The sequence below is a fragment of the Metabacillus hrfriensis genome, from assembly GCF_030127205.1.
In the GTDB taxonomy this organism is placed as follows: domain Bacteria; phylum Bacillota; class Bacilli; order Bacillales; family Bacillaceae; genus Bacillus_P; species Bacillus_P dongyingensis.
On the sequence record NZ_CP126116.1, the window covers coordinates 3,843,654 to 4,074,339 of the forward strand.

Here is a 230,686-nt window from a genome sequence, read left to right on the forward strand (position 1 = left end):
TTGCAGTCTGTCGCTTTCCTTTAAAATGATAGACAGAAAATACTCCAGTGTCTGCTTGTCCTCAAGTGCACCATCAAGCAAGGTCTCCGTAAAGCCTTTTATGGATGTGATTGGCGTTTTCAGCTCGTGAGATACATTTGCAACGAAGTCTTTTCGCATTTGCTCAAGCTTTTTAAGTTCCGTAATATCATGAAAAACCAGAACGATGCCTTTCCATTCATCGTTTGTGCCAATAATCGGAGCACCATAGACTTCAAAATGCCTGCGCTCTATTTTCAGCGGAAGATGCAGCTGTTTTCTCGCCTTAATTTCAGTCATAAAGATGTGCTCGACCAAATCCACAATTTCTTTATGCTGGAATGCTTCATAGTACAGCTTATATAAAAAGTCGGTAGATTCAATATTAAATAATTCTTTGTATGCACGATTGACAAGATTGATATACCCTCTTCCATCAATCAAAATCAATCCGCTGCCCATATTTTCTATTAAAGTCTGCAGACGATCCTGCTGCATTTCCTGGGCACGGTTCATATCCTGAAGATTTCTTGCCAGTATATTTATTGATTGACTCAGCATGCCTGTTTCATCCATATGGTCTTCATACGTTCTCGCTTTATAGTTGCCTTTTGCAAGCTCCATGGCCACATTTGTTGCAGATTCAATTGGTCGCGTATAGCGCGACGTAATTCTTACCGCAAGCAGAAGAATAACGAGAAGAGCCAAACCAAGGCTTGCAATGAGAAGAATCCAGATCTGCTGATTGATTTTCTTTAAAGAGTTTTCTGTAGAACTCAGGACAATGTATCCTTGCTTCACATCCTTTTCAATGTAAGGCAAACCGTAAAAATAAAGATTGTCTTCTTCAATATTGAGTTTGAATCCTTTTTTGGAATTGCGGTGTTTCAGCAGAATTTCTTTCGCAATGGCATCATGGTCTTGCTGAAAAGGTCCTGCATCCTTTAAAACGTTTCCGTTTCGATCATAGATTGTAATATGGGAATTGATTGTATCACTGTAATTTTGAAGAAACGAATCGAAATCAGGAGACGCAAATCCTTTTTCCTGAATAAAAAGCTCAGTTATTTTTGCCTCTTCTTTTATCCGCTCCTGAAAAGAATTCATATAATAACTGCCGAATATTTGACCAAGAAGCAGCCCGAGGCCAATTAAAACAGCAATAATCAGTGTGATAATAGCAAATATCAGGCGTGAGCGAAACCTATTCATCCATTCTAGGCTCCTCGAGCTTGTATCCCAGTCCCCTTATCGTTTTTATGTAAAGCGGTTTTTTTGTGTTTCGTTCAATTTTTTCACGCAAGTGGCTGATATGAACATCAACGATTCGGGTATCTCCGGCGAAATCATAGTTCCATACTGCGCTCAACAGCTGGTCCCTTGTAAGCACACGTCCCTTATGTCTGGCTAAATAAACAAGAAGTTCGAATTCTTTGGGAGTCAGCTCAAGACGTTCATCTCCGTAATATGCCTCATAATGTTCCGGGAGAATCTTCAGATCTCCAATCATCATTCTATCAGAAGTATCGAGCTCTTTGATTTCTGTATCTGCTGAAGTCTGAGTTCTTCTTAAGATAGCCTTTACCCTCGCAACTACTTCTCTTGGACTGAAAGGCTTTGTCATATAATCATCTGCGCCCAGTTCTAAACCCAAAACTTTATCAAATTCATCATCCTTAGCCGTTAGCATAAGAATAGGCACCATGATTTTCTTTTGTCTAAGCTGTTTGCATACCTCTATGCCGTCCATTTTGGGAAGCATGAGATCCAGCACCATTAAATCAGGCGATTCATTTAAACCCTTTTCAAGACCTTCTTCTCCATCGATTGCTGTAATGACTTCAAAACCCGCTTGAATAAGATTGTATTGAAGCAAGGTTAATATTGATTGTTCATCATCTACGACCAGAATTTTCTTACTCATATAAGCCTCCACCAAATAGTTTTACCCCAAACAATCCAAATTGCTTTATCTCTTTTTATATCTCCATTATAGAGGATAGATGCAATTGAACAAACGTTTTCTTTCAGATCGTGCAAATCCTGCTTAAAATAGGCAGGTTCCTATTCATTAGAATGACCAATAAAAAGCAGACAAATTCCTATTGGATTCATAATGGAGAAGTAGAAAAGTACATGTATCCGGGATATTTATTAAAATAAAATACCAGCATCCGCTTTAGGACGCTGGTATTTTAGGATTAAAAGTTTTCAAGAGCATGTCCGTCCATTGAAGAAAGCTGAACTGGCGGTACGACAGTGATCGTTCCTTCGATAACAGTCACTTCTTTTTCATTTAGCGCTTCTACACGCAAGGTAATTTGATTCTCTGTTTTATTTACATCTGTGACTTCAAAGAAAAACTGAATCATGCTGTAATGATAGACTGGCAGGGGAAAAGAGAGGTTCTGCTGCAGAATATGGCTTCCTGGTCCCGGCAAATATTTCGAAACAGCAGAAGTAATAATTCCTGTCAGCATGATACTTGGTACAATCGGTTTTTCATAAGGTGTTAAAGAGGCATAGTCATGCTGAATGTACAGCGGGTTCGCGTCATTCGTCAGTCCAAGATACAGGAGCAGATCTTTATCTTCAATCTTTTCAGTAAGCGTTAATTTTTCGCCTGTTTTAATCTCTTCGATTTGTCTCCCAAGTTTTCTTTTTTTGCCAAGCAGCATTTTCGGGTCACCTCCAAAATTGAAAACGTTTACAATTCATTTAGTAAAGAAGTTGGGGATTTCACCCCAACTTCAGTTTTTTACGAAAGAACTTTCATTACGCTTTTTACAGACTCTGCAGACTTTGTTAAAGCTTCTTTTTCGTCAATTGTTAATTCAAGTTCAATAATTTGCTCAAGCCCGTTACCGCCAAGGATAGTTGGCACGCCAAGGTAAATTCCTTTATAGCCATACTCGCCTTCTAAGTAGACAATCGCAGGGATTACGCGGCGCTGATCTTTAAGGATCGCTTCTGACATTTCGACTAATGAAGCTGCTGGAGCGTAATACGCGCTGCCATTGCCTAATAAGTTAACAATTTCTCCGCCGCCTTTGCGTGTTCTCTCAACGATTGCTTCTAAACGGTCTTTCGGGATCAGTGTTTCTAGCGGAATTCCGCCTGCATATGAGTAGCGTACTAGCGGAACCATATCGTCTCCGTGTCCGCCTAGTACAAAACCTGTTACATCCTTAACAGAAAGATTCAGCTCTTGAGCAACGAATGTACGGAAGCGCGCTGTATCAAGTACTCCTGATTGTCCGATAACACGGCTTTTCGGGAATCCTGATTCTTTATACACAGTGTATGTCATTGCATCAACAGGATTAGTTAATACGATAATAATTGTATTTGGAGAGTATTTTACAATTTCTTTTGTAACACTCTTCATAATTTTTTGGTTTGTTTGAACTAGATCATCTCGGCTCATTCCAGGTTTGCGGGCGATGCCTGCTGTAATGATGACAATATCAGAATCAGCTGTATCGGCATAATCGCTTGTTCCAATAATATTTGCATCAAATCCTTGAACAGGGCTTGCTTCAAGCATATCTAAAGCTTTTCCTTTAGTAGGATTCTCAAGCTGCGGAATATCTACTAATACAACATCTGAAAGTTCTTTTTGAGCTAATAGAAATGCCGTAGTCGCACCAGTGAAGCCGGCGCCTATGACTGATACCTTTTTACGTTTCATTCCCATTTAAAACATCTCCTTTACATGGTAAGGCTATTTTTCTTATAAGAAAAATAGCCTTACCTTGTTTACTTACATTTTGCTGATTAAAGCATCAGCGAATTCAGAGCATTTTACTTCTTTAGCGCCGTCCATTAAACGGGCAAAGTCATACGTTACTACTTTATCTGAGATTGATTTTTCCATTGCGTCCACAACTAATTTAGCTGCTTCATTCCAGCCTAAGTGCTCAAGCATTAACACACCAGACAGAATAACAGATGATGGATTTACTTTATCAAGTCCCGCATATTTAGGAGCTGTGCCATGAGTAGCCTCGAAGATAGCATGTCCAGTTTCATAGTTGATATTTGCTCCAGGAGCAATACCGATTCCGCCAACTTGAGCAGCAAGGGCATCAGAAATGTAATCTCCGTTTAAGTTCATTGTTGCAACTACGTCAAATTCACGCGGACGAGTTAAGATCTGCTGAAGGAAGATATCTGCAATCGAATCTTTTACAATGATTTTGCCTGCAGCTTCTGCATCCTGCTGTGCTTTGTTTGCAGCATCCTTGCCGTCTTTTTCTACAATGCGGTCGTATTCAGCCCAAGTAAATACTTGATCTCCGAATTCTTTTTCAGCCAGTTCATAGCCCCAGTTCTTGAAAGCACCTTCAGTATATTTCATGATGTTTCCTTTATGAACGAGTGTAACTGATTTGCGGCCTTCTTTAATTGCATAATTGATTGCTGCACGCACGAGTCGCTGAGTTCCCTCTTCAGAAACAGGTTTAATACCGATGCCTGAAGTTTCAGGGAAACGGATTTTATTAACGCCTAATTCATTTTTAAGGAAAGAAATCAATTTTTCTACTTCTTCTGATCCTTTAGCATACTCAATACCTGCATAGATATCTTCCGTATTTTCACGGAAAATCACCATGTCTGTATCTTCAGGACGCTTAATTGGAGAAGGAACTCCATTAAAATAGCGTACAGGACGAAGACAAGTAAACAAGTCAAGCTCTTGACGAAGAGCAACATTCAATGAACGGATTCCTCCGCCTACTGGAGTAGTTAAAGGTCCTTTAATAGCAATGAAATATTCGCGGATTACTTCGAGTGTTTCTTCAGGGAGCCATTCTCCAGTTTTGTTAAATGCTTTTTCTCCAGCTAAAACTTCTTTCCACTCAATTTTCTTTTCACTATTATATGCTTTATCAACTGCTGCCTCTAAAACGCGTGAAGCAGCCGCCCAGATATCAGGACCAATTCCGTCCCCTTCGATAAATGGAATGATAGGATTGTTAGGTACGTTTAATACTCCATCTGCAACTGTAATTTTTTGTCCTTGTGTCAAAATAATGACCTCCTGTTATGTAATATAAAAATGGAATCGCCTGGTTAACTCCGGCAGGCAGATAAGGATCCGGCAGAAAAGGCGCTTTTTACCTTTGCTGGCGGAGCCGTTCTGGCCGAGGAGTCAGGCGATGGGCTCTACTTGAAAAGCTAAAACTGCGGGCTTCTGATTCTTCAATAAGAGGCCGTTTCAGTTTTACCGAAAAGGGCCTCTTGTGTGATTAAGGGAGATCAGCCCCGCTTGTCCATTGGCACATATTTCTGCATATTCGGCCCTGTGTAATCTGCACGCGGGCGGATCAGACGGTTGTTCTCATATTGCTCGAGAATATGAGCGAGCCATCCTGATACACGGCTAACAGCAAAGATAGGCGTGAATAAATCATGATCAATGCCTAAGCTGTGGTACATGGATGCAGAATAGAAATCTACGTTTGGCGGAATGGATTTTTCACTTGTTACAACTTCTTCAATTTTAGTAGAAATTTCAAACCATTTCGGCTCACCTGTAAGATTTGTCAATTTTTCAGACATTTCCTTCAGATGTTTCGCTCTAGGATCTCCCTGGCGGTACACACGGTGTCCAAAGCCCATAATTTTTTCTTTTCGGGAGAACTTTTCATGCAAGTATGACTCCACGTTATTAATGTCGCCGATTTCTTTGAGCATTTTCATTACCGCTTCATTTGCTCCGCCATGCAAAGGTCCCTTAAGAGCACCGATTGCTGCAGTTACGCCGGAATAAACATCTGATAATGTAGCTACACATACGCGTGCTGTAAATGTAGATGCATTCAGCTCATGATCGGCATGAAGGACTAATGCTTTATTAAAAGCTTCCACTGCAACACCGCTCGGCTCTTCCCCAGTTAAAGTATACAGGAAATTCACTGCTAAACTAACATCTGATTTTGGTTTAATAGGCTCAAGTCCTTTGCGGATGCGGGCAAATGCTGAAACAATTGTCGGCAGCTTTGCCTGAAGACGGATCGCTTTGCGGTAGTTAGCTTCCGGATCCATTACATCTGCTTCACTGTCAAATAATCCAAGAAGAGAAACAGCTGTACGGAGAGCTGCCATCGGATGCACAGATTTTAGATCGTATGATTTAAAGTGATCGATAACCTCCTGCGGTATTTCTGCATTTTCAGCAAGCTCTTTTTTAATTTCTGCAAGCTGATCTTTCGTCGGAAGCTTTCTATGCCACAATAAATAAACAACCTCTTCGAAACTAGCATTCTCTGCTAAATCATCGATGTTATACCCCGCATATGTAAGAGTATCATCAATAATTGAACTTACAGATGAAGTAGTAGCAACTACTCCTTCTAGACCCCGTGTTGTTGTCATGTAAATCTCTCCTTTGCAAAAATATCCCCATTGATCCGCTCTTCTCGTCAACAATAAAAGATAGCATTCGACAAACTGGTCTTTTTCTTTTTATTTGCCCAATCTTTCAATCGTTTAAACGACCGAGCGCTTGCTCAATACACTAGCATTTTTTAAAAAGAAAATGCTTACATTAGCAGCTAATATAATAGCCACATCGAATGTTATCTTCAATTGTGACTTTAATTAATAAGAAGGCGGAATTAAACTGCCTATACCCATTATAAACAATTATCTGATTTTTGTGAACGAAAAGAATTTCCAGAACCAAAAAATTTGTCAGAAAAATGATATTAAAGAAGAATAATGAGTTTTTAGGGCGCCTTCTCACTTATTGTATCAGAATTTATTATATTAACCAAAAAATTTAACTGTTTGCATCACTAAATAGGCAATACCCGCACCAATCAGCGGGCCGACTGCAACTCCACCAAATAAAGACACCGCTAAAATAGTTCCAAAGACAAGAGCTGTTGTTATATGAGGATCTTCTGAAAGAAGCGTCAAGCCATTTTTGGCAATAAGGGCAACAGCAATCCCGGCTCCTAAAGCAATCCATGCGTAGGATGATCGCATTGCCTCTGTCAGCTGCTTAAATCCAATATCACCGGTCGCAATCGGCACCAAAACGGCAATCGTAATAACAGTTACGCCCCAATTGATTCCTTTTGCCTGGATATGCGGGAACAATTTAGTATCAAGCCCAGTCAGTTTGATTACAAGTAAAAAGCCGACTGCAAACATTAATGACTGATTTTTGGCAAGAAATCCAACTATCAATAATATGATTAAAAATAGGACAGGTTGATTCATTCTCTTACACCCTTTCAAACATGTATCTACTTAGAAAAGCGGAACCGCCTGGTTAGCTAAGGCAGACAGATAAGGATCCGACAGAAAAGGCGCTTTTTGCCTTTGCTGGCGGAGCCGTTCTGGCCGAGGAGTTAGGCGGTGGAGCTGGACACGAGTATGGAAATTAATATCCTTTCTTATCCTATAAAAATTCTGAATGAAAAACAGGAGGGAAACATTTGAATGCATATTTAATACAAGTTGCTGCCAGAGCACTTGCTGTTGTATGTATCATTGCAGCTGCTCTCGCCTCTGTCTATTATGTCTCGGCTCTTACTTACCCGTTTATTATAGGTCTCATTCTTGCGATTCTTATTAATCCAATGGTCAATGTGCTTGAAACAAAAATGGTCCGAAGTGCTGCGGTTTTTATTTCAATCGCATTCCTGTTTGTCATTTTTGCAGGAATCATTACATTGCTTATCGCAGAACTCGTAACGGGAACAACCTACCTGGCGTCGTCCGTTCCTGAGCATTTCAAAACTCTGGTTGTTTATATTGAGACATTCATTGGGGATCGTGTGCTTCCCATCTATGAAGATATTGCTGCATTATTTAACACGCTTGATTCAAGTCAGCAGGCTACGATACTTGCCAACATTCAAAATGCAGGTGAACAAATCGGATCGAATGCAGCCGACTTTTTAAAAGGGCTGCTTGAGAATATTCCTCTGTTGATCAGTTGGCTGCCGAACGCCGCAACAGTAACGATTTTCTCCTTGCTGGCTGCTTTTTTTATCAGCAAAGACTGGTACAAATTTCAAAAACTGCTGCGAAAGTATCTTCCTCTTAAAGCAAGAAAAAGCGGGAGAACGGTGGTTGATGATCTAAAAAAAGCTTTGCTTGGCTTTATTAAAGCGCAGCTGATTTTAATCAGCATCACAACGATTATTGTATTAATAGGGTTACTCTTTCTGAGGGTGGATTATGCAATAACGATTGCTTTGCTAATTGGAACAGTAGATTTGCTTCCCTATCTGGGAACAGGCTTGGTTTTTGTTCCATGGATTGTTTATTCGGCATTCAGCGGCGATCTGCCATTTGCAATTGGTTTAGGTGTCTTATATCTGATTATCTTGATTCAGCGTCAAATGATGGAGCCCAAGATTTTATCCTCAACGATTGGGCTTGATCCTCTGGCTACTCTGATTTCATTATTTGTTGGATTCAAACTGATTGGATTTCTCGGTTTAATTGCGGGTCCTGTGGCTTTAGTCATTTTCAATGCCCTTCATAATGCAAGAGTATTTGAAGATATTTGGACATTTATCACTGCCAGGAAATCATGATAGGAAGCTAAAAAAACCGCTGATGCAATATGCTCAGAGCGGCTCTATCGTATGATCGTAAATCGATTTTGGTCAATCAGCCTGCTGATCCATTTCTGGAGAAGCGGCTTTACGAATTTCCTTGTTGCCGGTATTAATAAAACAAACCCAGTTAAATCTGTTAGGAAACCGGGTGATAATAGAAGCAGCCCCCCGACAAGCACACAAAGACCATCTATTATGGCATCACCAGGTATATTCCCAAAGCTTATTTCCCGCTGAACTTTTCGGATTGCTTCCATTCCCTGCTTCTTTGCAAGCCATGCTCCAGCTATTCCAGTAGCAATAATCATAAGGATAGTTGGAATGATTCCGATCGTTTTACCTGAGAAAAGCAGGATGCCGATTTCACATGCTGGGATGATAATTAAAAACGGCAGCAAATATCTCATCTAAATGCACCTCATTTTGTCATATATAAAGAGTATATGGAATGCATGCAAAAAAGAGAAGGAAAAGCCCTTCTCTTTTTTACTGTATTTTCTTAAAGAACACTTGCATGTCCTTCATAAATGGCACCGCGTGATCCATCAACTGTAATTTCCTGTCCATCTTTCAGGATAGAAGTTGCATCTTCTACTCCTACGATAACCGGAATTCCAAGGCTCAGGCCAACTACAGCAGCATGACTTGTTAATCCGCCTTCTTCTGTAATTAATGCTGAAGCTTTCTCTAGTGCACCCATCATATCGCGATCTGTACTTTGAGAAACTAAAATAGCACCCTGAATCATTTTTGATTCAGCATCAGAAGCAGAGCTTGCTACGACAACTTTGCCAAACGCTGTTTTGCGGCCGATTCCCTGCCCTTTAGCTATCACATCGCCAACAACATGAACTTTCATTAAATTCGTTGTGCCAGTTTCGCCGATAGGAATGCCTGCAGTGATGACTACTAAATCACCATGTTTAACAATTCCGGACTGTAATGACTCTTCTACTGCCTGGTCAAGCATTTCATCTGTTGATGCTGCTTTCTCACCATTGCGCGGGTAGACTCCCCAAACAAGAGCAAGCTTGCGGGATACTGACTCACATGAAGTAACGGCAACGATCGGAGCTTTAGGACGGTATTTAGAAATCATTCGGGCAGTATGACCGCTCTCAGTTGTTGCGACAATAGCAGCAGCCTGCAAATTAAGGCCTGTATGCGCAACCGATTGTCCAATTGCATCCGTAATTGTCATATCAGCCTGTTCACTTCGTTTTGCAAGAATTTGCTTATAATCAAGCGCCTGTTCTGCACGTGACGCAATGTTATTCATCGTTTGAACAGCTTCAACCGGATAAGATCCTGCAGCCGTTTCACCTGATAGCATGATCGCATCTGTACCGTCAAAAATAGCATTTGCAACGTCACTTGCTTCTGCCCGTGTCGGACGAGGGTTGCGCTGCATGCTGTCTAGCATTTGCGTAGCTGTAATGACCGGTTTGCCTAAAGCATTGCACTTTTTAATTAGTTCTTTTTGAACCAATGGCACTTCTTCAGCAGGAATTTCAACACCCAAGTCACCGCGTGCAACCATTAAACCATCTGAAACCTCAAGAATCTCGTCGATGTTGTCGACACCTTCCTGATTTTCAATTTTAGGAATGATTTGAATATGGCCGGCACCGTGCTTTTCAAGCAATTCACGAATTTCAAGAACATCTGCTGCACGACGTACGAATGACGCAGCGATGAAGTCTACTCCCTGCTCAATTCCAAAAACAATATCATTTGCATCTTTTTCTGTGATTCCTGGAAGCTTAACGCTCACGCCAGGTACATTCACACCTTTTTTATTTTTTAATGTCCCTGTGTTTAAAACCTTTGTTCTGATTTCTTTCGCTTCTTTATTCATTTCAAGAACTTCAAGTCCGATCAGTCCATCATCAAGCAAAATGATTGAGCCTGCATGTACATCATCAATTAGTCCTTCGTATGAGATAGAGAACTTATCAGCAGTTCCAAGCACCTCAGTCATTGAAACGATCACTTCTGAACCTGCAACAAGCTCGATTGCTCCTTCCTGCATGGAGTGTGTGCGGATTTCAGGTCCTTTAGTATCCAATAGGATTGCGATATCCTTATTAAGCTTTCCTGAAGCCTCGCGGATGTTTTTGATTCGTGCTCCGTGCTCTTCGAAATCTCCGTGTGAGAAGTTCAAGCGTGAAACGTTCATTCCGGCTTCCATTAATTGCGTAAGCTTTTCAACACTTTCACTTGCAGGGCCGATCGTACAGACTATTTTCGTTTTTCTCATTCGATATATTCCTCCTGTTAATAGGTATGAAAACGATACCAAACAGATATCATTTAGATTGATAATTCTTTTGAAAGCTGGTACATGTTCTTATCAACTGTATGCGGAGTATCCAAAATTTCAAGGATATCATTGTTTGTCAGTTTATTGCTTTGAATGCCAACTGCACGTCCGCCTATTCCTTCAAGCAATAGTTCTACAGCATAAGCGCCAAGACGGCTTGCAAGCACACGGTCAAACGCAGTCGGTGATCCCCCGCGCTGTATATGCCCTAAAACAGATACGCGTGTTTCAAGTTTTGTAGCCTCTTCAATTTTTCTTCCAAAGTCCACTCCGCTTCCAACGCCTTCAGCCACGATGATAATACTGTGTTTTTTGCCCCGGTCTGTTCCATGCTTTAAACGTGCAAGGATATCTTCCATGTCATAGTCAACTTCCGGAATCAGAATGGTTTCTGCTCCGCCTGCAAGACCCGACCATAACGCAAGATCTCCAGCATGTCTTCCCATGACTTCAATCACGTATGTACGTTCATGTGATGTTGCAGTATCACGAATTTTATCTATAGCATCAATTACTGTATTAAGTGCAGTATCAAATCCAATGGTAAAATCAGTGCCTGGAATGTCATTATCAATGGTTCCCGGAACGCCTACACATGGAAAACCATGTTCAGTCAGCTTTTTGGCTCCCATATAAGAACCGTCTCCGCCGATGACAACTAAGCCTTCTATTCCATGTTTCTTTAATTGCTCGATTCCTTTTAATTGTCCCTCAACTGTTCTAAATTCAGGACAGCGTGCAGTATAGAGCTTTGTACCCCCGCGGTGGATAATATCTCCTACAGATCCAAGCTCAAGCTTTTCGATATGTCCAGCAATTAATCCAGAATAACCGTGATAAATTCCGTACACTTCTACATCATGGTAGATCGCTTTACGTACAACAGCGCGCACGGCCGCGTTCATACCAGGCGAATCTCCTCCACTAGTTAATACGCCGATTTTTTTCATTTTTCTCACCCCAAAGTAGTATGTGATATTAAAATAACATGAAGAAATGGGCAACACAATAGACAAGAAACGACAAATGTCGAATTTTCACGTTACATTTAAACCTTTCTCATTATACAATAAAACCTCTTGTTTTGAGGGGTTTTCAGCGAATCTTTAAAAATTAAATAAAGTAAACGCTTCCTTTTTGATTTGTCGAAAAATCTCAATAGTTCAAGGGTCTGCGATTACCATCATTTACTAGTCATATTCCCTTAAAAAAAGAAACGTGCTGCCTTCCTGGTTCGAAGGCTACACGTTAATCTATTTTACCCCAAGTATTTCTCCTGCAAACGAAACTTGACCGATTCTTTTAAACTTTTCATAGCGATGCTGAATTAATTGAGGTCCATCCAGCTTTAACAGCTCTTTAAGGGAAGCATGAAGGACTTTATCCATATTTTTTGCCTGTTCAGATACATCCTTGTGTGCGCCGCCTTTGACTTCATTGATAATTTGATCGATGACGCCAAGCTTCTTCAGATCAGGTGCTGTGATTTTCATTGTTTCCGCGGCTTTTTTTGCAAGCCCTGCATCCTTCCATAAAAGAGCAGCTGCTCCTTCTGGCGATATAACAGAGTAAGTGGAGTTCTCAAGCATATGAATATGATTTCCAACTCCCAGCGCCAGCGCTCCGCCGCTGCCGCCTTCCCCAATTACAATACAGATAACCGGAACTGATAATCCAGCCATTTCAAATAAGTTTTTGGCGATGGCTTCGCTTTGGCCCCGTTCTTCTGCTGCCTTGCCGGGATAAGCCCCTTTTGTATCAATAAAGCAGATAATCGGACGGTTGAATTTTTCAGCCTGATGCATTAACCGCAATGCTTTGCGGTAGCCTTCCGGATGAGGCATTCCGAAGTTCCGGCGTATATTCTCTTTCGTATCTTTGCCGCGCTGATGTCCTATTACCGTTACAGGAAGCCCGTCGTATTTTGCGATGCCCCCTACAATAGCTTCATCGTCGCCGTAATAGCGGTCACCATGGATCTCAAAGAAATTCGTAAAAAGTTTTTCAATATAATCCAAAGTTGTCGGGCGGTTAGGATGTCTTGCAATTTGCACTCGATCCCAAGGCTGCAAATTTGTATAAATATCTTTTTCAAGCTTTTCCAGACGGCCTTCAAGCTTCACAATCTCAGCTGAAAGGTCTACATCGGTATTTTTTGTAAATTCTTTTAGCTCTGAAATTTTTCCCCTTAACTCTGTTACAGGTTTTTCAAACTCCAGTTCTCCTACCATGAAGATCCACCGCCTGACGTATGAAGTTCGAGGATGTTTGAAAGAGTTTCTTTCATATCCAATCGATTAATAACGGCATCAAGCTGGCCGTGTTTCAATAGAAATTCTGCCGTCTGAAAATCTTCAGGCAGGTCCTCTCTGATTGTCTGTTCAATAATTCTTCTTCCTGCAAACCCAATCAATGCACGGGGTTCTGCAAAATTGTAATCGCCAAGAGATGCAAAGCTTGCTGAAACTCCGCCTGTCGTCGGATGTGTCATAACAGAGATGATCAAACCTCCGTTATTGCTGAACATTTTTAGTGCAGAGCTCGTCTTTGCCATTTGCATTAAACTGAGAACACCTTCCTGCATTCTTGCACCGCCCGAAGCTGTAAAGATAATAAATGGCAGCTCCCGGTCATTTGCACGCTCTATCGCTCTAGTAATCTTTTCGCCGACAACCGATCCCATGCTGCCCATCCTGAAGCTTGCATCCATGATGGCAACGACTGTGTTATTGCCGTTTATCGTGCCTTCTCCGGTCACAACCGCTTCATTTAAATTTGTTTTTTTGCGGTCTTTTTCTACTTTTTCCATATAACCTGGAAAATCCAGCGGATTTTCTGAAACCATTTCTTTATCGAACTCTGAAAATGAATGTTCATCAAATAAGCTTTTAATTCTTTCTCTGGCATTCATGGTGTGATGATGGCCGCAATTCATGCACACTCTCAAGTTTTTATTCAATTCTTTAGAGTACATAATCTTTTTACAGCTAGGACACTTTGTCATTATTCCTTCTGGAACATCATGCTTTGCCTGCTCAGAAGGAATGGATGCATATTTCTTCTTTTTCGAAAACAAATCCTTTAACAAAACGTTGCCTCCTTTTCTATGAAAATAATTCGGTGCCTTTAGAAATGATCTCTTTTAGCCATATCTATCTACTTTAACGAACCATCTTCAATTTTTTTGTAAAAAGGTGTCATGTCCTATTCGACATTTTCTTTAACCTATCGGAATTCATTAATTCCAGCATCTATCTGCCTAACTTTTCGGTCAGAGCTTTTTCTGCCTGTCGGAGCTGACCAGGGCGCTTGAGTTTTTCTTGCTTGTTAGAGTGTAAAAAGATTCAAAAACCATCTTTTCATCTTTTGAAGCAAGTCCGTCAATTATTTTTTCATAAAAAATGGCGCTGACTGAATGCTGATCCGTCTGTATTACTTTTAAATACTCATTCAGTACAGTCCATATCCTGAGTAAAAGATAGTTGTCCGACAGCTGCATGAACTTAGCCATAATTTCCATATGTCCCAGGTTCTGCTTCTGAATAGCGATGGCGAGATTCTTTAACTCTTCATCATTATTATCTTTCTCAAGCAATAGCTTTAATGCATTTGATTCCAAAAGAACGTTCATTTCGATTAAATCGGCGATAGCATTCTTATCCTGTAAAATAAACGTTCCGAGAATTTCAACAAGAGCATTTTCGCGGAAATCCTTAATATACGTTCCATCACCGCGTCTTGTTTCAATCATTCCAAGCAGCTCGAGCGCCCGAAGTGCTTCTCTGACTGATGATCTTCCTGCATTTAAACGTTCTGCGAGCTCTCGTTCAGATGGTATTTTATCTCCTGCTGAAAGACCGTCTTCGTGGATAAAGGACCTGATTTGACGAAGTATCTCAATATACACTTTCGACTTCGGTTCAGTCACTGTACACCACTCACTTTGTGTCGATGATCGCTAACTGTTTAGTCTTCTCAGCTATTTCGTTTGGGTCAGCCTTTAATCTTGCCACACCAGTTTCCATCGCTGCTTTGGCTACTGCTGCAGCTACAGCAGGAGCAACACGTGCATCGAATGGAGCCGGAATGACATAATCAGCGGACAATTCTTCTGCACTTATTAATGAGGCAATCGCTTCTACAGCGGCAATTTTCATTTGTTCGTTAATATGTGTAGCACGAACATCAAGTGCACCTCGGAAAATTCCCGGGAACGCAAGAACATTGTTGACTTGGTTTGGGAAATCTGAACGGCCTGTGCCAATAACCATCGCTCCTGCTTCTTTTGCATCACTTGGCATGATTTCTGGCACTGGATTCGCCATCGCGAAAATAATTGGATCCTTTTTCATGGCAGCAATCATTTCTTTTGTTAACGCACCCTCAACTGAAACGCCAATAAATACGTCCGCATCTTTAATGACATCTGCCAATGAGCCTTCAGCACGGTCACGGTTCGTAAATTTTGCTACTTCCGCCTTCACATTATTCATGCCAAATGAACGTCCTTCAAAGATCGCACCTTTTGAATCGCACATAATGATATCGCGCACGCCATAGCGGTATAGAAGCTTGATAATTGCTATCCCTGCTGCACCTGCTCCATTTGCAACCACTTTAATGTTAGACATTTGTTTTCCTGTAAGCTTAAGTGCATTCACAAGTCCTGCAACAGTTACAATAGCAGTTCCGTGCTGATCATCATGAAAAACAGGAATGTTTGTTTCTTTCTTCAATCTCTCTTCAATAACGAAACAATTCGGTGCTGCAATATCTTCAAGATTGATGCCTCCGAATGTAGGCTCAAGCAATTTGACCGTTTCTACAATTTTATCCACATCTGTCGTATTCAAACAAATCGGAAATGCATCAACTCCCGCAAAGCTTTTGAATAGGACCGCTTTGCCTTCCATTACCGGGAGTGCTGCCTCTGGCCCGATATTTCCAAGGCCAAGCACGGCAGTGCCATCTGATACTACTGCTACCATGTTGCCTTTCATTGTATAATCGTACACTTTATTTTTGTCGTCATAAATTTCCTTACAAGGTTCAGCGACCCCTGGAGAATAAGCTAAGCTTAAGTCTTTAGCATTTCTGACTGGTACTTTTGATTTTGATTCTAGCTTTCCTTTATGAATTAGATGCATATGTAATGCTTCTTCTCGCAATGACATCTTCTCACTCCTTAGGGTCATATTGGAGGTGGTCTGACCACTCCAGCCAATAATAAATCATAACATATTTTTAGTTATTGTAAAGTCTTGTATTTTATAACTTACCGTTTAAATGTGCCGGATTTATTCTTTCACTGCAACATTCTGATTGCCCAAAAGGTCTTTCAGCTCAGATAAACATCGGTCATTCCCATCCACAAAGTAGTCTCTTGGCAGCTGGACGGTTCTTTTGTCCTTCTCATAATAGAGAAAAACAGGTGTGCTGCCGCGATGACGTTTGAGAGTATCTTGTACAGTCTGCAGTTTCCCTTCAGCCAGATGAGTCTCTTCAATTTTAAGGAATAGTGTTTTCGTTCTTTTCTCGAGATCCTGGGTAGTCTCTGCTTCCGATATAATCAGCTGCATCCGATCGTTGCGATTCTCAATCTTCCCGCTGAGTACAGCGACTTTTCCTTGAGAAAAGATTTCACCTGCTTTAGTATAAACAGACGGAAAAGCCACCGCTTCAAGTTCCCCGCTCTCATCACTTAATGCAAGAAACGCCATAACCTCACCTTTTTTTGTCCGGATTGTGCGTATTGCTGTAATAAATACCCCAATCTTCACCTTTTGATGAAGTAATTGCCGGGCATCACTGATTTTTACAATCCCATACCTATTAAATAAAAATGAGTGCGCTGATGCAGGATGACTTGAAAAGTAAAATCCCAGTGCTTCCTTTTCGAATTTAAGCATTTCTTCAATTTTGAACGGTTCAACTTCTATATATTTCGGCTTTATACTAAATTCTTCCTCTTCTAAAAATAAATCATATTGATTTTCATCATCTGAAGAAAAAAGGGCTGCATGCTCGATAGCTAAATCAAGACTCGCAAGGAGCGTAGATCTTTCCACTTCAAACTCATCCATTGCACCTGAAAAGATAAGAGATTCCATCACTTTTCGGTTGACGATTTTCGTTGATACCCTCACACAAAAATCAAATAGATCGGCAAATTCCCTTTTCTTTCTTGCCTGATATATTTCTTTAACAGCATTTGTTCCAACATTTTTAATTGCATTCAGACTAAACCGGATGCTGCCCTTTTCTACAATAAAAGGATATTCGCTCCTGTTAATAGATGGCGGCAAGACAGCAACACCTCGCTGCTTGGCCTCTCTAATATATTGAGCCACTTTTTCATCATTGCCGATCACACTTGTTAAAAGCGCCGCCATAAAATAAACAGGGTAATGGGCCTTTAAATAAGCAAGCTGAAACGAAATCATGCTGTAGGCAACAGCATGGCTCCTGTTAAATCCGTAGTTGGCAAATTTAACAATTAAATCATAAATACTGTTTGCAGAAACTTCATCATAGCCGTTATTAATGCAGCCTGATACAAAATGTTCTCTTTCCTGATCAAGCATCTCTTTAATTTTTTTTCCTACTGCTCTTCTCAATAAATCAGCTTCACCCAAAGAAAACCCAGCCATTTTCGAAGCTATTTCCATGATTTGCTCCTGATACACGATTACCCCATTGGTTGTCTTTAAGATAGGCTCTAGAGCAGGGTGCGGGTATTCGATCTTTTCTCTCTGATGCTTCCGATTTATAAATAGAGGGATATTTTCCATTGGCCCCGGGCGAAAAAGGGCATTTACGGCCACTATATCTTCAAGATCAGTTGGTTTCAGCCGTCTAAGAACGCTCCGCATTCCATCAGACTCCAGCTGAAAGACCCCAGTTGTATCTCCTTGCCCGAGAAGTTCAAATGTTTCTTCATCCTTATATGAAATTTGGGAGAAATCGATTTTCTTTTTCTCATTCCGTTCAATAAGACCTGTTATTTTTTCGATTAGGGTCAAGTTTCTCAATCCAAGAAAATCCATTTTCAGCAAACCGAGGTCTTCAAGGTAATCCATCGAAAACTGAGTTAAATAAATGCCGTTGTGCCCATCCTGAATGGGAATGATGTCCGTTAACGGCTCGCTGCTGAGCACTACACCGGCAGCATGTGTGGATGTATGGCGCGGAAGCCCTTCTATCTTCATGGCCGTTTCATAAATTTTCTTATAAAGATCCGATTCCGAAAGAAGGCTTTGCAGATCTTTGGACTCTGAATAAGCCTGCTTTAAAGTTGTACCTGGTTTAGAAGGAATGAGTTTGGCCAATACATCTGATTCTTTTGCTGATGCTCCCATGACTCTCCCGACATCCCGAAGCGAAGCTTTAGCTGCAAGCGTACCGAATGTCACAATTTGAGCAACATGCATGGACCCGTATTTTTCTGCAACATAGGCAATCATTTCATCCCGTTTTGTATCAGGAAAATCAATGTCTATATCGGGCATGTTGATTCGTTCCGGATTTAAAAACCGTTCAAATAAAAGATGGTGTTCTATCGGATCTACATCTGTAATCTTTAATACGTATGCTACAAGGGATCCTGCAGCAGACCCCCTCCCAGGTCCCGTCAAAATGTGATGATCGTGGGCATACTTCATAAAGTCCCAAACGATTAAGAAATAATCACTGAACTTCATTTGTTTAATAACATCCAGTTCATACTCGAGCCTTTTAAAATATGTATCTTTGGGTTCAGAAAAACGGTGTTTCAATCCTTGCAGGCAGATTCTCTCCAAATATTCATCAGGCGATTGGCCGCCTGGTGCAGGGTATTTCGGAAGCTGTGTTTTTCCAAGCTCAAGAGATACATTACATTCTTTTGCAATCTTCAGCGTATTCTCCAAGGCTTCGGGACAATCCTGAAAAAGTTCAGCCATTTCAGACGGTGATTTAAAATAATACTGATTCGAAGGCAATGCATAATCGCTGTCATCTTCCATTTTTGAGCCATTTTTAATAGACAGCAAACAATTATGTGCAAAGGCATCCTCTTTTTCTATATAATGAACATCATTTGCTGCTACAAGCGGAAGGCCTGTCTGAATGCTTATTTGGAGCAGTTCTTCAGCCATTTTAAGTTCATTATGAAGGAAATGCTTTTGAGCAGATAAATAAAAGTCTCCTTCATTAAAAAGGCTTCTGTATATCTTTAAAATCTTGACTGCTTCTTCACTGTTTCCCTCTTGTATATACTTTTCAGCAAGCCCAGTTCTTCCAGGGGTAAACGCAATTAAACCGCCGCTGTAGGATTTCAGCCATCTGCTCTTAATTCCTTCAGGCGATTTTGTTTGCAGAACACTGCTTATTTTCAATAGATTCCGGTAGCCGTCGTTATTTTTAGCAAGCAATACCAGGGGATACCCTGTAGTTTCACCGGTCTCCTCTAAAATGACTGAAGCTGTCAGTCCGATAATTGGCTTTATGCCGTGTTTTTTGCATTGTTTATAAAAAGCAATCGCTCCATACATCGTGTGAAAATCTGTAATAGCGAGAGCCTTTAATTGAAATGATTCAGCTTTTTCAATTAACTTGTTAATTCTTGCTGAACTGTTCAGCAGACTGTAGGCACTTTGAACTTGAAGGTGAACAAATGGCAATCTATGTTCCCATCCTTTCTGACAGCTATAAATTGTATAAAATTTTGTTCATCTATGTCTAGCTCCACCGCCTGACTACTTGGCCAGAACGGCTCCGCTTTTCTAACAATCCCATAGTAATATTATATTCCTGTTTGAAAAGTGACACAAATTGAAGCTTTCTCATCACATACTTCCCACTGTTTGTCCATATACATTAGTAAGGGGATGATGAAAAATGGAGGTTAAAGAAGCTTTTATACCAGCCTTTATTAATAGTTATTTTATAGCGCTCGGAGTAATCTTAGGCGGTTCAATCATCGGCGGCGTAGGAGCATACTTAGCCGGAGAGCCTCCTCTGTCAACGATTTACAGCCTTGCAAACAGATTGAAAATTTGGGCGCTTGTCGCTGCAATCGGCGGTACGTTTGATACGTTTTACAGCTTTGAAAGAGGATTTTTCGAAGGTGAAACACGGGATGTCATCAAGCAGATTCTGCTTATTATATCAGCAATGGGCGGGGCACAGACTGGCTGGCTTCTTATTTCATGGCTGACACAGGAGCAGCCTCAATGAGAATACCGCCTTTATACAAAAGACCTTCCTGGCAGCGACTTTTCGCAGGAATGGTTCTCGGCGCCGTCGTCAGCTGGTGTATCTTTCTCTTTATTTACGGGGAATGGCAGGAAGAGCTTATTACCAAGATTGAAGATCAGGCATATTCAATTGAGGAATTAAAAAAAACAAATATAAGCTATAAAGAAGAAATTGAGACTCTTAATAAAATAAATCAGGAAAAACTGAGGGTCCAAAACATCCATGTGACACTGATCAATGGGGAAAGGTATCAATTCACGTCACTTATGACCTATATGATCCAAGATCATGTAAAAGAGGATATTTCTGACGTCATTGCAAAGGATTTGGAAAGTGTTTATAAAAGCCGGAAGCTGATGAAAAAAGCCATTGAAAATAAGGTATATAAAATTGATGACAAGCAGTATAAGGTAGAAATTGAGGAAATGTTCATATACACCACTCTTTTCATTGAGCTTAAAGTAGCATTCGCAAAGTAGAAACCGGGACTTAACGAACCGAACAAATGGCTCAAGTATAAACATATCTAAATAAATTGAATTATTTTTTGAAATTTCAATTAATTAAATCGCACTCCCTCGCGTCTTTGGGGTAAAATGGTAATAGCATCAGACCCGGTCACCCACTATAAAGAAGGAGGGAATGTGATGTATGTATTAAATCACAAAAAGATGGCCCGCGAAAAAGCAGAACGGCTGAAAGAAGGTTTCTCCGCTTATGCAGAGTCTGCGGAGCTCGCTTCATTAATTAAAAAAGAACTGCTTTCACAAGGACTGACCTTCCATGAAGATTCTACAGAATTTGGATATTGGTTTATTCCTGTTAAATAAAGCGATTAACCCTGACACACCTTTTCGAGATCTGCTAGAACCTGCTTTGCTTCTTCCCAATTATAAATCGATGCCCCGGAAGCAAGCGGGTGACCTCCGCCGCGGTATTTCTTTGCCAATTCATTGATAATCGGTCCTTTAGATCTTAAGCGCACTCTAATTTGATCGGATTCCTCTACAAAGAAGACCCATGCCCGAAGACCTTCAATATTGCCAAGCATACCAACCAATTGTGAAGCCTCAGAAGCACTTACTTCAAATTTATCGAGAATTTCTTTTGTCAGGATCATCGAGGCAGCACCGGAAGATGACAGTTTGAAATTTTGCAGAACGTATCCGCTCAGCTTTGCAGCATTCACCTTTGTCTTATATAACTCATCATAAATTTCAGTGAAAGCAAAGTTGTACTCGACTAGCTCACTTGCGTATTTCAGCGTTTTTTTCGTTGTGCTCGGAAAAAGAAAACGGCCTGTATCTCCCACTATGCCTGCATAAATCAGCTGAGCTGCTTTATCAGGCAAAATAAGTCCATCTTCTTTCCCTGAAAGATAAAATTCATAAATCATTTCACTGACAGAACTTGCATTTGTATCAACCCATAATAGATCTCCATACGGATCTTCATTAGGATGATGATCAATCTTAATTAATTTCGCGCCTGTATGGTAGCGCTGATCACAAATACGCTCCTGATTGGCTGTATCACAGACAATCACTAAAGCGCCCTCAAAATCCTGGTCTGTTACGGTGTCCATTTTGTACAAAAATTCAAGAGTCGGCTCCCCAAGTCCCGCAAGTAATACTTTCTTATCAGGAAATGATGCTTTAATGATTTCAGCTAATCCGCACTGTGATCCGTATGCATCCGGATCAGGCCGCACATGCCTGTGAATAATGATCGTTTGATTTTCTTTTATGGCTGACAGTATTTCACTTTTCATATGTAATCTCCTTTGCGTACCTGCTTATAGACTAATTAAATCATAAAAACCACCGTGCAGAAAAGCGAATCTTCTCTTTGGTTATGGCAATTCACTGCAAGAATGATTAAAATAGAGGATGTAAGTTTAATATGGAGGTTTTACTTAATGCCTGTATTCGTAATTCTGATCATCTTTGCATTTTCCTTTTATCTCTTCTATAAAGTGAAATTCTACAGAACAAAAAAACCTATGGAGAAGCAGTGGCTCTCTGCAAAATCAAGCATTGCACTTGGAATTTTCGTCTTTTTCTTTGGACTCAATCAATTATTTCTTTTTCATTCAACTGTATCATTAGTCGTTGGAATCATTTTTATGATCGTCGGACTCGCCAGCAGCTGGGCAGGATATAAAGCTTATAAACATTATTTGCCTTTTGCCGTAAAGGAATCCAAACAAGGCTGATTAAAAAAGCGGAAGCGCCTTGGTCAGTGCAGGCATGGCAGAGCCTGCACTGACCGGGGAGTTAGGCGCTGCCGCCTGCCATCAAAATGCAGAATGTTATACTTTCTTATTACTTAAAAAAGAAAAAGGACGGCTCTCCGTCCTTTTTTAGATACCAGCATTAACTTCTCTCAATAAGCTGAACCATCATCATCGCTTTTCCGACAACAACGCCATTGCTGAACACTTCAACATCTATTTTTCCAAACTTGCGTCCGACTTCAAGTATTTTCGGGTGAACCTCAAGCATACTATCCATCTGAACAGGCTTCATAAAATAAATGGTTATATTCTCAACAACAATTTCGCCTTTTTTTTGTGTACGCAAATAGCGGTTGGTTGCTTCTGTGACGACTGTTGTAAATACTCCATAAGAAATCGTGCCAAGATGATTGGTCATTTGGGGACTGACCTGGAAGCGATAAACATTTGCCTTTTTTGCATCCTCGGCAATCACCACAAATTGGTTTGTCACAATATCATCCAGTTTTTCGCCGATTTGAGGTTGTCTTTGAATCATCTGCAGCGCCTGGAGCACATCCTGACGGCTGATCATTCCTTCAAGACGATTGTTATGATCGACAACAGGCAATACTTCGATGCCTTCCCAGACCATCATTTGAGCTGCAGATGCCACGGATGTTTTTCCAATAACGGTAATCGGGTTTTTCGTCATCACTTTTTCTACAATGACATGGCGTTCATACCCCATTACATCTTTAGATGTAACCATTCCCTGTACTTTTAAATTATGATCGATAACAGGAAAACGGCCGTGCCCTGTTTTATAATTATTCTGGTACCATTCTTCAATTGGATCGGTTGTTTTCAGGCATACGGTCTTGTCCAGTGATGTTAAGATGTCTTCTACAAGAACAATTTCTTTTTTAATAAGCTGATCGTAAATGGCCCTGTTGATCATGGTTGCAACAGTAAAGGTGTCATAGCTCGTTGAAATAATCGGAAGCTCTGCCTCATCGGCAATTTTTTTGACATGCTCGTCCGTGTCAAAGCCGCCTGTTATCAGCACGGCAGCACCCGCTTCAATTGCAAGCTGATGGGCATTCGTGCGGTTCCCTACAATCAGCAGGTTGCCGGCGCCTGTATAACGCATCATTGCTTCTAGTTTCATTGCGCCGATGACAAACTTATTCAGCGTTTTATGAAGTCCCGCACGGCCTCCCAGTACTTGTCCATCAACGATATTTACAACCTCAGCATAAGTGAGTTTTTCGATGTTTTCTTTTTTCTTTTTTTCAATCCGTATTGTTCCCACCCGCTCTATCGTGCTGACATACCCTTTGTTTTCTGCTTCTTTTATCGCACGATAAGCTGTACCCTCGCTCACGCTCATATCTTTTGCAATCTGACGGACCGAGATTTTTTCTCCGATTGGGAGGGAATCAATATGCTGCAGTATTTGTTCATGCTTCGTTGCCAAGCTTCTTCACCCTTTTTCATCAGCCATTCTAATCTTCCAACTTCATTATAAGGGTGTGAAGGCTTTATATCAACGAGCGGCTGCACGCTGCTTTGTTTTTTTCTGGTATTTACTTACAGCTGAATGTTTTGTTAAACGTTTTTTAGGAGTATAAATCAGTCCCGTCATATTGCCTCCTATCACAAATAAAGCAAACATCAGCCAAACGAGAGAAAACAAGCTTTCAAGTGAACTGCTGCTTGAAAAATCCAGATGGGGCAAAGCAAAATAGACAACAGCCCCCGCAAGTAAGATATAAAGAATACGCATCATTGACCAACTCCTTTTTACAGCTTGTTTCATTTTATGCGCCGGTCCTCTCATTCATGCGAAAACACCCGGGTTTTAAGAGGAGAAAAATAGACATAGAAAAAAGCGGAGGAATAACCCCCGCCTGCATTTTTATAGTTTAATAGATTCTCCTGCTTCCATGACTTTTCCGGTTTTGCCTGTGAGCCTGCTGACAAAATCTTTTGGATCCTGTTCAATGACAGGAAACGTATTATAATGCATGGGAACTACTGTCTTTGCTTTAATCCACTTCGCTGCAATCGCCGCATCCTCAGGACCCATTGTAAAATTATCCCCGATCGGCAAAAAGGCAAGATCTATATCTTCAAATTCGCCAAGTAGTTTCATATCTGAATAGAGACCTGTATCCCCTGCATGATAAACCGTTTTCCCGTCTTTTTTAAAGAGAATGCCAGCCGGCATGCCTGTATAAATGATTTTTTGATCCTCTTCCTCATAGCTTGAACCATGAAATGCCTGTGTTAATTTAACCGTTCCAAAATCAAATTTGTGCGATCCGCCAATGTGCATAGGATGAACATTTAATCCTTTCCATCCTAAATATGTAGCAAGTTCAAAAGGAGCAACAACCAGGGCATTGTTTTGTTTCGCAAGCTGAATGGTATCACCGACGTGGTCGTTATGACCATGTGTCAGTAAAATAACATCAACTTTCAAATCTTCAACCTTCAAGTCTGTCTGGCCATTTCCATTTATAAATGGATCAATGACAATCGTATGTTTATCCGTTTGAATTTTTACAACTGAATGTCCATGGTATGAAACTTTCATTTTCTCACTCCCAATCCTTTGATAATTTTATCGTACTAGAAATGACCAATGATGTCACATTATAACTTCCCATAAAAATTGGAAAAGCGAACATCATCTTTTTATTATTAACTTGGAAAATCAGGTTCTTTTATTTTTCTATATATATCCAACTTAATATTTCTCTAAAATAACGTTTTGCCCATTTGTAGATTTTCAATTTTTTCGGGTAAAATGTGGTCAATAATGTGGTCAAAAAGATTGTTTTTAGATGCTGACCCCAACTTCTTTTAATAATAGCAATGGCATAATCTGAATATGAAAACCGACAAGCATTTTGTTTAGTGGCACTTTCATATTTAAATAGCTTTCTAAGAAGCTATCCAGGTAACTGAATTAAAATTCCTTGTTGACCCTTATCCTTACCTATATGTATATCTATTTTCTTTATATTTAAAGTTGAATTTAGTTCATCTACATATTTAAGATTCATAATGTAACTAAATTATTTAGTTAGAGCATTGCTTACTGAAAAACTTTACTTTTTTTATGTTTATGTATTTTTTTCCTTAAAGCATTGACTGCTAATAAGAGTAAAGGAAGAACAAGTCCGTATGTTGAGGCATATAGTGGCCATATTTCTTTATCAAATTTGGCTCCGTGGATCACATTGGGATGTACAATTAAGGTAAGTGAAACCACGATCATCCCTAAAGGTATCGTAAGTGGGCGATAATTGTCTAATTTCAACGTTTGTGCAAGACCGATAACGGACGCGTAAAAATAAAGAGTCATTTTAAAATAAATCGTGATAAACCACATGCAGGCCATTATGGCTTCTATCCGTTGCAAAAAATTCCCTACGCTTATCTTCTTAGCCAAAGCATAACTCGGATACATCTGCCTCGCTGAGTTATCCGCGCCCAAAACTAAAATAGCTAAAATAATAATGATGCTTAAACAGAATCCCCCGATTAGTATTCCGATATAAAAAGTTTTTTCAGCTGCTTTTGGTCGATTCACTGAAACAGGAAAAATCATTAATAAGACAATTAAAGATAAAGAAAAAAAACTTGTAAAAAGATAAACAGCACGGATCATCGGTTTTATTCCTGTTTCCAATACGGGTTGTATGTTTTCAAAATTCACTTGTCCAGGAGTTATTAAGACTGTAACTACTAGAATTAAGAATAAAAAAACAAAGAAAGGAAATAAAATTTCTGCAGAACGAGCCAACGTTTCAAGACCAAGACGAACTCCCATAATTAAAATGCATGAGAAAATACATGGATAGCTTCGATTGGCGTATCCGGCATGACCTGTGTAGTCATGAAAGTTCCCACATAAAGCAATAGTTCTGTTGTGGACAGAAGTGAAAAGAAAACAAAAGTAAGAGAAACGGCCTTACCTATCCAACTGCCAAGAAGTACTTCATTCATTTCGATTATTGTCATCGTAGGGAACATCCTGCCTACGGCATTGTATAAAACCACCAGTAATAAACCTACGCCTGTACCGACTAAAGCTGCGATCCAAGCATCCTGTTTTACTTCTTGAGCAAGACTTCCAGGAACCAATAAGATGGTGGTGCCTATAGAATATAAAATAACAAATATTGCAAATTGTCTTGCATTAATTTTAAGATTATTTACCATAGTCTAACTTCCCATCAATGTTTATAACCCCTATTGTTGACCTTGTTTTGTCAGAATAAACTCTTGGTTTTAGGAGTCGTTGTTATATCAACGTTTTCTATAGGGAAAGACGCCCTCCCTTTGCTGGTTTGATACTTTTGTTCCTGCCACTTATAAGAAAATGCTTGTGAAGGCATCTCTCAATTCTAGGAAAATACCACGGGAGAAATATATTGAGCTTATGGCCTCCCCTGAAACGTTAGTTGAAATTTTAAACAATGGAGCAGAGAAAGCAAGGTCAATTAGTGCTTCATTCTTAAAAGAAATTAAACGTAAAATTAGGTTTTATGCATAGGCATTTTGCAAAATAACGAGAGTAATATAGCACTGGTTTCAAAAGCATTAAATAGTATTATTATCTTTCAAAATCGGGGGCGATTGCTTAACAAAGTGTCGCCTCTAATTCTTGAAGTAAAGAGCAGTTTAATTGAAGAGTGGTTTCAATTGTTCTGACCAGCAATCGGGCCATTTAATGGGAATATGAGGAAAGGTCTCATCTCAATAATAATAGACAATTGGATTCGCATACTGATAGAATAATCAGAAATATATTAGAGGTGGAATGGAATTGAGAAAAAGATTAGGATGCTTACACGCACATTATTCGAATATAGAATATATAGAAAATGCACTTTCCCTATTTAACATTGAATTAATACACTTTGTTGACCCAGCATTAATGTATCGAGTTACATCAGATGAAAATTTCCAAGAATCAGATGCTCAAATTAAAGTTAAAGAGCAAATAGAGTGGATTGCCCAATGTAATGTTGATGCTATCCTTATTACTTGCACAAACTATATTGCAATTTTACAAGAAGACCAACTCTCAATATCAGTGCCAATTATTAAAATTGATGAACCTTTCTTTGATTTCATCTGCAATTTACAGCAACCTCAGACAATTCTTTTTACAAATCCTGCAACTGTTGAAGGTACAGTGGAACGACTTAACCATTATGCTAATAACCATCAAAAATCTTTAGATATAGAGGTTATTGTTATAAATAATACTTTTGAATTGATCATGCAAGGACAAAAAGAAGAATACAATCAAGAAATTTCCAAGTTCTTAAACCACATCATTAAAGATGAAAAGAAAGTTATCTCCGTTGCTCAATTATCTATGGTTGATGCATCTCGGCAAGTTGAGTATAAAACATCTAAGACTATTATTAACCCATTGAATACATTAGTATCTTCCATTGTTAATCAATTAGAATTAGAGAAGAAAAATTAATGATAAACTGACGTGGCCTTCTTCAGCGAAAGGGCGTTTTCTACAGCAAGAACTGTGCTCTTTCTTTATGTTAGGTCCATATTCTTGAAAAATTAGAATGTGAATTGAAGCTCTAAGTTATTTAATTAACGGTGGCAGGTTAGTTAAACAAAAAGACGAAGACGAACACAAGTATATTATTGGATAAGTAAATACCACTAAAAAGGCTCAGGTAAAATTATCTGAGCTTTTTTTCAAGGCTAACGGAAAATCCGGTTTTTGAATAAGTGAAGAAATAGGAAAATAAGGTAATATCCAAGAGACCTGAAAATTCTTTTTCTCCAAGTGGTGTCGTCTTTCCGCAAATCCTTTTACATTTATAGAAATTTTATCTAAATTATGATAAAGTTTCCTTTCGTTGATTATCAATTTAATTTCACCGGGATGGAGAAAAGAGAGGTGTTCATTTTTTAAACGATATAATTAAGATCAAAATATCCATGTTATACATAATCATGGCTAAGTCTTTAAAACAAAAGGAGTATTTATAGTGAAGAAACTGACCGTATTTTTCGAAATTATCTTCGTATTAAGTTTTGTTGGTTTAACGCTCAGGTTTTTTGGAGTTGAAAAGGCAGAAGATTGGGGCATCATCTTTTACATAACAGGGGGATCTAGCTTCTTAATCAGTTACTTGCTTCGACAGTCAACAAACAAAAAAGATACCATAAGTAGTGATTAAAAGAGACGTGTAGTGCCTGCTCCAAATTACATTCTTACTTCATAAAAAGGCGTACTTCATTAGGAGATGCGCTTTTTGGTTTGAATTGATTTCCATGAAGGATCCAGGAGTTGGCGGTATCCCAATTCATAAAGGACCAGGTACAGGTGGCGGAGCAATCTATAAAGACCCGGGAACAGGAAGTTAAATAAAAAAAGCCCCTCTCAATTAAGAGAAGGGCTTTTCCTGTATATATCAGATTTTCTGCCGATGAATATAAAGATAACAGAAGCTCAAAGGACTGATTACTATGATTGCTGGTACGAAACTTCGGCAGCTTAGAGAAGAACGCAGTATCCCCCTAGGGCTATTAGCCAAATATCTAAATATTTCAGTCAGAATACTTATTTCCATTGAGAGAAATAAAAAAAATTTAACTGCTGATCAAATTGCGAAAGTCTGCGAACTGTTTGAAATTAATAAAAGTGACTTGCTGTAGTAAAAAGTTAGTGAAGCCCTCTCAGATGAGAAGGGCTTTTTATTGGAAAAAGAAATTTACAATATTAATTCCATTATTTCGCAGAGAACCAGAGGACAAATTATCACTAGCAGTAGTACGCATTAGTTCAATAACGCTGTCTATTGTTAGAAAAGATACGTCATCCACGACTACATCAGCTGAACCAGCCAGGGGTAGCTTGTTAATTAAAACTAGAGCTTGTGTAGTTCCAAGTGGGATTGGGGAAGTTGTTTGATTTAATTCTAACCATGTTTTCATGGCAACGTTGGGTAATTGATTAGCTGGAATATTAATAATTAAGCCATATCCTAAAAACACAAAAGATGCATTATAGTAAGCTACCGATAATGATAGCGGCGGGCTTGGATTGGTTCCTACTTTTGCTAATGAAACCAGAAATTCAAATCTCTCGGGAGGATTTACTTCAACAAAATGAATGAGATAGCTATTTACACTTCCACCAGATAGCCGTGCTGTAAAAGAACCACTATGGCAGAATTCACTCGTAATAGTTGCATTTGTATAAATCCAAGGTGAGAATGTACTTATTTCAAATCCGCCATTTGATATTTTATTTTCAATTGTCACTAGGTTATCTCCAATCTTGTTTAATAAGCTTCATAACTTTTAAAGCTTATAATATCTTATGTACTTGCTATATTTTGAGTACTGGTGCACTTTCATCAACTAGAAGCACACATATACTCTTTTAAAGCAGTTAACTCAGATTACTGACCAAGACAAAAAAGCCCTCTCAATTAAGAGAAGGACTTTTTAGGCTACAGCGAATATTTGTGACAGTCACATATAGCTGCCGATTTTTCATCTGCAGCTTAATAAATGAGATATCTGGTGGTATACCCCATTTGTGAGAGGAAAATAAACAGCTATTAGTAGCTATTAAAGAATGAAGCGCCTACAATAATCAATAAAATAAACAACACAACGATTAACGCAAAATTGTTGTCTCTTCTGCCATAATCACTCATTTAAGATTCCTCCCCTCAATATAAGCTACTAATACTTTATGTGGAAAAGTTGCGTTTGTTTGGACAAATGCTGAATTTCGAGAAAATGTATCATCTTCCATTTAAACTCCGAGTATAATTTCAAAATCATTAACAAAGATTGGTTTTGTAAAACATAAAATGCCCTCCTCAACAAAGAGAAGGGTTTTTTATGTAGTCTAATCTTATAAATCATTGTATGTTAGTTCACTTTTCATTTATAACATTGTAAACAATTGGAATTCATTCTTATTCCAACACCTACATACTTTAGAAGGCGTATGTAGTTTGCCACTTCTGACATACGTCTCCAAATGTTAGAGATTGACCGTAAAAAGTCAGTCTCCTTTTTTCTGCTTCAATTTATTTCTTTATCACTTCATAATGCCAGTCACGTTTATTTAACCAAGATTCGTATTCTGCTTTCATTGATGGACTAAGTTCACCGGATAGATAGCATTCTAGGATTGCCTGGAGCTTCAAATTGTAATTGTCCCCACCATTTCTTAGCAATGAAGTATTCAGCAATTATTTTTACAGAATCAGCAGTTATTTCACCAGTATGAATTTGTACGACCCTTGTTTCTGGTTTTGCAACAGGATTAGAACCTGGTTTTTGAACCTAAATATTAGATTGGATAATTCTAATATCGCAATCCCATTCATTTCATCTGCTGTAATTTGATTCTGTGAATTTGCTATTTCTTCTTTGACAAAAACCAAGACAGGCTAATTTAGAAAATAGGTGAATAATCTACGTTTTTCCTTTAAGTTAAATAATTGATGAAAGTTCACTAGCACTTATATATAGCTAGTTCATAAGCTAACATATGCTTCTAAGAAGATTGTCTGTGAAGCAAAAAAATATGATTGGAGGTAATATATTGTCAATTGAAAACAGAATAATAAACGGTGGATTTGAGACAAGCTCATTTCCTCCATGGTCTGCATTCAATGCTACTATATCGACTCAATTTTCTCATAGTGGATTTTATTCAGCACGTTTATTAGGTGGAAGTGTAAATTCCTATATCTTTCAATACGTAGAAGCAAATCCTGCCGAAAGATTTGAATTTCTAGTTTCATTAGCAAAAGCAGGAACCCTCTCAGGTCCTCCCATAACATTATCAGTAGCTTACTATAATGCATCTTTTTCGTTTTTAGGATACGGCTTAATTACAAATATCCCTTCTAGCCGCTTACCTAACGTTGAGGATGAAACTTGGTTAGAAGTATATGAAACAACATCCCCAGCTCCACTTGGAACGACACAAGCTTTAGTTTTAATTAACAAATTGCCACAAGCTGGATCTGCTGATGTAATAGTAGATGATGTAGCTCTTCTAACAATAGAAAGTGTTACTGGACCGACAGGGGCTACTGGGGCTACCGGGGCTACTGGAGCAACCGGGGCTACTGGCGCTACTGGAGCAACCGGGACTACCGGGGCTACTGGAGCAACCGGGGCTACTGGCGCTTCTGGCGCTACCGGGGCTACTGGCGCTACTGGCGCTACTGGCGCTACTGGCGCTACTGGCGCTACTGGCGCTACTGGCGCTACTGGCGCTACTGGCGCTACTGGCGCTACTGGGGCTACTGGCGCTACTGGACCAGGAACACCGCCAGGATTTATACAGGTATTTAAAATCGGTGCACCTCTAACAGTACCATCAGGAGCACCTGTAACTTTCGATAGCGTTAACCCTACAATCACAGGAGCAAATTTCACCTTTGGTGGTACTTTTGTTACTATCAACACACCTGGCCGATATCGTATAGACTACGAAGTGACGCTATCTTTGAGCCAAAACGGTGCATATGCAATTTTCCGCAGTGATACGGGTCAAGCACTTGCTTCAAACTACGGAACAACTAGTGCTGCTGGTCAGAGTAATCAAGTTATTGGCTTTACTATTATTAATGTCACTTCACCTATTAATGTTTCATTAGTAAATATTGGAGGAAGTCTCGATTCCTTGATCAATACTATTGATTCTCGTCCAGTATTAGCTGCCTCTCTACTAATTCAAAGAATTGGTTAATAAATCTCTATGATATTTCTGTTAAGGTATTTCCTAATAAGTTGATTTTTTACACCTTCTTGCATGAATCATTACTAAGTAGCAATCCATGCAAGGAGGCTTTTCTACATAAGATAGCAAATTGAACATAAGGTCCCCGTTAGTTCTAGCGAACATTTATAAGAAAAACTTATCTAACCGAGGGAGTTCATAAGAAAATGACCACTTAAACTTTAACAGATCCATTTATAAAGAAATTATAGTACAAAAATGCCCTTTCATGAAACTGATTTATGACTACCGGAAACATTTATTCCCATGTTACAAAATCAATGGGAGCCAAATCAATAAATAAAATTCCCGGAGTATATGGCCGACTGAAACACATTTTAGCAAGGAATGTGGTCAGTCACCCTTTTTATACTCCGAGAACTAAGCAATTACCTAATAAGGAAAGTAGCATAAAACCCTAAGTGTTTTTCAAGCTAGCTTTAACTTCTTCAAAACCTGATTTCCCAAGTAAAGCAAACATCTTGTTAATGTTTTCTTTCTGCATTATTCGCCCAGCAGTGCTTTTGCATCTGAATAGGCTAATCCATGAGATTCCGCAACAGCTTCATAAGTTACAAACCCATTTAATGTATTGAGGCCTTTTAAAAGCGATTCATTCTCCAAGCAAGCTTTTTTATACCCTTTATTCGCAATTTGCACGGCATAAGGAACAGTTACATTTGTAAGGGCAATCGTTGATGTTCTCGGTACCGCTCCAGGCATATTGGCCACAGCATAGTGAAGGACGCCATGCTTTACATACGTAGGATTGTCATGAGTTGTAATTCTGTCTGTAGTAGCAAAAATACCGCCCTGATCGATGGCAATATCAACAATGACTGAACCTGCCGTCATACTTTGGACCATTTCTTCGGATACAAGCTTTGGCGCTCTTGCCCCCGGAATCAGCACCGCTCCAATGACAAGATCTGATTGGCTCACAGCATAACTAATGTTAAAGGGATTTGACATAAGCGTGGTGATTTCTTTTCCAAAAATATCATCCAGCTGGCGCAGACGATCCGGATTCACATCGAGCATGGTAACATCGGCTCCAAGTCCGACGGCAATTTTGGCAGCGTTCGTTCCGGCTACACCGCCTCCAATAATGGCCACTTTCCCGCGCTTCACTCCTGGAACTCCTGACAATAAAATACCCATTCCGCCTTTTGGCTTTTCTAAAAATTGGGCTCCAATTTGCGAGGCCATTCTTCCTGCCACTTCACTCATCGGTGTTAATAGAGGCAGTGATCGGTTTGGAAGCTGAACGGTTTCATATGCTATTCCAACTACCTTCCGGTCAATCAGTGCACGTGTAAGATCTGATTCAGCAGCAAGATGCAGATAGGTGAATAAAATTAAGCCCTCACGAAAATGCTGGTATTCAGAGGGAAGGGGCTCCTTCACCTTCATAACCATGTCCATCGCCCATGCTTCTTCTGGTGAAGCTACAATTCTTGCACCTGCTTCAATATACTGATGATCAGGAAAACCAGATCCTTCCCCTGCGTTTTGCTCAATATAAACCTCATGACCCGCCTGAATAAGGGGGATGACGCCAGCAGGGGTCATTGCCACACGGTTCTCATTATTTTTAATTTCTTTAGGTATGCCGATTTTCATCGTTTTTCCTCCTGTATCATTTCCAATTCATTCCGGTACTGTTTTAGTATTTCCTTAATTTATCATATGGAAACTTATATAAATTGGAAATGTATTCTAGGAAATGTGTGTTTTTCTTAAATAGATTTCTCAATCTTTTAAAAAAAGCCCAGCTAAATAGAGGTAATCATTATGGTCTTCGGTTCAATACATTTACAGCTCCGGTAGCCTCAATGACGGCTCCTGTAATCATATCTGAATTTTCACTGCATAAAAACGCAATCAGTCTTCCAATATCTTCTCCCGTTCCGGATCTGCCAATCGGCGTCTCCGGATCTCGTATCTCTCTTGCCTGAGAAATAGTCGCTTCTTTCATCTCTCCTGTGATATTTCCAGGACAGATCATATTTGCTGTAATGCCGTATTCTGCTTCTTCAATGGCAATGGTTTTTGTTAGAGAAGCAAGCCCGGTTTTTGCTGCGCTGAAGGCTGAACGATGGAGCCAGCCGGATGATGAATCAGCTCCTTGAAATCCGTAGGTGATAATGCGCCCGTATTGCTGTTTTCGCATAATGGGAATCACTTTTTTCAGTAGATGAAAGACAGCAGTCAAATTGCCGTCTATCATTTCATGCCATTCCTCATCCAGATAATCAGCCAGTTTTTTTCTTTCAAATATGTAAGGGCCGGCATTATTTATTAAACAGTCGATGCGGCCAAACTTTTTGAATGCCTCATCAACTAAATAAAGCAGGTCTTCCTTTTTTGTTACGTCCCCTTTAATAAAGAGCATGCGGTCTTCAAGATGTGCATATTGTTTCTTTAGCTGCGCAGCGGCAGATTCATCACTGCGGTAATTAATTGTGACTGAGTAGCCTTTATTCAGGAACAGCTCCGTCACTTTTCTTCCTAAACCTTTTGAACCAGCTGTTATGATGGCATGTCTCAACGTTAAAATCCTCCTCGGTGCACCGGGATATATTAAACTTTTTATCTTTTTCATTGTAGTGAAATGAAAAGGATCTTACAATAACGAAAAGCGGAACCGCCCGTTTAGCTCCGACAGACAGATAAGAATTCGCCCGAAAAGTCCGGGTTTGACTTTTTGGGGGAATTTGTTCTGGCCGAGGAGCTGGGCGGTGGAGCTGGACATTACGAAAAGCGGAACTGCCCGTTTAGCTCCGACAGACAGATAAGAATTCACCCGAAAAGTCCGGGTTTGACTTTTTGGGGGAATTTGTTCTGGCCGAGGAGCTGGACATAACGAAAAGCGGAACCGCCCGTTTATCGTCTTCTGGCTCAGTTCACGGAATTCCTGCACAATATGCGATAAGATCTTTTATGGAATAAAAGGAGCGCGCTTTTTCTCTTCACCGGTGTGAATCATTACATCACTGTATTGTTCTGCCTTCAAACAATAGGAGGTACCATGATGATTGCTGCTTTCAGGCTGAACCTGATTCGCTCCCTTGCTATGCTGCTCGGTACAGGCATGGCGGCAATTGCCGCTGCAGGCTTCGATGCTGTAAAGAAAATCACAAGATCTTTTCTGCCTTTTTTGCTTGCTGGATAAGGATTTATTCTCTACTTGTATTTTACTACAAGGTCTGCAGCGCCTTCAGCATTTGATATGCCCGCAGAAACAAATTCTGCATTTTTGACAATGGCTCTTTATGCAAGCCTTGTTTTTGATCAGTATATTTAAGGTATCAGTGCTTCAGCTGATATGGGGAGATACGTAAAATCTCCTAAGCATGGCTTTTTTCGGCTTATACACCGGCAATTTTTTGGGAATTTTCCTGTCAGCATGCTTTGGTGCTTATAGTGCCCTTTATTATAACCAGCTGAATCCATTCATATCAGCAAGCTCTTTAACCGATCCCATCCCAATCGTGATGGTTATTTTACGTTGTTCACTTATATCCATGTTTTCCATTAATTTGAACAATGCTAATACAGGCGCCTTCAGCCTGCTGAATATATTCCCATCACTTGGAAGGCTGAAAAGTGCAGCTTTGTTCGGGATTGGTGCCGTATGCTTGAGCACATTACCTGCATTTGTCACTAAAGCTTCTTATTTCATTTCTTTGATGGGATCCATGATTATTCCATTATCTGCTGTTATCGTCGCAGAATTAGTTAAAAATTATTTAAAAACAGCACAGGTTTCCTCTTGCATGTTCTACTGGATCCTAATACAAACAAAAAAAGTCATCATGATTGATGACTTTTTCTTGTTTTTATACAGTTTCACTATTCTGTTTCTTCTTCTCTTGGCTGAAGATTTTCCTGAAGGAAATTTTGCTCGTATTGCTGCTCAACTACCCCGCTTGAATAAGCGTCTGTAATCAGCTGTGATGTTTCATTTTCACCTTCATAATCAAAATAGGCAGATTGATTTTTCGGATCTTTTTCTTTTCCCATCGATATCAGCTCCTCGTATTCAGATAGTGTGTCTATACTATCGTTTGTGAAAATGGACCTGTTTACGATGGTAAAAACTTCAAATTTCACAGTAATGCATTTTCAGCTTTAGCTATCGCTTCATTAACCTTTGAAAAACCGGTACCGCCATCACTGATTCTTTTTGCAACAGCAGTATATGGATCGATTGTTTCAAATATATCTGAAGAAAATAAAGAAGATGCATCCTGATATTCTTGTAGTGAAAGATCTTTCAAATAAATGCCTTTTTCAATGCAAGTATAAACAAGTTTCCCAACTACTTCGTGTGCTTCTCTGAAAGGCATGCCTTTTTTCGCAAGATAATCAGCAAGCTCCGTCGCATTTGAAAAGTCTTCTGTTGTAGCTTTCTTCATTTTCTCTTTTTTCACTTTCAGCGTTCCGATCATGCCAATAAATATTTGCAGACTTCCTTCTACTGTGCGGACTGTATCAAACATTCCCTCTTTATCCTCCTGCATATCCTTGTTATATGCGAGCGGCAATCCTTTTAAGGTCGTCAGCAAAGCAAACAAATGGCCATAAACCCGTCCCGTTTTACCGCGGATTAATTCAGCCATATCCGGGTTTTTCTTCTGCGGCATCATTGAGCTTCCCGTTGCGTAAGTATCATCAAGCTCTACAAACTGAAATTCCTGGCTGCACCATAAAATCAGTTCTTCGCATAAGCGAGATAAGTGCATCATCATCAGGGAACTGTTGCTTAGAAATTCAATGATAAAATCGCGGTCGCTTACTCCGTCAAGGCTGTTTTCATAAATCCCTTCGAACTCAAGCAGTTCAGCAGTTAAGTAACGATCAATCGGAAACGTTGTCCCTGCAAGCGCCCCGCAGCCGAGAGGCGAAATATTTATTCGCTTTAAGGATTCATCAAAGCGCTGTTTATCCCGCTCAAGCATCCAGAAATAGGCTAAGAGGTGATGAGCAAACGAGATCGGCTGTGCACGCTGAAGATGAGTATATCCCGGTAAAATCGTTTCTACATTTTCTTTTGCCTTTTCTAAAAGCGTTTGTTGAAATTCATTAATCAGCTGAGTAATTTCCTTTACATGATTTTTCAAATAAAGGTGCATGTCGGTAGCAACTTGATCGTTTCGGCTTCTGCCGGTATGCAGTTTCCCTCCGACAGGGCCGATTTCATCAATGAGCAGCTTTTCAATATTTAAATGTATGTCTTCATAATCAACAGAAAACTGGAGTTCTCCGTTTTCTGCCTTTTCTTTTAAGAGTAGAAGTCCTGTCTTTATTTGCTCTGCTTCAGCAGGTTCGATGATCCCGCATTGTCCGAGCATATGAACGTGCGCAAGACTTCCCTGAAGATCTTCTAGAACGAGTTCTTTATCGAATGAAATGGAAGCTCCAAATTCATCCACCCATTTTTCAGGTGTTTTTTGAAAGCGGCCACCCCACAGTTTTTTCATACGTTCACCTTCTTTTTTCCCTGTACCATGCTGCTGACTTTGGTAGGAAGTCCATAAAGAGAGATGAAACCGACTGCTGCCTGATGGTCAAACGAATCATCAGTTGTATATGTTGCAAGCTTTTCATCATAAAGAGAGTATGCAGATTTTCTTCCTTCAACAATGGCATGACCTTTAAAGAGTTTTACCCGAACCGTTCCTGTTACATATGTTTGTGTCTCTTTCAGGAAACCAAGCAGGGCATCCTTGAGGGGCGAAAACCATAAACCGTTATAAATGAGCTCTGTAAGCTTCATTTCAATAACAGGTTTAAAGTGTGCCACTTCTTTTACAAGAGTCAGATCTTCTAATTCTTTATGAGCTTTAAGCAGTGTAATTGCAGCCGGACATTCATATACTTCACGCGATTTAATCCCAACAAGGCGGTTTTCTACATGATCAATTCTTCCGACTCCATGCTTTCCTGCAAGTGCATTTAAATGAAGAATTAACTCTGACAGTGGATAAGACGCACCATTTAATGAAACCGGCACACCCTGTTCAAATTCGATTTCCACCATGTCAGGTGTATCAGGTGTATTCTCAATCGAATTTGTCAGGTCATATGCTTCTTCGGGAGGAGCTGCCCATGGATCTTCAAGAACTCCGCACTCATTGCTTCTGCCCCATAAGTTCTGATCAATTGAAAACGGACTTCCTAGATTAATTGGAATCGGAATATTATTTTCCTGTGCATATTGAATTTCTTCCTCACGCGACCAGCTCCACTCGCGGACTGGAGCAAGCACTTCAAGGTCAGGGTTCAAAGCTTTAATAGATACTTCAAACCGAACCTGATCATTGCCTTTGCCTGTACAGCCGTGCGCAACTGCGATGGCATTCTCCTGCTCAGCAACCTCTACAAGCTTTTTAGCTATCAACGGACGTGACAGGGCAGATATAAGCGGGTATTTGCCTTCATATAAAGCATGTGATTGAAGAGCAACCAATGCAAATTCATCAGCAAATTCTGTTTTAGCATCAATTACGTATGATTTAGAAGCTCCGACCTGCAGAGCTTTGCTTTGAATAAATGCAAGGTCTTTTCCTTCACCGACATCCAAACAGCATGCAATCACTTCATACCCTTGATCCTGAAGCCACTTGATTGCTACTGATGTATCTAAACCGCCTGAATAAGCCAATACTACTTTTTTATTTATATTCAACTTAATTTCCCCTCTCGGATGTATAAATATTAATTTTGATTTATATATATTCATTTGATAAATACTACTTTAACAAGTTATTCATAGTTTTTCAATAGGTTTCTCAAAACTTTTTATGAAATAATCGTGAATTTTATGCACGTGTCATGTAGAATAAAGGAAAGCTTACGCACGGGGGAATGACAATGAAACATTTTCGTTTTAGCGAGCGGCTTGGAATCTATTATCCAAACCTCGAAATGGAGTGGGAAAAGATTCACCCCCTTGAACAGGAAGCAATCCTGATGCAATGGGAAAAAATACGGGGAAGCATACCGGACCAAATCGCAAAAATAGAAGAACAGATTAACGCGAAACAGGATGAATTGAACAATGAAGAGGATTTTTCAAAATCCTGCAGGCTTAACGCCGAAATATCCGAGCACGCATCTATTATCAATGATTTATGGCTGTGGTTCAGACTTCATCAGCATGTATCAGAACGTGTGCATTATTAAAGTATAGAAATAAGATAATATGCATAAAAAAACATCACCTGAGACGGTGATGTTTTTTTATGATTATTTCAGATCTTTATTAACTTCTCTTACAACATGTCCCAATTCCGGTATGATCAGCTTTTCCATTGCCAGTTTAACAGCACCCGCAGAACCTGGCATAGAGAAGATAACTGTATCATCTGAAACGCCGCTTATAGCTCTGCTCAGGATGGCTGATGATCCAATGTCCTCCTGGTAGCTCAGCATTCTGAACAGCTCTCCAAAGCCTGGAATCTCTTTTTCAAGCAAGCTCTGAACTGCTTCAATTGTTACGTCTCTTTTTGCAATTCCAGTGCCTCCATTTAGGAGGATCACGTCAACCTCACTCGATTTGCACCCGCTGTTAACAGCGCTTTTAATTAACGTTTCTTCATCAGGAATGATTTCATATTGAACAACCTCATGACCTGCTTTTTTAATAAGTGCCGAGATTAGCTGACCGCTTTTATCCGTATTTGCCGTTCTAGTATCGCTGACCGTTATAATTTTGCAATATACCTTTGAAGGTGCCTGCAATTTATGTTCAATTGAACTCATAATCGGCCTCCTTTTTTTCAAGCAGCAGCCTGTAGCGGTAATATTGATGGGCAAAATCTGTAATTTGCCTTGTCAGCTGGTAATTGATTCCAGCCCCAATAGCCATACCTATCAATGGAATACCGCCAATCATCTTTTTTCGCAGCATGGATATAGCTGATACTTTTAAAAGCTGTTTAAGTAAATGATCAATGCTCGCCTGATTGGCAAGCTTGTCTTCTCCCTCATAAAAAAACGGATTTTCCTCTTTGTTATTCAGGTCATCTGTCAGATCAACCCATTGCTTATAGCGCAGATGCTTGGGAAGAAGTGCAGCATGATAAACTTTTAAAGATGTCATCATTTCAAAAGGAGAATTCACTTCATAGCCGTAGCTTAGAGCTGTCATTTGTACTGCACGCAGGTTTAACAGCATTTGAGCTGGAAGATCAATTCCCATTAATAGGAATCCCCCTGTCCCTGCTAAACCGCCTTGAACGAATGAATATAGACGATGCTTGGACAATTGTAAATCTGATATGTAATGCAGCTGATCTACACTGAGTTTTTTTAAATCATAAATGTGATGAATGTCTTCATCAAATGTTTTTGCTGTCATGAGCAGCTGCTGTCTTGCATCATGCTGCACATGTGAGTTTTGAATGAAAGAATGCAAATGAAAGAGGATATCGTCAAGCTTATCGAAGAATTTCCGTTTGATCGGCTCTGGAATGCCGTTAAGCTTTCGGTTTAGCCACTTGTCATACGTGCGGCCAAAATCTGAGCGAAGATCCTCCCTCAAGCGCTGTTCCCACACTTGTATTTCTGCAAGCAACTGACTTTCCCGATTTGATAGCGTCATTTTCCTTCCTCCCGTTTCCAGACATCTCCATTATTTATTTAATTATATCATATTGGATCATTTAGTTTCATTGATGATCACATGCTGCTTTTCAGCTCGAATCAATTTAATAAAAGACCTGCGGCAACATATAATATGGCTGCAGCTGCACAGCCGACTGCGGTAAAAGTCAATTTATAGCGGGCATACTCTACAACAGGCATCTCGAGGATTGATGCTGTAGTAATGGTAGTATCTCCGAGCGGTGAGGTCATGGCGCCAAATGCCCCGCTTGCAAATACCGCGCCCACTGTAAGCGGTATGGAAGCACCTGAAGCGACCGCAAGTGTCATCCCAAGCGGCATAAATAATCCCCACGTCCCCCATGAAGATCCGATAAAATAACCGACAGCAGAGCCAAGCAAAAAGATAATGGCCGGCACTAAGGAAGCAGGCAGAACGTTCCCAAGCGTCAAACTGATGAAATCAGAAAAGCCAATATCCTCGGCTGAAAGGGAAAGGGCCCATACTAAAATAAGAAGGATAATTGCTTGCATCATCTGATTGCCGCCGTCATAAAAATGATAGAGTGTTTCTTTCAGCGGGACTCGGCGTATGCTGTAAAACAAAAAGGTAATCACCAATGTCAAGAAGACAGCAAGCAGCATAACGAAGGTTGCATCCGCTTTTGCAAAAGATTGAAAAACTGTATTTCCGCCCTTTTCAGTGCCATCCTGCCAAAGCAGAAACATTGATAGTCCAAGAAGAAAAAATAAAGGGACTATTAAATGCCAGGGTTGAGCTTTTACTTCTTCCAGCTCTTGCTTAAGCCCTATTCCATGATAGGGGTGCTCTTCTGCCGCTGCCTTTTGTTTTTTTGCCCTGCTCTGTTTTTTAGATTTTCTGAACGTGCTGATCAGTCCAAGAAAAAGCATGACAATTGCAAAGAAATTAAAAGGTATGCTTGAGAGGTAAATTTGATAGGGATAGAGGTCCAGGTGATTTCTTTCAATTCCGCTCTCTACCAATGAAAGCATAAAACCAGTAAATGCAGTGCCTGCGGGCAATAAAACAATTGTAGAAGCAGTTGAAACATCCATTGTAAAACCAACTTTTTGTTTTGACAGTTCGGTTTTTTCCATAAGTGACTTAATGACTGGCCCGATCATCATAATCCGAAACATCGGCATCATGAAGGTAAAGGGCAAAGACAGCCAAATAATGCTTAACAGCCCCCGTTCTGACTTTACTTTCTTTCCGACCCACTCTGAGAACCCTTTAATTCCTCCGGAAATTTTCATCATTCCGACTAACCCGCCAAATAAATACAAAAAAACAATAATTTTCATATTTGTATCATCCGCCAGCGTTTCGAGAACATAATTCAGTACTTGCTGCAGACCTCCTAAAAGTTCTGCCTTTACAATAAAAGAACCTGCAAGCAGACCAAGTACGAGTCCGGGCAAAATTTCTTTCAGCCATATAGATAGTGCAATAACAATTAAAAACGGAACAAGTGAGAGCCAGGCGTATTCCAAACAGATTGCTCCTTCCTTTCATGCATTTTTTTATTAGTGTGCCAAAAACATGGCATTTCCACTAATGCATTTAGTTTGCATATAAGGAAGAATTCAAAAAAGACAGCCATCAATGATGACTGCCTTTCTATCATTCCATTTTATTTAGCAATGCGTTCAACATCACGCGCAATCATAACTTCCTCATTTGTTGGAATAATGATGACTTTTACTGGTGAATGAGGATAGCTTACGAACGCCTCTTCGCCGCGAACCTGATTAAGTGCAGGATCCCAGTATACACCCATGAATTCTAATCCGCGAAGTACACGTTCGCGAATATCGATGCTGTTTTCCCCGATTCCAGCAGTGAAGATGATAGCATCTACACCTGACATGCGCGCTGCATAGGAACCGATATATTTGTGGATTCTGCTTGCAAATACTTCTAATGAAGTTCTTGCACGATCATTTCCCCCTTCTGCAGCTTTTGTAATGTCGCGCAGGTCGGATGATAATCCTGAAATTCCAAGCAGACCGCTTTTTTTGTTTAAAATGTCCAATACTTCAATAGCAGAATGACCTGTTTTCTCCATAATGAATGGAATTAAAGCAGGATCGATATTCCCTGAACGAGTTCCCATCGCTACACCAGCAAGCGGGGTAAAGCCCATTGATGTATCAATGGATTTTCCGCCTTCAATCGCAGCAATACTTGCACCGTTCCCTAAATGACAGGAAATAAGACGAAGCTGTTCAATCGGACGGCCTAATAATTCAGCTGCTCTTTCTGAAACGTACTTATGAGATGTTCCGTGGAAACCGTATTTACGAATGCCGAATTTCTCATAATACTCGTATGGAAGGCTGTATAAGAAAGATTGTTCCGGCATTGTCTGATGAAAAGCTGTATCAAAAACAGCTACAGCAGGCACGTTTGGAAGAACCTCTTTAAATGCTTTGATACCGACAACGTTAGCCGGATTATGAAGAGGAGCAAGTTCTGATAGCTCTTCAATTTCTTTCAATGTTTCAGGAGTAATAAGTACGGAATCATCGAATTTTTCTCCGCCGTGAACAACACGGTGGCCAATTCCTTCAATTTCATCCAACGAACCGATTATTCCAAGCTCTGTTAATTTAGAAAGCAGGATTTTAACAGCAACAGCATGATCTGGAATATCTGTTGTCTCTGTTATTTTTTCCCCGTTTACTGAAATCGTAAATACGGCTTGATCTAAACCGATTCGTTCTACAAGACCAGCCGTTAAAACGTCCTCAGCCGGCATTTCGAATAATTGGAACTTCAAAGAAGAGCTCCCTGCATTAATTGCAATTACTTTTGCCATTATGTTTACCGCTCCTTTTTATATAAAGCACTTTGCATATTTAATAAGAAATTGTTCTCTTCCTTATTCTTTACAAATGAACCAGAATATTATCTGACTTTCTCATTTAAACATTGCATGTCAGACATTTCAAGTACATTTCCAGCTTGCAATCGTTTGCAGGATATATTCATTTTATTCAGATATTTCAAAGGAAAATGAACCTTTCAGGTCATTTAAAATTAATACAAAGGCAGAGTTTTAAAATGTGTCCAATCATTCTTTTTTTACATCTGAGACAAGTGCTCATCTAAGCAAAAAAACGGGGAGACATCTGCTGTCTTCCCGTTTTTTTCCAAGCTGATTGAAGCAGTAAATTTAATTTTTCATCCTAAACTCACTTTTTATTTTCTGCAAACCAGCTGTCCAGCTGTTTCATAATGGACTGCATGCCTGCTTTATCTGAAAACTTCGGAAGTTCGGCAAGCATTGCGTGTTTAGGAGCAGTGACGCCTTCTCCCTTTTTCTGAAGGATAAAAATGCTTTTAGCATGCTGTTTATCTTTGAACAAAGACTCTGGCAACTGAAGAAGGCCTTGTACTATGACATGCTCTTTTAAGTATTCCTTTAGCTTTGGTGCTTCTTTTGATTCAAATAAATGATTTGGCACGATAAAGAAAAGATATCCTCCTGCTTTTGTGTACTTAATGCTTTGCTCAATAAAGAGATGGTGGGAATAAGAGTGGCCGCTGTCAGCCTTGAGTTCAAATTTATCTGCACCAACATCATTCGGATAATAGCCGATCGGCAAATCACAAATGACATAATCAACAGGATCAACATAGAGTGGTTCCAGAGAATCCTGATTGTAAAACTGAACGGAGTGCTCTCCAAGATTTGCATTTAAAAAAGCAAGCTTTATAAGAAGGTCATCTACTTCTACGCCAAAATTTTCTGTTTGCTCTTGTTTCAAGTGATTTAGAACAGTTGTTAATAAATTCCCAGTCCCCACAGCTGGATCGAGGAGGGAGATTTCCTTTTGATCTGAAGCAAATTTATTAACTAGATATCCGGTGAACAAGCCAACCGTATCAGGAGTCATTTGGTGATTGGCATGAGCGCCTTCTTTCAGCCCTTTTAAGATAACGAGCTGGAACGCTTTGCGGATTTCTTCTTTTTCATATGAACGGATATTTAATTGCTCATATTTCTTTGCAAGGTTCTTTTTGGCGATTTCGCTCATTTCCTCCTGAAGTACTTCATTTTGAAATAAATTCTCTCCAGTTTCGGCAACTGCCTCTATATATGTACAATTTAATTCTTTTGAAATTAATTCAGCTGATTCATTCATCAAACTAAACAGCTTCTCTACTTTCGAAACGGCTTGCATGGTCGTTTCCTCCTTCAATGTTCGTATCCCCCATTCTACTGATCGGTATTATATATTTCAAGCAGCAAACACCATGTCCTGCTTTTTTTGCAAACAAAAAGAACCTCAGTGCCCCGGGGCCATGAGGTTCTTTTTGGCAATTATCAGTTTGCAGCTTTAGCAGCCTCAATTGCAGCATCGTAATCAGGATGATCTGTTGCTTCACTTACGTATTCAACGTATGTCACTTTATCATTGCTGTCAACTACAAATACAGCACGTGCCAGCAGTCTTAATTCCTGGATATGTACACCGTATGCTTCGCCAAAAGACAGATCGCGGTGATCAGAAACCGTTTGGACATTTTCAATGCCATTAGCTGCACACCAGCGCTTTTGAGCAAAAGGAAGATCTACACTGACAGTTAATACTTTTAAATTATCCAATTTAGCTGCTTCTTCATTAAAACGGCGTGTTTGTGCATCACATACACCCGTATCAATAGAAGGTACAACAGATAGAATTCGGACTTGACCTTTAGAATCAGATAATGAAACTTCAGACATATCATTTGCAAGCACAGTGAAATTTGGAGCCGTGTCCCCAACCTTTACCTCATTGCCAATAAGCGTTACCGGATTTTGTTTAAATGTAATAGATGCCATAAAAAAACTCCTCCCCATTAAGTATGTACAGTGTTAATATAGCTTGAATAAAGCGCGTTTGCAATGTTTACGCCTGTCTATTTACAAAATATTTAAATTATTATACGGGAAATAAACCTTTAATCATCAAACATATGACGCGGATTTCATTAAAAAGTGCCAGTCAATTAAATGACAGGCACCTGTTATTAAATATTAAAATCTTCTTTTTGCTGCTGCTGAGCACTTGATTGATTTTGATCACTGCGATTTTTTTTGAAAATCCCCTGAATTTTCTCTACCGCCTGAGGAGCAGTATCCAGAATTTTTTCGTATAAATGCGTGCTTTCATCTAAATGCAGCATCTTTACGCCATTTGTGCCAACAATTAAAAATGCAATCGGAGTAATGGAAACACCGCCGCCGCTGCCTCCGCCAAAAGGTAATTTATGACCGCCTGCTGACCCGCCTGTTCCTGTTCCAGAATGATTTTTTTCCTCGCTGCCTGAGGCGTTAAATTCACTTCCGCCAGCAGCAAAACCAAAGCCAACCTTTGAAACGGTTAAAATGACGCTGCCATCAGGTGTTTCTACAGGATCACCAATGATAGTGTTTACATCAATCATTTGTTTCAGGTTTTCCATAGCTGTTTTCATAAGTCCTTGAATCGGATGATCACTCATGATAAGTAGCCTCCTCTAAGCTGGTTTATTTTTCTTTTCTTTAGAAAGAAAAGAAAGTTGCTGATTAATAAAGGTTGGACGTCCGCCTCTCCAATATTTGAGCAAGCGTAATCCCGCTACCATAGCATGCCCGGTTCGAAAGTGAAGCATACATGAAAGGATTGTTTTTGAACTCTTTTGATAAAAATTTGGCTCAATTGATATAATTGGCTGGCTTTTCAGTTTCATATATCCACTGATAACCGCTACCGCTGCTCCTTTTATTGTCCAGCCCGGGCCAATAAGCATACCTGTAGTCGCAGCATCTCCGGTCCCTAACTGAGAGCGCCATTCAAATTTAACAATTTTCACATGCTGTAAAAATTTTCGGATAATAACATGTAAATGAACAATATGCTCAGTCAGTTCTTTAACATCTTTTATACTCGTCAAAAAATCATCAGGAGAGATTTTTTCATCTTTTTCTTTCGGCTTGCCCGCCTTACCCATTTTTTTCTCTTCCTTTAAAATGAGATTTGGTCCATTGGGGTCTACTTTTATTAGAGGGATTTTAATAGTATATTTCAGCAGCCCGAATAAAGCTTTCAGCTTGACCTTTATTTCATCATCGTCACCTACATGTTTTAAATCGAAAATAACCGTTATTTTCATAGTAAGGAAAAGAAAGAACAAAAAAAGTGCACATGCAATAATCCAGATCCATAACACCTTCATTCACAACCTTTCAATCTTTCATTATCACCCTCCTAAAAAAAAATAAACCTGCAGCCGTTAATCGGCAGCAGGTTCATGTTTTTTCATATATTCCGTTATAACAGCTGTATCTGCAAAGAGATCATGTACTCCCTGCTTTTTAGGCGTAAAGGCAGTGACAGCATATCCGATCCATGTGAATTTCGAAATGAAACGTCCGATCAGCTCTCTGAAAAATATGGTACTCCACGACAGCTTTTCTTGCTTAAGAGATATAACCTTAAGCCCAAAAACCATTTTCCCCAATGTCTGCCCCAAATACTTTGTCATCAAGACAAAGTACAAGTAGAAAGAGACAGCCGTACAAATTTGGATGGGGGAGAAAATGAAATTGTCTGATGTGGGCACCTCAAGCCAAGTAAACAACGGATGAAAGACGATGCGATTTACGCTTCCAATGACAATTAAATCAATTAAATATGCCCAAAACCGGAGCCAAAAGCCTGCGTAATGAATATTCATTACTGGATGGCTTTCTTCTATTCTCTGAAGAGGCTGCTCATGGTTATGTCCTTCTTCATACGTAGCATCCATTTGCAAATCCTCCTCTTATTCTGAATAAAGGTACATCATCCGCGGTGAATTAGATTGTGAGAAAAAGCGGTATAATCCCATCAGCTCAAATTCCTCGCTGAACACTTTATTGGCGCCAAGCGCAAGCAATGAATCGAGGCCTGCACTAGTTTCATATTCAATAACGTGAGCACCCTCTAACTTGAGATCTTTTTTCATACCTTTAAGTGCATCATCGGAAAAACCCAGTTCATCAATTAAGTTTAATTCCTTAGCCTGACGTCCATCATAAATTCGGCCATCAGCAAGTTTGCGCACTTCCCCGTCAGACAAGCCGCGCCCGTCGGCGATCACATCAACAAAGCCCCGATATGCATTATCAACCATCGCCTGCAGAATTTCTCTGTCTTCAGGCGTCATTTCACGTGCAGGAGACATAATGTCTTTAAACTCTCCGCTTTTCACCGTTTCAAATTTTACGCCGTACTTCTCTGCCAGACCGCTGTAGTTAATGCCCTGCATAATAACTCCTAATGAGCCCGTCAATGTATCAGGCGCCGCATAGATTTTATCAGCTGGAGCTGAGATATAATATCCTCCAGAAGCAGCAGTGGTACCCATAGAAACATAGATACTTTTCTTATGTTTTTCTTTTGCCTCGATTAAATGCTTATGTATTTCTGCACTTTCAACGACTCCTCCACCCGGAGAATTCACTTTCAGCATAATGCCGCGAACACTTTTATCTTTCGCAGCAGCATCAATCATATCTAAAAATTGCTGATGCTGATAACCTGCAGTTTCAAAAAATGAAGTGACATTTTCGCCTGTATCCTGAATCACTCCGTTCACTTCAAGGACAACAATTTTTTTAGATTCATTTCCAGGTTCCAAAACCGTTTCTGTAAACTCTTCATTTGCAGTTAGGGCATTTGTAAAAGCATTGCTGTTTGCCAAAGCCATATTGGTTAAGCTGACTACTATTGAAATACCAAACAGGACAGCAGCAATGACAAGGGCCCCCCATCGTTTTCCATTCATGATGATTCCTCCCTGATTTTCGCAAGACATAACTGTTTTCGCATTTTATTGTTGTTTTTTTCACATAAAATTTTGTTCCCTTTTGCGGACTTATCTTAAGCTCTTGAAAACAACCTTTTTTTACGAAAAGCGATCATAAAAAAACGTGCAATTCTTTCAATATTTATGTTAAAAATGGTAAACTAAACACCATAAAGTATTGTAACACCATTTGCTAAGATTGTGTAACTTTTCCAACATTAAGGAGGACTAACATGACAGATAATCGCCGCAACGTTTATTTTTATTACAAAAAAGAGGACGAACTAGTACAAAAAGTGAAAGGGCTTACCTCTCTTGCTGAAGAACAGGGATTTAACGTTGTACCTGATTCAAAGCAGGCAAATATTATCGTAAGCATAGGCGGTGACGGCACGTTCCTTCAGGCTGTAAGAAAAACGAATTTCAGAGATGACTGTCTGTATGTAGGTATTTCTGTTAAAGGAACGGTAAGCCTATACTGTGACTTTAAAGTTGAAGAAACAGATAAAATCATTGAAGCAATGAAAGAAGCGCAAATCGAAGTAAGACGCTATCCGATTCTCGATGTTACAATTGACGGCCACACGACCTTTCAGTGTCTGAATGAATGCTCCATCCGCTCTGGCATTATCAAAACATTTGTCATAGATGTTTTCATTGACGACCTTCATTTTGAAACATTCAGAGGAGACGGCATGATTATTTCCACGCCTACAGGTAGCACCGCCTACAATAAATCTGTACAGGGTGCTGTAGTCGATCCGCTCCTTCCATGTCTTCAAGTAAGTGAGCTTGCGTCACTTAATAACAATAAATATCGAACACTCGGATCTCCATTCATCTTAAGCGCAGACAGAAAATTGACTCTGAAAATTGTCCAGGATGGTAATGACCATCCCGTAATCGGCATGGATAATGACGCACTAAGCATCCGCCACGTCGAAAAAATTGATCTGTCACTAAGTCACTCCATTATTAAAACGGTAAAACTAAAAGATAATTCATTCTGGGAAAAAGTGAAGCGGACGTTTTTATAATTAGAAAAACGGAACCGACTGTTTAGCTCAGGCATGGAAGCTAAGGAATCCCCGAAAAAGTCCGGGTTTTACTTTTTCGGGGAATCTGCTTATTTAGCGGAAATCCCAGTTTTATTAACGGTAATTTGATTTAATTTAGCCGATTTATTGAATTTATTAGCCGACGTTTTTTTATCTATTCGCCTTTATTATTCAGGATCTTGCTAAATCCTAATTTCCCAGCAGAAATGGCCTTTATTTAGCCAAGGTTCAGCTTTCTTTTGATTCGAAAATTGGCCGAACTGAGTATCACTGAAAGCTGTTCCAGCAGTCAAGAATAGAGAAAGACATGCAGCTTAATTTGCATGTCTTTCTCTATTATATACAATGGTATTGTCTACAACCGTCATAACCACTTCTGTTTCGAGCAGTGCGTCCTCTTTAAAAATATCCCGGTTCAGCACAGTGAAGTCAGCTGAATATCCCTTTGCAATACACCCGCGGTCATTTTCGTGATGGATGGCATAAGCACTGCCTTTTGTGTAAAGCTCTACTGCTTCATACACAGAAAGCTTCTCTTCAGGCATATATACTTGATGATCGTAAATACTCTCTCTCTTAACTGCTGAATAAATTCCGAGAAGAGGATCAATGGGCTCAATAGGGGCATCTGAACCTCCTGCACATTTTAATCCTTCTGATATCATCGTTTTCCAAGCGTAGCAATCCTTCATTCTATCCTCACCAATTCTGTCAATCACCCATGGAAAATCACTTGAGACGAACCTGGGCTGAATATCCAAAATGATCGGCAGTTTTTTAGCTCTTTCAATTAAGTCTCTTCTTAAGATTTGGGCATGTATGAGCCGGTCATGCTGATTCTTTTTCACAGGAGGATATGCTTCAATGGCATCAAGAGCCTTTTCGAAAGCTAAATCGCCAATTGTATGAATAGCTGCTTCCATTTCGTAGGATCTTGCTGTTTGAATCAGGCGTTTCAGGTTTTCATCAGAGTGAATGCTTACTCCGTTTGTATCAGGATCATCCTCGTAAGGACTGCTTAATAGAGCTGTTCTGCCTCCAAGCGCACCGTCTGCAAAGAGCTTCATTGCCCCAAATTCAATAAATGGCCCTAGATTTCTTTCCTTTTGCATAAATTCATCTGCCACTAAATGATGGACAAGCAAATGAGCTCTGAATTTCTTTTTTTCATGATTCATGACTTCATCATAAGCATGCAAAGTATTTTCAAGACTGCCATAATAGGCCAAATCTTCAGTATGTCCGCCTACAAGACCTTTTTTGTGGCAATCCTCTATCGATTTCATCAATGCTTCTTTTAAGTATGCAACAGACACTTGAGGCTGCGCCTGAAAAACAAGTTCCTGTGCCTGATCAAGCAAGTAGCCTGTAGGATTTCCGTCAGGATCCTTTACGATAACTCCGCCTTCAGGGTCCGGGGTTGCAGGTGTTATTCCGGCAAGTTCCATTGCTTTGGTATTAACGATGACTGCATGATGGCAAATTCGTTTAAGCATCAAAGGGTGAGTGCAAGTTACTTCATCAAGCTCTCTGCGATGAATAATTTTTTTATCTTCAAACTGATTTTCATTCCACCCTTCACCAACAATCCACGTTCCCGGCTCAAGTCCTTCTGCCTTCTCGCGAAGACTCTGAATGACCTGATCAGATGAAGTCATGCCAGTAAAATCCAAACGGATCAGTTTTTCACCATGACCCATTAAATGCATATGGCTGTCTGTAAATCCTGGAATCATGATGCTGCCTTTAAGATTTATTTCATCCGTGCACGGGTAATCAGCCCGGATCTTTTCCTCATCCCCGGCAGCAACTACAAGGCCATTTTCAACATAGACCGCTTCAACCGTATCGTTTTCTTCTATTAAAGTATAAATTGTTCCGCCAAACCAAAGCGTGCCCACGGTGACATTCCTCCAGCTTTCTTTTTCAATATATGTTATCACTCGGCACATGGAAAAACCAGACAGAGTCATCCATCTGGTTTATTTACCTATTATGCTTCTGCAAGCTCTTTCTGCCTTAATTCAATTCTTCTGATTTTGCCGGAGGTCGTTTTAGGCAATTCAGATACAAATTCAATTTTACGCGGGTATTTATAAGGGGCTGTCAGCTCTTTTACATGATCCTGTAATACAGGTATCAGTTCCGGCGAGCTCTCATCCACATCATCCTGCAGGACAACATACGCTTTTACGATGCTCCCGCGAAGCTCATCCGGACTTGCGACAACAGCGCACTCTTTTACAAAAGGATGCTTGACGAGTGCGTCTTCAACCTCAAACGGTCCAATTGTATATCCTGAACTGATGATGATATCATCCCGTCTTCCCTCAAACCAGAAATAGCCGTCTTCATCTGTTCTTGCTCTATCCCCGGTAATATAATAGCTGCCTCTAAATTGCATAGCCGTTCGCTCGGCGTCTTTATAATACTCTTTAAATAAAGCTGGTGTATCAACATGGACCGCAATATCACCTACATCTCCAACTTTGCAGATGTTTCCTTCATCATCAATGATTTCGACCTTATTTCCAGGAGTAGGCTTGCCCATTGAGCCTGGCTTTACTTCCATGCCCTTCATCACACCTACAAGCAGGGTATTTTCCGTCTGTCCGTATCCATCACGCACTTCGATGTTAAAGTAATTTCTAAATGTATCAATAACTTCCCTGTTTAAAGGCTCACCAGCTGAAACAGCACTGTGCAGAGAAGGAAGAGAGTAGTCTTTTAAATTGTCTACCTTAGCCATCAGACGATATTCAGTCGGTGTGCAGCATAATACGTTAACTTTATAATCCTGCAGCAGCTGAAGATATTTCTTAGGTTCAAACCGCCCATTATAGACAAGTCCTGTTGCACCTGATCCAAGCACCGATAAGAAAGGACTCCAGATCCATTTTTGCCAGCCCGGTCCTGCCGTTGCCCATACCACATCATTTTCTTCAATGCTCAGCCAATTCGCAGCTGCTGTTTTTAAATGAGCAAAAGCCCAGCCGTGTGTATGTACGACCCCTTTGGGATTGCCCGTGGTGCCTGACGTGTAGGATAAAAAGGCATGACTGTCCCTTTTGGTCTCCGCAAGCTTTAGCTCCCCTGATTCCTTAGCTGCTTCATCTTCAAGAGAGTACCAGCCTTCAGCTTTTCCTCCAATTGAAAATTTATGAAGGGAATCAAATTCATTTATTCCTTTGCATTCCTCTGTGAAATCCGTATAAGAGATGATGGCTTTCACATCTCCGTGGGTCACACGATATTGAAGATCTTTTGTGCGCAGCATTTCCGAGCTTGGGATGACAACAAAGCCAGCCTTTAATGCTCCTAAGTATGCTGCATATGCTTCAGGAAAACGGGGAATGATGACAAGAATTTTGTCTCCCTGTATTAGACCTTTATTTAATAAAGCGCTTCCAATTCTATTTGCTTTATCAAGAAGCTGTCCGTATGTAAGCTCTTCTTTATCGCCTTTTTCATTCTCCCACTTCAATGCGATCCGGTCTGCATCTTTTGCATGCTTTTCTACTTCTTCTACTAGGTTATAGTTTTCTGGCGCAATTAGCTCATCTCTCAACATTTTGACCCCTCCCTTGTTATCTCACAGTAAATTATACATAATTTTTTAACATTTTTGAATATTATTGCAACATATCTTATATTTTATTGAAATCCTAGTTTAAACAGCTCCATTAAAAAAACGCGGAAACATCATCCGCGCTTTCTAGCTTTAGCTTTGCTCATTCGATTCAACTGCGTTTTTAGGTTCATTTCTTCTTTTCCGGCCTTGCTTTTTAGACTTCTGAAGCTTTTGGTCCTGCTCCTGTCCGCCTTCAAATTCGGTATTTGGACGATTATTCTTTGTCATGATAAAAAACCTCCTCTATTTAAAATGCTCCGCAAGCATAAAAAAGCGAATAGAAAAGAGTGGGGTATGATCCCCACCCTTCGTAGCCATATCTATTTAGTTCAATTATTTTGAAAAACCACTCATGTTTTGTTGAGCGAAAGATACTAAACGTTTAGTGATCTCTCCACCTACAGAACCGTTAGCACGAGAAGTTGTTTCAGCTCCTAAGTTCACTCCGAACTCAGTTGCGATTTCGTATTTCATTTGGTCGATCGCTTGTTGTGCACCTGGTACTACTAATTGGTTTGAGCTATTGTTGTTTGCCATGTGTTTTCACCTCCTTGTGAGTATAGATTGTGTAAAAACACATGGCTTCATTCAAACTAATTTTGGTAATTGTTCACAATTTTTCTGGTCTAAAATAACTTATTAAATTCTTTATCTTCAGCAGACGAAATGACGATTACATCCGTATCTTCAACAGCTTTATCAATCAGCGATTCAAAATCCAGAAAACTTTCGAACCTTTGTGCTTTTTCAAGTTTTGGTTTTGTCGTTGGCGACGCTGGTGTAAAGATAGTACAGCAGTCTTCGTAAGGCAAAATGGAGGTATCATGTGTTCCAATTTGCTTGGCTATAGTTATAATATCCGTTTTATCATAAGTAATCAGCGGACGGATAATCGGCGTGCTCGTCACCTCATTTATAGCAAACATGCTTTCTAACGTTTGGCTTGCAACTTGTCCAAGGCTTTCTCCGGTGATTATAGCTAACCCGCCCTGTTTTTCGCGGATTCTGTCAGCTATTTTAAGCATCATCCGCCGTGTAGATGTCATGTTATAGCTTTCAGGCACTTGCTTTTGAATCGTTTCCTGTATTTCTGTAAACGGCACAATATAAAGCTTGATTTTCCCGCTAAAAGAAGTAAGCTTTCTTGCCAGGTCAATCACCTTTTGCTTGGCACGTTCACTCGTGTATGGAGGACTGAAGAAGTGAACCGCTTCAACATCAATACCGCGTTTCATTGCAAAGAAACCTGCAACTGGACTGTCAATCCCTCCTGAGAGCATTAATACCGCTTTTCCGCTTGCCCCTGCAGGAAGACCGCCCGCTCCCTGATAATCTTTACAAGTCAAATAGGCAGCTTCCTCACGGACTTCAACTCTTAAATCGATATCAGGCTCATGCACATCCACTGTTAAGCCTTCAAAATTTTGCAGAATGTGGCTGCCGATTGCGTGATTAATTTCATTTGTAAGCAGCGGAAATGATTTATCCGCTCTTTTTGCAGATATTTTAAAGGTATCTCCAGGTTTATATTGCTCAGACATCAGCTCAAGTGCTCCATTTTTAATTGCCTCAAGCTCATTCTTTGCTTTTAAAGCTAAACTAAAAGAATGTATGCCGAAAACATTTTTCAGTTTTTCAAGAATCGGTTCGTGATTTTCACCGTGAAGCCTGATATACATACGGTCCCTGTTGCTGCTGTAGCCTAAGGCAGGGAACTCATGCAGCACCAGTTTTATATTTTCTTTTAATTGATCGACAAACCGTTTTCGGTTTTTTCCTTTTGTAGAAATTTCTCCATATCGAATTAAAATATGATCATAATTCATCTTACTACCTCGTTAATTTCGTTAATTTTTCAAGAGATTTCTTAAGTGCAGCCATAAATTCTTCCAGCTCTTCATTTGTATTTTCATAAGAAAGACTGATTCGGATCGAACTTGATGCGACAGCTTCTCCTTTTCCCATAGCGAGCAGTACTGTACTGCTTTTTTTCCTTTTTGACGAACATGCAGAAGTTGTCGAGACAAAGATTCCAGATTGTTCAAGCATATGTAAAAGCACTTCTGCCTGAATACCCGGTGCGGAAAAATTAATAATATGGGGTGCAGACTTATAAGCAGATGTGTTTACGACAATACCTTCTATTTTATTTAACTTTCGGATCAGATTCGATTTCATCTTTTGCAAATTATCTATACAAGCTTCATATTTATCCATGGACATTCTTAATGCTTTTGCCATTGATACCGCAAGAGCGATGCTCTCCGTGCCTGAACGGGCCTGCTTCTCCTGGGCCCCTCCCGACAAAAGAGGCTCGAATTTCATTCCTTTTCGGGCATACAAAACTCCGCAGCCATTAAGTGCATGGAATTTGTGGCCCGATATCGTACATAAATCAATCCCTTTAAGTAAGAGAGGAACTTTAGCCGCGCCCTGTACATGATCAACGTGAAAATAAATGTCCGGAAAATCAAGCAGCAGCATGCTGATTTCTTCTATTGGCTGAATCGATCCTGTTTCATTATTTACATGCATGATTGATACTAAAATAGTTTCTTTTCTTATGTTTTTCTTAATATCTTCAACGGCGACTATTCCTTCTTCATTTACAGGCAGATACGTTACGTCAAAGTCAAACAGCTTTTGCAGCTGTCTGCAGCTTTCAATGACAGAAGGATGTTCAATTTGTGTAGTGATAATATGGTTCCCTTTCTTTTTTAAAGAAAGAGCCATGCCTTTTATGGCTAAATTATTTCCTTCAGTGCCCCCGGATGTGAAAATAATTTCTTGTTCATCTGCTCCTAATAGGCCAGCCATTTGTTTTCTTGCCTGTGCCAATAGATTTTCTGCTTCTGCACCGAGACCGTGCAGCGAGGAAGGATTCGCAAAATAACGGGTTGCAACATGTGCAAAAGCATGCAATACTTCATCATATGGTTTTGTGGTTGCACTATTATCAAGATAAATCAAACTATTCAATCCTCCAATACATTAAAAAACAAGGAGTTCTGAGACTATATATTTAAATAAAAGAGTAATGGTGTACGAAACAAACAATCATAATAACATAAAACCAGAAAATAAGAAAGAAATGTTTGACTATTTGACATATTAAATTTTTTGAATATAATAAAAATTGATTATATCTTATTTTTCGACAAATTTTTTAGATAATGTGTTAGGATGAAAACGGATACATTCCCTAACACTCAGTCTTCAGGAGGATTTTTCATGTCAAAATCATTGCCACCAAAAGAAACTTTAACTATAGGACTTATGCTCTTTGCCCTATTTTTCGGAGCAGGTAATTTAATCTTTCCACCCGGTTTGGGCCAGCAGGCTGGTGTAAACATGTGGGAAGCGATCATCGGTTTTCTGATTACCGGTGTTGGACTCCCGCTTCTTGGGGTTGTCGCGATTAGCGTATCAGGCAGTGATGTTCAATCTCTGGCAGGCAGGGTTCATCCCGTTTTTGGTTTAGTATTTACGTTTGTTTTATATCTAGCCATTGGTCCTGTCTTTGCCATTCCAAGAACGGGAACGGTCACATATGAAGTAGGTATATTACCTTTCTTGCCCGCTGCAGCTGCAGACAGCAGTTTGCCTTTGATGATATTCACTATTATCTTTTTTGGAATTACGCTTTGGCTGTCGCTCAATCCAGCGAAGATTGTAGATACAGTCGGGAAACTGTTAACCCCAATCTTACTGATTGTACTTGCACTAATCTCAGTTAAGATGCTCATAACACCTATGGGAGAAATGCAGGCTCCTAAAGGAGAGTATGCAGATGGTGCCTTTTTCAAGGGATTTTTAGAAGGATATTTGACAATGGATACTCTTGCAGCATTAGTTTTCAGTATTGTTGTCATAAATGCTGTTAAAGAACGAGGGATAACAGACCGTGCGGCCATTGCAAAAATTTGTATCAGATGCGGATTAATTGCAGCTGCGGGTCTTGCTGCTGTTTATATTTCCCTCGCGTATTTGGGGGCTACGAGCGTGAGCCAAATTGGTTATTTTGATAACGGCGGTGCTGTTTTGTCTGAATCAGTCAATATCCTATTTGGTTCACTGGGAAATGTGATCTTAAGCACCGCTATTACATTCGCTTGTCTGACAACAAGTATTGGCTTGGTTTCAGCGTGCGGCAAGTACTTTTCAATGGTCTTTCCAAGTGTTTCATATAAACTGATCATTACAGTTATTTGTTTATTCAGTACAATTGTTGCAAACGCGGGATTAACGAAGCTGATTGCTTTTTCTGTTCCAATTTTGATTGCTTTATATCCGCTTGCAATTGTTCTGATCATTCTTTCTTTTCTTCATAGTTATTTTAAAGGAGCACCTGAAGTTTACATCGGCAGTTTAATGCTGACAACAGTCATAAGCATTGCTGATGGATTAAAAGCTGGAGGTCTGCTCCCAGGCGCAATTGACGAGTGGCTGGTATCCACTATTCCGTTATTCGACTACGGCATTGGATTTTTAGTCCCTGCTATCATTGGCGGAGTAATTGGGCTAATCATATCCTCCACCCGGACTAATCAGAAAAGCGGTGCAGCCTTTGCAAGCTCGCGAAGAAAATAGAAATGGATAAAAAAACTCCCGTACCAATTGGTACGGGAGTTTTTTTATGAGGATGGTTTTGTGTCTTCATCAAGAATGATCTGAAGCTTTGAAAGTGAACCTGGCTCAACTTGTTCGAGAGCTGCGGCTGCTTTTTCAAGCGACTTGCTGTATTCATATTTCCGGAAATGAAGTTCGGCCTCTTTTAATTGATCAGCAACTGTTCCATTTCTTCTTCTGTATTTATTGCCATATTGAATGACTTTTTCAGCTAAATATACTTGTTCAATCATTTCCTCAGCCTGTTTGGAGAAAGTATCAATGTTCTTTGCAGCCTCATCAAGCATTGAATTAACCACAATCATATCCAATGGAATCTCTTCAAGCTTGCGTGAAACATGAGAAATCGATTGCTTTGCTTCCTGAAGCAGCTGCGCAAGACTCTCAGGCAGTCCAGGCACATTGCTTTTCTGGATTTTTCTGCTGGAGTCGTGAAGCTGCTTTCTTGCATCAGCCAATGCTTGTCTTGCTTCGCGTTCTTCCTTGCGGAGGGCCTGAAGCAGATTACTGAAATCCTGATGCTCAGTTTTGACAGAAGCAATATGCTTCTCAAGTTCTTCTAGCTCTTCTTTTAAAATAGAATGGGCAAGCGGTTCTGTCTGCAGGTTATTTTGAATATGCGAGAACTGCTTATAGAGAGAATTAATCTGTTTTTCCAGTTTTCTCTGTTTATCCAAATCAGCTTCAGAAATCTGATAGCTCTGTCTAACAAGTTCTGCTTCTTCCTGCGTTTCTGTACGCTTAGTGAGAAGCTCTGAAATCTGCTGATCAATCTTGCTTGTTGCCGCTTGCACATAATGATGGGCAAGAACTTCTTTTTCCAGCAGATCATAGAATGTGTCAATTGCTTCCTGAATTTCTTCTAAGCTTTCTTTTACTTCAGCTGTATTAGTTTCAGCTAGGAGCTCCATATGCTCTTCAAGCTGCTTCGTCATTTTGAGAAGCTCTGTTTCAAACTGAATATGCTTTAAATGGAAGCCATTATCCAGCATTTCCTGATAGCCCTCAGCAAGCTCTGCAAGCTGATTCGGAATAACGGTGTGACACTCTGCCAAAAGTTTTGGTATGTCATCAATCTTAGAGAGCAGGATCAGAATCTCTTCTTTCTGAACGAGCAGAATCTCTCTTGCAGCCAAATAGTTGCCTGCCTCAGTTTCTGCTTCAAATTGTTTTAAAGATTCAACAATCTCACCAAGCATTTCATCAAGCTTTGCATGAGCTTTGCCAAACGTATGGCTGTGTGCAAGAAGCTTCTTTTTTGCTTTTTTCACATTTGCCCTTACGTCCTCTATCTCTGTGCTGTTCTTTTCTTCGCTTGTAATCAGCTCATTGATCTCAGATATGATGATTTCAATTGATTCATCAACAAGCTTCAGTGTTTTTTCGATGTGTTCCAAAACCTTTTTGGATTTAGTAAAACGGTATTTATCCGCATAGTCCTCTGCATCAAACAGAAGCTCCTCCACTTCAGGAAGCTGGGCAGTAATAATCTCATCCCATTCCTTCCTCCACCGTTCAAATAATTCTTCTGCTTGTCCTGTCATTTTCAATTCTTTGACTTTTGAAAGTTCATCTACAATCGACCGGTTCATAATCTCAATCTTCAAGGCTTCTAAACGATCTACTTCTTTGTATATGTTTCTTCTGATAACGTAGCCGACACTAAATAAAACCAGCAAAATGACAATAAGTCCAATAACGACTTCCATAATGAGCCCCCTCGTTGTGTTCCAGCAAATCGTCATAACAAGGTATAATATTTTTATATGAATGTAAGTAACGATTGTCGAATTCTTATGTAAAGTGTATTTATTTGTGAATGATGTTATTTCATTGTATTTATGATACCATGTAAACGACAATTTTTGACCGATAATTTAAATTTTTTTACATAATTTATCGCCATATTTCGCGGCTTTCGAGAGGTGTGACTAAGCATGATAAAAAAAGACGGACATGTCCATACGCCATTTTGCCCACATGGTACAGCAGACAGTTTTGAAATGTATATCGAAAAAGCTCTTAATATTGGATTGGAAGAAATAACATTTACTGAGCATGCTCCCCTGCCTGATGGTTTTTCCGACCCCGTTCCGGATTCAGACAGTGCAATGAGCAGGAGACTTTTAAATGACTATTTCTCACAACTGTTAACAGTAAAAGAAAAATACTCAAAAGATATTAAGGTTAACATTGGATTTGAAATTGATTATATTGAGGGATTTGAACAAGAGACACAGGCATTTCTGGATGAATACAGCAAGTATGTTGATGATGCTGTGCTTTCGGTTCACTTTTTAAAAATAGGAGACCATTATTATTGCGTGGATTTTCATGAGAGTGCGTTTCCTCAGATGATTGAAGCTGCAGGAAGCTTGAAATCACTTCATAAAAAATATTATGAAACCCTGCTTGCCGCAGTAAAATCGAAGCTTGGTCCACATAAACCGAAAAGGCTTGGGCATCTCACTCTCATCAATAAATTTCAAAAGCGGTTTCCTTCAGATTTTGATTTAAAGAACATGCAATATGATTTGCTGCTTGCTATTAAAGAACAGAACATGGAGCTTGATTTTAATGTAGCAGGATTAAGGAAAGATTTATGCGGTGCCATTTATCTTGATCAGTGGATGATTAACGAGGCAAAAAAACAAAACATCCCTCTCATATACGGGTCTGACGCCCATAGTGCAAAGGATGTTGGTGCACACTATTCCCTTTTTAAGGAGGCTCTTTTCTAAGATTCCTATGCAGAATGATTGGGGAGCCTGTATTTTTTAAACAATAGCTTCTTTCTGTGCAGGTTCGCACAGCAAATGATCGATCCATATTTCAATTTCGTGGAAGTATTGTTTTACGAAATAGGTTTCATGTGTTTGTATATAAAGCACTTCAGTCATATATTGAGTCTGAAGGTAGGGCATGTTCAGCAGGCTCTTTAGCTGCACTAAAATGTGCACCATTGGCGCTTTGCGGAAATAGCCGGTTTTAATGCCTTCTTCAAGAATGGCTTTTAAAAAATACTTTTCCTTCGTCAGATACGTGGTCATGACTTCTCTTATTAAAGTTGAGTCCAGGGTAACTTCTCTAAGCACAAACCTCGCAAGTTGACGATTATAATGCTGGTAGTTTAAAATGTCCTGAATTAAGAGAAGAAGACAATTTTTCGGTGTTTCATGGCTCAGTCGAATATAGCCTTCTTCAATGACAGAAAGGTATCCTTCATAATACTTGGAGACGAGGTACTCCAAGAGGCCGCCCTTTCCATTAAAATAGTAGGAGATGTGAGCAACATTAACATTTGCTTTTTTGGCGATTTCCCTGACAGAAGTCCCATTAAAGCCCTGTGTGTTGAATAATGCAATAGCTGCTTCAATGATCTTTTCTTTCGTTTGATTGGGGACGGTCGGCTGCATTGGCATAAATCTCACCCCTTTCATCATTACTATGTTATTTCAAGGAAACAGGAGGTTTATCCTCTAATGTTTTCTCGACAAAGTTTGTCCGGCTCTTTATAAATTGCTGAAAAATACACAAAGGTGGGGAAGAACCATGTTTCATGTCGAAAAGTACGGCGGCAAACAAGAAGAAAATTATCAGCTGCTTATTAAACAGCTGAAGGCTCTTTTAGAAGGAGAAAGCGATCAAATCGCCAATTTATCAAACGCTTCTGCATTATTGAATCAATTTTTGCACGAAGTGAACTGGGTCGGATTCTATTTATATAAAGACAGCGAGCTTGTATTAGGGCCATTCCAGGGTCTTCCTGCATGTGTCAGAATCCCTATGGGCAGAGGAGTTTGCGGAACAGCCGCAGCAAATCAAAAAACTGAGCGCATCGCAGACGTTCACTCTTTCCCGGGCCATATTGCATGTGATGCAGCATCACAGTCTGAAATCGTTATACCAATTGTAAAAGATGGGCAGCTGTTCGGTGTGCTTGATATCGACAGCCCTGTAAAAAACCGTTTCAGTGAACTGGATCAAGAATATTTAGAGAAATTTACAGCGGCACTGACTGATATTTTATAAGAATCACAAAACCGGAACCTTCAGGGTTCCGGTTTTTTATTTTCTCTCTAGTGCCTGTTCTAGATCTTCCCAAATGTCCTCGATGTTTTCAAGACCTACCGACAGCCGGACTAGATTATCTTCAATCCCCATTTGTTTTCTTTCATACTCTGGTATCACCGAATGTGTCATAGTTGCCGGGTGCTGAATCAAGGACTCTGCATCCCCAAGGCTAACGGCAATCTTTATCAGCTCCAGCGAGTTGATGAAAGCTTGAGTTCCTGCTTTATCATGGTTTTTAAGTGTAAAGGTAATGAGTCCGCCGCCTTTTTTCATTTGTTTCTCAGCAAGAGCAACCTGCTTCGGATCTCCCAAAAATGGATAGGCAACATGTTCAACTGATGGATGAGCAAGGAGCCTTTCTGCAATTTTTCCCGCATTTTCACAGTGGCGATCCATTCGGACAGGCAGTGTCTTCAAACCTCTAAGCAAAAGCCAGGCATCAAATGGAGACATAATGGCGCCGATATCTTTTCTTTCTGTCATTGCAAGCTGGTGAATGTATTCTTTCTTTCCTGCAGCAAAACCTCCGATTACATCACCATGGCCGCTAATATATTTTGTTGCACTGTGCAGCACAATGTCGCAGCCGTGCAAAAGAGGCTGCTGAAGATATGGTGAACAAAACGTATTATCAACTATTACTTTTAATTCGTGTGACTTTGCAGCAGCGGTAACTGTTTCCAGATCAATCAGCTGCATAGTAGGATTAATTGGCGTTTCAATATAAATGCATGAAGTCTCCGGTTTAATCGCAGCTTCTATTTCTTCTATACTGGTCAATTCTGAAAATGAATGCGTGACCCCGAATTTTTCTTCAAGCATTTTCAGCAATCCAAATGTGCATCCATAGATTCCTTTAGAGCAAAGAATATGGGAACCTGTTTTGACCATAGACATGAGAACAGCTGAAACAGCTCCCATACCGGATCCAAAAGCAAGTGCTGCTTCAGCCTCTTCAAGTGCTGCTATTTTCTGTTCGGCTAATTGTACGGTCGGATTTCCTAATCGAGAATAAATATGACCTTCTTCTTCTCCTGCGAAACGCTTTTCTCCAGTTTCAGCACGGTCAAATACGAATGTCGCTGTTTGATAAAGCGGAGGCGTTAAACTGTTATATGGGTCATTCATTTGTTTTTGTCCTTGAATAACCTTTGTTTCAAAGCTGAGTTCCTTCTTCAGTGTCCTCTCCCCCTTCTCTTCCTACATTCAATATCATATGATAGTTCAATTAATTTTGAAAGCGCTTTCTTAACAAAAGAAAAAAAGATGGCATCCTAAATGACATCTTTCTTATTCAACCTCTATATCCTCTTGAAAAATGACACAGTTTTTGCCGCTTTCCTTCGCATTGTATAAACCTTTGTCTGCACGCATGATGATTCTTTTCAGGGTATCATGACGGCCTTCCCTCCAATGTGCGACTCCGCATGAAACAGTAACTGTCGGAACTGTTTCTTTCCGCACTGAAGCTGCAAGGCTGTTCGCAAAAGTGATTCCTGCTGCAAGATCCCCCTGCGGCAAATAGACTGCAAGTTCTTCACCGCCCCATCTTGCACCAATATCGTATTCACCGATGCTGTTCTTCATAATCTTTGCGACTTGAATGAGAACTTCATCTCCAACTTGATGTCCATAAGTATCATTAATTTGCTTAAAATTATCTATATCCATTAAGATAAACGTTCCCTGCCGGTCTTTTTCCAGGGAACTCTGCACTGACTCGTCCAAAAAGTTGCGGGAGTGTAACTTTGTTAAATGATCAGTTTTAACAAGCTGCTCAAGTTCCTCCCGAAGCATGGAATTCATCAGGGCCAGCGTAGAATGATGAATAAGCGATTGCAGCAGCTTAAACATCTCAAATGTAAAGAAATAAGAGTCAGAATGAAGAACAATGGCAAATCCTTTCAGCTGTTCGCTTTGAATCATCGGGATGGCAATGAGCGAGGAAAATTCTGAGCTTTCATTTACCCTTACTTCTCCCATAAACATACCTTCTAATTGCTGGCTAACTTTGCTATGAACTAAGTTAATATAAGGTTCTGATTCCCTTTTGTGAAAAAAAGGCGTACTGCCCGGCAAAATGCGCGGCTGTCTTTCCTCATTCATATAATAAAAGCCAACCTCTTCAGCAGAAAATGAACGCATAATCCGTTCTGACATGAAAGTCATCGTTTCAATTAACCGCAAGTTTTTATTCAGACGCTGAGAGGTTTCATTTATAAGCTGCAGGTCAGAAACAAGCTTTTTTGATTGTTCATAAAGCTTTGCGTTTTCAAGTGCATTGCCGGCAGCCTTTGCGAGAGATGTAATAATAAGCATGACATCACTGTTCAAATCAGATTGATTTTGCTGTGTGACTTCTAAAACTCCATATACCCCCTGATTTCCTTTAAGCGGAGCATAAACTACAAGCTGATTTGAATGTTTGGAAAGCTCCCACTGTACATCCCCTGTCAAATAAGCCTCCATTGCTTTTTCATTTCCGTAATTCCCCTCATAATCCAAGCTTTTAATCAACAAATTTTGTATATTTTCATTATCCTGTGATAGGAACAAATAAAAAAGATGAGCAGGAAACATCGTTTGAAGAGAAAAGATTAATTGATTCAAAACTTCGTCCTTGCTCATAGTGGAATGAAGTTTTTCTGTAAGCTGATACAGTGATTTATGTTTTGCGTCGCTCTCCTTTTTATTAAACAGTCTGATAAAATAGGAAAGGAACTGATCACATTCACTTTGAAGTTTCTCGTAGAACTCCTTACTGAATGCATTCTTTTCTTCTTTTATTACGATAAGAAATTCTCCTGGAATTAATAGTTCAACCTCATGATCATGCATTTCCACTCGATTTTGCTGTTTAACAATTCGATTGAATTGATAAAAGCCGGCAGTTGCAGCCAGCAGAACAAACTTATGATTCTCATATTTAAAAAGCGCAGCATCCTTTGAATTCATTGCATTCTGCAGGGTGCTGACAAAATATTCTTCATGTGTTTTGCTGTTTTGCAGGCTTTCGCTGCTGATATAATCAAAGAAAAGACTCTTAATAGACATTAACGTATACTCAGTTAGGTGTGTCACAAAAATCCCCCGTATTGTTGAATCCTGCACTATTTATTTCAGTATAGCATAGAATATTTTCCAATTTATCTATTTAATGTTTTTTTCAAAAGATTCATCCCTGCACCTTTTTCAAATGTTTCCTTGACTTTATATTATTAAAATCATATAATGTTCGTTGTGTAAAATAAATATTCGCAGCCTATTGATACCACTGCTGTGATTTCATTTTGTTCCTCCATTGTGAGGTGTATCGTGTAACTCTCTGCTGCTGGAGCGAGGATATATGAAAACAAAATGTGCATGTCAGTTTAGGGTCAGTCTGTTTTTATTTTATGCCAAATAAAAACATGTAAGGAGGAGACATATATGTCTCGTTATACAGGTCCAAGTTGGAAACTTTCCCGTCGTTTGGGAATTTCATTAAGCGGAACAGGTAAAGAATTAGAAAAGCGTCCATTCGCGCCAGGTCAGCACGGCCCGACTCAACGCAAAAAATTATCTGAGTACGGCTTACAATTACAGGAAAAACAAAAGCTTCGCCACATGTTCGGTGTGAACGAGCGTCAATTCCGCAACACATTTGACAAAGCTGCTAAAATGACTGGTAAACACGGTGAAAACTTCATGATTCTTCTTGAATCTCGTTTAGACAACGTTGTATATCGTCTTGGTTTAGCTCGCACTCGCCGTCAGGCGCGTCAAATCGTTAACCATGGTCACATCATGGTTGATGGAAGCCGTGTAGACATTCCATCATTCCAAGTGAAACCAGGTCAAACAATCACTTTACGTGAAAAATCACGTAACCTTGACATCGTTAAAGAATCAATCGAAGTAAGTAACTTCGTTCCTGAATTCTTAACTTTCGATGCTGACAAATTAGAAGGTACTTTCACTCGCTTACCTGAGCGTTCTGAATTGCCGGCTGAAATTAACGAAGCTCTTATCGTTGAGTTCTACTCACGTTAAGTAAAGCGGATCGTAAACAGCATTTATCAAAACCCTAGAAACGTTAATATAACGTACTTTCTAGGGTTTTTTGTGTTTTTATTTGTCTATTAGGAATGAAAAAAGGACCTTCGATTAGAAGAACCCTTTTGCTTATTCAGCTAAAAATTTTTATTTCCCTGATGAACCCATTTATGAAATGGCTATATTTGTTATGTGGTTGTAACTTTAGCATAAACGATAAAGAATAGGGTTAATTCTCCTATTATTACAATATACGGAACTGTCAGGAACAAATTAATCGTAAAAAAGACTGCTAAAATCCCTAAAAACAATCCTAAATGATAAATTTTTAAACGGTGCTGTTCAAACCTGTATTGATGAAAAACAATTGTAGTTGCAATGAAATAGAGCAATACAGAACCGAATACAAAATATAAGATAAATGTATATTGGACCTCATGTAAAAACATCAGTTTGATAGATGCTGCAATCATGCTCAAAGACATTAGAATAAATAAATGTCCGTAAACAATTGTTTGTCCTGCTCTCTGAATAGATTTGTTCACCTTTTTTTCTACATTTTCAAAATACTGCCACCACATTGAAATAATAAGGCAGAATGTCATAATTGAAAATAAGATTGAATCCCATTCCCCTTTTTGAGGTTGTACTACAGCAAGGATGCTGATGACAGATTCTCCAAACAGGATTAATGTCAATAAAGCAAACCGTTCTAACAAATGAGCGGTATTAGGCGGTACTTTTACCAAATACTTATGTCCTATAATAGGTAAAATCATATCAACAATAATTCCTGCATATAACACTGCGTATCGAACCCAAGAATCAAAAAAGATAGAGAGAAATGAGATAAAAACCCCAATTCCAAAACGTATTCCTAAAAAACGTGCTACCTTTTTTCTATCCCCTTTTTCAAAGTTCTGAACAACAAGATATTGGATTGATGTCAATGCTCTCAGTCCAATATAACCAATCAGAAAAGAGAAATAATATTGATCAAAATCTACCGATAAGCTTGATATCATAATAAGTACAAAAAACATTTGAAAAATCATAAAGATACGCTGATGTAAAAAATCCTGTCCAAACCGATTAATAAACATAGTTTGACCAGTCCAGGCCCACCATATTGGAATAAATATTAATGCAAACTTAAATAAATACTCTGGATGAATAAATCCCTTTTCAACATGAAGTAAGACATGAGTAGCTGTAGCAACCGCTGCCACAAATAGCAAGTCATAAAAAAGCTCTAACCACGTAACTTTCTTTTCTTCCATCCACATTACTCCTTCCTATATTTAACAAGTTTATAGTAAGATAAAAGATGATTACATACAAGGAGGAAATTACATGACTAAAACCATTGGCCTTATTTGCGGCAGTTTAAGAAAAAATTCTTTTAATCGAATTATTGCTCAATCATTGACAGACATGTATGATTCCGTTCAATTTCGCTGGATAGAGATCAAAGATCTTCCTTTATTTAATGAGGATTTAGAAGTCGGCGGTGATCCAGAACCAGTAACCTCATTTAAGTCGGCTATTCAAGAAGTCGACGGTATTATAATCGTAAGTCCAGAATACAATTCAGGAATTTCGGGCGCGCTAAAAAATGCATTGGACTGGGCATCAAGACCTCCGAAGTCCTCTGTTCTGAGTAAAAAACCAGTTGGCTTAATCGGAGCAACTCCTGGGGGATTAGGCACTGCTTTTTCTCAGATGCAAACTAGACAAATATTAGAAGCCATGCAAGTTCATATTCTTCCATTTCAAAAAGTATTAATTTCGCAAGTACACGAAAAGGTTGACTCTGAGCAGAAAGTGCTTACTGACGAAAAAACTAAACGTTATCTTCAGCGTTATTTACAACAATTTATTTATTGGATCGATCACACTCCTATTCTTGATTAAGGAGTTTAAGGTGAATCTTCCGATTTATAAACTTTCTTCGATTTCATTTATTAAAAGAGGTCTATTAAATGTCTGATCTTTATTCCCGTCTTTCCAAAGATGATGCTGCAGTTCTTAGATCTCCATTATTAATAGAGACTTAGATAGAAAGGTATGAATAATAATACCGCCTGAAATAATTCAGGCGGCTTTTTTGTTTGTGTAATATTTTTATGAAATTTCAAAAAATGTAAAAATGTGTCTTTTATTCAGTTAATGATCCTATTCAATTCTTTTATTTCTGAATAAGATATTTGCAGAAAGGAGGATTGATTACAATTAATAATGATACTAACAAGTTTGTTGATGCTTTATTTGATAAATACAAGTCTTTTGTAAAATTCGATACTATTCAAAATGCTGATAAAGATCATTTAATTAGTAGAGTTAATCAATTTAGTAAACAGGTAATTAATACAGAGAACGTAGCAGCTATATACACAACTGCTCAAAAAAAATATCTAGATTCTAATGATTTTAATCCAATCACTTTCCAAATTCAAAATCAAATTGCTCTTAATGCAGCAATGGAGGAAACAATAAAATCACTTGCTTTATTATCATTTACAGATCCAATACAAACCGAAAACTTCTTAATTGATATCAAAGAAATTAAATATCAAAACGAAACAGCAAAAAGTAACAGGCTGAAATTTAATTATATTAGAAGTCAAAATAATTTTAACGATTTGGATAATCAGACAAAAATTCTGTATGAAATATTGATTACATTTATTAATAGACTTAATAACTAATTTTGAATTTAATAGTTAAAATGCACTGTCAATAACAAAAAATATGCGTACTATATAAAAGCTTTACTTATATTACTATTGGTAAAGCTATTAAAAGTTGAAAGGAGGTTCCAAATGTCAATTGAAAATAGAATTATAAACGATAGTTTTGAAACAGGTTCATTCCCGCCCTGGGTTGCTATAAACGCAACTATATCCTCTCAAATTTCTCATAGCGGTTTCTTTTCTGCACGCTTTGTTGGCGGAAATACAAACTCCTTTATTTTCCAATTTACAGAAGTGAATCCAACAGAAACATTTCTATTTAAAATTTCACTAGCAAAAGTAGGAGCTCTTCCAAGTCCGCCAATTTCTATAACTGTTGCTTATTATGATGATGCTTTTTCATTATTAGGATTTGGGTTAATTACAAATATCCCAGCAAATAGATTACCGGATGTTAATCAATTTAATTGGATTGAGCTGTATGATAATACTTCTCCAGTACCTTTAGGAGCAACTCAGGCTTTAATCCTTATTAATAAACTTCCTCAAGCAGGAACTGCAGAAATAGTAGTAGATGATGTATCATTATTCCTAATAGACGGAGGGGCTGCAGGCCCAACTGGACCGACTGGTGCTACTGGCGCGACGGGTGCTACGGGCGCAACGGGTGCTACTGGCGCAACGGGTGCTACTGGTGCTACGGGCGCAACAGGTGCTACGGGTGCTACTGGCGCAACGGGTGCTACTGGCGCGACGGGTGCTACGGGCGCAACGGGTGCTACTGGTGCTACGGGCGCAACGGGTGCTACGGGCGCAACGGGTGCTACGGGCGCAACGGGTGCTACGGGCGCGACGGGTGCTACTGGTGCTACTGGTGCTACTGGTGCTACTGGCGCAACGGGTGCTACTGGTGCTACTGGCGCAACAGGTGCTACTGGTGCTACTGGCGTAACGGGTGCTACTGGTGCTACTGGCGCAACGGGTGCTACTGGTGCTACTGGCGCAACGGGTGCTACTGGTGCTACTGGCGCGACGGGTGCTACTGGCGCAACAGGTGCTACTGGTGCTACTGGCGCGACGGGTGCTACTGGCGCAACAGGTGCTACTGGTGCTACTGGCGCGACGGGTGCTACTGGCGCAACAGGTGCTACTGGTGCTACTGGCGCAACGGGTGCTACTGGCGCAACGGGTGCTACTGGCGTAACGGGTGCTACTGGCGCGACGGGTGCTACTGGTGCTACTGGTGCTACTGGCGCAACGGGTGCTACTGGCGCAACGGGTGCTACTGGCGCAACGGGTGCTACTGGCGCAACGGGTGCTACTGGCGTAACGGGTGCTACTGGCGCGACGGGTGCTACGGGTGCTACTGGTGCTACTGGCGCAACGGGTGCTACTGGTGCTACTGGTGCTACTGGCGCAACGGGTGCTACTGGCGCAACAGGTGCTACTGGCGCAACGGGTGCTACTGGCGCTACGGGTGCTACTGGCGCTACGGGTGCGACTGGCGCAACAGGTGCTACTGGCGCAACAGGTGCTACTGGCGCTACGGGTGCTACGGGTGCGACTGGCGCTACTGGTGCTACTGGCGCAACAGGTGCTACTGGCGCAACGGGTGCTACTGGTGCTACTGGCGCTACTGGTGCTACTGGCGCAACAGGTGCTACTGGCGCTACTGGACCGACTGGACCGACTGGACTTTAACGCTTAATTCACAACCATTTAGAGATGATTTCGGGTTAATCCCGAGTCATCTTTTTACATAATTAATAGCTTGTATGTTTTCATTCGTTAATACATTTAAACCTTCCTTTTATCTTCTGCTCTCCAATGTATTGGAACGGCAAGGTTTTCCTGCTGCTTGTGATCTGCTCATGGTAATTATAAAATCCCTGGAAACGTTGATAAAACGATTTCCAGGGATAAAACAACTGCAAATTCTATTCTTAAACCTAAAACTGTTTTCTAGGCAAATTTCGCTTTCCTCTTTGGCATAGCAGCTGATAAAATATTTCCTGTTTTTAAGAGCCTAATTTGTTGCTTTCTGAAACAGTAAACCTTCATATAATTTTCATTTACTTCATTAACAATGATAGTTCTTTGCGTAATTAATCCTTTTTCAGAAAGGTAGATAATTTCAATCGGCATCTGCTGATTTTTTGATTTCTCCAATAAGACCTTCATAATATCAGCTCCTTTATTCTCCTTTCATCATATGCGAACAAATGTTCCGTTACAACAGTTATAACAAATTTATTTTCGTGTAATTTTTGGAAAAGGTAAGATATTATATATTTCAGCATTTTTCCTGCTGTCCTGGTAAATTTTTCTCCAAAACGGTTTGTTACACTCCGTAAACTGTCTTCCGGCACTAATTCCTCAATTTTCAACCAAGTCTCAAGTTTTCTAGTGATTCGCGTGATTCACTGGAATTTTTTATAGAGAAGTCATAAACCGTTTTCTTTGCCTAAAAATAGCCCATTCTTTGAATCCTATTTCTTTTAGCTTATTCTGCACCTCTTCAAATTCATCTCCGACACGAGCAGGGGTGTGGGCATCTGAACCGAATGTGACCTTCACTCCATGATAAAGTGCTCTTTCCAGTATTTCGTCAGAAGGATACCATCCTCCGCAAAATTTATTTTTGCCGGATGTATTGATTTCGATCGCTACATCACACTCTGAAATGATGGATAACGTCCGGTCCACCGCCTCAGTTTGAATCGCTGAAAATTCGGGATAATAACCTTTCATGGCGTCTATGTGTCCGAGAATTTGGAACACGCCACTGTGGGCAGATTTCTGAATCAAGGTGTAATAGTTGTCCTTCGTCTTCTGTTTCTCCTTTTCAGTGAGCCCTTCCCAGCGATCTTTTTTAAAAATATTCAGCCCTTCAACATGATGCACCGATCCAATCACATAATCGAATGGATACTTTGCGTAATACTGCTTGTACATATGGATATGCTCCGGAAAAAAATCAGACTCTACACCAAGAAGAACTTCTATTTTGCCTTCATACTCTTTTTTCAGGCTCAGCACTTCCTTCACGTATTCCGGAAAATGACTTTTTGCCATCGCAATATTCGGGAACAAATGATCTTCTTCGCTGTATAAATATGGAGAATGGTCCGAAATCCCAATGATATCCAGCTGCTTTTCCAATGCCGCTTCCACGTAATCGCGAATGGAGCGCTCTGCATGTCCGCATCTTTCATGATGAGTATGGTAATCAAATTTCATTTTCTGCACCTCGCTTTTCTTCTATTAGTAGTGTATCAATTTTCCATCATGCTAAAAAGACACCTTTTTGTGAGGTGTCTTATCGATTAATCGAAGAATAAACGATGTTGGCGATTTTCTTAGACAGCGGTCCTGTGCTCGCGTAGCTTCCGCTCGGGAGCTGTCCATTGTTTTGTTTGTTGGTGAGCAGGATGATCTGCAGGTCGTATTCCGGATCTATGATCACTTGAGTTCCTGTAAATCCTGTATGACCAAAGGCTTTTTCTGAATACTGGTCACCCATGTACCAGTTTTTCGCTTTCTCAAATCCATACCCTTGACCGAACGCTTGGTCAGAAGTAAAGGTGTTGACCGTTTCCTGATTGTAAATTTCCACTTTGCCATAGGAACCGCCATTCAGCATGACCTGTCCTAATACGGCTAAATCCTTAGCCGTTGAAAACAAACCGGCATGACCAGCAACTCCGCCGTTTCCGTAAAAGCTGTTGCCATCATTCACTTCTCCAACGAGTGTATAGTTCCTCCAATAAGGAAACATGTCTGGATCTTCCTCTACATCGTATCCAAAGTCAGGATCATCAATCATTTTATACTCATACGGATTGCCCCATGAAGTAGCGGCGATTTTCTTCTTCTGCTTCGGATCTGGCGTGAACATCGTATTCTTCATTTTGAGAGGCTTGTAGATTTCGTTTTCCAAGTATCGATCAAGGGGCTGGTTAGTGATTTTTTCAATCACAAATCCAAGTGTCATAAAACTGAAATCACTGTATTTCCGCTGCGTGCCTGTTTCGTATTCAAGCGGCAGCTTATTAATATAATTCAGTACTTCTTTTGAATTGCGGGCGTAAAGATAGGTAGGATACCAAGGGGTTAATCCCGACGTATGCGTTAATAAATCTGCTATGGTCACATGCTCTTTTCCATTCTGGCCAAATTCAGGAATGTATTTAGCTGCAGGATCGGATAGGGATAATTTATTCTCATACTCGAGCTTCATAATCCCCTGTGTTGTGCCCATCACTTTTGTAACAGAGGCTAAATCAAAAATATAATCCTTTTTCATTTTTCTAGGATGATCGAGAAGATTCCCCATATCGTATTTTTGAGCATCACCGTATGCTTGTTCCTTGAGTATTTTTCCGTTTCTTGCAATTAGCACGACAGCTCCCGGTGTAATTCCATCTTCTATTGCACGGTAAACAGCACCATCGATTTCTGATAGAATCTTTGGATCCATACCTTCTGTTTTAGAATTCCCATAGCTCAGTTTGCCAGGCTTTTCTTTGGCTGATACGCCGGCTGAAACTGGAGCTATAAATAGGAAGATGATTATCAGATATACACCTATCTTTTTCATTCTTTGCCCTCCTTTTTACTTCGCATTCAAGATTTCTCTCAAAAAACTTCTTCCATATTCAGGAGCGGGGAGATTGGCATATTCGGCCATGGTTGCCGCAATATCTGCCATCGTTTCCCGTTCTCCGATTGACACTGGCTTGACTTTGTTTCCAATCACAAGAATTGGTGTTTGCTCTCTTGTATGGTTGGAGTGGCCGATTGTCGGATCGTTTCCGTGATCCGCTGTGACGATCAGCAAATCATCATCTTCGAGTTTTTCCCGGAATTCTGCAAGAAAGGAATCGGATTGCTCAAGCACCGAGCGATACCACTCGCAATCCTGTTTGTGTCCCGCTAGATCGGTTTCCTGGACATTTATAAGAAAAATCGCATCCTTTTCTGCTTTCCGGTAGTGGTGCTCAAAAGACGAAAGCACTTTGACGGTTTCAACAGCGGGGTCACTGAATCCCTTTGCCTGAACGACATCGGCGGTTTTCCCAATCCGGTAGACTGGCAGACCCTCCCTCTCTGCCAGATGGGCAAACTGTCTGCTGTAATCCACTCCAAATCCAAGATGCAGCACATGGTAGCCTTCGCCGTATACATGGGCATTCGGACTGTCGACCCCCCACTGACCGTTCGGCTTATTCATTACGGCTGATAATATTTTTACAATAGTCGTTTTTTCATTTCCGAATACGATAACCCTGCTCGTGTCCACGCAGTTTCTTACAATTCTTGCAATCTCACATGCTTCTTCAAATGCAATTTGATTTAAATCGCATATTAAATTAATAATGTTTCCTGGTGAGGACTCCAGATTGTCGCCAATTACAATACAGCCATTCACCAGTAAAAGCGGAGCTTCCGGAACCGGATACTCTGCATGGCAGCCGTTTTTAATGAGCTTCGACTTGATGCGACTGCTGACTTCTTTCATCAGCCGTTTATTAGGAACCCCAGGTTTGCTGCCCATCAGCTCCTGGTGCCCCATAAACGTATCCGCTCCATCATGTGCAAGGTTGCTTTTTCCATACGCAGCCGCTGGTAATCCGGTTCCATCAGCCAGCTGATTTAAACCGGAGTTATATAGAAAAGGAATGTTCAGTCCAGATGCTTCCTTCAAGTGCTGATATGTGTTCGCATTCATGTCCTCAGGTTTGGCAATTGCACAGTCCTGCATCGCTCCTATGCCGAAACCGTCCAGAATAAATAACGATACCTTTCCCATTTTCCTACACCCCTCTCCTCTGAAAATGAACCACCTCAGGAGTTTTTGAATCTGCATTTTTAAGAAAAGCCACGTGGGATCTCGTAACAAAAATCTGCGTTCGGAAAGCGTAAAGAACCGTATCACCAACATTCATCCTTGGATCCCGCTTCAAGCTTCCGTAGTAATCGATGTTTTCTGAAGAAGCCTGATGAACCTCTGTTTCCTGATCCAAGCGATCTCCAAAGAGTGCCTTTTTCATATTGGAGCGGGCATAAAACCCGCCTGCAATGGTGTATGCCTGATCTTCATCCATATGAGAAATTTCCGATAAATAAGCCATGCACGGTTTCTCTGTCAGATTTTCAGAATACGCATGCAAAGGAGTCGTTCCCGTCAAGGCGTGCCCCGGCTCACCGTGCGTAATCCCATATTCGCGGATAAGGGGAATCGTATGGCAGCTAGTGGAACTCGGCGCATTAAGATGAATTACTTCTATTCCCTGGTTAGCAAGAATGTCTCTGGATTTGAGCAGGGTTTGCAAATTACTGGTGAATTCAAAATCGGTTTTGGCCTCGTTCAGCTGCAAGACCGGAAAACACGTTGCTCCAATGACGTTTATTCCCGGCATCAGCTGCAGCTCACGTATACTCGACTCTAAGTTGTTAATTAAAAATCCGCCGTATTGACCCGGGTAAATGAAATCTTGCTTGCTGATCACCCTTAATATTACGTTCTGTTTCAGTCCCAGTCTGACGGCTGCATCTGACAGCTGTCTTGCTCTTTCTAGAGAGAAAAGCGTGACCACTTCAGGCCGGAGCTGTTTTAAGACCGTTTCCCATTGATTTTTTCCAGGCTGTACAAGATGACCAAGGTTCCCTATTTTGCAGCCTGCCTTTGAAAGATTGAATGCTTCATCAATATCAACTGCGACCGCTTTCTCGATGCCGTTTCGCTGGATGGTCTTCCCGACAAAACCGCTTCGTCCTATTTGTTTTGTCATATAAAACAGCTTAACGCTGTTTGCCTCGGCTGATTTTGCAAGAGCTCGTACATTTGCCTCGAATGAGTCCAAGTCGATGACGTACGTATTCGGAGGGATAGAACCGCTTTGATGCAAGGCAGCCGCTGCCTTAATTAATGCAGGGTTTCGTTTCTGTATCATGTCTAAGAACAAGGCTGTCTCATCCCCTAACGATCTCATTAACTGAAAGCTCAAGTATCCGTAAAATGGTTTCCGCGGATGCTTTCATTGGATTGATTCTCAAACCGTATTCTCTTAAATGAGGCTGGCTTTCTAAAAAGCTCCCGGATACACGATAAATCATTGGCAGGATATCGTACTTTGATTCTGCTCCGACTGGATAGGTTGCCGCTCCGAATGAAGAGGCTTTTTCAATCACTTTTGGTGCGATCGGTGCTGAGAGTTCAACAATCACATTCTTTGATTGAGAGTTTGTGATATACGCTTCTTTAACAAATGAAAAACCGCCGTGATTAAGGATTTCGCATAGCTGCTCCACCTGTTCATTCTGAATCGCCAGCATAACTGGAGCCACTGTCATGGCCCGCAGCAATTCATGTGCTTCGTGCCCTTGAACCTGACCGCCTCCGGAATAATTGGTTTGATGTATTTTTTCAATGATTTCACCTGAACCGAGGATAAGGCCGATGCCTTCAGGTCCAAGTACTTTAAATCCGGAAAAAGTAGAAAGGTGCGCTCCATACTCAACGCCAATGCCCTTCATTTTCATTGCACAGTAGTTATCATCAACCAAAATGGTGACATCCGGCCTTGACTTTTTAACAAGAGCGATTATTTCTTCTAAATCATAAGTATCAGTCGGCTGCTGTCTTGCATGCTGAATGTAAAATACCTTTATATGCAGCTTTGTTTCTAATGCATTTTTCACATTGTCCATGTGATTGAAATTTACAGCCTCTTGCTTGAGTCCCATCATCCGAAACGTTTCTTTTGTGGTCATGTACATTGGTGCTTTATGGACAAAAATAGAATCTCCCGGCTCCGCTATCATACTGAGTGCTATCCTGATCGCACCGGAGCCGCTTCCTCTCACAAGGGCGCAGTCCTCGGAATCAAACACGTTAGATAACACCTTCTCGGCGGCTGCTGTTGTTTTCGGGCGGTGGTACTCCGGGTGAAGACCCACATCCCCTGTTTCAAAAAAGGCATTGTTTCGAAACACCTTCGTCATTTCATCAATCAGTTTGAATTGAAGTTCTTTTGCCTCTTCCATCGTCCGATTGATAAGTACGGAATTTGCATATTTCAACGCCACTTTCCATCATCCTTCCTAACCGATGCTGAATGCCTTTTGAGGATTGGCTACAAGCAGTTTATTTATAATAGAGCCGCTGACTCCATGGCTTTTCAGTGCCGGTATAAACGACCTGAGAACAATATCATATCCCTGCCCTCCGAATGACTTCAGATGGGATTTCCTTGTCAGGTCACTAGAGAGCAAGAGCTGATCTTCAAAGCCTTTTTCAATAAATGTCAGCAAAGACCTGATCCGGTCTTCATCCGCACGGTAATTTTCTTTGCCGATCGTATCCATCGCAGCAAATGCTCCGCTGTTCAATACTTCCAGCACAATTTCATCATTCGTATTCAGATCCTGATGGCCGATAATCACCTTTTCAAGAAACAGACCTTCTTTTTGAAAAAAATTGATCTGCTCTAGAGCACAAGTGCCGAGCGTTGTATGGGTGGAGAGCGGAAGCTTCGTGGTTTTGGCCGCTTCGATGGCTCCATGGAATAGCTCGGTTTCGATCGGTTTAAATTCATTCAGACTGCTTCCGATCTCACCGATTACCCCCGGTTTAATTCCTGTCTCCCCTATTCCATCTTTGATTTCCGTGATCATCCACTCTGCAAATTGATCCCGATTCCATTTCTTTTTGTCATCCGGAATGAATGGATCCTTATAGCAGCCCGTACTCGCGATAATCTGCAGACCGGTTTTCCGGCTAATTTCCGCAAGCTGCTCTGCGTCTCTTCCCATCCCCTCATTTGTGACTTCTACAATTGCTTTACCTCCAAGAGCCGCAAAGCTCTCTAAGTCTTCCGTGACGAGTTCAATATCCTGCAAGCAAGTATCTTCGTTCTTTTTCACTCTGCTTAAGTCCACATATAGATGTTCATGACAGGCACACACACCTAACTCCTGCGGCTCCAGTTTACCCAGAACGGTTTGAATATACATTAAAAGCCTCCTTATCCTGCTGGCGGTACATAGAGCCCAAGAAGTACCAGGATGTTTCCGATAATTCCTACTGCAATTGCTCCAACAGGCCCAACTGCCATACGGACGATTGGACGTCCGGCTGCTTCATTCAGTAAATAGATCCCGGCAATAGCGAAGAAGCCCAGACCTGGAACAATGGCGTTCGCAGCATTTGCGCCTCCAATAAGAAGCGCTACTTCCAATACACGCGTCATCGCTGTCCTGATGTTTTCACCAGATGCCCGAATACCGGGATAACGGTCGAGGACTTTTGCTAATTGAGTCAAAATCATCACTTCCACTAAGATGATTACGGCTCCTAAAATAGCCGCGATGAATGGATTTGGGGAGAAAATTCCAGCCCCGAAAACGAAAGTAAACCCTACTGGACCATATACACCTGTAGCAATCGCTGTACTTGCGATCAGTGGAACGAATCCGATTGCTTTTGCAAGAGAGGCAATACCGCCTTCGGCAATCTTCCCTTCCGATAGCAGGTTAAGAGAGATCGGGTCGCCTGCAATTAAAAGCTGACTCGTTGCTGCAGCTACAAGTCCGCCGCTTATCATAAGTACCCATACATATTTTTTAATCTTCGAGACGCGCTCTGTGAACAATGCCGCTAAAGCGGACAGGTTCTTCTCATCAGACTTTTCCCGTACAGCAAATGCAATTAAGAAAATCATTCCAATAATAAGAGCAATCCCTTCCGGACTTAAAACAACCTGCGTCCCATTGATGCTGATCAGCTTATCCGTGTTTGCAAAAACGATGAGCTGTCTTGCAATAGCCGCCACAATAAACGTCAAAATCCCTTTTTTAATTCCAAATTGAAGAGCAACAGCAATGGCCGGGAACACCATGAAGGAAACGACAACCGGTTCGCCGATTTTATTAAATCCTTCAGCAAAATTCAGCGGCAGCATCGCAAATGCATCAACGACAACTTGCAGACCATAGTAAATGCCAGCGCCATATAAAGCTCCTGCTGCCCCTGCGAGCACGGAATTAATTTTTCCTCTGTTGAATGCAAGACCAATGATATCTGTTCCAAGCAAAATACTATGAATAAGAATAATGCTTCCCGCAATTGAAATCGGAATCCCAAATCCGATGACAAGACCGAAACTCATGGCAAAGGCGGTTACACCAAGCTCTTTTCGGCTCATCCGCCCTTCAAGATTTTCCGGAACAATCGGTCTGAGCCCATCGTTAAAGACCGCAATCCCCAAATTTGCCATGACGGCTGCAAGCGCCCCAATACAAGCCATTAAAATTACTTCTACCATCTTTCATCCCCCATCCCCATATCAATCTATTTGTTTTTTAATAAAGCCTCCATCAAATACTCAATAGCTTTCTCCTTGTGATCCCCCGTAAATCCAAAAGCTGTTGCCCCCTGGTCGACTGCAGACTGCACGTTTTCTTTTATCGGAGTCTTGCCGGGCATAGAGATGGTTGCGCACTTTGGTTTTCCAAGCAGCGCTATTGCCATAGCTAAAGCTCCCCCTCCGCCGGTATGGCAGGCGCCGACGTAATAATCCGCTCCCCCTGATTTCAGCAGCATCGCTGCTTCTAAATCAGCTTTCACGGTCACTTCTACCTGCTCTCCTCCGTATTTCTTAACTAAACTCTCAATCTCTTTTTTCTCCACCTGACCGCCTACTACAATTTTCATTTTTTATTCCTCCCTTTATGCTGTTAATGCTGCTACAAAGTGCATATATAGAAATTCTTTTTCTTCTCTGGGTATGGTGATGCGGCATTCAATTTCAATCCATTTAACCCGTCTTTGCGCTTCTTCAAGATTTGGAGAATTATATATTTCCTTCATAATCGATGGCGGAGGAGCATTCAGCGGTTCGTTTCTCTCCATCCTTGTCACTGCCATGGCCAAATGAGTAATTAACATTTGATAGTTAGCCGCTTCCGTTTGAGACACATATGCATCAATCGTTTTATGGCAGATGATTTGAGCATTTTCTGTAATGGCATCCGTTGATTTAAGTATTTCGAGTCTTTCAAACAGTTCTTTCATGAGTGCGCCCTCCCAATGTACAATAAATTGTATTTTGAATATAAAAAGGGATTCTTAGTATTTCGGAATGTAATCCCCTTTTTCCACCAGTGTTTGTATTCTTTTAATCTCATGTAAATCCAAATGCTGCAGAATATACTCCGCCTTTTTGTTTTCTTTTCTAATGACGCAGACAGCTTCACCTATATTCAACTCTTCTTTTTTTGCTATTTCAGAGGAAAGCGGTATCGTATTGTATAACCCGCTGTCAATTTCATCAATGTTCCAAATGGTCGCATCAATCGTTTTCGCTCTTAAATGCTGCAGCAGATGCATGTAATTGAGCTCAACAAACTCTACCTTTTTTTCATTTGTTTCCGCTTTAACAAGAATCTTTTGATCGGTTGAATTATGGTCAATTCCTACCTTCATGCCATTTTTGATTTCAAGATTTCCTTTTTCTGAAAAGAAGACCGCATGCTTTGAAACATACGTATGGCTCCCGAAAGCAAGAGCAATAGAAAGATCCGGGTCCTGTTTCAATGCTTCTGCAGCTGAGAATTTGGAAACAAGGGCAAAGTCGTATCTCCCTTTGCTCACTTCATCAATTCTCAGTTTAGCCCCTCTCATAAAAGCAATGCTTAAATTCAATTGGTTTTCCTCAAATTGAGACGTAAGGCCGGATGCCAGCCCTTCATATTTTTTGGAATACGGCAAAGGCATCACTCCGGTCATTCTTTCAGCACCGCAATACTTGAACAAAGAGGGAATATTTTTCTTCCTTAAAAAGGTGCCCATATGTCCTTTAGGTTCAAGACTAATGCTTCCGGTTTGCTCTAAATATTTCAGAGCTGTCTGTACTGTTCCCCTGCCAACATTAAATCTTTCTGAAAAATCTCCTACTTTTGGTATCCGCTCATTTAGTTCAATAAATAATAGATCCTCTGCGATCTTCTGCAAAATTAACCCCTTTTTAGAAAGGAGCGACTCAAAAATCTCCATAGCACCACTCTTGTACAATTATTTGTATATTCATTCATTGATGCAAATTTACCATATATTTAAGCTGTTTACAAGATTGATTTTTCTGAATAATTTGTTAAAATGATTACCTGCTCCTTTCTATCTTTTTTTACCGAAGATTAAACATAAGGTGTAATGTGTATCGTATAAATCAAGTTAATCTATAAAAAATCCTTAATAATAAAAAAACAGCACACCAATTAGACTGCTAATTGATGTGCTATTTCTTAGGTTTATAGAAGTGTGGTATGCACCTTTCAAGCTAGCCCGTTCCAGCAAGTGAGGCTTTTCATCAGTTCTTGTATTGAATTAACGTGTACTTCTTCTTCCCTCTGCGGATAACAGTGAATTTGCCGTCAATGCGGTCGTCTTCTCCAAGGACTTTGTCTGTCTCCTGAATTCGCTCGCCATTGATGTATACTGCTCCATTTGAAACATCTTCTCTTGCCTGGCGTTTTGAAGGAGAAATTTTTGCATTGACAAGCAGGTCGATTAAGCCGATTTCTGCTTCTTCTGATGTAAATGCCGGTACATCTTTAAAGCCCTGCTCAATTTCATCTCCAGTAAGCTCTTTAATGTTTCCGCTGAAAAAAGCCTGAGAGATTTTGATTGCTTGCTCCAAAGATTCTTCTCCGTGTACGAGCTTTGTCATATTCTCGGCAAGCGCTTTTTGTGCAGCGCGTTTTTCTGGTGCATTTGTCAGTTCCTCTTCAAGCTCCGCAATCTCTTCATGAGAAAGGAAGGTAAAGAACTTGATGTATTTAATGACATCGCGGTCATCTGTATTGATCCAGAACTGGTAGAACTCATAAGGAGTCGTTTTTTCTTTATCGAGCCAGATAGCTCCGCCTTCTGTTTTGCCGAATTTTGTTCCATCTGATTTTGTAACCAATGGAACTGTTAATCCGAATGCTTTGGAATTTTCCTCGGATTTGCGGATCAATTCAAGGCCTGCTGTAATGTTGCCCCACTGATCGCTTCCTCCAATTTGAAGCTTGCAGCCTTGGGATCTGTATAAATTTAAAAAGTCATATGACTGCAGAATCATGTAGCTGAACTCTGTGTAGGAAATTCCTGATTCAATTCTTGAAGACACCGTATCCTTTGCAAGCATGTAATTAATACCGAAATTTTTTCCTACATCCCTAAGGAATGTGATCAAATCCATAGATCCAATCCAGTCAAAGTTGTTGGCAAGAGTAGCAGGATTTTCACTTGAGGGATCAAAATCAAGGAAACGGGAAAGCTGACCTTTAATTTTGTTTGACCACTCCTGAACAATATCGGAAGTATTAAGCGTTCTTTCCGCTTTCTTTCCGCTTGGGTCGCCAATTAAGCCAGTTGCTCCGCCGACTAAGGCAATTGGGCGGTGTCCTGCCTGCTGAAAGCGGCGAAGAGTTAAAATCGGAAGTAAATGCCCGATGTGCAGGCTGTCTGCCGTCGGATCGAAACCAGAATATAATTTTACTGATTCCTCTTCTAATAACTTTCTCAGACCTTCTTCGTCTGTCATTTGATTGATTAACCCTCTGAACTGCAAATCATTCAATAATTCACTCATTCTGATTAGCTCCTTTTTTTCATAAAATACAAAAAACACCCCTTCAAAAATGAAGGGGCGTGATTACGCGGTACCACCCTACTTAGGAAAAAGATAAACTGATTCCTATCTCGGCATATATAACGGCATTCTAACCGTCTTTCGCTATTGGGCATTAGCTGCCTTTCACAAAAGAAGCTCCTGGAGGTAATTCATGATTCATCTGTGTGCTGATTTTCATCGACCATCAGCTTTCTAAAACAGGGAGATGTTCACTACTAATTCCATTCAAAGCATTTTCAATTCTAATAAATCTTTTTTACCATATAGAATGTCTCTTGTCAAACGGTTCAACAGCATCTGACAAGATCATACAAAAGTACTGTTTTTATATGATATAATTGAGTGGGTGGATTGTATAGGGGGATGATACATTTATGGATAAATTTAAATCTTGGTACAGCAAATTTATGCCGTACAAACATAGAACAGTAAAAGGGTTTAATATTACATACGGGGTCGTCTGGAACCTAATGCTGATCTTTTTTGTCATCGGTTTAATTGCCGCATCGTTTGGCGGCGGACTCGGCGCAGGGTACTTTGCGTCATTGGTTAAGGATGAACCTCTCCGCACTTATAGTTCCATGAAAAAAGATATTTATAATTACGAAGAAACCTCGCAGATTTATTTTTCTGATTCGGTGTATTTAGGAAAGCTCCGTGCAGATATTGAAAGACAGGAAGTAAAGATTGATGATATTTCAAAGCATGTAAAGAATGCCGTAATTGCTACAGAGGATGAATTTTTTTATGAGCATGACGGGGTCGTCCCTAAAGCGATTATGCGCGCTCTTTTTCAGGAAGTGACAAATTCCTCTAATCGCTCTGGGGGGAGTACACTTACACAGCAGCTGATCAAAAATCAAATTCTCACAGACGAAGTTTCTTTTGACCGCAAAGCAAAAGAAATTCTGCTTGCTCTCCGACTTGAGCGCTTCTTTGAAAAAGAGGAAATCTTGGAGGCTTATTTGAATGTTGCTGATTTGGGCAGAAATGCTTCAGGCCGAAATATTGCGGGAGTTCAGGCCGCTGCACAAGGTATTTTCGGTGTGGATGCGAAGAATTTAACTCTTCCTCAATCTGCTTTTATTGCAGGTCTGCCACAGAGCCCATTCGGCTATACCCCTTTTACAAACAGGGGAGAAATAAAGGAAAATCTAGATGCAGGAACGTCCAGGATGAAAACTGTTCTTAAACGCATGTATGCAAAAGGCTTCATCTCGCAAAAAGAATACGAAGAAGCAGCCACATTTGATTTAAGGAAAAGTCTCGCCAAGGCCAAGCCTTCCTCTTTTGAACAATATCCATGGCTCACCTACGAAATTGAAGAACGCGCCACTGATATTATCTTAACGCAGCTGGCTGAAAAAGACGGCCACAAATTGGACGAACTGAAAAAAAATAAAGAATTGTATGCAGAATACAAAGCCCTTGCTGACCGGAACTTACGTCAAAATGGCTATAAAATTCATACAACCATTCAAAAAGATATTTATGACAAAATGAAAACCATTGCTGAATCGTATGAATACTACGGCAGCGATAAGACGGAAGTGAAGGTAGACAAAGATACCGGGAAGAAAATACAGGTTCAGGAGCCCGTTGAGGTTGGAGCTGTTTTAATTGAGAATAAGACAGGGAAAATCATCAGCTTCGTCGGGGGAAGAAATCATAAAAGAGAACAAGTTAATCATGCAACAGATACTCCCCGATCAAACGGATCGACGATGAAGCCGCTGCTTGCTTATGCTCCTGCAATGGAAACCGGTGCCATTCAGCCAGGTTCAGTACTTGCAGATGTACCGCTGCAAATCGGCGAATGGAACCCTAAAAATTTCGATGGCCGCTTCCACGGATTTACAAGTGCCCGATATGCACTTGAAAAGTCTTATAATATACCTGCCATTAAGTCTTACTTAAAAGTGATAGATCAAAATCCTCTTAATTATTTAAAGAAAATGGGAGTCACAACTATCTCTGAAAATGATGGGGGTCCAGCTACTTCAATTGGCGGACTTACTAATGGCATAACCGTCGAAGAAAACGTAAATGCATTTGCAACATTTGCAAATGAAGGAAAGTTTATCGATGCTTATCTCATTGAAAAAATTGAAACAAAATCAGGCGAAGTCATTTATCAGCACAAATCAAAAGCCGTTGATGTTTTTACACCTCAGACTTCCTACTTAACAATCGATATGATGCGCGATGTTATTAAACAAGGAACAGGTACAGCCGCTAAGAACTATCTGTCATTCAGTGCAGACTGGGCAGGAAAAACAGGAACAAGTCAAGAGTATAAGGATATATGGTTTGTCGGAACGAATCCAAATGTCTCGTTTGGAACGTGGATGGGATACGACACCCCTAAATCTGTTGAAAAAGATTATAAAGGCATGTCCTACAGCCGCAGAAACATTCTTTTATGGTCGAAGCTGATGAATGCAGCCCATGAAGTTAATCCGGGTCTCATTGCACCGAAAGAAACGTTTAAAATGCCCGGCGGAATTGTTCAGAAATCATATTGCGCACTGTCCGGGGATCTGCCTTCTGCCATGTGCCAGCAGGCAGGACTTGTTGCAACAGATCTCTTTAATGCGAAGTTTGTTCCGACAAAAACAGATGACAGCTTAACATCAGGAAAGTATGTTTATGTAAAAGACAGGGCGTACCAGGTGCCCCCTTCTGCTCCTTCTGAATTTGTTCAGCAAGGTGTGATGTTAAAAAAAGAAATTCTGCAAAAGCATAATTTAAGCAGCTTCAGCGATTTAAAAGAACTGCTGCCAAACAAAACAAACTGGGGCAATATCGTTGTAACGGATGGAAATCAGATCCGAGACAACGGATCAGCTCCATCGCAGGTATCCGGAGTAAGAATCAGCGGCGGGCAACTGAGCTGGAACATGAGCGGTGATTCAGATGTAATAGGATACCGCGTTTATGCTGCCGGTAACTTTTCAAAGAATTTCAGAAAAGTAGCAAGCATCCCAGCTTCGAAAAGCCTGTCAGCATCTATTGGCGGTTCACCTGCTGCCTACTATATAGCAGCAGTTGACGTAGCAGGCAAAGAATCACCAGCATCTGCAACTGTAACAAGCGGATCCTATCAAGCTCAGAAGCCGGCAACAAAGCCTGCTGATACTCAGCCAAAAGATCCGAAACCAGCTGATCCAAAACCCGTGGACCCAAAGCCTAAAGACCCGAAACCAGCTGATCCAAAACCGGATCCAAAGCCTCCGGAAAAACCTGCAGATAACGGAGAGCAGACTCCTCCGGCAGAAAAACCGAACGGCTGACCTTGTTCGCAGATTTCTTGCTGGACGTTTCTTCAGCTGTACTGCGCAGAAACATATTAAAATACAAAAGTCATATGTTTAAAAATAGAATCAAAAAAAAGCTTGCAGATTCTGCAAGCTTTTTTAATAGATTCTATTAATCTTCCATTGTCGATAAATCGCCAGTCGGCAAGTCGAGCTCCCACGCTTTTAAGACGCGGCGCATAATTTTTCCGCTTCGAGTTTTTGGCAGTTTATCGCGGAATTCAATTTCACGCGGAGCCGCATGAGCAGCAAGTCCCTTTTTAACAAAATTGCGAATTTCCTCTTTTAGTTCATCTGTTGCTTCGTACCCATCCCGAAGCGCAACAAATGCTTTAATAATTTCCCCGCGGACTGGATCCGGTTTGCCGATTACACCAGCTTCGGCAATGGCAGGATGTTCAACAAGCTTGCTTTCGACCTCAAACGGGCCGACGCGCTCGCCTGATGTCATGATTACATCATCAATTCTTCCCTGGAACCAGAAGTAGCCGTCTTCATCCTTGTACGCTGAGTCACCCGAAACATACCAGTCCCCAGGCATAAAATAAGACTCGTACTTCTCTTTGTTGTTCCAGATTGAATGCATCATGGAAGGCCAGCCTTTTTTTATGGCCAGATTCCCCATGCGGTATGGCGGAACTTCATTGCCCTGGTCATCAACAATCGCAGCCTGTACGCCTGGAATTGGTTTTCCCATAGATCCCGGCTTGATTTCCATAGATGGATAGTTGCAGATTACCTGTGCACCCGTTTCTGTCATCCACCATGTATCATGAATACGATTGTGAAAGACTTTCATGCCCCATCTGACAACTTCAGGGTTTAATGGTTCACCAACGCTCAAGATGTGTCTCAATGAACTAAGGTCAAACTGTTTCACCAGCTCATCCCCGGCACCCATAAGCATGCGGAATGCCGTTGGTGCACTGTACCATACTGTTACTCCGTAATTCTGGATCGTTTCATACCATTCTTCAGGCTTAAATCTGCCCCCTATGATGACGTTTGATGCTCCGTGCAGCCAAGGCCCAAAGATGCCGTAAACGGTCCCTGTGACCCATCCTGGATCAGCTGTACACCAATAAACATCATCCTCTTTTAAATCAAGAACCCAGCTGCCTGTCTGATATTGCTGAATTATAGCCTGATGAACATGCAGAACACCTTTCGGCTTGCCTGTGGAACCGGATGTATAATGCAGCAGCAGGCCATCTGTTTTTTCTACCCATTCTATTTCAAGCTTATTGCTTGCTGTCTTCATTCTTGTTAAGAAATCTATGTATGGACCATCTTCATGAACATTGTCCCCAACCAGCACAACATGCTTTAGAGCAGGCAGATCATTAAATGGAACTCTTTCAAGAAGCTCTGGAGTTGTGACAATGACTTTCGCCTCGCTGTCCTTCAGGCGGTCGCTCACTGCCCCCTCCATAAACGCCTCAAATAAAGGACCGACAATGGCACCCAGCTTAATTGCTCCAAGCACTGTAAAATACAATTCCGGAGTTCTTGGCATAAAGACGAAAACACGGTCGCCTTTTTCTACGTCTGCACATTGACGAAGAATGTTTCCTGCTTTATTTGAGTGATCTTTCATCTCTTTAAACGTATACTTTTCTTCTCTTTCAGGGTCACGGTAATATAAGGCTACCTTGTTTTTCCGGAATGATTCCGCATGTTTGTCAATTGCTTCATATGCAGCATTAATTCTTCCTGTTTCAGACCACGATAAATGCTTTTCTGCATCTGCCCAATCAAAATTTTCGTAGGCTTTAGCATAGTCTTCTAGATTGTGGTTCCCCTTTGCTGCTGGCAGCGCTTCCAACTTCATCCTTAACTCCCCCTTATTCAGTATATACATTCTCTATTATAGAACAGATTCTATCTTTTCTCAATTTTTAAAAAGTTCACAGTTTTTTAATGTAACCGCTTCATTTATTGTATTTTCTAGTATAATAGATTTATGTCCAGCATCAATAGAAGGCGGTGAATGAATGGAACATCCTAAAACCTATAACGCAAAAGAGATTAAAACTCCTTATGGACCGCTTATTATAGAAGGTCCAATAAAAGCCGAGAAACTGGCAGGTCTTGAATTTCATCATGACCTGGTAGCTTTCAGACAGCCTGAGCAGCAGCACAAAGCTTTAATTGAGATAGCTGCTCTGCCAGAAGGAAGAATTATTATAGCCAGAAATCGCCATACCATAGTCGGGTATGTTACATATTTATATCCAGATCCACTGGAAAGATGGTCAGAAGGCAAGATGAAAAACCTGATTGAACTTGGCGCAATCGAGGTGATTCCTGAATACCGGGGCTATTCTGTCGGAAAAAATCTCCTGAGGGTTTCCATGATGGATGATGCAATGGAAGATTATATTACCATTACGACAGAGTATTATTGGCACTGGGATTTAAAAGGTACAGGACTTAATGTGTGGGAATACCGAAAAGTGATGGAGAAAATGATGAATGCCGGCGGCTTGGAGTGGTACGCAACAGATGAGCCCGAAATCAGCTCCCACCCAGCAAATTGCCTGATGGCTAAAATCGGAAAAAGAGTGGATCAGGATTCAATTCAGCAGTTCGATCAGCTCAGATTTAAAAACCGCTTTATGTACTGATCTTCTTTCGTTCACGCTTTAAAACAAAGGGGTTATAAGTATGATAGTTGAACAAATTATGAAGAAAGATATTGTGACACTCACACCTGATGCAACAATTGCAGAAGCCATTAAAAAAATGGCTGAATACCGGATTCGCCATATCCCGATTGTAGCTGAAAATGACCTCCTGGCCGGGATTGTCTCCGACCGGGACATTAAAGATGCAAGTCCTTCCATCTTTCATCTGAGTGAAAATAAAGAAGCCTTGAATAAACCTTTAAAATCAATCATGAAAACAGATGCCATTACAGGCCATCCCCTAGATTTTGTCGAGGAGATTTCATCTATTTTTTATGAGCACAAAATTGGATGCCTGCCTATTATTAAGCATGGCAAATTAGTAGGGATTGTAACGGAAACGGATTTGCTGCATACATTTGTTCAGCTGACAGGTGCCAATCAGCCCGGCTCCCAAATCGAGGTAAAGGTTCCAAACGTGGCGGGCATGCTTTCTGAGGTGTCTGATGTTTTCAGAAAAAGCAAAGTGAACATTGCCAGTGTTCTTGTTTATCCTGACAAAGACGAACGGTTCAAAGTTCTTGTATTCAGAGTGCAGACCATGAATCCCATGGCATTGATTGAGGAGCTTGATAAAGAAGGATATACCGTATTATGGCCTAACATCCCGGGGATTTCATCATGAAAGAAAATATTTTCATCTATTCTCCTCTTTTTCAGCAATATAAATTCAGCCAGGATCACCCTTTCAATCAGCTGCGGGTGGAATTAACATATGACCTTCTGAAAAAGATGAACGCATTGTCAGATGATGAGCTTGCAGCTCCAAGAATAGCGACGGATGAAGAACTTACTCTTGTTCACGATCAAAAGTACATCGATGCTGTAAAAAAAGCAGGTTCGGGAGAATTAGATCCAAACGAAGCGCTTAATTACGGAATCGGGACTGAGGATACACCTATCTTCAAGAACATGCACGAAGCAAGCGCACTGCTCGTTGGAGGTACTTTGACCGCAGTTGAACACGTAATGGAAGGCAAAGCTAAACGGGCTCTGAACCTCGGAGGCGGCCTTCATCACGGCTTCCGCGGAAAAGCTTCAGGCTTCTGCATTTACAATGACAGTTCCGTGGCAATCAAATATATACAGGAAAAATACCACGCAAAAGTTTTATACATTGATACAGATGCTCATCATGGCGATGGGGTGCAATGGACGTTTTATGATGATCCAAGTGTCTGCACATTATCCATTCATGAAACGGGCCGCTATTTATTTCCTGGGACAGGCAATGTTACCGAACGGGGTGCAGGACAGGGCTATGGCTACTCTTTTAACATTCCGCTTGATGCATTTACAGAAGATGAATCATGGATCGATGCCTACAGACAATCTATAAGAGAAATTGCCGCTTTCTTCAAGCCTGATGTCATTCTTACACAGAATGGAGCAGATGCGCATTTCTACGATCCTTTAACCCATTTTGCAACAACAACTGCCATTTTCAAGGAAATACCAAAAATAGCTCAGGAAATTGCGGATCAATACTGCGGCGGGAAATGGATTGCGGTTGGAGGCGGAGGCTATGATATCTGGAGAGTCGTACCCCGGGCTTGGGCCATGATCTGGCTGCAGATGAAACAGCTGACTGTAAACGGCCCTCTCCCTGAGGAATGGATCAAACGCTGGCAGCCAGAAGCACCCGTAACCCTTCCCTCTATATGGGAAGACGGCAAGGATCAATATAAAGCCATTCCAAGAAAACTTGAAATAGAAGAAAAAAACGCACAAACTGTGGAGAAAGCTCTCTTTCCACTACGGCAAAATCATGGAAAAGACAGAAAGACACTTTCATGAACAAAGGCTCAATATATTTATTTAACCATTCACTGCCTATTAATTTTTCTCATTTCCTAAAACGAAGCTGAAAGCATGGAACAAGCAGATCCATGCTTTTGCTTTTTGGCAAGGCTAACATCTAATTTCATCCTTTTTTATTCTTAAAGAAAACAAAAGAGCATCAGCTATAACAGCCGATACTCTTCTATTTTAAGCTCTGGTTGATTGTCTGATTTCAATTCGATGCGGAAGCTCAACAATATGATTTTCAACTTCTTCTTTGTTCATCAGTTTAGTCAGAAGGCGCATCGCTACAGCACCGATATCATATGTCGGCTGAACAACTGTTGTTAATTGAGGTCGAACCATAGTTGCTAATTTCGTATTATCAAACCCGATGATTTCAATATCATTCGGAATAACATAGCCATTATCCTGAGCTGCATGAACGACTCCTAATGCCATTTCATCCGTGCCTGCAAAAATAGCTGTAGGCTTATCCGATAATTCGTTAATTTTTTCGAATGCTTCTAGACCTGAATCATAGGTGTAGTCACCTTCAGTAATTAAGTCTTCATCAACGGTAATTCCTGCTTCAGTCAGTGCACGGCGGTATCCGTTCATTTTCATCTCTTTATTGATTGGCTCTTCCATTGGACCAGTCACATAGCCAATGCGTTTATGCCCTTTTTCAATCAGCATGGAAACAGCATCAAATGTTGCCTGCTCATAATTAATGTTAACAGATGGTGTAACCTCATTCACATCGATTGAAGCAGCAAGCACAATCGGTACAGGAGAACGTTTAAATTCTTCTACATGCTCATCCGTAATATTCCCGCCCATGAAAACAATACCATCTACTTGTTTGCCAAGCATTGTATTAAGCAAGTGTAATTCTTTATCACGGTTTTGATCAGAGTTGCTCAAAATAATGTTGTATTTGTACATTGTAGCAATATCTTCTATACCGCGTGCAAGCTCAGCATAGAATGTGCTTGAAATATCAGGAATAATAACGCCTACTGTTGTCGTCTTTTTGCTTGCAAGTCCACGTGCAACAGCATTCGGGCGATAGCCTAGACGATCAATTGCTTCCGATACTTTCTTGCGTGTTGTTGGTTTTACATTCGGATTGCCGTTTACAACCCGTGAAACAGTAGCCATTGAAACATTTGCTTCGCGGGCTACATCGTAAATTGTAATATTATTCATTTTCTTACACTCCTTCTGGTTCCATATCTATGTATAGTTAGCATTTACAATTTTTAAAGTAAAATGTCACCATAATGACGATTTATGTACATAATGATACGATACTATGAAAACGTAAGCAATCTATTTACAGTGTTTTTATTTAAGAAGATCTATTTTGTTCAAGATTGAGCAAACTTATGATAAATTTCACTGTTTTTAATCTTAAAGAAAATACAGGAAAAGTGCAAGTCAATATCAAAAAGGGTGACCCTGGAGATAGAATGTTTCACACATTCTACTCTGAGTCACCTGATTTTTGTTTTATTATGCTTTTACTTTTGTTAACGGTCTAATTTCATTCATGAACTCTGCGAACTGATCGAAATCCATTTGCTGAGCTGAATCAGACAGTGCGACTGCAGGGTCCGGATGAACCTCAGCCATTACCCCGTCTGCACCAATCGCAAGCGCTGCTTTAGCACAAGGAATAAGCAAATCGCGGCGGCCAGTTGAATGCGTAACATCAACCATTACCGGCAAATGTGTTTCTTGTTTTAGAATCGGCACAGCTGAAATATCAAGTGTATTTCGAGTAGCTGTTTCGTATGTGCGGATACCGCGTTCACAAAGAATGATTTGATCGTTTCCTTGTGAAATAATGTACTCAGCTGCATTTACAAACTCATCAAGTGTAGCAGCAAGACCGCGTTTTAATAAAACAGGCTTTTTAACTGCACCGGCAGCTTTCAATAATTCGAAGTTTTGCATGTTGCGCGCTCCGATTTGGATAACATCAATGTATTGAATAGCAGTTTCAATGTCAGCAGGATTGACAATTTCACTGATAACAGCCATATCATATTCATCTGCAACACGTTTTAAGATTTTTAAGCCTTCAAGACCAAGACCCTGGAAGTCATAAGGGCTTGTGCGTGGCTTGAATGCTCCGCCGCGCAATAAGCGGATTCCCTGTTTTTTAGCCTCTTCTGCAACAGCAGCTACCTGTTCGTAGCTTTCAACTGCACAAGGCCCAACAATCAATACTTGGCTGCCGTCGCCAATTTTGACACCTTTAACATCAACAATTGTATCTTCAGGCTTCTTTTTGCGTGATACAAGAAGCGCTTTGCGGTGATCGTCTTCCTGCAGCTCTAAGCTTGCTTTAAAGATTTCTTTAAAAATATGCTGCAATGTGGAATCTTCGAAAGGTCCATCATTGTTCTCTTTGATTTTATTAAGCATTCTTCGCTCACGGACGGGATCATATCGATTAACGCCCTGCGCTTCCTTGGCTTTACCTATATCCTGTACTAACTTTCCTCGCTCATTAATCAGCTGTAAAATCTGCAGATTAATCTCTTCTGCTCTCACTCGCAATGCTTCTAACTCGGCGTTACTCATCTCTCTCATCCTTTCGCGTTTTTTAAAATTGAAGAAAATCTTATGAAAAGCCGGAATCCGGCTTGTACATGCATCCCTTCAAAACTATTGTTTTAGCGATGCAAAACTGCACCAGCTTTCTTAAAAAAAGAAAATATGATACATTTTCTTTAGTAATTAGTGATAATTATATACAAAATCTTTCGTGTTGTCACGCATTTTTCTTTAACATTTAAACGCTTTTAAGTGGTAAAGCGTTTTTTTGAGTGATTACAATGCTGATTTATCTTTATAGTTTAATAAAAGAGGTGCTTATTTTGAGAAAAGAGACTTATACATTTGCACTGGATATTGGCACCCGATCAGTAGTTGGTTTATTATTATCCGAAAAAGACGGCACCTATGAAGTCATTGACACTGTTATTCAGGAACATGGAGAACGCTCGATGCTTGATGGACAGATTCATGATGTCATCTCTGTTTCGAACGTAATTTCTTCTGTTAAGGAAAAGCTTGAAGAAAAGCATGGAACCCTTCGTGAAGTCTGCGTGGCTGCAGCAGGAAGAGCTCTAAAAACCATACGGGCAGAAGCTCAGATCGAAATAGAGGGCAAACCCATTATTCAGACAGAAACGGTTTTTCACCTCGAGCTGATGGCCGTTCAAGAAGCTCAGAAACAGCTTGCCCAAAAAGAAAAAGCCATGCAGGAGTATGATTGTGTCGGCTACTCTGTTATTCATTATAAACTCGATCATCAAGAGATTGGCAGTTTAGTAGATCAGCAGGGCAAGGTAGCCTCTGCTGAAATCATCGCGACTTTTTTGCCTAAAGTTGTTGTAGAGTCTCTCCTTGCCGCCTTAAATAGAGCAAACCTGGAAATGAAAGCATTGACTCTGGAGCCCATTGCAGCAATAAACGTTTTAATTCCTTCCTCAATGAGAAGATTAAATGTTGCTCTTGTAGATATAGGAGCAGGTACATCTGATATCGCGATAACAAATAAAGGAACTGTTACGGCGTACGGAATGGTCCCAATGGCCGGAGATGAAATAACTGAAGCGATTTCTGACCAGTTTCTATTGGATTTTCACGATGCTGAACAGGCAAAAAGAGAGCTGCATACATCTGAGAGCATCCTTGTTAAAGATATTTTAGGGTTTGAAAATGAAGTCTTAAAAGAAGAAGCTATTTCGCTGATTCACAGTGCCATTGACAGCCTCGCAAATGCGATTAAGGAAGAAATTTATTCTTTAAACCAGGAGTCTTCCCCAAAAGCAGTCATGCTGATTGGAGGAGGAAGCTTAACACCTAAGCTTCCTGAATTAATCGCTGAAAAACTGAATCTGCCATTAAACAGGGTGGCGATAAGAGGAATTGACGCCATCAAGCAGCTCAGGTTTGCAGAACATCTGAAAACAGGTCCAGAACTTGTTACCCCCATCGGAATCGCCATTTCTTCCAATCAAAATCCGATACAGTATGTCAGCGTCAAAGTAAATGGACGCTCTGTCCGGCTGCTGCATATGAGAAAACTGACGGTTTCAGACAGTCTGCTCTCATCAGGAATACAGCTGAATAAATACTACGGGAAGCCAGGACTTGCATTTATTGCAGCATTAAACGGACAATCTATAACCATACCGGGCACCTATGGAGAAGCACCTTTGCTCTTTAAAAATGGAAAAGTATGTTCAGTTGATGAGGAGATCATAAATGGGGATGAAATCATAATTGAAAAAGGGAAAGACGGCCGTTCACTCAGTGTTGCCATTTCTGATTTGATTGATGTAGTTCCAGCAAAACAAGTTATTTTAAATGGGGAGCGGGTTCAAGTTGAGGCAAATCTTGCATTGAATGGAAAGCCTGCTTCTTTAACGGATCTGATAGCTGACAGGGATTCAGTCACTTATTCGTTTCCTGATCAGGTAAAAGAGATTTTGCCTGATGAATACTCCTTTGCACCATTTTTTCTTTCAGTGGACGGCAGCAGGATCAAGGTTGATGCATTCTCTGGAAAAATCCTGATCAATCACTTCCCTGCCCACCCTTCATCTCGATTTGAGGAATGGGATCAAATAACAGCTGTTAAAACAGAATCACCTTCTCTAAGCCAAGTGCTGACCGAGCTTAAAATAAAAGCATATGAATCACTGACAGTTCTCTATAACCAGGAGCCGCTGACAATTAAGAAGATGATGGCTGAAGTTTATAGGGACGATATGCTTCTTTCCCTAGAGGATAAAATTAATAATGGCGATTATTTAACCATTAAGAAGCAGCCAGCAGGCTCATTTATTTTTCAGGATGTTTTTACTGCTGTCGACGTGACTATTCCTTCAGAGGGAAGCAATAAATTCCTCCTGTTAAAAAATGAAAAAGAAACAGCTTTTCATGAAGAATTGCTGCCTGGTGACCGGCTAAGTATTAAATGGTTCTGAGAAAAGCGGGACCGCTGTTTAGCGCAGGCAGATAAGGATCCGGCAAAAAAGGAGTTTTTGCCTTTACTGGCGAAGCCGTTCTGACCAAGGAAAGAGAAGGTGGACACCATGAAAAAGAGAAACCCGCTGTCCGCCCTGACAGGCACATTCATGCTGATCAAAAACTTCTGGAAAAAGCCTGCTGCAAATTTGGCGGGCTTTTAGTATTTGTATTGCCTTTTATTTATAATCCAGCCGATAAATCAAAAATCGTTCAGACGGATTCCGGTCATTAAACCCAGGCAGAACGACTTCTTTTTTCAATTCAAAAGCAGTCTGGTTTTCTAAGAAAAATAGATACTCATCTGAGCAATAGTATATGATCAGTTCGATATCCCGCCTTTCCTTTTCAACCGACTGCAGTATATTGTTTATGACATTCATAAAAATTTCTATCGAAAAGGGGTTAAAGAAATAAAAACGATTATCTGACGGATCGATTTTATACTCTTCCGCCAAGCAGCAAAAAAACTGGATTTGCCCTTTCCTGCTCCTTGCTTTCTTCCAATAACGATCACGATTTTGGGTCGCTTCCTGATAGATTGCCTCGTTCATTTCGACCCCTTTGACTGTAGCATTGCTTAAATAATGTATATAGAAGTTAGATCTGCCTTTTCCGCATCCAAAGTCAACTACATGATCACTGCTTTTCAGCTCATATTCACGAAATAACAACTCCAGTGCCGCATATGGTGTCGGTTCATAGCGGTGATAATGAAGTGACTTGCCGAACCCTTTCTGGCTGCCTTCCGTCTTAATATTTAATAATTCATCAAAAGCTCGTTCATTCATTTACTTTCTCCTATTCATGTCCTGAACTCACATTATAAATAACATAAAAATGGAACAGAGCAGTAAAGTCTCTGTCCCATCCTCCGCTTTATAAAACGTTTTTAGTTAATGTGTCCTTTGTAATTTTCCAATGTGACTCGTTCCATGTGACCAGTTTGTCTTTGAAAAGAAGTGCCTGCGGTGATTCGTGCTTCACACCGTAAGTTTCTGCTATATAATTTGAAAGCGGTCTTGCTTCCTGGACATTCAGGTAATAGGCATTAACCGAGTCATGTTCCTTCGCAAAAGCTTCGAATTGCTCGTAGGCTGCCTGTGCTATTGGACATGTTAAGCTATTTTTGAAAAATAAAAAGGATTCTCCGCTATCAGCGATTTGCTGAAATTCTTCCACTGTATCAATCTTAGATTTCGGCATCTTGTTTCATTCACTCCTAAATTCAGGTTGGTCCGTTCATTGTACATGATTTCATTTGAAAATAAAAACAATCGGCAAAGCGATTAACTTTGCCGATTCATTGTACTATTTTTTTTCTGATAATGCTTCTTTTGCATCTTCAATTTCTTTGTTTACTTGTTTTTTTAATTCTTCAGCATGCTGTGTAGATCCAGTAGATGGCTGAACTGTTTCATTGACAGGGCTTTGAACTGAAGAGTTAAGCTTTTGATCATCAATTGGTGCTTCAGGCGCTAAGTTTAGCTTTACGTCTTCAGGATTGTTTTCAGATTGCTCTTGATCTTGATCTTTAGAGCTTTTCAAATCACGGACTTTGTTCATGATTTGAGAAGACTGATCTGAAACAACTTGCGTCAGATTAGCTGACTTTTCTTTTGCAAGTGCTGCTAATTCATTGCTTTTCTCTATAGCATCATTTGTGATTTTTCCTGTTCTTTCTTTAACAATGACTGCCTGCTCTCCAATATTATCACGAAGTTCTTTACCTGATTTAGGTGTAAGGAATAGTGCAGTAGTTGCCCCTACAATTCCTCCAACTAGTGTTCCGATAAGAAAATCTTTACTGTTGATTCCATCTTTACTCATGATAAATTCCTCCCTATTGCGATTCTTATTTTATATTTTTTTAAAACGAATTCATATACTTGGCTGTTTCTGCTGACGCTCTTGTTTCTGCTTTTTCAGCTTCCATTTTCCCCAAACGTCCATTGCAACATTGCTCCATTGAACAACCTGGTTGATTTTATCCTGGTTTTTCTCAAGATTTGTACTTACTGATGCTGATACTTTCTGAACAGAATCATTGAAATTCTGAAGAGATGAACCTACACCCTGAACCGCGTAGACAACAGTGTTCAGCTTTTCTGACTTTTCCTGAATGTCCTCTGCCAAAGCATTTGTCTTATGTAGCAGCTGAGTCGTTTCAAGCGTTATTCCCTGGATTTGATTCTCAAGCCCTGCCAGTGTTCCGGCAACATTGTTTAAGGTAGAGGATAGGGATTTTAACGTTTTAGACAAGAAAACGACCAGTACTGTGAATGCAATTGCAATTAGTGCAACAGCTAAATATAAAATAATTTCCAACTTCAGCACCTCCAATAAGCGATATTAACTGTTTCCCGCAAGTATTTAATTATAAACATAAAGATTTTTCATAAAGCTAGTATTCTACAAAAAAATTTGGATTCCTTTCCTATTATGGCCGTGTTTTTAAATTTTCAATAAATATTTTAAATTTTTTTCTGACATCGGTTACAATATACTTGTATTACTTATTCGTTTACCGGGAGGAAAAAAAGTGAAAGACCCAAGAATTCAAAAGCTCGCAAAGAACCTGATAAATTATTCAGTCAAGCTCCAAAAAGGAGAAAAAGTACTGATTGAAAACTTTGGCCTGCAAAGAGAATTGGTTACAGCGCTCGTCAATGAAGCATATGCTGCTGGCGGGCATCCATTTGTCTCTCTTAAAGATCAGCAGGTTGACCGCGCTCTCCTGCTCGGGGGACAGGAGGAACAGTTTGGCATGATGGCCGAGTTTGAAGCAAACGTCATGAGCAAAATGGATGCCTATATCGGCCTTCGTTCAGGAGACAATATAAATGAGCATGCTGATGTGCCTGACGTGCAAATGAAGCTTCACGGCAGAACAATTGGCCAAAAGGTGCATCGTGATATTCGCGTCCCTAAAACAAGATGGGTTGTTTTGCGTTATCCGAATTCTTCAATGGCTCAGCTTGCTAAGATGAGCACAGAAGCATTTGAAGATTTTTATTTCGATGTGTGCAACCTTGATTATGGAAAAATGGACAAAGCTATGGACGCACTCGCTGAATTAATGAACAAAACGGATGAAGTAAGAATTACAGGTCCAGGAACGGATTTGGTTTTCTCTATCAAAGACATTCCTGCTGTTAAATGTGCAGGGGAAATGAATATCCCAGACGGTGAGGTTTATACGGCTCCGGTTCGTGATTCTGTCAATGGAACAATTACATACAATACTCCGTCCCCATATAACGGCTTTACATTTGAAAACGTGAAGCTTACGTTTAAAGATGGAAAAATTATTGAGGCCTCTGCAAATGATACAGAACGCATCAACAGTATTTTCGATACCGATGAAGGTGCAAGATATATTGGCGAATTTGCAATTGGCGTGAATCCTTACATTCAGCATCCAATGCAGGATATTCTTTTTGATGAAAAAATCGACGGCAGTTTCCATTTCACACCTGGACAATGCTATGATGATGCATTTAATGATAACCATTCTAATATTCATTGGGATATGGTAAACATTCAGCGCCCTGAATATGGAGGCGGAGAAATGTATTTTGACGGCGTCCTTGTCCGTAAAGACGGCCGTTTTGTGATTGATGAATTAGAAGGCTTAAATCCTGAAAACCTGAAATAAGCATAAAAATAAAAAACATGGGCCTTGGCCCATGTTTTTTTATGCAAGAGCCTTTTCGTAGGCCTGCTGGTATTTTTGAATGTCTCCTGCTCCCATGAAAACGAGAACTCCATTTTCATGCTGCTTTAAGACGGCTGTTTCTTCTTCATCAATTAATGATGCACGGTCAATTTTATTTTGAAGATCTTGAATGGACAGTTTTCCAATGTTTTCACGGGCAGAGCCAAATATGTCGCAAAGATAGACCGTATCTGCTTTTTGCAGGCTGTCCGCGAATTCATCTAAAAACGATTGTGTGCGTGTAAAGGTATGCGGCTGGAATACCGCTACGATTTCACGGTCCGGATATTTCTGTCTTGCTGCGTCAATTGTTGCTGTGATTTCAGTAGGATGATGCGCATAGTCATCGATCAGAACTTGATTGCCGATTTTTTTCTCGTTGAAACGGCGCTTTACACCTTCGAACGTTTGAAGCTGGGCCTGAATCACTTCTGCATCAATCTCTTCGTAATGGCAAAGTGCAATAACAGAAAGTGCGTTCAGTACACTGTGATCGCCAAAAGTCGGAATTTTAAAAGATGCATAAAAAGTGTTTCTGACAAACACATCAAAACTTGTTCCATCAGTCGCTTTTACAACATTGCGGGCCTGGAAATCATTTTCTTCACTGAAGCCGTAATAAACGACAGGCACATTTGCCTGAATATGCTGAAGATACTCATCGTCACCGCAGGCAATAATGCCTTTTTTGACTTGCATAGCCATCTCTTGAAATGCTTTGAACACATCATCGATGCTGCTGAAGTAATCCGGATGATCGAAATCGATATTCGTCATGATCGCATAATCCGGAAAATAGGACAAGAAATGTCTGCGATATTCGCATGCTTCAAAAACAAAGTATTCGCTTTGTTCCATTCCTCTTCCAGTTCCATCTCCAATTAAAAATGAAGTTGGCTTTGCTCCCTGAATGACGTGGGCAAGCAATCCTGTAGTCGAGGTTTTGCCGTGGGCACCTGTAATGCCGACACTGGTAAATTTCTCCATAAACTCACCTAAGAACTTATGATAACGAATTACTGTTAGCCCGAGGCTGTGTGCTTCCTCAATTTCAGGATGCGAGTCAGGAAACGCATTTCCCGCTATAATAGTTAATCCTTGTTTGATATTGTCTTTTGAAAATGGAAAAAGCGGAATACCGCGCTGTTCTAAAGCTTTTTGAGTGAAAATGGTTTTTTCAATATCAGATCCCTGAACCTCATAGTTCATATCATGCAGAATCTGGGCAAGGGCGCTCATTCCAGTCCCTTTTATTCCAACGAAATGGTAAACAGTCATAAATAGAACCTCCAACAAACGTCTATCTGTTTGACATTATATGATTCTTATCCCAATTTGCAACTCCAGGTTTAATTAGAATGCATAAGATAGCGGATATGTAGTATAGCTTACGATTTAACATTATAGCAGAATGCAATATAGATAACTATTAGAAAAGCAGCTGCTCGTGATGACACATAAATCAGACCTGTTAGGTTTTTTGAATAAATACATGGCGGATCAATTTATCCTGCCCAATGCATATTAAACGATATCCATGAACTTGGCAAGTGCGGAATAAGAAGTAAATGTTTTCCTGACCCCTCTAAACATTACGGGCAGGTGCTTCTGAGTATGTCTTAAATCGAGAAGAAAATTGGGGAAACTGTTTAAAAGCAGTTTTCCCAATTCCTGAAGATAATAACTTCTTCAGACAAATATTTTAATGAATATTTCCTCTAAATCATCAGCAGACCCAGCTCTCTATTACATTCCGCTTTCCTGAATGGTTTCGAGGTCCTGCTCAGAAATTAGGATTTCACGGGGTTTACTTCCTCTTGCTTCTGAAATAATTCCCTGCTTTTCCATCATATCCATAAGTCTTGCTGCACGGTTATAGCCGATTCTGAATCTTCTTTGCAGACTTGATGTAGATGCCCCTCCCTGATCAACCACATATTCACACGCTTCAAGCAGCAGTTCATCTTCTTCGCTTCCTATACTGGACTTTTTCATCAGTTCTTCCTGCTCAAATAAAAAGACCGGCTTCATCTGTTTTTTGGCATGGTTAACGACACGTTCAATTTCTTCATCTGATACAAAATTCCCCTGAATACGGACAGCTTTAGATGTGCCATTTTCTAAAAAGAGCATATCCCCTTTACCGAGCAATTTTTCTGCTCCGGCTGAGTCAATAATTGTCCGTGAATCCACTTGGGATGATACAGAAAAAGCAATTCTGGTCGGGATATTTGACTTAATTAATCCAGTTATGACATCAACGGAAGGTCTTTGTGTAGCAACTATTAGATGAATTCCGCACGCTCTTGCTTTTTGAGCAATGCGGCAGATCGCTTCTTCTACATCAGCAGGAGCTGCCATCATTAAATCAGCAAGCTCATCAATGACAATGACCAAGTATGGCATATGCTCACCGCTATTATGTTTTGCAGCAAGTTCATTATATCGGGAAATGTCCCTTGCTCCCGCATGAGCAAATAGCTCATACCTTCTTTCCATTTCTTCTACAGCCCATTTTAATGCTCCAGTAGCAGCTTTTACATCCGTAATAACCGGACTGACTAGATGAGGAACATTGTGATATGGGGCAAGCTCGACCATTTTTGGATCAATCAGAAGAAGCTTCACTTCATGAGGGGAAGCTTTGTAAAGAAGGCTTACCAGGATCGTATTGATACACACGCTTTTGCCGGAACCGGTCGCTCCCGCAATTAGTCCATGCGGCATCTTTTTAAGATCTGTCACAACAGCCTGACCTGAAATATCAAGGCCTAGGGCAGCGGTCAGCGGAGATGGATTATTTCTAAACTCCGCACTTCTTAAGATTTCTCGCAAATAGACCATTTTACTGTGTCTGTTCGGAACTTCAATGCCGATTCTGTTCTTGCCGGGTATTGGTGCTTCTATGCGGATATCTTTAGCTGATAGGCTCAGTTTGATATCATCTGTTAAATTTGTAATTTTATTTACTTTCACTCCAGGTTCAGGCTGGACTTCAAGACGTGTAACAGCTGGCCCTTGTGTAACATGAACAACTCTTGCTTTTACATTGAAGTTTTCAAGCGTCACATTCAGCAATTCTGTTTGTTCTCTAAGCCAATCCACATCATCTACATATTCCTTAGGCGGAATGTTCAAAAGCTGCAATGACGGGAAAAGATAGGATGCTCCAGAATTCGAAGAGTCTTCTGACTTTAGGATTTTTTGTTTATCTCTTCCAAACATCATGACATTAAATGGAACAGTTGATCTTGTTGATCGATTTTCTTTCACTTCTTCAGCAGGATCTTCATTCGATCTTTCAGTTCTGTTAATGGCTGGTTCATCTGTTGCACTATTTTCCTCTTCATTTTCATTATGATTCTTATCAGCATTGGCCGTATGCAGCATTAGCTCACTATCGCTTGCAGTCAGAACGTCTGCATCTGGAATTTCTGCATGCTCTTCGTTTTGCGTCCATTCAGTAAGCGTTTTTTTCTCTTCGTTTTCATCAATGGTGCTGAAGGTTTCATCTGCCTTTACTATAGGCGGATGTGCATATTCTGACATAACGATTTCTGTTTCCTCAGCAGTTACCGCTATTTCTTTATTCTCATAAGGCAGCGGGAATGTATCTTCTGTTGTTTCATTTACATGTTCAACCGTATCACTGTTGATTTCTTCAAGATCCTCATCAGATGAAAAGGTCATAATTGGGTTTTCCTTTTCTTTATTCAGACCTTTAACTGGAATATTTGATATTTGCGTGCTGTTTTCTGGAATGATTTCAGGTACAGAATCTGCTGCTTCTGTTTTTAAAATGGCTGGTTCATCTTTTACCAGCTTTTCATGCAGAGTTGCTGACGGAATTCTCACGTCTTCGATTTCCCTCATTCTCGCAGCTTCTCTTTTAAGAAGCTCAGCCCGTTTATGTTCATTTAACCTTGACAGAACGGATTCAGTAGACTGCGCGGCTTGCTGAAAGCTTTTAAATAAACTTGAACCCGACTCGCTGCCGGTTTGATTTGCCTCATCTCTTGGACTAATTCGATATTCTAATGGTTCTTGATTGTCTCTTGGCCTGAAGCCGTATATAGGCGAAGGAATCTCTGTTGGGTGAAAAGGCCTCTTTGAATCTGTATTTGGCTTTATTCTGGCTGTTTTTCCCGGAATACGCCCTGTGCTGCTATGTTTTTGAGGTTTCGTTCTTTCGATCTTTTCACTTGCTGAACTTTTCCTTCTAGGTTCTGGACGAGTGTTTTGATTATCAGGAATCATCGGAAATTTGAAGTTTCCTTTTGGATATTGATAGGCTACTTTTGTTTCTACATTTTTCACATTCGAAGTTTGAGTTTTGGGCGGTACAGGTGCTCTATGTACAGGTTGCTGCTGTTCTGGAATTTGCCTTTTTTCAGCTGATGCTTTTTCTAAATGCTTATCTGTCTCTGTTTCACCGGCGAAATAATTGATCATTTTTGAAAACCAACTCATAAAAACCACTCTTTCAAAGGTTTCTTCTTTATTACTATTCTATTGTAACAGTTAATCCTATCTTTTAAAGATGAAAAAAGCCACTAGAAAATTTCCTAGTGACTTTATAACTTTTAATTAGATTATTCGATTTAGACAATAGGTTTATGGGAGTCCATTATTTTTTAAAAAAATCTGTGCCGATTTCATAATGATCCTCTAAAACTAAAATCCCTTTTTCCTGAGGAGCATCGGGAAGATCTAATTCCTTCGCAGAGCAGATCATGCCGCTTGAAGCAACACCTCTGAGCTCAGCATCTTTTATCACAAGGCCGCTTGGCATGACTGCTCCGACTTTAGCAACGACAACCTTTTGCCCGCTGTCTACATTAGGTGCACCGCATACGATTTGAAGTTTTTCATTGCCTGTGTTAACTTGGCATACACTTAATTTATCGGCATTTGGATGTTTTTCTTTTGTTTCTACGAACCCAACTACAAATTTGGGTGTTAGATCAGCATGCAGCTGTTCCTCAAATCCATTTTGAAGAAGGCTTGCGTTCAATTTGCTGAGCAGATTCTCAGTCAGTTCAACAACCCCGCCGCTGCTCTCAATTTCAAGATAAGAAGATGCATTAAAAAGATTGAATCCGGCAGTTTCACCTGAGGCACTGCTGTAAATTCGCACTGCATCCCCCTTCTTTTCAAACGTTCTGTCTTCTGGCGGCAATTCAGCCACTGAAATCATCAGTGTATCGCCTACACCTTCTTTGTTATAAAATACGCGCATCATTGTTTACCTTCCTCTTCCTTTTTTGCCCGGTTCTTTGCAAGAATAAATATAGGTTCCAGCTCTTTGTTTTCATACAGAAAAGATAGAGCTGTAATCGGGACCCTGCCGCTTGCAAAAAAGCTCATGGCCATCTGGCCTAAAATATCGTAACCTGTATCATTTCGGATGTCTGCGATAATCAGAACATCCTGATGCGGTACTGCAATGGCCATCGCACCCTCCATTTTTTCATGGAAAGAATCTAGGATGGTGTCATTAAGCAGACGGCTTGCATCATAGCCATCATTGGCATTTAAAAAGTAAAAAACATTTCCTGCTACATGATCTTCTTTTACACTTGTTTGCAGGGACCTGAGATTGAACCTTGCCATTTCTTTAATTTTGCTGAACGTCCAGTTCTCTCTTTCCATCATTTTCACATCAATCAAACGATAGGAATTCCCAAGATCAAGCGCATAATAGATTCTCGTTTCAGCTGTATGTTTTTCGTGTATCAGCAAAACGCCATCAGAGGATTCGACTGGAAAGGATGTTGATCTGATAACCGGAAAAATTCCTTTTTCTTTGCCTGTCAGTTCCTGTTCCTCATTCATAACTGTCAAAGCTTCCTCGATGTAATAAACCAATTCATCAACAGCCGCATCTTTTTTCTCTTCCCATTTTGCAATAATGCCAGGCAGAGATATCGTGATGCCTTTTTTTGTAGCATCGTCTTCAACGCGCAATTGATCCTTTTCTCTATCAAAATGGCTTGTCCAGTCTTTATGTTTTAAGCGTTCCTTGATTGTCTCGGCCATTTTCCTTGAAGTCATTTTCATGATTCATTCCGCTCCCTGCCAATTAGTAACTGTTTTATGATGATAATCCGTCTATAAATTCCTGAATCTGCTCTTTCGTTTTACGGTCTTTGTTCACATAGCGGCCAGTTTCCTGTCCGTTGTGGAATCCGACAAAACTAGGTATTCCGAATACATTTAATTCAGCACAAAGATCGATAAATTCGTCCCTGTCTACATAATAAAATGTGAATTTGTTATTTTCAGACTGCAGTTCCGGCAGAAACGGGTCAATAAAACGGCAATCAGGACACCAGTCAGCTGAAAACATAAGAATCACGTTTTCTTTTTGAATTACTTCGTTATAATGAGCCATTGATTGTAATTTTTCCATTGTTAAAACCTCCAATAATATCGTTTCCAATTTGTACATTCATCATTTCGCATCATACCAAAAGTAGCCTTTAGTTACCAATAGTTTAGCCTTTGGTAAAGAAAAATCCCCTTTGCAGAGCAAAGGGGGATTTCTCTTATTAATAATTGACAGAAGACACAATTTCCATCATTTGTTCAGCTGTATCTGCGACATTGCGGCCGTCTGTTTGCGTTGTCATTTTAACTCCGCCGATTCCCGCAGAAACCTCATACTCATCCTCTTCAAGTTTATCTACAAGAACGTAACCGAACCGATCTTTATCCTCAAAGGTTTCTTTTACTATTGGATCTTTATATTGTTCAAGCAGCGAATCATAAAAAACGGTGCTGTCCTCTTTTTCTTTATCATTTACAAATAATATAAATTGCTCATCATCCCGTTTGAAAATCAAGTTATTATTTTTTGCAGATTCGACTTTATAGCCTTCAGGCAAATGATATTTAAAAGAACCGCTTTCTTCATTGGCAGCTGCCGGCTTGCTTGTAAAAGTCTTTTTTGTCTGATCTATCGTTGCAGTTTGCATTTCTTCTTCATTTATTGTACAGGCTAATAAGGAAAAAAGAGAAGCAAAGATCATGCCTGCTAGAATTTTTTTCAAGAAAAACCCTCCTTATTCAATAGGAAAATAGGACCCTTTTCTATAATAACCCTTTTATTTTAGACTTGACAAGTGAGCTATGTTTTATGAAAAGAAAAACAGGGTAATGAATTCTAAAAAAAAGAGGTGAATTTTTAAGTGAATATAAATGTTTACTTGGCAGGAGAAATACATAGTAATTGGAGAAACGAAGTAAAAGAGAAGGCCCGGAATCTCCCGGCAACTTTTACAGGACCAATGGAAAACCATGATCGGTCTGATTTTATTGGAGAAGAAATATTAGGTTCACAGCCTAATGCTATTTTAAAAGACGAAGCTGCATCCAGAATTAATAATTTCAGAACAAAAGTTTTATGGATAAAGCCGATATTGTGATTGCTTTATTTGGAGAAAAATATAAACAGTGGAATACAGTAATGGATGCAAGCAGTGCATTAACCAACAAAAAACCTTTAATTATCATAAGACCTGAGAATCTGCATCACCCGCTTAAAGAACTTTCTTCTAAAGCTGATGTCACGGTAGAAACAATTGATCAGGCCATTGCAGTGTTATCCTATCTTTTTGAACAAGAGTAGCGGCCCTATCTGCCGCTGCTCTTTTTATGCATGTAAAAATATTGACCAAATAACAGCTTAGAAATGTGAGTAAACATTTCTTTTCGATTCACCATGCCATTTGTAAATATCCCGATTGCCCCTTCATTTTGACTGACATTATATTGATTCGCATATTGATCCATGACGATTCCAAGCTCAGCGCCCGACTTCACCTTCTTACCAACTTCATCCGGCAGAAGGATTCTGGCGCCGCCTGCAATGATTGGTCTGATATCGCCACCTGCAATGGCTCCCCAGTTGCATAAATAAAAACCTTGATTTGTCTCAATGATGCCTCCTTCAAGACCTATGCCAAGATCAGCCTTCTCCATTTCCCTGGCATTTTCTGCTCGGTTAATGGCGCCTTGTATGGTTTCATCATCTGAAAACGGCTGGTCGGATACTCCAGATGAAACTTTTGCACTTTTGAATGTAAACTGCTCAAAATCAGGTAGAGATGCCTTTACCGCATTAACTTTGGCCGGATTTAAGGTCCCAATAGCTATTTTCATCTAATTCTTTCTCCTTTATATAAAGAAAAGCGCAAGCGCCCGTTTAGTTCAGGCATGACAGATAAGAATCCGGCTGACCGAATTTGTTCTGGCCAGGGAGAGCGATTTGCTTCCCATCAATGTACAAAATTTTATACTTTCTTATCTCTTAAAAAAGGAAACCACATCAGTGATTTCCGCTTCTTTACTTTATGAATTCTGTTTTATTGTATCCAATGTCGTTTGATCACAAGCTTTTACAAGAGAGACAATTAATTCTTTTGCAGCAGCATAGTCGTCTATATGGACAATAGAAGCTGCTGTATGAATATAACGCGAACAAATTCCAATAACTGCAGAAGGAACGCCATCATTTGAAGTATGAACACGGCCTGCATCTGTTCCGCCTTGTGACACGAAATACTGGTAAGGAATATTGTTAGATTCTGCCGTGTCTAAAACAAATTCCCGCATTCCTCTATGTGTCACCATTGTACGGTCTAAAATACGGAGCAGGGCGCCTTTGCCCAGCTGGCCGAATTCATGCTTCGCTCCGCTCATATCATTGGCAGGACTCGCATCAAGAGCAAAGAACAAATCAGGCTGAATCATATTGGCAGCTGTTTGTGCTCCTCTAAGCCCTACCTCTTCCTGTACGGTTGCACCAGAATAAAGAGTATTTGGAAGGGTTTCGTTTTTCAGTTCTTTTAACAATTCAATCGACAATCCGCATCCATAACGGTTATCCCATGCCTTAGCCATAATCTTTTTAGGATTGGCCATTGGAGTAAACGGACAAACTGGAAGAATTTGCTGTCCTGGCTTAATGCCAAGCTCCGCTGCATCTTCTTCTGAATCCGCTCCAATGTCAACAAGCATATTTTTAATCTGCATCGGTTTGTTCCGCTGATCTTCACTTAATAAATGAGGAGGAATCGAACCGATTACTCCGGGAATTGGGCCTTGATCTGTTATGATCTCAACGCGCTGTGCAAGAAGCACCTGGCTCCACCAGCCTCCAAGCGTCTGGAACCTTATCATTCCGTTTTTCGTTACACCCGTTACCATAAACCCTACTTCATCCATGTGCCCTGCAACCATAATCTTGGGACCTTCTGAATGACCGTGCTTCACCCCAAAAATACTGCCTAACCGATCTTGAACAATGTCATCTGAGTACTTGCTGAGCTCGGAACGCATGAATTTACGCACAGCATGCTCGTTCCCCGGTGCACCCGGAAGTTCCGTCAATGTCTTAAAAAGCTCTAACGTCTCTTGGTTCATCCATCATATCCCCTTTACGTATGTATTCTTTTATTTTACAGAAAGTTATCGTTTCGTGCTACTAAAGAAAAGCAAACCCGATGTTCAGACCCGACAGGCAGATAAGGACAAATCAGCCAACTTCCGGGATTTATCAGCCAAAACACCTGCATTGGAATTTTATCAGCGTAATTTGGATCTTATCCACCTGTTTTCCATTTTATTAACCAAACCATTCTGATATCCCAGCAAGAAAAGGTCCGAAATAGATAGCAGACTTTCAAAAAATATTCTGCTTCTTAAAAAGGCATAACCACCCTTAACAAGAAAAGGAATCTTCTGTATACTTAAATCAATGTGTTAAGGATGGAGGAGATCGTGATGAATTGCAGAAAAGCATTCATTGGTATTGGTATTGGCCTGGCTGCTGCATACATATTTAGGGATCAATTAAAGCCGGCATATATTACTTCTGAAAAAGCTCTAACTGTTGTGAAAAATGCATTTAAAGAAAAAGGTCCGATCAATGGATCATGGATCTATACAGTCCGCGAGTCCTATACCGATTCTGGAGAGACATACAGTATTTACAAAGCTGGAATTACCAGAACGGCTGACTCGGAGCTCGAACAATATGAAGCTTTTGTGGATGCAAAAAGCGGAAATATCCTTCACGTAGAACAAATTGCATAATCCATCACATAAAAACCTGGCTGAACATGCATAATGGCATGGAGACACTGCTCTCCATGCCATTTTTTTATTCTGGTCGATTTCTTTCCACTTTATCGATAATTTCTTTTTTTTCATTGAATTTGATGGCCCTGTAATAGGCATCATGATAAAAAGACAGCCAAGTCTGTTTTTCGCTTGCAAACTCGAGCCATTTTTGCTTCTGCTGTATTGAATTCATTGGATAATCATCATATGCCAGCACCCATAATGGATTGCTGTGGGCATGCGTCGGCATGAGGTCTGCCATATGAAGAATCATATCTCCATTGTCTTGTATTTTAACAATGCTGTGACCGTCACTATGTCCGCCAGTGTGAATCATTTCAATGCCTGGCACTGGTTCCGTTTTCCCTTCAAAAGGAACGACTTGTTTTTCGATTGCCAGCCAATTATCTTTCCAGTATGTATTAGCTGAACGAATATTTGGTTCTCTCATTTCATTCCATTCAATAGTAGAAGTGATGATTTTTGCATGTGGAAATACAGATACAAGTTCATCATTTTCAAGCTTTGTAAGCCCGGAAACATGATCAAAATGCAAATGAGTCATCAGGACATAATCAATATCTTCAGCTTTCAGACCCAATTCATTTAATGAAGCGATTACATTTGATTCAGCTGTCACACCAAAATTTCGCTTTTGCTTATCAGTAAGTCTTCCTGAGCCAATGCCGCTGTCAATCAGCAAATTGATGCCCTCTTTTTGAACTAGAATTGGATCTGTGCGAAGCTCAATCTGATTGAGTTCATTAACAGGATATTTTTTTGACCAGAGCGGTTTGGGAACGACTCCAAACATTGCACCCCCATCAAGATAAGTAACCCCGCCATCAAGCCATGTTAATGTTGTTTGACCTATTTTTAAAGTTTCCATATTATCCCCTCCGGTTCCATCATAACAAAAAAACCCGCGTCCGTGGACAGGGGTTACTTTTTTATATATTTCACTTCAGAGCGATAAATTCTTTGCCCTTTTTGTGAAAATTTTTCTTCATATTCCGTCATGATGTTGCCTTCATACTCACTGTTATGCAAATCTAAGCTTACATATGTTAAGAGCAGTCCATAGGCTGAGAAGCTTTGAAGTGAATACTCGAACAATCCCTGATTATCTGTTTTAAAATGAATTTCACCTTCATCAACCAAGATATCTTCATATCTCTTAAGAAAGGTCTTAAAGGTTAATCTCCGTTTTTCGTGTCTTGTCTTCGGCCATGGATCAGAGAAATTCAAATAGACTCTCTCGATTTCGCCATCGGCAAAAATGTCAGTAAGATCCTCGGCATTCTCATTAAGCAGCAGAATGTTTGTTTGTTCTGCCTGGGCTGCTCTTTGAAGGGCACCAACAATGACACTTTCAGACAATTCAATTCCAATATAATTAATGTTTGGGTGAGCGCATGACATTCCAACAACAAATTGCCCTTTTCCTGTCCCTACCTCAATATGGATCGGGTTATCATTCCCAAAAAGTTCATTCCATTTACCTTTATGTTCTTTAGGATTCTGAATCACAATATTTGAATGCCCGGCAATGAAATCATTGGCCCATGGCTTATTCCGCAATCGCATGATGCACACCTCTATCGATTTAATGTCGCCATAAAAGATATCATGAAATGGGAGGGTGTGCAAGAGAAATTCCATGTTAAAATCTGTATTTTATAATAGGTTTTATCAGCGCAAACCTGAGTTCTATCAGCATAATTCTAAGGTTTATAAGTGTAAATCCAGGTTTTATACGAGTTAACCCTTGTTTAATCAATGTGGATTTAACTGCAACAAAAAATGACCTGGCCCGCTTGGATCTGGTCATTTTTATTCAGAATGAAATGGCTTCTTCCTGCACAAGTTAAGACAAGAATCTGTAAAGGAGTGCTTGCCATGCCGCTAGAATATCAGCATCAAGTTGAATTATTAAAGGATATATTGACAGAACATCAAAGTGACTGCTGCGGAACAGTTGCAGAATGTGAACAACTGGAGCGGGTCATCAAATCACTGATGGTGAATACAAACATTCATCAGGATTTAAAAAACGTACTGCAAAATATTTATTCTTACAGTCAGGATGGAAAAAATTCTTCAGAACTGAATTCCTATATAACATCTCAGCAAAATGTTCTTACAAAATGGATTGATGATATTGATTCATTTTCTTAATTTAACTTAGAAATCATTTGACGCAGGTAGTTATGCCATTCATTTGTTTCCTTTTCATTGTGTTTTGCTCGATACCAAAGGGTATAGGTAATCGTTTGCGCAAGCACATACCAGTACATTCTTCCAAGAAGCTGATCGGTCAAGTTCAGGCCATATGTAGAAAGCCAGCTTTCCCAGTCTTTTTCGTCGATATACCAGTATAAAAGCATGCCAATATCAATTGCAGGATCTGCAATTAATGCTCCGTCCCAGTCAATCAGATATAGCTGTTCATCATTGGATAACAGCCAATTATTATGGTTCACATCACAATGACAGACCACTTTATCATCACAATCCACATATGGAAGATTGGATTCAAGATAATGAATAGCCTGCATGACTTCTGGGAGATAAAAGTTTTCAAACTCAACCGTTTGCTTTAAATCCTCTAATATAATTGAAGGAGTAAGCGGTTGTTTTCCCAGACGTTTCAACATATCCAGCAGTTCCTTGGAATGATGGATTTTATGCAGCAGTTCCGCTACATTTTCGCCATTCATATCACTAGGCTTCAGTTCACGTCCGCTTAGCCAGTGCTGTGCTGTAATCACATCGCCATTTTCCAGCCTTTTTGTCCATACCAGCTTAGGAACAATTCCTTCAGCAGACAGAACGGCCAAGAATGGAGAACTATTTCGTTTTAAGAACAATTTTTGCCCTTCTCGCTGTGCAAAATATGCATCGCCTGTTGCTCCGCCAGCAGGAGATAGCTCCCACTCGCTTCCTAGTAGTTGTTCCAACCAGTTCACCTTCAATTTCAACCCAACATTTCATTTATAAGTTTGGAATAGGGAAAGCATCAGGGCACACGCGAACATGATCGAATAAAGTGTACAGCCTGTTTCCTTCACCTTATATATCATTCATTAAGTCAATTAAAAAAGACAGCTATTCAAAGATGAAGAATCTGTTACAGATAGCTATCCTTTTAAATTTTATCGTTTCCAAGCAATTTTAGTCAAGAAAAACCGAAAACCTACTTTTGGAATAAGACAAAAGTCCCTATTTCTTTCACCTCAATTGATTCGCTTACAAGCTGGACTGAGTTTGCTTCTCTCTGGAAAATAAATGGACTTGAGGCAAGCTCCCATTCACCGTTATAGGGCAGAGATATAACCTTGCCATTTCGATGACTGCAATGAATGACTGCAATCTTGCTCCATGGCCCATATGCACCTACATCGTTTAAACAATACGCGAAAATGCCATCCTCATTCCTGAAAATCTGAAAATGTCTGCTTATTTCTTGTGATGAACTGAGCCTGAATGCTCCATGGGACTTCCTTAGAGAAATAAGATGCTGAATATACCTGACATCATGTGCGTACTGCTCTCTTTCATTCCAGTTTAGCTGATTGATCTCATCAGGTGAGTTATAGCTGTTTTCCACGCCTTGTTTTGTTCGGTAAAACTCCTGCCCGCTATGAAGAAATGGAATTCCCTGTGCAAGAATGACCATACCAGCAGCAAGCTTCTGCCTGAGCTGTTTATTTTCAACTGGCTCATTTGGGAGACACAAATTCATCTTATCCCATAGCGTATAATTATCATGCGATTCTACATAATTGATGGATTGTGCAGGATTTGTGAAATGTGCAATCGAACCGCTCATGATTTTTGCAAGCATTTCCGGATTTCCAGAGTTGCCAAGAATAAATCCTTTGTCCAGCACTTCAAACGTGCTTCCTTTAATATTGTCTCTGAACTGATCGTTAAAAAAGGCGATGCCAGGCATTTTACCCGCATTTGCAATAATGGCTTTTTCTTCATATGGAAGCGGGGTAAGCAAATCCCAGCCTTCTCCTAAAATAAAAATATCAGGTTTTAACCGCTTACAAATATCGTTCACCTTATTCATTGTGTGAATATCCAATATCCCCATTAAATCAAAGCGAAAACCGTCAACATCATATTCTTTCAGCCAAAAAGTAATTGAATCTACAATAAACTTGCTGGCCATTTTCATTTCTGAAGCAAAATCATTGCCTACTCCAGTACCATTTGAAGGAAGCCCATTCTGGTCATGACGAAAGAAATATCCCGGAACAATCTTTTCAAAAGAGGAATTTTCTCTGATGTAAACATGATTGTAAACCACATCCATAATGACTCTTATCCCGTTTGCATGAATAGCCTGGATGGCTGTTTTTAATTCCTTTATTCTTGTATATGGATTTTCCGGATCAGATGAGTAGCTGCCTTCTGGAGCATTAAAATGAAGCGGGTTGTATCCCCAATTGTAATGCTCAAGAACATTCTGCTCATTGACTCCTTCAAAATCATTAAAAGGGAGCAATTCCAAATGGGTAATGCCAAGTTCTTTCAGATAGGATATACCTGATGTCATTCCCTTCCCTGTTTTTGTGTCAGTTTCAGTGAATGAAGCATATTTGCCTTTTTGGTTAATTCCGCTGTTTGGATGGATGGTAAAATCACGTATATGCGCTTCATAGATAATGGCATCCGTTAATTGAGCAAGAGGAGCTGGTTTTCGTTTCTCTACCACTGTTTGACCAAAATCTGCGATGACTCCATAAACCCCATTCATGGATACGGCTTTTGCATATGGATCAACCGCTTCATTCCAAATTAAATTAACACACACGAGATAAGTGTAGAAAACGCTGTCAAAATTACCCTTCAGTTCGATTGTCCAAATTCCGCTGTCATCTCGCTTTAGTGGAAGAGTTTCCTCCCGCTGATCGCTTGGAAACAGTAATTTCACCCGTACATCCGTCGCAGTCGGAGCCCATAACTTCATTGTTACAGAGTCTTTGCTGAAACGGACCCCAAGGTCATCCCCTTCATAATAAAAGTGGTCATCAAATTCATCCGTCCGAATTACTGCACCGATTTGCAGATCTGTTTTATTACCCAGTTCATCACATACTTCATACAATTTTCCAAATGGTTTTATGGATGAATCCAGTCTGCATTGGTATTTCACTCTGTTTTCAATATCCTGCTGACGCTCACATTGCAGCTTCAGCCTGATTTCGCCATCCAGAAGAAAAAATGTTTTATTGTCAGAGGACTGCATGTCTTTTGGGATAAGGATTGTAATTAAGTCCATTTCATCGAGGTATGCATGATATGCACGTTGTACCGATAACATTTTAGTCACCTGCCTGCAAAAGTTGTTTCATCACAACAGTATACCCATTGAGAAACAACTTGATATTAGATTTACGTATAATACTTTATGCTTTTAGGTCTCAATGTGACTGTGACCGGTGTTTCGCCTATGTATTCTCCATCCGCATGAATCATGAGCGGGGCTGCTCCAGCAATTTTTATTTCCTTTCCCGTGAACGTATGAACTTCTTTCAGTCGTGTATGCTTTCCCGCAAAAACCAGTCCAAAGAGCAGAAGCAGCTTTAATCTTGATAAATCATGTACAACGATGAGATCAAGTACACCGTCATCCGGTTTTGCAGCTGGAGAAATTTTCATGCCTCCCCCGTAAAAAGGGTGGTTGCTTACTGCCGCAAGCCAGACATTTTCAAATACGTGAACCGTGTCATCAACTGTCACAGTGACGGTACTTGGCTGATAATTCATAAGTCCTTTCAGAAGGGCTGTTATATATATTAAAGAACCTGCACGTAATTTATTCAGCAGTTTCTTCACTTCCATTTCGTTTGAAAGCTTCGCAACATAGGCATCAAACCCTGCACCAATACTGTTTACAAAGGAACGGTTCATCTGGCCTGTTTGATATTGACCAAGGTCAAAGCTTTTTACTTGCCTTTTTAACCTGAGGAAAATGGATGAATCTTCTCTAGAATGGCCATACCCTCTCTTAAAGTCATTACCGGATCCAGCTGGAATAAACCCTATCTGCACATGATTAAACTCACTCAGCCCATTTACGATTTCATGAATCGTGCCGTCTCCGCCGATTCCAATGACCGTCTTCAAGTGATAATCCTGAATCGTCGCAATTTGTCTGGCCAGAATTTCAGCATGACCAGAATAGTCCGTTAAAAAAGAACGATAGTCTATAGATTTAAGCTCGAGTTCAGCTTTTACCTTTTTCCAAACACGTAATGATCTGCCATTCCCGGCAAGGGGGTTAATGATAAAGTATATGCTGTTCTTCATCCTAATCTCCATTATCTTCAGCGATTCCATGAATATCCGCGTAGATATTCCCAGTCTAGTAAAATTATAGCTTTTTTTAGTGAAACTGTATGTACGAATCTATAAAAAAATACGCCTGCCGGCGCATTAATCGTTTCTGCGAAAAGAGTCAATCAAGCATTTGGACAAAAGAATCTCAGCAGCTTTCAGCTGATCATGCTTAATTGGCGATGTGGAATTTCTGTAAGTTTGGAACCATCCATTGAAATTTCTTTTATCTGCAAGTGTTAAATCGAATGGTGCCTCGGGAAACTCGATGAATCCGCTTTTGTACACCAGTACCTTTTTCACTTCCAGATTGATCTTGCTCTCTTTCAGTAATTGCTTAACAATTGTTCCTGTTCGATTCAAACTGATTAAAGGAGAAAGCTGTTTTTTTTCATGATCTCCCGGATTCACTGTCCAGAAGCGTTCACTTGAACCTTCAATAACGTCGTGCTGTCCCCCTTCGAGATAATGGATACATACGATTTCTCCAGGACTGATTAAAATTGGATCAAGCACAATGGACGTATTTTTTATTTTAAAAACAGGATTATACATAATGAGATGCTGATCAGGCAATTTTTGAAGAAGTTCAAGCAATCTCTCATTTTCATAAAAAGAAGCATCTGCAAATGATTTTTCACGAATGGTAGACGTGGCCCATTTCATTTGGAACTGAAAGATGTGATTCATAAATTTTGCTTTTAATTCATCCAATGATTGCGGAACGGTGTCAAAGATGTATTCCATTGTTTCTGCTTGTTGATCAGCAGCTGGAATGTTCAAATCGCATGAAATTATTTCTCCTTTTTTCCCCAACCTATTACGGACCTTTCTGAGAAAATTTTCTTTTTCCTTTTTCCCTTCTGCCCCGTCCATTGTCTCTGTTTGAGGTCTTACAAATTGCTGAAACTCATTATTTTCATAAGCATACATGATCATTTGCCATTGCTGTTTCTTTAAACGCAGAAATTGGCTTTGGTAGCGGTATAAATCCATCTCGTACCTTGAAATGCAAGAATGGATCTTGATTAGTTGAGCCAATTTTTTTCAACTCCTTATAGGATGCTTAAAATAAATGGTGCGAGCAGCGGGCAGATTATCGCTGTAAAAATGGCGCATAAAGTCATCGAAATCGAACTGATGGCTCCTTCAAGCTCACCCAGCTCCAGTGCTCTTGCTGTACCTGTTCCATGCGATGCTGCACCAAGTCCAATTCCTTTTGCTACGGAATGATGAATGCCAAAAAGCTGCAGCAATGACGGTCCAAACATTGCGCCTGATACACCTGCAATGACGACATAGATTGCAGCAAGCGCCGGTATACCTCCCATCATGTCTGCAATATCCATCGCAATTGGATTTGTCACTGATTTAGGGGCAAGAGACAAAATCAGCTCCTCATCCACATGAAAAAGCCCTGCAAGAAGTGTACCGCTGCCAATGCCAATGATGCTTCCTGCAAAAACACTTGCTAGAATAGTAAAGGCATATTTTTTCAGAATACGGCGGCTTTCATATAAAGGATAAGCCAAAGCCACAACCGCAGGTCCAAGCAGCTCATCAATCCAGATTCCGCCTTTCAAGTATTCTGAATAAGTCGTTCCAGTGCTCAATAAAAGAAGAATGATTATAAAAGTGCATGTCGCTATAGGCACAAGTATAGGCAGGGGATATTTTTTATAAAGCTGCCTCATTGCAGCATACAAGACAATCGTTAACAGTATGTATAGGACAGCAGAAAACATTAGACTTCTCCTCTTTTTTCGGAAGCTTCCGTTCTCATGGTAAGCCGCTGACCTATGGCAGCGGAAGAAATCATAACAAGGGCCGTGCTGAAAAGAGCGACAAGCGCACTTACTAATCCTTTACCGCTGAACAGATCAAAATGATCGATTAAACCGACTGTGGCCGGTATAAAAAGCAGTGATAAATGACTTAACAGCATAGAACTTCCTTCTTTTAAAAGAGGCAGCCTGATGATTTTTAATGAAAGGCAGAAAAACAGAAGAAACATTCCGATAATGCTTCCGGGCATAGAAAGCTGCAAATACTGCTGTATAAAAACTCCTGCCTGGTAAAAAAGATATAAACAAGCAATTTGAATTAATATTTTTATCCATTTCATAGTTATCCCTGCTTTGCATTTGTTGTTACACAGGATGACAGGCAAATCTTATTCAGCGCAGCATCACGTTGTGTATGGAATGGTATTTAGGAATTTTATCAAGATTTGTCTCAAAGAGATCCACACCAGCCACGGTAAAGCTCTTTTGTTCAGGTGAAGCTATCCGCTGATCTAAGAAATTTTCTTCTGATATCCATTTTTTTGCAATGGTAACATGCGGAGTAAACGGGCGCTCATCCAGTTTGAAATCAGCATGTTTGCAAATATGATAAACCTGGCTCCTGAGCTCTGCAAGCTTTTTTGAATCCTCTGTTCCCAGCCAGAAAATCCTTGGTGACTGCGGTCTTCCGAACGTCTGGAATGTAGTTGTCTGCAGCTGGAAGGCATGATTATTTACAAGGGACTTCTCAAGATCATGTTTCACCTGCTCTAATTGATTTTCTGATTCCGGATGTCCTAAAAATGCCAGAGTAAGATGATAATCAAGCGGATGCACCCAAGACTTAAATTGTTTTTCTTCTCTTAAAGAAAATGCTTGATTATAAATCGATTTTGCCGTTTCTTCTGGAAGTGATATACCTATAAAATAGTGTTTCAAAGCTGTCATGTCAGTCTCCTTATTCGCACTGAAGGCTGTTTAGGCAATAACTCACAATACCCTGCAGCCAACATTTGATTATTTTCTGCTGAATTAAAACATCTTTCAGCTTTTTATAGTTTTATCCGACAACCGAGAAAAATCCCTTTCGTTTTCATCTTATCAAAGCAACAGGCAAGAATATAATCAAGCGCTTTTGGATGGCTGCCGAAAAAATATATGCTATCATATCAAATAAAGGAGCTGTGATAAATGCGTGTAGTTGAAAATATAGCAGATTTAATTGGCGATACTCCCTTGGTGAAATTAAATCGGCTGAACCCGGAAAACGGAGCGGACGTCTATTTGAAGCTTGAATTTTTCAATCCAAGCGGAAGTGTAAAGGACAGAGCTGCATTAAATATGATCCTTGAGGCTGAAAAACAGGGCCTTTTAAATAAGAATTCCACCATAATTGAGCCGACTTCAGGCAATACTGGCATTGGACTTGCAATGAACGCTGCTGCAAGAGGCTATAAAGCCATACTTGTTATGCCTGACACGATGACACAGGAACGAATCAATCTATTGAAAGCATATGGCGCTAAAGTGGTGCTGACTCCTGGCGATGAGAAAATGAATGGTGCCATCAATAAAGCGAATGAACTGGCAAAAGACATCCCGGACAGCTTTGTTCCTATGCAGTTTGATAATGAAGCAAACTCAGATGCACACCGCAAATCAACCGCCATTGAAATCATTTCTGCAATGGACGGGCTTGGCAAAAAACTGTCTGCATTTGTGGCAACTGCCGGTACAGGCGGAACAATTACAGGAACTGGCGAAAGGCTGAAAGACCATTATCCTGATTTAACAGTTCACGTTGTTGAGCCTGCAGGATCTCCTGTCCTTTCTGGCGGTAAGCCAGGCAAGCATAAGCTTGTAGGCACAAGTCCTGGATTCATACCTGAAATTCTGAATCAGAACGTCTATAATGAAATTTTCAAAATTAAAGACGAACAAGCTTATGACATTACCCGCCGTCTTGCTGCCGAAGAAGGCATATTAGTCGGCCCATCATCTGGTGCAGCCTGCTTTGCTGCACTGGAAGTAGCGAAACGTCTGACTCCTGATGATGTAGTCGTGTGCATCGCCTGCGACACAGGTGAGCGCTATTTATCAAGTGATTTATTTCTCCAGGAATAAGAACAAAAGCTCAGGGCGCCAATGCCCGCTCCGACAGGCTGAAAAGAATTCGACAGAACCGTCCGGGTTTGACTTATAATTTACCATGCAACAGAAAGAGCTGCCCGGCACTTATTCCGGAGCAGCTTTTCTTATTCGTATATTCATAATAGCTAATACAGCTAACGCGACCGTTGAAAGAATACCAAAAAATAAATATACATATAGGATAGAAAAACCTTCTAAGATTAAACCGCCGAAAAATGTGCAGAACCAGTTTCCGAGTCCATTCCCTACTGATGAATAGAGGGAAATGGCTGTCGCCCCTACAGAAATTGGCGCGAGATCTCTCACATATTGAAGGGCTGCCGGAATAAACAGGCCTACAGACAATCCTTGTGCAATGGTCGTAACATAAACAACTTCAAGCGGAGGCTCCAAGAAGTACAGAAACCATCTCAGGATTGAAATAAAAGTAGCCATCATAAGAATATTCATCATCCCAAGCCTGCTGATCCAGCTGCTTGCGAATTTCATAAAAGGCGCTTCACTGCCGGCTGCAAGAAGGAATGCTATGCCTATCCCTGTCAGTCCCCCGCCAAGCTCTGCCACAAAAATTCCAAAGTAAATATTGTTTGCTAAGATTGGTCCCATCACCAGAAAAGCAACAAATAAAAACATGAAATACCTTGGGACATTAGCAAGCTCTTTTATTCCTTCCCTGATGCTGATTTGCAATGTTTTCGTTTCATTCGGAAGCTGATAGGCGAAAAAAACAGCAATAAATAAAATAAAGGCAAATGCATAGAAAATCATTCTTAATGAAAAAAGCTCTGAAAGCTGCCCTACAGCCATAACAGCGACCGCAAATCCAACCGCACCCCACAGACGGATTGAACCGTACTCTGTTTTTGTTTTTTGTACGTAATTCATTGAGATGCTGTCTGATAATGGAATGAGCGCACTCTGTACAATCGCAAGGAGCGAAGCAATGGCAATCAGCCAAATATATGTATCAATCATTGAAAAAACAAGTCCAAAAATCCCTGCAAGCGACAGCGCAATCGTTAATAAAACAGTCGGTTTTTGCGTCATGTCACTTAAAATACCCCACAGAGGCTGAATCAAAATCATTACAACCGGACTGATGCTCATAATCATTCCTATTTGACTTCCTGAAAGCCCGACACTGTCTTTAAGATACACAGGAAGCAGCGGAAATAGCGAACCGAAAGCAAAAAAAACAAAAAAATAAAAAGAATAAAAGTGAACTCTAGTTGTACGATGCTCTCTTTGCAATGAATATTCCAAAACAGCAGCCTTCTTTCTTTTAGGTTCTTTTCTAACTTTCAAATTTAAAACCAGAAAAGAACGTATAACCCTTTTTAAATACGAAATTGATATTTGGGGCACAGCCTTTCTAAAAGGCAAAACTCCCAGAAAAACCGCCCTCCGATAACAGAGAGCGGCCAAAAAGCTTCTTTACTCATCCTACCACAACAGGCGGAATTCGTTAACATTACTTTGCCAATTCATAAATGGCTTGTGCATAAATAGCGGTAGCTTTAAGCAAATCGTCAATGATGACATATTCATCTTTTTGATGAGCAACATCAGGTCTCCCCGGGAACATTGGGCCAAACGCCACACCAGCCTTCAGTGAACGTGCATAGGTACCGCCCCCTATAGCAATCAATTCAGCACGATCCCCTGTTTGTTCTTCATACACTTTTTTAAGTATTTGAATTAATTCATGCTCTGCCTCAACATAATGAGGCTTTGAATCACTTAGAGAAGCTAACTGAAATTCGGTAATGGATTTCAATCCTTCTGAAATCCGCTCAACATCACCAGTTACAGGATAGCGGATATTCACACCAAGCTCTCCTGATTTTTCACTATCATAAGAAATGATGCCAAGGTTCACAGTAAGCGGGCCGCTCACTTCATCTTCATATTGAATGCCAAGTTTCTCACCGCTCGTGTCATTGCTGAAAAAGGCAACAATCTGTCTGATAAATAGTTTCCCGTTATGATCCAATTCCTCATCTGCAAGGAAAAGGGAAAGGAGCAGTCCTGCATTCTTTCCTGTTTGCGGCAAACTTCCATGTGCCGAAACACCTTCAGCTTTAAGTGTAAGCACTCCATTTTCTTCAGAAGCACTGCCTGTTATATCATATTGGTTTAAATATTTGCTGTATTTTTCTGTAAGCCCCTCTGCATCATCAGACCGAATAAGAGCTTCTGCATAATCCGGAACCATGTTGAAGCGCCTTCCAGATTGAAAAGAAAGCAGTTTTGTCTCGCTTTTGCTGCTTAGTGCTTTATCAAAGAAATATGTAAGCTTTGCATCGATGATTCCTTTTTCAGCATTGATAATCGGAAAATCTGCATCAGGTGCAAAGCCGAGTGCAGGCATTTCTTCATGTTTAAAATAGTGATCCACACATCCCCAGTCACTTTCTTCATCTGTTCCAAGAATCATGCGGACTCTTTTGTTCAATGGCAGTCCGAGGTCTTTTACGATTTTCATTGCATAATAGGCCGCCATTGTAGGACCCTTATCATCAATGGCTCCGCGTGCAAAAATTTTTCCGTCTCTTATTTCCGCCCCAAAAGGATCACTGCTCCAGCCGTCACCCTCTGGTACAACATCAACGTGGCACAGAATTCCAACGATATCTTCCCCTTGTCCCATTTCCAGGTGACCGGCATAGCCCTCGAGATTTTTTGAAATAAATCCGTCTTTTTCTCCCTTTTCGAGCATGTGAGTCAGAGCTTCATTAATTCCTATTCCAAATGGAGCGCCTGCCTTGACTGTTTTTTTATCAAGCAAGCTTTTAATGCGCAAAAATTCTTGAGTGTCTTTAATAAAATCTTCTTTCCTGCTTAAAACTTCCTGCATCCAATCCATCTTTAAACCCCTTTTCATATTTATTTCAATAAGTCCTTACCTAGTAAGATACCAAAGGATGCGGACATAAGAAAGCTTGGACAGGAGAAACTAAAATGGGTGTAAAATGAAAACCCCTTGCATTTTACCTAAAAAACGAATATTATTATAAATGTTTTGTAAAAATGTTCGTTAATTGGAGGCTCTCATGTTTAAATTAAAAGAAAATCAAACGACTGTGCGAACAGAAACGCTGGCTGGACTTACAACGTTTTTAACTATGGTTTACATTGTCGTCGTTAATCCTATTATCCTTGCTGACGCTGGTGTTCCTTTTGACCAGGTGTTTACAGCAACAATTATCGCCGCTATTGTCGGTACATTGTGGATGGCGCTTGCAGCGAACTATCCGATTGCAATTGCTCCTGGTATGGGATTGAATGCATATTTTGCTTATTCCGTTGTCGGCGGTCATCAAGTCAGCTATCAGATTGCATTTGCATCCGTATTTGTAGCCGGTATTCTTTTTCTGATATTATCTTTAACTCCGTTCCGCAAAAAATTGATTGAAGCGATTCCGTCTAATTTAAAATATGGCATTACAGCAGGAATCGGTCTTTTTATAGCCTTTATCGGCCTGCGTTTAACTGGAATTGTTACGGATCATCCAGAAAACCTTGTAACGCTTGGAGATTTGACTTCTCCCCCTGTGATCCTCGCACTTGTTGGACTTGCTGTTACGCTGGTATTAATGAGTTTAAATGTACATGGCGCCCTCTTTTTCGGAATGATCATTACTGGTATTATCGCTTTCTTTACTGGGGAACTTTCTTTTAAAGAAGGATTCGTTTCCATGCCCGGCCTGCCGGAAGGATTTATTATCTTAAATCCTGTTGAAGCAATCGGGCAAGTAATTCAGCATGGCCTTTATGCCGTTGTATTCTCATTCCTGCTTGTTACTATCTTTGATACAACTGGAACAATGATTGGGGTAGCTCAGCAAGCAGGTCTAATGAAAGGCAATGAACTGCCTAACGCCCGCAAAGCCCTTTTAGCTGATTCTGCTGCAACAACAGTCGGGGCTATGTTCGGAACAAGCCCTACAACTGCTTACATTGAATCTTCTGCGGGGGTTGCTGCAGGAGGACGTACTGGACTTACAACTTTAACTGTAGCCGTACTATTTGGTTTAACTGCTTTCTTCAGCCCGCTTGTCGGAGCTGTCTCTGGAATTGCTGCCATCACGGCTCCTGCATTAATTATTGTCGGAAGCTTAATGATGGGCAACATTGCAAAAATTAACTGGAATGAAATTGATGAAGCATTCCCTGCGTTTCTTGTCATTATCAGCATGCCGCTTACATCAAGCATTGCAACGGGCATTGCACTTGGATTCATTTCATATCCTCTTATGAAAATTGCAAAAGGGAAATGGAAAGAAGTTCATCTGTTTGTTTACATTTTCGCTGTTTTATTCTTTATACAGCTGGTTTTCCTGGGTGGGCATTAATCGCTTTTTCGCAGGAAGTGAAAGAGGCTCCCCCAAAAGTCGTGGACTTTTGGGGGTTTTTTATTAGGGTTTTAACTGAATAAAAAATTAGATTTTTTCCGAGCACAATTAAATGAATTGATACAGCCGAGTTTTTGAAAACCTTCGGCATATTGAAAATTATTTATAAAATACTTAAAAGCATCCATACTAAAGATGGATGCTTTTTCATATAAAAACACAAAAATGTCATACTATTCAGAATTAACTACATATAGTAAAATATGATATATAAGTTTTAACTTTTTGCAATTAGATTAAAACTATGTAAAAATTTTGTTAATTCGAGCATTTTACTAGTATGAAGCTGTCGAAATCGTGTAAAATATTGTTGTAGCGTTCATAAGATAAATAAGAACAGTAACATCTGCAGTAGGGGACATCGTAGGTTGTAGTAGGCTATGCCGTACGATCAAATGATAAGGAGTGGTTTTTTGAAACCTTCAACAAACCGTATGCTAACTCGTATCAAATCTGTCTACATGTTTATCCATGAAAGAGGTACTGTGACAACTCAGCAGCTTGTCGACGAATTTGGTATTACACCACGAACCATTCAAAGAGATTTAAATGTGTTAGCGTATAATGACCTGGTTCGGAGCCCAAGCAGAGGCAAATGGACAATTACACAAAAGAAGGTTAGAAAAATGTCTTCTTAAAAAGAGACTGAACAATGGAAAATCAAAACGTTTTGTATACATAAGAAAACCAGCCAAAATAAGATGGCTGGTTTTTTTCTGCTGATATAACGTTTTCGGAATCTATTTTTATAATTCAACCGCTTTAGCATTCTGCAATGCTTCCACTTCTTCTTCTGTAAGCTCGCGGTACTCGCCTAACTCCAGACTTTCATCAAGCAATAGCGGGCCCATGCTGATTCTTTTTAAGTAGGTTACTTTTTTCCCGACAGCCTCAAACATTCGTTTCACCTGATGAAACTTGCCTTCTGTGATGGTAATGTGAATTTCCGACTGCTCGTCTGCAGAAAGAATCACAAGAGATGCAGGCTTTGTAACATATCCATCATCAAGCTCTACACCTTGTTTAAAAGCCGCAGCGTCCTCCTCAGTTACTTTTCCAAGGATTGTTGCACAATACGTTTTCGGTACATGCTTTTTAGGAGACAGCAGCTGATGTGACAGCTGGCCATCATTTGTAAGCAGCAGAAGTCCCTCTGTATCTTTATCAAGACGCCCAACAGGAAACGGCTTGTAAACGGCGTCTTCCATTTCCAGCAGGTCAATAACGGTTTCCTGCACAGAGTCCTCTGTTGCTGATAGATAGCCCCCTGGTTTATTAAGCATTAAATAAATATGCTCCCTATAATCGACCGTCTCCCCATGCACGGTTATCACTTGTTCAGAGGGATCAACATGTGTCTTGGCATCTTTAATGCTGACTCCATCCGCTTTTACAGCACCTGTCTTTAAAAGCTGTTTTACTTCTTTTCGGCTCCCATAGCCAATGTTTGATAATAATTTATCTATTCTCATAAACAATCTGCTCCTGACCTATTAAAAAGGAAGGCTCTTATTCAGCAGCCTTCCTTTTTCGATTTAAAAATGAAAAACGATTTCCGAACAGCTTTTCAAGCAAATGAGACCGGTAGGCAATGTATAAATAAGCACCTGCTCCAAGACCTATCGATATAATTAAGATAATCGTTGACGGGATCTTCCCATCTGAATAATCTATAAAAATAGACAACACGGACTGCGACACAGAAACGATCATGGCCATAAAGGCTGTCAGTATTCCGATAAAAACGGTTCTTTTAAAAAGAAGCCTGAAGGAATACTTGGCATGACGGTGAATCATGGCAAAGCTGTAAATGATTGAAGCTCCAAAGCCAATGGCAGTGGCCATAATCGAGCCAAGTCCCTGAAACATCACAATCAAAGGCGCGTTAACAGCCATTTTAATGATTAATCCAAAGGCCAGTGAGATAACAGCAAGCTTTTGTTTGTTGATCCCTTGTAAAACAGCTGCAGTTACCGTGAAGAATGAAAACAGAATCGCAACTGGAGCAAACCATCTTAACAGCTCTGCACCTGCAGGGTTATCGTTGTAAAAGAGCATATATGCAGGTTCTGCAAGCACAGCCAGTCCTACAACAGCCGGCAATACTAAGAAAATGATAATCTGAAATGCCTGATCGATCTGCCGGTTTAACAACGGCATGTTTTTATCTACGAAAGATCTGGTAATAGTAGGTACAAGTGTTAAACCAAATGCTGTTGCCAGTGATACTGGAATCATGACAAGCTTTGGCAGATATAACGTGACAATTGAGAAGATATTCGCCGAAATATCTGCAAAACCGGCAGATGTCATGGCTCTATTAAAAGTATTTGTGTCTACATAATTGTATAATGGAATCGCTAATCCCACGAATACGAATGGACCTGCATACGAGAAAAGCTCTTTGAACATTCCGCCTGTTGTAATATCACTGACAGGCACCAGATTCTCTCTCATAGCTTCAAGCGTATGCTTTCGTCTTTGCCAGTAAATGAATAGGACAAGCAATCCTCCTATTGCCCCGACAAAGGCAGCAAACGTTGCATACCCTACTGCCGTTACAAGACTTCCATTAAAAACCCTCAGTACGAGATAAGCAGCTATCAGCAAAAAAGCAATTCTGACTATTTGTTCAATCACCTGAGAAACGGCAGTAGGACCCATTGACTGATGGCCCTGGAAAAAACCGCGTATTAAACTCATGATTGGAACAACAATCAAAGCAAGACTGACCATCCGAATAACTAAAACCGCGTCATCAACCGTAGTATTTCCAAGTTCTTTTTGTCCCAATGCACTTTCAGCAAAAAACGGCGCCAGGAAATAAAGAATGGCAAACGCTATAACACCAGTTCCAAACATGACGGATATACCGACTCTGAACATCTTCCTGCTCGTTGCATAATCACCGATGGAATTATATTTTGATACAAACTTTGAAACCGCTTGAGGAAACCCCAATGTGGCAATCCCCAGAAAAACGGCATATTGAGCATATCCATACTGATATAGTGCTCCCCCGTCTTCACCGATCAGGGCAAAGAATGGAATGACATAAATCATCCCTAATATTCTAGAAATATATGTGCCGAGCGTTAATACTAACGTCCCTCTTAATAATTTATTCGACATTTATGAAATCACCAATTTCTCTCTGAAGATTCAACTTTTCTATTTTAACACAATAAACCTCCATAACAATAATGTTTGTATACAGCTCGTCCGATAATAAAACGGCCGTATTTTGATTTCTTTAGGATTCAGCTATAATAAGATAGGAAATAAGGTTTTTAGAAAGAAAAAGGTTGTGAGCAAATGAATTATGATGTAGTCATTATCGGAGGCGGCCCTTCTGGTTTGATGGCGGCAATTGCTGCCGGAGAACAGGGTGCTAATGTACTCCTGCTTGATAAAGGAAATAAACTCGGCAGAAAACTCGCGATTTCCGGCGGCGGCCGCTGCAATGTAACGAACCGCCTTCCGATCGATGAAATTGTAAAGCATATCCCGGGAAATGGACGTTTTTTATATAGCGCTTTTTCAGAATTCAGCAACGAAGATATCATTCGTTTTTTTGAAAAGCTTGGCATACCGCTGAAAGAAGAAGATCACGGAAGGATGTTTCCTGTATCAGATAAGGCTCAATCTGTTGTAGATGCTTTACTGAATCAGCTGAAAAAACTTCATGTGACAATAAGGACAAATGAACCTGTTGAAACCGTAGATTATATAGAAGGCAAAGCCGCGGGAGTTCTATTAAAGAACGGAGAATACATCAGCACAAATGCAGTGGTTATTGCAGTCGGCGGTAAAAGCGTTCCCCACACAGGGAGCACGGGTGACGGCTATGCTTGGGCTGAAAAAGCAGGCCATACCATTACAGAGCTCTTTCCTACAGAAGTTCCGATCACTTCAAATGAGCCATTCATTCAGGAAAAATCATTGCAGGGTCTGTCGCTCAGGAATGTTGCTTTAAGTGTCCTGAATCCGAAAGGAAAAGTTATAAAAACTCACCAAATGGACATGATCTTCACCCACTTCGGCATATCAGGCCCAGCTGTCCTGCGCTGCAGTCAGTATGTTGTAAAAGCAATGAAAAAGTTCAAAACAACTTCCATTCCAATGAGCATCGATTCATTTCCTGATCAAAATGCAGAGGAGTTATTCCAGCAAACGGTTAAGCTGTTAAAAGCAGAACCTAAAAAGGCCGTTAAAAATGTTTTAAAAGGATTTCTGTCTGAACGATATCTTCACTTTTTATTAGAGCGGAACGGAATTGACCAGCAGGTGACGTTTGCGAACTTATCTATGGAGAAATTGCGCGGATTTGTCGGAGACTGCAAGCAGTTTCAGTTCAACGTGCATGGAACACTGTCCATCGACAAAGCATTTGTAACAGGCGGAGGTGTATCTGTAAAAGAAATACACCCTAAACAAATGGCTTCCAAATTGATGAACGGTCTATATTTTTGCGGAGAGATTCTTGATATTCATGGATATACCGGAGGGTACAACATAACGTCTGCGCTTGTTACAGGCAGACTCGCAGGCAAAAATGCCGCAGAATATGTAAAGGAAGCGGCTAAACTGTAGCTGCTTCCTTTTTTTAGGTTCTGTATAAGACTAACGCTGAAAAACAATAAAGCTGCTCGCCATCTTCATTGCAGGCAGCTGCCACGTTGTACTTTATATCCACAAGCTGTTCGTCTGAAATGGATTTTAAAAAGTGGTTGATTTCACGTTCCAGATCTTTTTCATGCTCCTTATCAAAAACGGCTACCTTGTACATTTAACACCATCCCATATCATACCCTTCTGCATATTGCTGCTGAAGCTCACAATTCCGTTCATAAATTCGGTAAAACCTGTCCCCTTCCACAACAAATCCGCTTACTAATTCATATTCCCGTCCCTCAGAAGTTATGACAAGCTTTCCGATGTATTCCTTCCCAATATACAATTCCATGAATTCTCCATGGAGCTTTGCAAGCACCCGTCCCGTTACTTCAAGCTTGTGATATTCAGACATATCACATCCCTCCTTATTCTATTGTATTTTGGAGGGTATAAGATTATGATAGCGTTTTCATGTTTGAATTTAACTATTCCCTTACACTCTAATTAGCAGGTATCTGGAAAAAAGATAGTAATTCATCCAAATCGGCAAGTATTTCTCCGGTTTCCGCCTGTAATGAAGCTATTTCGGCAAGTAAAATAAATTCCGTTTGAAGACCCCGGATCGGTTGTTTCTTATTATCCTGCACTATAGATTTGTGCGAGCGTGAAATCGATAAAATGAATCGCAAAACACTAATTTTAACACCAGAATGGCCTTTTCCAGCTGCCCTTGGTACATTGATCCCTCCAGAAATGTAAAAGTACACATTTTATGAACTGGACATTATTATGCTTATTCTCCTAAATCGGGGCAACTATCCGATAAGCCCTGTAACGATCTGCAAACAAGGGTTCACGATCCAGAACTTTGTCCTAACTATCCTGAGCTCAACTCGGAAGAAATGCTAAAACATAAAAAAATCCCTGTTCTAAACAGGGATCTTATCTTAAGCTAATTCACTTTTGCGTTTTGTATCGCCTTTCCAGTCAAGCATTCCGCCGGCCATATTTGTGACCTTATAGCCTTGGTCCTCCAGGTATGCGCAGACATTCCCGCTGCGTCCGCCTGAGCGGCAGACGATGATGTATTCTTTCTCTTTATCAAAAGCATCGAGATTTTCAGGGATTTCTCCCATTCGAATGTGTTTCGCTTCTGGTATCATGCCTTCTTCTACTTCGTCATCCTCGCGAACATCTACAAGATTCAATGTTTCTCCGTTTATAAGTTTCTTATGTAATTCTTCTGTCGAAATTTCTTTCATTTGGATTACTTCCTTTCACTGGCAGATGAGTTTATTATACCAAAGCATACTGTGCTCATACCAGTTTAAGACATCTATACATCGAGATCAGAGAAAAAGCAGGCGCTGCATCAGCACCTGCTCCTGCTTTACTTATTGTCCATCTCCTAACTCCTCGGTCGAAAAGTCAAACCCGGGCTTTTGCGGCGAATTTTTATCTGCCTGTCGGAGCTGAACAGTCGGTTCCGCTTTTCTTATCAGTTTGCTACAATGTTTACCAGCTTTCCTGGCACTGCAATGATTTTACGGACAGTCTTCCCGTCTACCTGTTCTTTAACTGTGGCATCAGACAGGGCAATTTCCTGCATTTCTTCGCGTGTTGCATCTTTTGGAACATTTAATTTTGCTTTTAATTTACCGTTGACCTGAACGACAATTTCAACTTCGTCTTCAACTAATTTGCCTTCGTCATATGCAGGCCATGTTTCATAAGAAATCGTACCTTCATGTCCAAGCTTTTCCCATAATTCCTCAGCAAGATGCGGAGCAACCGGAGACAATAATTTCACAAACCCTTCCATGTAGGCTTTTGGAAGCACAGTTGCTTTGTATGCATCATTGATGAAAACCATCAATTGAGAAATGGCTGTGTTGAAGCGCAAGCCTTCGTAGTCTTCTGTTGCTTTTTTAACCGTTTGATGATAAACACGCTCTAAGCTGTCAGACATTTCATCTGTAATTTTTGGACTTAATGCCCCGTTATCTTCAACGAATAGACGCCATACTCGATCCAAGAAACGGCGAGCTCCGTCTAATCCTTTTTCAGACCATGCAATTGAGGCTTCAAGGGGTCCCATAAACATTTCGTATAAGCGTAAAGTATCTGCTCCGTGACTTGCTACAATGTCATCCGGATTTACAACGTTCCCTTTAGATTTACTCATTTTTTCGTTGTTTTCACCAAGAATCATTCCTTGATTAAACAATTTTTGGAATGGCTCTTTTGTCGGCACAATGCCAAGGTCGTATAAAACCTTATGCCAGAATCTTGCGTACAGCAAGTGAAGAACAGCATGCTCGGCCCCGCCGATATACGTATCAACAGGAAGCCACTCTTTTATTTTTTCAGGATCAGCAAGGTGCTCTGAATTCTTTGGATCAATATAACGCAAGTAGTACCAGCAGCTTCCGGCCCATTGCGGCATTGTATTTGTTTCGCGTCTTCCTTTTTTGCCTGTTTCAGGATCTGTCACATTCACCCATTCTTCAATGACGGCAAGCGGTGATTCACCTGTGCCGGATGGGCGGATTTCTGTTGTTTTCGGCAATGTTAATGGAAGCTGATCTTCAGGCACCGCAGACATAGTGCCGTCTTCCCAATGAATAATCGGAATCGGCTCTCCCCAGTAGCGCTGACGGGAGAATAACCAGTCACGAAGACGGTACGTAATTTTCTTTTCACCCTTTTGATTTGTTTCAAGCCAGTTAATCATGTTTTCTATTCCGTCTTGTTTATTCAAGCCATTCAGGAAATCAGAGTTTACATGAAGTCCCTCGCCAGTGTAAGCTTCTTTCTCGACATCTCCGCCTTCTACTACTTCTTTAATAGGAAGGTCGAATGTTTTTGCAAACTCAAAATCTCTCTCATCATGAGCAGGTACTGCCATAATGGCTCCTGTTCCATAGCTGACTAAAACATAATCCGCAATCCAGATTGGCATTCTCTCGCCATTTACAGGATTTATCGCATAGGCTCCTGTGAATACACCCGTTTTTTCTTTAGCTAAATCTGTTCTTTCAAGATCACTTTTGCTTTTTATTTTATCGATATAAGCTGCAACCGCTTCTTTTTGATCTGCAGTTGTAATTTCTTTAACAAGCGCATGCTCAGGTGCAAGCACTGCATAAGTAGCTCCAAACAGCGTATCAGGACGAGTAGTGAAGACAGTAAACGTTTGATTATCACCGTCAATGCCAAAATGAACGTGAGCACCTTCTGAGCGGCCAATCCAATTGCGCTGCATTTCTTTAATGCTCTCAGGCCAATCCACTTCTTCTAAGTCTTCAATTAATCTGTCAGCATAAGCTGTAATTTTAAGCATCCATTGTTTCATTGGACGGCGCTCAACAGGGTGTCCCCCGCGTTCACTCTTGCCATCAATAATTTCTTCGTTTGCCAAAACTGTTCCAAGTGCAGGACACCAGTTTACAGCCACTTCATCTACGTATGCCAAACCTTTTTTATATAATTGAAGGAAGATCCATTGCGTCCATTTGTAATACTCAGGGTCTGTTGTATTGATTTCACGGTCCCAGTCATATGAAAAACCAAGGCTCTGAATTTGACGGCGGAATGTATCAATATTCTTTGCTGTAAATTCAGCAGGATCATTACCTGTATCGAGTGCGTACTGCTCAGCTGGAAGTCCGAATGCATCCCAGCCCATCGGATGAAGAACATTGAAACCCTGCATCCGTTTAACACGGGACAAAATATCAGTTGCCGTGAAGCCTTCAGGGTGGCCAACGTGCAAACCGGCACCTGATGGATATGGAAACATATCAAGAGCGTAAAATTTCGGTTTACCTTCGACCTCTGTTGTTTTAAATGTTTTATTTTCAAGCCAGTAATTCTGCCATTTTTTCTCAACTTTATCGTGCTTAAAACTCATATAAATCCTCCTCAAATTGGTGCGTTGCTCTTCGCTTTTAGTATTCAGTCTGAACGGCTGTCCCCAAGATTAAACCGCACAATAGAAAAAACCTCTCATCCCAATAAGGGACGAGAGGTTTAATTTCCCGCGGTACCACCCAATTTAGCGCCAACAATCAGGCACTCACTTAAGCATCCGTAACGTGGATCACGACAGACATTACTGTGCAGGCAGTTCTGCAGTTGACGTCTGTAACTCAAAGGTGAGTTCACAGGCAATGGATGATTGACTCGCACCTTCCGTCAATTCTCTGAGCATCTAAAGTCTGTTACTATTCCTTATCACCGTTCATATCGTATACCTTTATATATTGTATTTTATAGAAATTGCTTCCGTGATGCAAGTTGTTAAATGAAGAAAAAGCGGAAATCGGATGATGGGCGGCAGATATGTTCATTTTCTGCGAAATGAGAAGTGTTAGATTTTGAGAGATTAAGAAGTGAGTTTGCTGTCATCAGGAGATTATTTTGCTTGACGCTCATTGTCTTTTTCTGGCTGCACTGTGTTGTCCTGCTGCTGTCTGACAAAGTCAAAACTCCTTAATACCGCTTCCCCGCTGTAACCAGCGATAATAGAAAGCACGACAAGCTGAAATGAGGATGAGGGTTCTGTCGATAAAACAAGCAGGATAGAAGCTGTTATCCCCATTGCGATATCTTCCCAGAATCCTAAGTAGATAAACCGTTTTGTCATTCTTGGTTTTTCGATCCTTCCTTTCTTTTTGACATGTCCAAGTAAACCCATTAACCCCCCAATCAACGACGCTACAACTACTGTCTGCAGCATAAGATCACCTTCCTAAAGCCGTAATAATTTCGGCACGCGACTTCAGGTACAAGATATTTAAGCTTCTTCTTTTGCTTGTACAGGTTTATGAAAAAATAGAAGCTTGTTTTACTTCCATTATATGTGAATATGGGTTAAACAAGCTTGATTAAATAGAAGGAATTTTCAGGAAACTATTTATCGTACTTTTTCACTAGACCGAACGTTTTTTCGGTTTTTCTCCTATGTGATAAGTACCATTCATTACGGCACCGTGCAGCCGCCTGAATTTTCAATCTGCAGATGTGTAAAATCTATAAGTTTCTGACCATCCAAAATCAGAGCATAATCAGCATTTTCAGACACTCGCCGCATTTTTTCAGCAATGAAATATTTATCAGCTTCTTTTAGTAATCTCTGATATTGTTTGGGCAAAATTTTATTGAAGATGATAAAAAAAGAATGATGGCATAACCGGGACAATTGGCACTCGCCCCCGAAATAAAAAAAGCGAGAATTCATTCCCGCTTCACCTTTGGTTATGTTAGGAAGTCAGAATGGCTTCTCCCAGTTTTTGATTCTTTAATTTTTTGTCATAGATTGATGTTGTAAACATTGCAAGAACCAGCAAGACAAATAATACTATGAAAAGCATGTTTATTCCGTACAGATCTACCAGCACACCGCCAAGCAGCGGACCAATCATTCTTCCTCCTGTGGCTGTACTGTTGACGAAACCCTGATAAAAACCTTCCCTTCCTTTAGGCGCAAGGTCATTTGCTATTGTTGGAACTGCTGGCCAGACAAGCATTTCCCCAACGGTCAAAATAATCATCGCAGCCATAAAGCCGCTGAACTCATCCGCAAACGAAACTGCTGCAAAGGAAACGATAAAAATGACAAATCCAATCATCATCTGTTTTTTTATAGATTTGGCAAAATACTTAACAAAGGTATTCACTATAGGCTGGGCAAAAACAATTAATGCCCCGTTGATAGTCCATATTAAGCTGTATTGGGTGAGGGAAATGCCAAGCTCCTGGGTATGTGCAGCAATAGTTGATTGCCACTGTACGTAGGCCACCCAGCAAAGAGCATATCCTGAGCATAGAATGATAAGAGCGGTAAATTTATCATTGTTTTTTACTTTAGATGACTGCTGCAAAATCGATGTTTGTGCAGATGGTCGTACAGCTATATTTCGATATCCGAAACATGCAAGCAAGAAAAAAACAGCATATAAGGCTGCATTTGCAATGAAGATATATTGAAATGAATACCCCGCAATTAATCCTCCAAGCGCTGCTCCGACAGCGACCCCTGCATTTTGAGAGACATAAATGGCATTAAAAGCCTTCCTTCCCCCCTCAGGCCAAACCGTTCCCGCGAGCGCATACATTGATGGAAACACGATTCCGGATCCAAAACCGACCAGCGTCAAAAAAAAGATATATGATGGCCAGCCATGAAAAAACACTAGACCTAAAATAGCTGCAAATGTAAGGATAATTCCGCTTAAGATCGAACGGTATCCGCCATAGCGGTCAAATAAAACACCGCCAATCAAATTTCCTGCCACACTCGCAGCAGAGTTAAACATGAGAACCACACCGGCAACGGTTAACGATTTGCCGAGATGATCATGAATGTAAATCGTATTTAAAGGCCATAGAAACGATGATCCTGTAACATTGATCAGCATGCCAATAATCAATAGCCATAAAGAACGCGGCATGAGAAAACCTCCTTCAAAAAACTCACAAAAAAGCACGAAGGCATCGCTGTGCCTTCGCGTCTTTTTCTAATCCACCTGAAATTGTAGTCCTTTTTTAGGGAGATTGCAATAAGGAAATTTTAAACACGACAAACAGCTGTTCTGAAGTTTCTCATTTAGCTGGAATCGATAATTCACTATTTAAAATGAATCTTTTACAGCGGAATTTCAGCTTTAGTCAACTGTTTTGGACTATTTATCCGATACTTTGTTTAATTAACCGCTTTATCTCTGCGATTAGCCATTTATCTCCGAATACTCTGGTACTTCTAACTCCTCTGCTCCATCTGCTTTTTCAGCAAAAGCCCTCATCTCGCTTTTCCACTTTTCGCTGATGTAAATATTGGAGTCCTCCATAAAATCTCTTGCCGGCGCTTCAGCTACGCCTGCTATTTTAAACGTCCAGCTTTTTGTTTCCGATTTATCTTCGACTTGTTCTGTCATCGAAAAAACAATCTCTTTTCCAATGAGTTCACCTTTATATCCCTCTGGTGATTCTTGTTTCGACTCTGGATTCTCATTTCTTTTATCCAGCTGCTTTTTCTCAGCTTCAGTTAAAAGTGACTTTCCAAAATGATAGCCTACAATGATTTCATTATCGCTTTTAGGAGCATTTCCAGACACTAGTTTCGTATTTCCCTTCAGCTCCTGTTCCATATTCGTAAGAACGGGACCCGCAAAGGCAGACGTCCTGTCCGACAGTTTGACTTCTGTTTGGGCAGTCTGGGATACTCCTGATCTTCTAACGACTGCTGCCACATGTTCGGTATTTTCAAGCTCCTTAATCTGCTCTTTTGTTGCTTGTTCAAATTGACCGTCTGTTTCTTTTCCGCTGATTTGAATTTCATTTAGCTTCTGTGCACTTAATAACTCCTCCTGCATGCTTTTTTGCATGCCGAATCCAACAGACGCGAGGACAATTAAAAAAGCGCATCCTATCGTTGTAGCAAGTACGGTCATGAATACCCGCATCCGATTTTTTTTCATATTGCGTCTCACCAGATTGAGCTGATCTTTAAATTTCAACAGGAACGCCCCTTTCCTTTAACACGCCATCTTGAAGGACAAACTTGCGGTCACTGTATTCTGCGACCTCTTCATCATGAGTAATAATGAAGAAGGTGATTCCTTTTTCAGCATTCAATTCTTTTATCAAATCAAGAATCTCTTTCTCTGTTTCAGAATCTAAGCTGCCTGTAGGCTCATCAGCAAGGATAATTTCCGGATTAGTAATCAGGGCTCGTCCAATACCGACACGCTGCTGCTGCCCTCCGGAAAGCTCATTAGGATAATGGGCAGAGTGATTTTCCAATCCGATTCGGTACAGCATTTCCGTAACGAGTGTTTTCCGTTCTGATGATGGAATCCCTTTCAGAGTTAAAGGGAGTTCAATATTTTCAAATGTAGTCAGGCTTGGTATCAGCTGAAAGCTTTGAAAGATAAACCCGAATGTATTCAAACGAAATTCCGCCCACTCTTTTTCATTAAATTCAGTAACCTCCGTCCCGCCGACAATGATCTTTCCTGCTGTAGGAGGGATATAGCCTGAAATTAAGTTCAGCAAAGTCGATTTTCCGGAACCGCTTCTGCCGACAATCGATGCAATTTCCCCTTTTTTCACTTCAAGCGATACATCTTTTAGAACAGGAATTTCTTTTTCACTGCCTTTTTTCCCAACCTTAAAGGAATGATGCAAATGTTGTACCTTAATCATCTTCGTTCCCTCTCCTATGCCTGCTTTGATTTTTTATAGATTAAATAATAGCCGAGTAAAATACTTATAGCAGCACCGATTAAAGCTCCAATTATATAACCTGAGAAATTTCCGCTGGAGATGCCATAACCGCTTAAACTGAAACCAAGAACACCCAGCAGAATGACAATCATTTGAACTGGTAAGTTCAGCTCTTTCCATAAAAAGAAATTGCCGTTTCGCTCATTTGGATGCTTAATGAATGAAAAATGGCCGATAAGGTAGAAAAGAATGGCCATACAGCCAGGAATCAAGAAATAGTATCTGTATTCGGAAGGGATATCCCGAAATATTATTCCTCCGAAAAATTGAATAGCCGGAGTAAGTAAATACCCTGCTTCATACCACTTTTCCATTTCCACATAGGAATCATTGCTGAATGCCTGAATATTCCCTGTTATGACAAATGTAAACAGCAGAGGCAGGACTGAAGCACTGATTGCTGTGAGTCCCTGTGCAAAAGGCGTTCCGGTTAGGGCTCCCGCAGACAAAGTTAGCGTATAAAACATTACAAGGGATGAAAAATAGAGAAAGTAATAACTGAACAGCGGCTGAGATACAGCAATATCGTGCCATTCAATATAGCTGCCTGTTAAAATCAGCGATATGAGCGTGGATAATACGATCATTCCAAAAGCTAAAACCCATTTCACGAAAAATATTTTAGATCTCATATATGGAAGGGACAGAGTAAAATCCATTATTCCTTTTGCCCGTTCCGTTCCTATTTGGTTAATAGCAATAAAAAAGACAAACAATGAGCTGATGAAAAGAAGCGGATCTGCTCCAAATTGAAAAACAAACGGCTCTGGCGTGTAATCTGGGTATTTTTTTACTAATTCCATATGACCTGAATACTGGGACCATACGGAAAATGGCACTGCAAACGAATTAAATATTACTAACAAGAGAAACAGCGATCGTACTTGCTTAAACTCTTTTTCAAAAAGACCTCCTCCTACCATCTTCGCTTCCCTCCAAACTTAGCGATAAATACTTCTTCTAAATTAACCGGGAGCTGATTCCACACTTTCGGTCTTAACGATTTCAGCCAATCCTGGTTCTCTTTGTCATCACATTTTAAGAGAAGTGTATAGAATACACCTGCGAAATCCAAAATGGAGATATTTCGTTCTCTGATTTTAAGAAGAACATCTTCTTCGAATACAGCCTGAACTTTCATGTAATCTTCTTTTACAGAATCCATATCCATCACATTTTCAAGTGATTCTCCCTCTAAAAAACCGATCCGGCTGCAGATTCGTTCAATATCTTCTAAGCGATGTGATGTGATGAGAATCGCTGTTTCTCTTTCTGCGACCTCGTCGATCATAAGCTGAAGCAGGTCATGACGGGTAACAGCATCAATGCCATCAGTAGGCTCATCAAGCAGAATCACTGCAGGACGTGTGGCAAATGCAAGAATCAGGGACAGCTGTTTTTTCAAACCAGTTGATAATTCACGGTATTTTTTTGTTTCCGGTATTCCGTATCTGTTAATCAATTCATTTGAGTAAGTCACATCAAAATCTGGATAGAGCGGCTTTAAAATACGTACTAGTTCTCTGTAAGTGTATTTGTCATAAAAAGGATTCTGAACAGACACATAAATCACTTTCCGTTTAACAAGAGGATTTTCTTTAATGGTGACGCCATCAAACAAAACCTCTCCTTCATCAGGCAAAATAATCTGCTGAATTAACCGTAAAATCGTGGTTTTTCCCGAACCGTTCCGGCCAAGTAATCCAAAGATTTCTCCTTTTCCAAGCTTCAGGGAGATGGAATCAAGTACTTTTTCTCCATCAAGCGTTTTCGAAAGATTCTTCAGCTCAATCATTTCTTCCACCTCTCATTTCCCTGCTGATTTCCTCAATCCATTTATGGATAATTTCAATGTCTACCCCTGCATATACAGCATCTACGATGAGGGGTTTCAACTGTTCTTTAATCATCTCCATCTTCCCCTGATCCAATGTTATTTGGGCATTCTCCGATACAAACGTTCCTCTGCCCCTCAATGTTTCAATAATGCCTTCCCGTTCTAATTCTTTATAAGCTTTGCTGACTGTATTTGGATTTGCAATAATCATTGTTGAGAGCTCTCTGACAGACGGCAGCTTCTCTCCGGGCTTTACTATTCCCTTTAAACAAAGCTCTTTCATTTGCTGTATGATTTGCTCATAAATCGCGGTTGAACTGCGCGGATCAATTTGAATCATCGGTCTCCCTTCTTTCTTTAACCGAGATATGTACCGTCTCTGTCGTATTAAGTGTAATAGTTAATATAGTACACTTAATACAATATGTTTTTTTACATACATTGTCAATTGGTTTTTATAAAATAAAACTGCCTCCATAACGGAAGCAGTTTTCAAACTTATTCGGAACGCTGTTTCGATTTTACAGGCTGACCCTGCTGCTCATACTTTTTCTTTGATTGCTTAACAGGCTCAAAGTCTTTCCCAAATTCTACATCCTGGTTATTAGAGCCGTTTCTTGTCTTTTGTTCAGGGTTATTCTGTTTTGAACGTTTTTTCATCTGAAAGGCCTCCTAATGATCCAGTAAAATCATTTCATTTTGAAGCTGCTGAAGCTGAAGACGCATTCTGTAAAGCTGTTCTTTTTGCTGATCATTGGCGCTTAATGTTAAGGAATTGCACTCATTTACTGCATCTTCAAGCATTTGCTGAGCTTTTGAATACTCTGTGTCATTGTAATGCTCCTGCTTAGATCCTTCAGCGAATTGATTTCTGGCATAGTCATACGAATTTGTGCATCGGTCGAGACATTCAGTTACAGATTGTCTTGTTGCCATTTTGCAAACCCCCTATAAGTAAATGAAGCATTTCACTTCATTACGTATAGTTTGCACAACATTAGAATTCAAATTACGGGAAAACAATTGGAAAAAGACTTTTCAGGTGTTTGTCATCAAGGCAAACACCATGATAAAATGCTCTGATGGCTATTTACCAATTAAGGAGGTTTTTCTAGTTTGAAGCAGATTAACCCTTTTCCATATGCATCAGATGAAAAAAGGTATCATACATGGAATTATCATTTAAGAAATCACTTTGGACATAAAGTGTTTAAGGTAGCATTAGACGGAGGATTTGACTGCCCCAATCGTGACGGTACAGCTGCATATGGCGGCTGCACATTTTGCAGTGCTGCCGGTTCAGGAGATTTTGCGGGAAACCGCGCAGAGGATCTTGTTACTCAATTCAATCAAATAAAAGAAAAGATGCACGAAAAGTGGAAAAACGGCAAGTACATGGCCTATTTTCAAGCGTATACAAATACTCATGCACCCGTTGAGGTCCTTCGTGAGAAATTTGAGTCTGTACTGGAATTGGATGGAGTTGTCGGACTATCTATTGCCACAAGGCCAGACTGCCTGCCCGATGATGTTGTTGAGTATTTGGCCGAATTAAACGAAAGAACGTACCTGTGGGTGGAACTTGGGCTTCAGACTTTGCATGAACGGACATCATTGCTTATAAACCGTGCTCACGACTATGAGTGCTATAAAAAAGGCGTGGAGAAGCTGCGAAAACATAACATTCGAATTTGCTCCCATATTATTAACGGACTTCCGCTTGAATCAAATGAAATGATGATGGAAACAGCCCAAGCTGTGTCAAAGCTCGATGTTCAGGGCATAAAAATCCATCTTCTCCATTTACTGAAAGGGACTCCAATGGTAAAGCAGTATGAGAAAGGCAAGCTGGAATTTTTAACAAAAGAAGACTATGTAAGCTTAGTATGCGACCAGCTTGAAATTCTGCCTCCGGATATGATCGTCCACCGGATTACAGGAGATGGACCGATTGATCTAATGATTGGCCCAATGTGGAGTGTGAATAAATGGGATGTTCTCAACTCGATAGATGCAGAACTTAAGAACCGCGGAAGTTTTCAGGGAAAATATTTTAAGAAAGAACAGGTAATCGCAGAATGAAACTAGAACGGGTGCTTCCTTATGCAAAATCCATCTTGGCAAGGACTGTTGCTCAAGGGGACATTGCAATAGACGCAACAATTGGAAACGGACATGACACGGTCTTTCTTGCAGAGCTTGTCGGTGAGAACGGACATGTTTATGGCTTTGATATTCAGGATGATGCAATCAACGCTACATCATCAAGACTGTCTGATCACTCTTTTACAGAACGTGTGACACTATTTAAAGAAAGCCATGAACATGCAGCTGACTGCTTGCCGAAGGGTATCTCCGGACGGGTAGCTTCAGCTGTCTTTAATCTGGGCTATTTGCCCGGCGGCGATAAAGAAATTATCACAAAGCCAGAATCGACTATTCAGGCAATTGAACAGCTCTTTTCCTTGATGAAGCAGGGAGGAGTCATTATTCTTGTTATTTATCACGGACATCCTGGCGGAAAAATTGAACGTGATGCTATTATGGAATATGCCTGTCAGCTGGATCAAAAAAAGGCGCACGTTCTGAAGTATCAATTTCTTAATCAGAAGAACAGCGCTCCATTTATTATTGCAATTGAAAAAATGCAGGCATAGAAAAAGACCGGGTTATGATCCCGGTCTTTTAAGAGCTTCTTGAAGCAGCAAGCTTCTGAATAGCACGGTATGCCCGTCCATTCCAGTAAAAGAACGAGGACGTTCTTCCTCCAAGTTTGATTAATTGTCTGGCAAGCTTTCCGAGATCTTTTCTTGAGGTTACTTTCTCGTCGGATAAATAAACGCCAAGCAGTCCTCTATGAATGAGTTTATGGAAGTTTTCATGAGGGATTCCGCTGAGGTTGGATTCAGCCTGGAGGACGAAATGCTCAAGCCTCTTCATCATTTCTTTCTCTGTCTCATAGTAATTGCAGAAATTCAAATCTCCTCCTATTCGATCTTCCTCTTGATCAATTAAATAGTCGAGCAGAATATGCAGGCCTTGAACGTATGGAAAATAGCTTTCACGGATCCGGAAGGCTTCCCTTTCGTTGAAGTCCTCTCTGAATGCATATGAGACCAGACAAAAAATGCCTAAAGTCGATCCCGCACACGCAGAGAATTCATACCACTGCATATCCGGCAATCCTTGTTTGTTTTTTTCAAACCATGTTTCAAGTCTCGGAATGCGCTCATCTATTGTTACATGCTTATGTACTTGTAAATCACAGTAATAACACGACAATTCGAGTAAATGTTCTGCAATTAGAGGGTAGTTGCCGAGTCTGCTTAATATATTCTGGCATGTAGAAACGAGAGCATGCAAGTATCCGCCGTCATTTTGATCTGTCCGGTAAGAATAGTAATTTTTAAGCGGTGCTCCTGCAGTCAGAGCATCAATCATCGATTGGTGCAGCATCGCGAAATCCAATGGATCAAGTGATGTACTTCGATCACATAAATTATCAAGATAATCACTTATGGTCTGATAAGCGACAATAAATTCAATGCATTCATGCTTGTTTGTTTCTGACAAAAGCGCAAAAATCCCTCCGCCCTCACAGTGGAAGGATTTACCATTTATACTTGACAGCGCCTGATTTCTAAGCTCTGCGTTTGGAATCTGATTTGCTTTTTCTCTCCATTTATCCAGATGGACATGCACAGCCGGAAAAATATCTTTATAAATTTTCGCCATTAATCGCAGCGGATGCTGCGGAATTGCCGTCAATAAGATCACCTCTTTATCAGCTCTCTAAATGCGCATCGACAAAAGTTTGAGCGTACTTGAATACTTGATCCCGCTCAGGCTCATTAAAGATTTCATGATAGAAGCCTTTCCACTCTTTAAAAGCTTTTTCTGACAGAGCAGCGCGGTTGAACCAAGTTTTAACAGCAGAGCTGTCGACAACTTTATCATCACCGCCCTGCATGACAAGCAGCGGCAAATCAGGAAATTTCTTCACGTTTATATGCGCCTGCTCAATTGCTTTAATTAATTCACGATACCATCTTATCGACACTTTTGTCACATAAAGTGTATCATTCTCATCAGCATCTCTCACTTCTTTGTTTCTTGTAGCTATGCTGACAGATAAGCCGGAATCCACTCTCAAGGCAGGTGCAATGATGTTTAAAGGCTTAGAAATCAGCTCCATTGCTTTGCTTGGCTTATACACGAGCCCAAGACATGGAGAAGATAAAATAACACCGTTAATATGCTGGTGCTTTTCCTGCATTGCCCGAATAACAATCAGGCCGCCCATGCTGTGGCCTAAGAGAAAAAGCGGCAGACCAAGCTTACGGGCTTCGTCCACCCATACATTAAATTCGATAATATACTCATCAAATGATAAGATATGCCCGCGCCTTCTTGTTGATGTACCCTGGCCCGGCAGATCCCCCATAATGACATGGTACCCGGAGCACTTCCACATTTCAACGAGCCAGCGGTAACGTCCGTGATGCTCTGCTGCACCATGGACAATCACAATAACACCCTTAGGATTAGGATCTTCACATTCCCATTTCCACATGATCTTGTTCACACCTTTCTTTCAAGAAAATAAGTTTTAGTTTGCTATAATAACGATGCATACATCTTACATATATAAAGGAGATTGAAATTTATGATATACCCTTATAAAGAAAGCTTTCCGCAAATTTCAAATTCGGCATTCATCGCAAACTCCGCTGTGGTTACCGGTGACGTCATAATAGGTGATGAATCAAGCATTTGGTTTAATACAGTAATAAGAGGCGATGTTTCTCCGACAATTATTGGCAGCAGGGTTAATATACAAGATCAGTGCTGCCTCCATCAAAGCCCTGATGCGCCACTAATTATTGAAGATGAGGTGACTGTCGGCCATCAGGTTATTTTACATAGTTCGATCATTAGAAAGCAATCATTGATCGGGATGGGTTCCATTATACTCGATGGGGCCGAAATAGGCGAAGGTGCTTTCATTGGAGCCGGCAGCTTAGTCCCTCAGGGAAAAAAGATTCCCCCAAATACACTTGCATTCGGCAGGCCTGCAAAAGTAGTCCGCGAATTAAATGAGGAAGATCGAAAAGACATGGAGCGCATTCGCCGCGAGTATGTTGAAAAAGGTCAATATTATAAAAAGATCCAGGAAAACCAAGAATAAAATATTCTCTCTCTTCATATAAGTTAACACCGGGAAAAGGGTGTTTTCATCTTTCTGACTTTCCGTGAAATTGCTTTCGTCTGCGGTTTCACGGGTTTTTTTTACCTTTCTTTGGCTGCAGATTCCCCCCATGATTTCCCGCTTATATTTTGTAAATTATTTACTTGTAAATTTTACATTTCCTTATTATTTGCTAAATATTTGTGTTTTACAATGTGGTTAAACAGTGTTGAAAAGGAGCATCCGATTGATGACCAAAATAATGGAAAATATGTACGATTTCGAATGCAGATTGTTCCGCAGTGTAAACCGTCATTTCGACCGGAAATTTATGAATTGCTTTTTCAGAAGCATTACACATGCAGGCGGAGCCACCTTCACGATTTCAATTTGCCTGCTGCTTATCCTAATAACAGGCGGCGAAACACGCTTGGCGGCAATCGCAAGTGCCGCAGCCTTACTCATCAGCCATCTGCCGGTAGCATTTGTCAAAAAACGCTATCCGAGAAAACGCCCTTATCTTGCTTTATTGGAAACAAAAGTTACCGCTAATCCGTTAGAAGATCATTCTTTTCCATCAGGACACACGACAGCCATTTTTTCAGTCATTATTCCATTTATTTTTATCCTTCCACAGGCAGCCATCCTGCTTCTTCCGCTTGGAATCAGCATCGGGGTGTCTAGAATGTATCTCGGCCTGCACTATCCCTCTGATGTACTGGCGGGTTGTTTACTCGGCACTACCGCAGGTATGACTTGTTTTCTTCTTATAAATAAATATTTCGGAGCTTCTCTAATTCTCTAATTTCGTTTCTGAACTTGAAATAAACTCAGGCTGCTGTAACTGATTTATGGAGGGATAAGATGAAAATTGCGATATTCACAGACACATTTGCACCAGATGTAAATGGTGTTGCGAGAACGTTAAAACGTCTTACCGATTATTTAGAAAGCAAAGGCCATGATTATAAAGTATTTGCTCCCGAAAGCACAAAAGAATCTCTTTTTTCCAGTCATATTCACAGGTTTGCAAGCTCATCTTTTTATTTGTATCCGGAGTGCAGACTTGCCTGGCCGAACATGCTGCAGGTAAAGTCAGAGCTCATCAGATTTAAACCTGATATTATTCATGTGGCCACTCCTTTTAACATTGGTCTATGCGGACTGCATTATGCCAAAAAATTAAATATCCCCATAGTCGGTTCTTATCATACAGACTTTGATCAATATTTAGAGTTTTATGATCTGCAATTATTCTCAAAGCTCTTGTGGAAATATATGCTTTGGTTCCACAGGCCTTTACAGAAAATCTTTGTCCCATCTGAAGAAACAAAACAGCAGGTTCTAAATCAGGGATTTGAAAATGTTCATATCTGGTCAAGAGGTGTAGATTGCCAATTGTTCCATCCCAACTATTTGCGTAAAGAAATCATCCAGGAATATCAAATAAAAGAAAAATTCATTTTATCTTATGTCGGCAGACTCGCCCCGGAAAAAGATGTTCAGACATTAATGAAGATCTCTCATCAGCTACCTGAACACTTAAGGAGCAAAGTGCACTTTTTGATTGTGGGAGACGGGCCATCTAAAGAAGAAATGATGAAAGAATCACCGGATAACATGACGTTTGCAGGCTATGCAAGCGGTGAAAAGCTCGCAAAAATATATTCAGGTTCAGATCTATTCATATTTCCTTCACCGACTGAAACCTTTGGAAACGTTGTTCTTGAATCACTTGCTGCCGGAACTCCTGTTATAGGGGCAAATTCCGGCGGAGTTAAAAATATTATTCAGCAGGGAAAAACCGGCTATTTATGTGAAACAGGGTCTGCCGCCGAGTTTATAAGTGCCATTGACACCCTTTTGCAAAATGACGCCTTGAGGTATCAGATGGGAATGAGTGCCCGTGCTTATGCCCTCAGTCAAACTTGGGACAGCATTTTTGAAGGTTTACTGAGTGCCTACAGCGAGGTACTGGATCAGCGTGAATTCATACGTTATGCATAAGATGAACCGCCCCATTCACGCAAGGCAGCACAATCAGACTAAAACAATTTTGCAAATAAAAAAAGCTTGCAAAGACGTCTCCGCAAGCTGCCTCTTCAATGCGCAAGAGGCTTTTTTATTTTGCGGTCAATTGTGCAGCATCATCAAAATGGTAGACATTTTCGATGAACACCTGGTGCCAAATCATAAACGTTAAAACAGTCCATATCTTCCTGCTGTGATCTGCCTCTCCCATATAATGCTGATCTAATAATTGTGCGGCATACGATTTATTAATGAGATCTCCCGTCCCGCTCTCCCATATGATCACTTTTGCCCAATCATACATCTCATTTTTCAGCCAATTCCGTATCGGAACAGGAAAACCCAGTTTTTTTCGATTGAGAACGTGCGGCGGAACAATGTCCCGGACAGCCTGGCGAAGCAGATATTTCGTTTCGCCATGTTTGATTTTTAACTCATGCGGAATGGTTGAAGCAATTTTAAAAACTTCTTTATCCAGGAAAGGCACCCTTAGTTCCAATGAATGCGCCATTGTCATTTTGTCTGCTTTCACAAGAATATCCCCTTTGAGCCAGGTCATCACATCAATATATTGCATTTTCGAGATGCTGTCTAAATGACTGACATCGTCATAAAGGATCCCTGTTATATCTGTTGGATCAAAATGAACATCTGCAGAAAGCAATTCATGTTTTTCGGCAGATGAAAAGATGTTGGCATTTCCAATATACCGATCTTCTAAAAGGGTTGTCCCCCTCTCAATAAAGCTTTTTCCTTTCATTCCTTCAGGAAAAACCGCAGCCAGCTGTTTTAATCTTTGCTTAAAGCTGTGAGGAAGATGTCCAAAGACAGATAGATCTTGAGGTTCTTTATAAATATTATAGCCTGCAAAAAGCTCATCTGCTCCTTCCCCAGATAAAACGACTTTCACCTGCTTGCTTGCCTCACGTGCAATAAAATAAAGAGGAATAGAAGCCGGATCTGCCACTGGATCATCCATATGCCAAATGATTTTTGGAAGCTCCCTCATAAATTCCATATGATCAACGGTATAGGAAAAATTCTCAACGCCAAGCGCATCCGCTGTTTCTTTTGCTATATCGATTTCGCTGTAGCCTTCTTGCATAAAGCCGACAGAAAACGTTTTAAGTGAAGGGTGAAATTCCTTCGCAATGGATGCAATAATACTTGAATCCACTCCCCCCGACAGAAAAGATCCAACAGGCACATCGCTTCGCATATGGACTTTGACCGAATCAATTAAGGCATCCTGAATTTTTTCTTTGAGCCTGTTTTCGTCAGTTGGACGTACGGGCACAAGTTTCGGTTTCCAGTACCTTGTAAGCTCTAGTGCTTCTCCCGTTTTTTTTGTAAAGAAATAGCCTGGAGGCACTTTCTTAATATGCTTCTGCATCGTGCCTGGGTCCGGTACATATTGAAAAGAGAGATAGTGCTCTAAGGATTCTTCATTAATAAGAGGATTTGGAAGATAATCAGTTAAACTCTTAAGCTCCGAAGCAAAAAGATTCATTTCGCCGTTTTCTATGTAGTAAAGAGGCTTTATTCCAAAGTGATCTCTCGCACCGAATAAAAAGTGTTCCTGTCTGTCCCAAATAAGAAATGAAAACATTCCTCTTAAAAGTTGAAGCGTTTCCTGGCCATAAATGCAATAAAGCGCAACAATCACTTCTGTATCCGTATCCGTTTTCAACTTAAATCCATGGGAAAAAATGATTTCTCTGAGCTCAATATAGTTATAAATTTCACCGTTAAACACAATATAGTAGCGGTCATCAGATCCATAAGCCATAGGCTGGTGTCCGCTTTTAACATCAATAATGCTTAACCGCTGAAAGGCCAGAAGAACCTGCTCATCTTGATAAATTCCGCTGTCATCCGGACCTCTGTGTTCTATTTTTCTGCTTGCCTTCTCAATGAATGTATTAAATAAAAGATCTCTCGTTTGTTTACGATAATCAATAATTCCAACAAATCCGCACATCCTATTCGCCTCCAAAAGTGTCTTTCCACTTATAAAACGAAGACTAGTAAGAGATTGTTGCATTTTTTTACAAAATTAAACAAAAATCCCGATTTTTTTCGACAAAAAAAAGGATGAGAGCTGCATACAGCAGTATTCTCATCCTTTTTTACTTATTATCGGTTTAAAGCCTGTTCTTTAAGAGCTTCTGCTTTATCTGTTCTTTCCCATGGAAGGTCAAGATCATTACGGCCGAAGTGTCCGTAGGCAGCTGTTTGTTTGTAAATTGGACGGCGAAGATTCAGCATGTTGATGATTCCTGCCGGACGAAGGTCAAAGTTAGCACGAACAACATCCACTAACACATCTTCCTTCACTTTCCCTGTTTCAAATGTATCGATCGCAATTGATACCGGCTGAGCTACACCAATTGCGTATGCAAGCTGAACTTCACATTTATCAGCAAGGCCAGCTGCTACAATATTCTTAGCTACATAGCGTGCTGCATAAGCTGCAGAGCGGTCAACTTTTGTTGGATCTTTACCAGAGAATGCACCGCCTCCGTGACGAGCATACCCTCCGTAAGTATCAACGATGATTTTACGGCCTGTTAAGCCTGCATCGCCCTGCGGTCCGCCGATTACGAAACGGCCAGTCGGGTTGATGAAGTATTTTGTATCTTCATCAATTAATTCATTCGGTACAACCGGGTTAATTACATGTTCTTTTACGTTGCGCTGAATTTGCTCCAATGAAATTTCAGGGTGATGCTGAGTTGAAATAACAATTGTATCAATGCGAACAGGCTTGTCATTTTCATCATACTCAACTGTTACTTGAGTTTTACCGTCAGGACGAAGGTACGGAAGAATTTCTTCTTTGCGGACTTCTGTTAAACGGCGTGCAAGTTTGTGAGCAAGTGAGATCGGCAGCGGCATTAATTCTTTCGTTTCGTTATTTGCAAAACCGAACATCAATCCTTGGTCACCTGCACCAATAGCTTCAATCTGCTCATCTGTCATTTTTCCTTCACGTGCTTCAAGCGCCTGATCAACACCCATCGCGATATCTGCTGACTGTTCATCAATTGAAGTAAGTACTGCACATGTTTCTGCATCAAAACCATATTTTGCACGAGTGTAGCCAATTTCTTTAACCGTTTCGCGAACGATTTTTGGAATGTCTACATAAGTAGAAGTTGTAATTTCACCAGCAACCAGAACAAGACCTGTTGTAACAGATGTTTCACAAGCTACACGTGCATTTGCATCTTTTTCTAGGATTGCATCTAAAATCGAGTCAGAAATCTGGTCACAAATTTTATCAGGATGACCTTCAGTTACAGACTCTGAAGTAAACAGACGACGTTGTTTAGTCATTAAAGTTTTCCTCCTCAAAAGGTTAGATGATACGGAACTCATTCCCTTTCATATTTTGACCATTTGGCAAAATATTTCAGTTGGCATGTTTTAGGAGAATCCACGAGTACTTTCAGGCAAAATATATTTGAAATAAAAAATCCTTTCCCGCGAGGAAAGGTTATTTACTAAAATCGTAGCCTTTCGCTCTTATCGATCAAGGGCTTTCGCCTTGCATCAGGTTAGCACCTTTGCTCGCAAAAATTCACGAAAATGAATTTTCAAGATAAAGCAGGTTGCTGGGTTTCATTGGGCCTGTCCCTCCACCAGCTCGGGATAAGAGAATCCGTTCAAGGACATATAATATCGTATATTTCCTTCAGGTGTCAACAAAAACTGACAAGGTTTTCGCATAAGATTTTTCAGAACCCTTTTTATATGATTCCACAAAATGCCGAAATAAAAACATTCCTATTATATATGTATCATTTTCATCAAAAACGTTTCTAAAACCGTTCCATTTCATCAATTTGTACGTAGAATAAGTTAAATAGTATAGACTATTCATTTTAATGTGTTATACTAATTAAGAAGAATCACTTAACATATAGTTGAAAATAATAATAGAAATATAGGTAAAGGATGGGTATGGGATGAATTCAATTGAAATTACAAATGAGCTTGATGTTTTACTTAAAGGGGAAAATGCATTTCATAACTTATCAGTTCCCGTTCTTGTAGAGAAAGTATTAGAGCGCAAAGAAGGTACATTAACTTCAACGGGAGCAGTCCGTGCAACAACTGGTACTTACACAGGACGTTCACCTAAAGATAAATTTATTGTAAAAGAAAATTCAACAAATGACAAAATTGAGTGGGGTGCTGTTAATCAGCCTTTCTCTGAAACGGCATTTGAAAAATTGTATTTAAAAGTTCTTTCATACTTAAAAGACCGCAATGAGCTTTTTGTTTTCAAAGGCTTTGCCGGAGCTGACGCAAAATACCGCCTGCCGATTCAGGTTGTAAATGAATTCGCCTGGCATAACCTTTTTGCACAGCAATTATTCATTCAGCCAGAGAGCGGAGATGAGCTGATTCAGCATGATAATCCATTCACGATCGTGTCTGCACCAAACTTTAAAGCAGATCCGTCAGTAGATGGAACAAATTCTGAAACTTTTATCATCATTTCTTTTGAGAAAAGAACGATCTTAATCGGAGGAACGGAATATGCAGGAGAAATGAAAAAATCTATTTTCTCTGTCATGAATTACCTTCTTCCTGAAAGCGGTATCCTGCCGATGCACTGCTCTGCAAATGTTGGTCAGGAAGGCGATGTGGCCCTTTTCTTCGGTCTGTCTGGAACAGGAAAAACAACCTTGTCTGCTGATCCTAAACGCAAATTAATCGGCGATGATGAGCACGGATGGTCAAATGCCGGTGTTTTTAATATCGAAGGAGGCTGTTATGCAAAGTGCATCAACCTCTCACGTGAAAAAGAACCTCAAATTTTTGATTCAATAAGATTCGGGTCAGTGCTTGAAAATGTAGTACTTGATGATGACACAAGAATTGCTGACTATGACGATACCTTCTTTACTGAAAATACAAGAGCGGCCTATCCCCTTGAAGCAATGGATAACATTGTGAAGCCTAGTATTGCAGGCCACCCGCATACGATTGTCTTTTTAACTGCTGACGCATTTGGAGTTCTTCCTCCTATCAGCAAATTAACAAAAGAACAGGCCATGTACCACTTCTTAAGCGGCTATACAAGCAAGCTTGCCGGAACAGAGCGAGGCATTACATCACCTCAGGCTACATTCTCTACGTGCTTTGGCTCGCCTTTCCTGCCGCTTCCTGCTACTGTTTATGCCGAGATGCTCGGCCAGAAAATTGATGAGCATCAGGCAAATGTATTCTTAGTCAACACAGGCTGGACTGGCGGAGAATACGGAACCGGCAAGCGCATGAAATTGAAATATACACGCGCAATGGTTCAATCCGCTCTTGAAGGTGAATTAGACAACGTGGAAACTGTTACAGATGAAAACTTCGGACTGAAAATTCCAATTCACGTTCCTGGTGTGCCGGATGAAGTGCTTCAGCCAGTTAAAACTTGGGACAGCATAGATGCGTATAATGAAAAAGCAAAAGAGCTTGCAGGCAAGTTCAAACAAAATTTCAAAAAGTTCAATCACGTTTCAGAAGAGATTGAAACTCTTGGCGGACCAAAAGTATAACACTCCAAAACTCCAAAAGCTATGCCACACACTGGCATAGCTTTTTTTGATGTATCACAGCTCTCTTGATAAATTGGAAAAGAGCTCAGTTTGAATCATTCTGACGTTTTTCCTTTTTTCAAGGCAGATCCATATGATAAAATTGTATAAAAAAGTAAATCAATCATTTCTTTTAAGGGGGTGATGTTTTGGCGAATTCAGTCCGTTTGCCAGATTCTGCAGCGTCTCATGCAAAGCCCGGCAGTAAAAAGGCGATACTTTGCATGGGGCGGACACTTATTTAAATCGCCCGCATCAGCGTTTGCCTTTTTAAGTACTGCGGCTTTGCACCTTATTTTTACGATTACAAATAAGGGGCTGGCAGAAATGAAATATATGAACGCAAACGCTATTTTACCTGAAGAACTGATTGCAGAAATTCAGCAGTACATTCAGGGAGAGACCATCTACATCCCGAAACCGGAAACAGCTCACTATAAGTGGGGCACCCGGTCCGGAGGAAGAAAAGTGCTCGATGACAGAAACCGTTCGATTAAGCGCAGTTTTAAAAGCGGCAAAAAAATTCAGGAATTAGCTGAAGAATTTTACCTTTCAGCTGAAACAATCAAAAAGATTGTCTATACGAAATAAAAGCAAAAAGCACTGATGATCCAAAAGATGATCAGTGTTTTTTTATAGATAAGCAAATATAAAATTTTGCTCATTGATGTTTAGCTCCATTGCCCAACTCCTCGGCCAGAACAAATCCGCTTTTCTTATGCAGAGTTTGATTCCTATTCATTTTAACCATATAAAATATATAACTGTTCTTTTATTATAGAATTAAACCTTTTACTATTATGGCCTGAATGGAGGATCTTGCAATGGAACCATTTATAAGAAGCGACCAATACAACTATATTAAAGCGCAGACACAACTGCTTGTGAATGGGTATGGAACGGTTAATGACCCAAACGTGTTAAAGGCCTTAAAATCTCTTGCACAGGAAAGGACGTTCATGTTATTCGACGAAATTGGACCTGAAGAGAATGATCTGCTCACACCCATAAATGATGTCAAAGACAAATCTGATGCGGATGTCTTTCTATCTCAAATAAAACCTTTTGTTATTCCATTTAAAAAAGTAACCGAGCAAACTATTAAAAAGCTGTTTCCTAAAGCTAAGAAAATAAAGGCTCCTACATCATTAGAAGAACTGGATTATACTGAAATTTCTTACTTGAGCTGGCATGATAAAGGATCAGGGAGACAATATATAATAGCCCCTCAAAACAATAAGCTCACAGGCTTGCAGGGGACGTTCAACAGCATCAATCAAAAAGGCATCTGTACGATTTGCAACCGGTTTGAAGAAGTTGGGATGTTTACTGCAGAAATTAAAGGGAACGAACCTGGAACTTTCATTAAACGCGGAAATTACATTTGCCAGGACCCTCATAGGTGCAATCAGAATATCACTTCATTGACGAAGTTAAATGATTTTCTGTCCTGGATGAAAAAATAGTTCTTGTAACCAAGGTGATCGTAATGAATGGGGGAGAAAAGAATGAATGAGCTCAATGAATTATTCAGAAAACGAATCGGCTTTCCCGAAAACGCAAAAATCACTTTTCGAGATTTGGACGAAATTCTTGAAAAAACGGCGAAAGCCATTCCTTTTGAAAACTTATGCATCATAGATAACAAGACTTTAGAGATCAGCAAAGAGAACTTAATTTCTAAAATGCTGATCAGTAAACAAGGCGGTCTTTGTTATGAGCTGAATCCCCTTTTTTATTTTTTCCTGATAGAAAATGATTTTCATGCAAAATTGGTCAAAGGGATTGTTTATGATCATGCTGCAAAAGACTGGAGCAGGACCGGCAATACCCACGCTGCCATCCTCCTTATGGAAAATGAACAAACCTATCTAATAGATACTGGGTTTGGGGGAAATCTGCCGCTTAAACCCGTTCCTTTTAATGGTGAAATCATTTCCTCTAAGAACGGGCAATTCAGAATTATGAAGACTCCTGATCTGCAAAAAGATTACTGTCTGGAAATGAAGCTGAAATATAAAGATAAGGAATGGAAAAAAGGATATGCTTTTGATTCTGAAAGCATTTATATGACTGAACTGAACAAAATTCAAGAAATCATCCGTGATTCAGCGGAATCAACTTTTAATAAAAATCGCCTGCTGACAAGATTCACTGAAAATGGAAACATCACATTGACCGACACATCCTTTACACAGTCTGTGAATGGTGAAGTGAAGAAAGAATCAATAGACAAAGCAAGTTTTGAATCACTTGCTGAAAAATATTTTAACATGTAGTAAAACACAAAAAAGCTGCCTGCCGGCAGCTTTTTTCGTATGAATGTTAATTTGTAGATTTCAGTGCAATCAGCTGATAAGTCAGAATGGTTTTAGAATCAGAGAGCTCAAGTTTTTTAATCAGAGCCTGTCCGCTTACTTCCCCTTCTTTTGTTTTTCTGACTTCAACGGGAATCTCCAGCGGATAAATGCGATAGCCCTCTTTTTCGAGAGAAAAAAGATTCTCTTCCAATCGGTTTTCTCTCCCTTTTGTCACGATCATCGTGTTCAATTCTAAAGGCATACCCATCTTAATCACTCCTTTTTCATATACAGTTATTTTAACATATTCATTTAGCCCGATTCCCGATTTTATTGTTTTTTCATCCAAGAAGTCAGCTCTCGTACTACTTTTCTGTTAACGGCAGGAGGAAAATAATGTGTATATTCCTCAAAATACATCGTATCTGCTCTTTTTCCAAGTTCTCCAAGTCTTTTTTCAAGCAGATAAGCATGTTCGACTGAAACGTTTTGATCATGAGCGCCATGAATAATAAGAATTGGAGCCTTTAATGCACCAAGTTCATACAGCGGAGTTCTCCACTTGTATCTTTCAGGATATTTTGAAGGTGTCCCCCCTATAACCCGCTTCATCATTCTACGCAAATCTTCCCGTTCCTCGTATGTAAGAGCCATATCAGAAACACCGCCCCATGTAACTAATGAACGGACCTCAGGATCTAAAATTCCAGCAAAAAGCGCCATTACTCCTCCCCTTGAAAATCCGAAGACATGGATTCGTTCCTTATCAACTTTAGGATGGTTTTTTAAAAGCGTCAGAGCATGCAGCGCATCGTACCTGTCATCTCCGGCGAAGTCTTCATTCCCTTCTCCTCCCTGATTCCCCCGGTAAAATGGAGCCATAACGACAAAGCCTTCTGATGCAAATTGTACAATTCGTCCGGCTCTGACCTTGCCTACATTTTTTATTCCGCCTCTTAAATAAAGAAAACCATCATACTTTCCTTCTTCTGCAGGCTCGGCAAGGAGTCCCTTTACCTTAAGCCCTTCAGAAAAATAGGTAACTAGCTGCAGTCTGATTTTAGGATTAGGCGACGGCAGCAGCTGACGCTCAATTATTGAACCATTATCCATTTCCTTGCACCTCACAAAATCGTTTATGGGCATTCACACATTTTTTTCACAATCATACATTATTTTAGGCGTTACAAAACTGGATACTCATTTTAATATTTTTTGATGGTGTCTGTCACCAAGGAGGATTTCATATGAAAAAAAGGCTCATCGGCTTTGCGGTACTCGCTCTTCTTATCTTTACACTAAGTGCGTGCAATCAAAACAAGCCAGAAAAAATCAGGTTGGCTGAGGTTACTCATTCCATCTTTTATGCTCCTTTATATGCAGCAATGTCTGAAGGTTTTTTTGAAGAAGAAGGCCTGGATGTTGAGCTGACAACAACATGGGGCGGAGATAAAACAATGACAGCTCTTCTCTCAGACGGAGCTGATATTGCACTTGTTGGCTCTGAAACATCGATTTACGTTTCTGCACAAGGCTCTAAAGATCCGGTTATCAATTTTGCCCAGCTAACACAAACAGATGGAACGTTCCTCGTCTCAAGAGAAAAAATCGAGAATTTCAGCTGGGATCAGCTTAAAGGCACTACTTTCCTTGGTCAGCGCAAAGGCGGAATGCCGCAAATGGCTGGTGAATTTGTATTAAAGCAGCAGGGAATTGATCCGCAGAATGATTTAAATCTGATTCAAAATATTGATTTTGCTAATATTCCGAGTGCATTTGCTTCAGGAACCGGCGATTTCGTTCAGCTGTTTGAGCCTACAGCCAGCATTTTTGAAAAAGAAGGCACAGGACACATTGTGGCATCATTCGGAAGTGAATCCGGTAAGGTTCCTTACACTACATTTATGGCAAAAGAAAGCTACTTAAAAGAGGATTCAGAAGCAGCAGAAAAATTCACAAAAGCCATTTATAAAGCACAGCAATGGGTTGAAGAAAACAGCGCTGAAACCATTGCAAAGGCCATTGCCCCGCAATTTAAAGATACAGACCTTGAGATTATTACAACAGTAGTTGAACGCTATAAAGAGCAGGGATCTTTTGCGACTGATCCAATCCTTGATGAGGCGGAGTGGACCAATCTTCAAAACATCATGGAAGAAGCGAACGAATTGCCGGAACGTATTGAACACGAGACTCTGGTTAATACGAAGTTCGCAGAAGACGCTGCAAAGTAAGGAGGTTTCAGCATGTCTTTCTTGACGGTCCAGCATATCCACCATATGTATTTTACAAAAGAGTCAGCAACCCTTGCATTAGAGGATATTGATTTACAAATAGAGGAAGGAGAATTCATCTCCTTTCTTGGCCCGAGCGGATGCGGCAAAACTACTCTGCTGTCCATAATCGCGGGTCTGATTTCACCAACAAAAGGAAGCATTTTAATGGAAGACAGACCAGTCAAAAAGGACTCTTCTGCCATTGGATATATGCTGCAGCAGGATTACCTTTTCCCGTGGAAAACAATTGAAGAAAACATTCTGCTCGGCTTGAAAATCGGAGGCAGCCTTTCAGCAAAAGCGAAAGAGAAAAGCCTTTCCCTTCTAAAAGATATGGGACTTGAGAATGTCGAGAAGAAATACCCCCGGCAGCTCTCGGGCGGCATGAGGCAGCGTGCAGCTCTGGTCAGAACGCTCTCTACAAACCCTAAGCTTCTTATGCTTGATGAACCATTTTCAGCACTTGATTATCAAACGAAGCTAAAACTCGAAGACCTCGTATGGAGCACATTGAAGGATTTCAGGAAAACAGCCCTGCTTGTTACTCATGATATCGGTGAAGCCATCGCTATGAGTGACCGCATCTTTCTTCTTTCCTCCAAACCAGGCAGGATCGCACAAATCTTTCACGTGCCAGAGGAATTAAAGAACCTGACCCCATTTACAGCGAGACAGCATCCCTCCTTTACAGATCTTTTTCAGCACATTTGGAAGGAGCTGGACCGGCTTGATGGAAAAGAATGAATTAAACAGATTGCATGAATCTTATTTAAAAGGCTTGAAAAAAGAAAAAAACTGGGTAAGGTTTTATCAGATTCTTATCTTTATCGCTTTTTTCTCACTATGGGAATTAGCTGGAAAGAGAGAGTGGATTGACCCCCTGCTGTTCAGTTACCCCTCTAAAATATGGAACTTGTTTTTGGAAAAGGCAGCAGATGGATCACTCTTATCAAATTTGAGCGTCACCTTATTTGAAACCGTTCTTGGGTTTATAATCGGCACCCTGTCCGGCACTGTGCTTGCAGCTGTTCTCTGGTGGTCTAAGCGGCTGTCAAATATTCTTGATCCATACTTGGTCATTTTAAATGCCATGCCAAAAGTTGCGCTCGGACCTATATTAATCGTTGCACTTGGACCGGGTTATTTCTCTATTATTGCGATGGGCGCCATCATCTCTATCATTATTACAACAATCGTAGTTTATACGGCGTTCAGAGAAATTGATTCTAACTACCTAAAGGTGCTTCAGACATTTGGCGCTTCAAAATGGCAGATGTTTAAAGAAGCCGTACTGCCCGCATCATTTCCTACGATTATTTCTACCTTGAAAGTCAATGTAGGACTCTCATGGGTTGGTGTCATAGTCGGAGAATTCCTGGTATCCGCAAAAGGCTTGGGCTACATGATTATTTACGGCTTTCAGGTCTTCAACTTCACTCTCGTTCTTCTCTCGCTTATCATTATCGCCTGCTTTGCAACCATTATGTATCAGGCGGTTGAACTGCTGGAGAGAAAGCTGGTTAAGGATGATGAATAGCTCATACGGCCCTGATTGGGCCGTATTTTTATTTTACTGCTGGATTATCAGTTTTAATAGATCCTGTGCCATTTTCATTATTCATATCCCTAGTCTATTTGGCATTTGCTAGAATTGAAGGAAAATGATAGAATTTAACAGAAAGTTCCGATTATTTTACCTCTGTCTCTGGCCTTAACATTTGTTTCTTAAGAAATGATTAGGAGGGGTTGTAATGGAAAAGTCTATTAAATTAATTCCGTACAAAGTTGACAATCAGCTCGTAGAGGCACAGCAAATCCCGGAAGGCGTGGATTTAATTCAAGCCCCCGCATTATGGAGCAAAGGATTTAAAGGGAAAGATGTTTTGATCGCAGTAATTGATACAGGATGTGATGCTCAGCACCCGGATTTAGAGGGCAGAGTAATCGGCGGCCGCAACTTTACCGATGATGATAATGGAGATCCGGAAGTATTTACAGACTACAACGGCCATGGAACACATGTGTCCGGTACGATTGCTGCTATAAATGCTAACTCAGGAGTTATTGGTGTAGCACCTGAAGCTAAGCTTCTTATTTTAAAAGCACTTGGCGGTGAAGAAGGATCAGGTGCCTATGAGTGGATTATTAATGCCATTGAATATGCTATCTCCGAAAAGGCTGATATTATCTCGATGTCTCTCGGCGGACCAACAGATGTGCCTGAGCTTCATGAGGCCGTTCAGAAGGCCGTTCAAAATCAAATTCTTGTTGTTTGTGCAGCTGGAAATGAAGGCGATGGCAACAGCAAAACATCTGAATTTTCTTACCCTGGCTGCTACAATGAAGTCATTTCAGTCGGAGCAATCAGCCTTCAAAGAAAGTCTTCTTACTTTACAAATTCCAATAATGAAATAGATTCCGTTGCACCAGGGGAGAAAATCATTTCTACCATTCCAGGCGGAAAATATGCAGTTTTCAGCGGAACATCAATGTCCGCACCGCACGTTTCAGGCGCTCTTGCATTAGTAAAACTGATGGCTGAGAGTGAATTCGAAAGAAAGCTTTCAGAGCCGGAAATCTATGCACAGCTGATGAAACGCACGATACCACTCGGCTTTCCAAAAAGTCTTGAAGGAAACGGCTTAATATACTTGACGGCTCCAGACCTGCTTGCAGATTTTCTTAAAAAAGAAGATATTGCTTCATCGATTGGAGTATAAGCTCAATATAAAAAGGCTTTCGGTAATCGAAAGCCTTTTTATTTATCATTTATGCCTTTGTAAGGAACCCCATTCATTTTTGCAGCAGAATAAAAATTTGCATGATCACTGTTGAATCTTCTGTCTCGAAGAAAGACAAGCTCTTCTCCATCCTTAAATAACAGCTTCACCTGCCAGTTAACCGCCTCATCATCTGATTCTTCCGTGATAATTTCTTTAACGTCCTTCCATTCGTAGCTAGTTTCAGCAAAAGACCATGGTTTGCTGAATTTAATTTCATCATAAGTCACCACTTTATAGTGATCTGTTCCAAGTCCCATCCCAATAAACCCAATAAGAGTTAACAGCAAGGCAGCTTTCCATAATTTTTTTTGATTCAAATACATCAAAAAACTTGCAAGTGCGATCATTCCAATTGATATTCCGTACATATACAGCACAAGCTTCGGCGTTTGGATTGCAGCAGTATTCATTGTGTGAAATAAAATGTTATGAATGGTATACGGAACAATCAGGATCACAAAAAAACTTGAGACGACTAATACTAAAGAAATGGCCATCCAAATGTATCTTGGTTCACTGTGAGTCATTTTTTAATCCCCCTGCTTTCATCTCCTCATTAATATTACTATATTTTCCAATGGACGTTTTATTTTTTAAACAAAAAAAATCCCGGCAACCAATACCGGAATCATACCACATATTCAGCCAGGACTTTCTCCAGGCTCTTAACCAATACATCATCTTTCATAATAAAGCTGAACTTCCGATTCCTCCCGATATCCTCAGGCAGTGCTGCAAATAAGATTGGTCCTTTAGTCTCAAGATAGTCGGATTGGGGGGTAATCTCGCCAATTTCTGCGTAATAGATGTTTTTAATAATGGTTTTTTCTTTTCCGAGCACCTTATACTGACCTATATATCTTAGTTTTGATACAGTTGCTCCTGTTTCTTCTTTTACTTCTCTTAACGCAGCATCATCAGGACTTTCTGAGTTTTCGACCTTGCCGCCGGGAAATTCATATCCGCGGTCTCTATGAATCGTAAGCAGCCACTGATCCCCATACCGGCAAATGACCCAAACATGCTTAGGTTCTTTTGAGAATGGATATTCTTCAAAAGACAGATGAACTTCATTGTGATAATAATCTTTAAATCGAAACATTTTCTATCCCTCAATTTCTATGTGTCCATAAAAATCTTATCACAATGAAAGAGTTTGTATAAGACCTATTGTTGTTCTTCAATCTTTTTTAAAATTCCCTGGGAGCGAATGTGATTCTTGGCTTCTTCGTCTCCAAGCTGATAAATCATTTCATAAATTTTATAATTCGTTTGATCAATTGCATCATTCTGCCTGTCATAATGATATTCTAAATACGGTACATGGGCTCTGAAGAAACCCTGCCAGTCAGATGAATACACCTGATCAAAATACTCTCTGAGCGATGTAATTTCTTCTTCCGTCGCTTCAATCTTATAATCCCACGGAGCTGACGTGCTCAGCTGTGATATTTCACCGTTCGCAACCGTTACATAATAAGTTTGCTTCGTATCTGACATTTCCTAAAAGCACCCCTTTACTTGTCCATTGTTTATTTTTTTCCTATTCGTGAACAAATTATTCGGCACTCATTTTTTAAACAATTGCTCAATAAACTCTAAAATCCTAATTAAAAACTTCGGGACAGGCAGCTTCACATTATGAGCATTTCTTAATATGCGAAGAGCTTCGAAAACAATATAGAAGCAGATCGTTCCATCTCGCAGTAGATAGTTCGTATTAAGTACCAAGTCAATTAAATTTGCAACAGCCACGACTGAAATGATGATAACCTTTGCACCAAGTCTTGAAATCGAATTTCTAAGCAAATTTCCAGTATTGGTCAGCGTCAGGGCATCAGCCAGAATAAATGTGACTAACTCAATGAACATTAACGACAGCAGAATTAAAAAAATTTCATGAAGCTCGCCAACTATGAAGGTGAGCACGGAAAAGTAAATTGAAGTAAACATTAGTAAGCCCATTTCTGGACGAGACATCTTCTTGCCTTCCTTTCAAAATTAATAGAATCCATATATCTTATGTTTCCTGTCCCTCTTTGCTCTAGCAGATACCCCGCAGTAAAAAAATGTACTGAATAAGCCAGGGCAAAGCACATAAAAGACCGGTCCATTATACACGGACCGGTCTTTTATAGCAGTTAAGCCTTTTTATCAATCTAAGATCCAAGAGATGGTTGAATTGGAAGTGATGACTTTGTAAAATCCTCCATCATGTTTGTCACAGCCTGCGTGGCCATTTGTCTATGGAGCAATTCTTAATGTTTTCTGCAGCTCGCTGACCTGCCCTTATTGAACTTAGCGTCATTATTACCCTTCTCTCTATTTTATCATCGGCGGACGGCAAGGAAAATCTACTAGTTATTTTGGTATTCTTTGACGCACTTTTTTCATAGTGGAGGCGATTTTTCAGTTCTATCACCGCTTTGAAAACACTTTATTTAGAGTATAAAAAAAGACTGCCCTGCGGCAGCCTCATTTTCCCAAGAATGATTTCAGCATCCAGTTATGCTTTTCTAAGCTTTGATGAATAGCAAGGAGCATGTCTCCTGTTGTTTCATCGCCGACCTCATCTGCAAGATCCATACCTTCTTTCAGTTCATCGGCAACTTTTGAAAAGTCATCATAGACTGTTTTCACCATTTGCTCTGCTGTTTCTTTGCCTTCTGCTTCGCTTACTGTGGAAAGCTCAAGACATTCTTTTAGAGTCGCTACAGGCTCTCCATCAAGTGCTAATAGACGTTCTGCAAGTTCATCAATATGAACATGTGCTTCATTGTACAGCTCTTCAAATTTTTCATGCAGTGTAAAGAAGTTTTGACCTTTTACAAACCAATGGTAATTATGTAATTTTTCATATAAAACAGTCCAGTTAGCTACTTGTTTATTTACTGTTTGCACTAATTTATCAGACATTTTCAATCTCCTCCTTGTGTACTTATAAATTACCCCTTTTAAGAAAAAATAAAACAGCTTACTGTCGGATTTCTGATACAATTATGGTATACAGGGGGAGATTATCACATGTTTTATATTTTTGCGATCTGCATTATTATTATTATTATTGTGCTGGTGCTTAGTGTTCTGACTACGTCAAAAGCTTATAAATACGAGCATAAGATTGATCCTCTTCATAAAGAAGAAAACACACAGGAATCAGATTCTAAACAACATAACAAGTAAAACGTCTGACATGATCAGGCGTATTTTTTTTTGGAATTTAAAAAGAAATCATGATAAAAGGACGATCATTTCGACAAAATGATTGACCATGCTCAATATTAAACAGCATCCTTTGCAGCCTAAAAGTCACTACTGTTTTCCAAATCCTTCAAAATGGATAATAATCTTATAGCAATAGGTTTATTCAACCGCCTCAAGAGCAAGAAATATGACGAATAATATTCATTTTTCCCATATTCTTTATAATATAATGAAAATTAAGAAAACAAAGGGGGTTATAAATAATGACATTGAAGAAAGTTATTTTTGCAGGCATCTTGACTATTTCACTTTGTGGTTCTGCCGTATTTGCAGGGGCTGCACAAACAGGACAGGCTCAGACACTTGAGAAAAAATACATAGTTATCTTCAAAAACGAGGCTAATTTACCGTCTGGGTATAAAAAATTAGTAGAAGATGCTGGAGGAAAAATAAGCAGCACGCTTGAACATGTTGGTGCAGTAGAAGTTACTTCTGCAAATCCTGAATTTTTAACAGAAGTTAAAAAATCCTCCCAGATTGCTGAGGCAGGCATTCAGAACAAGTTGTACCCTGAGACACCTGCAGTTGAAGCAGAATTAACGCTCCAGGAAGCTGAAACAGTACAAGCAGATCTGTATGAGACGCTTCAATGGGATATTAAGCAGGTTACAGACAACGGCGCCTCATGGAAACTTCCAGGCGGTACTGGAAAAGCAGCTGCCGGAGAAGATATTGTAGTAGGCGTCATTGATACAGGGATTGATTATACTCACCCTGATTTAAAAGAAAACTACGCATACGGAAAATCTTTTGTACCGGGTCTTACAGATCCTAAAGATGAAAACGGACATGGCACACACGTTGCCGGATCGATTGCAGCTAAAGGAAGAACAATGGGTGTCGGGCCTGATTTAAAAGTAGCTGCATACCGTGTATTTGGACCAACAGGAGGAGCTGAAACCGCTCATATCGCTGAAGCCCTTATGGCTGCTGCTGATGATAATGTAGATGTAGTAAACATGTCCTTGGGCGGTTACGACTGGTACCAAAATCCTGAGTTCGCTACTAAAGATATCGTTGCTGATGTCCAGCTCTTTAATCGTGCAATTAAGTATGCCATTCAAAAAGGCGTAACAGTTGTAGGCTCTGCGGGCAACAACGCAGTTGATATCAGCAGTCCGGGCAAACTCTCTGGTGATGATAATGGATCTACTCACAGAAGCCCGAGCAGCCAGAGCATGATTCGTGTTTCAGCTGGCGGAAAGCTTAAAAACTTGGCTTTCTACTCAAACTATGGATTCGGGAAAATTGACGTGATTGCTCCAGGCGGTGATTTAGGGCCGAATTACAATCCAAGTACCGGGGCAGGCAGAGATAATACTTATCTATGTTTAGCCACTGTACCTGGAGGATACGGCTACAAAGCAGGTACATCAATGGCAGCTCCTAAAGCAGCTGCACTTGCAGGAGTTATCATCGCAAAGCATGGAAAGGATCAGCTCTCTCCGGCTCAAGTAAAGCACATTGTTCAATCTTCTTCTATCGATTTATTTAAAAATGGATATGATGGTGAAGCAGGTCATGGATTAATCAATGCTGTAAATGCTCTAAAATAAGATAAAAACCAGCAGGGAAATTAAAATCCTGCTGGTTTTTTCTATTAATATTTCTCATACACATAAGGTTCTTTTGGCTGCTCAATTTTTTCAATAGATTGGATCTCTACATTAGGAAGAACCCAGTCCTGGTATTGCACACTTTTAATGATACCGGAGACTTTCACCCACTCATCCTGCTGATATTTCTCTCCATCATCAATCGAAGCAAGCGTTCCATATACAGATGCATCGGCAACACAGCACGATAGTCCGAATCGTGCTACCACGAATTGATCTTCTTTGAAGTCTTCTTCCCGATAAACAAATCCGAGCATTTCTACTTCCTTACCGGCAAACTTTTCAGGGTTTTTATCCATAATGTTTGTCATGGCAATGTAATTCTCTTCTGTTAAAACAATTTTTTTCATTTTCAGCATTTTTGCTTCCAGCTCTTCATAGAACCCGTCTGGAGGAGCTTGGATTTGGAATTCGTCTGGATGTTCAAGAGGCACATCTGGACTGGATTCCGGCGATTGAGATTTTTCTTGAACCCTCTCTTCAAGCTGCTTCATATATTCATCAGGATCCTGTAAATAAAGCTCGGCTAAATCCTCATCCATTGGAGGCTCTTCTCTTTTTGCCGTTTCTTGAGACCCGCTTAACCCTGATTTAAAACCGCGTTTTGCGGCAATCGAACTGTCTAAAACCACATCAGGGAAGACAAAACCGGTCACAACCGGGAAAACAAACATGGAATAGATCATAATCGATTGAATCGGCGTACTTTTCCCCGAATGATCAAAGCCGCAATTGCAGTATAATTCTTCTTCATTTTTACTGCCGCTTCTCCAAATCTGCACAACACCCAAAAGCAAAAAGATGATCACTGCAAAATAGATAAATGGCAGCATGCGGGGAGCAATAAAATTTTGAATATCTCCCGTTATGATCAGCTTAAATAGGAGCATCGTAAACCCCATTAAGATAATTCCGCGCAGGTAGATGTGAAAACGGTAATCTCTTTGTTTTTCCATTGCTTTAGGATTCCCTCCTTTATAATATAAACTGCTGGTACACTAAGACGGACACATAAACGGCAGCCGTTACTATCCCGATAAATGCTGCAACGAACTTCACTCTGAAAAAGGCAAACAGCATGATTGTATTCTTTAAATCGACCATTGGACCGAACACGAGAAAAGCAAGCAGCGAGCCTGGTGTGAATGTTCCTCCGAATGAAGCGGCAACAAACGCATCAGCTTCTGAACAAAGCGAGAGAATATAAGCGAATGCCATCATTATTGCTGGTGATAAAAAGTAGCTCGAACCTAGTTCTGCAAGCATAGACCGATCCAAGAATGTCTGGAAAACACTCGCAATAAATGCTCCCAGAATCAGATATTTTCCCATTTCGAAAAACTCATCACTTGCATGGAAAAGTGTTTCCTTAAATTTGTTCCCGCCTTTAACAGGCTCTGCTCCTGCACTTCTTCCAACCAATTCTTCTCTTGTCCACTTCAGCTGATCGCGGTTTTTAAAAAGTAGATACACAACGAATCCAACCAAGATGGAAACGACAAATGCGAGTCCCATCCGGCCGTAAACAATTTCTTTTGAAGATTGGAAAGCATAATATGTAGATGCAAAGACGACAGGATTTAATATCGGAGCGGCAACTAAAAAGACAATTCCGACATGAAGGGGCATCCCCTTTTTAATTAAGCGTCTGACGATTGGGACAATCGCACACTCGCAAACAGGAAAAATAATGCCGAGCAGGGCCGCGGGAAAAAGAGCAATAATTGCGTTCTTCGGCAGAAACCGCTGAATCATCTCCTCTGATACAAACGATTGAATAAGAGCCGATACAAAAACACCAAGCAAAATAAAAGGGATGGCCTCAAGCACGATACTTAAGAAAATGGTATTCAAATTCAGAAATGCTTTTGGTGCATCAATCTGAAAATCTCCGAAATCTATGAAAATAAAAAGATAAATAAACAATCCTATTAATGCAAGAGCAAATGACTCTTTCACAATAGAAGAGGCTGGTTTTTTCATCATAAAACTCCAATCCTATTCTTTTCTTCTAGCATTATATCATACGGGACTTGTCCTTAAATTATGCAAATTCAGTGAAAAATTTATTCTTGCCGAATTGTGAAAATCATTCGTGATACTTGCCTTAACACTTCTATTTTAAACATTTTTAATTGCCGTTACCTATCTTTGTAAAGTATACTCTCTATTATTGAGGCACTTGAGAGGAGATCATCCATGATTAGAGAGATAACATTACCGCCGAAAAAAGAGAGACATAGACTCTTTGGTTCCGTTGAACCAGGTTTAAAGACGAAACCCACCGAAAAAGACAAAATGCCAGATCTGCAAAATTCAAAAAAAGATTTTCTTTTTCATATAAATGCAGTTGGAATCAGCAATGTGAAATATCCCGTTCGTATCATATCTTCATTAAGTCCAAAGGAACAAACGACCGTTGCTTCCTTTAAAATGACATCATCCATTTCTTATGAAGCTAAAGGCACAAACATGAGCCGATTTACAGAGCAGCTTGAGAAGTACCGATTAAATGGAGGTTTCACTCTTTCACTAACAGAGCTGTATGATTTTACAAAAGAGCTTGCCGGACGCCTTAAACAAAAGGATGCTGAAATAGAAGTTACCTTTCCATGGTTTTATGAGCGAAAGGGACCAAGCTCTGAGCTTGCCGGCTTGAACCATGCAACGGCAGGCTTAAAAATTAAGTATGAAGAAGGAAAAGGGTTCACATCCAGCGCAAAGCTTACTTGCGCCGTAACAACTCTTTGTCCATGCTCAAAAGAAATCAGTGAATACAGTGCCCATAATCAGCGCGGGTTTATCACGATGGATGTAGAATTCACAAAAGACTTTCGCGAGGAACAGGACTGGAAAGAAGCGCTGCTTGCTGCAGCAGAAACAAATGCAAGTGCCATGATCCATCCCGTCCTAAAGCGTCCTGATGAAAAAATGGTAACAGAAACAGCCTATGAAAATCCTCGTTTCGTAGAAGATATGGTGCGATTAGTAGCAGCAGACCTTTATGAGCTAGATTTTGCGGCTGCCTTTCATGTCGAATGCCGAAATGAAGAATCCATTCATCTACATGATGCAGTTGCCGAGCTTTCTTATCGAAAATAGTAAAAGGCGGGTGATCATGCATCACCCGCCTTTTCCCTACCAGCTAGCTTTTTTCACTCCCGGGAGCTGTCCTTTGTGGGCATATTCTCTAAAAGCAATTCTTGAAAGCTTAAACTTGCGTATATATCCCCTCGGCCTTCCTGAGATTTCACAGCGATTCTTCAAGCGAGTCGGGGAGGAATCACGCGGGAGCTTCCTTAAAGCCTCCAAATCCCCCTCCTCTTTCAGCTGTGTTCTTAGTTCTCTATATTTTTCAACCATTGCCTGTCGTTTCCGTTCTTTCACTGCCTTTGCTTTCCTAGCCAATCTCCTCTTCCTTTCATTTATCAGGATGTTATGATAAAATAAATCGTAATGGTTACTATTTATATAATAAACCATCTTTTCTTTAAAAACAAATTTTCTGGTTTTGTTTTTTTCATTTGGTGATATATATAATAGGAACCATTTTCGGCCTATAAGAATTTTGGAAGAACTTGCTTTGCTTACTAAAAGCAAGTATGATTTAGTTGAGAATGATTATCATGATCATTTATATTGAGGTGAACTTTTCTTTATGAAAACAACGATTCATGGAGCTGCTGAATCAAGGAAAAATGAATTAATTGAACAGCTGCTTGATATGGGGATATATAGAACGGCAGAAGGCCAGCTTTATGAGCTCTGCGAATCTAAGCTTGAAAAGGAATTCAGCGACAGAATGCAGCGAAAGGGGATTAACGGATGAGAATTAAAAAAAAATCATTTAAGGAACTGGTTGAAGAAAATAAGCAAACCATTTTAAATGACAAAATCCTGCTTGATAAAGTATACGAAAAAATTGATTTAAAGCAGAGTGTGAAGAAATAGACCCCTCTGCATCAAACGCAAAAAATCCGCACATAGCGGATTTTTTGCATGAATCATTATCTTATGGAAACACGACAGTCTTGTTTTCATAAACGAGCACTTTATCATCTAAATGCCAGCCAACCGCTCTTGAAAGAACAAGCTTCTCGACATCTCTTCCAATTCTCTTTAAATCCTTAATCTGATAACGGTGACTGACACGTTCGACATCCTGTTCGATAATCGGACCCTGATCTAGCTCTTCTGTTACATAGTGCGCAGTAGCACCGATGATTTTCACACCGCGGTCATATGCTTGATTATACGGTTTTCCGCCGACGAATGCCGGGAGAAACGAATGATGAATATTGATGATTTGATTTTTATACCTCTCAATCATAACAGGCGGTATGATTTGCATGTAACGCGCAAGCACAACTGTATCCACATGGGCTTCTTCAAGTAAAGAAAGATGGCGTTTAGCCGCTTCCTCCCTAGTATCCTTTGTTGCAGGTATATGATGATACGGAATGCCGTATGGCTTCACAATTTCTCTCATATCATCATGGTTGCTGACTACCATTGAGATTTCCGCAGACAGCTCTCCAAGCCGGAAACGCTGAAGAAGATCCTGCAGGCAATGATCTTCTTTAGAAACAAAAATGGCAATTTTCTTTTTATCGCTGGCACAGGACATGCGCCATTTTATATGAAACGGTTCTGCTGTTTTTTCAAATCGGGTTCTGATCTCCTCAATCTTATCTTCAATCCCAAGCAGCTGGAATTCGATTCTCATAAAAAACAGACCGCCTACAGGATCTGTTGAATGCTGATCCGAATGAATAATATTGGCTCCCTCATTTGCCAAAAAACGTGAGACCGCAGCCACAATTCCAGGCCGGTCCTCACATGAAATCAATAATCTTCCTATCATGATAAGCTTCCTCCTAATCCGCATTGTGTATCTCTTATGCGGACATATGTACAAACAATGAGAACAGTATACAGAAATAGCTGCTTCATCGCAACCGAATGATTTTACAGTCTGGGTATTTTCTTAAGGTTTAAAGAGCATGGATTCTTTTTTTCAGTCCAGGAATATACATGATCAGGAAAAGAGACCTCCCTATGCCGAACAATAAAAAAGAGAGCCACAAGCCATGATTTTCATAAATAGGCAAAAGAGACCATAAAGCAATCAGGTATACAAACAACGAATAGATCATGGAATTTCTCACAGGCGCAGCAGAAGCAGCACCCGTAAACACTCCATAAAGAACAAGACCAAAGGCAGCTGCTGCAGGATATACTAACAGCCAATTACCATATTCCGAAGCAAGATCTGCAACTGGTTCTATTCTGGTGAACAAACGAATAAGTGCTTCTTTAAACAAAAGATAAATGAATGTGACAAAGAGTGCTGTGTAAATTGACCATTGAAAAGAAAGGGATAAGGTATTGGAAAAATCCTTCTTATCATTGGATCCGATTGCCCGCCCGCACAGGATACTTGAAGCATTTGCAAACCCATCAAAGAAATAAGCCATTAAATAATGAATCTGAATTAAAATGGCATTTGCAGCGAGCATTTCTGTCCCGAAAGAAGCGCCAAATTTTGTGAAGAGGTTAAACATAATCAGTAGACAGGCAGTCCGAATAAATAAATCCCGATTCACATAAAGCATAGTCAGAACTTCTCTCCATGCGAATATCTCTGTTAATTCGCGAGATGTAAAGGAAAAGCTCTTTTTGCTGATGATCAGGAAAAATCCAACGATGACCGCACAAACCTCCGCTATCAGAGTTGCGGCCGCAACCCCCTGCACTCCCCATGAAAATCCTTGAACAAACAGGATATCCAGGATGATATTCATTCCATTCATCCCTATCTGCAAATAGAAAGCCTCTTTAATTCTCGACAAACCCATCAGCCAGCCAAGAATAACATATTGAATTAATGCAAATGGCGCACCCCATATTCGGATATCAATGTATTGCAGCGCATAATCATTGACCCCATCAGCGGGTTCAATGATTGTCATGGCAAGGTCAGAAATATGATTTCTAAAAAGGACAAATAGAATGCCGACAGATATCGCCAAGATCAAAGGCCTAACCAGACTGAGAGTCATTAACTTCTCATCCATGGCTCCGTGTGCCTGTGCCGTAAAGCCGGAAGTGCTGACTCTCAAGAATCCGAAAAGCCAGTACATCGTGTTAAACACAACAGCCCCTACCGCCACTCCTCCTATAAAAGCTGGATCAGAGAGCTGTCCGACTACAGCCGTATCGACAGCTCCAATAAGAGGTGTAGTCATCGCAGAAAGAGTAAGGGGAATAGCAAGCATGATATATTTTTTATGATTCATAATAAACACCTCTACTTTGTTATCTGAAATAAAAAATCCCTTTTGATAAGGGATTTCAGCAAAACTTTGTAAATAATCAAGAATCATACATGAGCAGCGGATTCAGCCGCTGTTCTGCTTTCAGCTTTCCATTGCAGCTGCAATAAGTTTCCTTGTATAGGGATGACGATTCACTCCAAAAAGGTCATCTGCTGAAAAAAGATCAACAAGTGAACCCTCTTTAAGGACAGCAAACCGATTACACATATATCGAGCCGCTGCCATATCGTGAGAAATAAACAGGTAAGACATATTAAATTCATTTTTCAGCTCTCTGAGGAGATTCAGAATCTGGGCCTGTATCGACACATCCAGGCTGGATGTAGGCTCGTCACAGATGAGCAGACTTGGCTGAAGGCTGATTCCTCTTGCAATTGCGGCTCTTTGTCTTTGACCTCCGCTAAGCTGGTGAGGATATCTGTTCATTAAGTCCTGCTGCAGGCCTACTTTACTCAGAAGGATTTCTGCCATCTTTCTTTTGTCCGCTTTAACCTCTATCAAAAAAGGAGGGACTGCATCCGGGTAATTTTCGAGTGGTTCGATGATTGACTTCCAAATACGAAGCTTTGGATTCAAGGAAGCTGAAGGATCCTGAAATACAGCCTGCACATGACGTCTTGCCCTTCTCAGCTCACCTTTTTTTAGACTCTGAAAATCAGCACCATTTAGAATAACTTCACCTTCATCACACTGTGCAATTCCCAATATCAGCTTTGCAAGCGTGCTCTTCCCGCTTCCGCTTCCGCCAATGAGCCCAAGACATTCGCCTTGGGCCATTTGAAAGGAAATATCCTTTAAAACTAGCGTTAACTGATAGGATTTCGATACGTTTTTAACTTCTAGCATTTCATTCATGCCTCCGATCACATGCTGCATGGCAAGCTGCAAAATGCAAGATCTCTGCTTCCTCTAATGCTGGAACGGACCTGCACTGTTCAAAAGCCAAAGGGCATCTTAACGCAAACGAACATCCGTCACCGGCAACCAGTCCGGGATCTCCCGGAATTGCAGTTAATTCCTTTGGCTGCTCACGGCTCAATACAGGTCTTGCATTCAGCAGAAGCTTTGTATATGGATGGATGGATCTGTTTTTGATGGTATCCGTCAATCCCTTTTCGACAATTTGTCCCCCGTACATAACGGCCATAGAATCTGTTCTTTTTAACAAGTGCTTCAAATCATGAGAAATCAGCAAAACGCTGCAGTACAGGTCATGCTGAAGCTGTGCGAATAAATCAAGAATAGCTTCCCCTGCAAGCACGTCCAGTGCTGTTGTCGGCTCGTCAGCAATAATAAGGGAAGGTTCAAGCATAAGCGCTGATGCAAGGGAAGCCCTTTGAAGCTGGCCGCCGCTAAGCTGGTGGGGGTAGCTTCCAAAGATTCTTTCTGCAGGGAGCTGTACACGGTTAAGCCACATAAGGGCTTTTTCTTTAGCTTCTTTTTTAGTTAGTTCAAAATGGCTTCTAATTGCTTCAACAAGCTGCTTGCCAATTTTTATAAAAGGAGTAAAGCTTCCCTGATAATGCTGAAAGATATAACCAATTTCCCTGCCGCGCAGGACTCTCAATTCCTTTTCGGAAAGGCATGTAATCTTTTTGCCGTTTAGCATGATTGAACCTTCAGCAACATAAAGCTCAGGAGGAAGCAATCCTAAAACAGCCAGAGCAGTTAAGCTTTTTCCGCTTCCGCTTTCACCCGCAAGTCCGAGCATTTCCCCGCGCTTTAAAGTCAGATTCACCTTTTCCACAAGCTTTCTTTCACTCAAACGCAATGAAATAGAGAGGTCCCTTATTTCAAGAAGAACAGCCTGATCAGCTCTCGATGTGTCTATATGTTGGATTCTTTCAAGTTCCATGACTTCAGTCATCTTTTTTCCGCCTCCCAAATCTAGATGCTCTTAACATCCAGCTTGTCTCTTAAACCTTCTCCAATTAAATTGCAGGACAATACTACAAGAAAAATGGCCAATCCTGGATATACCATCATTTCAGGAAAAGTTTGAAAATATGGCCTGCCGTCATTTAACATCGCACCCCACTCCGGTGCAGGAGGCTGAGCGCCAAGTCCAAGATAGGAGAGAGAGGAAATAATCAGAATGACTTTCCCTACATCAAGTGCTGCAAGCACAAGAACTGGTGACAGAATTTGCGGAAGCAAATGCCTAATGATAATTTTCCATGCGGGACATCCTCCAACCTTAGCTGCCAACACATATTCCTTTTCACGTTCTGATAAAACAATGCCCCTTACTACTCTTGTGTAGCTGATCCATTTCACAAGTACGACCGAAATCATAAGATTAACTAAGCTCGGACCCAGAAAGCCTGCAATGGCAATGGCTAAAATAAATTCAGGCAGTGCAGCCAGACCGTCTGCCAGCCTCATTATCAATGTATCAATCCGACCTCCTATATATCCTGAAAGCAAACCAAATGGAATGCCGATTAAAACTACGGCTGCAATAACAAGGGAGGTTATGCCGAGTGTAGCTTGAGATCCGATAACAAGTCTTGAAAAGATACACCTGCCCATGTGGTCCGTCCCTAGAGGATGAGTTAAACTTGGCGGGGAAAGACGCTCTGCCATATTCGCAGTTAAAGGATCATTCGGTACAAGGATTGGTCCAAGAAGAGTAATAAGGACAATGATAGATAGAGAGATGATCCCTATCCATGTCATCGTTGCTGAATTCATTCTATAAGCACCCCGCATATTCTTTTTCCAAGTTAAAGAGACCTTCAACCAGTCTTCCCCCTTTCCTGATTTATTCTAGGATCAATAAGCTGGTAGGATAAATCTACAAGCAGATTCACAGCAACAACAAAAACACCCGTTAAAAGAACATATCCCTGAATAAGGGGATAATCGCGGCTGAAAATTGCATCAACAGCCATGCTGCCAAGGCCTGGCCATGAAAATAAGATCTCTATGACCACCGCACCTCCAAGCAGGCTGCCCATGCTTAATCCAAAGACCGTTATGACCGGAAGAAGCGCTGCTCTAAAGGCATGAAACCAGAGGATTCTCCATTCCTTCACTCCTCTTGCCCGAGCTGCTTGAACGTAGTCTTCCGAAAATGTGTTAAGCAGTCCTGCCCTGATGAGTCTTGAATAAACTGCTGCCAAAGATAGTCCGAGGGACAGGGAGGGCAAGATCATTTGAGGAAATGTTCCAATCCCTGCAGAAGGAAGAAGCCCAAGTTTGAAAGCAAAAAAGTAAATAAACATCAAGCCAAGCCAAAAGCTTGGAATAGATGCTCCAATAAGAGCAAACACTCTGCTGATATGATCAGGCCATTTGCCTGGATTACGGGCAGAAAGAATCCCAAGCGGAACTGAAATAGACACCATGACGAGCAGGGCGAAAGCAGTAAGCTGCAGGGTGACCGGCAAATGATCCATCATTTCATCCCACACAGGCTTCCCGCTCATATAAGATGTGCCAAGATCAAGCTTCACTATTCCAAGCATCCACTGTCCATATTGTTTATAAAGAGGCTGATCAAAGCCAAGTTCCGTACGGAGCCTTGCCTGATCCTCCTGTGTCACCATCATTTCATCTGCATTCAGAATGGACAGAACCGGGTCACCCGGAGCAAGCTTCATTAAGCTGAATGTAAAAACAGATAAAAGGAAGATTACCATCACTAATTGAAGAAATCTTTTTCTTATAAGAAGAAGCACGTCATTCCACATCCATTGTATGGGTTAAAATGTAATACTCTTCTGCTGTAGGCTTCCAGTCTTTAATTCTGTCACTCATCCCTATAAGAATATTAGGATAAACAGCGTAGCTGTGAAGAGCATTCTTATTAATAACAGCTGCTGCCTCCTGGGTAATTTTCGTTCTCTCCTTAAATTCCTCAGTGCGATTCAGCGTATTAATAACATCAATCAATTCTTCATTCCTAATTTTCCCGACATTTAGTGCACCTGTTTCTGTGAATGCAGTGTTCAGGAAGTAGCTGCCGTCTCCTCGCGGTGAAGTATTATTACTGTAAGTAGCCAAATCCCAATCTGTATGTTCAGCTAAATGAGTATCTGCATTTTCTACTGTTTTTACGTCAATATCAATGCCTGCTTTTGCTGCATCTGATTGCAGCAGCTGGGCTATTAATGGCAGCTCAGGTCTTGCTTTATAAGTAATCAATTCAAGCTTAAGCAGTTTTCCGTCCTTTTCCATTTTGCCGTCAGTATTTTCTTTATAGCCAGCATCAGCAAGGAGCTCTTTTGCTTTTTCAACGTCTAATTCCTTCACTTCATCCTTAATTCCAAATGGCAGTGTACTGTTAAATGGTCCGTTCGCAGGTATGCCATGCCCCAGCATTATGTCTTCTGCAATGCTCTTGCGGTCGATGAGAACATTCAGAGCTTCTCTGACCTTAAGATCTGAAACGTATGGACTTTTCTGGTTGTAAAGAATAATATGTGATCTTAGGCCGGGTACTGATTCGACTTTCAAAGTTTCGTCCTTTTCAATTGACTCTAGTCCCTCAGCCGGAAGATTATAAACTACATCTGCCTCTTTGGATTGCAGAGCAAGCGCCCGGACATTAGCATCTTCATTAAATTTTATGACAGCTTCTTTTATCTTTGGCTTGCCTGCCCAATAGCTGTTATTTCTCTCTACAATCACTTCCTGATTCGGCGTGAATTTCTTCACTTTAAACGGCCCCGTTCCAACTGGCGCATTTATAAATGCTTCTTTTCCCATTTCTTTTTCAGAAGCTGCATGAACAATGGATGTATAAGGGTTTACCAGTTCAGAAGGTAAAGCAGGATAGGGTTCTGCAGTCGTAATAGTAAGCGTCTGCTCTTGTGCCTCCATTGATTTGATTTTCAATGAGGCACTGAGGGATTCGTTTGCTTCCATACTTTTTTCAAGTGATTCTTGAACAGCTTTTGCATCAAGCTTTGCCCCGTTCTGAAAGGTAATGCCCTCTCGTATCGTAAATACCCATTTCGTGTTATCCGAGGTTTCCCACTTTTCTGCGAGCCAGCCTTCAATGTTTGAATCTTCACCCAGCTTAAGCAGTGTTTCTGTTACACCTGCACGAACCGGTGTAAAAACGTTATGCGGATCCATGTCAGCTGATTTAAAGCTGAAAATCATATTTACCTTTTTTTCTGTTTCTCCTGATTTTTCTCCGCCGGACAGTGATGAGCTGTTATCAGATGAACAGCCGGCTGCAGTCAGAATCACTAAGCCCAATAATAGTAAAAGGAGTTTTTTTGTCCTATGAATCTTCTTTTTCATTTCATCAGCCATCCTTATGTAATATTATTAATTCGTAACAATTACGATTTGTATTCTAAATATTACTTTTCAATTCCATATGAGTCAATTTATTTTTTTAATATATCCCTTAGCAAGACCTGAATTTCCTGTATCTAATTTTCTCTTTTTTATAGAAAGCATGATACATGCAGCAATAATCAGTGTGCCTCCTATAATCGTATAAGCATCTGGCACCTCAGTCCAAAATAAAAAGCCCCAAAGCGCATTAAAGACAATTCCTATATATCTTGTAACCTCCACAACTACAATGTTCTCATGCGTGAAGGCTCTGGTAAGAAAGATCTGGCCAAGCAGGGAAACAACCCCGATGCATGCCAAGTAAAAGAATTCGAGAGGCGTCGGGATCACAAAGCTGTTCCACATTAGCGGAATTGAAAGAATGGTGCCCGTTGCAAGAAAATAAAACACAATTTCATAGGAATGATGCAGTTTGCTTAAATAACGGATAGAAGCAGCCGCCCCTGCTGCAAACAAAGCACTCAAAACCCCTGCAAGTGCATAGACGGAATAGGAAGAATAATGAAACGGCTTCACAAGTAAAATTGCTCCGACAAAAACAAGCGGCAAAATATAAAACGTACTTTTTGATACCTTCTCTTTTAAAAATGCAGCAGATAAAATAATCGCAAATATCGTTGATAAATGGGCAATTATACTTGCATCTGCGAGCGGTATTTTAGATATGGCATAAAAATAGGCATATAAATACAGGGCACCGAGAAGACCTCTTACAAAAAGCATCCGCACTCCTTTTTTAGAAAAAGCAACCTTGCTTTGTCTCATCATGACAAAGATAATAGCTGTTCCGATGATGCTCCTGAAAAACATCACTTCTGCAGCAGGAATGTTTAGACTGACGGTTTTTACAAGGGCATTCATGATGCTGAAAACGAAAGAAGAGAGAATCGCCAGGATGACTCCGTTTTTCATCATAGCTCCCTCCTTCCATGACCTGAAAAGAGCCGGCTTTCAATTTTTCTGTCAAAATTAGAGTACTCCGCTTGTGTCTTCTCGGCAAAACCGTTCACTTCCGCTACAAACGTCTCTATGAGCGCTAAAGCATGAGGCATTTCTATTCCGGCAGCTTGGCCAAGCTCATAGATCCCTTTCAACTTCCTATAATCTTCAAGCGGAATTCTTGGGATAGCCCATCTTCCCCTGGTGTCCCTTTCAGCTTGCTTAAAAGGAACAGCTGAAAAATCAAAATATCTCCCGTACTCATCCGGCCTGGAAAAAGGATCGATCAAAATGGCTGAATATCTGATGTACAAGAGATATTCCTGCTTCACCTCAATGAAGGTCTGAAACTGTTCAATGTCTTCCCGTGAGAGAGTCTCATTATGAACAGGATAATTATCATCGTTTAAAAACTGAAGAAGATTAACCGGCTTCGCGCCAAAATACTCAACCACTTTGGATATCTCTTTCCAAAGCTTCACCATCACACGGATGGAATGCTGCGTAATAGGTCCTTCGGGATATAATTTGTACATAGACTTGAGTGACTGATTTTTCGTTAAAATCTGCCTCATTGCAAATGAATTCATGAAAAAAGGAGGGTGTACATAGGTTGTGACATTTCTGCTTTCCGCTTCAATCGGTGCTGAAACGATTCTTGCTTCTACTCTTAGACTTTCAATAAACTTGGAAACAGAATGAATATGTCCGCTTTTTTTGTTGGATGAAGCGAGATAAATACGTTTTTTTAATGCTTTAGTCCGGACATTTATACCGTCTTCTTCGTATTTTGTCGCTCCGTAATAGGCAGACATACTAATCAATTCAATCTCTTTTAATTCTTCTTTAAAATGACGGCCGATTAATATGTTCGATCCGATTCCGGGAGAAAGGAAAATAATTTTATTCAGCCTAGTTAATTTCCTGCTAAACAGCTGGTTCAGGACTTCGACATAGCTGTCACTTGGTGTACAGATGATAACTGTTTCCCATATATCATCTATTAAGCGGTAGTCACCATAAAAAAAATCAAGCTTAGCTTCGCCGCCCAAATCAGCATTCGTTTCTGTCAAATACCTGGATTTCACTATTTTTTCATTCTGATTGAAATAATTGATTAAACGGTCTGTATGAGCTCCCGGACGGTTAACCAGTCCAAGCTTGTCAGTCCAGCCATTTGCGGCTTGAACGGCCATATTAATGGCAGCGGGTCCTGTTCCGGCGATTAATGTATTTCCAAAAGGAGCTGCAACAAAGTTATGTAATGTCATATGTAGTCTAAACCCTTTCCGTTCACGCCAGTCATGCCTCTTTTTAAAACGAGAGTATCGTAAAAGAGATTCTTTTGTTCAACTTTTTCCTGATTCCATTCCGCTGATAACGTGAAATCAAAAGGATAATTAAAGATGGACTTCAAGCCATTTCCATAGCGGATAATCACTTTTGCTCCTACTGGAATCAATGATTTTAGCTCTTCTAGAATCTCTGCCTTTTCCTGTACGAGAGAGGCTATAATGACATGCGTGGCATCTCTGAGAACAGGTACTTGGGAAACCGGATGCTGTGTAAAGGAGACAGCAGACTCGAGTCCTGTTATCACTGCAATGTTCTTCCCCATTTCAACTGCTTCAACATCGATATCCAGACATGTAATCTGAGCCCCCGTCTCCTTTGCGATTGTAAGTGCAGAAAGAGGAAGAGCTCCTGACCCTATAAAGACAACATTCGAGCACGCTGTAATCCCATAGCTGTCTAATTCCTTTTTAACTGATTCTGAAAGAGAAAGCAGATACTCTGATGCATCCATTTCTTGATTAGCCGTACAGGCAGACTGATATTTTTCCAGCGTACTGATGGCTTTTGCAGATGTTTCCCTGAGTATTTCAGAATATTTTCTGATATCTGGATCCTCTCCCCATAACCGCCACTCCGTGTCATTTTTTTCATCCACTACAAATTTTGAAAGATCATCAAGCTTATCTGTGAGGAGCCGGAAACAATAGTCGCTTTCTTTTATGTAGTCAGAAAGCTCTGAAATTTCATGCTGCAGCATCTTAATGGAAAATAAAAACGCATACTTATCGCTCAAATAATAACCCTCCTTACAAATCGTAATTATTACGTTTTGAAGTGTATCATTATCCGCTCTCTTCCGTCAATCAGGCAAAAATACTCAAAAAAGCAGGCCTTCTGAATGAAGGCCTGCTTTTACTTTATAGCGATTAACCAAATACTTTTGCCAATTCTTTTTTATCCTGATCAAGCCAGAAGCGCATTAAACGCTTCGCTCCTTCTAAATCGTGCAGCTTTGCCTGTCCGCATTGCTTTTCGTTTGCAGCAGGAATTTCAGTAATCTCAATAGCATCTTTAAGCGTGTCATCTAAAAGATCAATGATTTCTTCCACTGTCGGCTCACCGCTTACGACAAGGTAATAGCCTGTCTGGCATCCCATAGGAGAAATGTCGATAATATCAAAGTGATCGTATTTTTCTGAATGTGTGCGGATATTGAACGCCAGTAAATGCTCCAATGTGTGGATTACATCTGGTTTCATTGCCTGCTTGTTCGGCTGGCAAAAACGAATATCAAATTTATTCACAAGTCCATCGCTTCCTACTTTGTGTACGCCGCAATGTCTGACATATGGTGCCTTTACTGCATTATGATCCAGATCAAAACTTTCAACTGATGGCATAAATACCACTCCTTAATAAGACTTCTTTATTCATCATACAATTAATTCCGATAAAATTCATCTATTTTGTCTGAATTAAATCTTCCAATTTTAACTTCTTCTCTTCTTGCAGTATACTTAAGGCATAAGAAGAGGTGACATATATGAAACAGCTATTCATTGCACTTATACGTTTTTACCAAAAATTCATTTCTCCGCTGAAGCCGCCATCCTGCCGGTTTTATCCGACATGTTCTCATTACGGTTTGGAATCAGTTAAGAGATTCGGCGCACTTAAAGGCGGATATTTGACCGTTAAGCGGATCTTGAAGTGCCAGCCCTTTCATCCCGGAGGATTTGACCCTGTACCTGAAAAAAAGGATCACTCCAGGTAACCGTCTGCTACAAGGTCCAATTTTCCCGTAGACGGGTCGATGATTAATCCATGTACAGGTACATCATTTGGAAGCAGTGGATGGTTGCGAATAACGCTCACACTATGTTTTACACTTTCTTCAACGTTATCAAACCCTTTTAGCCATTCTTCTAAATGAAGGCCTGAATAATTCAGGGTGTCAATTTTATCCTGAGATATTCCGCGTTTCATGGCTTTCTCAAGGAAAGAATCCGGATTAAGGCTGCTCATTCCGCAATCATAGTGGCCGACTACACATACTTCATCTGCCCCAAGTTCCATGACCGCTACCAGTATACTTCTCATGATGCTGCCGAAAGGATGAGCTACAATCGCACCGGCACTTTTCACAATTTTAACATCGCCATTTTTTATATTCATAGCCTGAGGCAGCAATTCTACAAGCCGAGTATCCATACAGGATAAAATAACCATTTTTTTGTCAGGAAATTTGGTGGTCTGGAACTTTTCGTATTCGCGTTTTTCTACAAATTGGGTATTATGCTCAATAATCTCATCTAACAATCTCATCTGCAATTCTCCTTATAAATCTTTTTTTTATTTAATATATCACAACACTTGTTTTTTAGGTTAGTTTTGCTATATGATGTTTTTTGTAAATCGTAATCATTATTATTTATACGATACAGGAGGAATTTTTCATGATAGACCAAATACCCGTTACCGTGCTGAGCGGATACTTAGGTGCAGGCAAGACAACTCTTTTAAAGCATATTCTTGAGAATAAAGAAGGCAGACGAATGGCTGTCATTGTAAACGATATGAGCGAAATTAATATTGATGCAAGCTTAATTAAACAGAATCCCATCAGCAGGACCGAAGAAAAATTGGTTGAGATGCAAAATGGCTGCATTTGCTGTACCCTTCGCGAAGATTTAATGGTGGAAGTAGAGCGCCTTGTTAAGAATGGCGATATTGATTACATTGTGATCGAATCATCTGGCATCAGTGAGCCTGTGCCTGTAGCCCAAACATTTACGTATATTGATGAAGAAGTCGGCATTGATCTTTCGCAAACCTGCCGTTTGGACACAATGGTAACGGTTGTTGACGGCAATCGCTTCTGGTTCGACTTTTCCTCAGGAGAAAATCTTCTTGACCGCAAGCATGGAACAGATGAAAACGACACTAGAGAAGTGATTGATTTGTTAATTGATCAAATTGAATTTGCCAATGTGCTTTTATTGAACAAAACCGACCTTTTAAACGAAGAAGATATAGATGAATTGTATGGGGTTCTCAGGAAACTGAATCCGGATGCCAAGATCCTGAAAACAGCATTCAGCAATGTACCCTTATCAGAAATACTTAACACAAAGAGCTTTGATTTTGAAGAAGCAAGTCAGTCTGCGGGCTGGATAAAAGAATTAAATGAAGAGCATACCCCTGAAACAGAAGAATATGGAATTTCTTCCTTTGTCTACAGAAGACAAAAGCCCTTTCACCCTGAGCGCTTTATGAACTGGCTTGAAAATTGGCCTGCTGATGTTGTTCGGGCAAAAGGATTTTTCTGGATCGCCACTAGAAATGACACGACAGGGCTTCTTTCACAGGCTGGTACGTCCATCATGATTCAAGGTGCAGGAGAATGGGTTGCCTCTTACTCTGAAGAAGAACAAAAACAAACGTTGACAGAAGAACCTGAACTGCTTGAACGCTGGGATGATACATTTGGAGACCGCATGACTGAACTCGTTTTTATCGGAATTGATCTTTCAAAAGCTGAAGTAGAGACCTCTCTTGACGGCTGTCTTCTGACGGATGAAGAAATGGCATCAGATTGGTCTGTATTAATAGATCCCCTGCCTGCCTTTTCATAATTATTTGAATCCTTTTTCTTTTTTCGCTCTGAATTTTCCCGGTTCTCAAATCGTAAGTATTACGATATAATGTGAAAGGACATATTGAAGTTAATTGAATACCACATATATAAGGAGTAAATGATGAAAAAAACAGGACTGACAATGGCACTTGCGCTAATGCTTGGAACAGCACTTGCAGGGTGTGCAGAGAACGATCAAAATTCAAAGGATAACGGTGAAGAAAAGCTGAAGGTTTATACAACCATCTTCCCTGTTCAGGACTTTACAAAGAAAATTGGCGGCGATGCTGTTGAAGTGGAAAGCATCTATCCTGCAAATGCAGATGCTCATACATTTGAACCATCTACAAAAGATATGGTTGCAATGGCAGAGGGAGACGCATTTATTTATTCAGGTGTTGGTCTAGAAGGCTTCGCAGAGAAAGCAACAGAAACCCTAAAGTCTGAAGAAGTGAAAATCATTAAAGCAGGTGATGGCATTGAGCTTGCTGATGCTTCCCATGATGAAGAAAATCATGAGGAGCATGCTAATGAGGAAAGCCATGATGAGCACACTGATGAAGAAGATCATGCTGAGCATGCAGATGAGGAAAGCGATCATGAGCACGCTGATGGTGATGCTCATGATCACGGAGATAAGGATCCACATATTTGGCTGGATCCTGCCCTCTCCATTCAAATGGCTGAAAACATTAAAAATGGATTAATTGAAATTCAGCCAGGATCTAAAGATAAATTTGAAAAGAATTTTGAAACACTAAAATCTGATCTTGAAAAATTGGATGCAGATTATAAAGAAACAATTGATGCCGCAGACAAGAAAGAAATTTTGGTATCACATGCAGCATACGGCTACTGGGAGGAGCGCTACGGCATTCAACAAATCAGCGTGCTCGGGTTATCGCCAACTCAGGAGCCGTCACAAAAGCAGCTTCAATCCATTATTGAAACAGCAAAAGAACATCATATAAACTATATTATTTTTGAAAACAACGTAAACAGTAAAATCGCAGATATCGTAAAGACAGAAATTGGAGCGGAGAGCCTTACCCTGTCTAATCTTGAGTCAATCTCTGAAGAAGATGCGAAAAACAATGAGGACTACTTCAGTTTAATGGAACGAAATTTGGAAACTCTTAGAACAGCATTATCGAAGTAAAAAGAACTGCCGGCCTAGTTTGGCCGGTAGTTTTTATATGGATATTTTACTGAAAAGACTGATGAAATGACGTTCTGATCTCCTCAGTATTCAAGTTTTGTCCAATCAAAATCAAGACCGTTTTCTCTGTATCTATTTTAGTATCGGAAAGAACGGCTTTTTTTGCAGCAAACTGCATTTCCCGCGGATCGCTTTCTCCCTCAATGAGCAGATATCCTTTTGCACGGATCAGTCCATTTATTCCTTTCAGCCATGTTTCAAGCTTTTTCAGCCGAACAGCTGGAAGGGCTGTTATTTTTACGGTTCCTATAGAATGATGATGGTGATGATGCCCTGCTTCATCTGTCAGGTTTACAAGACTTTGCCTTTGCAGAGCAAGCTTTTCAAATGGAACATTCCCGTATGAGGATTCAAGTACTTCAACACCGGGTGAGATCACTTTTTCAATTTTATGTCTGACTTTTTCTTGTTCTTTTTCATTAACAATGTCTATTTTATTAAGAATGATAAGATCTGATGAAATAATTTGTTCTTTTAAAAGAGACCGGATTTCCTTAGAGCTTGCAAACATGCTTTGATAATCAAGGTAGTGGCTTGTATCAACCATTCCGATCATTGACATAAGTTTAAATTCCTCAATCAGTTCTGGAGACAGCAGGATATCTTTTATCTCTAATGGATTTGCTACTCCCGTCCCCTCAATTAAAAGCACATCAACTTCTTCGCCTTCTAAAAAGCCTTTGAGTGTAGTTACGAGGTCATCCTGAATGGTGCAGCAAATGCATCCATTTAAAAGTTCATGGACGTTTTGATCCGCAAATAAATGCTTTTCAACATTTTCATCGCCAAGTTCATTTAAAATAATGCCGACATGTTTTCCTCTCTTTTTAAACTCATCGGCCATCTTGCCTAAGACTGTCGTTTTTCCGCTGCCTAAAAAACCGCTGATGGTATATACAGGTATTCTTTTCATATTCAAGCCTCCTCTAAATGTAAGAGTATCAAGTTTTGCAGTCATAAAAAAGATGCCCGGGAACAATTTGTTCCCAGGCCCCTTTGATGGATTACATATTGTATTTTTTCTTAAAGCGCTCTGCGCGTCCATCCCGGTCTGCGAATTTTTGACGGCCTGTATAGAATGGATGCGTATCTGAGCTTACTTCTATTTTAATAAGAGGATAGGTATTGCCATCTTCCCATTCTGTTGTTTCGTTTGATTTCATTGTTGATCCGCTCAAGAATTTAAACCCGCTGTTTGTGTCCATATAAACAACTTTATGATAATCCGGATGGATTCCTTGTTTCATTGTAAAAGCACTCCCTTAATCGTAATTATTACGTTTTATATATTACATGGTTTGTCCTTGTTTGTCAATGCAAGTGAATTGCCTAAAATTCGGCTCTATAAGTAAACTTAGAAATAAATACGTCCCATTTTTACCGCATATTTCCTGAAATAATGAAGACAATAAGGGAAGATTATTACAACCTTGGGAAAGAAAGGCGGAAAAAAGATGGATGATCTCGTATTAGCCAGATCCCTGTTCGGGACGACAATGGGCTTTCATATAATCTTTGCATCACTTGGTGTAGGTCTTCCTCTCATGATTCTGATTGCAGAGCTTCTTTTTCAAAAAACAAAGGATCATGATTATGCGGTCATGGCGAAAAGATGGACAAAAGGTCAGGCGGTGCTCCTTGGTGTTGCCATTCCTACCGGGACGATCGCCGGTGTTCAGCTTGCTTTGTTATGGCCGGGCTTTATGGAGGTTATCGGACGTGTAATGGCGCTGCCTTTTCAAATAGAAATCTATGCTTTCTTTGTGGAAGCCTTATTTATGTCCATTTATGTTTATGCCGCTGACAGAATCTCGCCGCGAATGAGAATTGTCAGTGTTTCTCTTGTCTTGTTCGGAGCTGCAGCCTCAGCGATCTTAATTACAAATGTTCATGCATTTGAAGGCACTCCAGCTGGTTTCAGGATTGAAAATGGGGAAATTGTTGATGTTGATCCATGGGCAGCCTTTTTCAATCCCAGCTTTATTGTCACAGCAGGACATGTTGTTGTTTCAGCGTTTATGACCGGTGCATTTGTTATTGCTTCTATTTCTGCTTATAAAATGCTGAGAAATTTAAAAAACGACCGCCTTTACCGTTTTCATCGAAAAGCTTTAATGATGGGCCTTATTGTGGGGGGAATATTCTCATTTTTAACAGCATTGAACGGGCATGAATCAGCGCAGTTGCTCCATGAATATCAGCCCGAGAAGCTCGCTGCAGCCGAAGGATTATTTGAAACTCAAAGATATGCTCCTCTTTCAGTTGGGGGCTTTACCGACCGGGAAACACAAGAGGTTAAATGGGGCATTGAAATTCCGTGGGCACTGAGCTTTTTAGCGGACAACAGCTTTAAAACCGAGGTTATTGGATTGAATGACTTTCCTGAGGAATATTGGCCGCCGCTGTTTGTCCATACGCTCTTTAATGCAATGGTTGGAATCGGCAGTCTGCTGATTTTCCTCTCCCTTATCGGATTCTTCTGGTTCAAGATATTAAAGCGACCTCATTTTCCTAAATGGATGCTTGTCTTATTTGTGCCTTCTGGGATCCTTTCCATGCTGGCAATTGAGTTCGGCTGGATTTTTGCCTGCACAGGAAGACAGCCATGGGTCATTTACCGTTTGCTGAAAACAGAGGATGTCGTGACAGCCTCTGGCCAAATTGGAACACTTTTTATTCTTTTCACATTGGTTTATGCGATATTAGGACTCGCTGTTATTCTTGTTCTTGTCTATTACTTCAAACGAAATCCAGTTGAAAAAGAACTTGATAAGCCGGCGTCTGATGGGGATAGCGTCAGTGTTTATTAAAACGGCATTTACGGATATGGAGGCGTTACCGAAATGATTACAACAGATGCGCTGCTTGCCATTACACTTGTATGGGGCTTTGTTTTTATCTATGCTGTCATGGCGACAATGGATTTCGGAGCAGGCTTTTGGTCGATGATCTACATTAATAAAGAAAAGACGAATGCGACCAATATCGCCAATCGTTATTTATCCCCTACTTGGGAAGTAACAAATGTATTTATTGTAGCCATTGTCGTAGCACTGTTCAGCTTTTTTCCGGGAGCTACATTTATTCTCGGAACTGTCTTGCTGATTCCAGGAAGCATCATTCTTCTGCTTCTGGCGATTCGAAGCGGATTCCTTGTGTTCTCCCATTATTCTAAAGGGTATGAAAAAGCACTTACTTATGTTTCCGGGATTTCCGGCTTCATCATTCCTGCTATTTTATTGCTGGTGCTGCCCATCACTCATGGCGGGTATATTGAGGTAGTGAACGGTTCCCATCAGCTTCAGCTCGATCAATTATTTACAAGTCCAAACGCCTATGCCTTCAGCGGATTCGCGATTACAAGCACACTTTTCCTGTCATCGCTGCTGCTTTCTGATTACTCAAATGCGGCCAATGAACCGGAAGCCTATAAAGTTTACCGCCGTGATGCGCTAATTTTAGGTCCATTATCTCTTGTAATGGGTTTTTTGATTATGCTGACCCTGCGCACGGAAGCAAACTGGCTATATACAAACATGATGGAATATTTGCCCTTCCTGATTGGATCTGTTGCGATGTTTATGATTGCGGGCGGTGCTCTTTTCTTACCATCGCAAAAAGACAAAAGAACGATTGGGAGACCAAGAATCGCGGTTGTTGCCGTAACCATTCAATATTTACTTGCAAGCTATGCATACGGGCGGGCACACTTGCCTTATATGCTGTACCCAGATGTTTCCATCCAGGATGGCTTTACTCATCCCAACACCTTCCATGCTGTGTTTATTACTTATATAGTTGGATTTTCCATTCTCTTTCCTGGATTCTTTTACTTCTGGCGCTTGTTTATGAAGGACAAACGGTATTTGAAGCAAAATGAATCATGAAAAAACAAGGTGCAGCTGCACCTTGTTTCTTAAATCCTGCGAATGAAAAACCCTTTACTAAGCAAAACTAACTGTTGAACCCTAAACAAGGAGATGTTGATGAATGCCAAGAGAAGTAATGTGTGAAGTCAATAACTGTGAGTATTGGGGCAATGGCAATCTGTGTATAGCTGATTCCATCTATGTAGTCAGCCATAAAGGAGATACTGCTTCCCGCAGCGAGGAAACAGACTGTAAAACCTTTAAACCTCATGATCTTTAAGAAAAAGGGACAGCTTCACGCTGTCCTTTTTCTCTATTATTGATAATGAGAATCATTTTTATTCATATTTTCCACAATCTTTATTCGTTCAATTCGGCCGAAGCAAATTTTCTTCTTGAAAGGAGCTTAGATATTAACCCATGTTTAGGTGAAAAGATAAATGTAAGGAAAAAGATCAGTCCTGCAGCAGTTGCCATTGCCCCTGCAATCGAGACATTCAGCCATGTTGCTGCATAGTAGCCTGCAACAGCAGATAAAATCCCGATCATTGAACTGATGACCAGCATATGAAGCAATTTATCCGTCAGCAGATAAGCAGCTGATGCAGGTACAATAAGCATGGCTACAACTAAAATAGCCCCTACACTGTCAAATGATGCAACCGTAGTTATAGAGAGCATCCCCATTTGCAGATAATGAATGAGCAGCACAGGTATCCCAATTGCGACAGCCATCTGCGGGTCAAACGATGAAATCTTAAATTCCTTATAAAAAAGAACGATTATCAATAGATTGATGAAAAAGACGGAACCAAGCATCCATACTGCTTTTGGACCCAGATCAACACCTGATATCGTGATCGTATCCCACGGCACAAAAGTTATTTCTCCCATCAGCGCGTGATCCACATCCAGATGGATGTTTCCTCCAAACAAAGAAAGCAGGATAACGCCAATGGCAAAGAGAGATGTAAAAACAACTCCGATTGCCGCATCTGATTGAACCCCTTTGGCATTTAAAATTTGTACGAGAAAGGCTGTAAGCAATCCGACAATAGCCGCTCCAATAAACATCGAGATCCCATCTAGACTTCTGCTTACAAAATATGCGCACACGATGCCGAGCAAAACAGAATGACTGATCGCATCTGCAAGCATAGCCATTTTTCTTAAGATCAGAAAACAGCCAATCATGGCACAGGTTACACCAACCAGTGAACCTGTAAGTAAGATCCATGCATCATAACTCATTGATATAGCCACTCCTTCCTGCTCAGGTTATTCTTAGATTCAGGAAGCAGCATTGGCTCTCTATTATGATCTTTTAACAGGTTCATTAATCGATCCTTTATATCTCCTGACATCATTTCAACATCAACATCATCACGGCTGGTAATTTGAAGCTGGGCAAGCTCCATTTCATGCATAAGATACATTTCATAAAGACGCTGATTTAAAGCAAGCTGATAGGAAAGCTGCAGGCCATTTTCTGTAAGCCTCCATGTATCCCCTTCTGCTTTCATGACAAGCCGTTTTTTCAAAAGCTCATTTAATGATTGGCTGACCAGATTGTTTGCAACTTTTCTTTTTTTCACTATTTCGTCAAGCGGGAAGGATGCAGCTGAATATTTGTCCCCTGCACGTTCTGTCAAATCGTAGAAAGACAGAAGCAGCTGCTCAACAGATGTTCTTTTTCTCAGCTTCATTTGCTTAATTGCTTTTGAAACAAGGCCGCGTTTCGGAGCAAAAATCAACGAGATTAAAAAGAGCAATGTAGCTGCAACGATAATCAGCGGACCTGTTGCCATTCCTTTTGTCGTTGTGCTCAGGAACGTTCCAGCCACGCCGGAGATTCCTCCGATAATACCGGCAATGATCACCATATGACCAAGTTTATCTGTCCAATATCTCGCTGCGATGGCAGGAGTGATCAGCATAGCTGCCATTAAAATGACCCCTACTGTCTGAAGACCAATAACGACTGCACAAACAATTAATACCATGAGCAGGCCATTTAAAAAAGATGTTGGCAGCCCAATTCCTTTTGCAAATTGAGGGTCAAACGTCAGAATCTTAAATTCTTTAAAAAAGACAGCTGTCAGCAGGAGCAAAATGGCTGCAATCCACGTAATGATCTGAACATCCTGCCCGACCATTGAAGCTGCTTTTCCGAAAATAAAATCACTCAAGCCGCTTTGATTTCCCCCGCGGTTGTGCTGAATGAAAGTCAGCAGCACAATTCCAAATCCAAAGAATACAGACAAAACTAGCCCAAGGGCTGAGTCTTCTTTAATTCGGGAATTATGAATGATAAATTGGATAAGCCATGCAGCAACCATCCCTGAAATGGCTGCTCCGACAAGAAACCAAATTAATGATTTGGATCCGTAAAGAAGGAATGCCATACACACACCCGGCAAGGCAGCATGTGCCATCGCATCTCCAATCAGACTTTGTTTCCTGAGGAGAGCAAAGCTTCCGAGAACTCCGCTTGCAAGACCAAGCAGCATCGTGCCAAGCAAAACCCACTGCGTATTCTGATTTTGCAATTGATAGAATAGTTCATCCATCATCATCACTCACTCCTGTTATGTTTCATCCACAAGCACACTTTGATTCTGTAAAAATGTGAGCCTGCCTCCGTATGTTTTTTGAAGATTATCCATGGTAAAGACTTCACTTGTTGGACCAAATGCAATCTTCCTTAAATTCAGGAGCAGAACCCAGTCGAAATATTCTTCAACTGTCTGCAGATCATGATGAACAACTAAAACCGTCTTCTGCCTTGCTTTTAATTCATTTAGAAGGGATATAATCGCTTTTTCAGTTGCCGCATCAACACCCACAAACGGTTCATCCATGAAATACACATCTGCATCCTGTGCAAGAGCTCTTGCTAAAAACACACGCTGCTGCTGTCCGCCTGAAAGCTGGCTGATTTGTCTGTCAGCGAAATCAAGCATGCCGACTTTTTCGAGACATCCCCGGGCAAATTCTGTATCCTTTTTCCCCGGGCGCTTGAGCCAGCCAATATGTCCATATCGTCCCATCAGAACAACATCAAGAGCATTCGTGGGAAAATCCCAATCCACTGATCCGCGCTGGGGGACATAACCGACGCGTTTACGCTGTTTTTTATAATGATCACCATAGATTTCAACTTCTCCGGATGCAACTGGAATCAATCCTAAAACAGCTTTAATTAAAGTGGATTTCCCGGCTCCATTTGGTCCGATAATCCCAATTAATTTTCCTTCCGGAACTTCAAACCCCACCTCTTGCAAAACTGGTTTGCGGTGATAGGCTACTGTCAAATTTTCAACAGTTACTGGATACATAGAAATACACCTGCCTTATTATTTCAATGATGAAACAATTGTATCGATATTGTGTTTAAACATTCCTAAATAGGTTCCTTCTTCCGTACCTTCTTCACCCATGGCATCAGAATACAGCTGTCCGCCAATAACGACTTCATGGCCTCTCTTTTTTGAGCCTTCCACAACGGCGTTAATCGACTTTTCAGATATACTGCTTTCCACAAATACTGCTTTAATCTCACGGTCGACCAGGACATCGACTAAATTTTGCACATCTCGCAGACCGTATTCAGAATCTGTGCTCAATCCTTGAAGACCCATCACTTCAAATCCATAGGCGTTTCCAAAGTAAGTAAATGCATCATGCGCTGTTACAAGCACTCTGCTTTCTTCAGGAATGGTCCCAACCTGTTCTTTCGCATATTGATCCATTTCTTGAAGCTTTTTCTTGTAAGAAGCAGCATTTTCCGCAAATTCATCCTTATTTTCAGGTGAAAGCTTGCTGAGCTCTTCTTCTACTATATCAACGGTATGAATCCATAAAGAGATATCAAACCATACATGGGGATCGTGTATATTGGCGTTCGATTTATCATTTATTAATTTATTTTCGGGAATGGCACTTGCTACTGGCACAGTAGGCTTTTCATTAGACATTTTTTCAAAAATTTCACCCATCTTGCCTTCTAAGTGCAGACCGTTATAAAAAATAATATCTGCCTGATTCAGCTTTTGAATATCTCCTTGTGAAGCCTGATATAAGTGGGGATCAATACCGGGCCCCATTAAAGACTTTACTTCTACTGCGTCGCCCGCAACATTTCGTGTGACATCCGCTATTTGCGCAGTTGTTGTCGTTACCTTTATCTTTCCATTGTCTTCCCCGCTCGCGCCCTGGCTGCACGCTGTCATAATAGCGGACAGTGCCAGAATTGAAATCAGCATTAGCAATCTCTTTTTCATTCATGATCCTCCTCTTTCCTTCGTCAACAAATGTTTCCCTGATGCAAGTTTTAAGTAAAAAAAGAACTTTCCTTCGCAAAAACCATTTTATGAAAGAAAGTTAGGTACTGTGCTAATAAGTTAGCTTGTTTCATGATTTGTTGATTAGTATAATTATTTTGCCTATACGCAACAATTTAAAGCATTTTTATCTTTCTGTCAATCATTCTTTCTCGACAAAAAAAGGCCAGCTACATAAATAGCTGGTCTAAGATTGAAGCAGAGAGGGCTGATTGTCGAAATGATGTCTCTAGCATCATTCCTTTTATTTTTATCATGGAATGCGAAATTTTACAAAAACGCAAAATCTGATTTTGTAAGGGTAAAATCTGATTTTCACTTAAAGAAAAATCTATTTTACTTCGAAAAACGTTCGGTATGTGTACAGTATTTTGCTAATTTGCTGCGGTTCACTTCAAATCCGAGCCCTGGCCCTCGAGGAACATCAATTTTCCCATTATGCACGGTAACGGGGGGAGAAATGATATCTTCTTCCCAATATCGTGCAGAAGCAGAGATATCACCGGGTATCGTGAAATTCGGAAGGGATGCAAGAGCGATGTTATGTGCGCGTGAAACCCCTGTCTCAAGCATTCCTCCTACCCAAACCGGAATGCTGTGCTGCAAACAATAATCATGAATTTTCTTGGATTCTGAAAGACCGCCCACTCTTCCAGGCTTAATATTGATGACGCGGCAGCTGCCAAGCTGAATCGCTTTTTTCGCATCGTTCAGAGTAATAATGCTCTCATCAAGGCAAATCGGGGTTTCTAATTGGGACTGAAGAACGGCATGATCAATAATATCATCGTATGCAAGCGGCTGTTCAATCATTATGAGATTGTATTCATCGAGCTGCTTTAAAAGACTGATGTCATCAAGCGTATACGCAGAGTTGGCATCAGCCATTAATGGAACATCCGGAAATCTGTTCCTGATTTCATGGAGCAGGACAGCATCTAATCCCGGCTTTATTTTCACCTTTATTCTTTTATATCCATCACTGACATGCTTCCCTATCGTTTCAAGCATGTGATCGATTGAAGCCATGCCCACTACTACACCAGAATCAATTTGATTATTTGTTCCGCCTAAAATGGCTGCAAGCGGCTTGTCCTGCACCTTTGCATAAAGATCCCAAACAGCACCTTCAATTGCTGCTTTAGCCATTTGATTTCTTCTAATATAAGAAAAAGAGTCAATGAATCCCTCCGGATTTTGATATGGTTTCTTAAGCAGCTCAGGGATTAGGAACGACTTCAGCATGTGATGACATGTTCCAATCGTTTCTTCGGTATACCATGGTGAAGAGAAAGCAACGACTTCCCCCCATCCAATCTGTCCGCTTCGACCCTGTATTTCAATTAGTATGCTCTCTCTCTTATGGACTGTTTCAATACTGGATTGAAATGGTGAAACAAGCTTCATTTCAAGATGATGTAGCTTAACTGCCTGCACATCAATCATGAGTACCTCCAAGAGCCTCTGCAAGCTTTCGTCGCACTAATTTATTTGAGGCATTTCTCGGCAGCTTACTTAAAAAGTGAATTCGCTTTGGTATTTTATATTTTGCAAGCATAGCGGAACAATAGGAAATCAGTTCTTCCTCGCTTACTGCATTATTTACAGCAATGAATGCGTGCGGAACCTGACCCCATTTTGCATCAGGCATTCCGGTTACCCCGGCTTCAATGACCGAAGGATGAGAAAGAAGGGCAGCTTCTATTTCTGCAGGGTAAATATTTTCTCCGCCTGAGACGATAAGATCTGATCGCCTGTCAAGGACATATAAAAAGCCTTCCTCATCCAAATATCCCATATCTCCTGTTTGAAGCCATCCATTATGAATTTCTGCTTCACGCTTCCAATACCCTTTCGTTACGTTCGGGCCCTGTACATGAATTTCTCCCTCTGTAAAAGGCGGGCAAGCAAGATCGTTCTTCATAATTTTAATCTCGCAGGGAAAAAGCGGTTTTCCTGCAGAACCAAGCTTTGTCAGGCTGTACTCTGGTGATAGTGTGACAATTTGCGAGGAGGTTTCTGTCATTCCGTATGTTTGATATACCGGAATTTTTTTCATTTCACATTCTTTCAATAAAGGAATAGGTGCCGGCCCTCCGCCTAAAAGCATGCATCTGAAGGTTCCCGGATATGTGCTTTCTCCAAGGCTTTCCAGCATTTGAGAAAGCATTGTCTGGACAACTGAAACGATAGTAGCTCCCTTCTCCATGATGGCGCGGTTAGCTCTTGATGGGTGGAAGGATTCATGGAGAATGACGGTCATTCCATAGATTACCCCTCTCATTAGGATGGACAGCCCGCTGATATGAAAGAGCGGAACGGCACACAGCCATCTGTCATCATGATGATGGCCCAGATTCAAAGATGAGCCGGCAGCGCTCCAATAGTGGTTGCCGTATGTTTGTAGAACACCCTTTGGTTTACCGGTAGTTCCTGATGTATACATAATTGTTGCTGTCTGATCTAACTGAAAGGAATATTCATATTGAACAGGACCAGTTATAGTTGATGCATGCTCTATGCTATCAATCGTTGTCCAGCTTGGATTCTCCCATTCTTGATTAAGGGCTGCATCACAAATAAGAAATTTTGCTTCTGAATCCCTTAATTGCCAATCAAGCTCTGAGGCCGTCAATCTTGTATTTAACAGAACGGCCGTTGCTCCAAGGTATGTAAGCGCATGAATAGCAGAAGCCATCTCTATACTGTTTTTCATAAGGATTGCAGCATGCTGTCCCTTTTTTATCCCCATCTGCTGATAGACATACGCTTTTTGTTCGGACAGTTCATGCAGCTCCCGAAACGTTAATGTTTTATCGTCAGTCATGAGCGCAATTCTGTCAGGAGTCAAATAGGCACGTTGTTTTAACCAATTAGGCATTGTATTCACTTCTGTTCACCGCCTTTATATTAGAAAAACGCAAGCGCTTTGATCAGATCCGTTCTGACCGAGGAGCTAGACGCCTTTGCTAGACATGTCTCAAAGTCTAAATAATATTCTGATACTATAAGAAAGCAGCTTGATGAAATCATCAAGCTGCTGCATGTTATTTAAGGGAATCTTGGGAACTGCTTGAAGTCAGGGCTGCGTTTTTCTTTAAATGCATCTCTTCCTTCTTTTGCTTCATCCGTTGTATAGTACAGAAGAGTTGCGTCTCCTGCAAATTGCTGAATGCCTGCTAGGCCGTCTGTATCCGCATTAAATGCAGCTTTAAGGAAACGAATGGCAGTCGGGCTCTTTTCTAAGATTTCCTCGCACCATTGAACTGTTTCTTCTTCAAGCTTTTCTAAAGGCACAACCGTGTTGACAAGACCCATGTCAAGCGCTTCCTGTGCATTATATTGACGGCATAGGAACCAGATCTCGCGTGCTTTTTTATGTCCGACAATACGGGCAAGGTATCCTGAACCATAGCCAGCATCAAAGCTGCCTACTTTTGGTCCCGTTTGGCCAAAAACAGCATTGTCTGCTGCAATTGTTAAATCACAGACAATATGAAGCACATGGCCGCCTCCGATTGCGTATCCTGCCACCATGGCAATAACCGGTTTTGGTATCACGCGGATTAAACGCTGCAGATCAAGAACATTCAAACGAGGAATTTGGTCTTCACCAACATAACCGCCATGTCCGCGAACCTTTTGGTCGCCGCCTGAACAGAATGCTTTTCCACCTGTTCCAGTTAATATAATAACTCCAACATTTGCATCATCTCTTGCATAAGCAAAAGCATCAATTAATTCCATTACCGTTTTCGGACGGAATGCATTATGTACCTCTGGACGATTAATAGAGATCTTGGCAATCCCATTATACGTTTCATATAAAATATCTTCGTACTTGCGTTCAGCAATCCATTCTACTGTCATTTTGTACTGCCTCCTTATGAATACGTTTACGTATTAATAAACTCATTTACTATTCTACCAAAGATTTGCGGTTGTTCCACATGAACCGCATGACCTGCACCAATTATTTTAATAAATGTCGGAAGCGGGATCAAATCTTTCATCTCTTTTGCGATCCCGCAGAACTTTTCATCCAATTCCCCGCTAATGAGCAGAACGGGAATTTCCAGAGAATCAAGGCTATCCCATAAGGATTTCTGTGATCCGGTCCCCATTCCTAAAAGACTGTTTGCAAGCCCTGCCTCGTCATTTTTCAGCCTTTGGCTGCGCAGATTTTTTTGAACGTCCCCAGGCAAAGCTTTCTGAGAGGCAAACAGCGGTATATTCTCCCAGAAATCTATAAAGGATTCCAATCCCTGTTCTTTTATAAATTGAGAGAGCTTTCGATCATTTACTCTTCTGCTCATTCTCTCAGCCTCTGATTTCAACCCAGGAGATGCACTTTCCAGAACCAGCTTGTCAATCCGCTCAGGATGCCTGCCTGCATAGGATAATGCCAGTCTGCCTCCCATAGAATAGCCTGCAAGAATTGCTTTATTAAGTTGGAGCTCTTCAAAAATAACATGTAAATCCTTAACCGATTCATCCATAATGTACCGTTCAAACTCTGAAGGTGAATCTGTCAGCCCATGTCCGATAAGATCAACTAATATCACTTTATAATGGCTGAACATGTCCAGAAAAGGGTGCCAGTTTTCGGCTGAGCCTGTAAATCCATGGAGAAGAACTAGAGGGATTCCTTCTCCAAATGTTTCAATATGATAGGATACTCCTCTTATCGTCAACTTCATTTAAAGAACTTCTCTCTTATTTCCTGGGAAACACGATTCATCAATTCACGATGAATGCTGACACGGGTTTGACGATTTGTGCGCACTTCAATAATATTCAAACCTTTTTTAATGACAGCATCTGACACTGCTGATCGGAATTCCTCCCATGTTGCCGGCAGTGAATATGAAGCGTCATAAAGATCGGCAGCATGTTTAAAATCAAGACCGGTCGGCGTGCCGAATAAGGTTTCAAAATGCTTCTCTTCTTTTGACTGCGGAAGAAACGAAAAGATGCCGCCCCCATCGTTATTAACAAGGATGATGGTCAAATTAAGCTTGTGCATTTTCGCAGCAAGGAGACCATTCATATCATGATAAAAGGATAAGTCGCCAATGACTAAAAAAGTTGGATGATCTGTGCCGGCACCAGTACTCATTCCAAGTGCTGTTGAAACGATCCCATCGATTCCATTCGCCCCCCGGTTGGCATAAACGGCAATGTTCTTTTCCGTGTTCAGGAAATAATTATCAAGGTCACGGATCGGCATGCTGTTTCCTGCTATCACATGACACTTCTGGGGAAGCGCATGCTGCAATTCACGAAAGACATTTCCTTCAAACAGGTCGCCGCCTTTATCCTCGGCTGATCCTAATAACTCACGCGAAACGAGATTTACTTTTTTCCATGACTGCAGCCAATCCGTATCTTCCTGTATTTTGACCTGTTTGATAAGTTCACGGCACAGCCAGCTCTCCTTGCATTCAATCATTTCCGCCGCCATTAAGGTTGGTTCCCTCCAGCCGCCTTGGCCATCGACAACAATTTGACGGATATCAGCTGTTCTCTTCAAGAATAAAAACAGCGGCTTTGAAACCGGCATAGCTCCGAACCGGATAATGACTTCTGGCTTTAGCTGCTCTGTTATGTATTCATCCTTCATAAAGGCATCATAGCATTCAATGACAGATGTTTGATCATGAGACCCTGTTCTTAAATTTGAAAGAGGATCAGCAAGAATAGGGTACTTCAGGACTGAGGATAACTTTACCGCTGCTTCAGCGAAATCAGGATCTCGAAGCTCTCCGCATATAATCAATCCCTTCTTTTCTTCTGAAAGGAGACCAGCTAAGCGCTGCACTTCGGAAAGATCAATAACTGAAGAACCCGCTGTTACTTGAACCTGTTTAGGACGGCTATTCAAGCTTGTCCATAAATCCTCAGATTCTAAATCAGGTACGAGGGGTTCTCTGAACGGAAAATTAAGATGAACCGGTCCTGATGGAGAAGAAATCGCTTTGCCCGCTGCACGTGCCGCCATTGTTCTTCCATAATGGAGAAGCTCAGCAGTATGCTCCGGAACTGCCATATCCGCAAACCATTTTGCATAGCGGCCGAACAAATGCATCTGATCGATTGCCTGCGGAGCACCAACATCCCTAAGTTCATGCGGACGGTCTGCTGTTAAAACAAGCAAAGGCACTCTTGAATAGAATGCCTCAACAACTGCCGGATAATAATTAGCTGCTGCCGTTCCTGATGTACACAGCAAAGCAACGGGTCTTTGCTGCATCTTGGCCATGCCAAGGGCAAAAAAACCTGCTGATCGTTCGTCAATCAAAACATGAATGTTCAAATCAGGATGTTCAGCCATCAGCATGGCCATAGGGGTTGATCTTGAACCGGGGCTAATAACCGCATCCCGAACACCCGCTTTAGATAATTCATCAACAAAACTTGCTGCATAAAGGGTTAAAGATTTATTTGCACTCATGGTTGACTCCTCCCAGCGCAGAGAGCATCGGCTTAAGCTTGATCAGTGTTTCCTGATATTCCATTTGAGGATCGGATTCTGCTACAATGCCGCATCCTGCAAACAGGGTTGCCTGCTCGCCCTCAATTAAGCCGGAGCGGATGGCTACTGCAAACTCTCCGTTGTTTTCAGCATCAAGCCACCCGACTGGACCGGCATACCAGCCGCGGTCCATAGGTTCAATTTCTCTGATCATTTCAACAGCAGCCATTTTTGGATATCCTCCCAAGGCAGGTGTCGGATGAAGCTTCTCTGTTAAGTTCAATAAGGAATAACCGGCTTTCATTGATCCTTCTATCGGTGTATACAAATGCTGAATATTTTTCGTTTTTAATAATTGCGGGTGATCTGAAACCTTTACTTCACTGCAGCATTCTTCAAACGAATCTTTGATCATTTTCACAACAATCGCGTGCTCAATCAGATTTTTTTCATCATTCAAAAGCTCTGTTCCAAGCTCCGTATCTTCTTGCTTGCTCTTCCCTCTTTTAATGGAACCAGCCAGACATGTTGAAAGCAGCCTGCTGTTTTCCTTTTTGATCAGTCGCTCAGGGGTTGCTCCAATGAACGATTGACGGCCATTTTCAAAAGAAAAGATAAAGCTTGTAGGCTGCTCTGTCTGCAGTTTGCTTAAAGCTGAATAGATATTAATTTTGTGATCATATTCTAATTGCACTTCTCGTGCCAGCACGACTTTATCCAGCTCACCGCTTTTAATTAAATCTGTTGCTTTTTGTACGGCTGAAAGCCATGTTCCCGTATCAGCCTCTTTTAGAGTGTAATTGTTTACGTACTCTTCCCCAGTGCTTGCCTTCCCTGTCAGTACTTCGTTGGCAATCGTTGTGAAATGTGCCGAACATGATTCAAGGTCATCTTCCGGCTTAATCACACGATTGATTGTCAAAAAAGAAACACCGTCTTTTACTGTAAGCATGACGGACGGCAAAAAGAATTTTGCCTCAGGATAGTTATTCCAGCGCTCGTTTCTGCGGTTATGCGGATCAAAAGAAAAACCGCCGAATAATAAAGCGCCTGTACCTATATGAGATTTTGCGCCATCTTCGTAATGCGCTATTTTTTTAAAGCGTTTCCAATCAGACTCAATCCGCCCGAAACGATCGCTTTCAGCAGAATCATTCTCTACTGTGCATTCGTTTCCCAAGCCTGTAATCGTAAAGCGTGAACCAGGAGTTGCCCAATAAAACCGCTCGCCTAAAAAAAGCCGCTCGCCAGCCGCATAAAAATGGAGGGGGTTCATCGAATCATTCAACGACTTGACCTGACTTAATATGACCGGTTTATCAAACTGTCTGGCTTCCTCCAAAGCACGCTTCATAATCTCCGTAAATGTATGTTTTAATGCCGTAATCATTGGAAATCCCTCCAAAACCGAAAAATCGCTTATATTAAGATACACCTCAGAGGAAAGAGGTGTCAATAGTACTTGGGCAAAGAAATGGTATAATAGAAATAACGACTATTATCCTTATTATATTACTACCCTGACAACAATAAAATCAAAAGCTCTCGCGGAAGAAAATTCCCGGTCAGGAATTAAATGATTGTTCAAACATTTGTAAAAGGATTGACACAATATTGTAAATTTCCTACACTTAATTTTGGGAAGCAAACGTGCTCCATTTGGTTTACAAAAAGGGGAGAAATCTTTGATGCATACACAATCAAACACTACACAAAACGTGCCTTCAATCAAACCGGATAAAAGCTGGAAAGTATGGTGGATGCTGCTGCGTCCGCACACACTGTCTGCAGCCTTCATTCCTGTGACGATCGGTACGGTGCTTGCTTTAAATGATGGTCAGGTTCATATCTTATTATTTCTAGCTATGCTGATTGCATCCATTTTAATTCAGGCTGCAACCAATATGTTCAATGAATATTTCGATTTTAAGCGCGGACTTGATAATGAAAATTCTGTCGGCATCGGCGGAGCAATTGTCAGAAACGGTGTAAAACCAAAGACAGTTCTAAACCTTGCCTTTGCATTTTTCGCAGTCGCAGCAATTTTAGGGGTTTATATTTGCATGACATCCACTTGGTGGATCGCTGTTATTGGATTAATCTGCATGGCTACCGGCTATTTTTATACAGGAGGCCCTATGCCAATTGCATACACTCCATTTGGAGAGCTGGTTGCAGGTTTCTTTATGGGTATGGTTATTATCCTGCTTGCTTATTACATTCAAACTGGAACGATTTCACCGATCAGCATCATTATTTCCATTCCGATCGCTTTCCTGGTTGGAAACATCATGCTGTCAAATAATATCCGCGACCTCGATGGAGATAAAGAAAACGGGCGAAAGACGCTGGCGATCTTGATTGGACGCAAAAAAGCAATTATTTTCCTCGCTTCCATGTTCGCAGCTTCTTATGCTGTCATCTTGATAATGATAGCACTCGGCCACTTGTCCTTTTGGGCGCTTTTAGTTCTAATCAGCACCCCAAAGGCATACAGTGCCGTAAAAAAATTCGTCGGCAAATCACTGCCGCTTGAAATGATGCCTGCAATGAAAGCCACTGCTCAGACAAATATTCAATTTGGGTTCTTGCTCGCACTTGGTTTATTCATAAGCACAATCTAAACTTTACACGGCCCTTTGAGGGCCGTATTTTTTTTGCGCATAATTTACAATCATGATTTTGCCCTTTCTGTTCATACTAAAAAAAGAAGAAATTACTTCTTAAGGAAGGAGCGTGAATGGAATGCTTAATAGCGGACAAATGGCTTCCTTTCGCTCACAGCTTGACGCAAGAAAAGCAGAAATCGAGCAGCACCTGCAGGAAAACAACCATTTTGGACTTGAGCAAAGCTTCGGGCATGATTCTACCGGAGAGCTTTCAAGCTATGACAACCATCCGGGCGATGAGGGTACAGAGCTTTATGAGCGTGAAAAAGATATCGCTTTAAATGAGCATGTGGAGGAAGAATTAAGTGATATAAACCGAGCACTTGCAGCCATTGAAAAGGGAACTTACGGGGTATGTGAAGTATGCGGAACAGACATACCCGAAGAAAGACTTGAAGTGCTTCCGACTGCAACAACCTGCAAGGAACATTCTCCGGAGCAGGCAATTTCTCACTCGAGACCGATAGAGGAAAGCATACTTGAGCCGGCATTCGGGCAATTCGAATACGATGAAAGCGATTCGGAAGCCTATGATGCGGAAGACTCTTATCAGGACGTAGAGCGCTTCGGCAACTCTGAAACTCCTTCTGACATGGAATATCCTGTTGATTCATACAACGACGTATATATGGAGAACGATGACCCCACAGGGTATGTAGAGGATTATGAAAATTTCGCCGCTACAGATATTGAAGGAAAGAACGTAACAGTGTATCCAAACATACAGCATAGACAGTATGAACATACACTCGATGAAGAAGGACTGATGACTCCTTTCGGTGATCTTCCTGCATCAGAAAAAGAACCATATAGTGAGGAATAAAAGCGAAAGCTCATTGTTAAGCTACTAAAACAAGAATCCGGCAGAAAAGATATTTTTTGCGAATCGGTTCTGATCAAATGTTAGAAGCTGGACTTAAATTATTTTATGCTTTCCAATAATCTTAAACAGAGTTTCCGCAACGGAACTCTGTTTTAATTTGTTTCTGCGATTTTTTTAAGTTCCCCCGCCCGGTCTGAGAGAAATTTTTGCATATATCTCTCTAGAAATAAAAAATCGGCGGCTTTGCCCAAAAATCCTAATGGAGACAGATAGTCAAAGTGATCAATCATCACTGTTTCATTTCCTGAAGCAACGAAAGTATGGGTATGAATAAAAGACTTAAATGCTCCTTTAACCATCATATCTTTAAATTCATAAGGCCTGTTCATCTCTGTTATTTTGGAAGACAGTCTTTGCTTTATACCGAAGTGCAAGGCTTCCCATTCAACGGTATCACCTTCTTCAAGAAGCCCGGTGGTTACACCGCCAACCGCCTTCTCTTTTGTTTTTTTAGTCGTTTTCGGATGGATCTCTACATTCCGTGCGAGGTCAAAGCAGACTTCGATTGGCGCTTTAATACTAATTGTATTTCTAATGACAGGCATATACTTATCCCCTTTATATGACGAACTTCTTTCATTATAAATGGAAAACAGAAGGGTTTTCTTTCTTTATGACGAATGTTTACAAAAAAAAGTAAAGAGGTGACCTTTTTGAACGCACATGAAATTGATTACAAGATTTATGGGGATGACATGCAGTTTGTTGAAATTGAGCTCGATCCAAGTGAAAGTGTAGTAGCCGAGGCCGGAGGTATGATGATGATGGATGACGGCATTGATATGGAAACCATCTTTGGTGACGGATCAGAGCAAAAGGGCTTGATGAGCCGTTTAGTAGGTGCCGGTAAGCGTGTTATTACTGGAGAAAGTTTATTTATGACGGTCTTTACAAATAAAGCTGGAGGCAAAAAGCAAGTTTCATTTGCAGCGCCCTATCCAGGCAAAATCATTCCTGTCGACTTAAATGAAATGCAGGGAAAAGTCGTTTGTCAAAAAGACGCCTTCCTCTGTGCTGCTAAAGGTGTGTCTGTCGGAATTGATTTTCAGAAAAAGTTAGGAACCGGTTTTTTTGGCGGTGAGGGATTCATTATGCAAAAACTAGAAGGAGACGGACTCGCTTTTTTGCATGCTGGAGGTACGATACATAAGCGGCAGCTTGCACCTGGGGAGCGCCTGAAAATTGATACAGGCTGCCTTGTCGCGATGACGAGGGACGTTAACTACAACATTGAATATGTCGGGAAAGTCAAAACGGCCTTCTTCGGCGGTGAAGGATTATTTTTTGCAACTGTGCAAGGTCCTGGGACAGTATGGGTACAATCACTCCCCTTCAGCCGTCTTGCTGACCGCATATTCGCCAATGCTCCAAGCACAGGCGGAAACGCTTCAGGAGAAGGCAGTATTCTGGGCGGACTTGGCCGATTGCTTGATGGAGATAATCGATAATTCGGCAGACGCATGAAAGTTCGTTTTTTTCAAACTTACTTTCAATGCCATTATCTAAAGCTTGTACATCGAAAATCTTGATTTTTTTCGAAATCAGAGGACATATTAGCAAATCCTTAATAAAACTTAAACAGCAGAAAACCCGCTCAACCAGGCGGGTTTTCAAAGACTTAATGAATAACAGGAATCGGCTGGATATCCCAAATGCCATCAGCATACTCATGAATCGTCCGGTCACTTGAGAAATAGCCTGAGTGAGCAATATTAAGAAGTGCTTTTTCAAGCCACTTATCTTGGTTTTTGTAAGCTTTTTCAAGCTGTTCCTGGGCATCAACATAGGATGCAAAGTCACGTAAAACAAAATATTGATCATTTTCATAAAGCAGAGAGTCTTTAATTGCTTCAAACTCATCTTCTGTATCAGGGAAGAATCCGTTTGTGAGCTGATCGACCACTTGTCTGATCCGCAGATCATGATGATAATACTCAGATGAGCGATACCCGCCATTTTCATAATAATTCAGAACCTCATCGGCCTTTAAACCAAAAGTGAAGATGTTCTCTTTTCCGACTTCTTCTAAAATTTCAATGTTCGCTCCGTCCAAAGTTCCCATTGTGAGCGCACCGTTCATCATAAATTTCATGTTTCCTGTTCCAGATGCCTCTTTACTGGCAGTTGAGATTTGTTCACTGACATCTGTCGCCGGGAAGATATGCTCTGCCAGCGAAACCCGGTAATTTTCCATGAAAATGACTTTCATCATCTGCGAAACCTTAGGATCGCTGTTCACTTTATCTGCAAGCGAGTTAATTAGTTTAATGATTTTTTTCGCATAATAGTAGCCTGGAGATGCCTTGGCTCCAAATATAAACGTTCTTGGATAGATTGTAAAGTTTGAATCCTCTTTCAGCCTGTTATAAAGATACATGATATGCAGCACATTTAACAGCTGTCGTTTATATGCATGAAGACGCTTAACTTGAACATCAAAAATCGAATGTTTATCGACGGAAATTCCCGTTTTCTTTTCGATAATGTCTGCAAGAATCGCTTTTCTTTTTCGTTTAACGGCTGCAAATTCTTCTTTTAAATGTGGATTATAGATATGACGTTTTAGCTCAATCATGAGGTGCGGGTTTTTAATCCAGTCGGTCCCAATTGTTTCGGTAATGAGATTTGTCAATTCTGGATTGGCTTTAAGCAGCCATCTGCGGTGAGTGATTCCATTGGTTTTGTTATTGAACTTTTGAGGATAGATTTGATGAAATAATTTCATTTCACGGTTTTTCAGAATATCAGAATGGATCTTTGCGACACCATTGACGCTGTGGCTTCCGACAATCGCTAAATGGGCCATTTTCACGACGCCGTGAGCGATAATTGCCATATTTTCAATACGCTTCCAATCTCCAGGGAAACGATTCCACAGCTCTTTGCAGAATCTTTCGTTTAATTCCTCTACAATCATATAGATTCTTGGGAGCAGCGGCTTAAAGATATGCAGCGGCCATTTTTCAAGCGCTTCAGATAATGTCGTATGATTCGTATAAGATATCGTATTAATCGTAATATTCCAAGCTTCTTCCCATTCCATATGCTCTTCATCAAGTAAAATTCTCATCAGCTCCGGGATGGCAAGAACGGGATGAGTATCGTTTACATGGATGGCAACATGCTTGTGGAATTCATGCAGGGTATCATTCTTTTTAAGGTATGACCGGACAATGGACTGCAAGCTTGCAGAGACAAGGAAATATTGCTGCTTAAGTCTGAGAATCTTTCCTTCGTCATGCGTGTCATCCGGATATAAAAACTCTGATACTGCCTCTGTTTCACGTTTATAAGCAAGTACATCACGGTGAGGCGGATTTGGAGCAGGCTCAGCGTTCCAAAGCCTCAGCGTATTAACTGTGCTCGTTTCATATCCAATCACAGGCATATCATATGGTACAGCTATAATATTTTCAGAATGAACATGGCGGAAGTCAAGCTTCCCATCTTCGTATACATGTTCAACTTTTCCCCAAAACGGAATCTCCATCGCCTGATCCGGCTTACGGACTTCCCATACATTTCCGTGCCTTAACCATTGCTCAGGCAACTCCACTTGATAGCCATCCACAATCTTCTGATCAAAAAGACCATGTTTATACCTGATGCCAAGACCATGTCCCGGCAAATTTAATGAAGCAAGCGAATCTAGAAAACAAGCAGCAAGGCGGCCTAAACCGCCATTGCCAAGACCTGCATCTGCTTCACTTTCTTCAATCTCTTCAAGGTTGATGCCAAGATCAGCAAATCCTTCAAGTACAACGTCGCGAATGCCCAAATTTAAAAGATTTTGTCCGAGCAGTCTCCCAAGCAAAAACTCAATCGATAAATAATAAACTTGCTTGTTGTTGCTTGCCCGGTTCCATTCGTTTGTTGTGATCCAATTGCTGCTGATATGTTCTCTTACCATATTTCCAAGCGTTTGGTATTGATCACGTTTTGTTGATTCAGCAAATTTTTTTCCATAACTCATTTCCAAGCGCTTTAGAAAACTGTCTTTAAATTCATTTTTGTTAGAGAACATGACTCCCACTCCTAGTCATTAAATCAGCATAAAGCTGGTTGTATTTAAACGCTGACTGCGCCCAACTGTAGTCTTCTTTCATCGCTGTTTTGACAAGGCTGTTCCAAATGGTTTTATTTTTATAAATAGTGCATGCGCGATTAACTGTGTTCTTCATATCGTGAGCATTGAAGTTGGTGAACGTAAAACCGTTCCCCTCGCCTGTATCATCGCGGTAGGATGTTACAGTATCATTCAGGCCGCCTGTTTCTCTTACAATCGGAATTGATCCGTAGCGAAGAGCGATCAGCTGGCCAAGACCGCATGGTTCAAACTGAGAAGGCATTAAAAAGAAATCCGAGCCCGCATAGATGCGGTGTGCAAGCGGCTCATCAAATCCGATGTATGCTTTGCACTTATCCGGAAACAGCCATTCCATGTGCCTGAAGAAATCTTCGAACTTTTTCTCTCCGGTTCCAAGGATAATAATCTGCATATCTGATTGAAGCATTTCATGCAGGACGCGCTCGACCAAATCAAGGCCCTTTTGCTGCGTTAAACGAGTGACCATTGTAAGAAGAGGCGTATCCTCTTTTTCCGGAAGGCCAAACATCTTCTGAAGCTCTTTTTTATTCTTTGCTTTGTTTTTGACAGAGTTTTCATTATACGGAAACGCTATGTACGGATCGTCCCCAGGATTATAAATTACATCATCAATTCCATTTAATATCCCTACAAGGGATGCTTCTTTCACTCTCAGCAGCCCATCAAGACGCTCACCGAAGTATGGTGTCTGAATCTCATTCTTGTAGGTAGGGCTTACTGTCGTAATCAGATCTGAAGCCACAAGAGCAGCTTTCATAAAGTTCACAAAGCCATGGAATTCAAGCTGATCTGCATTAAAATACCGGTCATCAAGACCAAGTAAATCATGCAGAATATCTCTTGGGAAAATACCCTGAAATTGCAGGTTATGAATCGTAAAAACCGCTTTCATATTTTCATAAAACGATTGAGAAGCGTACTCTTCTTTTAATAGGAATGGCACCATGCCTGTATGCCAATCATGACAATGAATCACATCAGGCTGGAAATCGACTGCTTTAATCGAATCCAGAACTGCTCTGGAGAAAAAAGAGAAACGCTCCCCATCATCAAAGTGGCCATATAAAGAGTCACGCTTAAAATAGTATTCGTGATCGATGAAATAATACGTGACTCCTTCAAATTCCAGCTGTTCAATTCCGCAATATTGTCTTCTCCATCCGACAGGAACAACAATATCTTTGATTTTTTTCATTTTTGACCGGAACCGCTCCGGAATTTGACCGTATTTAGGTAAAATCACTCGAATATCTGTTCCAAGACGCTTTAATTCCTTGGGCAGCGCCCCTGCAACATCCGCCAGACCCCCTGATTTTACAAAAGGGACACATTCCGATACAACAAATAATACCTTCACGATTTCATCAGCGCTCCTTGTACTGTTCCTTTTCTAAGTACGATCGGCAGATCAGCAGATCCTTTTAATTCGATGCCGCTGCCTACTTTTACATCTTTATCAAGAACTACATTCTCAAGCACGCAGTTTTCTCCCACCTGAGATTTTTGCATAATAATACCATTTTTTATGACTGTTCCTTTTCCGATATGAACAGCTCTGAAAATAATACTATTTTCTACATACCCTTCAATTATGCTGCCGTTTGCGATCATTGAATTTTTCACAACAGCATTCTGTCCGTGTCTGGCAGGCGGCTCATCCTTCACCTTGGTTAAGATCGGACGGTTTTTAATAAATAACTGCTGCCACACTTCCGGCTTAAGCATATCTAAGCTGTGGCGATAATAGCTTTCAATTGAATCAATAATGGCAACGTATCCATCAAACTCATAATCACAAATCATCATTTTATGAGTATTCTCCATGATTACTTGTGCAATGGTTTTATAACCCGTCTGATTATTATCATGGATAAGATTCAGTAATAATTTTGTCGACATCACATACATATGCAGAGATTCGCCGTCTTTGCGGACTTCCGTAATATCGCAGCCCATTTTCACATGTTTCGAGAGAACATCTTTGAAATCAATGTTGCAGACTGTATAGCTGTTTGTGATCACCGCGTATTCCTGTTTGCTCCTCAAGAAATAGTCAATGTGATCTGACAGCTGGCGAATGGATCCGAATTCATTATACTGATCATTTAAATGCGGAGACGGGAAAAAGAACAGCCCATCGCGCTTTCTATTAAGATCCCATTGCTTGCCTGACCCTAAATGATCCATCAGGGAACGATATTGGTATTTTGGAAAAATAGCTACACTTTCAATATCTGAATTCACCATATTAGATAAAACAAAATCAATTAATCTGTAACGCCCCGCAAACGGAATAGCAGCCATCGACCGATTCACCGTTAAGTCCTCGATGGCATTTGTATACGTTGTTGCATCAATAATTCCCAGCATCCTTTGATTCATAGCTGTTCCACCTCTCGCATTAGTTTATTTTCATCGGAAATAAATAGGGTTTCTCTGCTGTTTGCACATCGAACTTATCGGTTATGCTCCTGCCGTTTGCTCTACTAGCTCTTCCGTTACTAAAATGACTTCTTCAATATCTTTATCCGAGCGAATCACCATGCCATCCGGGACTACTAAACCTGATGGAACAATCGCATTTTCAATATATACATTATTGCCAATGACCGCATCCGGCATGACAACCGTGTTTTTCAGGAACGAATGCTGCCCTACTGTTACACCCTGGAATAAAACCGAATGGAGAATGGTTCCATAAACCACGCATCCTTCATTCACCAAAGATTCCGTTACTTCTGCACCCTCTGATAAATATTGAGGCGGCTGATTCGGGTTCACAGAATATATCCGCCAGTTATTATCAAACAAATCAAGTTCTGGCTCTTCATTTAAGAGATCCATATTGGCTTCCCAAAGACTTTTAACCGTTCCGACATCTTTCCAATAGCCTTTAAATGGATAAGCCACAAGTTTTTTCTTTTCATCAAGCAGCAAAGGCAATACGTCTTTGCCAAAGTCATGACTTGAATATGGATTCCGTTCATCCATCTCCAGAAAGTCTTTTAATATCGACCATTTGAAAATATAAATACCCATTGATGCAAGGTTATTCTTAGGATTTTGAGGCTTCTCATCAAATTCGACCACTTCTAAATTTGCATCTGTATTTAAAATGCCAAAGCGGCTTGCTTCTTCCCATGGGACTTCTTTAACAGAGATCGATACGTCTGCATCTTTTTCAACATGGTAATCAAGCATTTCCGAATAATCCATTTTATAGATGTGATCACCAGATAAAATCAGGACATACTCAGGATCATACTGCTTTAAGTAGTTCATGTTTTGATAGATGGCACTTGCCGTTCCTTTGTACCATTTAACCTCTGATGATTCTGCATATGGAGGGAGCACTGTAACTCCTCCATTTTTGCGGTCCAGGTCCCATGCACTGCCGATCCCGATATAAGAATTCAGGACAAGCGGCTGATATTGTGTAAGCACCCCAACGGTATCTACACCTGAATTGCAGCAATTGCTTAATGTAAAGTCGATAATGCGGTACTTTCCGCCAAATGGAACTGCGGGTTTTGCAAGGTTTTGCGTTAACGAACTTAAACGACTACCCTTTCCTCCTGCCAATAACATTGCGACGCACTTTTTTTTCACCATGGTTGATTGTCTCCTCTCGTTTTTTAACTGCGCGTAAAATGGATATTCCATAAGGCGGAATGGTCATTGATATGTGATAAGGCTGATTATGCTGCATGCCTTCTTGTGCTTTAAGATCTTTCTTATTAACCTGGCCTGATCCTCCAAATACAGTGTCGTCGCTGTTCATGATTTCAATGTATTTTGTATCAGCCGGCACCCCCACTTTATAATCGTGGTAGGTTTGCGGTCTGAAGTTGCAGACTACAACAAGCTGCTCATTAGGCTTTAGGCCTCTTCTGATAAAGGAAAATATACTTTGCTCGGAATTATTCACATCAATCCATTCAAAGCCTTCATGAGAGTGGTCCTGCTCATACAGAGGGCGCTGTCTCTTATAAACAGCCAGCAGTTCCTTGAAATAGCTTCTTGCCTTTTGATGCATGTCAAAATCATCAAGCACCCAATCAAGCTGCTCAAGATCCTTCCACTCATCAAACTGGGCAAACTCCCCGCCCATAAACAGCAGCTTTTTGCCTGGATGAGTCATCATATACCCGAGCAGCAGACGATATTGAGCAAACTTCTGCCAATAATCACCCGGCATTTTATTCAGCAGCGAACGTTTTCCATGAACTACTTCATCATGTGAAAGCGGAAGGATAAAATTCTCAGTAAAGGCATAGATCAAAGAGAATGATACCTTGTGATGCAGGTGCTTCCGCTGTTCAGGCGGAGCTTCCATGTACTTGAGGATATCGTTCATCCAGCCCATGTTCCATTTATAGTTAAACCCAAGCCCTCCATCAGAGGTAGGTGATGTCACTAAAGGATAGTCTGTTGAGTCCTCTGCGATCATTAAAACACCAGGATCATACGCAAATACATTTTCATTCAGCTTTCTCAAAAAGTTCACGGCAAATGGGTTCTCGTGAGGCTCTTCTGTATTCTGCCAGTACAGCATATTAGCTACTGCATCCACTCTGAATCCATCAATATGATACTTTTCAAGCCAGAAAAGAGCATTTGAGATTAAGAAGCTCTGAACCTCAGGCTTTCCTAAATCGAAGTTAGCCGTACCCCAAACCTCATTCTCCCGGTCTTCATATCTCTTATATTCAAATGTCGGTTCCCCGTCGAAATAATAAAGCCCATGAGCATCCTTGCAGAAATGGCCAGGCACCCAGTCCATGATGACGCCAAGATTATTCTGATGACAAAGATCTATGAATTTCATTAGTTCATGAGGAGTTCCGTACCGGCTTGTAGCCGCATAATATCCTGTTCCCTGATATCCCCATGAACGGTCATAAGGATGTTCAATAATAGGCAAAAGCTCAATGTGAGTAAATCCATGATCGAGAACATACGGAATCAATATATCCGCTAGCTCCAAATATGTATAAAGGCTGCCGTCCTCTTTCTTTTTCCAAGAACAAAGATTAAGCTCGTAAATATACATCGGACGGTTATAAATTTCCTTTTGACGCTTCTTCTTCTGCCACTTCTGATCGTTCCATTCATATCCTGCCAGATCATAAACAATCGAAGCGGTATTAGGTTTTACCTCAGCATAAAAAGCATATGGATCAGATTTTAGAATTTTCTCATTTTTCTGTGTAATAATCTCGTATTTATAAAGGTCGCCCTCTTTTATATCCTGAATAAAAGCAGACCAGATACCTTGATCATTCACTCTTTCAAGCTTGTGATTCGAGCCGTCCCAGTGATTAAAATCACCTGCAACCCGCACCTCAAGCGCATGAGGAGCCCAAACAGTAAACACAGTACCGCAAACACCGTTCCGTACGCTGCTGTGAGCACCAAATAATTCATGAGCTTTAAACAAATTTCCCTCATGGAAAAGATGAACCTCAAAATCAGTTGGCGTAGCAAGATTCATTCCTAATCACCCTTTCTATAAAGTTATCTTAATTCTTAATTCAATCAGAAGGAAGGATTTCCTTTTTTGTAAGCGCTTCTACTTATTGACATGATATGTCATGAATCATTATTCATTTTTCAAAAAATTATTCTTTTAAAATGACTTATAAAAAAATGTCGAATAAAGAAACGAAAGAAATAAGGATAATAGAAGAATTTGGCGAAAAAACATCAGTCAAATATACTAAATAATTCATTATGTGTAAGAAAATACAGGAATTTCTAACATGACATTCCGATAGTATAATTCGAGAAAGTTATATCACAAAAACAGTTAATTCGACAAAATGAGTAAGAATTGTCGAAATCTTTTTATTCTTCACTTTTGTTTTCTTTATTACCATTACTTATACCTCTGTTTGTGATTAATGAAACCTTCTGTCTCGATATTTTTATAAAAATTTATATTATTTGTTGAAAATATATTTTTTAGGCCGGGGATAGAAAGTGAATCATTTTTTATATGACCTGTCCTGAAGGTTTGATGAGCAGAATTTTTATACGAGTTTTCAGAATGATATTGAGTTGTTTTTAATAAGTGGAATTAGTCTGGCGAACTAGAACACTACTTTTGATAGTTGGAAGGGCAATCTGCGAGCAGGAAAATCATTTCGGTTAGCAGGTACGACGGATACAGTTTGAATCATAACCAGCGAAGACTATTACTTAAAAAATCTATAGTAGACTTGACCGATTTACAATCTTACAATCTAAGTTTCAGCAATAAAAATCAACAAAAAAGCGCTGCACTATGTGCAGCACTCTTTTAAGTATGACCCGTACGGGATTCGAACCCGTGTTACCGCCGTGAAAGGGCGGTGTCTTAACCGCTTGACCAACGGGCCAAAAACAGGCTTTCTGGCGGAGAAGGAGGGATTTGAACCCTCGCGCCGCTTACGCGACCTACACCCTTAGCAGGGGCGCCTCTTCAGCCACTTGAGTACTTCCCCAGATATGGCTCCGCAGGTAGGACTCGAACCTACGACCGATCGGTTAACAGCCGATAGCTCTACCACTGAGCTACTGCGGAATAATATTGAAACCTTATTTTACCAAAACATAAATGGTGGGCCTAAATGGACTCGAACCATCGACCTCACGCTTATCAGGCGTGCGCTCTAACCAGCTGAGCTATAGGCCCATTATGGAGCGGGTGATGGGAATCGAACCCACGACATTAGCTTGGAAGGCTAGAGTTTTACCATTAAACTACACCCGCAATATGAATATAAAAATGGGGCGACTGATGGGAATCGAACCCACGAATGCCAGAGCCACAATCTGGTGCGTTAACCACTTCGCCACAACCGCCACAATTATATTTTTTTAACATTTACATCATTAAGGTAAATGGTGGCTTGGGACGGAATCGAACCGCCGACACAAGGATTTTCAGTCCTTTGCTCTACCGACTGAGCTACCAAGCCATTTGTATTAATTAAATCTTCACCGCATTTTACTAATACTGCGTAAATCTAGTAAAAATGGCGGTCCCGACCGGGATCGAACCGGCGATCTCCTGCGTGACAGGCAGGCATGTTAACCGCTACACCACGGGACCATTTGGTTGCGGGGACAGGATTTGAACCTGCGACCTTCGGGTTATGAGCCCGACGAGCTACCAGACTGCTCCACCCCGCGATAATAATAATCAAGTTCTTTCTCATCCGATTATGCTGTATATTAACCGGTTTGCTGAAGTAAGATATTTCACTGTTTAAAATAATAATGGAGGAGGTAGAGGGATTCGAACCCCCGCGGGATTTGACTCCCCTGTCGGTTTTCAAGACCGATCCCTTCAGCCGGACTTGGGTATACCTCCGAAAGACTAAATAGAATGGTGGACCTTGTAGGACTCGAACCTACGACCGGACGGTTATGAGCCGTCTGCTCTAACCAACTGAGCTAAAGGTCCTTTTTTTTGGTAGCGGCGGAGGGAGTCGAACCCACGACCTCACGGGTATGAACCGTACGCTCTAGCCAGCTGAGCTACACCGCCCCAGGAACAAAGTCAATTAATTCTATATAATTGGTGGAGCCTAGCGGGATCGAACCGCTGACCTCCTGCGTGCAAGGCAGGCGCTCTCCCAGCTGAGCTAAGGCCCCTAATTAAAAGTTGAAAATGGTCGGGAAGACAGGATTCGAACCTGCGACCCCTTGGTCCCAAACCAAGTGCTCTACCAAGCTGAGCTACTTCCCGTTATATGGCGCGCCCGATAGGAGTCGAACCCATAACCTTTTGATCCGTAGTCAAACGCTCTATCCAATTGAGCTACGGGCGCATTTATGAAACAAGTGGTGCCGAGGACCGGAATCGAACCGGTACGGTAGTCACCTACCGCAGGATTTTAAGTCCTGTGCGTCTGCCAGTTCCGCCACCCCGGCGCAAGTAAGAGCGGAAGACGGGATTCGAACCCGCGACCCCCACCTTGGCAAGGTGGTGTTCTACCACTGAACTACTTCCGCAAAATATGATGCGGGTGAAGGGACTCGAACCCCCACGTCAATGACACTAGATCCTAAGTCTAGCGCGTCTGCCAATTCCGCCACACCCGCATATTAAGGAAAATGGTGTGCCATGAAGGACTCGAACCTTCGACCCTCTGATTAAAAGTCAGATGCTCTACCGACTGAGCTAATGGCACGTATTAAATCATATCTTGATTCAGTTTAAGACCGAATGGTGCCGGCAAGAGGACTTGAACCCCCAACCTACTGATTACAAGTCAGTTGCTCTACCAATTGAGCTACACCGGCATTTAAAGTAAGGTAAGCAATACTTTTTTTGCTGATCTTTTGCAGCATGTTAACAACAAGAATAAATGGTGGAGGATGACGGGCTCGAACCGCCGACCCTCTGCTTGTAAGGCAGATGCTCTCCCAGCTGAGCTAATCCTCCGCTTGAATACTTTTGTCATTAGCCTGGCAACGTCCTACTCTCACAGGGGGAAACCCCCAACTACCATCGGCGCTAAAGAGCTTAACTTCCGTGTTCGGCATGGGAACGGGTGTGACCTCTTTGCCATCATCACCAGACATAGTGACAAAAATTATTATACTATGAAATCCGAAGATTTCAAGCTTTTTTTTCGAAAGAAGTTATTCTTTCAAAACTAAATAACGTATGATAACAAGTTTCACTCAGGTTTTACACTTTATTAGACTGTGGTTAAGTCCTCGAACGATTAGTATCTGTCAGCTCCACACGTCACCGCGCTTCCACCTCAGACCTATCAACCTGATCATCTTTCAGGGTTCTTACTCACTTGCGTGATGGGAAATCTCATCTTGAGGGGGGCTTCATGCTTAGATGCTTTCAGCACTTATCCCTTCCGCACATAGCTACCCAGCGATGCCTTTGGCAAGACAACTGGTACACCAGCGGTGCGTCCATCCCGGTCCTCTCGTACTAAGGACAGCTCCTCTCAAATTTCCTGCGCCCACGACGGATAGGGACCGAACTGTCTCACGACGTTCTGAACCCAGCTCGCGTACCGCTTTAATGGGCGAACAGCCCAACCCTTGGGACCGACTACAGCCCCAGGATGCGATGAGCCGACATCGAGGTGCCAAACCTCCCCGTCGATGTGGACTCTTGGGGGAGATAAGCCTGTTATCCCCGGGGTAGCTTTTATCCGTTGAGCGATGGCCCTTCCATGCGGAACCACCGGATCACTAAGCCCGACTTTCGTCCCTGCTCGACTTGTAGGTCTCGCAGTCAAGCTCCCTTGTGCCTTTACACTCTGCGAATGATTTCCAACCATTCTGAGGGAACCTTTGGGCGCCTCCGTTACATTTTAGGAGGCGACCGCCCCAGTCAAACTGCCCACCTGACACTGTCTCCCAGCCCGATCAGGGCTGTGGGTTAGAATTTCAATACAGCAAGGGTAGTATCCCACCAATGCCTCCACCGAAGCTGGCGCTCCGGCTTCCAAGGCTCCTACCTATCCTGTACAAGCTGTACCAAAATTCAATATCAGGCTACAGTAAAGCTCCACGGGGTCTTTCCGTCCTGTCGCGGGTAACCTGCATCTTCACAGGTACTATAATTTCACCGAGTCTCTCGTTGAGACAGTGCCCAGATCGTTACGCCTTTCGTGCGGGTCGGAACTTACCCGACAAGGAATTTCGCTACCTTAGGACCGTTATAGTTACGGCCGCCGTTTACTGGGGCTTCAATTCAAAGCTTCGCTTGCGCTAACCTCTCCTCTTAACCTTCCAGCACCGGGCAGGCGTCAGCCCCTATACTTCGCCTTGCGGCTTCGCAGAGACCTGTGTTTTTGCTAAACAGTCGCCTGGGCCTATTCACTGCGGCTTTTCAGGGCTATGAACCCTAAAAAGCACCCCTTCTCCCGAAGTTACGGGGTCATTTTGCCGAGTTCCTTAACGAGAGTTCTCTCGCTCACCTTAGGATTCTCTCCTCGCCTACCTGTGTCGGTTTGCGGTACGGGCACCTCTCACCTCGCTAGAGGCTTTTCTTGGCAGTGTGGAATCAGGAACTTCGGTACTAAATTTCCCTCGCCATCACAGCTCAGCCTTATATGAGAAGCGGATTTGCCTACTTCTCAGCCTAACTGCTTGGACGCGCATATCCAACAGCGCGCTTGCCCTATCCTCCTGCGTCCCCCCATTGCTCAAATGGTGAGGAGGTGGTACAGGAATATCAACCTGTTGTCCATCGCCTACGCCTTTCGGCCTCGGCTTAGGTCCCGACTAACCCTGAGCGGACGAGCCTTCCTCAGGAAACCTTAGGCATTCGGTGGAGGGGATTCTCACCCCTCTTTCGCTACTCATACCGGCATTCTCACTTCTAAGCGCTCCACCAGTCCTTACGGTCTAGCTTCAACGCCCTTAGAACGCTCTCCTACCACTGTTCGTAAGAACAGTCCACAGCTTCGGTGATACGTTTAGCCCCGGTACATTTTCGGCGCAGAGTCACTCGACCAGTGAGCTATTACGCACTCTTTAAATGGTGGCTGCTTCTAAGCCAACATCCTGGTTGTCTAAGCAACTCCACATCCTTTTCCACTTAACGTATACTTTGGGACCTTAGCTGGTGGTCTGGGCTGTTTCCCTCTTGACTACGGATCTTATCACTCGCAGTCTGACTCCCAAGGAGCAAGTCTTTGGCATTCGGAGTTTGACTGAATTCGGTAACCCGATGAGGGCCCCTAGTCCAATCAGTGCTCTACCTCCAAGACTCTCATACTTGAGGCTAGCCCTAAAGCTATTTCGGAGAGAACCAGCTATCTCCAGGTTCGATTGGAATTTCTCCGCTACCCACACCTCATCCCCGCACTTTTCAACGTGCGTGGGTTCGGGCCTCCATTCAGTGTTACCTGAACTTCACCCTGGACATGGGTAGATCACCTGGTTTCGGGTCTACGACCACGTACTAAAACGCCCTATTCAGACTCGCTTTCGCTGCGGCTCCGTCTCATCAACTTAACCTTGCACGGGATCGTAACTCGCCGGTTCATTCTACAAAAGGCACGCCATCACCCATTAACGGGCTCTGACTACTTGTAAGCACACGGTTTCAGGATCTTTTCACTCCCCTTCCGGGGTGCTTTTCACCTTTCCCTCACGGTACTGGTTCACTATCGGTCACTAGGGAGTATTTAGCCTTGGGAGATGGTCCTCCCTGCTTCCGACGGGATTTCTCGTGTCCCGCCGTACTCAGGATCCACTCTGGAGGGAACGAAGTTTCGACTACAGGGTTATTACCTTCTCTGACGGACCTTTCCAGGTCGCTTCATCTACCCCGTTCCTTTGTAACTCCGTATAGAGTGTCCTACAACCCCAAGAGGCAAGCCTCTTGGTTTGGGCTAATTCCGTTTCGCTCGCCGCTACTTGGGAAATCGCGTTTGCTTTCTCTTCCTCCGGGTACTTAGATGTTTCAGTTCCCCGGGTCTGCCTTCATTATCCTATGTATTCAGATAAAGATACTGTTCCATTACGAACAGTGGGTTTCCCCATTCGGAAATCTCTGGATCAAAGCTTACTTACAGCTCCCCAAAGCATATCGGTGTTAGTCCCGTCCTTCATCGGCTCCTAGTGCCAAGGCATCCACCGTGCGCCCTTCATAACTTAACCTAAATGGTCATTCGCATCACAAGATGCGTTTCGCATTTCGTTGTTTGTTTAGACATAAATGTCTAGAAAATCACTAATTATGGTAAGCGTAAATCTCAGTGAATTACTTGTTATCAATTACGTTATCTAGTTTTCAAAGAACAACCGACAAATCGGATGATTTGTCTTCTATCATAGAGAGAATGATCTCTCAAAACTAAACAAAAACCAAAAGCGTCCTCATATCTTCCTTAGAAAGGAGGTGATCCAGCCGCACCTTCCGATACGGCTACCTTGTTACGACTTCACCCCAATCATCTACCCCACCTTAGGCGGCTGGCTCCTTGCGGTTACCCCACCGACTTCGGGTGTTGCAAACTCTCGTGGTGTGACGGGCGGTGTGTACAAGGCCCGGGAACGTATTCACCGCGGCATGCTGATCCGCGATTACTAGCGATTCCAGCTTCATGCAGGCGAGTTGCAGCCTGCAATCCGAACTGAGAATGGTTTTATGGGATTGGCTAAACCTCGCGGTCTCGCAGCCCTTTGTACCATCCATTGTAGCACGTGTGTAGCCCAGGTCATAAGGGGCATGATGATTTGACGTCATCCCCACCTTCCTCCGGTTTGTCACCGGCAGTCACCTTAGAGTGCCCAACTGAATGCTGGCAACTAAGATCAAGGGTTGCGCTCGTTGCGGGACTTAACCCAACATCTCACGACACGAGCTGACGACAACCATGCACCACCTGTCACTTTGTCCCCCGAAGGGGAACCTTCTATCTCTAGAAGTGGCAAAGGATGTCAAGACCTGGTAAGGTTCTTCGCGTTGCTTCGAATTAAACCACATGCTCCACCGCTTGTGCGGGCCCCCGTCAATTCCTTTGAGTTTCAGTCTTGCGACCGTACTCCCCAGGCGGAGTGCTTAATGCGTTAGCTGCAGCACTAAAGGGCGGAAACCCTCTAACACTTAGCACTCATCGTTTACGGCGTGGACTACCAGGGTATCTAATCCTGTTCGCTCCCCACGCTTTCGCGCCTCAGCGTCAGTTACAGACCAGAGAGTCGCCTTCGCCACTGGTGTTCCTCCACATCTCTACGCATTTCACCGCTACACGTGGAATTCCACTCTCCTCTTCTGCACTCAAGTTTCCCAGTTTCCAATGACCCTCCCCGGTTGAGCCGGGGGCTTTCACATCAGACTTAAGAAACCGCCTGCGCGCGCTTTACGCCCAATAATTCCGGACAACGCTTGCCACCTACGTATTACCGCGGCTGCTGGCACGTAGTTAGCCGTGGCTTTCTGGTTAGGTACCGTCAAGGTGCGAGCAGTTACTCTCGCACTTGTTCTTCCCTAACAACAGAGTTTTACGATCCGAAAACCTTCATCACTCACGCGGCGTTGCTCCGTCAGACTTTCGTCCATTGCGGAAGATTCCCTACTGCTGCCTCCCGTAGGAGTCTGGGCCGTGTCTCAGTCCCAGTGTGGCCGATCACCCTCTCAGGTCGGCTACGCATCGTTGCCTTGGTGAGCCATTACCTCACCAACTAGCTAATGCGCCGCGGGCCCATCTGTAAGTGACAGCCGAAACCGTCTTTCCAACTTGAACCATGCGGTTCAAGATACTATCCGGTATTAGCTCCGGTTTCCCGGAGTTATCCCAGTCTTACAGGCAGGTTGCCCACGTGTTACTCACCCGTCCGCCGCTGACCTCCGAAGAGGTCCGCTCGACTTGCATGTATTAGGCACGCCGCCAGCGTTCGTCCTGAGCCAGGATCAAACTCTCCGAAGAAAATTTGTGACTCAATTTGTTGCTGACTTCAAAAATTTAAAACGTTTGGTACGCTTTTGGTTTTGTTTAGTTTTCAAAGATCATTTGCTTCAAGCGAAGCTTTATTAATATAACATTTTGCCGTTTTAAAGTCAAGCGTTAATTTTACTTTTCTTTTTTTTAGGCTGTGTTGCTTTTTCGCGTTTTTCGCGGCAACGAATAATAATATACCACGCTGAAATTCCCTTTGCAATAGCTTTTTTATCATTTTATAAAAAAAGATTTTAATTATCGAAAACGCACTGAATTTGTCTGAAATTCAGTGCGTCATATTCGAATCAGGACTGTTTTAAATGAAGAACATCAAGCAATCTCCTTTTAAGTAAAGCAAATTCCGAACTAGTAATGAGATTTTCTTTCCTTGGCCGTGTAAATTCTACGTTCACTTCTTCTATTAAGCATCCAGGTCTTGGTGAGAGGATGAAGATTCTGTCTGACAGGAAGATAGCTTCATCCATATCATGTGTAATGAATATCACTGTCTGATCTGTTTCCTCGCATATTTGGATAAACCACTTCTGCAGTTCAAGTCTTGTCATCGCATCAAGTTTGCCGAATGGTTCATCTAATAGAAGAAGTTCTTTATTGTTTAGGTATGCTCTTAGGAAATTGGCACGCTGCCGCATTCCGCCTGAGAGCATAAAGGGATAATGCTTTTCAAATCCTGCAAGCCCAAATTTCGGGAAAAGACCGCGAGCTTGAGTGAGCGCCTCATCTCTCCCGGTACCTTGTATTTCTAATGGAAGAATAACATTATCCAAAACCGTTCTCCATGGAAACAATACATCACTTTGGGGCATATAGCCGACAAGACCGGTTTTATTTGTAATATCTTCTCCATTATACTTTACACTGCCTTTAGTCGGCTTATTGATGCCGGCTATAATATCAAGCAATGTGCTTTTTCCGCAGCCGCTTGGTCCAATAATGCTTACAAATTCACCTTTTTTCACATTCAAGTCTGTCGGCATCAGGACATTCTGGTCTTTAGAATAAGATTTGCTGATTTGAGAAAGAGTCAGCATGCTATTTCTTTCCTTCAGGCAGGAATTCATTTGTAAAAGCTTCACTTGGTTCAATGTTCTCTTCAATCAGCTTTCGTTCATACATCCAATCGGCATATCTTTTCCAGACTTTTTCATCTTGAATGCCCCATTGCTTCGCTTTTCCCTGATACTGATCACTTAGCCACACTTGGCTTTCCTTTACTAGCTCAGCATTAATCTCAGGTACATTTTTAATCAGAATATCCGCTGCTTCTTCCGGCTCTTCAATGGCAAATTGATAACCCTTTGATGTAGCCTTCATGAAGGACTGAACCATTTCTTTGTCTTTTGCAATTTTGGATTCGCTGGTTGCAATAACCGGAGTGTAATAGTTTAATGCTGGATCAAGGTCTTTTAAATAGATGTAGTTCAATTCAATTCCCTGACGAGCAGCCTCAACCCCATCCCATCCCTGGAAAATCCATTGAAAGTCTGTATCGCGTCCGATCGACTTGAAAAAGTCTGTTGCTCCAAGCGTGACATAATCAACTTTTTCAAAGTCTGCATTCGATTTATCCATTACAGCTTTAATAACAGCTTCTTCTGTAGGAGAACCCCATCCCCCGTAACGTTTTCCTTCAAAATCCTTTGGAGAAGTGATGTTTTCTTCTTTTAAAGAAGCAAATGCAGAAGTATTCTCCTGTATGATTGCTCCTATTGAAACAATCGGCACACCTGTTGATCTTGCGTGTGTAATATTCTCCTGATGGCTGACAGCAAAATCAACTTCACCAGAGGCAACAATCTGATCCGCACTGACTCCTTCACCAGGTTCAACTATTTCAACATCAAGACCTTCTTCTTTATAGAAGCCATTTTCTTTCGCTGCATAAATGCCTGTATGATTTGTATTTGGAAACCAATCCAGCATAATCTTCACTTTTTTTAATTCCTCATCAGAGGATTTTTCTGCCGATCCGCATCCAGATAAGATGAACACTAAACTAAATAGAATAAATAAGAGTTGTTTCATTTTTTCTCCCCCGTGCTAGTTAGAATGCTTTTGCTGCTTATATTTCCAAGGCATCATGATTCTTGCCAGTATTTCAATAAGTGTAAAAATGATTAAGCTTAAACCTACTATTAAGACGATTGTTGCAAATACTTTATCTGTCAGAAACGATTGGGAGGATCGAGTCAATAGAATTCCGAGTCCTTTGCTTGCACCCAGCCACTCTCCGATAACCGCCCCCATCACACTGTATGTTCCGGCTATTTTCAACCCTGAAAAAAAGAAAGGTGTTGCAGCTGGAAGCTTCAATTTTAAAAACATCTGTCTGCGGCTTGCTCCAAGCGTTCTCATGAGCTTCACCATATCCCTGTCTACTAAACGGAAGCCGTCAGAAAGATTGATGGCGATCGGAAAGAAACAAACGAGCGCCACGACAATTACTTTAGGAAAAATGCCGAATCCAAACCAGATGATAAGCAATGGAGCAAGCGCTATTATTGGAATGGTTTGTGAAAGAACAAGCAGCGGTTCAACTGCTTTTCGAACCCAATCTGACAGGTCTATTAAGATAGCAATCAATACGCCCGCTGTTACAGCGATCAATAAACCAAGTACTGCTTCCGACAGAGTCTGCAGGATATGTCCGCCTATCGTTCCCCTCATTTCAGCAAGCGTGATGAAAATATGAGTCGGACGAGGCAGAATCCAATTTTCCACTTTTGAAACGATGACAGCCAATTCCCACAAAAAGAGGAATGACAGCAGCACTATACCAGGAAGCGCTATTCCTGAAAGTGTTTTAACAGTATTTCTTAAGTTTTTCATCCATTGTGACCCCTTCTTTTGGGCGGTAATGAATTTTCATGTGAGTCATTACCTCGGTTGCACCGGCTGAAATACAGGCATCCTGCGCTTGCTTAACGATATCAATCAATTCATCTAGCTCTCCCTCCATAACCGTCTCCATCGCACCTACCTCATATTTAACTCCTGATCGCTGAACAACCTCGATCGCTTTGTCGACAATTTCATATGTATTCCCTTCTGATGATTTAGGCAGCACCTGAAATGCTAGATTTACACTGGACATTCTTTATCCTCCTTAAAATTTATTAATATATGAGTATCTGACCGAACAACAAAAAAGGCTGCCACTGGGGCAGCCTTAACGCATTCGCAAAGTTATGGAAAAGTAATGCATCTTCCGCATTCCCTCCGCTGGCATTACCCAGATCAGGTTAAAGGGTCGATACAAGAATCAGTATCCTCTCAGCCAAGTTCACTCAGCTCCCCTGCATATATTGAATTCATGGAAACTATAGCAAGATTTTGGATCCTTGTAAAGACAGATAAAAGAGCTTTCCATTCTTTTCTGAAAAAAATCAAGATTTAGTCTTGTCGAATTTTGCAACTTCCTGTATAGTAGTGTCTAAATCATATATTGCATTTGACCACTTGGGGAGCCATTCGGCTGAGAGTGAACGTTATGTTCAGACCCGTTGAACCTGTATAGTTAAAGCTTACGTAGGGATGTGGCGATGGATTCAAGTGATAACCCAACCAAAGCAGTGCGTGGAAACCATCCGACATTCCCCGCATTGCTTTTTATTATGGAAAAAAACTGCCCCGGTCAATGCTGAAAAGGGGAAGAGCTATGCAGACAAATACACGTCTAGTTTTTTTAGTAGAAGCAGCGATTCTATCAGCAATTGCATTTCTGCTTGATTTAGCAACAAGCTTCATTGGCAAAATGCCTCAGGGAGGGTCAATTTCGCTTGCAATGATTCCAGTCCTGATCATGGGTTTTCGCCACGGATTAAAGGGAGGACTGCTGACAGGCTTTTTACTTGGCGTTTTGCAGACGATTATGGGCTACACCACAATTGTGCATCCAGTCCAGGGTTTTCTTGACTATTTTGTTGCATTTACCGTGGTAGGTGCCGGAGGAGTTTTCTATAAACAAGTCCAAAGCTCTCTGAATCCTCTTAACAGAGGACGATTAATTGCTTACGTAGTAGCAGCGGCTTTTCTGGGAAGCTTCCTTAGATTTGCTGCACATACACTTGCCGGCGCTATTTTCTTTGCAGAATTTGCAGGCGATAAGCCCGTTCTGCTGTATTCAGCCGGCTATAACGCTTCCTACATGGTGCCTACATTTATCATTTGCTCAATCGTCTTAGTAATGATGCTCACTGCTTCTAAATCACTTGTCTTAAAAAGAAAATAGATTCTGTCAAAAGCACCGATTTTTTTCGGTGCTTTTTTATCCTATTAAAATTTATATAATTTCTTCCATTCATGTCTATTCCAGCGCCTGACTCTTCGGTCAGAACTTATTTCTTGTCATAAACACTCTATCATCAGCATGTACTAGTAGTAATAGATTTCTTATGGAGGGCAAATGATGAATCTATCCTTCTCATTGATGATGATAACATTTTTATTGTCGATTATTCATTTTCTATATGGTTATTTTGAAGCGATAAGGATCAGCAACGAAGAAGAATTAGTCAACGGCTGGTCTATGATTTTCTCTTTCCCGCTTGGGTTTGTATTCGCATATTTTGCTTCGGTATTTCATCAGCAGGTTTTACCCCACTAAAAAGAAACGCGACAAGGTCACGTTTCTTTTTTCATTACCTCTATTAATTTCTCTAAGTACGGATCCAATTCCTCAAATGAGTATCCAGCACTTTCAGCCTTTGACACATTCAGTGTCCATTCACCTGATAATCCATAAGGTGAAGCATTCTCTTTCGCAATCTCCCTTGTCACAATCGCTTTTTTCCCGACAGCACATCCGATTTTAAGCAAAAGATCATTCAGTGACAGACTTTTTTCAAAAGCGGCATTGTATGCACCCGTTAAGGTTTTTTCTCCAGCCATATACAAGAATCCCGCTGCGTCCTCAGCTGAAGTATAGCTGTAAAAATATCCAGGATCTGCAATTCCAATCGGTTCCTCGTTCTTCACCTTTTTCACATGAAATAAAAAGCGTTCCGTATAATCATCTATTCCGATTACCAGAGCAGGTCTTACAGCGGCAACAGGCACATCCGCATTCTGAAAAAGATAGGCTTCTGCACTGCGTTTCGCTTCCTGATAGCCGCTTATCCCTTTATAGTCTTTGCGCTCTTTAAAAGAAGGCTCATACGACAGAGGATCAAAGTCCTCTTCTGTCTTCCCTCTCCCGAATTCATAGACTGCCATTGTCGAAGTGAAAATATAATGCCTGATTTTGCCGTGTAGCGCTTCATAAGCAGATTTTGCTTCAAGCGGCGAAAAACACGATTGATCATAAACAACGTCCCATTGTTTATGATCAAAGGCTTTAATCATTGATTCTTTGTTTTCACGATCGATAATCAGACGCTCTACGCCATCTCCAAAGTCATCATGAGTTCTTCCTCTTGTTGCAATCGTCACTTTTGCCCCATTTTCAAGCAGCTTATGAACAAGTCTTTTGCCGAAAAATTGCGTTCCGCCCAGTATTAATGCTCGATTCACATTGATCCCTCTTTCCTTTTCAATGCAGCTGCCAGTTTCGACAAATCACGCCATCCAAATGCGGTCTCCTGATGATCTGTCCCATCAATCGTATAGACGTCCTCTGCGATCCTTTCGGGCAAAAAGCGTTCATAGAATCCTTTTGAAGGATTCTCATCCATTACCCACAGCAGCATAGATTGATAGTTTTTCCGAAGCAGTTCATTTGCAGTTGCCTCTACAAGCCTGCGCCCGATGCCTGCTCCCTGCACTTCTTTTAATAGATAGATCGCATATAATTCCCCATCAAATCCATATTCCTTTGTCCGCTCTGGTCCGAAGCCTGCAAACCCTGCTATTTGGCCATCCTGATTTTCTGCCACAAAAACTGTCTCCGGATCAATAGACATCCACATTTTTTCTTTGCTTTCATATGTAAGACTTTCAAGATATTCATCTGCTACAATACCTTTATAGGTTGTTCTCCAGCTGTCCACGTGAACAACTGCGATTTGCTTCGCATCTTCTTTAACAGCTTTTCTTATTCTAAAATTCATTTTCAACACTCCTTGCTGAAAAAATTCGACAAGCGAAAATTAAATCCCTACCTCTAAAAGGAGTTTCTTTTCATAAAACAGAATATGTTCATAGACTAAGGCAAAACGGAGGCTTCAAGTGAAAATACTTCTGCATAGTTTCTTATCAATCCTGTATATCGTTTATTTCACCGGTGTGTTTTACGTTCTGTTTCTCTTTTTGAATATACCTGCAAGCGTAATCGCAGGAAGCGTTATAACGCTTTTGCTGCTTGGCTTGTTTATCTATTCTATATACGAGTTGATCAACCGCAAGGAAAGGAATCTGCTCTTTTTCAAGGGACTGTCAGGATCCATCTTCCTTTCCATCACAACCTTCAGTTTAATTATTACCTTGTTCTTCGTAGTCCTAATGAATGTAATGACGACTCATTTCAACTATCAAAATATCAGTCCCAGGGAGAAATTTGAGTTTCAGGTGAACGCTTTTTTGCCGATTGATCCTTATGAAGAATACAAAGAAACTGCTGAAACGAAGAAAATTTCTCATCTTACTGTTTACTATTCCTCTCTTAATAAAAGGGATATCCAGCTGGTTGAAGACGAATTCGATCACGCAAGGAGCATCAGCACCCGCTTGTTCGGCAAGATCGAGGATCAGCCCATTGACCTGATTCTCCTTGATGAATCGCCGGACTCGCTGCAGGAGCTTGAATATTTGGATTATATGGGGTTTTACGATCATGTGAAAGAAACCATGGCCATCGTGATTCCGGATGATCTCGATGCCGCATCTCCGCTTGTCGTGGAAACCTTTTACCATGAATATGCCCATTACTATATGGAGAAAGCATTAGAGAAAATGGAAATCGAATCGCTGAAAATTCCAATCTGGTTTAATGAGGGCGTTGCAGAATATGCTGGCTATAACGGAGAGGATGCAAAAATCCCCATCGACAAGGTGATCCCTTTCGATGAGCTAAGAAATCCCGGAAGCTGGGCAAATGCATTGGAAGACAGTCCGGAAGCGGAAGTGTATACTCAGAGCTACTACGCCGTTAAAATTTTGGCAGATGAATTTGGAGAAGACATTATCCGGGATCTCCTTCTTGAAACAGGAAAACAAAACAGCTTTGAAAAAGCTTTGAAAAAGAAGACGAAGTATACGTTTAAAGATCTGGAAAAGAAAATCATGGAAAAACAAAAAAGGACTCGGAATTGAGTCCTTTTATTTGTTTACAGCGCTTGTTCACTTGAAATCTCAGCCACGTCTTTCTTTTCAAAAAGAAACAGCATGACGCCAATGATAATGATTCCTCCGCCAATTAATTGCGTAAGAATAACCGTCTCTTCAAGGAAGTAATACGCAAGAATAATCGATCCAACCGGCTCAAACAGAATGGCAACAGAAATGACATTTGTCGAAATCCATTTCAGCGACCAGTTAAATAGCGAATGCCCAAGCAATGTCGGGACAATTGCAAGCAGCAAAAAGTACAGCCAATCCTGTTTCTGAAAACCTGTCAGAGGATAGCTTAGCAGCACACAGTAAAGGAATAATGTCACTGAGCTGACCGCATAAACGATAAAAGTATATAGAGTCAGCGTATGACGCTTCCTCACACCTTGGCCAAACAGCAGATAAGCAGTGACCATCGCACAGGCCGCAAGTGCTAGAAAGTCTCCAAACAGCGCAAGCCCGCTGATCCGGAAATCTCCCCAGCTGATCACAACACTGCCTGCAATTGCAAGCATGGCACTAATTATAGCCCTCGCTGACACCCTCTCTTTAAAGAAGAAATAGGTGCCAATAAACGCAAACAGCGGCTGAAGAGTCACCAGCACAACTGAACTCGCTACAGAAGTGTAGTTCAAAGATTCAAACCAGAGAATAAAATGAAAAGCAAGCAGTATCCCTGCCAAAATTGAATAGCTCCAGTCTTTCTTTGTTAACGTTTTAATATGAGGCAGCGATTTTGCCAAAAACAGCGGCAGAACGATGAGTGTTGAGAAAAACAGGCGATAAAACGCGATAACTGGAGCAGGTGCAGAGGTCAGCTTTACAAAAATGGCAGATGTTGAGACCGCCGCAACTCCAATTGCGAGTGCCAGATAAGGATAAAATGTTGATTTATTCATGATCGTTCCCCTTTTTAAAATACATTTCTTCTATTATACTGCAACTGCTTCTGCATTTTTTAGAGAATAATAGTTTTCAAAACTTTCTAAAAATAGTTTATAATGAAAGCGTAATCATTCTTTTTGTCCAGGGAGGTCCCATGCAATCACTAAAAAATAAAACCATCGGCCAATTATTGAAGGAAACTGTGTCAAAATACGGAAGCCAGGATGCCATTGTCTATTCAAAGGAAAACATCCGCTATACGTATGATGAATTTTACAGCGAAACAACGAAGCTTGCAAAAGCCTTAATGGGTCTTGGCGTCAAAAAGGGTGAAAACATTGCCATTTGGGCAACCAACGTCCCTGAGTGGCTCCTGCTGCAGTTCGCATCTGCACGCATTGGCGCCATACTTGTTACCGTCAACACAAGCTACCAAAGCAGCGAGCTCGAATACCTGCTGAAGCAGTCTGACTCCACCACTCTGTTCTTAATTGACGGCTTTAAAGGAACATCTTATGTCGACATTGTCCGCTCCATCACGAATTCAGCTTCTGCAGAGAAATACAAACAAATTGAAGCACTGCCGCACTTAAAAAACCTCATTTACATAGGAAATCAAAAAGCACCCCATGAGATGTACAGCTGGAATGAGCTTCTCGATCATGGATCTAAAGTTACTGATGAAGAGCTTGCCGAACGAGAGAGCCTATTAACTCCTGAGGGCGTCATCAATATGCAATACACCTCAGGCACAACCGGCTTCCCTAAAGGTGTCATGCTCACTCATCACAATATTGTCAACAACGGCTTCCTTGTCGCAAGCTCAATGAATTTAACGAATCAGGACCGTTTATGCATCCCGGTCCCATTCTTCCACTGCTTCGGCTGCGTTCTTGGCGTTCTGGCATGTGTATCTGTCGGAGCAGCCATGGTGCCAATCGTGGAGTTTAATCCCGATCTTGTCCTTCAGACCGTTGAAAAAGAAAAATGCACAGGACTTCACGGAGTGCCGACGATGTTTATCGCTGAGCTGAACTCTCCTAACTTTAAAAACTATGACCTCTCAACCTTGAGAACAGGGATTATGGCGGGCTCAACCTGTCCTATTGAAGTCATGAAAAAAGTCATCAATGAAATGGGCATGTCAGAAGTAACGATTGCTTACGGCCAAACAGAGTCCTCACCTGTTATTACACAGACAACAGTGACAGACTCCATTGAACGCAAAGTTGAAACAGTCGGCAAAGCCCATCCTCATGTAGAAGTGAAAATCATTGACCCGCTTACAGGCAAGGAAGCAGCACCTGGAGTTCAGGGAGAGCTTTGCACAAGGGGCTACCTCGTCATGAAAGGCTACTACAAAATGCCTGAAGCAACAGAAGAAGCGATTGATAAAGAAGGCTGGCTTCATACCGGTGATCTGGCTACAATGGATGAACACGGCTATATCGTCATTACCGGACGACTGAAGGACATGATCATCCGCGGCGGAGAAAATGTCTACCCGCGTGAAATTGAAGAATTCCTTTATCGTCATGAAGATATCATGGATGTTCAGGTAATTGGCGTTCCTGATGAAAAATACGGAGAAAAAGTAGCTGCATGCATCGTTCCAAAAGAAGGAGTCACCCTGACGGCAGAAGACATAAAAGCATTCTGCAAAGGACAGCTTTCCCATTATAAAATTCCTGAATACTATTATTTCGTCAAAGACTATCCGATGACCGCATCAGGAAAAATCCAAAAATACAAGCTCAGAGAGCAAGTAAAAAACCATCTAACACAGGAACTGTCGGGAAGAAGCTGAAAAAAGAACTTTGTCCATCACTTTGATAGAATTAAGATGAAGGGAGAGATCAAGATGCTGGAACATTCACAGGCAGTACGCGCTGAATTACTGATCGAAGTCAAAAACATGACAGATGAACAGTTCAACCAAAAACCTTCACAGGACGTTTGGAGCCCAGGCCAAATCCTTCAACATCTTTACTTAATGGAGCGTGTCATCACAGGAGGCATGAAACAGGTTCTCATGTCGGGCGAAAAGAAAGAAATAAGCGAAAAACCGCTGGAATTGGTCATCGACCGTTCCCGCAAAGTCCATGCACCCGAAAACCTCAAACCTGCCGAAGGATCATACGTAAAAGAAGAACTTTTTTCAAAACTTGAAGAATCACGCCGAGAGCTGATTAACTTTGCAGAAACGGCACCCGTCCAAGCCCTGAAAGAAAAAGCAATGAAGCACCCTTACCTTGGCGAGCTTTCCTTAAAGCAATGGGTTGAGTTTATTGGGTATCATGAAAAAAGGCATTTGCTGCAATTAGCAGAAGTGAAAAGTGAGGCTATTAAGAAGTAAGAGGATTTTCCTCTTGCTTTTTTATAGCAGACATATCGTTTAATAATGGAATTTAATAGAAAAACCCGAGTATACAGACGCGGTGAATTCATTGGCGATTTCCGTTTTCTATACCGAAACCACAGGCTGGGACCGAATCGGCAACTTAAACACTTCGACCCGCTTGGTGAAAGCACTAAAAATGGACTTTGAGTCCATTATCCGCCATTCCGAAAGTGTCATAAACGGAAACGCCGACACCATCCAAACCCTGCACCGCTATTTTCATAACTTGGATATCGTAATTAATGGGTATGTGTATGAGGACTTTTCGAGCGTGGTTGAGAGTGAGTGAGGCTTTAATAGTCTATTCTAAAGTAACAGTCAAAATATTTTTGTTTTGACTGTTACTTCCTATTGCAAGAATGCTTCAGAGGCAGTATAATTTATAATATCGCAAATGAAATTTTGCAGATTCCTATATACGGGGCATTAGCTCAGCTGGGAGAGCGCTACGCTGGCAGCGTAGAGGTCATCGGTTCGATCCCGTTATGCTCCATCAAAAAAACCCTTGAATATCAAGGGTTTTTCTAATTTCATTCAAAAGAAGAATTTCTCTAAATTGTATTTCTTCTAAAGGGGGCTATTGCGGAATAGCCTTCTTAATTATTAAAAGGCCCGATGTACATACTCAGGGCTTTTTTTGTATTCTCAAACTTCTTTTTTGTCTAAATATGCAAGATAATTCACTTAGAAATCAGTTCTCATTTTGCAGGGTATATATAATGTTATCCCGCTTCAACAAATCCCCTTGCATTTTTTTCTGCTAAATACGTTGCTAATCTCCATTCCAACCCTTTATATCATCAAAAAAACGGGTATAAATTGCAGTGCAATTTAATACCCATTTTGGCTTTATTTTTATGCTTTCTCCTCAAAACGGAACCCGTTATATAGAGAACAAATTTTTTCTATTGTTGAAACTTAAAGGATATCCAAGCTGATTGCTAAAGCTGCTAATACTTGAATTAAAACTTGAATTGTAACAACAACATCTAAATCTAATGCGCCTACGTTAACATTATGAGAATCCTGGATGATAATTTCTTGCTCATTTTCTTGTTCAATTCTTGCAAACTGGAACAACTCTTGAGTAAATCTATCAGCTTGCTCACTATCATCAGCAAATGAAAGTCTGACAATTAGGGTAATTGCTGCTTGAATTGCTGCTTGAAGTGCAACTGCAGCCTGCACATCAATCGTTAATACGTTCACATCAGTAGAATCTACAATCTTAATTCTTTCTGAAGATCTTTGAGAAATACGAGCACTGTTTCGAGCTCTTTGAGAAACTTCTATTCCTTCAAGTTGATTGTTTTCATTTTCTCTTTCACCGCCAACGCCATTTCCATTACAATTTTGAAAAATCACTCTGTTTCTAGCCAATTTATTTCCCCCCTTTCTGAGTCATTACATTCTTAAGAAATTCTTCTACTTGATCATTTAATTGAGTAACCATTTGTTTTAGAGGCTTCTTCTTCTCCTCTGGAATGGCTCTGAGCTTTGAATTAATACCGTATTTTTCTAATAGCATTTGAACAAATAGGTTTGTTGTATTCCTGTCCATAGCGATCTCTCCTTTCACCATATTTTATTCATGAAGTGAGCAGTCGATTGGGGGAATATACTCCGGCAAATACACATTTTTCGACTATTTTTTTATATGTTTCGGAGAAATCATCTGGATGGACATTATCTTGCGGAAGAATCTTCATAATTTTTTCAACAATTTTTCCGACCTCAAATGACAAAAATGTGCTTTTTATGCATATCTATAACCTATTCCATTACTTAAAAGTTTGCATACTCTATAATTATAGAATTATATATTGTAGTCGGATTTATTATTAGATGGTCAATCTATAATTCTGTTGTTTTCCTTCCTATTTATACAGGTGAGATTTTCACCTGTCTTTTTTTCTTCTATTGCCATTTAAATAAAAATTATACAGAAAGAGTTGATTTTAATAGTTATG

219 protein-coding genes, 22 tRNA genes, 3 rRNA genes, 2 pseudogenes, 3 riboswitches and 2 other annotated features (2 of these 251 only partly in view) are annotated in these 230,686 nt (G+C 40.8%); of the genes and pseudogenes, 66 read left to right on the forward strand and 180 right to left on the reverse strand.

Annotation, left to right across the window (positions count from 1 at the left end; all coding sequences use genetic code 11):
- The 7 genes from pnpS to QLQ22_RS19145 all read right to left on the reverse strand — a co-directional run.
- Window positions 1-1,230: the 5' portion of a two-component system histidine kinase PnpS gene (pnpS, locus tag QLQ22_RS19115; protein WP_223437145.1), read on the reverse strand. It extends 531 nt beyond the left edge of the window; the window shows 1,230 of its 1,761 coding nt (coding positions 1-1,230); the start codon lies at window positions 1,228-1,230; the stop codon falls past the left edge of the window.
- A complete protein-coding gene (locus QLQ22_RS19120; RefSeq protein WP_223437148.1) occupies window positions 1,223-1,942 on the reverse strand; it encodes a response regulator transcription factor in 720 nt (239 codons plus the stop codon). Before QLQ22_RS19120 ends, pnpS begins: the two co-directional genes overlap by 8 nt.
- 277 nt (window positions 1,943-2,219) lie before the next feature.
- Window positions 2,220-2,696 carry a MaoC/PaaZ C-terminal domain-containing protein gene (locus QLQ22_RS19125; protein ID WP_284015352.1) on the reverse strand — a complete coding sequence of 159 codons (477 nt, stop codon included), beginning with the start codon at window positions 2,694-2,696 and terminating at the stop codon, window positions 2,220-2,222.
- Between the two features lie 80 nt (window positions 2,697-2,776).
- On the reverse strand, window positions 2,777-3,715 hold the full coding sequence (gene mdh / locus QLQ22_RS19130) for a malate dehydrogenase (protein WP_223437151.1): 939 nt from the start codon (window positions 3,713-3,715) through the stop codon (window positions 2,777-2,779).
- 66 nt (window positions 3,716-3,781) lie between these two features.
- Complete coding sequence (gene icd, locus QLQ22_RS19135; RefSeq protein WP_223437153.1) at window positions 3,782-5,050, reverse strand: NADP-dependent isocitrate dehydrogenase; 1,269 nt, start codon at window positions 5,048-5,050, stop codon at window positions 3,782-3,784.
- 230 nt (window positions 5,051-5,280) lie between these two features.
- Window positions 5,281-6,399 (reverse strand): citrate synthase, encoded by a 1,119-nt coding sequence (citZ, locus tag QLQ22_RS19140; RefSeq protein WP_223437155.1) that lies wholly within the window; start codon window positions 6,397-6,399, stop codon window positions 5,281-5,283.
- 393 nt (window positions 6,400-6,792) lie between these two features.
- Window positions 6,793-7,251 carry a DUF441 domain-containing protein gene (locus QLQ22_RS19145; RefSeq protein ID WP_223437157.1) on the reverse strand — a complete coding sequence of 153 codons (459 nt, stop codon included), beginning with the start codon at window positions 7,249-7,251 and terminating at the stop codon, window positions 6,793-6,795.
- Window positions 7,252-7,469: 218 nt separating this feature from the next.
- Here QLQ22_RS19145 and ytvI point away from each other — a divergent pair, with 218 nt between their 5' ends.
- Entirely contained in the window at window positions 7,470-8,579 is a 1,110-nt protein-coding gene (gene ytvI, locus QLQ22_RS19150) for a sporulation integral membrane protein YtvI (RefSeq protein ID WP_423246212.1), read from the forward strand.
- Between the two features lie 44 nt (window positions 8,580-8,623).
- On the opposite strand, the gene QLQ22_RS19155 is transcribed toward ytvI, so the two are convergent.
- From QLQ22_RS19155 to dnaE, 8 genes are all read right to left on the reverse strand, one after another.
- On the reverse strand, window positions 8,624-9,010 hold the full coding sequence (locus QLQ22_RS19155) for an FxsA family protein (RefSeq protein ID WP_252201831.1): 387 nt from the start codon (window positions 9,008-9,010) through the stop codon (window positions 8,624-8,626).
- A gap of 92 nt (window positions 9,011-9,102) precedes the next feature.
- Window positions 9,103-10,863 carry a pyruvate kinase gene (gene pyk / locus QLQ22_RS19160; RefSeq protein ID WP_284015353.1) on the reverse strand — a complete coding sequence of 587 codons (1,761 nt, stop codon included), beginning with the start codon at window positions 10,861-10,863 and terminating at the stop codon, window positions 9,103-9,105.
- Window positions 10,864-10,916: 53 nt separating this feature from the next.
- The gene (pfkA, locus tag QLQ22_RS19165) at window positions 10,917-11,876 is read right to left on the reverse strand and encodes a 6-phosphofructokinase (RefSeq protein WP_223437163.1); all 960 of its coding nucleotides are present in this window, start codon (window positions 11,874-11,876) and stop codon (window positions 10,917-10,919) included.
- Window positions 11,877-12,179: 303 nt separating this feature from the next.
- A complete protein-coding gene (accA, locus tag QLQ22_RS19170; protein ID WP_223437165.1) occupies window positions 12,180-13,157 on the reverse strand; it encodes an acetyl-CoA carboxylase carboxyl transferase subunit alpha in 978 nt (325 codons plus the stop codon).
- Window positions 13,151-14,014, reverse strand: coding sequence for an acetyl-CoA carboxylase, carboxyltransferase subunit beta (gene accD, locus QLQ22_RS19175; protein WP_223437166.1), 864 nt, complete (start codon window positions 14,012-14,014; stop codon window positions 13,151-13,153). Before accD ends, accA begins: the two co-directional genes overlap by 7 nt.
- A 183-nt stretch (window positions 14,015-14,197) precedes the next feature.
- Complete coding sequence (locus tag QLQ22_RS19180; RefSeq protein WP_284015354.1) at window positions 14,198-14,854, reverse strand: FadR/GntR family transcriptional regulator; 657 nt, start codon at window positions 14,852-14,854, stop codon at window positions 14,198-14,200.
- Between the two features lie 10 nt (window positions 14,855-14,864).
- Window positions 14,865-16,100, reverse strand: a complete 1,236-nt coding sequence (gene ystJ, locus QLQ22_RS19185) for an NADP-dependent malic enzyme (protein ID WP_223437170.1) — start codon at window positions 16,098-16,100, stop codon at window positions 14,865-14,867.
- 123 nt (window positions 16,101-16,223) lie between these two features.
- Entirely contained in the window at window positions 16,224-19,586 is a 3,363-nt protein-coding gene (gene dnaE, locus QLQ22_RS19190; RefSeq protein ID WP_284015355.1) for a DNA polymerase III subunit alpha, read from the reverse strand.
- Between the two features lie 217 nt (window positions 19,587-19,803).
- Between dnaE and ytrH the strand changes: the two genes are divergently transcribed.
- From ytrH to QLQ22_RS19205, 3 genes are all read left to right on the forward strand, one after another.
- A complete protein-coding gene (gene ytrH, locus QLQ22_RS19195) occupies window positions 19,804-20,142 on the forward strand; it encodes a sporulation membrane protein YtrH (RefSeq protein WP_070877732.1) in 339 nt (112 codons plus the stop codon).
- Window positions 20,139-20,642, forward strand: coding sequence for a sporulation membrane protein YtrI (gene ytrI / locus QLQ22_RS19200; RefSeq protein ID WP_284015356.1), 504 nt, complete (start codon window positions 20,139-20,141; stop codon window positions 20,640-20,642). The genes ytrH and ytrI overlap by 4 nt, the downstream gene beginning before the upstream one ends.
- A gap of 168 nt (window positions 20,643-20,810) precedes the next feature.
- Entirely contained in the window at window positions 20,811-20,993 is a 183-nt protein-coding gene (locus QLQ22_RS19205) for a YtzJ family protein (protein WP_223437176.1), read from the forward strand.
- A gap of 5 nt (window positions 20,994-20,998) precedes the next feature.
- On the opposite strand, the gene QLQ22_RS19210 is transcribed toward QLQ22_RS19205, so the two are convergent.
- Entirely contained in the window at window positions 20,999-21,934 is a 936-nt protein-coding gene (locus QLQ22_RS19210; RefSeq protein WP_223437178.1) for a DHH family phosphoesterase, read from the reverse strand.
- Between the two features lie 147 nt (window positions 21,935-22,081).
- Here QLQ22_RS19210 and QLQ22_RS19215 point away from each other — a divergent pair, with 147 nt between their 5' ends.
- A complete protein-coding gene (locus tag QLQ22_RS19215) occupies window positions 22,082-22,378 on the forward strand; it encodes a YtpI family protein (RefSeq protein WP_223437180.1) in 297 nt (98 codons plus the stop codon).
- A 160-nt stretch (window positions 22,379-22,538) separates the two neighbouring features.
- Here QLQ22_RS19215 and QLQ22_RS19220 read toward each other — a convergent pair whose 3' ends face one another.
- The 4 genes and pseudogenes from QLQ22_RS19220 to QLQ22_RS19235 form a co-directional block, all read right to left on the reverse strand.
- Window positions 22,539-23,858 (reverse strand): DRTGG domain-containing protein, encoded by a 1,320-nt coding sequence (locus QLQ22_RS19220; protein WP_223437182.1) that lies wholly within the window; start codon window positions 23,856-23,858, stop codon window positions 22,539-22,541.
- 69 nt (window positions 23,859-23,927) lie between these two features.
- Window positions 23,928-24,170 carry a hypothetical protein gene (locus QLQ22_RS19225; RefSeq protein ID WP_223437184.1) on the reverse strand — a complete coding sequence of 81 codons (243 nt, stop codon included), beginning with the start codon at window positions 24,168-24,170 and terminating at the stop codon, window positions 23,928-23,930.
- A gap of 129 nt (window positions 24,171-24,299) precedes the next feature.
- On the reverse strand, window positions 24,300-24,980 hold the full coding sequence (locus QLQ22_RS19230) for a metal-dependent hydrolase (RefSeq protein ID WP_223437186.1): 681 nt from the start codon (window positions 24,978-24,980) through the stop codon (window positions 24,300-24,302).
- Between the two features lie 504 nt (window positions 24,981-25,484).
- A pseudogene (locus QLQ22_RS19235) lies at window positions 25,485-26,614 on the reverse strand (GerAB/ArcD/ProY family transporter).
- Between the two features lie 601 nt (window positions 26,615-27,215).
- On the opposite strand from QLQ22_RS19235, the gene QLQ22_RS19240 reads away from it, so the two are divergent.
- The 3 genes from QLQ22_RS19240 to QLQ22_RS19250 all read left to right on the forward strand — a co-directional run bounded on the left by QLQ22_RS19240 (window position 27,216) and on the right by QLQ22_RS19250 (window position 29,092).
- Window positions 27,216-27,893: a hypothetical protein gene (locus QLQ22_RS19240; RefSeq protein WP_284015357.1), complete on the forward strand. Its 678-nt coding sequence runs from the start codon at window positions 27,216-27,218 to the stop codon at window positions 27,891-27,893.
- 529 nt (window positions 27,894-28,422) lie between these two features.
- Window positions 28,423-28,614, forward strand: coding sequence for a hypothetical protein (locus tag QLQ22_RS19245; protein WP_284015358.1), 192 nt, complete (start codon window positions 28,423-28,425; stop codon window positions 28,612-28,614).
- Window positions 28,615-28,903: 289 nt separating this feature from the next.
- The gene (locus QLQ22_RS19250) at window positions 28,904-29,092 is read left to right on the forward strand and encodes a helix-turn-helix domain-containing protein (RefSeq protein WP_223437195.1); all 189 of its coding nucleotides are present in this window, start codon (window positions 28,904-28,906) and stop codon (window positions 29,090-29,092) included.
- Window positions 29,093-29,131: 39 nt separating this feature from the next.
- On the opposite strand, the gene QLQ22_RS19255 is transcribed toward QLQ22_RS19250, so the two are convergent.
- Both QLQ22_RS19255 and QLQ22_RS19260 read right to left on the reverse strand, forming a co-directional pair.
- Complete coding sequence (locus tag QLQ22_RS19255; protein ID WP_284015359.1) at window positions 29,132-29,701, reverse strand: NTTRR-F1 domain; 570 nt, start codon at window positions 29,699-29,701, stop codon at window positions 29,132-29,134.
- 302 nt (window positions 29,702-30,003) lie between these two features.
- Window positions 30,004-30,102 (reverse strand): YjcZ family sporulation protein, encoded by a 99-nt coding sequence (locus QLQ22_RS19260; protein ID WP_223437198.1) that lies wholly within the window; start codon window positions 30,100-30,102, stop codon window positions 30,004-30,006.
- 884 nt (window positions 30,103-30,986) lie between these two features.
- Between QLQ22_RS19260 and QLQ22_RS19265 the strand changes: the two genes are divergently transcribed.
- On the forward strand, window positions 30,987-32,162 hold the full coding sequence (locus QLQ22_RS19265; protein WP_284015360.1) for an NTTRR-F1 domain: 1,176 nt from the start codon (window positions 30,987-30,989) through the stop codon (window positions 32,160-32,162).
- A gap of 534 nt (window positions 32,163-32,696) precedes the next feature.
- Here QLQ22_RS19265 and ald read toward each other — a convergent pair.
- Both ald and QLQ22_RS19275 read right to left on the reverse strand, forming a co-directional pair.
- The gene (ald, locus tag QLQ22_RS19270; RefSeq protein ID WP_223437204.1) at window positions 32,697-33,815 is read right to left on the reverse strand and encodes an alanine dehydrogenase; all 1,119 of its coding nucleotides are present in this window, start codon (window positions 33,813-33,815) and stop codon (window positions 32,697-32,699) included.
- A gap of 169 nt (window positions 33,816-33,984) precedes the next feature.
- Complete coding sequence (locus tag QLQ22_RS19275; protein WP_223437206.1) at window positions 33,985-34,743, reverse strand: SDR family oxidoreductase; 759 nt, start codon at window positions 34,741-34,743, stop codon at window positions 33,985-33,987.
- Between the two features lie 483 nt (window positions 34,744-35,226).
- On the opposite strand from QLQ22_RS19275, the gene QLQ22_RS19280 reads away from it, so the two are divergent.
- On the forward strand, window positions 35,227-35,367 hold the full coding sequence (locus tag QLQ22_RS19280) for a hypothetical protein (protein ID WP_284015361.1): 141 nt from the start codon (window positions 35,227-35,229) through the stop codon (window positions 35,365-35,367).
- 261 nt (window positions 35,368-35,628) lie between these two features.
- Here QLQ22_RS19280 and QLQ22_RS19285 read toward each other — a convergent pair whose 3' ends face one another.
- The 4 genes from QLQ22_RS19285 to QLQ22_RS19300 all read right to left on the reverse strand — a co-directional run bounded on the left by QLQ22_RS19285 (window position 35,629) and on the right by QLQ22_RS19300 (window position 38,886).
- Window positions 35,629-35,859, reverse strand: a complete 231-nt coding sequence (locus QLQ22_RS19285; RefSeq protein ID WP_284015362.1) for a hypothetical protein — start codon at window positions 35,857-35,859, stop codon at window positions 35,629-35,631.
- Between the two features lie 188 nt (window positions 35,860-36,047).
- The gene (locus QLQ22_RS19290; RefSeq protein ID WP_223437213.1) at window positions 36,048-36,218 is read right to left on the reverse strand and encodes a hypothetical protein; all 171 of its coding nucleotides are present in this window, start codon (window positions 36,216-36,218) and stop codon (window positions 36,048-36,050) included.
- A gap of 86 nt (window positions 36,219-36,304) precedes the next feature.
- Window positions 36,305-37,678 carry an argininosuccinate lyase gene (gene argH / locus QLQ22_RS19295; RefSeq protein ID WP_284015363.1) on the reverse strand — a complete coding sequence of 458 codons (1,374 nt, stop codon included), beginning with the start codon at window positions 37,676-37,678 and terminating at the stop codon, window positions 36,305-36,307.
- Window positions 37,675-38,886, reverse strand: coding sequence for an argininosuccinate synthase (locus tag QLQ22_RS19300; protein WP_223437217.1), 1,212 nt, complete (start codon window positions 38,884-38,886; stop codon window positions 37,675-37,677). The genes argH and QLQ22_RS19300 overlap by 4 nt, the downstream gene beginning before the upstream one ends.
- 185 nt (window positions 38,887-39,071) lie before the next feature.
- Between QLQ22_RS19300 and QLQ22_RS19305 the strand changes: the two genes are divergently transcribed.
- Window positions 39,072-39,383: a hypothetical protein gene (locus QLQ22_RS19305; RefSeq protein WP_223437219.1), complete on the forward strand. Its 312-nt coding sequence runs from the start codon at window positions 39,072-39,074 to the stop codon at window positions 39,381-39,383.
- A 63-nt stretch (window positions 39,384-39,446) separates the two neighbouring features.
- Here QLQ22_RS19305 and QLQ22_RS19310 read toward each other — a convergent pair whose 3' ends face one another.
- From QLQ22_RS19310 to sppA, 10 genes are all read right to left on the reverse strand, one after another.
- The gene (locus tag QLQ22_RS19310) at window positions 39,447-39,962 is read right to left on the reverse strand and encodes a MogA/MoaB family molybdenum cofactor biosynthesis protein (RefSeq protein WP_284015364.1); all 516 of its coding nucleotides are present in this window, start codon (window positions 39,960-39,962) and stop codon (window positions 39,447-39,449) included.
- On the reverse strand, window positions 39,949-40,803 hold the full coding sequence (locus tag QLQ22_RS19315; RefSeq protein WP_223437223.1) for an EcsC family protein: 855 nt from the start codon (window positions 40,801-40,803) through the stop codon (window positions 39,949-39,951). The genes QLQ22_RS19310 and QLQ22_RS19315 overlap by 14 nt, the downstream gene beginning before the upstream one ends.
- 101 nt (window positions 40,804-40,904) lie before the next feature.
- Window positions 40,905-42,320, reverse strand: a complete 1,416-nt coding sequence (locus QLQ22_RS19320; protein WP_223437225.1) for a Na+/H+ antiporter NhaC family protein — start codon at window positions 42,318-42,320, stop codon at window positions 40,905-40,907.
- Between the two features lie 140 nt (window positions 42,321-42,460).
- Window positions 42,461-43,648 (reverse strand): acetate kinase, encoded by a 1,188-nt coding sequence (locus tag QLQ22_RS19325; protein ID WP_223437227.1) that lies wholly within the window; start codon window positions 43,646-43,648, stop codon window positions 42,461-42,463.
- Between the two features lie 376 nt (window positions 43,649-44,024).
- Entirely contained in the window at window positions 44,025-45,017 is a 993-nt protein-coding gene (locus QLQ22_RS19330) for a class I SAM-dependent methyltransferase (protein WP_223437229.1), read from the reverse strand.
- Window positions 45,018-45,160: 143 nt separating this feature from the next.
- A complete protein-coding gene (gene tpx / locus QLQ22_RS19335) occupies window positions 45,161-45,661 on the reverse strand; it encodes a thiol peroxidase (RefSeq protein WP_223437231.1) in 501 nt (166 codons plus the stop codon).
- A gap of 188 nt (window positions 45,662-45,849) precedes the next feature.
- On the reverse strand, window positions 45,850-46,323 hold the full coding sequence (ytfJ, locus tag QLQ22_RS19340; RefSeq protein ID WP_223437233.1) for a GerW family sporulation protein: 474 nt from the start codon (window positions 46,321-46,323) through the stop codon (window positions 45,850-45,852).
- Window positions 46,324-46,338: 15 nt separating this feature from the next.
- Complete coding sequence (locus QLQ22_RS19345; RefSeq protein ID WP_284015365.1) at window positions 46,339-47,037, reverse strand: DUF2953 domain-containing protein; 699 nt, start codon at window positions 47,035-47,037, stop codon at window positions 46,339-46,341.
- Window positions 47,038-47,094: 57 nt separating this feature from the next.
- A complete protein-coding gene (locus QLQ22_RS19350; RefSeq protein WP_223437237.1) occupies window positions 47,095-47,610 on the reverse strand; it encodes an RDD family protein in 516 nt (171 codons plus the stop codon).
- A 15-nt stretch (window positions 47,611-47,625) separates the two neighbouring features.
- Window positions 47,626-48,630 carry a signal peptide peptidase SppA gene (gene sppA, locus QLQ22_RS19355; RefSeq protein ID WP_223437239.1) on the reverse strand — a complete coding sequence of 335 codons (1,005 nt, stop codon included), beginning with the start codon at window positions 48,628-48,630 and terminating at the stop codon, window positions 47,626-47,628.
- Between the two features lie 254 nt (window positions 48,631-48,884).
- Between sppA and QLQ22_RS19360 the strand changes: the two genes are divergently transcribed.
- Window positions 48,885-49,688, forward strand: a complete 804-nt coding sequence (locus QLQ22_RS19360) for an NAD kinase (RefSeq protein ID WP_223437241.1) — start codon at window positions 48,885-48,887, stop codon at window positions 49,686-49,688.
- A gap of 335 nt (window positions 49,689-50,023) precedes the next feature.
- Here QLQ22_RS19360 and QLQ22_RS19365 read toward each other — a convergent pair whose 3' ends face one another.
- The 6 genes from QLQ22_RS19365 to QLQ22_RS19390 all read right to left on the reverse strand — a co-directional run bounded on the left by QLQ22_RS19365 (window position 50,024) and on the right by QLQ22_RS19390 (window position 56,310).
- Complete coding sequence (locus QLQ22_RS19365) at window positions 50,024-51,610, reverse strand: amidohydrolase (RefSeq protein WP_284015366.1); 1,587 nt, start codon at window positions 51,608-51,610, stop codon at window positions 50,024-50,026.
- A gap of 92 nt (window positions 51,611-51,702) precedes the next feature.
- Window positions 51,703-53,280, reverse strand: a complete 1,578-nt coding sequence (gene mbcS / locus QLQ22_RS19370; protein WP_284015367.1) for an acyl-CoA synthetase MbcS — start codon at window positions 53,278-53,280, stop codon at window positions 51,703-51,705.
- Between the two features lie 150 nt (window positions 53,281-53,430).
- Entirely contained in the window at window positions 53,431-53,568 is a 138-nt protein-coding gene (locus QLQ22_RS19375; RefSeq protein ID WP_223437248.1) for a hypothetical protein, read from the reverse strand.
- 105 nt (window positions 53,569-53,673) lie between these two features.
- A complete protein-coding gene (locus QLQ22_RS19380; protein ID WP_223437249.1) occupies window positions 53,674-53,877 on the reverse strand; it encodes an alpha/beta-type small acid-soluble spore protein in 204 nt (67 codons plus the stop codon).
- Window positions 53,878-53,966: 89 nt separating this feature from the next.
- Window positions 53,967-55,166, reverse strand: coding sequence for a tRNA uracil 4-sulfurtransferase ThiI (gene thiI / locus QLQ22_RS19385; RefSeq protein WP_284015368.1), 1,200 nt, complete (start codon window positions 55,164-55,166; stop codon window positions 53,967-53,969).
- Window positions 55,167-55,170: 4 nt separating this feature from the next.
- Window positions 55,171-56,310 carry a cysteine desulfurase family protein gene (locus QLQ22_RS19390; protein WP_223437253.1) on the reverse strand — a complete coding sequence of 380 codons (1,140 nt, stop codon included), beginning with the start codon at window positions 56,308-56,310 and terminating at the stop codon, window positions 55,171-55,173.
- 261 nt (window positions 56,311-56,571) lie between these two features.
- Between QLQ22_RS19390 and brnQ the strand changes: the two genes are divergently transcribed.
- Entirely contained in the window at window positions 56,572-57,930 is a 1,359-nt protein-coding gene (brnQ, locus tag QLQ22_RS19395; protein WP_223437255.1) for a branched-chain amino acid transport system II carrier protein, read from the forward strand.
- A gap of 44 nt (window positions 57,931-57,974) precedes the next feature.
- Here the strand turns inward: brnQ and ezrA are convergent, their stop codons facing one another.
- Window positions 57,975-59,678 carry a septation ring formation regulator EzrA gene (gene ezrA / locus QLQ22_RS19400; RefSeq protein WP_284015369.1) on the reverse strand — a complete coding sequence of 568 codons (1,704 nt, stop codon included), beginning with the start codon at window positions 59,676-59,678 and terminating at the stop codon, window positions 57,975-57,977.
- A gap of 228 nt (window positions 59,679-59,906) precedes the next feature.
- Here ezrA and hisJ point away from each other — a divergent pair, with 228 nt between their 5' ends.
- A complete protein-coding gene (gene hisJ / locus QLQ22_RS19405; protein WP_223437259.1) occupies window positions 59,907-60,710 on the forward strand; it encodes a histidinol-phosphatase HisJ in 804 nt (267 codons plus the stop codon).
- 36 nt (window positions 60,711-60,746) lie between these two features.
- On the opposite strand, the gene refZ is transcribed toward hisJ, so the two are convergent.
- The gene (refZ, locus tag QLQ22_RS19410; protein ID WP_223443597.1) at window positions 60,747-61,385 is read right to left on the reverse strand and encodes a forespore capture DNA-binding protein RefZ; all 639 of its coding nucleotides are present in this window, start codon (window positions 61,383-61,385) and stop codon (window positions 60,747-60,749) included.
- A gap of 136 nt (window positions 61,386-61,521) precedes the next feature.
- Between refZ and QLQ22_RS19415 the strand changes: the two genes are divergently transcribed.
- A complete protein-coding gene (locus QLQ22_RS19415; RefSeq protein ID WP_223437262.1) occupies window positions 61,522-62,001 on the forward strand; it encodes a GAF domain-containing protein in 480 nt (159 codons plus the stop codon).
- Window positions 62,002-62,037: 36 nt separating this feature from the next.
- Here QLQ22_RS19415 and megL read toward each other — a convergent pair whose 3' ends face one another.
- Window positions 62,038-63,222: a methionine gamma-lyase gene (gene megL, locus QLQ22_RS19420; RefSeq protein ID WP_284016900.1), complete on the reverse strand. Its 1,185-nt coding sequence runs from the start codon at window positions 63,220-63,222 to the stop codon at window positions 62,038-62,040.
- Window positions 63,223-63,333: 111 nt separating this feature from the next.
- On the reverse strand, window positions 63,334-65,124 hold the full coding sequence (locus QLQ22_RS19425) for a sensor domain-containing diguanylate cyclase (RefSeq protein ID WP_252207256.1): 1,791 nt from the start codon (window positions 65,122-65,124) through the stop codon (window positions 63,334-63,336).
- A gap of 348 nt (window positions 65,125-65,472) precedes the next feature.
- On the opposite strand from QLQ22_RS19425, the gene rpsD reads away from it, so the two are divergent.
- Entirely contained in the window at window positions 65,473-66,075 is a 603-nt protein-coding gene (gene rpsD / locus QLQ22_RS19430) for a 30S ribosomal protein S4 (protein WP_070876502.1), read from the forward strand.
- 191 nt (window positions 66,076-66,266) lie between these two features.
- Here the strand turns inward: rpsD and QLQ22_RS19435 are convergent, their stop codons facing one another.
- Window positions 66,267-67,358 (reverse strand): low temperature requirement protein A, encoded by a 1,092-nt coding sequence (locus QLQ22_RS19435; protein WP_252207258.1) that lies wholly within the window; start codon window positions 67,356-67,358, stop codon window positions 66,267-66,269.
- Window positions 67,359-67,431: 73 nt separating this feature from the next.
- Between QLQ22_RS19435 and QLQ22_RS19440 the strand changes: the two genes are divergently transcribed.
- The 3 genes from QLQ22_RS19440 (at window position 67,432) to QLQ22_RS19450 (ending at window position 70,472) form a co-directional block, all read left to right on the forward strand.
- Window positions 67,432-67,992: an NADPH-dependent FMN reductase gene (locus QLQ22_RS19440; protein WP_223437267.1), complete on the forward strand. Its 561-nt coding sequence runs from the start codon at window positions 67,432-67,434 to the stop codon at window positions 67,990-67,992.
- Window positions 67,993-68,300: 308 nt separating this feature from the next.
- Window positions 68,301-68,786: a hypothetical protein gene (locus QLQ22_RS19445; RefSeq protein WP_223437269.1), complete on the forward strand. Its 486-nt coding sequence runs from the start codon at window positions 68,301-68,303 to the stop codon at window positions 68,784-68,786.
- A gap of 114 nt (window positions 68,787-68,900) precedes the next feature.
- Window positions 68,901-70,472: an NTTRR-F1 domain gene (locus QLQ22_RS19450; protein WP_284015370.1), complete on the forward strand. Its 1,572-nt coding sequence runs from the start codon at window positions 68,901-68,903 to the stop codon at window positions 70,470-70,472.
- Between the two features lie 261 nt (window positions 70,473-70,733).
- Here QLQ22_RS19450 and QLQ22_RS19455 read toward each other — a convergent pair whose 3' ends face one another.
- The 12 genes from QLQ22_RS19455 to tyrS all read right to left on the reverse strand — a co-directional run bounded on the left by QLQ22_RS19455 (window position 70,734) and on the right by tyrS (window position 82,411).
- The gene (locus QLQ22_RS19455) at window positions 70,734-70,952 is read right to left on the reverse strand and encodes a hypothetical protein (protein ID WP_223437273.1); all 219 of its coding nucleotides are present in this window, start codon (window positions 70,950-70,952) and stop codon (window positions 70,734-70,736) included.
- Window positions 70,953-71,204: 252 nt separating this feature from the next.
- The gene (locus tag QLQ22_RS19460; RefSeq protein ID WP_284015371.1) at window positions 71,205-72,011 is read right to left on the reverse strand and encodes a histidinol-phosphatase; all 807 of its coding nucleotides are present in this window, start codon (window positions 72,009-72,011) and stop codon (window positions 71,205-71,207) included.
- Window positions 72,012-72,090: 79 nt separating this feature from the next.
- A complete protein-coding gene (locus QLQ22_RS19465) occupies window positions 72,091-73,371 on the reverse strand; it encodes a serine hydrolase (RefSeq protein ID WP_223437276.1) in 1,281 nt (426 codons plus the stop codon).
- A gap of 15 nt (window positions 73,372-73,386) precedes the next feature.
- Window positions 73,387-74,583, reverse strand: coding sequence for a phosphopentomutase (locus tag QLQ22_RS19470; protein WP_223437281.1), 1,197 nt, complete (start codon window positions 74,581-74,583; stop codon window positions 73,387-73,389).
- A gap of 4 nt (window positions 74,584-74,587) precedes the next feature.
- Window positions 74,588-75,766 (reverse strand): YhfX family PLP-dependent enzyme, encoded by a 1,179-nt coding sequence (locus QLQ22_RS19475; RefSeq protein ID WP_338036989.1) that lies wholly within the window; start codon window positions 75,764-75,766, stop codon window positions 74,588-74,590.
- A complete protein-coding gene (locus tag QLQ22_RS19480) occupies window positions 75,747-76,862 on the reverse strand; it encodes an aminotransferase class V-fold PLP-dependent enzyme (RefSeq protein ID WP_349654964.1) in 1,116 nt (371 codons plus the stop codon). The genes QLQ22_RS19475 and QLQ22_RS19480 overlap by 20 nt, the downstream gene beginning before the upstream one ends.
- A gap of 15 nt (window positions 76,863-76,877) precedes the next feature.
- Window positions 76,878-77,789 carry a phosphotriesterase family protein gene (locus tag QLQ22_RS19485; RefSeq protein ID WP_284015372.1) on the reverse strand — a complete coding sequence of 304 codons (912 nt, stop codon included), beginning with the start codon at window positions 77,787-77,789 and terminating at the stop codon, window positions 76,878-76,880.
- Between the two features lie 11 nt (window positions 77,790-77,800).
- Window positions 77,801-79,099, reverse strand: a complete 1,299-nt coding sequence (locus tag QLQ22_RS19490) for a YhfT family protein (protein ID WP_252207262.1) — start codon at window positions 79,097-79,099, stop codon at window positions 77,801-77,803.
- Between the two features lie 26 nt (window positions 79,100-79,125).
- The gene (locus tag QLQ22_RS19495; RefSeq protein ID WP_223437287.1) at window positions 79,126-79,488 is read right to left on the reverse strand and encodes a DUF2620 domain-containing protein; all 363 of its coding nucleotides are present in this window, start codon (window positions 79,486-79,488) and stop codon (window positions 79,126-79,128) included.
- Between the two features lie 15 nt (window positions 79,489-79,503).
- Complete coding sequence (locus QLQ22_RS19500) at window positions 79,504-79,848, reverse strand: PRD domain-containing protein (RefSeq protein ID WP_223437290.1); 345 nt, start codon at window positions 79,846-79,848, stop codon at window positions 79,504-79,506.
- A gap of 54 nt (window positions 79,849-79,902) precedes the next feature.
- Window positions 79,903-80,829 (reverse strand): GntR family transcriptional regulator YhfZ, encoded by a 927-nt coding sequence (yhfZ, locus tag QLQ22_RS19505; RefSeq protein ID WP_275976718.1) that lies wholly within the window; start codon window positions 80,827-80,829, stop codon window positions 79,903-79,905.
- A 313-nt stretch (window positions 80,830-81,142) separates the two neighbouring features.
- Complete coding sequence (tyrS, locus tag QLQ22_RS19510) at window positions 81,143-82,411, reverse strand: tyrosine--tRNA ligase (RefSeq protein ID WP_252207264.1); 1,269 nt, start codon at window positions 82,409-82,411, stop codon at window positions 81,143-81,145.
- A gap of 50 nt (window positions 82,412-82,461) precedes the next feature.
- Window positions 82,462-82,691 (reverse strand) — a binding site (T-box leader).
- A gap of 136 nt (window positions 82,692-82,827) precedes the next feature.
- Between tyrS and QLQ22_RS19515 the strand changes: the two genes are divergently transcribed.
- Window positions 82,828-85,746: a transglycosylase domain-containing protein gene (locus QLQ22_RS19515; RefSeq protein WP_223437305.1), complete on the forward strand. Its 2,919-nt coding sequence runs from the start codon at window positions 82,828-82,830 to the stop codon at window positions 85,744-85,746.
- A gap of 136 nt (window positions 85,747-85,882) precedes the next feature.
- On the opposite strand, the gene acsA is transcribed toward QLQ22_RS19515, so the two are convergent.
- Window positions 85,883-87,601, reverse strand: coding sequence for an acetate--CoA ligase (gene acsA, locus QLQ22_RS19520; RefSeq protein WP_284015373.1), 1,719 nt, complete (start codon window positions 87,599-87,601; stop codon window positions 85,883-85,885).
- 163 nt (window positions 87,602-87,764) lie between these two features.
- Here acsA and QLQ22_RS19525 point away from each other — a divergent pair, with 163 nt between their 5' ends.
- Genes QLQ22_RS19525 through QLQ22_RS19535 form a run of 3 tightly spaced genes read left to right on the forward strand, consistent with a single transcriptional unit; the run spans window position 87,765 to window position 90,254 of the window.
- The gene (locus QLQ22_RS19525; RefSeq protein ID WP_223437310.1) at window positions 87,765-88,397 is read left to right on the forward strand and encodes a GNAT family N-acetyltransferase; all 633 of its coding nucleotides are present in this window, start codon (window positions 87,765-87,767) and stop codon (window positions 88,395-88,397) included.
- Window positions 88,398-88,437: 40 nt separating this feature from the next.
- Window positions 88,438-89,082 carry an acetoin utilization AcuB family protein gene (locus QLQ22_RS19530; RefSeq protein WP_284015374.1) on the forward strand — a complete coding sequence of 215 codons (645 nt, stop codon included), beginning with the start codon at window positions 88,438-88,440 and terminating at the stop codon, window positions 89,080-89,082.
- Window positions 89,076-90,254, forward strand: coding sequence for an acetoin utilization protein AcuC (locus tag QLQ22_RS19535; protein ID WP_284016905.1), 1,179 nt, complete (start codon window positions 89,076-89,078; stop codon window positions 90,252-90,254). The genes QLQ22_RS19530 and QLQ22_RS19535 overlap by 7 nt, the downstream gene beginning before the upstream one ends.
- A 192-nt stretch (window positions 90,255-90,446) precedes the next feature.
- Here the strand turns inward: QLQ22_RS19535 and ccpA are convergent, their stop codons facing one another.
- Both ccpA and QLQ22_RS19545 read right to left on the reverse strand, forming a co-directional pair.
- Entirely contained in the window at window positions 90,447-91,451 is a 1,005-nt protein-coding gene (gene ccpA, locus QLQ22_RS19540) for a catabolite control protein A (RefSeq protein ID WP_223437316.1), read from the reverse strand.
- Window positions 91,452-91,757: 306 nt separating this feature from the next.
- Entirely contained in the window at window positions 91,758-92,834 is a 1,077-nt protein-coding gene (locus tag QLQ22_RS19545) for a bifunctional 3-deoxy-7-phosphoheptulonate synthase/chorismate mutase (RefSeq protein WP_223437319.1), read from the reverse strand.
- A 296-nt stretch (window positions 92,835-93,130) separates the two neighbouring features.
- Between QLQ22_RS19545 and pilM the strand changes: the two genes are divergently transcribed.
- Window positions 93,131-95,251: a cell division protein FtsA gene (gene pilM / locus QLQ22_RS19550; RefSeq protein WP_284015375.1), complete on the forward strand. Its 2,121-nt coding sequence runs from the start codon at window positions 93,131-93,133 to the stop codon at window positions 95,249-95,251.
- 219 nt (window positions 95,252-95,470) lie between these two features.
- Here pilM and QLQ22_RS19555 read toward each other — a convergent pair whose 3' ends face one another.
- The 4 genes from QLQ22_RS19555 to QLQ22_RS19570 all read right to left on the reverse strand — a co-directional run bounded on the left by QLQ22_RS19555 (window position 95,471) and on the right by QLQ22_RS19570 (window position 97,619).
- Window positions 95,471-96,082 (reverse strand): class I SAM-dependent methyltransferase, encoded by a 612-nt coding sequence (locus tag QLQ22_RS19555; RefSeq protein ID WP_284015376.1) that lies wholly within the window; start codon window positions 96,080-96,082, stop codon window positions 95,471-95,473.
- A gap of 88 nt (window positions 96,083-96,170) precedes the next feature.
- Entirely contained in the window at window positions 96,171-96,497 is a 327-nt protein-coding gene (ytxJ, locus tag QLQ22_RS19560) for a bacillithiol system redox-active protein YtxJ (RefSeq protein WP_223437324.1), read from the reverse strand.
- 105 nt (window positions 96,498-96,602) lie between these two features.
- Window positions 96,603-97,121, reverse strand: coding sequence for a YtxH domain-containing protein (locus tag QLQ22_RS19565; RefSeq protein WP_223437326.1), 519 nt, complete (start codon window positions 97,119-97,121; stop codon window positions 96,603-96,605).
- Between the two features lie 51 nt (window positions 97,122-97,172).
- Window positions 97,173-97,619 carry a DUF948 domain-containing protein gene (locus tag QLQ22_RS19570; protein ID WP_223437328.1) on the reverse strand — a complete coding sequence of 149 codons (447 nt, stop codon included), beginning with the start codon at window positions 97,617-97,619 and terminating at the stop codon, window positions 97,173-97,175.
- A gap of 214 nt (window positions 97,620-97,833) precedes the next feature.
- Here QLQ22_RS19570 and QLQ22_RS19575 point away from each other — a divergent pair, with 214 nt between their 5' ends.
- Complete coding sequence (locus tag QLQ22_RS19575; RefSeq protein ID WP_252207267.1) at window positions 97,834-98,949, forward strand: aminopeptidase; 1,116 nt, start codon at window positions 97,834-97,836, stop codon at window positions 98,947-98,949.
- A 39-nt stretch (window positions 98,950-98,988) separates the two neighbouring features.
- Here QLQ22_RS19575 and murC read toward each other — a convergent pair whose 3' ends face one another.
- The 6 genes from murC to QLQ22_RS19605 form a co-directional block, all read right to left on the reverse strand.
- The gene (murC, locus tag QLQ22_RS19580; protein ID WP_252207268.1) at window positions 98,989-100,287 is read right to left on the reverse strand and encodes a UDP-N-acetylmuramate--L-alanine ligase; all 1,299 of its coding nucleotides are present in this window, start codon (window positions 100,285-100,287) and stop codon (window positions 98,989-98,991) included.
- Between the two features lie 468 nt (window positions 100,288-100,755).
- The gene (locus QLQ22_RS19585) at window positions 100,756-103,479 is read right to left on the reverse strand and encodes a DNA translocase FtsK (protein WP_284015377.1); all 2,724 of its coding nucleotides are present in this window, start codon (window positions 103,477-103,479) and stop codon (window positions 100,756-100,758) included.
- Between the two features lie 157 nt (window positions 103,480-103,636).
- Window positions 103,637-104,248, reverse strand: a complete 612-nt coding sequence (gene ytpR / locus QLQ22_RS19590; protein WP_252208808.1) for a YtpR family tRNA-binding protein — start codon at window positions 104,246-104,248, stop codon at window positions 103,637-103,639.
- Window positions 104,248-105,069, reverse strand: coding sequence for a DUF1444 domain-containing protein (locus QLQ22_RS19595; RefSeq protein WP_223437336.1), 822 nt, complete (start codon window positions 105,067-105,069; stop codon window positions 104,248-104,250). The genes ytpR and QLQ22_RS19595 overlap by 1 nt, the downstream gene beginning before the upstream one ends.
- 34 nt (window positions 105,070-105,103) lie before the next feature.
- On the reverse strand, window positions 105,104-105,421 hold the full coding sequence (locus tag QLQ22_RS19600) for a thioredoxin family protein (protein ID WP_252207270.1): 318 nt from the start codon (window positions 105,419-105,421) through the stop codon (window positions 105,104-105,106).
- A 139-nt stretch (window positions 105,422-105,560) separates the two neighbouring features.
- Complete coding sequence (locus QLQ22_RS19605) at window positions 105,561-106,061, reverse strand: hypothetical protein (protein WP_252207271.1); 501 nt, start codon at window positions 106,059-106,061, stop codon at window positions 105,561-105,563.
- Window positions 106,062-106,199: 138 nt separating this feature from the next.
- Between QLQ22_RS19605 and QLQ22_RS19610 the strand changes: the two are divergent.
- Window positions 106,200-106,639, forward strand: a pseudogene (locus tag QLQ22_RS19610) (YtoQ family protein).
- 5 nt (window positions 106,640-106,644) lie between these two features.
- Here QLQ22_RS19610 and QLQ22_RS19615 read toward each other — a convergent pair.
- Complete coding sequence (locus QLQ22_RS19615; RefSeq protein ID WP_284015378.1) at window positions 106,645-107,172, reverse strand: DUF84 family protein; 528 nt, start codon at window positions 107,170-107,172, stop codon at window positions 106,645-106,647.
- Window positions 107,173-107,361: 189 nt separating this feature from the next.
- Window positions 107,362-108,435 (reverse strand): M42 family metallopeptidase, encoded by a 1,074-nt coding sequence (locus QLQ22_RS19620; RefSeq protein WP_223437345.1) that lies wholly within the window; start codon window positions 108,433-108,435, stop codon window positions 107,362-107,364.
- A gap of 360 nt (window positions 108,436-108,795) precedes the next feature.
- On the opposite strand from QLQ22_RS19620, the gene QLQ22_RS19625 reads away from it, so the two are divergent.
- Entirely contained in the window at window positions 108,796-109,107 is a 312-nt protein-coding gene (locus QLQ22_RS19625) for a PepSY domain-containing protein (protein WP_252207274.1), read from the forward strand.
- A gap of 67 nt (window positions 109,108-109,174) precedes the next feature.
- Here the strand turns inward: QLQ22_RS19625 and QLQ22_RS19630 are convergent, their stop codons facing one another.
- Together QLQ22_RS19630 and trmB are read right to left on the reverse strand one after the other, a co-directional pair.
- On the reverse strand, window positions 109,175-110,023 hold the full coding sequence (locus tag QLQ22_RS19630) for a YtnP family quorum-quenching lactonase (protein ID WP_284015379.1): 849 nt from the start codon (window positions 110,021-110,023) through the stop codon (window positions 109,175-109,177).
- Window positions 110,024-110,076: 53 nt separating this feature from the next.
- Window positions 110,077-110,721, reverse strand: coding sequence for a tRNA (guanosine(46)-N7)-methyltransferase TrmB (trmB, locus tag QLQ22_RS19635; protein ID WP_223437350.1), 645 nt, complete (start codon window positions 110,719-110,721; stop codon window positions 110,077-110,079).
- A 312-nt stretch (window positions 110,722-111,033) separates the two neighbouring features.
- Here trmB and QLQ22_RS19640 point away from each other — a divergent pair, with 312 nt between their 5' ends.
- The gene (locus QLQ22_RS19640) at window positions 111,034-111,312 is read left to right on the forward strand and encodes a YtzH-like family protein (RefSeq protein ID WP_284015380.1); all 279 of its coding nucleotides are present in this window, start codon (window positions 111,034-111,036) and stop codon (window positions 111,310-111,312) included.
- On the opposite strand, the gene QLQ22_RS19645 is transcribed toward QLQ22_RS19640, so the two are convergent.
- The 7 genes from QLQ22_RS19645 to thpR form a co-directional block, all read right to left on the reverse strand.
- Window positions 111,309-112,115: a phosphotransferase family protein gene (locus QLQ22_RS19645; RefSeq protein ID WP_223437354.1), complete on the reverse strand. Its 807-nt coding sequence runs from the start codon at window positions 112,113-112,115 to the stop codon at window positions 111,309-111,311. The two genes, QLQ22_RS19640 and QLQ22_RS19645, sit on opposite strands and share 4 nt — an antisense overlap.
- Before the next feature lie 215 nt (window positions 112,116-112,330).
- The gene (gene pulA, locus QLQ22_RS19650) at window positions 112,331-114,469 is read right to left on the reverse strand and encodes a type I pullulanase (RefSeq protein WP_284015381.1); all 2,139 of its coding nucleotides are present in this window, start codon (window positions 114,467-114,469) and stop codon (window positions 112,331-112,333) included.
- A 71-nt stretch (window positions 114,470-114,540) separates the two neighbouring features.
- The gene (locus tag QLQ22_RS19655; protein ID WP_284015382.1) at window positions 114,541-115,458 is read right to left on the reverse strand and encodes a diacylglycerol/lipid kinase family protein; all 918 of its coding nucleotides are present in this window, start codon (window positions 115,456-115,458) and stop codon (window positions 114,541-114,543) included.
- 126 nt (window positions 115,459-115,584) lie between these two features.
- Window positions 115,585-116,526, reverse strand: a complete 942-nt coding sequence (locus QLQ22_RS19660; RefSeq protein WP_284015383.1) for a nuclease-related domain-containing protein — start codon at window positions 116,524-116,526, stop codon at window positions 115,585-115,587.
- Between the two features lie 14 nt (window positions 116,527-116,540).
- Window positions 116,541-117,230, reverse strand: a complete 690-nt coding sequence (locus tag QLQ22_RS19665; protein WP_223437363.1) for an LrgB family protein — start codon at window positions 117,228-117,230, stop codon at window positions 116,541-116,543.
- On the reverse strand, window positions 117,230-117,610 hold the full coding sequence (locus QLQ22_RS19670; RefSeq protein ID WP_223437365.1) for a CidA/LrgA family protein: 381 nt from the start codon (window positions 117,608-117,610) through the stop codon (window positions 117,230-117,232). Before QLQ22_RS19670 ends, QLQ22_RS19665 begins: the two co-directional genes overlap by 1 nt.
- A gap of 52 nt (window positions 117,611-117,662) precedes the next feature.
- On the reverse strand, window positions 117,663-118,217 hold the full coding sequence (thpR, locus tag QLQ22_RS19675; RefSeq protein WP_223437368.1) for an RNA 2',3'-cyclic phosphodiesterase: 555 nt from the start codon (window positions 118,215-118,217) through the stop codon (window positions 117,663-117,665).
- A 243-nt stretch (window positions 118,218-118,460) separates the two neighbouring features.
- On the opposite strand from thpR, the gene cysK reads away from it, so the two are divergent.
- Entirely contained in the window at window positions 118,461-119,393 is a 933-nt protein-coding gene (cysK, locus tag QLQ22_RS19680; protein WP_223437369.1) for a cysteine synthase A, read from the forward strand.
- 111 nt (window positions 119,394-119,504) lie between these two features.
- Here the strand turns inward: cysK and QLQ22_RS19685 are convergent, their stop codons facing one another.
- Together QLQ22_RS19685 and pepV are read right to left on the reverse strand one after the other, a co-directional pair.
- Complete coding sequence (locus QLQ22_RS19685; RefSeq protein ID WP_284015384.1) at window positions 119,505-120,683, reverse strand: MFS transporter; 1,179 nt, start codon at window positions 120,681-120,683, stop codon at window positions 119,505-119,507.
- 208 nt (window positions 120,684-120,891) lie between these two features.
- Window positions 120,892-122,286, reverse strand: a complete 1,395-nt coding sequence (gene pepV, locus QLQ22_RS19690) for a dipeptidase PepV (RefSeq protein ID WP_252207279.1) — start codon at window positions 122,284-122,286, stop codon at window positions 120,892-120,894.
- 187 nt (window positions 122,287-122,473) lie between these two features.
- Here pepV and QLQ22_RS19695 point away from each other — a divergent pair, with 187 nt between their 5' ends.
- Window positions 122,474-123,775, forward strand: coding sequence for an NCS2 family permease (locus QLQ22_RS19695; protein WP_284015385.1), 1,302 nt, complete (start codon window positions 122,474-122,476; stop codon window positions 123,773-123,775).
- A 473-nt stretch (window positions 123,776-124,248) separates the two neighbouring features.
- Window positions 124,249-124,473 carry a DeoR family transcriptional regulator gene (locus QLQ22_RS19700; RefSeq protein ID WP_029278908.1) on the forward strand — a complete coding sequence of 75 codons (225 nt, stop codon included), beginning with the start codon at window positions 124,249-124,251 and terminating at the stop codon, window positions 124,471-124,473.
- 108 nt (window positions 124,474-124,581) lie between these two features.
- On the opposite strand, the gene QLQ22_RS19705 is transcribed toward QLQ22_RS19700, so the two are convergent.
- Both QLQ22_RS19705 and QLQ22_RS19710 read right to left on the reverse strand, forming a co-directional pair.
- Entirely contained in the window at window positions 124,582-125,307 is a 726-nt protein-coding gene (locus QLQ22_RS19705; RefSeq protein WP_284015386.1) for a pseudouridine synthase, read from the reverse strand.
- A gap of 37 nt (window positions 125,308-125,344) precedes the next feature.
- Entirely contained in the window at window positions 125,345-126,967 is a 1,623-nt protein-coding gene (locus QLQ22_RS19710; RefSeq protein ID WP_223437378.1) for a putative polysaccharide biosynthesis protein, read from the reverse strand.
- Window positions 126,968-127,150: 183 nt separating this feature from the next.
- Between QLQ22_RS19710 and QLQ22_RS19715 the strand changes: the two genes are divergently transcribed.
- The gene (locus tag QLQ22_RS19715) at window positions 127,151-128,428 is read left to right on the forward strand and encodes a BaiN/RdsA family NAD(P)/FAD-dependent oxidoreductase (protein WP_252207281.1); all 1,278 of its coding nucleotides are present in this window, start codon (window positions 127,151-127,153) and stop codon (window positions 128,426-128,428) included.
- A gap of 13 nt (window positions 128,429-128,441) precedes the next feature.
- Here QLQ22_RS19715 and QLQ22_RS19720 read toward each other — a convergent pair whose 3' ends face one another.
- The 14 genes from QLQ22_RS19720 to QLQ22_RS19785 form a co-directional block, all read right to left on the reverse strand.
- Complete coding sequence (locus QLQ22_RS19720) at window positions 128,442-128,624, reverse strand: sporulation protein Cse60 (RefSeq protein WP_070876571.1); 183 nt, start codon at window positions 128,622-128,624, stop codon at window positions 128,442-128,444.
- Window positions 128,625-128,864: a DUF2553 family protein gene (locus tag QLQ22_RS19725; RefSeq protein WP_223437382.1), complete on the reverse strand. Its 240-nt coding sequence runs from the start codon at window positions 128,862-128,864 to the stop codon at window positions 128,625-128,627. It abuts the gene before it with no gap.
- A 535-nt stretch (window positions 128,865-129,399) separates the two neighbouring features.
- Complete coding sequence (locus QLQ22_RS19730; RefSeq protein ID WP_252207282.1) at window positions 129,400-129,714, reverse strand: rhodanese-like domain-containing protein; 315 nt, start codon at window positions 129,712-129,714, stop codon at window positions 129,400-129,402.
- Window positions 129,715-129,950: 236 nt separating this feature from the next.
- Complete coding sequence (gene leuS, locus QLQ22_RS19735; protein ID WP_284015387.1) at window positions 129,951-132,365, reverse strand: leucine--tRNA ligase; 2,415 nt, start codon at window positions 132,363-132,365, stop codon at window positions 129,951-129,953.
- Between the two features lie 103 nt (window positions 132,366-132,468).
- Window positions 132,469-132,701 (reverse strand) — a binding site (T-box leader).
- A 168-nt stretch (window positions 132,702-132,869) separates the two neighbouring features.
- Complete coding sequence (locus QLQ22_RS19740; protein WP_223437388.1) at window positions 132,870-133,193, reverse strand: DUF4257 domain-containing protein; 324 nt, start codon at window positions 133,191-133,193, stop codon at window positions 132,870-132,872.
- 243 nt (window positions 133,194-133,436) lie between these two features.
- Complete coding sequence (locus QLQ22_RS19745) at window positions 133,437-133,694, reverse strand: hypothetical protein (RefSeq protein ID WP_284015388.1); 258 nt, start codon at window positions 133,692-133,694, stop codon at window positions 133,437-133,439.
- A gap of 22 nt (window positions 133,695-133,716) precedes the next feature.
- Window positions 133,717-134,907 carry an MDR family MFS transporter gene (locus tag QLQ22_RS19750; protein WP_284015389.1) on the reverse strand — a complete coding sequence of 397 codons (1,191 nt, stop codon included), beginning with the start codon at window positions 134,905-134,907 and terminating at the stop codon, window positions 133,717-133,719.
- A 276-nt stretch (window positions 134,908-135,183) separates the two neighbouring features.
- A complete protein-coding gene (locus tag QLQ22_RS19755) occupies window positions 135,184-135,972 on the reverse strand; it encodes an ABC transporter permease (protein WP_284015390.1) in 789 nt (262 codons plus the stop codon).
- Window positions 135,962-136,660 (reverse strand): ABC transporter ATP-binding protein, encoded by a 699-nt coding sequence (locus QLQ22_RS19760; RefSeq protein ID WP_223437397.1) that lies wholly within the window; start codon window positions 136,658-136,660, stop codon window positions 135,962-135,964. Before QLQ22_RS19760 ends, QLQ22_RS19755 begins: the two co-directional genes overlap by 11 nt.
- A 14-nt stretch (window positions 136,661-136,674) precedes the next feature.
- A complete protein-coding gene (locus QLQ22_RS19765) occupies window positions 136,675-137,664 on the reverse strand; it encodes a hypothetical protein (RefSeq protein WP_223437398.1) in 990 nt (329 codons plus the stop codon).
- The gene (locus QLQ22_RS19770; protein ID WP_223437400.1) at window positions 137,658-138,536 is read right to left on the reverse strand and encodes an ABC transporter ATP-binding protein; all 879 of its coding nucleotides are present in this window, start codon (window positions 138,534-138,536) and stop codon (window positions 137,658-137,660) included. Before QLQ22_RS19770 ends, QLQ22_RS19765 begins: the two co-directional genes overlap by 7 nt.
- Window positions 138,529-138,918, reverse strand: coding sequence for a GntR family transcriptional regulator (locus QLQ22_RS19775; RefSeq protein WP_223437402.1), 390 nt, complete (start codon window positions 138,916-138,918; stop codon window positions 138,529-138,531). Before QLQ22_RS19775 ends, QLQ22_RS19770 begins: the two co-directional genes overlap by 8 nt.
- Window positions 138,919-139,076: 158 nt before the next feature.
- Entirely contained in the window at window positions 139,077-139,238 is a 162-nt protein-coding gene (locus tag QLQ22_RS19780) for a glycogen biosynthesis protein GlgD (protein ID WP_223437404.1), read from the reverse strand.
- Window positions 139,239-139,250: 12 nt separating this feature from the next.
- Complete coding sequence (locus QLQ22_RS19785) at window positions 139,251-139,514, reverse strand: YtzC family protein (RefSeq protein WP_223437406.1); 264 nt, start codon at window positions 139,512-139,514, stop codon at window positions 139,251-139,253.
- Between the two features lie 180 nt (window positions 139,515-139,694).
- Between QLQ22_RS19785 and mnmL the strand changes: the two genes are divergently transcribed.
- Window positions 139,695-140,660, forward strand: coding sequence for a tRNA modification radical SAM protein MnmL/YtqA (gene mnmL / locus QLQ22_RS19790; RefSeq protein WP_284015391.1), 966 nt, complete (start codon window positions 139,695-139,697; stop codon window positions 140,658-140,660).
- Window positions 140,657-141,235, forward strand: coding sequence for a tRNA 5-(aminomethyl)-2-thiouridylate-methyltransferase MnmM (gene mnmM / locus QLQ22_RS19795; RefSeq protein ID WP_252207288.1), 579 nt, complete (start codon window positions 140,657-140,659; stop codon window positions 141,233-141,235). Before mnmL ends, mnmM begins: the two co-directional genes overlap by 4 nt.
- Window positions 141,236-141,263: 28 nt before the next feature.
- Here mnmM and QLQ22_RS19800 read toward each other — a convergent pair whose 3' ends face one another.
- Both QLQ22_RS19800 and QLQ22_RS19805 read right to left on the reverse strand, forming a co-directional pair.
- Window positions 141,264-142,313: a tetraprenyl-beta-curcumene synthase family protein gene (locus QLQ22_RS19800; protein WP_223443610.1), complete on the reverse strand. Its 1,050-nt coding sequence runs from the start codon at window positions 142,311-142,313 to the stop codon at window positions 141,264-141,266.
- Window positions 142,314-142,362: 49 nt separating this feature from the next.
- A complete protein-coding gene (locus QLQ22_RS19805; protein ID WP_223437412.1) occupies window positions 142,363-143,151 on the reverse strand; it encodes an alpha/beta hydrolase in 789 nt (262 codons plus the stop codon).
- A gap of 93 nt (window positions 143,152-143,244) precedes the next feature.
- On the opposite strand from QLQ22_RS19805, the gene QLQ22_RS19810 reads away from it, so the two are divergent.
- From QLQ22_RS19810 to QLQ22_RS19820, 3 genes are all read left to right on the forward strand, one after another.
- On the forward strand, window positions 143,245-143,766 hold the full coding sequence (locus QLQ22_RS19810) for a gamma carbonic anhydrase (RefSeq protein WP_223437414.1): 522 nt from the start codon (window positions 143,245-143,247) through the stop codon (window positions 143,764-143,766).
- Window positions 143,767-144,016: 250 nt separating this feature from the next.
- Window positions 144,017-144,571 (forward strand): phosphatase PAP2 family protein, encoded by a 555-nt coding sequence (locus QLQ22_RS19815; protein WP_223437416.1) that lies wholly within the window; start codon window positions 144,017-144,019, stop codon window positions 144,569-144,571.
- A gap of 59 nt (window positions 144,572-144,630) precedes the next feature.
- Complete coding sequence (locus QLQ22_RS19820) at window positions 144,631-145,773, forward strand: glycosyltransferase family 4 protein (protein ID WP_223437418.1); 1,143 nt, start codon at window positions 144,631-144,633, stop codon at window positions 145,771-145,773.
- Window positions 145,774-145,888: 115 nt separating this feature from the next.
- Here the strand turns inward: QLQ22_RS19820 and asnB are convergent, their stop codons facing one another.
- Together asnB and metK are read right to left on the reverse strand one after the other, a co-directional pair.
- The gene (gene asnB, locus QLQ22_RS19825) at window positions 145,889-147,778 is read right to left on the reverse strand and encodes an asparagine synthase (glutamine-hydrolyzing) (RefSeq protein WP_284015392.1); all 1,890 of its coding nucleotides are present in this window, start codon (window positions 147,776-147,778) and stop codon (window positions 145,889-145,891) included.
- A gap of 155 nt (window positions 147,779-147,933) precedes the next feature.
- Window positions 147,934-149,136, reverse strand: coding sequence for a methionine adenosyltransferase (gene metK, locus QLQ22_RS19830; protein ID WP_284015393.1), 1,203 nt, complete (start codon window positions 149,134-149,136; stop codon window positions 147,934-147,936).
- Between the two features lie 186 nt (window positions 149,137-149,322).
- Window positions 149,323-149,458: riboswitch (SAM riboswitch) on the reverse strand.
- A 310-nt stretch (window positions 149,459-149,768) separates the two neighbouring features.
- Between metK and pckA the strand changes: the two genes are divergently transcribed.
- The 4 genes from pckA (at window position 149,769) to QLQ22_RS19850 (ending at window position 153,676) form a co-directional block, all read left to right on the forward strand.
- On the forward strand, window positions 149,769-151,358 hold the full coding sequence (pckA, locus tag QLQ22_RS19835; RefSeq protein ID WP_284015394.1) for a phosphoenolpyruvate carboxykinase (ATP): 1,590 nt from the start codon (window positions 149,769-149,771) through the stop codon (window positions 151,356-151,358).
- Window positions 151,359-151,724: 366 nt separating this feature from the next.
- Window positions 151,725-151,988 carry a CD3324 family protein gene (locus QLQ22_RS19840; RefSeq protein WP_223443613.1) on the forward strand — a complete coding sequence of 88 codons (264 nt, stop codon included), beginning with the start codon at window positions 151,725-151,727 and terminating at the stop codon, window positions 151,986-151,988.
- A gap of 233 nt (window positions 151,989-152,221) precedes the next feature.
- Window positions 152,222-152,863, forward strand: coding sequence for a FusB/FusC family EF-G-binding protein (locus tag QLQ22_RS19845; protein ID WP_223437427.1), 642 nt, complete (start codon window positions 152,222-152,224; stop codon window positions 152,861-152,863).
- A 42-nt stretch (window positions 152,864-152,905) separates the two neighbouring features.
- The gene (locus tag QLQ22_RS19850; protein WP_223437429.1) at window positions 152,906-153,676 is read left to right on the forward strand and encodes an arylamine N-acetyltransferase family protein; all 771 of its coding nucleotides are present in this window, start codon (window positions 152,906-152,908) and stop codon (window positions 153,674-153,676) included.
- A gap of 46 nt (window positions 153,677-153,722) precedes the next feature.
- Here the strand turns inward: QLQ22_RS19850 and QLQ22_RS19855 are convergent, their stop codons facing one another.
- Window positions 153,723-153,965 (reverse strand): DUF2584 domain-containing protein, encoded by a 243-nt coding sequence (locus QLQ22_RS19855; protein ID WP_223437431.1) that lies wholly within the window; start codon window positions 153,963-153,965, stop codon window positions 153,723-153,725.
- A 62-nt stretch (window positions 153,966-154,027) separates the two neighbouring features.
- Entirely contained in the window at window positions 154,028-154,810 is a 783-nt protein-coding gene (locus tag QLQ22_RS19860; RefSeq protein WP_223437433.1) for an alpha/beta hydrolase family protein, read from the reverse strand.
- Between the two features lie 134 nt (window positions 154,811-154,944).
- On the opposite strand from QLQ22_RS19860, the gene QLQ22_RS19865 reads away from it, so the two are divergent.
- The 4 genes from QLQ22_RS19865 (at window position 154,945) to QLQ22_RS19880 (ending at window position 158,693) form a co-directional block, all read left to right on the forward strand.
- Window positions 154,945-155,931: an ABC transporter substrate-binding protein gene (locus QLQ22_RS19865; protein WP_223437434.1), complete on the forward strand. Its 987-nt coding sequence runs from the start codon at window positions 154,945-154,947 to the stop codon at window positions 155,929-155,931.
- 12 nt (window positions 155,932-155,943) lie between these two features.
- Window positions 155,944-156,717 carry an ABC transporter ATP-binding protein gene (locus QLQ22_RS19870; RefSeq protein ID WP_223437436.1) on the forward strand — a complete coding sequence of 258 codons (774 nt, stop codon included), beginning with the start codon at window positions 155,944-155,946 and terminating at the stop codon, window positions 156,715-156,717.
- A complete protein-coding gene (locus QLQ22_RS19875) occupies window positions 156,704-157,510 on the forward strand; it encodes an ABC transporter permease (RefSeq protein ID WP_223437438.1) in 807 nt (268 codons plus the stop codon). Before QLQ22_RS19870 ends, QLQ22_RS19875 begins: the two co-directional genes overlap by 14 nt.
- Window positions 157,511-157,724: 214 nt before the next feature.
- On the forward strand, window positions 157,725-158,693 hold the full coding sequence (locus QLQ22_RS19880) for a S8 family peptidase (protein WP_223437439.1): 969 nt from the start codon (window positions 157,725-157,727) through the stop codon (window positions 158,691-158,693).
- Window positions 158,694-158,731: 38 nt separating this feature from the next.
- On the opposite strand, the gene QLQ22_RS19885 is transcribed toward QLQ22_RS19880, so the two are convergent.
- The 5 genes from QLQ22_RS19885 to QLQ22_RS19905 all read right to left on the reverse strand — a co-directional run bounded on the left by QLQ22_RS19885 (window position 158,732) and on the right by QLQ22_RS19905 (window position 161,672).
- On the reverse strand, window positions 158,732-159,283 hold the full coding sequence (locus QLQ22_RS19885) for a hypothetical protein (RefSeq protein WP_223437441.1): 552 nt from the start codon (window positions 159,281-159,283) through the stop codon (window positions 158,732-158,734).
- Window positions 159,284-159,384: 101 nt separating this feature from the next.
- Window positions 159,385-159,858 carry an RNA deprotection pyrophosphohydrolase gene (ytkD, locus tag QLQ22_RS19890; protein WP_223437443.1) on the reverse strand — a complete coding sequence of 158 codons (474 nt, stop codon included), beginning with the start codon at window positions 159,856-159,858 and terminating at the stop codon, window positions 159,385-159,387.
- Between the two features lie 65 nt (window positions 159,859-159,923).
- Window positions 159,924-160,256 carry a hydrolase gene (locus tag QLQ22_RS19895; RefSeq protein ID WP_223437444.1) on the reverse strand — a complete coding sequence of 111 codons (333 nt, stop codon included), beginning with the start codon at window positions 160,254-160,256 and terminating at the stop codon, window positions 159,924-159,926.
- Between the two features lie 69 nt (window positions 160,257-160,325).
- Window positions 160,326-160,736, reverse strand: coding sequence for a phage holin family protein (locus tag QLQ22_RS19900; protein ID WP_223437446.1), 411 nt, complete (start codon window positions 160,734-160,736; stop codon window positions 160,326-160,328).
- A gap of 495 nt (window positions 160,737-161,231) precedes the next feature.
- Window positions 161,232-161,672: a Dps family protein gene (locus tag QLQ22_RS19905; protein WP_223437447.1), complete on the reverse strand. Its 441-nt coding sequence runs from the start codon at window positions 161,670-161,672 to the stop codon at window positions 161,232-161,234.
- Window positions 161,673-161,780: 108 nt separating this feature from the next.
- On the opposite strand from QLQ22_RS19905, the gene ytzI reads away from it, so the two are divergent.
- The gene (gene ytzI, locus QLQ22_RS19910; RefSeq protein ID WP_223437449.1) at window positions 161,781-161,939 is read left to right on the forward strand and encodes a YtzI protein; all 159 of its coding nucleotides are present in this window, start codon (window positions 161,781-161,783) and stop codon (window positions 161,937-161,939) included.
- 284 nt (window positions 161,940-162,223) lie between these two features.
- The gene (locus QLQ22_RS19915; RefSeq protein ID WP_284015395.1) at window positions 162,224-163,576 is read left to right on the forward strand and encodes a S8 family serine peptidase; all 1,353 of its coding nucleotides are present in this window, start codon (window positions 162,224-162,226) and stop codon (window positions 163,574-163,576) included.
- Window positions 163,577-163,620: 44 nt separating this feature from the next.
- Here the strand turns inward: QLQ22_RS19915 and QLQ22_RS19920 are convergent, their stop codons facing one another.
- Both QLQ22_RS19920 and QLQ22_RS19925 read right to left on the reverse strand, forming a co-directional pair.
- Window positions 163,621-164,592: a TIGR03943 family putative permease subunit gene (locus QLQ22_RS19920; protein ID WP_284015396.1), complete on the reverse strand. Its 972-nt coding sequence runs from the start codon at window positions 164,590-164,592 to the stop codon at window positions 163,621-163,623.
- 19 nt (window positions 164,593-164,611) lie between these two features.
- A complete protein-coding gene (locus tag QLQ22_RS19925) occupies window positions 164,612-165,619 on the reverse strand; it encodes a permease (protein ID WP_284015397.1) in 1,008 nt (335 codons plus the stop codon).
- Between the two features lie 216 nt (window positions 165,620-165,835).
- Here QLQ22_RS19925 and folE2 point away from each other — a divergent pair, with 216 nt between their 5' ends.
- On the forward strand, window positions 165,836-166,738 hold the full coding sequence (gene folE2 / locus QLQ22_RS19930; protein ID WP_223437455.1) for a GTP cyclohydrolase FolE2: 903 nt from the start codon (window positions 165,836-165,838) through the stop codon (window positions 166,736-166,738).
- A 36-nt stretch (window positions 166,739-166,774) separates the two neighbouring features.
- Here folE2 and rpsN read toward each other — a convergent pair whose 3' ends face one another.
- Window positions 166,775-167,044 carry a 30S ribosomal protein S14 gene (rpsN, locus tag QLQ22_RS19935; RefSeq protein WP_275976719.1) on the reverse strand — a complete coding sequence of 90 codons (270 nt, stop codon included), beginning with the start codon at window positions 167,042-167,044 and terminating at the stop codon, window positions 166,775-166,777.
- Between the two features lie 250 nt (window positions 167,045-167,294).
- Here rpsN and QLQ22_RS19940 point away from each other — a divergent pair, with 250 nt between their 5' ends.
- The gene (locus QLQ22_RS19940; RefSeq protein ID WP_223437459.1) at window positions 167,295-167,465 is read left to right on the forward strand and encodes a Fur-regulated basic protein FbpA; all 171 of its coding nucleotides are present in this window, start codon (window positions 167,295-167,297) and stop codon (window positions 167,463-167,465) included.
- A complete protein-coding gene (locus QLQ22_RS19945; RefSeq protein WP_223437460.1) occupies window positions 167,462-167,587 on the forward strand; it encodes an FbpB family small basic protein in 126 nt (41 codons plus the stop codon). Before QLQ22_RS19940 ends, QLQ22_RS19945 begins: the two co-directional genes overlap by 4 nt.
- Window positions 167,588-167,648: 61 nt before the next feature.
- Here the strand turns inward: QLQ22_RS19945 and purU are convergent, their stop codons facing one another.
- The 11 genes from purU to QLQ22_RS20000 all read right to left on the reverse strand — a co-directional run bounded on the left by purU (window position 167,649) and on the right by QLQ22_RS20000 (window position 178,925).
- The gene (purU, locus tag QLQ22_RS19950; RefSeq protein ID WP_223437462.1) at window positions 167,649-168,500 is read right to left on the reverse strand and encodes a formyltetrahydrofolate deformylase; all 852 of its coding nucleotides are present in this window, start codon (window positions 168,498-168,500) and stop codon (window positions 167,649-167,651) included.
- A 130-nt stretch (window positions 168,501-168,630) separates the two neighbouring features.
- Window positions 168,631-169,935 carry an MATE family efflux transporter gene (locus QLQ22_RS19955; RefSeq protein ID WP_284015398.1) on the reverse strand — a complete coding sequence of 435 codons (1,305 nt, stop codon included), beginning with the start codon at window positions 169,933-169,935 and terminating at the stop codon, window positions 168,631-168,633.
- A 120-nt stretch (window positions 169,936-170,055) separates the two neighbouring features.
- A complete protein-coding gene (locus QLQ22_RS19960; protein ID WP_284015399.1) occupies window positions 170,056-170,820 on the reverse strand; it encodes an ABC transporter ATP-binding protein in 765 nt (254 codons plus the stop codon).
- A gap of 1 nt (window position 170,821) precedes the next feature.
- Complete coding sequence (locus tag QLQ22_RS19965) at window positions 170,822-171,841, reverse strand: ABC transporter ATP-binding protein (RefSeq protein ID WP_284015400.1); 1,020 nt, start codon at window positions 171,839-171,841, stop codon at window positions 170,822-170,824.
- Between the two features lie 20 nt (window positions 171,842-171,861).
- Window positions 171,862-172,686, reverse strand: coding sequence for a nickel transporter permease (gene nikC, locus QLQ22_RS19970; RefSeq protein ID WP_223443615.1), 825 nt, complete (start codon window positions 172,684-172,686; stop codon window positions 171,862-171,864).
- A gap of 26 nt (window positions 172,687-172,712) precedes the next feature.
- A complete protein-coding gene (gene nikB / locus QLQ22_RS19975; protein ID WP_284015401.1) occupies window positions 172,713-173,657 on the reverse strand; it encodes a nickel ABC transporter permease in 945 nt (314 codons plus the stop codon).
- A 1-nt stretch (window position 173,658) separates the two neighbouring features.
- A complete protein-coding gene (nikA, locus tag QLQ22_RS19980; RefSeq protein WP_223437471.1) occupies window positions 173,659-175,230 on the reverse strand; it encodes a nickel ABC transporter substrate-binding protein in 1,572 nt (523 codons plus the stop codon).
- Window positions 175,231-175,314: 84 nt separating this feature from the next.
- A complete protein-coding gene (locus tag QLQ22_RS19985) occupies window positions 175,315-176,202 on the reverse strand; it encodes a DMT family transporter (RefSeq protein WP_284015402.1) in 888 nt (295 codons plus the stop codon).
- Complete coding sequence (locus QLQ22_RS19990) at window positions 176,202-177,500, reverse strand: opine metallophore biosynthesis dehydrogenase (RefSeq protein ID WP_284015403.1); 1,299 nt, start codon at window positions 177,498-177,500, stop codon at window positions 176,202-176,204. The genes QLQ22_RS19985 and QLQ22_RS19990 overlap by 1 nt, the downstream gene beginning before the upstream one ends.
- Window positions 177,497-178,318 (reverse strand): nicotianamine synthase family protein, encoded by an 822-nt coding sequence (locus QLQ22_RS19995; protein ID WP_284015404.1) that lies wholly within the window; start codon window positions 178,316-178,318, stop codon window positions 177,497-177,499. The genes QLQ22_RS19990 and QLQ22_RS19995 overlap by 4 nt, the downstream gene beginning before the upstream one ends.
- A 133-nt stretch (window positions 178,319-178,451) precedes the next feature.
- Complete coding sequence (locus tag QLQ22_RS20000) at window positions 178,452-178,925, reverse strand: S-ribosylhomocysteine lyase (protein WP_070878755.1); 474 nt, start codon at window positions 178,923-178,925, stop codon at window positions 178,452-178,454.
- 143 nt (window positions 178,926-179,068) lie between these two features.
- On the opposite strand from QLQ22_RS20000, the gene yidD reads away from it, so the two are divergent.
- On the forward strand, window positions 179,069-179,299 hold the full coding sequence (gene yidD, locus QLQ22_RS20005) for a membrane protein insertion efficiency factor YidD (RefSeq protein ID WP_284015405.1): 231 nt from the start codon (window positions 179,069-179,071) through the stop codon (window positions 179,297-179,299).
- On the opposite strand, the gene QLQ22_RS20010 is transcribed toward yidD, so the two are convergent.
- Window positions 179,287-179,850 carry a beta-class carbonic anhydrase gene (locus QLQ22_RS20010; protein WP_223437482.1) on the reverse strand — a complete coding sequence of 188 codons (564 nt, stop codon included), beginning with the start codon at window positions 179,848-179,850 and terminating at the stop codon, window positions 179,287-179,289. The two genes, yidD and QLQ22_RS20010, sit on opposite strands and share 13 nt — an antisense overlap.
- Before the next feature lie 131 nt (window positions 179,851-179,981).
- On the opposite strand from QLQ22_RS20010, the gene QLQ22_RS20015 reads away from it, so the two are divergent.
- Together QLQ22_RS20015 and QLQ22_RS20020 are read left to right on the forward strand one after the other, a co-directional pair.
- Entirely contained in the window at window positions 179,982-181,160 is a 1,179-nt protein-coding gene (locus tag QLQ22_RS20015) for a GTP-binding protein (RefSeq protein WP_284015406.1), read from the forward strand.
- Window positions 181,161-181,283: 123 nt separating this feature from the next.
- Window positions 181,284-182,321, forward strand: a complete 1,038-nt coding sequence (locus tag QLQ22_RS20020) for a metal ABC transporter solute-binding protein, Zn/Mn family (protein WP_284015407.1) — start codon at window positions 181,284-181,286, stop codon at window positions 182,319-182,321.
- A gap of 46 nt (window positions 182,322-182,367) precedes the next feature.
- On the opposite strand, the gene QLQ22_RS20025 is transcribed toward QLQ22_RS20020, so the two are convergent.
- Window positions 182,368-183,294: a CobW family GTP-binding protein gene (locus QLQ22_RS20025; protein ID WP_252207298.1), complete on the reverse strand. Its 927-nt coding sequence runs from the start codon at window positions 183,292-183,294 to the stop codon at window positions 182,368-182,370.
- A 91-nt stretch (window positions 183,295-183,385) separates the two neighbouring features.
- On the reverse strand, window positions 183,386-183,628 hold the full coding sequence (locus QLQ22_RS20030) for a type B 50S ribosomal protein L31 (RefSeq protein ID WP_101565756.1): 243 nt from the start codon (window positions 183,626-183,628) through the stop codon (window positions 183,386-183,388).
- A 207-nt stretch (window positions 183,629-183,835) separates the two neighbouring features.
- Between QLQ22_RS20030 and QLQ22_RS20035 the strand changes: the two genes are divergently transcribed.
- The 3 genes from QLQ22_RS20035 (at window position 183,836) to QLQ22_RS20045 (ending at window position 186,530) form a co-directional block, all read left to right on the forward strand.
- Window positions 183,836-185,191: a cytochrome ubiquinol oxidase subunit I gene (locus tag QLQ22_RS20035; protein WP_223437487.1), complete on the forward strand. Its 1,356-nt coding sequence runs from the start codon at window positions 183,836-183,838 to the stop codon at window positions 185,189-185,191.
- 33 nt (window positions 185,192-185,224) lie between these two features.
- Window positions 185,225-186,268 carry a cytochrome d ubiquinol oxidase subunit II gene (locus QLQ22_RS20040; protein WP_223437489.1) on the forward strand — a complete coding sequence of 348 codons (1,044 nt, stop codon included), beginning with the start codon at window positions 185,225-185,227 and terminating at the stop codon, window positions 186,266-186,268.
- A gap of 103 nt (window positions 186,269-186,371) precedes the next feature.
- Window positions 186,372-186,530, forward strand: a complete 159-nt coding sequence (locus tag QLQ22_RS20045) for a DUF1540 domain-containing protein (RefSeq protein WP_284015408.1) — start codon at window positions 186,372-186,374, stop codon at window positions 186,528-186,530.
- 80 nt (window positions 186,531-186,610) lie between these two features.
- Here the strand turns inward: QLQ22_RS20045 and QLQ22_RS20050 are convergent, their stop codons facing one another.
- The 10 genes from QLQ22_RS20050 to QLQ22_RS20095 form a co-directional block, all read right to left on the reverse strand.
- Complete coding sequence (locus QLQ22_RS20050) at window positions 186,611-187,501, reverse strand: metal ABC transporter permease (protein WP_223437494.1); 891 nt, start codon at window positions 187,499-187,501, stop codon at window positions 186,611-186,613.
- Complete coding sequence (locus QLQ22_RS20055; protein ID WP_284015409.1) at window positions 187,498-188,823, reverse strand: metal ABC transporter permease; 1,326 nt, start codon at window positions 188,821-188,823, stop codon at window positions 187,498-187,500. The genes QLQ22_RS20050 and QLQ22_RS20055 overlap by 4 nt, the downstream gene beginning before the upstream one ends.
- Window positions 188,824-188,838: 15 nt before the next feature.
- The gene (locus QLQ22_RS20060; protein WP_223437498.1) at window positions 188,839-189,588 is read right to left on the reverse strand and encodes a metal ABC transporter ATP-binding protein; all 750 of its coding nucleotides are present in this window, start codon (window positions 189,586-189,588) and stop codon (window positions 188,839-188,841) included.
- 18 nt (window positions 189,589-189,606) lie between these two features.
- Entirely contained in the window at window positions 189,607-190,533 is a 927-nt protein-coding gene (locus tag QLQ22_RS20065; RefSeq protein WP_223437500.1) for a metal ABC transporter solute-binding protein, Zn/Mn family, read from the reverse strand.
- A gap of 396 nt (window positions 190,534-190,929) precedes the next feature.
- Complete coding sequence (menC, locus tag QLQ22_RS20070; protein WP_284015410.1) at window positions 190,930-192,039, reverse strand: o-succinylbenzoate synthase; 1,110 nt, start codon at window positions 192,037-192,039, stop codon at window positions 190,930-190,932.
- On the reverse strand, window positions 192,032-193,483 hold the full coding sequence (locus tag QLQ22_RS20075) for an o-succinylbenzoate--CoA ligase (protein ID WP_284015411.1): 1,452 nt from the start codon (window positions 193,481-193,483) through the stop codon (window positions 192,032-192,034). The genes menC and QLQ22_RS20075 overlap by 8 nt, the downstream gene beginning before the upstream one ends.
- Window positions 193,484-193,644: 161 nt before the next feature.
- A complete protein-coding gene (gene menB / locus QLQ22_RS20080) occupies window positions 193,645-194,463 on the reverse strand; it encodes a 1,4-dihydroxy-2-naphthoyl-CoA synthase (protein WP_223437506.1) in 819 nt (272 codons plus the stop codon).
- Window positions 194,464-194,489: 26 nt separating this feature from the next.
- A complete protein-coding gene (menH, locus tag QLQ22_RS20085; protein ID WP_284015413.1) occupies window positions 194,490-195,293 on the reverse strand; it encodes a 2-succinyl-6-hydroxy-2,4-cyclohexadiene-1-carboxylate synthase in 804 nt (267 codons plus the stop codon).
- The gene (gene menD, locus QLQ22_RS20090) at window positions 195,290-197,047 is read right to left on the reverse strand and encodes a 2-succinyl-5-enolpyruvyl-6-hydroxy-3-cyclohexene-1-carboxylic-acid synthase (protein WP_284015414.1); all 1,758 of its coding nucleotides are present in this window, start codon (window positions 197,045-197,047) and stop codon (window positions 195,290-195,292) included. Before menD ends, menH begins: the two co-directional genes overlap by 4 nt.
- On the reverse strand, window positions 197,034-198,458 hold the full coding sequence (locus tag QLQ22_RS20095; RefSeq protein WP_284015415.1) for an isochorismate synthase: 1,425 nt from the start codon (window positions 198,456-198,458) through the stop codon (window positions 197,034-197,036). The genes menD and QLQ22_RS20095 overlap by 14 nt, the downstream gene beginning before the upstream one ends.
- Before the next feature lie 298 nt (window positions 198,459-198,756).
- Here QLQ22_RS20095 and QLQ22_RS20100 point away from each other — a divergent pair, with 298 nt between their 5' ends.
- Both QLQ22_RS20100 and QLQ22_RS20105 read left to right on the forward strand, forming a co-directional pair.
- Window positions 198,757-199,692, forward strand: a complete 936-nt coding sequence (locus tag QLQ22_RS20100; protein ID WP_284015416.1) for a 1,4-dihydroxy-2-naphthoate polyprenyltransferase — start codon at window positions 198,757-198,759, stop codon at window positions 199,690-199,692.
- Between the two features lie 121 nt (window positions 199,693-199,813).
- The gene (locus QLQ22_RS20105; RefSeq protein WP_284015417.1) at window positions 199,814-200,560 is read left to right on the forward strand and encodes a TraR/DksA C4-type zinc finger protein; all 747 of its coding nucleotides are present in this window, start codon (window positions 199,814-199,816) and stop codon (window positions 200,558-200,560) included.
- 152 nt (window positions 200,561-200,712) lie between these two features.
- On the opposite strand, the gene QLQ22_RS20110 is transcribed toward QLQ22_RS20105, so the two are convergent.
- Window positions 200,713-201,165 carry an SRPBCC family protein gene (locus QLQ22_RS20110; protein WP_284015418.1) on the reverse strand — a complete coding sequence of 151 codons (453 nt, stop codon included), beginning with the start codon at window positions 201,163-201,165 and terminating at the stop codon, window positions 200,713-200,715.
- Window positions 201,166-201,273: 108 nt separating this feature from the next.
- On the opposite strand from QLQ22_RS20110, the gene QLQ22_RS20115 reads away from it, so the two are divergent.
- On the forward strand, window positions 201,274-202,068 hold the full coding sequence (locus tag QLQ22_RS20115; RefSeq protein WP_223437520.1) for a TIGR00266 family protein: 795 nt from the start codon (window positions 201,274-201,276) through the stop codon (window positions 202,066-202,068).
- Between the two features lie 170 nt (window positions 202,069-202,238).
- On the opposite strand, the gene QLQ22_RS20120 is transcribed toward QLQ22_RS20115, so the two are convergent.
- From QLQ22_RS20120 to QLQ22_RS20280, 33 genes are all read right to left on the reverse strand, one after another.
- Entirely contained in the window at window positions 202,239-204,644 is a 2,406-nt protein-coding gene (locus QLQ22_RS20120; protein WP_284015419.1) for a glycogen/starch/alpha-glucan phosphorylase, read from the reverse strand.
- Window positions 204,634-206,085, reverse strand: a complete 1,452-nt coding sequence (gene glgA, locus QLQ22_RS20125; RefSeq protein ID WP_223437525.1) for a glycogen synthase GlgA — start codon at window positions 206,083-206,085, stop codon at window positions 204,634-204,636. Before glgA ends, QLQ22_RS20120 begins: the two co-directional genes overlap by 11 nt.
- Window positions 206,082-207,110 (reverse strand): GlgC family sugar phosphate nucleotidyltransferase, encoded by a 1,029-nt coding sequence (locus QLQ22_RS20130; RefSeq protein ID WP_223437527.1) that lies wholly within the window; start codon window positions 207,108-207,110, stop codon window positions 206,082-206,084. Before QLQ22_RS20130 ends, glgA begins: the two co-directional genes overlap by 4 nt.
- Before the next feature lie 81 nt (window positions 207,111-207,191).
- Window positions 207,192-208,337, reverse strand: a complete 1,146-nt coding sequence (locus QLQ22_RS20135) for a glucose-1-phosphate adenylyltransferase (protein WP_223443619.1) — start codon at window positions 208,335-208,337, stop codon at window positions 207,192-207,194.
- Entirely contained in the window at window positions 208,291-210,222 is a 1,932-nt protein-coding gene (gene glgB, locus QLQ22_RS20140; RefSeq protein WP_284015420.1) for a 1,4-alpha-glucan branching enzyme, read from the reverse strand. The genes QLQ22_RS20135 and glgB overlap by 47 nt, the downstream gene beginning before the upstream one ends.
- An 814-nt stretch (window positions 210,223-211,036) precedes the next feature.
- Window positions 211,037-211,108, reverse strand: a tRNA-Glu gene (locus QLQ22_RS20145).
- 14 nt (window positions 211,109-211,122) lie between these two features.
- Window positions 211,123-211,213, reverse strand: a tRNA-Ser gene (locus QLQ22_RS20150).
- Window positions 211,214-211,218: 5 nt separating this feature from the next.
- Window positions 211,219-211,293: transfer RNA gene (locus QLQ22_RS20155), tRNA-Asn, on the reverse strand.
- Between the two features lie 34 nt (window positions 211,294-211,327).
- Window positions 211,328-211,404 (reverse strand) — tRNA-Ile (locus QLQ22_RS20160).
- A gap of 4 nt (window positions 211,405-211,408) precedes the next feature.
- Window positions 211,409-211,482, reverse strand: a tRNA-Gly gene (locus tag QLQ22_RS20165).
- A 16-nt stretch (window positions 211,483-211,498) separates the two neighbouring features.
- Window positions 211,499-211,574: transfer RNA gene (locus tag QLQ22_RS20170), tRNA-His, on the reverse strand.
- Between the two features lie 40 nt (window positions 211,575-211,614).
- Window positions 211,615-211,690, reverse strand: a tRNA-Phe gene (locus QLQ22_RS20175).
- 58 nt (window positions 211,691-211,748) lie between these two features.
- Window positions 211,749-211,824: transfer RNA gene (locus tag QLQ22_RS20180), tRNA-Asp, on the reverse strand.
- Between the two features lie 3 nt (window positions 211,825-211,827).
- Window positions 211,828-211,904 (reverse strand) — tRNA-Met (locus tag QLQ22_RS20185).
- A gap of 88 nt (window positions 211,905-211,992) precedes the next feature.
- Window positions 211,993-212,085: transfer RNA gene (locus tag QLQ22_RS20190), tRNA-Ser, on the reverse strand.
- Window positions 212,086-212,101: 16 nt separating this feature from the next.
- Window positions 212,102-212,178: transfer RNA gene (locus QLQ22_RS20195), tRNA-Ile, on the reverse strand.
- A 7-nt stretch (window positions 212,179-212,185) separates the two neighbouring features.
- Window positions 212,186-212,262 (reverse strand) — tRNA-Met (locus QLQ22_RS20200).
- A gap of 31 nt (window positions 212,263-212,293) precedes the next feature.
- Window positions 212,294-212,369: transfer RNA gene (locus tag QLQ22_RS20205), tRNA-Ala, on the reverse strand.
- Between the two features lie 17 nt (window positions 212,370-212,386).
- Window positions 212,387-212,463, reverse strand: a tRNA-Pro gene (locus QLQ22_RS20210).
- A gap of 5 nt (window positions 212,464-212,468) precedes the next feature.
- A tRNA-Arg gene (locus tag QLQ22_RS20215) sits at window positions 212,469-212,545 on the reverse strand.
- A 14-nt stretch (window positions 212,546-212,559) separates the two neighbouring features.
- Window positions 212,560-212,648, reverse strand: a tRNA-Leu gene (locus tag QLQ22_RS20220).
- Between the two features lie 9 nt (window positions 212,649-212,657).
- Window positions 212,658-212,729 (reverse strand) — tRNA-Gly (locus QLQ22_RS20225).
- Between the two features lie 9 nt (window positions 212,730-212,738).
- Window positions 212,739-212,819: transfer RNA gene (locus tag QLQ22_RS20230), tRNA-Leu, on the reverse strand.
- Between the two features lie 13 nt (window positions 212,820-212,832).
- Window positions 212,833-212,908, reverse strand: a tRNA-Lys gene (locus QLQ22_RS20235).
- A gap of 36 nt (window positions 212,909-212,944) precedes the next feature.
- Window positions 212,945-213,020, reverse strand: a tRNA-Thr gene (locus QLQ22_RS20240).
- A gap of 66 nt (window positions 213,021-213,086) precedes the next feature.
- Window positions 213,087-213,162: transfer RNA gene (locus QLQ22_RS20245), tRNA-Val, on the reverse strand.
- Window positions 213,163-213,183: 21 nt separating this feature from the next.
- Window positions 213,184-213,299, reverse strand: a 5S ribosomal RNA gene (gene rrf / locus QLQ22_RS20250).
- Window positions 213,300-213,428: 129 nt separating this feature from the next.
- Window positions 213,429-216,359 (reverse strand): 23S ribosomal RNA (locus QLQ22_RS20255).
- 234 nt (window positions 216,360-216,593) lie between these two features.
- Window positions 216,594-218,131, reverse strand: a 16S ribosomal RNA gene (locus tag QLQ22_RS20260).
- The 16S, 23S and 5S rRNA genes sit together here with 21 tRNA genes alongside, the layout of an rRNA operon.
- 317 nt (window positions 218,132-218,448) lie before the next feature.
- On the reverse strand, window positions 218,449-219,195 hold the full coding sequence (locus QLQ22_RS20265) for an ABC transporter ATP-binding protein (RefSeq protein WP_284015421.1): 747 nt from the start codon (window positions 219,193-219,195) through the stop codon (window positions 218,449-218,451).
- Between the two features lies 1 nt (window position 219,196).
- Window positions 219,197-220,189, reverse strand: coding sequence for an ABC transporter substrate-binding protein (locus tag QLQ22_RS20270; RefSeq protein WP_252207307.1), 993 nt, complete (start codon window positions 220,187-220,189; stop codon window positions 219,197-219,199).
- A 15-nt stretch (window positions 220,190-220,204) separates the two neighbouring features.
- Window positions 220,205-220,993, reverse strand: coding sequence for an ABC transporter permease (locus tag QLQ22_RS20275; protein WP_223437535.1), 789 nt, complete (start codon window positions 220,991-220,993; stop codon window positions 220,205-220,207).
- On the reverse strand, window positions 220,968-221,258 hold the full coding sequence (locus QLQ22_RS20280; RefSeq protein WP_284015422.1) for an MTH1187 family thiamine-binding protein: 291 nt from the start codon (window positions 221,256-221,258) through the stop codon (window positions 220,968-220,970). The genes QLQ22_RS20275 and QLQ22_RS20280 overlap by 26 nt, the downstream gene beginning before the upstream one ends.
- Before the next feature lie 101 nt (window positions 221,259-221,359).
- Window positions 221,360-221,472: riboswitch (TPP riboswitch) on the reverse strand.
- Between the two features lie 142 nt (window positions 221,473-221,614).
- A riboswitch (TPP riboswitch) is annotated at window positions 221,615-221,716 on the forward strand.
- A gap of 106 nt (window positions 221,717-221,822) precedes the next feature.
- Here QLQ22_RS20280 and thiT point away from each other — a divergent pair.
- Window positions 221,823-222,395, forward strand: coding sequence for an energy-coupled thiamine transporter ThiT (gene thiT / locus QLQ22_RS20285; RefSeq protein WP_284015423.1), 573 nt, complete (start codon window positions 221,823-221,825; stop codon window positions 222,393-222,395).
- A 177-nt stretch (window positions 222,396-222,572) separates the two neighbouring features.
- Window positions 222,573-222,770, forward strand: coding sequence for a hypothetical protein (locus QLQ22_RS20290; protein WP_223437542.1), 198 nt, complete (start codon window positions 222,573-222,575; stop codon window positions 222,768-222,770).
- Between the two features lie 17 nt (window positions 222,771-222,787).
- Here the strand turns inward: QLQ22_RS20290 and QLQ22_RS20295 are convergent, their stop codons facing one another.
- Together QLQ22_RS20295 and QLQ22_RS20300 are read right to left on the reverse strand one after the other, a co-directional pair.
- A complete protein-coding gene (locus QLQ22_RS20295) occupies window positions 222,788-223,675 on the reverse strand; it encodes an NAD-dependent epimerase/dehydratase family protein (protein ID WP_284015424.1) in 888 nt (295 codons plus the stop codon).
- The gene (locus tag QLQ22_RS20300; RefSeq protein WP_284015425.1) at window positions 223,672-224,211 is read right to left on the reverse strand and encodes a GNAT family N-acetyltransferase; all 540 of its coding nucleotides are present in this window, start codon (window positions 224,209-224,211) and stop codon (window positions 223,672-223,674) included. The genes QLQ22_RS20295 and QLQ22_RS20300 overlap by 4 nt, the downstream gene beginning before the upstream one ends.
- 118 nt (window positions 224,212-224,329) lie before the next feature.
- Here QLQ22_RS20300 and QLQ22_RS20305 point away from each other — a divergent pair, with 118 nt between their 5' ends.
- Window positions 224,330-225,412: a gluzincin family metallopeptidase gene (locus QLQ22_RS20305; RefSeq protein ID WP_284015426.1), complete on the forward strand. Its 1,083-nt coding sequence runs from the start codon at window positions 224,330-224,332 to the stop codon at window positions 225,410-225,412.
- A gap of 14 nt (window positions 225,413-225,426) precedes the next feature.
- Here QLQ22_RS20305 and QLQ22_RS20310 read toward each other — a convergent pair whose 3' ends face one another.
- Window positions 225,427-226,329 carry a DMT family transporter gene (locus tag QLQ22_RS20310; RefSeq protein WP_284015427.1) on the reverse strand — a complete coding sequence of 301 codons (903 nt, stop codon included), beginning with the start codon at window positions 226,327-226,329 and terminating at the stop codon, window positions 225,427-225,429.
- Window positions 226,330-226,445: 116 nt separating this feature from the next.
- On the opposite strand from QLQ22_RS20310, the gene QLQ22_RS20315 reads away from it, so the two are divergent.
- The 3 genes from QLQ22_RS20315 (at window position 226,446) to QLQ22_RS20325 (ending at window position 229,209) form a co-directional block, all read left to right on the forward strand.
- Window positions 226,446-228,122: an AMP-binding protein gene (locus QLQ22_RS20315; protein ID WP_284016910.1), complete on the forward strand. Its 1,677-nt coding sequence runs from the start codon at window positions 226,446-226,448 to the stop codon at window positions 228,120-228,122.
- A 54-nt stretch (window positions 228,123-228,176) separates the two neighbouring features.
- Window positions 228,177-228,671 carry a DinB family protein gene (locus QLQ22_RS20320; protein ID WP_284015428.1) on the forward strand — a complete coding sequence of 165 codons (495 nt, stop codon included), beginning with the start codon at window positions 228,177-228,179 and terminating at the stop codon, window positions 228,669-228,671.
- A gap of 465 nt (window positions 228,672-229,136) precedes the next feature.
- Window positions 229,137-229,209: transfer RNA gene (locus tag QLQ22_RS20325), tRNA-Ala, on the forward strand.
- 425 nt (window positions 229,210-229,634) lie between these two features.
- Here QLQ22_RS20325 and QLQ22_RS20330 read toward each other — a convergent pair.
- Together QLQ22_RS20330 and QLQ22_RS20335 are read right to left on the reverse strand one after the other, a co-directional pair.
- Entirely contained in the window at window positions 229,635-230,096 is a 462-nt protein-coding gene (locus QLQ22_RS20330) for a spore coat protein (protein WP_223437553.1), read from the reverse strand.
- 1 nt (window position 230,097) lies between these two features.
- The gene (locus QLQ22_RS20335) at window positions 230,098-230,277 is read right to left on the reverse strand and encodes an LAGLIDADG family homing endonuclease (RefSeq protein WP_223437555.1); all 180 of its coding nucleotides are present in this window, start codon (window positions 230,275-230,277) and stop codon (window positions 230,098-230,100) included.
- A 400-nt stretch (window positions 230,278-230,677) separates the two neighbouring features.
- Here QLQ22_RS20335 and QLQ22_RS20340 point away from each other — a divergent pair, with 400 nt between their 5' ends.
- Window positions 230,678-230,686, forward strand: the 5' end (the start) of a protein-coding gene (locus QLQ22_RS20340; protein WP_420828881.1) for an SDR family oxidoreductase. 765 nt of this gene lie beyond the right edge of the window; the window shows 9 of its 774 coding nt (coding positions 1-9); the start codon lies at window positions 230,678-230,680; its stop codon lies off the right edge, out of view.

What these genes read in the sequence shown, in the direction of transcription:
- QLQ22_RS19120 (WP_223437148.1), bottom strand. Translation starts at nt 1,942, where the DNA reads ATGAGTAAGAAAATTCTGGTCGTAGATGATGAACAATCAATATTAACC.
- QLQ22_RS19125 (WP_284015352.1), bottom strand. Translation starts at nt 2,696, where the DNA reads ATGCTGCTTGGCAAAAAAAGAAAACTTGGGAGACAAATCGAAGAGATT.
- mdh (WP_223437151.1), bottom strand. Translation starts at nt 3,715, where the DNA reads ATGGGAATGAAACGTAAAAAGGTATCAGTCATAGGCGCCGGCTTCACT.
- citZ (WP_223437155.1), bottom strand. Translation starts at nt 6,399, where the DNA reads ATGACAACAACACGGGGTCTAGAAGGAGTAGTTGCTACTACTTCATCT.
- QLQ22_RS19145 (WP_223437157.1), bottom strand. Translation starts at nt 7,251, where the DNA reads ATGAATCAACCTGTCCTATTTTTAATCATATTATTGATAGTTGGATTT.
- QLQ22_RS19155 (WP_252201831.1), bottom strand. Translation starts at nt 9,010, where the DNA reads ATGAGATATTTGCTGCCGTTTTTAATTATCATCCCAGCATGTGAAATC.
- pyk (WP_284015353.1), bottom strand. Translation starts at nt 10,863, where the DNA reads ATGAGAAAAACGAAAATAGTCTGTACGATCGGCCCTGCAAGTGAAAGT.
- pfkA (WP_223437163.1), bottom strand. Translation starts at nt 11,876, where the DNA reads ATGAAAAAAATCGGCGTATTAACTAGTGGAGGAGATTCGCCTGGTATG.
- accA (WP_223437165.1), bottom strand. Translation starts at nt 13,157, where the DNA reads ATGGTAGGAGAACTGGAGTTTGAAAAACCTGTAACAGAGTTAAGGGGA.
- ystJ (WP_223437170.1), bottom strand. Translation starts at nt 16,100, where the DNA reads ATGTCATTGCGAGAAGAAGCATTACATATGCATCTAATTCATAAAGGA.
- ytrH (WP_070877732.1), top strand. Translation starts at nt 19,804, where the DNA reads ATGGAGGTTAAAGAAGCTTTTATACCAGCCTTTATTAATAGTTATTTT.
- ytrI (WP_284015356.1), top strand. Translation starts at nt 20,139, where the DNA reads ATGAGAATACCGCCTTTATACAAAAGACCTTCCTGGCAGCGACTTTTC.
- QLQ22_RS19205 (WP_223437176.1), top strand. Translation starts at nt 20,811, where the DNA reads ATGTATGTATTAAATCACAAAAAGATGGCCCGCGAAAAAGCAGAACGG.
- QLQ22_RS19210 (WP_223437178.1), bottom strand. Translation starts at nt 21,934, where the DNA reads ATGAAAAGTGAAATACTGTCAGCCATAAAAGAAAATCAAACGATCATT.
- QLQ22_RS19215 (WP_223437180.1), top strand. Translation starts at nt 22,082, where the DNA reads ATGCCTGTATTCGTAATTCTGATCATCTTTGCATTTTCCTTTTATCTC.
- QLQ22_RS19225 (WP_223437184.1), bottom strand. Translation starts at nt 24,170, where the DNA reads ATGATGCGTATTCTTTATATCTTACTTGCGGGGGCTGTTGTCTATTTT.
- QLQ22_RS19230 (WP_223437186.1), bottom strand. Translation starts at nt 24,980, where the DNA reads ATGAAAGTTTCATACCATGGACATTCAGTTGTAAAAATTCAAACGGAT.
- QLQ22_RS19240 (WP_284015357.1), top strand. Translation starts at nt 27,216, where the DNA reads ATGGAATTGAGAAAAAGATTAGGATGCTTACACGCACATTATTCGAAT.
- QLQ22_RS19250 (WP_223437195.1), top strand. Translation starts at nt 28,904, where the DNA reads ATGATTGCTGGTACGAAACTTCGGCAGCTTAGAGAAGAACGCAGTATC.
- QLQ22_RS19260 (WP_223437198.1), bottom strand. Translation starts at nt 30,102, where the DNA reads ATGAGTGATTATGGCAGAAGAGACAACAATTTTGCGTTAATCGTTGTG.
- QLQ22_RS19265 (WP_284015360.1), top strand. Translation starts at nt 30,987, where the DNA reads ATGATTGGAGGTAATATATTGTCAATTGAAAACAGAATAATAAACGGT.
- ald (WP_223437204.1), bottom strand. Translation starts at nt 33,815, where the DNA reads ATGAAAATCGGCATACCTAAAGAAATTAAAAATAATGAGAACCGTGTG.
- QLQ22_RS19280 (WP_284015361.1), top strand. Translation starts at nt 35,227, where the DNA reads ATGATTGCTGCTTTCAGGCTGAACCTGATTCGCTCCCTTGCTATGCTG.
- QLQ22_RS19290 (WP_223437213.1), bottom strand. Translation starts at nt 36,218, where the DNA reads ATGGGAAAAGAAAAAGATCCGAAAAATCAATCTGCCTATTTTGATTAT.
- argH (WP_284015363.1), bottom strand. Translation starts at nt 37,678, where the DNA reads ATGAAAAAACTGTGGGGTGGCCGCTTTCAAAAAACACCTGAAAAATGG.
- QLQ22_RS19305 (WP_223437219.1), top strand. Translation starts at nt 39,072, where the DNA reads ATGAAACATTTTCGTTTTAGCGAGCGGCTTGGAATCTATTATCCAAAC.
- QLQ22_RS19310 (WP_284015364.1), bottom strand. Translation starts at nt 39,962, where the DNA reads ATGAGTTCAATTGAACATAAATTGCAGGCACCTTCAAAGGTATATTGC.
- QLQ22_RS19315 (WP_223437223.1), bottom strand. Translation starts at nt 40,803, where the DNA reads ATGACGCTATCAAATCGGGAAAGTCAGTTGCTTGCAGAAATACAAGTG.
- QLQ22_RS19325 (WP_223437227.1), bottom strand. Translation starts at nt 43,648, where the DNA reads ATGGCAAAAGTAATTGCAATTAATGCAGGGAGCTCTTCTTTGAAGTTC.
- QLQ22_RS19330 (WP_223437229.1), bottom strand. Translation starts at nt 45,017, where the DNA reads ATGCAAGCCGTTTCGAAAGTAGAGAAGCTGTTTAGTTTGATGAATGAA.
- tpx (WP_223437231.1), bottom strand. Translation starts at nt 45,661, where the DNA reads ATGGCATCTATTACATTTAAACAAAATCCGGTAACGCTTATTGGCAAT.
- ytfJ (WP_223437233.1), bottom strand. Translation starts at nt 46,323, where the DNA reads ATGAGTGATCATCCGATTCAAGGACTTATGAAAACAGCTATGGAAAAC.
- QLQ22_RS19345 (WP_284015365.1), bottom strand. Translation starts at nt 47,037, where the DNA reads ATGAAGGTGTTATGGATCTGGATTATTGCATGTGCACTTTTTTTGTTC.
- QLQ22_RS19350 (WP_223437237.1), bottom strand. Translation starts at nt 47,610, where the DNA reads ATGGATGCTACGTATGAAGAAGGACATAACCATGAGCAGCCTCTTCAG.
- sppA (WP_223437239.1), bottom strand. Translation starts at nt 48,630, where the DNA reads ATGAATGGAAAACGATGGGGGGCCCTTGTCATTGCTGCTGTCCTGTTT.
- QLQ22_RS19360 (WP_223437241.1), top strand. Translation starts at nt 48,885, where the DNA reads ATGACAGATAATCGCCGCAACGTTTATTTTTATTACAAAAAAGAGGAC.
- mbcS (WP_284015367.1), bottom strand. Translation starts at nt 53,280, where the DNA reads ATGTTGAGAGATGAGCTAATTGCGCCAGAAAACTATAACCTAGTAGAA.
- QLQ22_RS19375 (WP_223437248.1), bottom strand. Translation starts at nt 53,568, where the DNA reads ATGACAAAGAATAATCGTCCAAATACCGAATTTGAAGGCGGACAGGAG.
- QLQ22_RS19380 (WP_223437249.1), bottom strand. Translation starts at nt 53,877, where the DNA reads ATGGCAAACAACAATAGCTCAAACCAATTAGTAGTACCAGGTGCACAA.
- thiI (WP_284015368.1), bottom strand. Translation starts at nt 55,166, where the DNA reads ATGAATTATGATCATATTTTAATTCGATATGGAGAAATTTCTACAAAA.
- brnQ (WP_223437255.1), top strand. Translation starts at nt 56,572, where the DNA reads ATGTCAAAATCATTGCCACCAAAAGAAACTTTAACTATAGGACTTATG.
- ezrA (WP_284015369.1), bottom strand. Translation starts at nt 59,678, where the DNA reads ATGGAAGTCGTTATTGGACTTATTGTCATTTTGCTGGTTTTATTTAGT.
- hisJ (WP_223437259.1), top strand. Translation starts at nt 59,907, where the DNA reads ATGATAAAAAAAGACGGACATGTCCATACGCCATTTTGCCCACATGGT.
- refZ (WP_223443597.1), bottom strand. Translation starts at nt 61,385, where the DNA reads ATGCAGCCGACCGTCCCCAATCAAACGAAAGAAAAGATCATTGAAGCA.
- QLQ22_RS19415 (WP_223437262.1), top strand. Translation starts at nt 61,522, where the DNA reads ATGTTTCATGTCGAAAAGTACGGCGGCAAACAAGAAGAAAATTATCAG.
- rpsD (WP_070876502.1), top strand. Translation starts at nt 65,473, where the DNA reads ATGTCTCGTTATACAGGTCCAAGTTGGAAACTTTCCCGTCGTTTGGGA.
- QLQ22_RS19435 (WP_252207258.1), bottom strand. Translation starts at nt 67,358, where the DNA reads ATGGAAGAAAAGAAAGTTACGTGGTTAGAGCTTTTTTATGACTTGCTA.
- QLQ22_RS19440 (WP_223437267.1), top strand. Translation starts at nt 67,432, where the DNA reads ATGACTAAAACCATTGGCCTTATTTGCGGCAGTTTAAGAAAAAATTCT.
- QLQ22_RS19450 (WP_284015370.1), top strand. Translation starts at nt 68,901, where the DNA reads ATGTCAATTGAAAATAGAATTATAAACGATAGTTTTGAAACAGGTTCA.
- QLQ22_RS19455 (WP_223437273.1), bottom strand. Translation starts at nt 70,952, where the DNA reads ATGAAGGTCTTATTGGAGAAATCAAAAAATCAGCAGATGCCGATTGAA.
- QLQ22_RS19460 (WP_284015371.1), bottom strand. Translation starts at nt 72,011, where the DNA reads ATGAAATTTGATTACCATACTCATCATGAAAGATGCGGACATGCAGAG.
- QLQ22_RS19465 (WP_223437276.1), bottom strand. Translation starts at nt 73,371, where the DNA reads ATGAAAAAGATAGGTGTATATCTGATAATCATCTTCCTATTTATAGCT.
- QLQ22_RS19470 (WP_223437281.1), bottom strand. Translation starts at nt 74,583, where the DNA reads ATGGGAAAGGTATCGTTATTTATTCTGGACGGTTTCGGCATAGGAGCG.
- QLQ22_RS19475 (WP_338036989.1), bottom strand. Translation starts at nt 75,766, where the DNA reads ATGAGATCGTTAGGGGATGAGACAGCCTTGTTCTTAGACATGATACAG.
- QLQ22_RS19485 (WP_284015372.1), bottom strand. Translation starts at nt 77,789, where the DNA reads ATGTATATTCAAACCGTTCTGGGTAAACTGGAGCCGCAGGAGTTAGGT.
- QLQ22_RS19490 (WP_252207262.1), bottom strand. Translation starts at nt 79,099, where the DNA reads ATGGTAGAAGTAATTTTAATGGCTTGTATTGGGGCGCTTGCAGCCGTC.
- QLQ22_RS19495 (WP_223437287.1), bottom strand. Translation starts at nt 79,488, where the DNA reads ATGAAAATTGTAGTAGGCGGTCAGGTGGAGAAAAAAGAGATTGAGAGT.
- QLQ22_RS19500 (WP_223437290.1), bottom strand. Translation starts at nt 79,848, where the DNA reads ATGAAAGAACTGTTTGAAAGACTCGAAATACTTAAATCAACGGATGCC.
- yhfZ (WP_275976718.1), bottom strand. Translation starts at nt 80,829, where the DNA reads ATGGAGATTTTTGAGTCGCTCCTTTCTAAAAAGGGGTTAATTTTGCAG.
- tyrS (WP_252207264.1), bottom strand. Translation starts at nt 82,411, where the DNA reads ATGAGTGAATTATTGAATGATTTGCAGTTCAGAGGGTTAATCAATCAA.
- QLQ22_RS19515 (WP_223437305.1), top strand. Translation starts at nt 82,828, where the DNA reads ATGGATAAATTTAAATCTTGGTACAGCAAATTTATGCCGTACAAACAT.
- acsA (WP_284015373.1), bottom strand. Translation starts at nt 87,601, where the DNA reads ATGAAGTTGGAAGCGCTGCCAGCAGCAAAGGGGAACCACAATCTAGAA.
- QLQ22_RS19525 (WP_223437310.1), top strand. Translation starts at nt 87,765, where the DNA reads ATGGAACATCCTAAAACCTATAACGCAAAAGAGATTAAAACTCCTTAT.
- QLQ22_RS19530 (WP_284015374.1), top strand. Translation starts at nt 88,438, where the DNA reads ATGATAGTTGAACAAATTATGAAGAAAGATATTGTGACACTCACACCT.
- ccpA (WP_223437316.1), bottom strand. Translation starts at nt 91,451, where the DNA reads ATGAATAATATTACAATTTACGATGTAGCCCGCGAAGCAAATGTTTCA.
- QLQ22_RS19545 (WP_223437319.1), bottom strand. Translation starts at nt 92,834, where the DNA reads ATGAGTAACGCCGAGTTAGAAGCATTGCGAGTGAGAGCAGAAGAGATT.
- QLQ22_RS19555 (WP_284015376.1), bottom strand. Translation starts at nt 96,082, where the DNA reads ATGAATGAACGAGCTTTTGATGAATTATTAAATATTAAGACGGAAGGC.
- ytxJ (WP_223437324.1), bottom strand. Translation starts at nt 96,497, where the DNA reads ATGCCGAAATCTAAGATTGATACAGTGGAAGAATTTCAGCAAATCGCT.
- QLQ22_RS19565 (WP_223437326.1), bottom strand. Translation starts at nt 97,121, where the DNA reads ATGAGTAAAGATGGAATCAACAGTAAAGATTTTCTTATCGGAACACTA.
- murC (WP_252207268.1), bottom strand. Translation starts at nt 100,287, where the DNA reads ATGACTGTTTACCATTTCGTTGGAATAAAAGGGACTGGAATGAGCGCC.
- QLQ22_RS19585 (WP_284015377.1), bottom strand. Translation starts at nt 103,479, where the DNA reads ATGAGTTGGTTTTCAAAAATGATCAATTATTTCGCCGGTGAAACAGAG.
- ytpR (WP_252208808.1), bottom strand. Translation starts at nt 104,248, where the DNA reads ATGCGCGTATTTTATAACAAAGAAGGTGTAGGCGATACACTGATGATT.
- QLQ22_RS19595 (WP_223437336.1), bottom strand. Translation starts at nt 105,069, where the DNA reads ATGAAAATGACTTCAAGGAAAATGGCCGAGACAATCAAGGAACGCTTA.
- QLQ22_RS19600 (WP_252207270.1), bottom strand. Translation starts at nt 105,421, where the DNA reads ATGGAAAAATTACAATCAATGGCTCATTATAACGAAGTAATTCAAAAA.
- QLQ22_RS19615 (WP_284015378.1), bottom strand. Translation starts at nt 107,172, where the DNA reads ATGAAAATAGCTATTGGGACCTTAAATCCGGCCAAAGTTAATGCGGTA.
- QLQ22_RS19620 (WP_223437345.1), bottom strand. Translation starts at nt 108,435, where the DNA reads ATGAACCAAGAGACGTTAGAGCTTTTTAAGACATTGACGGAACTTCCG.
- QLQ22_RS19625 (WP_252207274.1), top strand. Translation starts at nt 108,796, where the DNA reads ATGAATTGCAGAAAAGCATTCATTGGTATTGGTATTGGCCTGGCTGCT.
- QLQ22_RS19630 (WP_284015379.1), bottom strand. Translation starts at nt 110,023, where the DNA reads ATGGAAACTTTAAAAATAGGTCAAACAACATTAACATGGCTTGATGGC.
- trmB (WP_223437350.1), bottom strand. Translation starts at nt 110,721, where the DNA reads ATGCGATTGCGGAATAAGCCATGGGCCAATGATTTCATTGCCGGGCAT.
- QLQ22_RS19640 (WP_284015380.1), top strand. Translation starts at nt 111,034, where the DNA reads ATGCCGCTAGAATATCAGCATCAAGTTGAATTATTAAAGGATATATTG.
- pulA (WP_284015381.1), bottom strand. Translation starts at nt 114,469, where the DNA reads ATGTTATCGGTACAACGTGCATATCATGCATACCTCGATGAAATGGAC.
- QLQ22_RS19655 (WP_284015382.1), bottom strand. Translation starts at nt 115,458, where the DNA reads ATGAAGAACAGCATATACTTTATCATTAACCCCCTTGCCGGGAATGGC.
- QLQ22_RS19665 (WP_223437363.1), bottom strand. Translation starts at nt 117,230, where the DNA reads ATGTTTTCTGCTGTCCTATACATACTGTTAACGATTGTCTTGTATGCT.
- QLQ22_RS19670 (WP_223437365.1), bottom strand. Translation starts at nt 117,610, where the DNA reads ATGAAATGGATAAAAATATTAATTCAAATTGCTTGTTTATATCTTTTT.
- thpR (WP_223437368.1), bottom strand. Translation starts at nt 118,217, where the DNA reads ATGACAGCTTTGAAACACTATTTTATAGGTATATCACTTCCAGAAGAA.
- cysK (WP_223437369.1), top strand. Translation starts at nt 118,461, where the DNA reads ATGCGTGTAGTTGAAAATATAGCAGATTTAATTGGCGATACTCCCTTG.
- pepV (WP_252207279.1), bottom strand. Translation starts at nt 122,286, where the DNA reads ATGGATTGGATGCAGGAAGTTTTAAGCAGGAAAGAAGATTTTATTAAA.
- QLQ22_RS19695 (WP_284015385.1), top strand. Translation starts at nt 122,474, where the DNA reads ATGTTTAAATTAAAAGAAAATCAAACGACTGTGCGAACAGAAACGCTG.
- QLQ22_RS19705 (WP_284015386.1), bottom strand. Translation starts at nt 125,307, where the DNA reads ATGAGAATAGATAAATTATTATCAAACATTGGCTATGGGAGCCGAAAA.
- QLQ22_RS19710 (WP_223437378.1), bottom strand. Translation starts at nt 126,967, where the DNA reads ATGTCGAATAAATTATTAAGAGGGACGTTAGTATTAACGCTCGGCACA.
- QLQ22_RS19715 (WP_252207281.1), top strand. Translation starts at nt 127,151, where the DNA reads ATGAATTATGATGTAGTCATTATCGGAGGCGGCCCTTCTGGTTTGATG.
- QLQ22_RS19720 (WP_070876571.1), bottom strand. Translation starts at nt 128,624, where the DNA reads ATGTACAAGGTAGCCGTTTTTGATAAGGAGCATGAAAAAGATCTGGAA.
- QLQ22_RS19725 (WP_223437382.1), bottom strand. Translation starts at nt 128,864, where the DNA reads ATGTCTGAATATCACAAGCTTGAAGTAACGGGACGGGTGCTTGCAAAG.
- QLQ22_RS19730 (WP_252207282.1), bottom strand. Translation starts at nt 129,714, where the DNA reads ATGAAAGAAATTTCGACAGAAGAATTACATAAGAAACTTATAAACGGA.
- leuS (WP_284015387.1), bottom strand. Translation starts at nt 132,365, where the DNA reads ATGAGTTTTAAGCACGATAAAGTTGAGAAAAAATGGCAGAATTACTGG.
- QLQ22_RS19740 (WP_223437388.1), bottom strand. Translation starts at nt 133,193, where the DNA reads ATGCTGCAGACAGTAGTTGTAGCGTCGTTGATTGGGGGGTTAATGGGT.
- QLQ22_RS19745 (WP_284015388.1), bottom strand. Translation starts at nt 133,694, where the DNA reads ATGAATTCTCGCTTTTTTTATTTCGGGGGCGAGTGCCAATTGTCCCGG.
- QLQ22_RS19750 (WP_284015389.1), bottom strand. Translation starts at nt 134,907, where the DNA reads ATGCCGCGTTCTTTATGGCTATTGATTATTGGCATGCTGATCAATGTT.
- QLQ22_RS19760 (WP_223437397.1), bottom strand. Translation starts at nt 136,660, where the DNA reads ATGATTAAGGTACAACATTTGCATCATTCCTTTAAGGTTGGGAAAAAA.
- QLQ22_RS19765 (WP_223437398.1), bottom strand. Translation starts at nt 137,664, where the DNA reads ATGGTAGGAGGAGGTCTTTTTGAAAAAGAGTTTAAGCAAGTACGATCG.
- QLQ22_RS19770 (WP_223437400.1), bottom strand. Translation starts at nt 138,536, where the DNA reads ATGATTGAGCTGAAGAATCTTTCGAAAACGCTTGATGGAGAAAAAGTA.
- QLQ22_RS19775 (WP_223437402.1), bottom strand. Translation starts at nt 138,918, where the DNA reads ATGATTCAAATTGATCCGCGCAGTTCAACCGCGATTTATGAGCAAATC.
- QLQ22_RS19780 (WP_223437404.1), bottom strand. Translation starts at nt 139,238, where the DNA reads ATGAAAAAACGTTCAAAACAGAATAACCCTGAACAAAAGACAAGAAAC.
- QLQ22_RS19785 (WP_223437406.1), bottom strand. Translation starts at nt 139,514, where the DNA reads ATGGCAACAAGACAATCTGTAACTGAATGTCTCGACCGATGCACAAAT.
- mnmM (WP_252207288.1), top strand. Translation starts at nt 140,657, where the DNA reads ATGAAACTAGAACGGGTGCTTCCTTATGCAAAATCCATCTTGGCAAGG.
- QLQ22_RS19800 (WP_223443610.1), bottom strand. Translation starts at nt 142,313, where the DNA reads ATGGCGAAAATTTATAAAGATATTTTTCCGGCTGTGCATGTCCATCTG.
- QLQ22_RS19805 (WP_223437412.1), bottom strand. Translation starts at nt 143,151, where the DNA reads ATGTGGAAATGGGAATGTGAAGATCCTAATCCTAAGGGTGTTATTGTG.
- QLQ22_RS19810 (WP_223437414.1), top strand. Translation starts at nt 143,245, where the DNA reads ATGATATACCCTTATAAAGAAAGCTTTCCGCAAATTTCAAATTCGGCA.
- QLQ22_RS19815 (WP_223437416.1), top strand. Translation starts at nt 144,017, where the DNA reads ATGACCAAAATAATGGAAAATATGTACGATTTCGAATGCAGATTGTTC.
- QLQ22_RS19820 (WP_223437418.1), top strand. Translation starts at nt 144,631, where the DNA reads ATGAAAATTGCGATATTCACAGACACATTTGCACCAGATGTAAATGGT.
- asnB (WP_284015392.1), bottom strand. Translation starts at nt 147,778, where the DNA reads ATGTGCGGATTTGTTGGAATTATTGATTATCGTAAACAAACGAGAGAT.
- metK (WP_284015393.1), bottom strand. Translation starts at nt 149,136, where the DNA reads ATGACTAAACAACGTCGTCTGTTTACTTCAGAGTCTGTAACTGAAGGT.
- pckA (WP_284015394.1), top strand. Translation starts at nt 149,769, where the DNA reads ATGAATTCAATTGAAATTACAAATGAGCTTGATGTTTTACTTAAAGGG.
- QLQ22_RS19840 (WP_223443613.1), top strand. Translation starts at nt 151,725, where the DNA reads ATGAAATATATGAACGCAAACGCTATTTTACCTGAAGAACTGATTGCA.
- QLQ22_RS19845 (WP_223437427.1), top strand. Translation starts at nt 152,222, where the DNA reads ATGGAACCATTTATAAGAAGCGACCAATACAACTATATTAAAGCGCAG.
- QLQ22_RS19850 (WP_223437429.1), top strand. Translation starts at nt 152,906, where the DNA reads ATGAATGAGCTCAATGAATTATTCAGAAAACGAATCGGCTTTCCCGAA.
- QLQ22_RS19855 (WP_223437431.1), bottom strand. Translation starts at nt 153,965, where the DNA reads ATGGGTATGCCTTTAGAATTGAACACGATGATCGTGACAAAAGGGAGA.
- QLQ22_RS19860 (WP_223437433.1), bottom strand. Translation starts at nt 154,810, where the DNA reads ATGGATAATGGTTCAATAATTGAGCGTCAGCTGCTGCCGTCGCCTAAT.
- QLQ22_RS19865 (WP_223437434.1), top strand. Translation starts at nt 154,945, where the DNA reads ATGAAAAAAAGGCTCATCGGCTTTGCGGTACTCGCTCTTCTTATCTTT.
- QLQ22_RS19870 (WP_223437436.1), top strand. Translation starts at nt 155,944, where the DNA reads ATGTCTTTCTTGACGGTCCAGCATATCCACCATATGTATTTTACAAAA.
- QLQ22_RS19875 (WP_223437438.1), top strand. Translation starts at nt 156,704, where the DNA reads ATGGAAAAGAATGAATTAAACAGATTGCATGAATCTTATTTAAAAGGC.
- QLQ22_RS19880 (WP_223437439.1), top strand. Translation starts at nt 157,725, where the DNA reads ATGGAAAAGTCTATTAAATTAATTCCGTACAAAGTTGACAATCAGCTC.
- QLQ22_RS19885 (WP_223437441.1), bottom strand. Translation starts at nt 159,283, where the DNA reads ATGACTCACAGTGAACCAAGATACATTTGGATGGCCATTTCTTTAGTA.
- ytkD (WP_223437443.1), bottom strand. Translation starts at nt 159,858, where the DNA reads ATGTTTCGATTTAAAGATTATTATCACAATGAAGTTCATCTGTCTTTT.
- QLQ22_RS19895 (WP_223437444.1), bottom strand. Translation starts at nt 160,256, where the DNA reads ATGTCAGATACGAAGCAAACTTATTATGTAACGGTTGCGAACGGTGAA.
- QLQ22_RS19900 (WP_223437446.1), bottom strand. Translation starts at nt 160,736, where the DNA reads ATGTCTCGTCCAGAAATGGGCTTACTAATGTTTACTTCAATTTACTTT.
- QLQ22_RS19905 (WP_223437447.1), bottom strand. Translation starts at nt 161,672, where the DNA reads ATGTCTGATAAATTAGTGCAAACAGTAAATAAACAAGTAGCTAACTGG.
- ytzI (WP_223437449.1), top strand. Translation starts at nt 161,781, where the DNA reads ATGTTTTATATTTTTGCGATCTGCATTATTATTATTATTATTGTGCTG.
- QLQ22_RS19915 (WP_284015395.1), top strand. Translation starts at nt 162,224, where the DNA reads ATGACATTGAAGAAAGTTATTTTTGCAGGCATCTTGACTATTTCACTT.
- QLQ22_RS19920 (WP_284015396.1), bottom strand. Translation starts at nt 164,592, where the DNA reads ATGGAAAAACAAAGAGATTACCGTTTTCACATCTACCTGCGCGGAATT.
- QLQ22_RS19925 (WP_284015397.1), bottom strand. Translation starts at nt 165,619, where the DNA reads ATGAAAAAACCAGCCTCTTCTATTGTGAAAGAGTCATTTGCTCTTGCA.
- folE2 (WP_223437455.1), top strand. Translation starts at nt 165,836, where the DNA reads ATGATTAGAGAGATAACATTACCGCCGAAAAAAGAGAGACATAGACTC.
- QLQ22_RS19940 (WP_223437459.1), top strand. Translation starts at nt 167,295, where the DNA reads ATGAAAACAACGATTCATGGAGCTGCTGAATCAAGGAAAAATGAATTA.
- QLQ22_RS19945 (WP_223437460.1), top strand. Translation starts at nt 167,462, where the DNA reads ATGAGAATTAAAAAAAAATCATTTAAGGAACTGGTTGAAGAAAATAAG.
- purU (WP_223437462.1), bottom strand. Translation starts at nt 168,500, where the DNA reads ATGATAGGAAGATTATTGATTTCATGTGAGGACCGGCCTGGAATTGTG.
- QLQ22_RS19955 (WP_284015398.1), bottom strand. Translation starts at nt 169,935, where the DNA reads ATGAATCATAAAAAATATATCATGCTTGCTATTCCCCTTACTCTTTCT.
- QLQ22_RS19960 (WP_284015399.1), bottom strand. Translation starts at nt 170,820, where the DNA reads ATGCTAGAAGTTAAAAACGTATCGAAATCCTATCAGTTAACGCTAGTT.
- QLQ22_RS19965 (WP_284015400.1), bottom strand. Translation starts at nt 171,841, where the DNA reads ATGACTGAAGTCATGGAACTTGAAAGAATCCAACATATAGACACATCG.
- nikC (WP_223443615.1), bottom strand. Translation starts at nt 172,686, where the DNA reads ATGCGGGGTGCTTATAGAATGAATTCAGCAACGATGACATGGATAGGG.
- nikA (WP_223437471.1), bottom strand. Translation starts at nt 175,230, where the DNA reads ATGAAAAAGAAGATTCATAGGACAAAAAAACTCCTTTTACTATTATTG.
- QLQ22_RS19985 (WP_284015402.1), bottom strand. Translation starts at nt 176,202, where the DNA reads ATGAAAAACGGAGTCATCCTGGCGATTCTCTCTTCTTTCGTTTTCAGC.
- QLQ22_RS19990 (WP_284015403.1), bottom strand. Translation starts at nt 177,500, where the DNA reads ATGACATTACATAACTTTGTTGCAGCTCCTTTTGGAAATACATTAATC.
- QLQ22_RS20000 (WP_070878755.1), bottom strand. Translation starts at nt 178,925, where the DNA reads ATGCCATCAGTTGAAAGTTTTGATCTGGATCATAATGCAGTAAAGGCA.
- yidD (WP_284015405.1), top strand. Translation starts at nt 179,069, where the DNA reads ATGAAACAGCTATTCATTGCACTTATACGTTTTTACCAAAAATTCATT.
- QLQ22_RS20010 (WP_223437482.1), bottom strand. Translation starts at nt 179,850, where the DNA reads ATGAGATTGTTAGATGAGATTATTGAGCATAATACCCAATTTGTAGAA.
- QLQ22_RS20015 (WP_284015406.1), top strand. Translation starts at nt 179,982, where the DNA reads ATGATAGACCAAATACCCGTTACCGTGCTGAGCGGATACTTAGGTGCA.
- QLQ22_RS20020 (WP_284015407.1), top strand. Translation starts at nt 181,284, where the DNA reads ATGAAAAAAACAGGACTGACAATGGCACTTGCGCTAATGCTTGGAACA.
- QLQ22_RS20025 (WP_252207298.1), bottom strand. Translation starts at nt 183,294, where the DNA reads ATGAAAAGAATACCTGTATATACCATCAGCGGTTTTTTAGGCAGCGGA.
- QLQ22_RS20030 (WP_101565756.1), bottom strand. Translation starts at nt 183,628, where the DNA reads ATGAAACAAGGAATCCATCCGGATTATCATAAAGTTGTTTATATGGAC.
- QLQ22_RS20035 (WP_223437487.1), top strand. Translation starts at nt 183,836, where the DNA reads ATGGATGATCTCGTATTAGCCAGATCCCTGTTCGGGACGACAATGGGC.
- QLQ22_RS20040 (WP_223437489.1), top strand. Translation starts at nt 185,225, where the DNA reads ATGATTACAACAGATGCGCTGCTTGCCATTACACTTGTATGGGGCTTT.
- QLQ22_RS20045 (WP_284015408.1), top strand. Translation starts at nt 186,372, where the DNA reads ATGCCAAGAGAAGTAATGTGTGAAGTCAATAACTGTGAGTATTGGGGC.
- QLQ22_RS20050 (WP_223437494.1), bottom strand. Translation starts at nt 187,501, where the DNA reads ATGAGTTATGATGCATGGATCTTACTTACAGGTTCACTGGTTGGTGTA.
- QLQ22_RS20055 (WP_284015409.1), bottom strand. Translation starts at nt 188,823, where the DNA reads ATGATGGATGAACTATTCTATCAATTGCAAAATCAGAATACGCAGTGG.
- QLQ22_RS20060 (WP_223437498.1), bottom strand. Translation starts at nt 189,588, where the DNA reads ATGTATCCAGTAACTGTTGAAAATTTGACAGTAGCCTATCACCGCAAA.
- QLQ22_RS20065 (WP_223437500.1), bottom strand. Translation starts at nt 190,533, where the DNA reads ATGAAAAAGAGATTGCTAATGCTGATTTCAATTCTGGCACTGTCCGCT.
- menC (WP_284015410.1), bottom strand. Translation starts at nt 192,039, where the DNA reads ATGATTGATGTGCAGGCAGTTAAGCTACATCATCTTGAAATGAAGCTT.
- menB (WP_223437506.1), bottom strand. Translation starts at nt 194,463, where the DNA reads ATGACAGTAGAATGGATTGCTGAACGCAAGTACGAAGATATTTTATAT.
- menH (WP_284015413.1), bottom strand. Translation starts at nt 195,293, where the DNA reads ATGAAGTTGACGATAAGAGGAGTATCCTATCATATTGAAACATTTGGA.
- menD (WP_284015414.1), bottom strand. Translation starts at nt 197,047, where the DNA reads ATGAGTGCAAATAAATCTTTAACCCTTTATGCAGCAAGTTTTGTTGAT.
- QLQ22_RS20095 (WP_284015415.1), bottom strand. Translation starts at nt 198,458, where the DNA reads ATGATTACGGCATTAAAACATACATTTACGGAGATTATGAAGCGTGCT.
- QLQ22_RS20100 (WP_284015416.1), top strand. Translation starts at nt 198,757, where the DNA reads ATGCATACACAATCAAACACTACACAAAACGTGCCTTCAATCAAACCG.
- QLQ22_RS20105 (WP_284015417.1), top strand. Translation starts at nt 199,814, where the DNA reads ATGCTTAATAGCGGACAAATGGCTTCCTTTCGCTCACAGCTTGACGCA.
- QLQ22_RS20110 (WP_284015418.1), bottom strand. Translation starts at nt 201,165, where the DNA reads ATGCCTGTCATTAGAAATACAATTAGTATTAAAGCGCCAATCGAAGTC.
- QLQ22_RS20120 (WP_284015419.1), bottom strand. Translation starts at nt 204,644, where the DNA reads ATGTTCTCTAACAAAAATGAATTTAAAGACAGTTTTCTAAAGCGCTTG.
- QLQ22_RS20130 (WP_223437527.1), bottom strand. Translation starts at nt 207,110, where the DNA reads ATGAATCAAAGGATGCTGGGAATTATTGATGCAACAACGTATACAAAT.
- glgB (WP_284015420.1), bottom strand. Translation starts at nt 210,222, where the DNA reads ATGAATCTTGCTACGCCAACTGATTTTGAGGTTCATCTTTTCCATGAG.
- QLQ22_RS20265 (WP_284015421.1), bottom strand. Translation starts at nt 219,195, where the DNA reads ATGCTGACTCTTTCTCAAATCAGCAAATCTTATTCTAAAGACCAGAAT.
- QLQ22_RS20270 (WP_252207307.1), bottom strand. Translation starts at nt 220,189, where the DNA reads ATGAAACAACTCTTATTTATTCTATTTAGTTTAGTGTTCATCTTATCT.
- QLQ22_RS20275 (WP_223437535.1), bottom strand. Translation starts at nt 220,993, where the DNA reads ATGAAAAACTTAAGAAATACTGTTAAAACACTTTCAGGAATAGCGCTT.
- QLQ22_RS20280 (WP_284015422.1), bottom strand. Translation starts at nt 221,258, where the DNA reads ATGTCCAGTGTAAATCTAGCATTTCAGGTGCTGCCTAAATCATCAGAA.
- thiT (WP_284015423.1), top strand. Translation starts at nt 221,823, where the DNA reads ATGCAGACAAATACACGTCTAGTTTTTTTAGTAGAAGCAGCGATTCTA.
- QLQ22_RS20290 (WP_223437542.1), top strand. Translation starts at nt 222,573, where the DNA reads ATGAATCTATCCTTCTCATTGATGATGATAACATTTTTATTGTCGATT.
- QLQ22_RS20300 (WP_284015425.1), bottom strand. Translation starts at nt 224,211, where the DNA reads ATGAATTTTAGAATAAGAAAAGCTGTTAAAGAAGATGCGAAGCAAATC.
- QLQ22_RS20310 (WP_284015427.1), bottom strand. Translation starts at nt 226,329, where the DNA reads ATGAATAAATCAACATTTTATCCTTATCTGGCACTCGCAATTGGAGTT.
- QLQ22_RS20320 (WP_284015428.1), top strand. Translation starts at nt 228,177, where the DNA reads ATGCTGGAACATTCACAGGCAGTACGCGCTGAATTACTGATCGAAGTC.
- QLQ22_RS20335 (WP_223437555.1), bottom strand. Translation starts at nt 230,277, where the DNA reads ATGGACAGGAATACAACAAACCTATTTGTTCAAATGCTATTAGAAAAA.